We start from the raw sequence: 230,686 nt of genomic DNA, 5'->3' as shown, positions 1-230,686 counted from the left end.
TCACGGACCCGCATAGCGGGTGGGAGTCACCTCTCCCCGTGTGACCACGCAGAAAGGCATGAAACCCATGAGCGAATCCTCCGGAGCCGCAGACCGTGATGGCGAACGTTCGCCCGATTTCTTCGACCAACTAATCGAGACCACGCCAAACGACCAGCAGGATACGTTCACGATTGGTTTCCGTGGCTATGACAAGGGCGAGGTCGATTCCGCTCTTTCGTCTCTGCGCAACCAGCTCAAGCAGATTGCGGCTGATCTGGCCGCTGCGCAGTCGGGCGAAGCCGATGCCATCAAGGCTGTGCGCAACGAAGCTCAGGAAGAACGTGAAGCTCGCGAGGCGCTCGAGAGCGAGCTCACTGCGGCGAACGCGAAGATTGCCGAAGCAGAGCAGCAGGTCGCAACGCTGACCTCCGAACTCGTCGACGCCCCTCAGCCCAATGGAGAGGAAGCGCCGTCGCGTCAGCAGTTCGAGGCTATTCTTCGAGTCGCTGAAGAGCAGGCGAACGTTCTCATTCAGAACGCCGCGGTGCAGGCAGACCGTCTGATGACTTCCGCGCGCGAAGAGGTCACGGCTCAGCGCGCAGAGGCCGACGCTGACTCCGAGCGGATCACCGCTCAGGCGCAGCGCGATGCCGACCAGGTTCGTCTGAAGATGGACACCGAGTACACGGCTCACGAAGCTCGCATCGAGCGCGAAGCAGCGCATGCCGCCGAAAAGGTGAACCAGGCGGCGCAGGAAGCAACGGCGATTCGCACCGAGGCAGAGAAGGGCGCAGCAGCATTGCGTTCCCTCGTCACGCGAGAGACCACCCAGTTGCGCGCAGATGCGGAGCGCGAAGTGCGGGAGATGAACGCTCGCGTGCTGGAGTTCGAAGAAACCCTGACGCGTCGTCAGGATGACGCCCAGCAGGAGTTCCTCGTGCTGCACAACCAGGCAGTCGCGCACGCGGAGCGCATCACGAATGACGCGAACGAGCAGGTCGCCGCATCTCTGGAGCACGCGCAGCGCATCTCCGCTCGTGCCGAAGACTACGAACGCCTCACTCGCACACAGGCACAGGCCATCGAAGCGGATGCGCAGGTGCGTGCTCGCGAGATCCTCGACCGCGCACGCGTAAAGTCGCAGAAGATCGTGGACTCTGTCACCAACCACACCACGGCGGTGTTGCACGACGCTGAAGACCGCACGCGGCAGTTGCGGTGGCAGCAGCAGCAGCTCTCGAGCTTCATGGCCGAGGTCAAGGAACTCATCCGCCCAGACGGCATCTTCTCTGATGACGCTCTCCCCGCGGAGCTGGCCGAGCCAGGCACGACCGATGGCAAGAAGACCTCGCCTCAAGCGGAAGAGGCCCCGGAGGAGACCTTCCTCGGCGACGAGGTCCTCGAAGACGAGCTCGACGATGACAGCCCGCTAGAGAAGATCACGATCGATGTAGTGGAGACCGAAGACAAGTCTTCCAACTAGTTCGCACAACAACAGAGGCTCGAGCAGGAATTCCTGCTCGAGCCTCTGTTGTTGCGGGGTGGGTCATCCCCCCGACGTCTGTTGTCGTTACGCGCGTCCGAACTGCGCCGTTGCGGGGCAATCGAACGGGTCTGCGCCGGCCGAGAGACCGACACGGTTCAAGTACTCGATCACGATCATGTACGAGCGTCCCAGGCTGGTTTCCGTGTAAGGAACATCGTTTGCTGCGCAGTATTCGCGCACGACCTCGCGTGCCTTCGACAGGTGCAGTCGCGGCATGCTCGGGAACAGGTGGTGCTCGACCTGGTAGTTGAGTCCGCCCATGAGCCATGTGGCCCACCATCCGCCGCGAATGTTGCGAGAAGTGCGCACCTGCTTCGTGAAGAAGTCGAGCCGGGCACTCGGGTCAATGATCGGCATGCCCTTGTGGTTCGGAGCGAACGAGGCTCCCATGTAGACACCGAAGACAGCCATCTGCACGCCCATAAAGGCGAAGGCCATGCCCAGCGGAAGCATCATGAAGACCGGAATGAGCACGATCGCGAACCGCAGAGCGATGATGCCGAGTTCGATCCAGCGTCCCTTCACGTTTCGCTTCGTCGTGAGGTGCTTCAGGCCGATGTAGTGAAGGTTGAGCCCTTCAAGGGTGAGCAGCGGAAAGAAAAGCCATCCCTGCTTGCGGGTGATCAGACGCACCAGCCCTTTGGACTGCGCGGCATCTTCCTCAAGGAAAGAGATGGTGTCGACCTCGATGTCGGGGTCTTTGCCCACCTGGTTCGGGTTGCCGTGGTGCTTGGTGTGCTTGGAGTCCCACCAGGAGTAGCTCATACCGATGCTGCCGGCGAGGATGCGCGCCAGACGGAAGTTGGCTGGGCCCGTCGTAAGAATCTGTCGGTGCGCTGCCTCATGGGCGAGGAACGCGATCTGTGTGAAGACAATGCCGAGGCCTGCAGCGATGAGTAGCTGGAACCAGCTGTCACCCAGCAGAATGAACCCGGTCACTAGCCCACCAAGGGCAATCACAATGCCGGCCGCGACGAAGGCATAAAACCACTTCGCCCTGCGGAGCAGGCCCATCTCCTTGACGACCTGAGACACCTGCTTATATGCCTTGGCCATCGGAGGGAACTCCGCGTTGCCTGAATACGTTTGGCGAATCGGACCGAGTGTTGCCTCGGTCGTTTCGATCTGTGTGCTGGAGATGACCTTCTCCTGTCGATCGGAGCCCGTGAGCTGTGTAAGCCCAAGGCGGTCGCCCAACGCTTACTTCACAGTAACTCGTGCCTTATGCACACTCGGGAATACTTCTACCCCCCTTGACAACGCCAAAAAAGGTGGGATTCGAAGGTTCAGGCGCGCGCTCGGCGGGACCTACGGCGCCACGCGCGCGGGAGGAAACGAGGGAGGTTACCGCCCTGGCGCGTTGGCGTGTACACGCCTTCGAGCGCGAGGAAGGCTGCGTCGAGGGCGACGAAGGCGCCGAGATCGGCACCGTGGTTGTCGCGGACGCGGTGTGCGACGCCGTCAAACTCGACGAAACCAGCGAACTCGCCGTCACGCGTTGCTACGTGTACATCGGCGTCTGCTTGCTTCCAAGCCAACGAATTAGAGGTCGGATAGGTGGTGTTACTCATGGTGATGCTCATTGCTTTGTGGCGGACACGCACGAGCGCTCCGCAAGATGTGAGAACAAGGGCGGAATCCGCACGCGTCGATGTGCGCGGTCCTTAGCGGCCCTGATCAGTGGCGACGTGGCGGCCCAAGAAGGCGATGCTCACACGTTGCCCCATAAGACTAACAGGCTCTGGGCAAAAGGGGGACTTTCGGGGACAGATTTTATCCACTCGAGGGAGTAACTTTCGGTTAGAAGCATGTTCCGCTAATGTAGAGATTGTCTGCAGCGCCTGCTGATAGCGCTCACCGTGTGGGACGGTGAAAAAACGCACTTCACGATGAGGGAATCGTGAAGATCTTCAGCGGGACCCGAGGGGTCGGGACGCAGACAATCGCCGTGAACGTGGGGTTCATGGTTTTGGGGAATCTGGGGATTTATCACATGACGCACTGGGGATTTTTGCGTACGGTCACGGCTCACGGAGCCTCGGCATGACGTCCGTCGAAGATGCAGTAAGCATCACACGCACGGGCCTCATTCCTGTTGCCGCTCCGAGAGCTACCAAGTCGGTGACGCGCACGGTTGTCACACCGCGCGCTTCGGCGACCTTGGAGAGGCGTCGGCAGTGGGAGCGCCGCTATCGGATGCGTCTGCGCATCACGGATGCGGCCGTCATTCTGTTCGCCGTCGGACTCACAGGGGCAATCCAGCTGGCGGCCGGCGTTTCCGGTATTGACGTACTGCGCGACGGCATTCCCCTTGCCGCGCTGTGGTACCTGTTGCTCAGCGCACTGCACACGCGGGACGCCGCGCTGTTCAGCGCCAGTGCGACGGAATACCGACGCGTCGCGCACGCCAGCGGACTTGCCTTTGGTGTCATCGCCATGGTGGCTGTCTTGCTTGCGTGGGAGTCAATGCAATTGACTCTGCTTGTCGGACTACCGTTCGGTGTACTGACGCTTCTTGTGACCAGGTGGATGTGGCGCCATTGGTTGCAGACGCAGCGCTCGGAAGGGCGTTTCGCTTCTCGCACACTCGTTGTCGGCAACAGAGACGATGTGGAGTACGTGGTTCGGACGCTGCACCCGATCGGTGCATCCGGTTACCAGGTGGTCGGCGCGACGCTTCTCGATGGCAACGCTCGTGACATTGTGATCGACGACGCGCGGTTCCCGGTTCTGGGGAACGTGAACTCCGTGTCGTCGGTCGCAGCCGAAGTCGGCGCCGACACCATCATCGTGGCGAGCCGCCCAGAGGGCGACCCCGAGTTCGTGAAGCGACTGAGCTGGCAGCTTGAAGGAACCGCTGCCGAGCTGGTGCTCTCGAGCCGTCTTACCGATGTCGCTGGCCCGCGAATCTCGTTTGCTCCCGTCGAGGGCCTGCCTCTCATCCAGGTGCAGATCCCTCGCTACGAAGGCGGTCAGCACATGCTCAAGCGCGCGCTTGACGTCGCCGTCGCCGCTGTGGCACTGATCCCGATCGGACTGTTGGCCCCGGTTCTTGCGCTCGTCATCAAGCTGGACTCGCCAGGCCCCGTCTTCTTCTTCCAGGAGCGTGTTGGTCGTGACGGCCGTCGCTTCAAAATGGTCAAGTTCCGCTCTATGAAGACAGATGCCGAGCAACAGCTCGCCGCACTCAAGGCGCAGAACGAGGGCGCTGGGTTGCTCTTCAAGATGAAGGACGACCCTCGTGTGACACGCATTGGTCGCGTGCTTCGCAAGCTTTCTCTCGACGAGCTCCCGCAGTTCTGGAATGTTCTTATTGGCGACATGAGCGTCGTTGGGCCGCGTCCGCCGCTGTCCAGCGAGGTCACCGCGTACGACGGCACGGTATTCCGCCGCCTCTACATCAAGCCGGGCATCACCGGCCTGTGGCAGGTTTCTGGCCGCAGCGATCTTTCCTGGGATGAGAGCGTGCGCCTCGACCTGCGTTACGTCGAGAACTGGTCTGTGATGAACGATCTGCAGATCATGTGGCGTACCGCCAAGGTCATGGTTCAGCCCAGCGGGGCATACTAATCGAATGAGCAATTCGAAACGCCTCACCATTGCGATGGTGGGGACCAGAGGAGTGCCCGCAGCCTATGGCGGGTTCGAGACCGCTATTGAAGAGGTCGGTCGGCGACTCGCTGATCGTGGTCACGATGTTGTTGTGTACACACGAGGTTCCGAACGACGCGAGAAAGAGTTTCTCGGAATGCGGGTTGTGCACCTTCCCGCGGTGCCGGTAAAGCAGATCGAGACGCTCAGCCACACTGGTCTTTCTGCACTGCACCTCATGGTTCACCGCCGCCCGGATGCGACGTTCGTATTCAACGCGGCGAACTCTCCGTTCCTGCCGCTGCTTCGTCTGCGCCGCGCACCCGTCGCGCTGCACATGGATGGCCTGGAATGGCGCCGGTCGAAGTGGGGCCCTCGTGGCAAGGCGTACTACCGCTGGGCCGAGCAGTTCGGTGTTCGCACCGCTGACGCCCTGATCGCTGACGCCCCCGGAATTGCCGACTATTACCGTCACCAGTTCAACGTGCCCACCGAACTCATCCGCTACGGAGCGCCGATCCTCGATCAGCTACCAGAGCGTAGCGTCGACGAGATGGGGCTTACTCCCGGCGGCTTCCACCTGGTGGTGGCTCGGTTCGAACCGGAGAACCATGTGCTCGAGATCGTCGAGGGCTACCGTGACAGCGACGCAAAGCTGCCGCTCGTCGTCGTCGGATCTGCGCCGTACAGTGCCGGTTACACCCAGGAGATCCAACGGGTTGCCGACGGAGATGATCGGATCAAGCTCGTGGGTGGCGTGTACGACCAAGAGTTGCTCGACGCCCTCTACGCCAACGCGGTGACGTACCTGCACGGGCACTCGGTTGGTGGCACCAACCCATCACTGCTGCGCGCGATGGGGGCAGGAACCGCTGTGATTGGCTTCGATGTTCCCTTCAACAGGGAAGTGCTCGATGGTAACGGCTGGTTCTTCGCCAACGCGGCCGACGTCGCCGCCCAGGTGGTGGAAGCGGAGTCCGACCCTGCGCGAACGGCTTCGCTTGCAACCCAGGGGCGAGAAGTAGCCCGCACCCGATTCCGCTGGGATGAGGTGGCGGACGAGTATGAGGCACTCGCCCAACGCCTTGCCGAGCGTTCCACAATTCACCCGGCGGCCCGTCGCGCCCGCCGTCGCACGACTGATTGGGCTCCCGCTCCGGCGGACCCGGAGGCCTCATGACCCGTTCATCCGCACCGCACACCGCACTTTTGGTGCACCCCGGCGCCGAGATGTTCGGCTCCGACCGCATGTTGCTGGAGAGCGCGATCGGTCTCGTCGAGTCTGGCGCCCGAGTCGTCGTCGCCTTGCCGAGCAACGGTCTGCTTGTGAGTGAGCTCCGCGCCGCCGGCGCAGAGGTTGTTATCGTGCCGATGCTTGTATTGCGCAAGGTGCTGCTGACTCCGCGTGGGCTCCCCCGCCTCTTTCGGGATACGTTCCGCGGACTCGGTGCAGCATGGCGTCTGATCGGTCGTGTGCGCCCTGACGTGGTCTATGTTTCGACGATCATCATCCCTCAGTGGCCCCTCGTGGCCAAGCTGCGGCGCACGCGCTCAGTCAGCCATGTGCACGAAGCGGAGGCTTCGGGCAACACGATCGTCAACAGCATTCTTTACTCCCCACATCTCGCCTCAGAGCGCACGCTGGTCAACAGTCAGTTCAGCCTCCAGACCATCAAGCATGCGCTTCCGGCGCTCGCCGGTCGGTCGCATGTCGTTTACAACGGAGTTGCGTCCCCACCCCAGCCGGTGTCGCCGCGCCCACGCATCGAGCACGCGCTGCGTGTCTTGTACGTCGGCCGCCTCTCGCCTCGCAAGGGTCCTGATCTCGTGATTGAGGCAGCTTCTCGACTGCGCCAGAAGGGCCACACTGTCGAAGTCACCCTCCTCGGGGCAGTTTTTGAAGGCTATGAGTGGTTTGAGGACGAGCTTCGCGAGCAGGCGAACGCCGCGGGAGTTACCGTCAACTTCGCCGGATTCCACACCGACATCTGGCCTTTCCTCACCGAGGCTGATGTGCTTGTCGTGCCTTCGCGCATGGACGAGCCGTTCGGAAACACTGCCGTCGAAGGAGTCCTTGCCCTGCGGCCCGTGGTTGCCAGCGACAGCAGCGGTCTTCGAGAAGCAGCTGGCGGGTATGCGACAGCTCAACTCGTTACCCCCGGCGATGCGGATTCGATTGCCGCGGCACTCACCGATATCACCTCGCGATGGGACGAGATGGTGTCGACCGTCGCAGACAGCCGCGCCGAGGCCCTTCGGCGCCATGCACCTTCTGTCTACCGGAAGAGCATTACGGCGCACGTACTGCGCTGACGATTTAGCACCAAAAGCCCCGAGCAGATCAGCTGATCTGTTCGGGGCTTCCTGCTGTCAGCCGTGCCTTGTTCCGCACGATGTAGATCGAGAACGGGATCAGCTGGCACACCAGCAACGCGAACGCGACACCGAGCAGCGGTCCGGCAATACCGAGCACTGGCGTCAGCACAAACGAAAGAGTGACGCCCACCGCAGCCATGCTGAGTGTCGGAATCACCTGAAAGCGAATTCCCGGCTTGTCCATGATGAACATGCCGAGCGGATAGACAGCGGCGGTCATCATGATCATCAGGCCGAAAGCGAAGATCGTCGAGGCGCGCACCGTCAGCTCACCCTGCGTGATGAACTCAAATAGCCAGGGGCCGACGAGCCACACCATAACTGTCGCCATCGCCACGGCGACCGCGAAGAGCGCCGACAACAGGAACGGGCCGCGGCGGAGGCCTCCGTCGTGCCGCATACGCGCGAAATGCGGCCAGAGCGCGAGCCCACCAGCCATCACCAATCCGTTGAGCGCAAAGAACACCTGACCAGCTACGCCGTACTCGGCGACGTCGGTCGGACCGCCCAGTTGAGCGATCACGTAACGCTGAGAGCCGACCGCAATCGGGTAGGTCACCATCTGGGCCAACATCGGCCACCCCACGTCCATCACGCGCACGCCTGGATAGCGACGAGGGCGCAGCACCATCCGCGCGGCAGAGGGGATCAACGGCGACGTCGTGCGCGCCGTGATCAGAATTCCGAGCAGGGCGACAAGGAACGACGCCGTGAACGATGCGATGGCGACAAAGGAGTGCAGATTGTCACCACCGAAGCTGAGCATCAACCACACCCCGGCAAGTGTCAGCGGAGAGATGAGTCCCTGCAACAGGATGACGACGTGATTGCGACGCTGGCCGAGCATGATCCGCGCCCAGACGCCCAGCGGGATGCCCAAGCAGAAGATCGTCACACAGTAGAAAGCCGCCAGAGACGCCCCTGGGCGCCCCCCTGCTTCACCAAACACGGCTTCCCACGCCCCTGTGAGCACGAGCACCGTATTGATCGCCATCGCGGACGCGGCGAACATGAGCAGCACGCGGCCGACGGAGGTGAGTTGGTAGCGCAGTTTTTCATCGGTGCGCACGTCGTCGCTCGTCGCGACGGCGTTAACCAGCACCGCCCCGCTGCCGAGGTCCGTAAACGTCAGCAGCGAGGGGATGGTGATCAACAGCGTGTAGAGGGCGAAACTATCGATGCCGGCGTCGCCGATGATCATTCTGGTGGTCAGAATTCCGCAGACCAACGCGATGACCATCGTCAGCGCGCGCGCGCCGACGGCGAGAAGTGAACCCATGATTACATCGTCACCGGGGCAGAGCCCCCAGCGCGGCGCTGTTTGCGGAGAGTCGAGATACTGACGCAACGTCAGACGGCACCCGAAGGGCAATCGACCCCTGGCCCGCCGCCTGCTCAGACTTCAGCACGAAGCTGCTGTCGACAACAGAGGTGCCCTCCACGAACTTCGAGCGCTTGTCATGGCCGGTAGCTCCCGTAAATGCAGCGAGTGTGTCTGCAACCGCTGGGTCGCGCGAAACTGCGCCTCGCGACCATGCCGAGAACCACCTGGGTGTGCCTGCTGATGTCCGGTGGTACAGGTTGCCGTCCATGCTCGAGATCATCTGAGCGCCGGTGTAGGTAAGCGAGAAGTCCTGCACGCAGACCATGCAACTTCCTGCACTCTCGGCGATCACGTTGTTAGACATGACGATCTTTCTCGAGACCCACGTCGCCGCGGGGTTCAAGCTTGCCTTCGGGTCGTATCCTGAGGCCGCTGGATCGGATGCCCGACGATCATCCATCGAGATGTTGACGTTGCGGTTCCCATTTCCTACGAAGGTGTTGTTCCAAATCTTCACGTTCCCCGACCCCAACACGAACAGACCGAAGTCCCCATTACGTGCGATCACGTTGTCGGCGACGACCGCGTTCTCAGAGAGCTCTACGAGCAGTCCGTGTCCGGCGTTGCCAATGACGTCGTTGCCGGTGAAGTCAAGATTGACCACGGACTCGTCGAACCACGGACCGCGTCCGTAGTTGTCGGTGAACGCGCTGTTCGTCACCGATACGTCAGTCGCACGCGTGACCTTGAACGCTCCGGATACCGGCGAGTGGTTGAACCGCTCTGTGTTGTTGCCCACAGAGAGCATCTGGTCGATCGTTAGATTGTTCGCCTGCGATGCGCCACCGCCCAACATTCCGTTGCCGATCAAGGAGACGCGGTTGAGCGTGGTTCCCGCTGACCAGGAGTAGAACCCCGTGGTGGAGTTGTCGCGGATCGTGACATCGGTCAGCGTGACGTTTGCCGCAGCGGCGACGACAGTTCCCATCTCTGGCACGCTGGTCGCGTACCGACGCACGCCGATCCCGCGGATCTCTGTGCCAGCGGATCGGATCGACAGAGCCTGCGTCAAAACGCTTGCCTCCACCGATTTACCTGTCGGGTCGGTGCCGATGATCAATCGCTTTGCCTGATCATCAACGTAGAAGGCGCCTGCCTTGACCTCGCTCTTCGCGGCAACCTCTTTGAGTTGAACTCCGCCGATCCAGACCTGGTCTGGGTGCGAGGCCATCGGGTAATCCGGATCCACAAAGCGCCATTCGACCTTGGCGTTGTCTGGGGCACCCTTCGAGTAAGTCGGGCTGGAGTCGAGCGCCGGGTTCCACCCGTCGACAACCCATGTGTTCCCTGATGCTTTCCAGCCTGTGACCTTCTTCGCTCCATCGAGCCATACAGCTTCGTTCGGTGCGGGCTGGATCGTGACCTTCTTTTGGGTCGGAATGACGACCTCTTCGTGATAAGTCCCGCCACGAAGCACGATCGTTCCGCCGTTAGGCACCACGCGCAGCGCTGCCGCGATGGAACGCAGAGGAGCGTTCTTCGTGCCAGTGGCTCGATCAGAACCCGTAGAGGCGACGTAGACGGCTGTAGCAGGTGCCGGATACGTCAACGCGCCCGGGGCCCGAGCGCCAGGATCTCCTCTGACCCCGTCTGTCGTGCCCGGCAACTCAGGTTCGACCCCTGGAGCAGGCTCCGGGTCTACCTCAGGAACCGTCGCCGGGTCTGGGTCCGGTGCGGGCGCGGCAACTGATCCGTCACCCGCGGCGGAAACGATGACGTTGTCGATACCGACAGAGACCGCATCCTTCGCGCCAGAAGAGGTGTAGAGAGAGAATGCGTATCCGCCAGCCGATTGAATGCGTTCCTGAGACGAATCCTCGTGGGTCACCTGCCACTCACTGGGCTCTGTAGATCCGGAGGCCCAGGCCTTCGCATTGAGGCTCACGGGGCTGGAACCTTCGGCCTCGAAGGCTACAGAGAGGGCCGTTCCGCTCTTCACTGTGAGCGGCAACTTACGTTCGGAGAATTGCTGAACGCTGGTGAGATCGGTCAGACGAACAACGGAAAGGTAGGCAGCACCGTCCGGCTGCAGGCGAACCCGAACCCCGTACGCAGCCTTGCCAGCGACTCGCACCGCCTGCGTGAGGTAGAGCGAGCCCCCCTCGGGGAGGGTAGGGATTACGAGAGAGAAGGTGCTGCTGACGTCGGCAGCCGCCACCCCATCGACTGTCGCTCTGGCAGTGATCCCAGGAGCCCGACTTGCGAGCATCGCTTGCCCGGAGGACACTCTCGCTGAGCCCTCCACGATCTCCCACGTGCCTGTCGCGGATGCACCCCAACCGTTGGCGACGGTGCGGCTCATATCGTCGTTGAGATATGGGTCCGGTGTCGTGGGTACCGCTTGAGGACGGGTGGTGGACGCATCCGCTACTGCAGATGCGGGCACCGAGGTGAGCGCTAAGACCACAGCGAGAAGAGCGCTAACCGTTCCCGTCGCCGCAGCCTTTCGGCGGACTCGAGTAGGGGCAGAGGAAGAAATCGTGCTCGGCGCGAACGCGCGGGGCAGAAAAGACAAACAGGTCACCGGCTTCTGGGGCAGATTTACGATCACCCAACGTCTTCGCCGAATTTAGACCCCGTTAGCGAAGAGCGAGCCCCCCTCGCAACTCCAGAATCGTACCTGGATCAGGGGTCAAAAACAAGCGCGGCACGGACCCCGTACCGCCGGAAATCACTCGCTGTAGTACTCACTGCGGTGACGATCAGGACGAGCGCGGTTCAGAACCGTCCCCAGGATGCGAGCTCCTCCTGATTCGAGCGACTTAATGCTCTTTGTCAGCGCTGCCCGCCGGGTCTTCGTCGCATCAACAACGAGGATGACGCCGTCGGTCTGGGTCGCGAAAAGGTTGGCGTCTGCAACGCTCAGGATCGGCGGAGAGTCGATCACCACAAAGTCGTACTCCGCTGCAGCAAAGTCGAGTAGTTGCGACATGCGAGCAGACGTGAGCAATTCAGCCGGGTTCGGCGGGACGGTGCCTGCGGGAAGAATGTCGAGCGTGCTGTCCGCCACGCTGTGTTTAGCCACTTCGAAGTCGACCTCGTCTAGGAGCACACTGGTCAACCCGATCGAGCCGTCAATTCCCGCATGTTCGTGTGAACGCGGGCGGCGCATGTCGGCGTCGATCAGCAGCACGGAGTTGCGCAGCCCTGCGAGAGTCATGGCGAGGTTTACGGAGACGGTCGACTTGCCCTCGCTCGGCCTGCCGGACGTAACGAGAAGCACCTTTACGCGTGACGAGACGTTTGCATACGCAAGCGCCGAGCGAATACGACGGAACTCCTCAGAGGTGTGACCCAGCGGCTCCTGCGCAACAGCTATGCCGCGCGTGGCAAGAAGCGGTGACTTTGTCACTACGCCGAGTACGGGGTCGCCTCCCGCTTCTGCGAGAGTTTCTTCATTGCGCACACGACTATCGAGCACACCGATCAAGATCGCAATCGCCATCCCGAGGACTCCGCCGAGGAATCCGCCCAGCAGCGCGTCTCTGGGCTTACTCGGGGTGAACTGATATTCGGGCACAACGGCATCGTCGATGACCTGTGCCGTGATTGTTGACTCCCCCTGCGGGTCTTTCGGGGCAACATCCTTGACGACGATGATGAGCTGCTCTGCCACAGCGTTCGCCAAGTCTGCAGATGCCTCTGCGTCATCAGCGATACCCGTCACTCGCACAGTGACAGTGCTCTGCGGGATCGAAACCTCAAGGTCTCGGGCGAGGACTTGTGGAGTGGTATCGAGGCCGAGCTCTTCGATGACAGGTTCAAGTACTCGCGAACTCGTTGCAAGTTGCGCAAAGGACAGCATCTGGCTCTGCGTGTAGACCGATCCTTGATTCAAATCGGAGGCACTGGTGCTCTGGTTAAGAGCAAAGTAGAGCGAAGTTGTCGCCTGGTACAGCGGCGTCTGCAACGAGGCGTAGCCGAAGGATCCGACTGCGCCAACGAAAGCGGACAGCACGACTACCCACCAGAACTTTTTTAACGAGCTGGCGATGACGCGCAGACTCACCCGGCCTTCGCCCATGATTCCCCATTCCCCCTACGGTTTTGATTCTAGAGGAGTGCTCAATATTGTGATCTCAGGTTCGCGCTCTCTCCCTCTGCGCAACAGATCAGCGTCATACGCCCAGGTGATCGCAAGGCCGACGCAGAACCAGAGAAACATGCTGTATTGCGTGATCAAGGCCACGACAAAGAGGCTGGGCAGCTGGCCCACCACGGCAAGCGAAGCCGGGCTCCGCGTCGTACGCCGCACCGACATCACCGCCGCAGCTATCAGCGCCGCCATGATCAACAAGGTCGGGATGTAGCCGTACCTCAGCAACGTGAGCACGAGCGCGTTATCGATCGACCGCGCAAAGTATCCGAGGTAGTAGTCCCCAGAAACAAGCGAGTACCAGTCCCCCGGGTTGCCGAACAGTTGGACCTGCTCGAGAAGCACCAGGAGGTCGGTCCGGTAATCGGCGCTGCCCCCAGCTTCGTCTCCCGCGGCTCCGAACACGGAGTCGATGATCGGAATAACGATCGCCGTTCCCACGATGCCAGCGAACGCTACTGACACCCGGAATCTCGTGGAGACACCCGCTATCAGGAATGTGGAGAGCACGAGGGTGAGTACCAACGTGATCAGCCCCGCTCGACTAAAAGTGAGGACCGTCGCGATGGCGATGATCACGACGGCACCGATCTTGGGGAGCAATTTCCATTTCGTCGCGACGACGAAGGCCGACGACATGGCCAGCGCAGCCCCCAGCGCGATGGAATGCCCGAAGGCTCCCTCCACGCGCAGTTGCCCGCCGCGCTCCTGTAGCGGACTCCACGTGTCGTACACAACGCCAGAGCCTGGAATGAGGACGAACGGGTTGAAGGAGGTGACAAACTCAACGATCGCGAGGAGGGCAGCAACCACGGCAATTACCGAGATTGTCGAAGTCACCCACTCCACGCCGATTCGCGCCAGAACGACGCGGCCCCAGATGTACGGGACTACCCACTCGAGCAGTGCCGCAACGAGGGAAGCAAGATCCACGGATCCGAACCCGAACAGCCCGACAATCACGATGACAAAGCCTGCTACCCAGGCATCTGCCGCCCTCAGCGGCACGACAGACCAGTTGACGACAATCAGCAGCGCAGTGAGGAGCGTAATCGCCGCCCAGTAGAAGCTGATGTTCACACCGACCCAGATCGGCACGAAGAAAAGCACGCAGACCCAACCGACGAATGCCGCCTTCGGAAGCAGACGAAGCCCCAAAACGACGATGACCACTGCTGCGATTCCTCCGATGGCGAGGAGTGCGATCGGAACAGCAGTGGTCATGCGTCTGGATCTTACTGGGGCGCGGTCACGCGGAACGAATCAAACGACACACCGAGTGTCGAAGTCGCGCTCCCCGAGCGGTAACCAGTGAGCCCCACAGCACCCTCGCCCTGCAGCGGCGTGGCGTCGGTGGTGTTCAGCTGCCAGTCGGCCGGCTCTGCTGCACTGGACGCCCACATCTTGGCCGAGATGGTTGCAGAATCCGTGCCAGTCACCGAGACCTTCAGCGTGTACGACGTGTCTGCTGCGAACGCGAGTCCGGAGATCGCCTTCGTCGCCAGCACTGTTCCGTCGCGGTGCGCAACGAGCCAGATCGTGCCGTCAGGGCGCAACCAGGCGCGAACCAGGTACTTGCCTGCCGCGGAGTCGCGAGCAATGACGCCCACGTACGCGCTACCAGTGGTCGGAGCCTGATCAACACGGAACTGCGTCTCAAGCACCGAGTCGGCAATTGCCGTCGTGTTCAGCGTCGCGTGTCGAGTGTCACCGGCGATCAGATTCATCTTGCCCCGACCGTCTGCCACGGTAGCGGCTGCCTGCGAGCCGCCAGCGATCGTCCATGCTCCACCGACTGTTGCCGTTCCCCAGCCGGGGCCGGAGGTGCGGTCGAACTGGTCATTCACCAGACCGCCAGCGGCGGGTTCTGGCTCGGGCTCAGGCTCAGGCTCCGGCTCCGGCTCCGGCTCCGGGTCAACACCGGGTGCAGTGACGGTGACGTCCTGCGTTGCGATGTTGGTCGCGCCCTTGTCATCGGTCACCGTCAGAGTGACCGTGTACGTGCCAGCGGCGGCGTACTCATGGCTGCTCGTCACGCCAGTGCCCGTTGTGTCATCTCCGTAGCTCCATGCATACGACGCGATGGTGCCGTCTGAATCGGTGGATGCTGCGCCGTCAAGTGCCGCTACCAATCCCGTTGCCGTTGCCGTGAACGCCGCAGCCGGTGCCGCGTTCGTGGGGTCTGGCTCGGGCTCGGGCTCGGGCTCGGGCTCGGGCTCCGGCGCTACGACGCTGAGATCGCTGACCGTGAAGTCGTCGAAGCTCGCAACGTTGGTTCCCGTCGCGCTACCTGCACGGTACGAGAACACCGTCTGCGCACCAGCAACCTGCAGCGCAGGAGTTGCGTCGGTCGTGGAGAGCTGCCATGCGCTGGGCTCTTCATCTCCGGCCGCCCAAAGCTTGGCGCGGATCGTTGTGGTCGACGATCCTGTCGTCTCCATCACCATGTTGAACGTGCTACCCGCCGACCAGGTCATACCGGACAGCGGTGCGCTTGCAATCGCCGTGCCGTTGCGCTGGAGGATGAGCCAGGTTGTGCCGTCAGCTCGGTGCCATGCGAGTGCACGGTAGCCGTTAGCGCCCGAGCGGCGTGCTCCGAGGCCCTCGTAGACAACACCCTTCGATGGCTCAGCAGACAGCGTGTAGCTGATTTTCGAGGAGGTATCCAGCAGTGAGGTTCCCTGCAGGAGCATCTCGCGGGTCTCGCCCGGTCCGAGAGTGATCGATCCCACACCGTCTGCAACTGAGGCAGCGGCTGCGGAACCACTCATGGGTGCCCAGGTACCGCCTGCATCTGCCGCACCCCAGCCGCTGGAGACCACGCGACCGAACGCGTCAGATGCAGGGAAGACCTGAGTCTGCACTGTCACGGAGTTTGCGACGCTTGCAGAACCACCGAGGCTGTCTGCAACCGTCAGCGTGATCTCGTATGTGCCTGCTTCGGCATATGTGTGGCTGGCCTGTGCGCCAGTACCGTCAGCGGTACCGTCACCCCAGCTCCAGGAGTAGGTAAGAGTTGCACCATCTGACGCGCTCGACCCTGCAGCCGAAACATCGACCTTCGTTCCAGACGCGGTCGACGCAAAGGTCGCTACCGGGTCAGCGTGTGTCGCCTCAGCGTCGCGCGTCGAGGTTGCTGTGCCACCCCGGTTGTCGGTCACGGTCAAAGTCACCGCGTAGTCACCGGCAGCTGCGTACTGGTGGTTAGCAACCTGACCTGTCGAGGTCGAGCCGTCGCCCCAGTTCCACTCGTAGGAGTCGATGGTGCCGTCGGAGTCTTCGGAGGCCGACGCGTCAGCGGAAACAGCGAGGCCGGTTCCCGTGAGCTCAAAAGCGGCCGTTGGCAACACGTTCGCTGCCTCGACGACAACCTGCTGCTCTGTCGTCGTAGCCAACCCGTTGCTGTCCGTCACGGTGAGCTTGGCTGTATACGTGCCTGCCTCCGCATAGGTGTGCGCAACAGTAGCGCCAGCAGCAATAGATGAGTTGTCGCCGAAGTCCCAGCTGTATCCGGCGATCGTGGCCGTACCTGAAGCTGCAGAAGCACTGGCGTCGAACGCCACATCCGTGTCTGTTGCGGTCGAGGTGAACGAAGCGGTCGGAGCCTGGAAGCCCTTGCCGATCCCGTAGTGCGTCTGCACCTGCGTTTCGTCCAGAGCGTAGGGGTAGACAGCAACCTCATCGAGCGTGCCCTTGAAGTACATCGAGCTGGGGGCCGAAGGCCAGCCGCTCATGTTGTCTCCACCAATGCGCCAGTAACCGTCGTAGTTCTGCGCTGTGGTTGCGCCGGCATCTGACCCGACGAGCTCGCCGTCGACGTACAGCGCCATGCCGTCTGCACTCTGCGTGGCGACGGCGTAGTGCCACTCGTTGTCGTTCAGAGATGTGTTGGTCTCCAGGGTCTGCAACGGCCGAGTCCCGTTGTAGGTGCCGAAGACCAACCGACCGTCGTTGGTCATGTAGAGATGACGGCCAAAGCTGGTGGAAGTGCCAGAGTTCTTGTTTCCGAAACCGATCAGTTTGCCGCCGGTGTTCGTGTTGGTCTTGAACCAGATCTCGGTCGAGTACTCCGTGGGATCATTCTGCTTCGTGCTCGACGAAACGCGCCCTGAGCTTCCGCCGTTGAAGTAGGAGGCCCCTGTTGGGGTGTTCTCCACACCGGACGAAGCCGTGCCAACGCCACTGCCGAACGATGGCTTGTTGTCGCCCGCCCAGTCTTCTGCTGATGTCCCCAAGGGGTAGTAGATTTTGGCTCCGTCAGCATCAACCGCATCTGCGTAGCTAGAGGGCTCTCCTGCTACGACCGAGACGTTGACCGACTGGCTGCTAGCAGTGTTTCCGTCTGCGTCTTTCGCGACGACGGTGTACTGCTGCGTTCCTCCAGGCGCCGAGTTGTCTTTGAGAGTAACTGTCGGCCGGTTCCACCAAGTGCCGTCAGCCGTCGTTGTAGCCACGGCAGCGGTCGTCCCCGCACGGTACAGCTCGTAGGTGAGTGTCAGGTCATCGCGATCCCAGTTGGCGGGAATCGAGACGCTCACTCGTCCAGGAATGGTCGTCTTCGCGGTTGCCGTCCAGCTCGAACCCGAAAGGCGAGGACCATCCTTTGCGCCAGCTGGCGGATCGGTCGAGAAGCGCACGATTCCTTCGAAGCGCGCGTTGTTCACTGCACGGAATTCGCCACCGATCGAGATCATATTGCCGGCTCCCGTAATCGAAAGTCCTGCCTGACCGAGACCTGTGGTCACGCCGACGTTCCAGTCCGGCGTCCATGCGTAGGGCGAAGGTGCTGGCGTGCCCTCCCAGTTCTTGTACGTGCTGCCGGCTGCCGGCTGCCGTCCAAGGGATCCGCGTGCGTCGGTGGTATACGCCTCCGAGTAGCGGTGGGTACGAGGGCTCTGCTCAGGAGCAAGGCCCATGGTTCCACATGCGTGTGTGTGGCTCGTGGTGTAAACGACCTCGCCCGTCGAGTAGACGCCGTAGTGGTCACCCAGGCAGTCAGCGATCCAGCGAACCTCGCCGCTTCCGGCTTCTGCCGCGAATGTTCCTTCGAGGTTTCCGGTGGTAACTCCGGCGTAAACCCATCCAGTGCCGTATACGGCGGTGTCATCAGCGGCGAGGCCGAAGATTCCTGCCTTGCCAGAGGTCGCACCGTTCTTGACGGTCTGCGGCAGCTCCCATCCGGAATCGACAGCGCCCGTGGACTTGTCGATCGCTGCGGCGCCGCGCATGTTCTTGTCGCCGTTCACCTGCGAGAAGCGACCGCCGGCAACAACGTTCTGCCCGGCGGGGTCAAGCACCATTGCGTCGACCTGGAGGTCGGCCTGCGGTGCCCAGCTCAGCAGCGCACCGTTGGTCGAGCTGAACGCGGCGAGGTTCTTGCGTGCGGTTCCGTTCGCCTGGGTGAAGAGCCCACCGAGGTAGATGTTCGATCCGGAAGTGGAGAGTGCATAGACACCGGTTCCACCGATCGACGGGAAGAACCCAGGAACAAGCTCACCTGTGGTGGCATCGAGTGCGGCGAAGTTCCAGCGCGACTGCCCGTTTACCGAGTTGAAGGAGCCACCGATGTAGATGCGGCTACCGTCTGGTGATGCTGCGACGGCCTTGATCACGCCGTTCACCTGCGGTGCAAACGAGAGCAAGTCACCGGTGTTGATGTCATAGGCGAGCACGTTCGAACGAGCAGTCAGGCTTGTGCCAGGATCTGCGAGCGGCTCGCGTGCGTTGTCAAACTTGCCTACGGCGTAGACGGTCGACCCGATGGTCGTCTGTGCCCACACGTAGCCATTGTCGATCTGAACTGTTGGAATCGGGTCAGACGTGACGACGTTGTCGTCGCGCTGGAGTAGCGGGGGTGGCGTCGACGGCACCTCTGCCGTGGCGGCCTGCGCGCCCATTGTGGTCATCCCCGCGACGAGTAACGCCCCAGTGACGACAGACGCTAGCGCTTTGAGCGCCCGCCTCGTGGTCGATGTGTTCCCCATAGTGACTCCCCAGCCCCAGATGTTGCTTTTAAAATATGAAAGTGCGCTTCAAAAAGTGAGAGGCAAGCTCTCGTGTTCGTCAGGAAAGCTTGCCGACGAAAGTTGCGACCGGCTCACCCGCGGCATAGTTGACGCTGATCTTCACCGAGCGCCCCTTGGTCGGGTCAAGCATGAAGACGTAAGTGCCCTGCGTCGTTGATCCGGCGTCTACCTTGCCCTGCAAAGGTTCGTTCGGTCCGGCAGTGGTACCTACCCCAAGGTCGCCATCGTCGGTCACAAGACTGACGACCGCAGAGTCAACGCTCTGCGCCTGCTTGGAGTCGTTAGCGACGGAGACTTTGACAACGACGGCAGAGCCGGCGTACTCGCCTGGTGTCTCTGGCTCGACAGTCATCGTTGAGATCTCGTCAATCGAGACGACTACATCGGTAGACAAGGAGATCGGCGCATCGAGCTCGCCCGTTTCCTCAGGAAGCGAAGGAGCCTCAGTGGGCCCATCGGCGGGCAACGCCTCGTCAGCTGAGCTGGTAGCGCTCGGCGTCGGAGTCGAGGTCTCTGATGCATCGTCCGTTGCGGAACAGCCTGCTGTTACTAACGCAAGTGCCACCAAAGGTGCGATGAATGATGCGCGCTTCAAGCGCGAAGGGCCGTCCCCAGAACGGCATGGTGAAACATTGAACACTGTAGCTCCCCAGAACCCAGATACTTTTTTCCAAGGCCCCCTCGACCTTGGATCCCCTCATAACACGCATAGCGTGGTACCGGCTAATGATATTCCGGCACGCGCAAAATTACAAGAGTTAGATTCTGAAGGAGTATGTACTCAACTAAAGTCTAGCCAGCTGAGTGACGATAGTAGCTATCGATTCGCCGACCTCGTCGATCGTTTCCTGGTGGCCACGACTGCCGTGCTGATCGGCGATGCTCAGTGGGTCACTGACGGTGCGCGCCCCGAATAGTCGCCTGACGCGGCTGCGAATGTCATCAGATGGAACGAGCGGCACTGCCCGCGAACGCGCCCGGTCCAGGTGCGCGACATACTCCGCCACCCGATCAGGCGCTTCGGAAGAAAAGCCGGAACCGAGGTGGGCTGCTTCTTTGATCGTAAACATCCAGTCGCGAGAGCGCGGCGCGAGTCGCACCAGCTCACCGCGGATGTCACGCGATGCCGCGAGCACAATGCTCGACTGCTCGATGATCTCGACAGTCACTTCTCTCGCCTTGTGCTCTGCTGCCTGCTCACGCCACTCGTCATCGTCGTGAACCGCGGCTACCAGCTCGCAGATGTCGTCGCCGGGATTCGCTCGAACGCCGGCGCTACTCACCGAGATCAAAGAATCAGCGCCGAGTCCGCGTCTCAACTCGAGTTCCGCCAGCGGCGACCTACACACGTTGGCCGCGCACACCACCAAAATGTTCTCACCGCTCATGCATTCGCTCCCAGTCTTCCGATCTCACGGAACCATTTCACCGCGGCGAGCGCGAGAAACAGCACTGCCGCCGCACAGAGTGCGCCGTAGCCAATCAAGAACGCCGGCGTCCAACCCCAAAGCACAAAGACGAGACAGACGAGCCCGAAGTCTGTCGGCAACAGGATGAGCGAACGAAGCAGAGTGCCCCCGCCGCGCTCATGCGTGGATGCCACGGCATGCTTGCCTTTCAGAAGATCGTTGAGCAGCATGCCGGAGAAAGTTGTCGACGCGACGATGCTGAAAACGATCGGAATCAGGAGCAGAAGCGGCGTCTCTGGCAGCACGCGATAGAGGCCGATCAGTACGGCGAGGTGGAGCGAAGAGATTTTGAGCGTGTCGATGAAGTGATCGAGCCACTCTCCCTGCGGGCTGCCGCCGCCACGCAGACGCGCCACTTGACCGTCTGCCGAATCCCACGCATATCCGAGCACAAGAAGCAGGGCGATCAGGAACCCCATCGGAACATTCACCGGAGCAAACGCGATCAATGCGATCGCGGCAAAGGAGTGCACTGCACTGATGATCGAGACCTGGTTGGGCGTGAGGCCCATCCGGTAGGCGACGGCGGCGAGCACCCTGCCAATCCGACGATTGATGTATACGGAGTAGGCTGGCGCGCCACGTGCATGCCCCTTCTGCGCGCGTGCGAGACGGTGGTAGGCATCTACGACCATTTTTTGCCCTTCTAGTCTGTGTCCCGTGTCCGCGCGATCCTCCGCGCTTCGCGCACACCGCGAATGTAGGCACGGGTCGGCGCAACGGAGCGAAGCAGTTGCTTGCGCCCGCCGCGCAGAATGATTTCGCGCGCTGTGCGCGGGATTTCTCGTCGCCAGCGCTCGACGCCAGCATCATCAAGGTGACGCACGGCGAAGAGCATCCGGTTGCGGATGTTGTAAAAGTAGTAGCCCTCTGATTTCGCTCGCGAAACCTGAGGCTCTGTGCGCTGAGTTCCCCCCTCATCGTGCACCGCCTTGGCGTCTTCTACGAGGGCCAGAGTGCCACCGGCGGACACAACGCGACGCGAAAAGTCCACGTCTTCCCAGTACAAGAAGTAGTCGTCGTCGAATCCGCCTGTGAGCTCCCACACCTCACGCGTGATCCAGAGACACGCGCCGCTCAGCCAAGGCTCGAACGGCTGAGCGTCACCATCGACGCGCTTGCGACGTGCGCGCATTGTGCCGTCGTTAAGAAGAAGGTCGATCCCCGCAAACCAGGTGCGTCCGTCAGAGTCGGAGATCACTGGAGAAGCCAAGGTGGTGCGCGAGGCCGCCGTCGTGGCGGCAAGAATGCGGAGTGAGTCGCGATCGATATGCGCGTCCGGGTTGATGACCACGACGTCGCTCGCGCCTTCTGCGAGTGCACGTGCCATCCCGGTGTTGACTCCACCACCGAACCCCGAGTTGGACTCGGGTTCGACTAAAGTCCACCCATGCGTAGCTGAGACGGTTCTGGCGGCGTGACGTTCATCGGTCCCTGACCAGTTGTCGACCACGATGATGATCGTTTCGGGATCAATCTCCCGCGCTTCACGCTCAACGACAACGAGGTTGCGCTCCAGAAGCCCCGCGGATGCGTAGTTGACGACCACTACGGCCAGCCGTCCATGCACGAGTGCCAAGCGATTCTCCCCCCGGACCCGAATACGGATCTCCTCGGGTCGCTGATTGGATTCCCCTAAAACGCGACCGACGCCTACTCCCCAGAAGACGACTATACGCGAGAGGGGCCTTCACTGACCGGTGTCAGGGGATCGCGATACGATGAGCCCGCGTCGAGACTGGGGCGCACGATGGCCATGGGGGCGGGGGCAGATGACCAGGGGACCGGAATTGAGTGACATGACCACGGTGACAATTGGGGTGCCTACGTACCGGCGCCCAGAGCTTTTGAGTGCCCTGCTCCACACTCTGCCTGCACGAATCCAAGAGTGCGCTGACCTTGGCGTCGACGTGGATGTAGTGGTGGTCGATAACGACCCATCCGGCTCGGCACGAGAGGTCGCGACCGGCACAGATCTCCCGGTGCGCTATGTCGTCGAAACAACAGCAGGCATCGCCGCCGCTCGAAACCGGATCCTCGATGAGTGCGCGGAGCGCGACCTCGTGGCCTTCATCGATGACGACGAGATTCCGCGGGAAGCGTGGCTTTCTGCGCTGATCTCGGTCTGGCGGGCGCACAAAGCTGACGCGGTGATGGGGCGGGTGATCTCCGTCTTCGATGAGGATGTGGACCCCTGGCTACTTGCATCAGGAACATTCAGGCGTCCGCCCAGGCAGACCGGCACCGTGCTGCAAGTGGCTGCAGCGGGAAACCTGTTGCTCGATCTACGTTCCATCCGCCGACTCGGCCTGCGATTCGACGAGTCGTTGGGACTTGGCGGTGGGGAAGACACTCTCTTTTCACGCCAGCTCGCGCAACGCGGCGGGCTGATCGTGTGGTGCAACGAGTCAGAGACCGAAGACCTCGTCGTCGCTTCCCGCCTGAGCAGAGCGTGGGCAGCGCAGCGTGCGTTCAGCTCGGCTAACGCTGGCACCCGCATTCAGCTTCAGCTCACAGACGGACGCGCACGCCGGGCCATCGTGCGCGCACGCGCTCTGATTGGTGGTGTGGCGCGGATTGTGGTCGGGAGCGTACGCCGGGTTTTCGGGGCGCTCACATCGAACATCACTCACCACGCCAGAGGCACGCGCCTCATACATCGAGGGCGCGGCACAATTGCCGCAGCCATCGGGCGCCGCTACGACGAGTACCGTCGCCCATCGGAGGATGACACGACTATGACCGATTCCCCTGCGAACATTCGCGTGATGCAGTCTCTCGGAGCGCCGCGGCCCACGACGAACCCGTACAACAAGATGCTCGACGAAGCCCTGGGCTCCACCGAGGGCCTCACGCGCCTGCGCTTCTCGTGGAAGACGGCGTTGTTCGGTCGTTACGATGCTTTCCACTGGCACTGGCCGGAGGCGAAGCTGCACGGCTCGACCTGGTGGAAGTCCACGGGCAAGTTCCTCCTCACCACGGCGCTCGTTTTTCGGCATCGTCTGTCTCGACGAATCGCCGTGGTGCGCACAGTTCACAACATCGAACTTCCCGATGACAACGCACCACGCTTATGGCTGCTGCGTTTCATCGACCGGCACACCGACTACCGCATCGTCATCAACGAGACCACTCCCCTTCCTGCCGGAACGCCGCACAGCCTGATCCTGCATGGGCACTACCGGGAGTGGTACGCAGAGTTCCCGTCCGCTGAGCGCGTGCGCGGCCAGCTCGGGTCGTTCGGGGGAATCCGTCGTTACAAGGGACTCGAAGGCTTCATCGATGCGTATGGGGAAGCCGTTGCCACCGAACCCGCTCTGAGCCTACGAATTGGTGGTCGTCCGTCTACCCCTGAGCTCAGAGATGATCTCAAGGCCAGAACAGCCCAGCTTCCCGGCGTCAACCTGCACCTCGACTTTCTCAGCGATGCAGAGCTCGTTGATCTAGCGACATCATCCGATCTGATCGTGCTCGCTTACCGCTTTATGCATAACTCAGGCAGCGTCTTGGCGGCTCTCTCGATGGCCCGTCCTGTGCTGGTGCCGCGCAATGAGGCGAACGAGGCGCTCGCCCGCGAGGTCGGTGAAGAGTGGATAGTCATGTACGACAACGATCTCGATGCTCCGACAGTCGTCGAGGCCTGGCGTGCGGTGTCCGAACTCAGGGGCTCCCCTGACCTCTCCCGTCGCGAGTGGGCAGATGCGGGTCACGCGCACGCCGATGCCTTCCGTGCCGCTATTCAGGTCAAGCGCAACACAACCCGCTAGAGTCGATGCAACGACTGTGGGGGTCGTCGGACGGCAGGGGATGGCCGTCTCTTCTGTGACGCCACCATGGACATCGACGTTTTCACGAGGGGGATCATGAAGGGCATTATTCTGGCGGGCGGTTCGGGTACACGACTGCACCCGATCACGCTGGGAGTTTCGAAGCAACTAATTCCGGTCTATGACAAGCCGATGGTGTATTACCCACTGTCGACGCTGATGCTGGCTGGTATTCGAGACATCCTGGTCATCACTACTCCGCACGACGCCGCCCATTTCGAGCGCCTGCTCGGCGACGGTTCGCAATTCGGGATCTCGCTGACGTTTGCTCAGCAGGAGTCACCAGACGGTCTCGCCCAAGCATTCACGATCGGCGCTGACTTCATCGGTGACGACAGTGTTGCGCTTGTTTTGGGTGACAACCTGCTCTACGGCCCCGGTCTCGGCACGCAGCTCAAGCGCTTCGCTGACATCGATGGTGGAGCAGTCTTCGCGTACTGGGTCGCTGAACCAGAGGCATACGGTGTCGTGGAGTTCGACGACAACGGCACCGCCGTGTCTCTGGAAGAGAAGCCGAAGGCGCCGAAGAGCAACTACGCCGTTCCCGGCCTGTACTTCTACGACAACGACGTGATCGAGATCGCTCGCAACCTGGCGCCGAGCGCGCGCGGCGAGTACGAGATCACCGACGTCAACCGCGAGTACCTTGAGCGCGGCAAGCTCCAGGTCGATGTTCTTCCGCGTGGAACAGCCTGGCTGGACACAGGGACATTCGACCAGATGACGGACGCCGCCGACTACGTGCGCACCATGGAGCGCCGCACCGGTATGAGGATTGGCGTGCCAGAAGAGGTGGCCTGGCGACAGGGCTTCCTCACCGACGACGAGCTGCGCGATCGCGCCACCGCTCTCGTGAAATCGGGCTACGGCTCGTACCTGTTGGAACTGCTGGAACGAGGAAAGCGATGACCCGTCTGCTCGTCACCGGCGGTGCCGGTTTTATCGGCTCGAACTTCGTGCACCACGTCGTCTCACACACAGACGCGCACGTGACAGTGCTCGACAAGCTCACCTATGCAGGCAACAGGGAGTCCCTCGCTGGTCTCCCTGCAGATCGCGTCGAGCTCGTCGAAGGCGACATCTCTGATGCTGAGCTCGTCGACACGCTTTTTTCGCGCGCTGACGCCGTCGTGCACTACGCGGCTGAGTCACACAACGACAACTCGTTGCACGATCCGAGGCCGTTCCTCGACACCAACATCATCGGCACTTACACCCTGCTCGAGGCAGCCCGCCGGCACGACCGCCGTTTCCACCACATCTCTACGGATGAGGTGTACGGCGATCTCGAACTCGACGATCCGCAGCGGTTCACCGAGCAGACGCCGTACAACCCGTCGTCTCCGTACTCATCGACCAAAGCAGGCAGCGACTTGCTCGTGCGTGCATGGGTGCGTTCTTTCGGGGTGCAGGCGACGATCTCGAACTGCTCGAACAACTACGGCCCGTATCAGCACGTCGAGAAGTTCATTCCGCGCCAGATCACCAACGTGCTGCGCGGCGTTCGCCCCAAGCTCTACGGTGCAGGCCAGAACGTACGCGATTGGATTCACGCCGACGACCACTCCTCGGCCGTGCTGACGATTCTCGAGAAGGGTGAGATCGGCGAAACGTACTTGATCGGCGCCGATGGCGAGAAAGACAACAAGTCTGTCGTCGAGCTCATCCTCACGCAGATGGGTCTTCCCGCAGACGCGTACGACCATGTCACCGACAGGGCCGGTCACGATCTTCGCTACGCCATTGACTCGACCAAATTGCGCACCGAGCTGGGCTGGGCCCCGCAATTCGGCGACTTCGAGTCTGGTCTCGCTTCGACGATCGACTGGTATCGCAACAACGAAGACTGGTGGGCGCCGACCAAAGACGCCACCGAGTCGTTCTACGCAGCCAAGGGGCAGTGATGACCTCGTTCGGCAAAGCGCTCACCGTCACCGAAACTTCGATCCCCGGCCTGCTCGTCGTCGATCTGCCCGTACACGGCGACTCTCGAGGCTGGTTCAAAGAGAACTGGCAGCGCGAGAAGATGGTCGCCGCTGGCCTGCCCGATTTTGGGCCGGTGCAGAACAACATCTCGTTCAACGACGCCATCGGCACCACGCGCGGCATCCACGCTGAGCCATGGGACAAGTGGGTTTCAGTTGCCACGGGAAAGATCTTCGGCGCGTGGGTCGATCTGCGCGCGGGCGAGACTTTCGGCACCGTTTTTACGACAGAGATTGACCCTTCCCGGGCGATCTTGGTGCCGCGAGGCGTCGGAAACTCGTACCAAACGCTTGAAGCAGACACCGCTTACACATACCTCGTGAACGACCACTGGTCGCCAGACGCGAAGTACTCGTTCTTGAATCTGGCAGACGAAACTGCCGCCATCGCCTGGCCGATCCCGCTCTCGGAAGTCGAGATCTCCGCAAAGGACCTCGCGCACCCCCGGCTCGCTGACGTCACACCGATCGGACCGAAGAAGATTTTGGTACTGGGTGGTTCCGGTCAGCTCGGGCTTGCCCTGCGCGAAGCGTGGGGCGACGCAGAGCACGTCGAGTACACGACGAGAGAAGATCTCGACCTGCGCACAGCCGATCTTGCTACCGCTCGTCGGTGGCGTGATTACAGCGCGATCATCAATGCGGCGGCCTACACAGCGGTCGATCTCGCTGAGACGCCAGAAGGACGAGGCGACGCATGGGCGTCGAACGTCACCGGTGTTGCTGCACTCGCGCGCATTGCTACAGAGCACGGCATCACGCTCGTGCACGTCTCCAGCGACTACGTGTTCGACGGCACGAAGACAGGCCAGTACTGCGAAACCGATGCGGTGCAGCCGCTCGGCGTTTATGGCCAGACAAAGGCCGCTGGCGATGCTGTCGTCGCGACGGTGCCACGCCACTACATTTTGCGCACATCCTGGGTGATCGGCGAAGGCCGTAACTTCGTGCGAACGATGGCGTCGCTGGCTGAGCGCGGTATTGCTCCGAAGGTTGTGGGCGATCAGGTCGGACGCCTGACCTTCACGACCGACCTCGCCTCTGCCATCCTGCATCTCTTGTCCAGCGCCGCTCCGTTCGGGCTGTACAACGTCACGGGCGCCGGCGAACCCCGGTCTTGGGCCGACATCGCGCGAGCGGTGTATCGCCTCACCGGCCACGAGCCGAGTGCGGTGAGCGATGTGACCACCGCACAGTACTTTGCAGATCAGGCGGGGCCGATCGCTCCCCGGCCGCTGAACAGCGTGCTGGACCTGACGCGCATTGAGGCCGCAGGGTGGACACCACGAGACGCCGACGAGGCGCTTGAGGCGTACCTCACGACGATTTCTTAGAGCTCGCCTGGCTTCATCATCTCGGCGTCGATGGCGCGGATCACGCGCTGCGCTGCCGTGTCTGTCGCGGGTTCTGCGCCCGTGCCATCGGCTCTCCGTTGGCGTTGCGGCGCGTATACGACCAGGGAGTGGAACAGGAACCGGGCAAAAAACGCGACGATCAGTGAGAGCGCCGTCGCGAAGACACTCGAAATGTGCCAGGACTCAACCATCAAGGCCATCAGCGGGATCCTGAGCGCCGCTTCGACGTTGTTAAACGCGAAGGAGCTGGCAAAGCGAACTCCGACTGCGCGTGCATCTGTGCGCATATCGGCGAAGACGAAGCGCTCTTGCAACACGAAGTTGCCAATGATCGTGACCTCTGCGCCGATGACGGCGGCCCAGATATAGGGCATCCCTGCGGTGGTGAGCGCCCACATGATCCCCAAGTTCACGGCTGCGCCGATTGCTCCGATCAACGCGAACAGTGACATCTTGCCGAAGCGCAGTCGCGCGAGGTGCGCGAGGAAAGTCGCTCCCTGGCGCATGCTCGCCTTCGAGGCCCCATGCCGTCGCTCAGCGAACTCCATCGGCACCTCTGCGATGCGCAAATCGTTGCGCGCGAGTATCTCGAGAAGAATCTTGAACCCTCGAGGCTGCAGCGCCGCCAGATCGAGACTCCGACGGTCAACAAGAAAGAACCCCGTCATCGGATCGGTGCTGCGCGCCAGCCGGCGTGGAAACATGGCCCTCGTCAACCAGGTCGCTGCGCGCGAGACTCCGAAGCGCACGGCCGTACCCAGACCGCTCATGTCACCCCCACCGATGTAGCGGGAGGCGGCGACGACGTCGGCATCAGCCTCGGCGTGACGATCGAGCAGCGCAGGAAGCAGTTCCGGTGGATGTTGCAGATCGCCGTCCATCACGATGCAAATGTCGGATGACGCCGCTTGGAGCCCGACGACAACCGCACCGCTGAGCCCGCCCGTGTTCTCGGCCCGGTGACTCACCCGCACAGGAAGAGGGGCATCGATGGCGACCCGCGCGATCTCCGCCGCGGTGTCGTCTGTGCTGTCGTCTACGAAAAGAATCTCGGCGTCGCGTCCGGCGAGGGCCGCAGCGATCCGAGCGACGAGCTCGGCGACGTTTTCGCGTTCGTTGAACGTCGGCACGATGATCGTGACCGGTGTTCCCACATCCGCCCCCTGTTCCGCACGCGCATCGCCTGCGGATACATCGTTCCACGGGTTCCTATGCTGAACGAAACTCAACCTGCTAGACTCTCGAACTGCGGCTTTGGGAGTCGCGAAGCGGATGGGGATCCGCTTTCTGGGGAATTACTGATCTGGGGAGATCATGGGGACGCGTATTGGTTATGCCGTTGGTGCATTCGACTTGTTTCATGTCGGGCATCTGAATCTACTTCGCCACGCTAAGCAACAGTGCGACATTCTGATCGCCGGAGTTGTGAGCGACGAAATGCTACGCCAGGTCAAGGGCATCGAGCCTGTGATCCCGACGGCAGAGCGCGCAGAGATCGTTAAGCACATCTCTTTCGTTGATGACGTGTACGTCGAGACGACGCCGTCGAAGATCGATTCTTGGCAAGAGGTGCAATTCACGCACTTCTTCAAGGGCGATGACTGGCGAGGTACCGACAAGGGCCTGCGTCTGGAACGCGAGTTCGCTGAGGTCGGCGTCGAGGTCGTCTACTTCCCGTACACAGCACACACATCGAGCTCGTCGCTTCGTCGTGCGCTCGATGCGATCACTGCGGGCGCCAACAAGCCAGCGGTCGCGGCCACTCGCTAATTTCGGCGCCACCGCCTTCGCACCGGCTTAGGCTAGAAGCATGACTGCTCCTGCCTCTGACACCATCACGATGTTCGGCGCCGACTGGTGCCGCGACTGCATCCGCACCAAGAAGCAGCTCGACGCCCTCGGTGTCGAGTACACCTATGTCGACCTGGTCGCCGAGCCCGCAGCGGCAGATGTCGCCAAGGAGATCTCGGGTCGCACCAGCATCCCGGTCGTCGTCTACCCGGATGCCTCGCACCACGTCGAGCCTTCCAACGACGACGTCGAGTCGAAGTTGCGCGAGCTTTCGCTCATCTAATCTGATCTGGTTGCTCATCGCGCCAGTACACTGGCGCGATGAGCACAGCCGCTCGATCCGAACGAGCTTCCGGCCGCCTTTCTCCGCGCACGATCGTCTTGTATGCGATCGGATCGCTCGGCACCGGCGGCTATGCGACCCTGCCAGGGTTGGTGCTGACGTATTTCCTCACCGACAATCTGGGTGTCGCTGCATTGGCGGCCGGGGTGATCGTCACCGCCGCCAAGATCTGGGACGTGCTCATCGATCCGTTGATCGGTGCAGCATCAGACCGGCAGCTCGCACGCACCGGCTCGCGCCGCGGGTTTATGGTGACAGGCGCCCTGACCCTGCCGTTGTTCTTCGCCCTCACGTTCGCTGTTCCTCCGTCATGGGGTCCGGTCGCGGGGGCGATCAGCGTCTTACTTGCCTTTCTCGCAACAGCGACGGCCTTCAGCATGTTTCAGGTGCCGTACGTCGCTCTGCCAGCGGAGTTGACCCGCGGTTACGACGAGCGCACGCGCCTGCTCGGGTGGCGCGTCGTGGTGCTCACTGCGGCGATTCTTCTCTTCGGCGCCGGCGGGCCCGCCCTCCGCAAGGCCGGGGCCGACCCGGTCGCCGGCTACCTGTTGATGGGGATCGTCTCGGGCGTCCTCATCGGGATCGGCATGTTGGTTGCCTCCCGAACGGCGAAAGTCGCCACACGGCGCGCCGCGGACCCTGCCGCTCCCCCTGTCATCTCCTCCACCTGGCGTGATCAGTACATGTCTGGTTTTCGGACACTGGGTCGCAGCCAGCCTTTCCGCGCACTACTGGGCACATTCGTACTGCAGGCCCTGGCCACCGGAACCATGCTCGCCGGGGCTCAGTATGTAGCTACCTGGGTGCTGCGATCCGAAGATGCGGTGACCTTCGTCTTCGTCGCGCTCGTAGGACCCGCCCTCCTCGCGACACCGGGGTGGACACTCATTGCCGGCCGGGTCGGCAAGGAGCGCGCCTTTGCGATCGCTAGCCTTATTTTCACGTTCGCTGCGGCGTCGCTCATCATCGCTGTGTGGCTGCCAGGCAACTGGATGTACGCCTCGATAGCGGTCGCTGGCATCGCCTATGCGGGACTGCAATCACTGCCGATGGCGATGTTGCCCGATGTGATTTCGCACGACGAGCGCGTCAGCGGACCGGGACAAGCTGGCACATTCACCGGCATCTGGACGGCGGGCGAGACAGTGGGGTTCGCCCTCGGTGCCACCTCCGTCGCCCTGACGCTCGCAGCAACGGGATACATCTCGACGGTTGCTGGAGCCACAGTCGAACAGCCCTCCGCCGCCGTCACGGGCATCGTACTCAGCTTCAGCATTTTGCCCGCGGTACTCATGGTCGCAAGCATGCTCGTTTTGCGCCGATACCGTCTGCGCAGAGCGGACATCGACGCAGAGCCAGCAGTGCCTTGATAGGTCTCGCCGCCTAAGCTGGGATTCCGTCCGAAGGAGAACTCGATGACTTCTGCGCGTACCTCAGGCACTCCCACCAAGACCTCGATTCTGGAGCGCGCCGAACAGGCTTCGCTTGACGCGGACATCGATGATCTTCAGGCGGGCGCGCGCAGCTGGGCTGCCTTTACCGTTGCTCAACGGGTCACCTTGCTGCGAGCGATTCGCACGAGCGTCGCCGCCACAGCAGAAGATTGGGCAGAGACCGCGGCAGACTCGAAGCAGCTCGACGTCGCGCATCCGCTCCGAGGCGAGGAGTGGCTCAGCGGCCCTTACAGCGTTCTCGGTGCACTCGACGCGTACATCGAAACCCTCTCCCGTTTGGCGCAGGGCACCAACCCGCTCGATGGGATCACGCTGGGCAGAGCGCCCGGCGGCCGCACACGCGTGCATGCCTTTCCGCTGACCGGTATCGACAAGTTTCTTCTTTCGGGTTTCACTGGCGAAGTCTGGCTAGAGCCAGGGGTGACACCCCGCGCTGCGCGCGCGACGGCTGGCCTCGCACAGCGCGCTCCGGCTGAGTCCGGTGGCGTGGGGCTCGTACTCGGGGCAGGAAACATCACCTCGATTCCTGTGCTCGATGTGCTCTACGAACTGCTCGCCCACAACCGCACCGCACTGCTGAAAGTTAACCCCACGCAAGATGCTTTGGTGCCGGTTTACAAACGAGCGCTCGCGCCCCTCATCGAGCCAGGGCTGTTGCGCATCGTGCGAGGAGGACCAGCCGTCGGCGCCTATTTGACCGGGCACCCTGGCCTTTCACACGTACACATCACGGGTTCAGCTGCGACGTTCGACACCATCGTCTGGGGGCCTTCGAAAGGCGAAGGCGCTGCCGCCACAAAGCGGCGAAGGAGAGAGAATCGTCCGCAGTTGAAGAAGCCGATCACAGCGGAACTCGGCGGCGTCTCCCCCATCATCGTTGTGCCAGGACAATGGACAGACGCCGACATCACTTACCAAGCCGAGCACATCGCGACCATGCGGCTGCAGAACTCTGGGCATAACTGCATCGCCGGTCAGGTGGTCATCATGTCATCGGACTGGAAGCAGGCCGATGTGTTCCGCGCCGCGTTGCGTCGGGCATACGCTAACGCTCCTGAGCGCCCAACCTGGTACCCGGGCTCGTCTGCGCGCATGGATCTCGCAGCCGACGCCTACCCCGACGCACTCGTGCTGGGCGACCGCTTGCTGGTCGAGATCGAAGAGGGCGATGACCCTGCAGCACTGCAATCCACCGAGTACTTCGCCCCGGTGCTGGGCGTCGTCACCGTGCCAGGCACCGGTCAGCAGTTTCTGGACGCCGCCGTCGCCCACGCCAACGACCGTCTGCAGGGCACCCTCGGCGCGAACGTGCTGATCGACCCTGACACCGAGAAGGCGCTCGGCTCTGGGTTCGAGCGGGCGATCGCCACGCTTCACTATGGATCGATCGCGATCAACGGCTGGACCGCGATCGGCTTCATCATTCCCACTCTCACGTGGGGCGCGTTCCCCGGCGGTGCCATCAACGACGTGGGCAGCGGGATCGGGGTCGTCCATAACGCGCTTCTTCTTGACGGCGTAGAGCGCTCTGTGCTCCGTGGGCCGTTCCGCCCCTTCCCCCGGTGGATTCCGGGTGTGCTGAACCCACGCAAGCGCGCCGACCGCATCACGATCTTGCCCAAGCCGCCATGGTTCGTTTCGGCCCGCTCTGGCGCTGCCGTGAGCGAAGGTCTGACCAGACACCGTGCAGAAGGTGGCATCATCGGGCTTGTAAAAACCCTGACGAAGGCGCTGAAAGCATGACGACAACGATCACCATCACTGGAGCCGGCGGCCAGATCGGCTACGCCCTGCTGTTCCGTATCGCCGCGGGCGACCTGCTCGGACCGAACGAGAGGGTGCGGCTGCGCCTCCTCGAGATCCCCACAGGACTCGGTACTGCGGAGGGCGCAGCGCTAGAGCTGCAAGACGGCGCTTTCGATCTGCTCGACCACGTCGAGGTGACGGATGATCCTGCCGTCGGCTTCGACGGATGCGACATCGCGCTCCTCGTCGGTGCGCGTCCGCGCGGCCCAGGAATGGAACGCGCAGATCTGCTTGCAGCCAACGGCGGCATCTTTGGCCCCCAGGGGGCGGCGATCGCCGCGCATGCTGCACCAGGCGTGCGCGTCACTGTGGTGGGAAACCCCGCCAACACCAACGCCTTGATCGCTGCTGCCTCTGCAGACGGCGTGCCATCAGAGCGGTTCACCGCGCTGACCCGCCTCGATGAGAACCGTGCACGTGCTCAGCTTGCCCAGACCCTCGGCACTCCGGTGCACACTGTGCGCCGCGTTCCGATCTGGGGCAACCACTCCGCTACTCAGTTTCCCGACATCACGCATGCGACCGTGGGCGATCGTCCGGTTGAGGAGGCACTCACGCAGATTGTCGGCGACGTGCCGAGCTGGCTAGAGAACACCTTCATCCCTCGGGTCGCGAAGCGCGGGGCCGAGATCATTGCGGTGCGCGGGTCTTCGTCTGTCGCATCGGCGGCGAGCGCCACCATCGACCATGTGCGCGACTGGGTGCGCGGCACCCAGGAGTGGACATCGGCCGGCGTTGTGTCGCACGGCGAGTACGGGGTTCCTGCCGGGCTCATCTCCTCGTTCCCCGTGCGCTCCGTCGACGGCGAATGGCAGATCGTAGAGGGGCTAGAGGTGAGCGACTGGGCGCGCGCACGTATCGATGCCACCGTGGCCGAACTGGTCGAAGAGCGCGAAGCAGTGCGAGGGCTCGGCCTGTTGTGAAGCGTGTTCATTCTTGCGTCCGACAGGGCAGAATAGAGTCGGAGGCGCCCGATGAGCGAAATGACTGATCCCACCCGACCTGCAGTAACGGTCGAGGAGGCACTCACCAGCCCCCTGCACCTGCCGCATCTTGCCGCGCAGTGCCCCAAGTGCTTCACGGAGCTGCAGCAGAACCGCAACTTTTGGACAGCTCGGCCCGACGGCTCGCGCCTCGTTGGTCTCGTCGTCTCCCGCGAGGGTATGCCTTCTGTCGTCGAACAGCGCGAGGATCTCACTCGTTTCGGCGTGCCCATTGAAGGATTCCGTCATCCGGCGCCCGACATCTTGGAAAGCTGGAACGACAGGCTCACGCGGCTGATCGCGACCCTGCAACCCGGCGATGTGCTGGTTGTCGCCAATCTGAAGGCGCTGGGCAGGGACTCCGAAGAGGGCACTCGCACTCTCAGCGAGCTCCGCCGTCACGGCATCATCGTCAAGGTGGTCAACCACGACGCCCGTCACCTCGCTGACGCCACCCGCGCTACGGCCTAGCGGCCGCCCGCTGACCTCACCCCCGCTCACCTGCATGAGCCCTCGCCGGATGCCGGACCAGTCACAGCCCGCAGGTCATGCATATGGCAGCCACTCATGCATGTGGGGTGGCCAAATGCATGACCGGACGATTACTCGTAGCTCGGCGGCACCCACAGCAGCTGCGCGGCAACCAGGCCACGATCCCGGCTGACGATCTGCGCACGACCGGGGATAGCGGGGACCGCCTTGACCTTCCCGATGAGCTGTCCCTCTTCCGGGTTACCGGACAACAGAATGCCGGTAGCGCCGAGGTCTGTCATGCGCTGGATGATCGGATCATACGCGGCACGGCTGGCGCCGCCGGTGCGGCGAGTAAGGATCACGTGAAGCCCCAGGTCTGATGCTTGCGCGAGAAGCGGCGCGAGCACCGCGATGGGGTTGCCCTGGGAGGTGGAGACGAGGTCGTAGTCATCGATGAGGACGAAGCCTTCGGCTCCCTTCCACCACGACCGATGGCGCAACTGATCCGGCGTCACGTCGGCACCAGGAATACGACCCTGGAAGAACTGTGCCAGCTCGTTCATTCCGCCCTCTGCCATCTCATGCGATGTGAGGTAGGCGCCGAGGTACTCCTGCGGAACCTCCCCCAGCAACGCGCGTCGATAGTCGACCACGAAGATCTTCGCCTCCGAGGGCGCATATAGACGCATGATTTCGTGGGCGACTCCACGGAGCATCGACGACTTGCCCGAGTCGGCGTCACCGTAGAGATAGAGCAAGGACTCGGCCGTCGGATCGATCGAGAACGGTGCGAGGTTCGCTTCGTCGATGCCGAGCAGCATCTCGCGCGGTTCGGAACCATCCTGCGTGGAAGCAGCCGCGACCGCTCGCAGGTCGGAATGACTAATTCGCGAAGGCAGCAAGCGCAGTTTGGGACCGGCTGGTCCGTGCCAGGCCGCCGCCACCCTCGCCACCAAATCATCGATGCCATCGGCGAGGGATGATGCATCATCGACACCATCGACGCGTGGCAACGCGGTGAGCATCTGCAAGCCCCGGTCGTTCAGACCGCGACCGGGGATCGCTGTGACGTTTTCGGCTGCCTTGCGGTTGACCTCGGAGTCTGCCGGGTCACCGAGCCTGAGCTCGATGCGAGTACCGATGAGGTCTTTGATGTTGGCGCGAATCTCCATCCATCGCGCGGCGGTAATCACCACGTGCACCCCGTAGGTGAGACCGCGCGCGGCAATTGCCTGAATCTGAGGTTCGAGCATCTCGAACTCCGCACGCAAGGTGCCCCAGCCATCAACCACCAGGAAGATATCGCCGTAGCCGTCGTCGGCCGCTCCGCGCGCTCGACGCTGACGGTACGCATCGATCGAGTCGATGCCGTTCTGACGGAAGTACTCTTCGCGCGCGTTCAGCAAGCTGGTGACCTCGGCGACCGTGCGGCGCACCACAGCGGGCTCTGATCGGGTAGCGAGACCACTCACGTGGGCAAACTTTTGCAACCCTGTGAAACTGCCACCACCAAAATCGATGACGAAGAACTGCACCTCTTGCGGGGTGTGCGTGAGCGCGAGGGCCACCATCGCTGTGCGAGCGAGCGTGCTCTTTCCGCTGAGCGGAGCCCCGACAATTGCCATGTGTCCTGCGGCACCGCCGAGCGAAATAGCCAGGTTCTCTCGCCGCTGTTCGAGCGGGACATCTACGATCCCCAGCGGCACAGTGAGCGCGCCCGCTTCACGCCAACGCGGAGAGATCAAGCCCAGCGTGGGGTCTTCCACCAGATCGCCAAAGAGCTGGTCGAGAGTCGCCGGTGTCTCAAGCGGCGGAAGCCACACTTGGTGTGCGGCCGGGCCGCGTCCACTCATCATCTCGACGGCGAGCTCGAACGTGTTGCGCTCTTCTTGCTCGACCTCTGCTTCAACAACAATCTCCGGCTCATCTACCGGCGCCTCGGCACGCCATACGGGCGCAGCGGTGAAAAGCTCAACGGCGGTCGAACCTGAGTTCTGGCGTGAACCGGACGACACACGGCGACGGCGGCGCGGCGGCGGACCGGACACGTATGCCGCACGAAACTGCGTCATCGTCTCGGTGTCAGACTTCAAAATTCCGGCACCGGGCTGCGTCGGCAGGTGATAGGCATCTGGCACACCGAGGACGGTGCGCGACTCGGCAGCCGAGAAGGTACGCAGACCGATGCGGTAAGAAAGGTGGGTGTCAAGACCGCGCAGCTTGCCTTCTTCCAGGCGCTGCGAAGACAACAGCAGGTGTACCTGAAGCGATCGGCCAAGACGACCGATGTTGACGAACGTGTCAACAAACTCGGGCTTGGCTGACAACAGCTCTGAGAACTCGTCCGCGACGATGAGGAGCGCGGGAAGCGGTGCCAGATCGGTGCGTCCGCCACGTCGCGCCTTCTCGTAATCGGCCACGTTCGCGAACGGTCCTGTCGCGCGAAGCAGCTCTTGTCGGCGCACCATCTCACCCTGAAGCGCATCTTGCATGCGGTCAACGAGCGAGATCTCCTCGCCGAGGTTGGTGATGATCGCCGACACATGCGGCATGTCTGCCATGCCAGCGAACGTTGCGCCACCCTTGAAGTCAACGAGCACAAAGTTCAGCTGCTCGGGAGAGTGGCTCATCGCCAGCGCGAGCACGAGTGTGCGCAGCACCTCGGACTTTCCCGAACCGGTCGCGCCGATAATGAGCCCGTGCGGACCCATACCCTGCTGCGCCGATTCTTTGATGTCAAGGATGAGCGGAGTGCCGTCTTCGGTCTGGCCGATCGGCACACGAAGGCGGTCGCGTTCAAGCCGCGGCGCCCACGCCGCGTCAAGATCGAGATCTCGCACATCGGGAAGCCCGAGCAGCTCAACCAGCTCCGCCTGATCGGTGGAGCTCTTTTTCTTGGTGATGGTCGTGCCGCCGGCGTAGAGGGCGATGAGCCGTCGTGCGGTTGCTTCCGCTTCAACGATGCTGATCGCGTCGGCGTGGAACGGTCGCGTAGGAATCTGAAGACTGACAAGCTCGGCCCGTGCGTTCTTGCCGCCGGTCTCGAAAGCGATACGCAATGCGTTCGGGTCGTCAAGGTCGGACCAGCGGGAAGGAAGATCGATCACGGTCACGCCCTGCACGCCGTCGCCGCTCACAAGCATGTCGTTGAACGAAGTGGCGGCACCATCTGTGACGATGACGATGTGCGGCACCTTCGCGCCGGACCCGTCTCGCAAAAAGCGTGACCTCTCGCGCACTTCAGCCGGCAACATGTCTTCAAGCTCCGACAGCTGCGAGCCGATCATGCGTGCAGCGCCTAGCCCGTCTCTGACGCTCCGCGAATGCGTGTGCGGCATCCACTTGGCCCACTCCCACTGAGGCAAGACAGCGGCATCGGCGGCGATGACGATCTGAACGACGTCGGGATCGTGCATCGTGGCCACATGCAGCAGCATTGCCCGCGCGAGAGCACGCGTCTCATCTTCGTCGCCGGTGATTTCGATGCGGGCGTAGTCCCGCAGGGTGACGCCGAGTGAAAGGTTCTTTTGAGTCTCGTGCGTCAACATGAACCGGTGCGCAGCCGACGCCGCAACCGGATCGAGCTGAGCGAGGGGCGGAAGTTCCGGCGCCTCGAGCGTGACACACAGCGGTTGATCACTCGTGCCGACGCGCACCGAAAGAAAGTCAGGATCGTTGACCCCCCGCTCCCACACGCGGGTGCGCTCCTCGGCAATGTAGGGGAGTGTCTCTGGCGCCGGAAGCTGCCAGTTGGCTGCACGCCGCTGCTGCCGGGCCGCGACACGCACAGTCTGGCGCAGCTCGGTCAGGTATGCCAAGTACTCACGGCGCGCACTGAGCGTGGCAGCTTGCCGTTGCGCACGCTGACGCCAGCCGTTCACCGCAACAAACCCGAGCGAGGAGAGCAGGAACATGCCGCCAGTCAGCAGGCCCGTCACCGACTGGTTCGACATGGTGACCATGACGATTGCCCCGACGCTGCCGAGCATCGGGAGCAACGAACCGAGGATTCCCATGCCGCCGTCGTTTGGTTGCAGCTCCGGAGGCGCCTGCACGGGGAGCTTTCCTGAGGGAACGCGGGGCGGGGCGAGGCGGGGTCCTGTCATGCTCTCTCTCCTGCGCTGCTGTCAGAAGCCAGCAGAAGGCTGATAGTGAAGCTGCGGTTTCCGATCCGGACGCGATCTGCGTCGTCGAGGAGAACGCGCTCCCCCGATACGAGCTCGGTTGTCTGGCCGTCATCGGCACGAATGTCGGAGCCGTTGGTCGAGCCGAAATCGGTGACCCAGGTACGACCCCGCGAATGCTCAATGCGTAGATGCGTCTTGGAGACCGACGCGTCGGGATCGGTAACGATAATGAGCCGGTCGTCGTGTGCGCTGGCGACAGGAGCCCTGCCGAGGTTCGCGGCGAGAGGCAAAGAAAGTTGCACACGCTGTCCCGTGTCGAAAATCAGCAGCAGCGCCCCGGTCTCAGACGCTGGTGTGGCTGCATCGCCGCTCGCTTGCTGAGCAGGCGACGGCGCCACAGTGAACAGCGGCTTATCGGTTCCCGCTACCGCAGGTTCTGGTTTTGCCGTGCGGTGTGATGCAGCGCGCGCATCGGTTGGCTCAGAGTCTTCGTCGACCGCAGCGGAAGGGGTACCGAGCGTCATCACCTGCGGCGGGGCGAGCGGACCGGCACCCTCCACGAGAGGTAGTTGAGCGGGCGTCTGTGACGCAGGACGAACGGGAACAGACACGACAACGGTGCCCGCAAGGCGATCAGCCCATGACTGCCGCCTGCCCCCGCGATCCCACGCGCTGGAGGCGACGACGATCCAACTACCCACCGCTACGAAAAATCCCGCGCCAGTGATGATGCCACGTACCAGCTGCCGTCCGATGCCTGGTGAGTAGGCACGATCGGCGCGCGCGCTACGAAGGCGGAGAACAGCGTTGCCGAGCGTGATCCCTGTGCGGGCTTCAAGAACCCAGAGGAAGAGTGCAAGCTCAAATACAGTGAGCCCCGCGAGCAGCAGGCTGTGGGAGAGGAGCAATACTCCCGCCGCGCACAGAACCACGGCTGCAGTATCGAGCGTGAACGCGGCGATGCGCTGTCCGGTGCCCGCGGGTTCGCCCACGAACGCGGGCCCGAGCCCATCGGCAGGCCGACGCTGTGCCGGGCGTCGCGAATCTGATCGCAGCGGTGTTGGTGGCGCCTGTTGCAGGGGTGATCCGTCGACGCCGGGCGCGACGGCAATCAAAGAGGGCGGCAACGCCGGGATTTCGCCAGCGCCGACGCCTCCAGGGCGCACCGACGGTACGTGACCACTGCCCGGCCAGGGCTGAGGTTCGTCGTGCCCGCTCATCCCGCCATCATTCCACGAAGGAACGAGAGCGCATCGGCGTAGAGCAAGGCGGAGGGGAGCGCCAGCGCGACGGCAAGCCACTCAAACGTGTCTCCGAATCTTGACCAGACCAGCGAACTTGCGCCGCGAGAGATCGGGACGATGACGACGACGGCGAGCAGCCCTACCGCAAAAAGCACAGCGGCGGCGAGGATGTGAAAGCTGCTCCCGAGGGCCACGGCGGCTTGCAAGCCTGCAACGAAGAACACCACAGCGGCCGCAGCGCGCGGGAACCACCGGAGAATACGCGAGGTGGTGTGCCGTGGTGTGAGCAGCAGCGCGAGACCTACACAGCAGAACAGTGCGATTCCGCCAGCACGCACGAAAGGATCGTCTGGCCACGGACGAAGAAAAGCGATCGGTGCCATCAGCGCGGCCACGCTGCTCAAGACCGCGGTTCCGGCGATGAGCCTGGCGGATGAGTCATCTACGACGGCCACGATGCGCTCAGGACGCAGCAAGCCGACCGAAGCGGGGATGGCACCGCGCACTGTCCATCTGCTGGTCATGAAGTGCTTGTAGTCGATGAAGTAACCCTCAGGCAGGTTGACGAGACTGCTCGGCAAAGCGCGCAATCCGAGCGGGATAAGTCCGAGCGAGACTGCCGCAGCTTCGGCTTGCCCCCATCGCATCAACAGCGTGAGCCCCCACACCGCTGCGAGAACAACAAGCAGCACGGTGGCGGTGCCAGCCGCAGCACGCATGGGGCGCGCCTTTGCACTGACAGCGATGATCGCCATCGTCGTGCTCGCCGCAAGAAAGCCCGCAGCCGCCGACAGGTGCGCGCTCGCCTCAAGACCAGCAGGGACGAGGAGAGCGCCGACGGCGAACGACAAAATCACAGGGCCCAGCACCCCGAGAATGCCGCGCACACCTGCCGCCGCATCTCGGCGCGACCATGCCACCGCTCCACTGATCGCACCGACAGCGACAAGGAGCGCCACAAGCAACCTGAGGAGGGGATCGCCCACGCCCTGCGCGAAGATCGCGACAAGAAGCAGCCCGGCGACCGCGAGCATCCACCAACGGGTCCCGTGGTCGGCGCGGGTCGCGCCGTGAGCTGCCTGCGAAGTGCGCGCTTGCGGTGCGAGCGCTGTGCGGTCGATCAGCGCGTAGAGGCCGCCATCGACGAGGTCTTCACACTCGGTGTCGCCCGGAATTTCAAACCCACCTGGGCCGATGGTGATGAATCGTTCGGCCGTCGAGAGTCCACTCAAAACCAGGGCGTCTTCGAGGGTTTCGTCGAGCGGGAGTGAAAGATCGACACGACGATCTTCACTCTGGAGCACGATTCGACGCCGCTCTACGATTTCGACTGACACACCTGCACCCTATCCACTGCCTGGGGCATTCGCCGGTCGGCGAAGACGCGCGATGTTCTTGTCATCACGCTTGCTCCGAGCTATTCACAGCAAACGGCGTGGACCCACCACAACAGCAGCAGGCCCGCGCCACACGATCACGCCCCGAAACGCCCCGCAGCCGACCGATCCGTCGACACATACTGACCCGAAATCTCTTCCGTCTTACCCGCGATCTGCGTCAACAACTGCTGCATCTCACTCAACGAACGATTCCACTTCGCCTGCGCCTGGTCATACGCCTGCTGCGCAGCACCATCCCACGACGCCCGCAACTTACCCACCTCGGACTCCAAACGATCAAGCTCCGAACGAATACCCTGCGAACCACTACGAATCTGACCCGCCAAAGCAGAAACCTGCTCCGGACGAACTGACATCGACTGCATCATGCTCTCCTAAAAATCTCTACCGACACCACTCAAGAGCCCATCATCGAGCCGAGGCCCGAGATGGTCTGCTGATGCGCTTCCTCAGTCGCAGCCTGATCACGCTCAGTGCCCGCAAGAGCATCCTCAAGCGTCACCAAAACCTCGTTCAACTGACGAGCCTGCTCATCCCAACGCGACATCAACGTCGTAAAAGACACCGCAGCCGCACCCGTCCAAAAACCACGCAACTGCTCAATCTCACCGCGGACCTTCTTGGCCTGCTGATCAATCCCCGTCTTCGTCTCACGAACCGCCTGAGCCCCGCGACGCAGAGCCCCCTCTTCCGCGGAAATGACATCAACCATAAAACCCACTCCCTCCAGCCCCAAAGGACACACACGCGGGGGAGCGCACCCCAAAACCGGGACAACAACGAAACAACCCCCACAAACCTGCTTCACCCAACAGGCTAGAACACAAACACACCCATCTCCACACCCCACCCCAAATTTATACGTTCGATAGAAAAACCCACCCCCACCGAAGCGCCCTCATTTGGCGCGCAACGCCTCCGTCACTCCGAGGGCAACGCCACGACCTCGAACTCTACTGAGACGTTGCTCCGCCAGGTCGCGACAACAGTTTTCACCGTGTCGTCAGGGTCAACGAGAAACTCAGGTGGAAACGCCGCCGTCACCTGATACACCCCCGGGTACGCGATGTATGCAAAAGGAGCGGTTTCTGCATCGGCAGCGAAAGTCTGCTCGACTCCGCCCATCCGAAATGGTGGCATCTCCCGGCGAACCGAGTTCACAGCCGCGACGACAGACATATACATCGTCAGAGACTCTTCGAGTTCCCAGTCTGCGGACTCCTCATCCCACCGCACACGCAGACTATTCTCAAAAACTTCGCCGTCAAGAGAGTACGCATACAGGACAAGTTGCACATCGACGTCATCGTCGATGGGTATCGCCCGCTTCACCACCACATCATCGATACGCTCCACGGCCCCTAGTAGCACCTCATCACTTCGGAGCATGTCACGATCACCGAACCGCCCAAGCACCGAGTCTCCGAGCTCCTCTTCGATCGCAGCAGCATCGAGCGCATGCGCAGTCGCCGCATCACCCTCAGCGATCGCCGTCAAGTACTCCGTGACCACCTCTGTCGGCTCAGGGCGCTGAGAAACAGCACCCGACTCACCCCCCGGCAGCATCGCACTACAGCCAGAAACAACCGCAACCAATAGCGCGCTCAACGCACACGCCGCGATCCGAGACCGCCTATTGAACGATCGCATAGTCGGGAGCCTCCCATTCCAGAGCTTTCCCACTCAACTGATCGAGCTTGTTCGACGTATTCTGCGTCGACGTCATCAGTACTTCGACGACTCCAATAACGCTCATCACGACACCCCCGATAGCAACGAGCAAACCCGAATTCGCCCCGGCTCATATGATTTAGCGGGACTCACGCGCTCAGTATAGGCACAAGCAATCCGCTCGACGGCTACGGTCTGTCGCTCACCTCAACTAGGGTAAAAGGCGGAATGCGCAGTCCCGGATTTCCTCCGGTTCGACTGCACACCATGGAGGGGGCATCGTTCCATGACTCAGGGCAGCGCAGCGGCAGGCACAGTACTGCGGCTTTCGGTCGTCAGCGACGACCGAAGGCTCGACGTCGGTGTACCGTCGCAGGTCCCGCTCGTCGAGATCATCCCGGGCTTCGCGCGCAGTCTTGGCGTGCTCGATCCGACACTCACGCATGGCGGTTATGCCCTGCAGCGTGCGGATGGCACCCCACTTGACCCTGCCCGCGGTGCCGCTGCACAGGGCGTTCACGACGGCGAGTTACTGACGCTGGTGCGCGGCGGGCTGATGCACGAACCTCGAATCTACGACGACGTGGTTGAAGTTGTCATCGATGCCACCGCAGAGCAACACGGCTCCTGGACGCCCGCCGACAGCTCGCGCACCGCGCTATTCGTCAGCCTGACGTTCCTCTCTCTCTGTGCTTTGCTTCTTGTGGCCACACCTCCCACCTCTCTTCTGCCCGCAATCATCGCCGGGGCTGGCGCCGTAGTCCTCAGCGTCGCGGCAGCAGTTCTCATGCGCCTGAAGCAACCCGAGGCCGGGCACGCACTCGGTCTCACCGCCGCGGCATATGGCGGACTCACGGGATTCCTCGCGGTGCCAGCACAGAGCATCTGGGGCTGGCCCCTCGCCGCGATGGGACTCGGGCTCGTGATTGTCGGCGGCCTGGGTCTTGCCGTCACCCAAGACAAGCCGGAGATTCACCTCGTTCCCATCGCGCTCGGCGCTTCAATCGGCATCACGGCCACCGCTGCCGCTGTGTTCGGCAACCCGACCGCGCCGTATGCGATCATGCTCGCGACAACCGCCCTTCTCGCAAACGGCATTCCGTGGCTGGCACTGAGTTCCACCCGCATCCGGGTAATCTCGCCGCAGAGCGACGCCGACATGTTCTCGGTTCCAGACCCCGTCGATGCTGACGAAGTGAAGCGTCGCGCCGCCGCAGGCACCCGAACACTGATCGCGCTACGCGCAGCGTTGGGCCTTGCCGCCCTCATCGCCACACCACTCGTCGCGGCGAGCGGTGTTTCGGGCGCACTGCTCTGCCTGCTCGCCTTCATCGGGATGATGTTCCAGTCGCGCCAGATCTACGCACGCCTCGGCGTGCTCGTCTTGATGGCGATCGGTGCGATTGGTCTCGCCGCGACAGGCATCACCGTTGCGCTTGCACTCCCAGACGTGCGCACCTGGATGCTGCTCATCCTCGTCGTCGCGACGGTGATGCTCGTCGGACTCACACTCCTCACCCCCAAGGCTCGCCTGCGGCTGACGCGGCTCGGCGACACAGTCGAGGTCTTCGCGCTCGCGTTGCTGTTGCCGCTCGGGGTCATCACCGCAGGGCTCGTCTGACCGATGGCGACTAAGAAAGATCTCATCGAAGCCCAGGGCTTCAGCAGAAGACGCCTTCTCTCTGCCTTCACTGGCGGAGCCCCCGGTGGAAAAGAGCTCGACCCTGCAAAGCCGCTACGGGCTGTGGTTGCCGGCGTCGCGCTTACTGTCGCCGTCATTCTTGTCGGAGTCTTTTGGGGCATCATGCAGCCGGGCCTTCCGAATGACTGGCAAAACAACCGCCTCATCATCGCCACCGACACCGGGGCGCGCTACGTCTCTGTCGAGGGCACCCTTTACCCCGTGATCAACACCGCAAGCGCCCGCCTGCTGATTCCCGCTGGCGAGTTTCAGGTGGTACGCACTGATCAAGGCGCACTCGACGACATTCCTGTAGGCCCCTCTGTGGGCATCCTCGGTGCACCAGACGACCTACCGTCGGCTGACGCGCTCATCAATTCGTCTTGGACGGCATGCGTCGACGACACCGCTGGCGCCGCCGTGTCGATAGCGAATACCCCGATCGCTTCGGCGTCACCGGGAGCCGGTGCCGTGGTGCAGCGCGGCGACGAACTGTTTGTGGTCGCCGATGGCCTCCGGTACGCGGTTCCTGCGAAAGACGCGAATGCGGTGCTTCGCGCCGTCGGCCTCGGCACGAGCGACGTTTTGGAAGTCGACGGACGTTGGCTCAACCTCTTCGAGGCAGGGGCAGATCTCGAACCGATCCGCCTCAACGGCATGGGCGCCTCTATTGATGGCACCAACCTGACCGCGGGAACTATCGTGCACGTGCAAGGTAGCCCAGCCGACGAGCGTTACGTGGCCCTCGCCACCGGCGAGCTTGCTCGTCTCAGCCCTCTCGCGTACCAGCTCTACCTCCTGGGAAGCGGGCAAGACGCCGGCGCAGAAGTTGAAGTTTCGCCAGCCGATGTCGCCGATGTGCCGACCGTTGCAAATGCAGGCGGTGACGACTGGCCTCTGCAGCCGCTGGCACCGATCGCCGCTGACGAAACGCCGTGCGCCGTCTTGACGGACGACGCGGGCACAGTGCTCGGTGCAACTACTGCCGAGCTGCCGGAAGACCGCTCCCGCGTCAATGTTGCGGTCGACAGCGGAGCGCTCGTAGAGGTGAGCGGGTCGTCAGACGATGCGGTCGGCATGGCAGTGCTCGTCGACGAATCTGGCACGGCCTACGCGATCCCCGGAGCGATTGTCGAACAAAGCGAATCTGACACATCGAGCGACCCCATCGCCCAGCTCGGCTACTCCCCCGCTGACGTGGGGCGCGCATCGAACGCGTGGATCGAGTTTTTCGCCGCAGGACCAGCGCTGACCGTTGAAGCTGCGAGAGAATCGCCCGGCTCCGGGACGAACTGATGTATCGCCGCACAGCCGTGACCGTGCTCGCACTGAGCACGCTCGCTTTTGGCGCACCCATGCCCGCTCTGGCAGTGAACAGCGTCTCTGGATCGATCGTCTCAACGGCGACCCAAGCGTGCGAGCCCGGCAACGTGGTGCTCGCCCAGGAAGCACCATCTGCGCTTGTTGCGCTGGGCGCCGAAGAAGCGAATCGGCTCGCGACCGGCGCCGGTGTCGTGGTTGCTGTCGTCGACTCCGGCATCGACGCGGGCAACCCGCACCTCGCCGGAGTGGTAGTCGGCGGTATCGACCTCGTTGGCGATGGCGAGCGCGGCGACGGCATGAGCGATACCACCGGTCATGGCACGGCGATTGCAGGACAGATAGCTGCGCAGCCTGTTGCCGGGTCGGGAGTGGTGGGGCTCGCCCCTGACGCACGTCTGCTTTCTGTGCGAGTCTTTCGTAGCGACTCGCAAGATGACGTGGATAAGGGTTTTGGTCCAACGTCTCAACGCATCGCTGATGGCATCCGCTGGGCTTCAGACAACGGCGCCGACATCATCAATGTGTCGTTGTCGCAGGCCGCCGACTCCGCTGACCTGCGCGACGCTGTTGAGCACGCCGCTGCGGTCGGTGCTCTGGTGGTCGCGAGCGGAGGGAACAGAGCCTCCGATTCCGAGAGCGAGAATGGCCCCCGCTACCCCGCTGCCTACGAGCAGGCGCTCGGCGTGAGCGCCGCCGACACGAACCGTGTAGCTACCGACACCTCGATCCACGGCCCCCAGGTTGGCGTCACTGCACCGGGGAGCAACGTGCTCACAGCGGCAACCGGTGGAGGCGACTGCCTTTTCGCCTCGGATGCTCCCGCATCAAGCTTTGCGACCGGCTACGCGAGTGCGGCCGCAGCTCTGGTGGCCGAGGCGCACCCGGAGGATCCCCCGGCGGGGTGGGCGTACCGGCTCGCTGCGACCGCCCTGCGCGCAGATGCGGACAACCGCGACGACGTGAACGGGTGGGGATTCATTCAGCCGTCCGCCGCAATCCAACTCTTGCCTGACGCGACCACCCGCGGACCCGTCAGCCCGTTCTTCGATACAGCGGAGAGCGCGGTTCGGCCGCCCGCAGCATCCCTCGACCCCGACAGCGAGGGCTCACCGTTTCTCCTCACGCAAGAAGCAACCGTGTTCGTCGCCATTGGCGGAGCAACTCTGCTCGGCGTGCTCGGCATCGTCATCGTGCTGCGGCGACGCAGGGATGATCCTGCGGAGGAGTCCGCGGAAAGCGAGCGCTCCGGCGGGCTCCTCGAAGAGCCGGATCCGGAGGACTAGGCGTTCTTCCCACGCTGCCCACAACCTCCGTGGAAAGAACAGCTAGGCCCCGCCCCGCTCAGGCCTCTCGGGGATACGCGGTCGAGGCTCGTCGCTGAAGGTCGACGGGCCGGAGCTCATACCGACTGGCGCGCTCTCACAACGGCCCCGAGGAGCACCGCACCGGTGACCATGACGCCTCCAGCCAACGGCAGCAGGAGCAGTCCGACGGCTGCGGCCTCCTGATTCAGGACGACCTGACCATAGACGAAGGCTCCCATGCTGCCGAACACGCCGATGAAGAATGCTGCGGCGACCAACCAGAGCAGGGGGGTCATCGCGGTGAGTCTCGTCGAGGGGTCGCGGAGGAATCGGAAGGCGAAGCCAGCGAAGAAAAACGACACCGTTGTGACAACCAGCGCGACGATACCCACGAAGAGAAAACTCGGATCGGTCAACGAAGCGACGAGCGACGCTATTGCAACGATCGTCGTCAGGCCACCGAATACAAGTGAGAGCACGGCTGCAACGCGCGGCCTGCGCGTGCTGTTTGTCGAGGGGGCGCTGTCTATCACGCTATGGCAATCGACGGCCAGGACGTGATGCCGGCGGGAGTGAAGAGAATAACAAATGCTCTCACAATACGGGACACCGATGGGCAGACAAATTGCTTTCTAGACGAGAACGAAAAACCCGAGCATCACCAGGCCGAGCACGGATACGACACACGCGCTAGCCGCGGCGGCGAGCGCGATCACGCTCCAGCGTTGCCCCTGCTTCACGACAGAGGGAAGATTCTGATCCTCGGTGCGCGTGGGTGCCGCAGCGCCGACCACAATCGGTGGGTCGACGGGCTCGAGCGGTGCGGGGCGAGGCTTATAAATCAGAGGAGTAGCGCCGCTGTGCGGCGGGGCGAATGGTGCGACACGCGGCGGGGCAGCCGACTCGTCTGGGTTTTCTGCATTTGTGCTCTCCGCGTCGCCACGCGTGCGACGAAGGCCACGAACCGAACGAGAAACGACGACTGTGGCTTCGTCTGGCTGGTCCGCGCCCGCCTGCCGCCGGTCACGACGGCTCAGAACAACGGTCTCTTCGTTTTCGTTCTCGTCGGTCATCTGGCCCGCACTGGGATGGTTGTGCCTTCGAGCATCGAGTCGGTGAATGCAGATGCGGCGACCCGACCAGCTGTGCCGCTTTCCGGTCGCGTACTCGCACCGCCGGCGACGACATCGATCACCACAACCGAGACGTTGTCGCGCCCTCCGGCTTGCAACGCCCGATGAATCAGCGCCGCGGCCGCAGTCTCCGGCCTTCCGTTCATCGTCAACGTGGCACGAATTGCTTCATCACTGACCTCGCCACTGAGTCCGTCAGCGCACAGCAACAGTCGCTCCCCGTTGACGACAGGCAGCAGCCAGCTGTCTGCCGTGCTGTCAGAGGCACCGATGGCTCGCGTGATCACATTGCGCTGCGCAAACGAGGCGAGGTCTTCTGCTTGCAACTCGCCAGCGTCGACCAGCTCCTGTCCCAGAGAGTGATCGATCGTGAGCTGGGTGAGCTCATTGCCATGATGCCGATAAACCCTCGAATCACCGACGTTGAAGACGAGCCAATGCGGGGCGCCTTCGTGTTCCACAAGCGCGACCCCGGTAACCGTCGTGCCAGCACCGCGCTTGTGCCCGGCGGCGATATCGTCGACCACAGCGGATGCTCGGCCCAAGGCATCACGAATGTCGCCGACGTCTACTGCACACCCACGCAGAGGCTCAAACGCCGCGACCACGGCTGCGCTCGCCCTGTCACCCGCCTCGTGCCCACCCATGCCGTCTGCGACGAGAAACACTGGCGATGCGTCGAGCACCGAATCCTCGTTCGCGGTTCGCGTGAGCCCGGTGTCAGTCAGCGACGCGACGTTGAGGATTACAGAGGCGACAGTCACGAATCACGCTCCGCGACGACATGCATCCCCACTTCGCCCAGGATGAAGCGGCCGGTGCCGACGACGCTCTCACCCGGATCGAGCAGCATCTCGGCGCCGTCGTCAGCGACCACCACGACACCATTCGTTGCGTTGAGATCGGTCAAACGCCACTCGTCTTCCAGCACGACGAGACGGGCATGGGTTTTGGACAGTGTGCGGGTGGTGTCAGAAACAGCTAACCGCTGCTCACCAGGCTCGCCGACCGGGTTGCGACCGATCACCACACTCGCCCCGGAAAGAGGGAACCTACGGCCATCATCCAAAACCAGCACCCGTCGCACGCCTCGCTTGCGAGCAACAACGACAGTGGCCTCGAGGTCGTCATCTGTCTGGCGTGGGGTGACGACAGTCTTGTCCACGTCTGCAGCGAGCCCGGCAACCGGCGAAACCGCGGGTTCCATCGTTTGTATTGATGGGTCGCTGGCAGGAGCTTCCGCAAGAGAAAGGTCAGGAGCCGGACGGATGGTCGGCATCGGCGCCTCTGCCCCCTGACTCTGCTCATCCCTGAACGTCGGCGGGACGGATCTCACCACGCGTTGCACCTCAGGAACGGGCGGCTCGTCGGGCACCTGCGGCGACTCGTCAGGCACCTGGGGCGACTCGGACGGGTCGCCTCCCATCGCGGCCATGATGCCGGTCGTCGGGTGAGCGTCAACCGGTGCGGGCGGTGGAGCGAATGATCGTGGCTCGGCGGGCTGCGGCGGCGCATAGTCCGGGAAGATAAGGGGAGGAGCGCTCACCGGGATACTGCCGGAGGGAACGAGAGCAGGGATCGTATAACCCGATGCATCCCGCGCGGGTGCGGCAGCGGCAGGGGCCGTGCGCCGAGGAGCGGGTTGCATGGCTGCCAAGCGGTCGCCCTCCGGATACGGAGCGGCTCCCCACGCCAGCACTGAGGCCCACACTGGCGGCAGCAAAATGGCCAACACTGTCATCCCGGCGCCCCGACCATACATCGCGTTGATGCGGTGAGTGGCGACGAACTTCAGGTACAGACCATAGATCTGCACCAGGGGGATGAAATAGAACACCACTGACCACGCGGGAACTCCGCCTCGCGCAAGTATCTCCGACTCGTTGAGAATCGGGACCCACCCTTTCCACCCTTCGCCACCGATGCGCGGGAAAAGCCGCGAGAGCGCAAGCGCGTACCAGAGGTAAACGGCAATGCAGAGAAGCAGACCAAGAACGCCAAGGACGACAAGCACCGTGACGAGACTGGTTTCCGCTGACGCAGTCATGCGTCCCCCTTCTTCCGTTCGCTAAGCGAACCGGTCCCTCTGAGCGTACCCAGCAAGGGCCACGCTCCAAACACGCTCCGGCTACCGCCGGTCCGCGTCCTGACAATAAATGATGTCGGTCGCACACGCATGAGCAGCCGTTGCCAGAGCTTTGCCGCGCTGGCGAGCTCCGTTTGCTCTGCATCTACGATCTTCCACGCCGCGGTCGCGTCGTCGTTTGTTGGAGGGTATCCCGCAAAGACGGCACGGTCCACAAGCAGCGCCAACCGGTCGGCTGCTTCTCGGTCAGTCGATTGCGCACGCTGCGCGCGGGTGCCCTTGGCATCCATCGCAACGCCATAGTCTCCATACACATCAGCAAGTTCTTCCCATGCCCCTGCGAGACGAACCTCCGGATCATCGGCGGCACGACGCACGCGCCCCCGCTGACACTTCGCCAGCAGAAGCACCAGGAAGGGGAGCGCAAGAAGCACGATCGCAAACAGGCTGAGACCGACGGCGGTAAGAATGGGGAGGAGGATCGCGAGGATCTCCGACTGTTGCTCTTCCAACGGAGGAGCATCATTGTTCGAGTCGCTTTGCGCCTCCGGCGGGTCCAGTGCCTCTGAGCGCGGTTGCTCTGGCACGGTCGGCTGCTCTGGGAGTTGCTCTCCCTCGGTTATTGCACTGGGCAGCATCGCGTACTGCGGCGTCGTGTCGACCGGGGTCCAGTCTTCATCGGCCGTGCGCACCTCTACCCAGGCACTCATGTTCGCGCCAGCGCACGTGTCGGTGCACGCGGGGATCCCTGGCACTTCCTCTGCTGCCGGGAGCCGTGCACCAATCACGACACGGGAATCCAGACCCCAGTACTGCGCGAGGAGGGCAGCAGCCACCGAGAATTGCTCGTCATCCCCTACGGCCGCCACCAGCGACTCCGGCGCAGCGTCAGCCCCCGCCCTGAGTTCTTGCTCGACCATGTCAGTGAAGAGTTCTTCGATGCGAGCCGCAGAGTGGCCAGCGTAGCTCGGCGCAAACGCGTATCCCTCCGCCTCTTTGAGTGCGGAAACCCAACCAGCAGCCGCGTCATCGTCGAGCAAGGCATGGCTGAGGTAGCCGCGGTCGCGCAGGCGCTGCACGACTTCGAGATAGCCAGCGCCGGTGCGCGGCTGCTGCTGCAGCTCGGCCCATTCGACGAGCGAGGGGTACAGCTCGGCATCAAGAGTTGGGGCGCCACCCTGAAGCCCCGTGATGTCGCTCGGATCTTCCGGCGCGTCTAGGAGCACCGTGTATCGGTCTCCTGGCACCAGCCCCTCGCCGCCGCCCGGCACCTCAGCAATGGTGATGGCTGTTTCACCACTGGTGTTCACATGGAATCCGTCGGCAAGGAGGTCAGCGCGTGTACCTGAAAAGTCGGGTGCTTCTGCGAGGCCAGTCGGCGATGGCACCCAGATGCCCCGGTAGGCCTCACCGATCGTTATATCAAGAGATACCCGGCCCGCAGCGGGAAGGGCAGTCAGCGGCAGTCGGCTGAACCGGTCGCCTGCATCAATATGAAAGTCCTCACCGTCGTATGCATCGAGCGTGACGAGTCGAAGGCGATCGATCGCGCCAGTATCACCCTGCACCTGCACCACAACCTGATCGAGCGTGTCGCCCGAAAACCAGGATCGATACGAGCTCAGCGGACTCGGCTGCTGTTGCACGACGATCATCGGCTCAACTTCATCGCGCAGCACCGAACGGTCTGACCATCCGGCGGCCACCGGAGTGACCACAAACCCTGCGACGATCGCCACAGCGGCCAGCGCCGCCGCAAGAACGTGACGTCGCACCGTCAACCAGACGGGGGCTGCGCTGCGAGAAATCTGTGCGGCCGCGACGACGCGCAGCGCCGCCGCCCTCTGCAACCTCGCCCGCCCGACGAGCCACACGAGCGAGGCGACAAACAGTGAAACGCCGATCACCCATTCGCGCGGCGCGGGGAGGGTCATCCCTAAAACGGAGACTGCGGTCGTCGTTCCGCTGATACCGAAGGCGATACCGAAGACGCTCATCGCCGTAACGACGGGCACTGCGATGGTGGCGCGCCGCCCGGTTTCGAGGGCGAGCAGAGTTGCGAGGAAAGAGCCGAAGAGCGTGACGACGAGGAGAGGAATGAGGACGGCCTGATACTCCCCCAGCGGCGGATTGAGCGTGAGCATCTGCTTCCAGCCGAGCACGATCCCGGCTACCGCATCACGGACACCGCCGAAGAAAGCGGGAAAAGAAGAAAGCGCAGAAGGCACAGCGAGCGGCACCGCCACCAGCAGGTAGACGCCTGCGGCGGCGAGCGCAGCGACCAGCATCCTCCAGCGAAGCGCCCTGGCGGTGATAGCGATGGCCATCCCTAGTCCCCCACCGACGAGACCCACCACGACGGCACGCGAGCTTTCGTACACAGGCCAGGCCGCTGCCGTCGCGAGGAGAACACCGAACAGCACGTAGCCAAGCGACCAAAATGTGAGCGCAGAGGGAACGAGCGCGCGGCGCGATCCCGCAATGCCTCTCTTGGAGCCTGCCCCGCTCACTTGAGTGCTCCTCGTGCGAGCATCTGCGGCAGATCACCCAGGGCGCCCAGGGTCATCACCGAAAGCTCCCGCGCCGTGCGCATGGTGGGTTGCTCACCGAGCTCGCTGCGAACCGCCACCGCTTCGACGGCCGCTGGCAGCTTCACCGCGGCGTGCCTGAGACGCTCCAACGGCATGCGGGATCCGGTCAGCAAGAAGCCAATGGAAAGGTCGGGGTACGACTGTGCCGTCAGTGTGGCAACGGCCTCCAGCCGCATCACACGTGGCCCAATATCGATCGTTGATGTGGCATCGAGCAGCGCTTTGGGGGTAACGGTCGGCAGAGTGCGAATGGAGAACACTTCCGCACGATCATGCTCGGGGATTTCGCTACTTGTAGAAAAGAGCACTTCTCGACCATCGCGGACACCTTGAAGAGCGAGTGATGCTGCCGCGCTCACGGTGTTCTCGAACTCATCGTCGCTTTCATAGGAGTCGACATCGAGATCGAGAATGATCGCGATTCGCGCATGGCGCGACTCCTCGTACTGGCGCACCATGAGTTTTCCGGTCTTCGCCGTCGACTTCCAGTGCACGTGGCGTGGAGAATCGCCAATGACGTACTCCCGCACAGCATGAAACGACAGGTCGGCGTCAACAAGCGTGGTGCTCGGGGTTCCCTCCAGGTCTCTGATGAGGCCAGCGCTGGTGCTCGGAAGACGCACAGTCACCGGGTGAACGTGAATACGTTGCACGTCTGGCCATTGCAACTCGCGACGAAGGATCCCAATCGGGTCACCTCTGGTGATCGTCATCGGGCCCACATCAATCACGCCCCGGCGATGAGCGGCAATCGAAAGCTGTTCCCGGTGATGCGCCCCTGGTCGCAGCAGCGGCACGTGCGCTTCTACAAGCCCCTCCCCCACCGGTACGTCAACAACCCCAGGCAGAGAAAGCCGCGCGCTGTTGTTGCGCACGTCCAGCGTGGCCCCGATTTCTGTGCCGGCGACCACACGGTCACGATCCAGCGCGAGGTCGATTCGGTAATCGTGGGTTCCCAGCACGAACGGGATGCACGCGAGCAGGAGTACAAGCGCGATGGCTGCCACCGCCCAGGCCTCTACCCACCCGAGGAGGTACCCGGCGGCGACGCCAGCCACGAATGCTGCAGCCACCAGCATTCCCGCTTGCGTGACCGTCTCTCGCACCCATCCGACAGCCGCTCTGGCCGCACGTCCTGTGCGACGAGCGGCTCGACGCGCTCCGAACACCGCTCCACGAACAGGGCCACGATGCGTCCTGTCGTACCGCGTGACCGTGCTCGTCCTGGTCGACGTGCTGGTACGTGCGGTCGTGCGCGTCAGCCGGGAATCGGAGCTGGTGCTCACGCAGTGCCGTTCTCACGCGGGGGCTCGACGTCGAGAAGGATCTGTCCCACCACCGCCACCGCGGTGACGCCATCGAACTCTGCCTCTGGTTCGAGCACGAGACGGTGCGCAAGTGCCACAACGGCAAGCTCGCGCACATCGTCTGGAGTCGCGAACGTGCGGCCGTTCTTCGCCGCCCACGTCATCACCAACCGAGACAACGCCAGAGCGCCTCGCACACTGGCCCCGAGCCGCACTTCTGACGCACGCCGCGTGGCATCGACGATGCGCATGATGTAGTCCGAGACGAGCGGATTCACATACACACCGCGCGCCATCTCGGCCATTGTCAGGATGGTGTCGGTGCCGACAATTCCATCGAGTACAACCTGGGGACGACCGGCTCCCTGCAAAATACGCATGGTCGCTGCTTCATCCGGATAGCCGATCGACGTTTTGATCATGAATCGATCGAGCTGAGCCTCTGGCAGGCGATACGTGCCACCCTGCTCGATCGGGTTCTGCGTCGCCATCACGAGGAACGGCGACCCCACGGGACGCGTCACTCCATCGACGGTGACTGTTCCCTCTTCCATTACCTCAAGCAGAGCAGACTGCGTCTTCGGGCTTGCACGGTTGATCTCATCTGCCAGCACGATATTCGCGAACACCGGTCCCGCGTGAAATTCGAAGGTTCCCGCCTTCTGGTCATACACGGTGATCCCTGTCACGTCTCCTGGCAACAGGTCAGGCGTGAACTGAATGCGCGTGCTTGTGCCTGTCACGGTTTGAGCAACCGCACGAGCAAGGGCTGTTTTGCCGGTGCCAGGGAAATCCTCCAGCAGCACGTGCCCTCCGCTGACGGCAGTGGCGAGCACCAGCTCGACCACATGCCGCTTGCCGAGGATCGCCTGCTCGATATTGCCGGTCAGGATAGAGAATGTTTCAGCGAACCACGCTGCCTGTTCGGGAGCGATGGTCACGGGTGCTGCTGAAGAAGCTGGCATAGGGAAAGAGTATTCGTGTAGGGCGCGTTCGAGGCGCAGCGGTTAGGGACACACACCAGTGACGCGGTGTTCGATCGAAGACAAGGTTGCGAAATCTCTCGTCCAGGTGATCTTCACGTCAAAAGTGTCTGGTTCGTCGACGACCGGCGTTGACACAAGGGTGTACGCGCCTCGTGCGGCGCTTGACACCGTCACCACATCTTCTTCGCGGGCAGGCATGCACGCCTCAAAGGCGACATTAACGACGGTGGGCGCCGTGGTCGCGGTGATGTTCACCATGCTCGAACAGGAGTTGCCCTGGGATTGGTGGCACTCTCGTGCACGCACTTGTGCTGGTGAGGACTCTGGGCTGAGTGAGAAGTCGCTCTGCCATGAGCCGTACACGTTGTACTGCGCTGCGAACCCCGGCTCTGTGTCTAGGCGCGGCGCCGATTCCAATCCGTACGCGTATCTGTCGCCGTCTCGTGTCGGGGAGGTCGCGACTTTGTATGCCGTATTGCCGCTTGGCCCATCAAGGAAAGTGAAAGTGAATACGGATGTCGTCGACGACTCGGCGACCCCATACCCATTGGATGCGCAGGCCTTGACGTTATAGCTCTGGTAACGCTGGAGCCCTTGAATCGAAGGGGAATCTGAGCTCACTTCGGCGCCGGATACCGAGAGGCGTCCGGCCGCATCCGCACTGCACACGACGTTCCCTGAACGCCAGGCGACGTACACCACCTCAACATTGAGCGCGCTGCCGTTCGCTTTCGCGCTGATGCCTGAGACGTTCACTGAGGTGTTCGAAGCCGCGTCAGCGCGAGTCCCCGCTGGATCAAAATAGACCGCGCCCGCGACCGTGACCGAAACGGGGAACGTACCGCCCTCGTTCCCCGCGTCACCGGTGGGCGGCTGGAACTGACTGATCGGCACGATTCTGATCGTCTGCGCTCCTGGCTGCAGAGCAACGTCGGCAGAGGTGGTCGCACCGGTGCGGTTGATGACCTCTCCCGTCTCTTCGACGCGGAACGACACCGCGTCATCGGAAGAACTAATCGACAACGCCGCTACCCCGCGACTGCGATCGGTCACACCGGCGCGGTACACAGGGGAAGCCGATGCACTCGACACGACAGGCGCAGCGTAGGCCCAGCTTGTGTGTGGAGATGTGGCCGCTGAGGTGCCGACAGCATTGACCGCCGAAGCCGTAAACACGTGTGGGGCACCATTGACCAGCCCACTCACCGTGCAGCGATACACGCTCCCGGCCGCGCTGCATGAGGCATTCGCGGGTGATCCATCTTGGAGGATCGCCAGCCGAGAGACCGCAGGATGAGCTCGCCCTGCTTCTCCGAGCGGAATCTCAAGAACGACAGTTGAACGGGTGAACCCGACCGTGGTGACACTCGCCGGAGCTTGCGGGAAACCTTGCAGGTCGAGGGTGAGCGTTCCCGTTCCGGTACGACCTTGAGCATCAGAGACCACAAACGGAACGATGCACTGACCACCAGGAGCCTGTCCGCCACCTGGCCAACTTGCCGTGATTGCCTTGCTTCCGGAGGTAGCAATGGATGCGACATCGCACCGGGCGCCCGATCCCAACGACACCAATCGAAGCCCTGATCCTGGCTTACCGGCGAACGGATCGTACTCGCCAGCAATGTCGACGACGTCGATGGTGCAATTCGAGCTCGTCACAACGCACTGCTTTGTAAACGTGGCGCCGCGAGGGGCATCCGGCGGTGCCGCGCCAACGATCAGGCGCACCGATGCCGAAGGTTGCCCGTACTGCGCCACCGTGATGCTGACGTTTTCGGCGTTACCTGGCCGGGCATCAGCGCGCGCTTCAACGGTGAGCTTCGCTCCGCTCTGGGTGACGATGAACGCAGAGCCCGAGTGGACGATGCGGTAGTCGAGCGAACCGGCATTGCCCTCTCTGCCGCCTTCCCATGCCGCCATGTTGGCGTAGAGATCAACGCTTTCCGTTGATCCAGGCGCGATCGTGCGCGAGATGGAGGAGAGAAGGAGTTGTGGCTCTGCCGGGCGAATACTGACGGGCACGGTGATGTAGGACCAGCGTTTCTGCCCCTGAAGCCGCACAGGAATCAAGCAACTGTCAGACCACGGTGCTTCTCGGCCTGCGCTGTAGACGGCACCGTCCGTCCCTTCGGCGGAACAGGAGGCAGCGGAACGCTGCGCCAAGAACTGACCAGTGCCGATTTCTACGGTGTCAGACTTCACCAAGTCGACGTAATCGCCGACGACAAAGGATGCAGAGGCATCTTCGTCAACCACGACAGGGGTAACCCCTGGTCTGAGTTGCACCTGCATGTCGTCGAAGGCGGGGATGCGCAGGAATCCATAAGCGACCACATTGCGGCCGCCCGCCGCTGAACCGGTGAGCTGGAAAGGAACCAACGCACCTTCCTTCGGAGCTTCGCCAACGATGCGGTTGCCCTGCACCGTATACCCCTGTTGGTCTCCCCACAGCGCCAACTTCAGCGACGATGTGTCGCCCGAAGGCCAACTCACACGGTCTGTCACGACGTCGACGCCTGCATCGGCAAGGTCGTCACGGTCTCGGGCGGTGAGCACGGTATCGGCAACACTCGGCTGGTCTGCAATGGATTCGTCGGTCACCGTGACCACGATGAGCCCCTGTGCGGTGCTCGACGTGCGTTCCGACCTGACGGTATAGAAGTATGAGTTCGTGCCAGCCGTGTCACCGGCACGCAACACCACGCGCCCCTCATCCAATGAAGTATCAGAATCAATCAGCGCATTCAGCCGCTCGTACAGCGGGTTGCCCTTTACCGGGGGCGCATTGGGCACGAGCTCAGTAATCTCAAGCTCGCTCTGCGCCGGATCAAGATCATTCGACCTCGGGTCCAGCACGATCGGAATCTTCGAACCAGCTTCGACGCGAACGTAGTCACTGAACGTCACTGGTGCCGCGTCTTCGATATCTGCGTCGAGCACCCCGATCCGCACAGTTCCTGTTCCGGTTTCGCCCTGCGGGTCACGCACCGTGTACTGAAAAGCGACCTGTCCGCCTGCCACGCCATCTGCCGGCGCCCGGTACACGATGGATTCCCCGCTCGCGGAGATCGTCGCCGTCCCCGCACCCTTGTCTGGCTGATTGATACCCGCCAGCACGACGCGATCACCGTCGCTGTCCATCCCCGTCGATGGGACAGGAAGCGACACCGATTGACCACTCAGCACCCGCCCAGTGAGCGTCGTGGGTGTGGGCGCACGATTGGTCCCCGGCGGGACGACCGTGACGGTCACGAAGCCATCGTCATACAGCGAAGGGTTGCGCTCCAGCGAGACCGAGTACGTCAGGCGGTAGGTACCGGGGGTCGTCGGGGCGAGGTAGCGCAGCGCATTGCTGTCTGCAAAGACAAGCTCGTCCGGTTCACCAGACCCCGTCACTTCAGGGAGCACGACGAGAGGCTCACCACGCGGCGCGACGTCATTGGCCGTGACATTTATGCGCGTGAGGGAACCCGCACGAACAGTGATCGCGTCAGAAAAGACGATGGGCCTTGTGACGGTCGACGGTGGGGTGAGAAAGACCGTTACGGCCCCCTGCACTGCCGCCCCTGATCCGTCCGCGACGGTCACAAGCGCTTTGCCTATCGCGCCCGGTTCACCATCTTCGGTGGTGCCGTTGATGCGAATACTCTCGTTGCCCACTGCCCGCACGTTGAGCTGGGGCGTAGAGCTGACCGCGTCTGCCAGCAACAGCACCCGCCCGCTGGTGTTCTGCACAGCTCGAAGAACGTCAACCGTAGTGTCTTCACCCTCGCGCACGAAAGCAGTGAGCGGAGCCATTGCCAGCGCGGACGAGCCATCCACCGCGGTGATGCGAATCACCGCTGATTGCTCCGCTTGAGTAGAGACGTCTTGCGCGGTGTAGGTCACCACATACTGTCCTGGCTTGTCGACGGTCATCTCCACCGTCCCCGCAGCAGGATTCGGGTTCACCTCCAGTCCCTGCGCCGTTGCCGCCGTCTGCACAGCGTCAACTAGGCGGTACGACCCTGACCCTCCCGACAGGTGGTCCGAGATTCGTACAGACTGCAGCTCGCCAACCCTGGCGGTCAGCGCGACCGGCGAGGCCAAGAGCGCGGGACTCCCTGTGACCTGCACATCGAGGGTCTTTTCTGCGGTCGCTCCATACACATCTTGAACGACCACCGTGATCGCAACGACAGCCTCCGTCGCGTTCGGATCGGTATGGCGGACAGCCACACGTCCGTCCGCCATCGGCACCACCATCACGGGGGCCGACGGGTCTGTCTCGTATGCATCACTGAGAACGAAAGGGTCCCCCTCGGGGTCGACCCACGCGGAGAGCACCTCGACGACTGTGCTTCCTCCGGGAAGAAGCTGAGGCGTCGGCCATTCTTGCTTACATGCCTCGACGCCGCACCACACTGGCGCCGAGTTCACACTCGGGTCGACGACGCTGAGCGTCACCGTCGCTGGCTGAGACACCGCTGCACCGTCTGTGACCGCGTACGTAAAGCTTGTCTGCCCTGATCCTGCTTTTACGTTCACAACCAGGGACTGCCCATTGGCGACGACCGACAACTCTCCGAAGGCGGGGTCTGCGAGTTCACCAGAAACCGACTCAGGGTCGATCGTCAGAACGTCTTTCTTGTTCGGATCGTGATCGTTGAGCAGAACAGGCAAGATCACTTGTTCCCCTGCACGCACCCCGAAAGCGTCGTCAACGGCGACGGGTGGAAGCTGCTCCGCCACATCTTCGACGACGACCGTGCCTTCCTGCTCCTCGGTGTCGTCTTCGACTTTCCACTGTTCGAGCGGAATGAGCACGCCATCCATGGCGTTCCAGATGAGTCCAGTGCTCATCTCGCTCAAGACCGCGCGATCGCCGTTCTCCCGGAAGACCGGAGTGATAGCCGCTGAATCGAGGGTGTCGTCTGGGACACGCAACGATGTCGTCTCGCCATCAGTCCACAGCGCTCCGGCTGCCGTGTCGAGCCAAGCGGCGTACGTCTTGCCGCCCACCACAACCGGGGCAGCTGGCACGCCTTCCTCCGTAGCCACCCGTTCGGAATCGCCAGACGCAAACTCGACGGCCATCAGGCCAGCAGAGTCGGCGATGAAAAGCGTCTCGCCTTCTGCGGCGCCACCCTGCAACTTTGCGTCTTCCGCAATGTCGAGCGCGAGTGGTTGATCCCGACCAGAAAGCCACAGCTCGCCAGATGCAGGTTGCAGCATTGCCCAGCGATCACCGACGACAGCAACAGCCAGCCCGTCTGCTGCATCGGGAGCCTCAGCTACGGTCGCAGGATCACCCAGGAACCGGTGCTCAGCGATGCTGAAACGGCGTACCGCCTCCTCGTCTGCGGAGTAGAGCACCAACAATCCGTCTGGCGACAGTCCCACCGCATCCGCCGTGTAGGTCGGCGGGTCTTCACCCTCCTCGACCTCAACCTCGGCGAAGGGATCGACCAGCGCTGTTCCCGCCCCCGCATCGAGGGTTGAGACAGAAACCTGACCTGTGTCGGTGCGATAGGCCACATACGCACCAGCGGAGAGAATCTCTCGTGTTCCTGCCGGTGTGGGCTCCGAGGCCAGCGGGGTTCCTTCGTCGGAAGAATCGGCGACAAGATCTGCAGGGTTCGCCGGATCGAGGTCCCAGCGCTGCCTGTTTCCTTGCGCATACAGCACCGCAGCCGAGCCGCTCTGCCACACAGCCTCAGGGTCATCGACGGTTCGCACGGTGTCGATCTCGGCGAGCTCGGTGTTCACGCGCGCATATTGGCCACTTTCACGCATCACCCAGACCGACGAATCGAGCCGAGGAACCTCTTGTGACTCGTACCCCTGTGCCGTAACGGCGAGCGTCACAACCACGATAAGTGCGGACACCGCAGAAATCGCTGTGATCAACCGACCGCGCGATCGCGGCTTCGCCTCGGCTACGCGGCGGTCACCAACGGCCATCAGAGAACCCCGGTGAGAAAGAGCACAGCGGTTCCGACCGCTGCAAGCACGGAGGCACCGATGAGTGCCCCGACGATGCCGGCAGAGAGAGACGAACGTCGTCTGCGCGGTGAAGACGGAAGCTCGTCACGTTCTTCTCGAGCCACTTGTGGTCGAGCCGCCCTCGCCGCTCTGCGGGATTCTGTGGCAACCGTCGTGATGACGGGGCCGCGAACGGCAGAGTCCGCGAAGCTCACCGGTGCGGCAGCCGCCCATTCTGCCGACGCCGCCTCGAAGGCCGTCGGCACGATACCGAGCTCGTACTGCGCCCAACGCAACCGCTCCGCAAGGTCTGCCATGCTGGCCGGTCGCTTCGCGGGATCCCTGTGCATAGTGCTCGCGAAGATGTCGTCGATGATGGGCGGAACCCCGTGGATCGGGACCGCCGTGTACCGAGCCTTGATAATCCGGTCGGTGAGCTGATCCCGCGAGTTCGAACCCCGATCATCGCGTTCAAACGGGCTTCGTCCGGCGAGCAGCGTGTACAGCGTCGCCCCAAAACTCCAGATCTCGCTGGGCACAGACCCCGATACCCGTTCCTGAAGCACTTCGGGAGCGCTCCACGGCACAGACATCGCGATGGTTTCTCCATCGCCTTCATCGATCACGGCTGCGGCAATACCGAAGTCCGCGAGCACGGGGGCGCCGAGCGAGTTGACGAGCACGTTTGACGGCTTGATATCGCGATGAAGCAAACCTGCCCTGTGCACTGTCTCCAATGCACCCGCAATACGGACCCCAATGTCGAGCACTTCCGCGAGCTGCAGTGGTGCTTTCTTGTATCGCGCGCTCATCGTGTCGGGGCAGTACTCCATGGCGAAGTACGGTCGACCGTCGGCCGAGATCGACGCTTGATAGATCGTGACGATCGAAGGGTGCGCGCTCAGACGCGCAGAGATATCTGCCTCCACGTTGAAAGTGCGCAACACCTCAGGGTTGACGGCATCGGCCAGCAACACTTTCACGGCGGCGACTCTGCGCGGCATGTCTTGCTCGTAGAGAAAGACATCAGCGAAGCCTCCGGAACCGAGCGGGCGCACATAGCTGTAGCCGGCCAGAGTCGGCGGTGTCGCAGCAATGCGCGTAGCCACTCGTACTCCTCACGGTCAGGTGGGAGGCCGCATGCAACTTTCGTCAGACGCTCCGCGCCGAACGATCCCCCCAGAGCGATTATATCGACCGTCTCGATAAGTCGTGTGGTCGCCCATCGTTGTGTCAGCCGCGCCAACACCCCACGATGTGATCATCGACCATTCCTGCCGACTGCATCAGGGCGTACATGGTGGTCGGACCCACAAACCGGAATCCTCGCCGACGCAGTTCTTTGCTCATCGCCGTTGACTCTGGTGTGACACCGGGCACCTCGGCCATGGATGCAGGGCTGGCGCCAGACGCGGGTGGAGAAAACGACCACATCAGTTCATCGAACTCACCATCGGCCATGTCGCGCACGAGGCGAGCATTCCCGATAGTTGCCTCGATCTTCGCGCGGTTACGCACGATTCCCGCATCCGCCATCAGCCGTTCGACATCGTCTTCACCAAACGAGGCCACGGTGGCGGGGTCAAACGCCGCGAACACCTCGCGGAACCGTGGGCGCTTGCGCAGAATCGTGATCCACGCCAACCCTGCCTGAAAGCCCTCCAACGACATCTTCTCGAAGAGCCGTCTGTCGCCGTGCAGCGGCGAACCCCACTCCTCGTCGTGATAGCGGCGGTACTCCGCGTCGTCGCCCACCCAGGCACAACGGTCGATAGCGTCTGGGCCGGTGAGCAACGATGTCATGCGCTCACCCTACGCACGATCACCGACAACGAACTCTCCTCGCGTTTAGAGACTGAAATACTGGTCTGCCCGGGGTATGTCCGCCAGACTGTGCGGATGGATGAACTGAACGAATGGCTCCTCACCTGGGGCGACAACCTGTGGACGTGGATCGTTTTGCCGATCGTTGTCCTCCTCGGGCTGTACTTCACGCTGCGCTCCGGTGTCGTGCAGTTCCGGCTGATCCCGGAAATGTTTCGCACCCTGAAGGACCGCACCCCGCTGGACGACTCCGGTAAGCCGCAGTCCGTTTCGGCGTTCCAGGCGTTCACGATCTCCGCTGCGTCACGGGTCGGCGTCGGCAACATCGCCGGTGTCGGTACCGCTATCGCCATCGGTGGTCCCGGAGCGATCTTCTGGATGTGGCTCATGGCTTTCATCGGTGGAGCTTCGGCATTCATCGAGTCGACGCTTGCCCAGCTCTACAAAACGCGAGACAAGAATGGCTTCCTCGGTGGCCCCGCGTACTACATGCAGCGTGGGCTCGGAGCCCGCTGGATGGGCATCGTCTTCGCGATCATCCTGATCATCTGCTTCCCGATCGCGTTCAGCTCGTTGCAGGCCAACACCATCAAGGCAACGATCTCGGGAAGCTTCGGCGACGACACTGCCGCATGGCTGCCCTTCGCCATCGGCGCTTCGCTCGCACTGCTGATGGGGCTCGTCATCTTCGGTGGTGTGCGACGAATTGCCTCCGTCACCCAGACGCTTGTTCCGGTGATGGCGCTGCTTTACCTGCTGCTCGGACTCGTCATTGTCGCGATGAACATCGAGCGCCTCCCCGAGGTGTTCGCCCTCATCTTCACCCAGGCATTCGGCCCGAACGAGGTCGTCGGAGCCACGCTCGGCTACATCATCTTGACCGGTGTGAAGCGCGGCATGTTCTCTAACGAGGCCGGCCTCGGATCTGCACCGAACGCGGGAGCCAGTGCCGCCGTGACGCACCCCGTCAAGCAGGGTCTCGTGCAGACGCTCGGCGTCTACTTCGACACGTTCCTCGTCTGCTCGATTACCGCGTTCATCATCCTGGTATCGGTCCCCGACCTCGCGAACGCCGAGCGTGGCATCGATCTCACTCAGGGCGCGGTGGTGGATGCACTCGGCAGTTGGTCGAACATCCTCCTGATCGTGATCATCTTCTTGCTCGCGTTCAGCTCGATCCTCGGCAACTACTACTACGGCCAGACCAACATCGAGTTCATCACGTCAAAGCCCGGCGTCCTTCTCGGTTACCGCGTCTTCGCCATCGTCGCGGTCTTCGCCGGAGCGATCGTCTCGGCTGATGTGGTGTGGAACTTCGCCGACGGCGCGATGGGCTTCATGGCAATCGTGAACTTGATCGCGATCGGTTTGCTCTCCGGTGTCGCCTTCAAGCTGCTGAAGGACTACATGCAGCAGCGCAGAGAAGGCCTCAACCCGGTGTTCACGAAGGCTCGCCTCCCCGGAGTTCGTGGAATCGAAGTCTGGGAAGACGAGCTCTCCGTCACAGGGCCGATCGACCTGCCAACGCGCCGCAAGTAAAAGTGGCTGGGCCACTTTTGCCGGCGATCAGTCGGCGAAAGTGGTCCCGTCAATCACAAAGCGGTAGCGCACGTCAGAGGCAAGTACTCGCTCGTACGCGACGTTGATGTCGGAGGCAGCAATTACCTCTACCTCAGAGGCGATGCCATGCTCAGCGCAGAAGTCGAGCATCTCCTGCGTCTCGCGAATACCGCCGATGTTAGAACCAGCAAGCGAACGCCGCCCGCCGATCAACGACGAGACCGCGAGCGGGAGCGGCTCAGCAGGCGCACCGACACAGACCATCGAGCCGTTCACATCGAGCAGGCTGAGGTAAGAACGCAGGTCGATCGCTGCGCTCACCGTGTTCAGGATGACGTCGAACGAGGAACGCAGCTCCCGGAAGGTTTCACGGTCACTCGTTGCACGGTAGTGATCGGCTCCAAGCCGCAACCCGTCGTCTTTCTTGTTCAGCGTCTGCGAGAGAACAGTGACTTCGGCGCCGAGCGCGTGCGCGATCTGCACACCCATATGTCCGAGCCCACCGAGACCGACCACAGCGACTCGTGAGCCGGGGCCGACGTTCCAGTGCCGCAACGGGGAGTATGTCGTGATCCCGGCGCACAACAGCGGTGCTGCCGTGTCGAGGGGCATGGAATCAGGAATCCGCAGCACGAAGCCTTCTGTCACGACGACCTGGTCGGAGTATCCGCCCTGGGTCACCGTGCCGTCGCGATCGATGGCGCCGTAAGTGAAAACCGCACCGGCGGTGCAGAACTGCTCGTCACCGCGGAGGCAGTTGCGGCATTCGCCGCACGAGTTCACCATGCATCCGACTCCGACGCGGTCGCCGACTGCGTGCCGGGTGACATCGCTGCCTACCGCCGCGACGATGCCGGTGATCTCGTGGCCGGGGGCGAGCGGGTATGTCTGCGGACCCCAGTCGCCGCGCACGGTGTGGATGTCGGAGTGGCAGATGCCGGCAAAGGCGATATCGATGAGCACATCGAGCGGGCCGAGTTCTCGGCGTTCGATGGTGGTGCGCTCCAGCGGCGCGCCCTCACTCGGTGCGGCGTAGGCGTGAACGGTGCTCATGTGATGCTCCCTGCTGTCGTGCGTGCGCCCTGGCTGGACGCCCGCACGAGGTTACACCGCACACCTTGGCATCGCGTCAGCGCTTCTTTTTCATCGCCTTCTCTTGGAGCGGCGCCTGGCCGGAGGCCGCGAGGTCGGAGTAGTAGGCCCTGGCTTCATCCTGGCGCTGCTGCTCCAGACCACTGGCGATCGGTGCCCGCACATGCTCTGGTTCGTAGCCGAATGCCTCGACGAGGTCGAGGGAGTATGGGCGCAGTCTCGTGCACAGACGGTCGATGTAGCTCGACACCGCAGCGGCGCGCTGGGTAGACAGGCGGCCGTTGATCAAGTGCCAGGCGAGGTGCTTCTCGATGAGCTGCAGACCGAAGAGGTCGCGCAACCAGGTGAGGACCGTCTTGGTGTCTGGGTCTTGCATCTGGTTGACCGCGTCAGTGAACGCCTCCCACTGCAACAGCTCGCCGTGAGCACGCGCCGCCTCGATGAGCTCCGCCTGGTTTTCGTTGAACAGTCGCGCGCCGAGTACCTTGTCTTTCGCACCAGGACGCAGACGGGAAGCGATGTCTGCCACCATCTGCTGCACGCGACCGGCGAGCAAGTCGTGCTGCTGCTCTTCGCGCAGCCCGCGTTCCACAGAGCGGCCCACCTGACCGAAGTCAGAAACGGCCTGTCCGAGCTGACGCAGTCCAGCACCGTGGAACAGCTTGCCAGCGGTCATCCCGACGGCGAACTTCGCGAGCGCTGCCGCGTCTTTGCCCTGGAACTGCTTGGCGTAGTCGGTCAGCAGACGCTTGCCGACGAGCTGCAACAACACGTTGTTGTCGCCTTCGAACGTGACGTAGATATCGAGGTCAGCGCGGAGCCCGACCAGACGGTTCTCGAACATGAACCCGGCGCCGCCGCAGGCCTCGCGGGCCTCCTGCAACGTGTCCAGCGCGTGCCAGGTCGACAGCGGTTTGAGGGCCGCGGCAAGAGTTTCGAGGTCTTCCCGGTCGGCGGGAGTGTCGATGCGTCCGGAGAAGACACCGTCAAACTTCTGCAGGAACTCATCGTGCGCAAAAATCTGAGCGTACGTCGTAGCCAGACGCGGCAACAGCCGACGCTGGTGCTTGCCGTAGTCGAGCAGCACGACCTCTTCGCCGTTAGCTCCATCGAACTGGCGACGCTGGCTCGCGTAGGTGATCGCGATGTTCAAGCCGAGAGCAGATGCCCAGCAGGCAGCGCCATCAAGCGAAACGCGCCCCTGAACGAGGGTGCCGAGCATCGTAAAGAAGCGGCGACCGGGGCTGTCGATCTCGCTGGAGTATGTGCCATCAACCGCGACATCGCCGTAGCGGTTGAGCAGATTGGTGCGCGGAATGCGCACGTGATCAAACGACAGCCGGCCATTGTCGATGCCGTTGAGTCCGCCCTTGAGCCCGTCGTCTTCCCGGCCGATGCCTGGCAGGTCAACACCATCGTCACCGCGCAACGGCACGTAGAAGCAGTGCACGCCGTGGCTGACACCGTTGGTGATCAGCTGCGCGAACACCGTGGCTGCGACGCCGTGCAGCGCCGCGTTTCCGAGGTACTCCTTGGTCGCGCCACGGAACGGAGTGTTGATCACAAACTCTTCAGTGTCTGGGTCGTAGGTCGCGGTCGTGCCAGCGGAGGCAACGTCAGATCCATGCCCGATCTCTGTCATGGCGAACGCGCCGGGAATCGAAAGATCCATCACCCCTGGCAGCCACTTTTCGTGGTGCTCCTGGGTGCCGAGCTGCAGAATCGCCGACCCGAAGAGCCCCCACTGCACCCCCGACTTGATCTGCAAGCTGGGGTCAGCGACCACGAGCTCTTCAAAGCCTGCGATGTTGGCGCCGTTGTTCTCTTCCCCGCCGAGCGACTTCGGGAAAGCGCGGTGCACTGCCTTGTTCTCGACCAGCAAGTGGAGCTGGTTCAGCACGCGCTCGCGATGCTCGTCTTTACCCAGCGAGTCGTCGCGCCAGAACGCGGAGTCTTTGATCATCTCGCGCGCTGTGCGGCGAATGTCACCCCAGGTGCCCATCAGGGCATCGTTTACGCGGGCAACATCGATCTGCGGCGTAGCTACACTCTCGCGCGCTTCATCGGATGTCGTCGAAGGACGGACAGCAGCGTCGACCATGAGATTCCTCCAGGGGAGTCGGGATGCCTCCATGGTAGGTCTGCGACAAACCTGCAAGAACTCCGCTGTGGGCATCCTCTAATTAGAGGCCGGGGCGTCGCTATCCCGGGTTGTCGCCTCACGACAGGAGAGGCCTTCGACGTCGGTGCACAGAGGCCCCGGTAGCTACGCCGAGGCGATGACAGCGAGCACGCCATCGCCGTAGGCCTGCCGCTTCTTTGCACCGATGCCGGTGATGCCGTCGAGGTCGGAGAGCGAAGCCGGACGATGCTCCGCGAGGGCACGAAGAGTGGCATCTCCGAAGACGATGTACGCAGGAACCCCCTGCTCGCGTGCCGTCTCGGCGCGCCACGCCCGCAACGCTTCAAACAGACTGCGGTCTCCCGCATCCAGCGCATCGGCGGCGCTCGCTTTCCGCGCCCGAGGAGTGGACGACGCACGCCCGATTGTGTCTTTGCGCAACGGCACGGCAGTTTCTCCCCTGAGCACACCAGCCGCCTGCTCTCCCGGAGCAAGCGTGCCGTAGTCGCCCTGCGCCACCAGGATGCCGCGAGCCAACAACTGCCGCACAACGCTGCGCCAATCCTGATCAGAGAGATCGTTGCCGATGCCATATGTGGCGAGCTTTTCGTGACCCTGTTGACGCATCCGTTCCGTCGATGCGCCCCGCAAGATGTCGATGAGGTGGCCTGCTCCAAACGACTGGTTGCGCTCACGCTTCAGGCGCACAATCGTAGACAACAACTTCTGCGCTGGCACGAGCCCATCAAACGTTTCGGTGTCGTTGAGGCAGGTGTCGCAATTGCCGCAGGGTTTTGATGCCTGCCCGAAGTAGCCCAACAGATTCTGCCTGCGACACTCCACCGTCTCGCAGAGAGCAAGCATCGCATCGAGGTGCTGCCCCAGACGCATCTTGAACGTGCGGTCGCCGGGACTCTGGTCAATCAGTCGACGTTGCTGCACCACGTCGCCGAGCCCGTAGGCCATCCACGCCACGGCCGGTTCACCGTCACGACCCGCACGACCCGTCTCTTGGTAGTACCCCTCGACCGACTTTGGCAGGTCGATGTGCGCCACAAAGCGCACGTCTGGCTTGTCGATTCCCATTCCGAAGGCGATGGTCGCGACCATCACCACACCGTCTTCCCGCAGGAAGCGCGACTGGTTGGCCGCTCGCACTTCGGCCGGAAGACCCGCATGGTACGGGAGCGCATCGATCCCCTGCGCCGCCAGATATGTCGCCGTCTGCTCAACGGATTTGCGGCTGAGCGCGTAGACGATGCCCGCCGGCTGTGCACCGTCATCGGCCACCGGCGTCTGAGACGTGATGAAGGAGACGAGCTGCTTGCGCGGGTCGACCTTCGGAACGATCCGGTACTGGATGTTCGGCCGATCAAAGCTGGCCACAAAGTGCTTAGCCGTGTTGAGCTGCAGACGTTCTGTGATCTCTTTGTGCGTCGCTGCCGTGGCCGTCGCCGTGAGCGCCATGCGCGGAACACCAGGGAATCGCTCGCCCAGGTCACCCAACGCGAGGTAGTCGGGACGAAAATCATGACCCCACTGCGACACACAGTGCGCTTCGTCGATCGCGATCACACTGAGTGTGCCGCGCTGAAGAAGCGCTGTTGTCTGCGCATTGGACAGCCGCTCTGGGGCGACATAGATCAGGTCAAGCTCGCCAGCCACATAAGCGCGCTCAACCTCCCGCCGCTCATCGATCGCCTGCGTGGAGTTGAGGTATGCCGCCTTCACACCGTTCGCCCGCAACGCATCAACCTGGTCGTGCATCAGCGCGATGAGAGGACTAACCACGAGGCCTGTGCCCTCACGCACAAGCGCTGGCACTTGGTAGGTGATGCTCTTACCGCCACCCGTCGGCATCAGCACGACAGCATCGCCGCCCGAAATCATCTGCTCGACAATGTCGGCCTGGTCGCCGCGAAACTCGTCGTAACCGAAAACCGTGTGCAGTGCTTCTTGTGCCGACGGATAGCGAGGTGGCGCGGCGCGGCGTTGCGCTGCATTGACGGGAGTGACCGGACCCTGTCCCCAGTCGAGGGGCGGTTCGAAGCCTGCGCCCTGCGGTTCCCAGTCCATCGGCTCCGGCGGTTCCGACGGCTCCCAGCCATCGTCATACGGCTCGTCTCGGTACCCTTCGACAGGCTCAGGGACCGAGGAGGCGTCAGGGGCCCAAGAAGCGTCAGGGGCCCAAGAAGCGTCAGGGACCGAGGAGGCGTCTCGGGGAGGCTGCGGCATCCCCCCAGCGTAGCCATCCCCGCCGACGTGGAGACAAAACCCAGACCATCTGCCCTACACACGGCGCGGCGCGCGGCACCGCGCCGCCACCACACACTTTGGTCTGCGTTTTCACCGGCCCTGCACCTTCTCAGCGAGCGTAGGTTTATACACACACCCAGGAGGAGAATCCGATGGCTGACATCACCGTCGTGCGCGACGACGAGGCATCGCGCTACGAGATCATGGCAGACGGCGTGCCCGCCGGCTTCGCCACATTCGATGTGCGTCCAGGGTCGATCCGCTTCCTGCACACGGAAGTCGATTCGGAGTTTCAAGGTCAGGGAATCGCGGGAAAACTGGCTTCGTCGGCTCTGACGGATGCCGCCGAGCGCGGGGAGACGATCCTTCCGCTCTGCCCGTACATCGCCAAGTACCTCGAAACACATGAGATCCCTGGCGCGGAGATTCGCTGGCCAGAGGCGCCAGCGTCCACGGCCTGACCCTCAGTTAGTCGCCAGTAAGCTGAAGGTGTGGCCCGAACCTCTGTCCTATCGACGCGCGTTCTGCTTGTCTGCGCGGCGATCGGGGTCGCGACCGGAATCTTTGGCGGTATCGCTGGCTGGCTGACTCCGCTGCTCCTCGCAAGTCCGCTGATGTTCCTCTACGGACTCCTGCTCGGCTCGCACGTGCTGCCTGGCATCATCGCGCAAGAGGTGCTGCGCTTGCCGCTTGTGGCCCTGGTCACACACCTGTTCGCCGCTCTGATTGCCAGCGCATTCAACCCGGCATGGTCGTTGCGATTCATCGGCACGGCACTCCTGTTCGGACTCATCCAAGAAGGCATCGCCGCCCTCACCCGCTACCGCTCGTGGGGCCCCTGGCGGTTCTTTATTTCTGCCGTCGTGATCGGCTTCTTCGTCGCCATCGTGGTGTTCTTCGCCGCCCATCTGGCCGTCATGCCGCTCTGGGCACAGATCATGTACCTGACCATCTCCGTGCTCGGGCCCGTCGTTTGGACAGCGATCGGCCTCGCCATTGGCTCGTCTCTGCGCAAGGCCGGAGTCGCGCCGCGATAACTACCGAGGCGCAACGCCCTCAATGGCGGTTCAAGTAAGGCTCGACTAAGTTGTAAGGGTACGATCCACCGACCCGGGACTCCGCCGTGCGCACATCCGCGCCCCTGCTTCGCGTGCGTGAGCTCTCTCTCACCCACGCAGATGCGGCGAACCCCTCGCCCCGCAATGTCACTTTCGACATCGACGCGGGAGAAGTGGTGTTGCTCCTCGGACCTTCCGGCTCCGGAAAGTCGACGCTCACGCTGGCGCTCAACGGCCTCATTCCGCATGCTTTGCCCGCCAGCATGGTCGGCACTGTCGAGGCCGGGGGGATCGACACCGCCTCCGCACACACGGCGACGTTGAGCACCCGTGTTGCGATGGTCTTTCAAGACCCTGACGCGCAGATCGTCACCGGCAGCGCCTACGACGAGGTCGCGTTCGGACCGGAAAACTTGATGCTCCCGCTCGATGAGGTGCAGCGCAGAGTTGAAGAGGCGCTGCGCAGGGTAGGCCTGTGGGAGCGCCGAGACGAAAACCCCGACCACCTTTCCGGCGGCGGACGCCAGCGCCTCGCCATCGCCTGCGCGTTGGCGATGGGCTCGCCGTTGATTGTGCTGGATGAGCCGACAGCCAACCTCGACCCGCAGGGCATCGACGACGTGTACGCCGCGCTTGCAGATGTGGTCTCGGCGGGCGATCGAGCGATCCTGTTGGTCGAGCACAATCTTGACGCAGCGATGGACTTCGTCACGCGCACGATCGTGCTCGATGGGGAAGGAAGCGTCGTCTTCGATGGACCCGCCGCTGAGATCATCCGCGCGCATGCCGAAGAATTGGTCGAGATGGGAGTGTGGCTACCAGCGGCCACCCTGACATCTCTCCGGTTGCAGGCTCAGGGCCTGACGCTTGACCCACTGCCACTTTCGCCGCAGGAGCTTGCGGCCGCGCTCACCGACGCCGAAGGTCTCGTTCCGCCCACAGGAAAAGCACCCCAACGATTGCGCGTCGCGGGAGCAGCCGATGCCGGGCCCCCCATCATCCGTGCTCGCGGACTGACTGTACGCCGGCGCCGAACCGAGATCTTGCACAACATCGACCTCGATCTGGAGGCGGGGAGCATCACCGCGATCATCGGGGCGAACGGGGCAGGTAAGACCACTCTGATCCAGGCGCTCGCTGGCGTCGTTCCGCCACCGCGCGGCCAGGTCACCGTCGACGACATTGATCCCGGAACGGCTTCGCCTCGCGACCTCGCCGCCCGCATCGGATTCGTGTTCCAGAACCCGGAGCATCAGTTCATCGCACACACGGTGTTCGACGAACTCGCCCACGGTTTGCGGCTACGCCATGTGGCAGACGACGAGATCTCGACGCGCGTCGGCGAGATGCTCTCCCGGTTCGGGTTGGAGCACAAAGCGCACGTGCACCCCTTCCTCCTCTCCGGTGGAGAGAAGCGACGCTTGTCTGTGGGCACCGCGTTGATCACCCGACCTCGCGTTCTTGCCCTCGACGAGCCCACGTTCGGGCAGGACCGAGCCAGGGCTGCAGAGCTTCTCGACCTCCTGCACAGCCTGCGCGATGAGGGCACGACGATCGTCATCGTCACGCACGATCTGCAACTCGTGGCGGAGCACACGACCCACGTCGTACTCGTCGCCGATGGAGAAGTGCGAGCCGCTGGCCGCACCGCCGATCTGTTCCGCGACGACCAGTTGTTCGCCAAGGCGGGACTCCGCCTACCTGCACTGCAGCGCGTGCTGGCTTCGGCTGGCCTCGAGGTGGCGATGTGACTGCCGCTGTGATCGATCCTTACGCGCGGGTCGCGGCCAGCGCGCGCTGGCAGTTCTTATACGGGCTGAACCCGCTCGCAAAAGTTATCGGCTTCGCCCCCGCGATGGTGTTGCTCGTCTTCGTGCGCGACCTGGCCACCCCCATCGCCTTTCTCCTGCTCTCCTACGTCATCATCCTGATCGGAGCGCGGCTGACTTGGCGGCTCCTCGCGCTTTTATTCGTCGCACTCCCGGTCGGCATGGTGCTCATCGGCGGCGGGTTTTCGCTGTGGGTCGATGCTGCCCTGGTCGATGACACTGCTCCTGTGCTCCAGATCGGTGGCTGGACGCTCTACAGCGGAGCGCTGCTGATTGGATTCGCTACCGCGCTGCGCCTCGGATCCATCGTCGCCCTCGCACTCATCGGCGGCCTCACCACCAGCGGTCCAGACCTCGTGCGCGCCAGCGTGCAGCAACTTCGGGTGCCGTATCGCATCGGCTACACGGCGCTTGCGGCGTTTCGCTTTGTGCCGCGGTTCGGGCAAGAGCTCGCCGTTATCCGGGCAGCGCACCGCGTACGTGGATATCACGGAGGGCGCGGCCCCTTCGCGCGGATCGCCCGCGGTTGGGGGTACATCGTGCCGCTCCTGGCCGGCGCAATCCGTCACGCCGAACGCGTCGCACTCGCGATGGACTCCCGTGCCTTCGGTGCACATTCAGAACGCACAGAGCGACACCTTGTTCCGTTCCGCACACGAGACACCGTTTTCACCATCGCGAGTGTGCTGACATCCATCGCCATCTTTATCGCGTTCTTCCCCTGGCTGCTCTCCTAGAGCGCCGCTTTTGCGACCACATCAGCTAATTTCGCAGGTTCTCCGCGGGGCGGAGGCGCGCCGCTCGAATCGACGCCAATCCGCCACCGCCCGCTCCGACAATCATCCCAACGAGGATGGCCAGCGGGAGCAGCACAATATCGAACACGGGTGCCCATCTTTGTGTCACGGTCACGATGAGAATCGCCGCCATGCCGAGAAAGAGCCCTGCGACGCCTCCCACCACACCGATGTAGGCAGACTCGAGAGTGATGAGCGCGCCGATCTGTCGGTCGCGAGCACCGAGTGCTTTGCGCATACCGATCTCTCCTCGACGCGCGTTCACCGCCAAAAGGGTGGCGTTCATCAGTGCAGCGATGGCGACAATCAGAGCAAGTAGCGTGAACGCCATGAGAGTCGCCTGCACTCCCTGTTCCACCTGCCCTCTCAGCTGAGCAGAATCGGTCGGCGCTGCAACGGCAATCTGCTCGGGTTGAAACGGATTCAACGCAGCTGGTAGTTGCTTGGCGACTTGCTGCGCGGCCCCGGCAGAAGTGATCGCCAGCATCGCCACCTCGGTGGGGCCGGCCGTTTCGAGGTCTTCTGGAGGCCCGATCACGACCTCACCTCGCAGGAGCGGAAGCCGTGACGATTCGGTGATGACGCCCGCGACCACGTACGAGATGCCATCGACCATGATCGTCGGCGCGCCTTCGATGCTGCTGAGCTCCAGATCTTTCGCCAGGAGGTCGCCGATGTACGCCTCTCCCGTCTGAAGCCCTCCTTCGTGCCACGCTGCCTCATCAACAGTGAGACGGGCCGCCGCCACGATGTCTCCGACAACAATGTGGGGCCGGATCTGTCGCGCCTCGGCGAAAGTCGATGTGGTGCTGACATCGAGGTTGATGACAACAGCTGCCGCTTCTACGCCACTCAGCTGTTCGACTTTTTCTGGGATCTCTTCGATCGGGAGCGACCGATCGACTCCCGTCGACCAGTTCGCAGAGACCTCACGGTTCAAGTGCGCGTCAAAAGTAGCGGACACCTGAGCGCTGGCAGATGTCGAAAGGCCGAGGGTGGTGATCGTGAGTGCCACCGCGATGGTGACAGCCACCCCCTGCCCCAGCGTCTGAAATCTTCGCGACAGTACCGACGCCCAGGCGTCGCGCAGCATGTCGGGGAGTCGAATGCGCCCCGCCTTGCGCGACGGTTGAACAAGCGATTCGATAGGGGAGTCCAAGTGCGTCGCGTCTGCCGAAAAGCCCGCCTGCGGCACATCCGAGACGAGTTTGCCGTCTTCGATCTGGATCACTCGGCGGGCACGAGCAGCCACCTCGGCAGAGTGCGTCACGACGATCACCGTCGCGCCCTCGCGATTGATCCGCTGCAACTCATCTAGAACCCGCGTCGCGTTGGCGGAGTCGAGATTGCCGGTCGGTTCATCCGCGAGGATCAGCTTGGCGTCGGCGGCGATCGCTCTGGCAATTGCGATGCGCTGCTGTTGGCCGCCAGACAGTGTCGAGGTGCTCTGAAATGCGCGCCCGCTGAGACCGACCGAGTCGATCGCGCGCAGCGCCTTCTCCCTGCGCTCGGCGCGTGGAATGCCTCGGTAGAGCAGGTTCAACTCGACGCTGTCGATGGCCGGTCTGGCATCGAGCAAGTGGAAGGCTTGAAACACGAAGCCAATCTTGCGGGCGCGCACGCTCGCGGAACGACCTCCATCGCCCGCTCGCGCCTCTTCGCCATCAAGGGAGTACGTCCCGGCCGTTGCGTCGTCGAGAAGTCCGAGCACGTTCATCAGCGTGGTTTTACCCCCGCCGGAGGGCCCGACGATGGCAACGAACTCCCCCTGAGCGATGTCGAGGTCAATACCGCGTAGCGCTTCAACCTCGGGGCGACCTGCTGAAGAGTAAGTTCGACGAACATCTCGCAGCTGGATAAGAGCCACGTCAACCAACCCGAACCTGGTCGCCGGGCTCCAGGGCACCTGGATTCGCGGGCTCCACAGCAACCTCACCCTGCAGAGTGCCTAGAACGGTCACCGGCACTTCAACAAACGTGCCGTCGGGCGCTTGCTTCGTCACGACGTTCTGGTCGGGCCCCCGATCCGACACGGCAAGCACGGGAACGATCAGAGCATCCTGCGCAATCACTTCCTTCACCACCGTCACGCGCGCACGGCCGCTCTTCACGGTCAAGGCCGCTGTGGGCGTGACCGTGAAGGTCACCTCTGACGCTCCATCAGCGCCATCGGAAGTTGATTGCCCATCGCCATCTTGTGAGTCCGAAGAACCCGCGGCGTCCGTGGCGTCTGTGGAGCGAATATCGCCCACCGTCCCCTCCACAGCGACGCCTTCAATGGCGATGGTGGCGGTATCTCCAGCTTCCACTCCGCCAAGAGCAGTGACGGGCACGGTGATGGCGATGACGATGTCAGCCGATCCAAGAATGAAATCGGCTTGCTCTCCCCCGGCCACACGTTGCCCGATCTGCACCCCTTGGATGACTTGCGCCGACTTTGCAGGAATCGCTACGAGCTCAGGGACAGGCACGTAGACCTCTTGCGCTGGGGCTTGCGCTTCGGTGCCCTTCGACTCTTCCCGCTCGGCAACGTTCGCATCTTCTGCGCTCGCCGAGTCCCGAGTAGGCGGAACATAGCCACTATCGTCGTACCACCGCTTGACGGCCGCCGCCGTTTCCTTACCGAAGAGCCCATCGGCCGTCACCCCGTACGAACGCGCCGCCAACGCATTCTGGAGCGCTTCGACGTCCGGCCCACGATCGCCCACGCCCATGTCACGGTAGAACGAGAAGGCAGACAACACGCCAAACAAAGGTCGCCCATTGACTTCGGTGAGCACCTGGCCGGAGGAGGCAGTCTCCCCCGCTTTCAACGGGCGTCCTGTGACGACGGAGAGCGAAGCGCCCTCCGCCGCCAAAACCGACACCAGAGTTTGAGTGAGAGGACCCGCTTGCCCTGTGAAGCTCACCTCGCCAGCCAACGTTCCTTGAGTCACCTCGGCAACGACGGGCCCAGCTGCAGGAGCTTTCGCATCCGCTTCCCGCTGGGCCGAAGACTGGAACTGGGTGGCGAACCAGAACCCCGCGAGAATAATCGCCACCGTCAAAGCCACAGCAACCATCACGACCCAACGAGATCGTTTGGACTTTTCTGGCGTGCTCACTTCAGTCATAGATCTCTCGTTGTTCTTCAAACATCTGAATCGCCCACGCGCACTAGTTCGCGGCGAGCAACCCGGCTACGGCGCTTTGGGTGAGTTCTCGGCCACGACGGTCAGCAACTCTGCTTTTCGCTCGATAGCTTCCGCACGAATACGGTCGAGCTCATCGCGATTTTCGTCAACCAACTTTTTCTGCTCATCCCAGTTCTTCTCATACATCAGAGCACTCAACCCACTGGATTCACGGCACTGCGCATCTGCAACAGCAACAGCAACCTCCTCCGCCGACACCTTCCCGCCAACCAGCGCCCAATTGTCACTCACAGATTGCGGTGGCATCTCCGTCCACGGATCTCGTGGCAAGGTGAAATCCACTTGCGGCTCCAAACACGCACGCCAATCCGCGGTCGCGCTCACAACTTCATCATCAAGCTTCACAACCTCATCCGCCTGTGCAGAAAGCTCAGCTAAATAATTCACCCCATCAAAATTGGAGGAAAAATCCGGGTCCTCAGCTCGGGCACTATCGCTACACTTGTCAAATTCCGTCTCCAGCTCGGCATTAGGAAAATATGTATCAGCAGTGGCCCTGAAATCCGCCCACAGTGTCGCGCTTTCTTCGTGTGCAGGTGGAGCGAATCGATACCCATATTTATTAGCCAAATCCAGCGTGAACAGCCGGGTTCCGAACCGATTGAAGTCCTCAGGTTCCGAGAACTCAGTGTCCTGCCATGGAACGGGCCACTGATAACCCTTCGACGTAAGACAATCCGCGATCAGCAGCTGCTCCGCATAGTTGTCGAGTTGAGGCGAGTACACGAAGAACTCGTCGAGCGGCATCGCCCACATTGCTTGATTCTTAGTCGTCGCATTCTCGTCGGTCTTCGCTGCGGCGCAACCGACAACGCTCACAGCAACGATCAGTGCAAGGGCAACTGACCTGTAGGAGCGAGTCCCGTTGAGGTTCATCGCAGGCATGGGAGACACTCGTCCTCTGATTAGATTGTCGACACTGATCGGCTCGTAGCCGAATCTGATCCTCGACAGAGGCTGTATCCAAGTCAAGCCAGCCGCACCGTCTGGCCGCATCACATCCCAGTCTGACCAGAATGCTGCTGGCAGACCGGAGGTGTCCGCGCACAAAAAACGGCCACCCCTGAGGATGGCCGTTCTTTGCTATTTACGCCTCAACGCGACAGCCTTAATGCGCTATCAAACGTCAAAGTAAATAGGCTGCGGTTGTCACCAACCGCCGTTGTACATCCCGGGGTACGTCGTCGACATCTTTGGGTAGCTGTTGAAGTATCCGAGGTGCGTTACATCGCCGCAGTTTCCGGAGTTGTTCGCTCCGTGCCCATGCGTCCATCCGCCAGCGCCTACGCCGACGCCTGGGTTCAGGCCGCCGCCAACGCCGACACCAAGGCCGCCATCAACACCAACGCCGCCACCGAGGCCACCATCGACGCCGACGCCACCATCGACGCCAGCTCCGGCACCACCGTCAACGCCAACTCCGACGCCACCGTCAACGCCAACTCCGACGCCACCATCTACACCGACGCCCCCGTCGACACCAACACCGACACCGACTCCAACGCCGCCGTCAACGCCGCCATCGACACCAACACCGACACCAACGCCGCCATCGACACCAACGCCACCATCAACGTCGCCGTAGCCGCCATCGGCGTCTGCGCCGCCAACGCCCGCGCCAGCGCAGTGACTGGGGCAATCGCCCTTCTCGGCTGCAGAGGCTGGGGCGGCGAAGCCGACCACTGCTCCTGCAGACAGTGCAATTGCCGCGAGTACGGCCGCTGCCTTTTTCCGCGATAGTCCTTCGTATTTCATTTCTTTAGACATATTCACCCTCCGAGGCGTTTCTTGCATGAAAACGTTCACCTGAATTACGCGAGAACGTCTCCACAATTCTGAGGGCGACTCGGCTCAGCGTCAACGATCCTCGAGCCTGGACAGGGAATTCATGCCGGTTGCATTAGAATATTGCAACAAACAAAGGTCCAATTCGGAGTTGACAATAGTTACACAGCAATGCGCTCAAACTTATGCAGAATCTGGCGCGGTTATTAGTCAAACGAATGGAGGCCCCGAGTTTAACACCCGGGGCCTCCATTGGTTTATAGCGTTAGCGCTTGCCAGCGATCTGCCTTCCGACGATCTCGCGCATGATCTCGTTCGTTCCGCCGTAGATGCGGTGCACGCGGGCGTCGAGGAACGCACGGGCGATCGGGTACTCGGTGATGTACCCGTAGCCGCCGTGCAGCTGCACGCCAGTGTCGAGCACTTCCCACTCACGCTCCGTGGCCCAGAACTTGACCTTCGCAGCCTCCTCTGCCGAAAGGTTGCCGTCCTTGTAGGCCAGCAGCGCCCGGTCGATGTATGCCCAAAGCGCATCGACGGTGGTTGCCATGTCGGCGATCTTGAAGCGAGTGTTCTGGAAGTCGATAATGCGCTGGCCAAAAGCCTCGCGGTCCTTCGTGTAGGCGACGGTCCAGTTGAGCGCAGCCTGCGCTGCAGCCGCACCGGCGACACCGATCGACAAACGCTCAAGCGGCAGGTTCATCATCAATTGGATGAACCCCATCCCCTCTTTGCCACCGATGAGATTTTCGTCGGGGACGAAGACATCGGTAAACGAGAGCTCGGCAGTGTCGTGACCCTGGAAGCCCATCTTGTGCAGCTTCTTGCCGTGATCGAATCCTTCCATGCCATTCTCAATCAGCACGAGGCTAAATGCGTCTGGGCGATTGCCCTCACCGGTCTTGACGAAGGTGACAACGAGGTCTGCCGTTGCGCCAGACGAGATGAACGTCTTTGCGCCGTTGACGATGTAGCCACCATCGACCTTCTTCGCCGTGGTCTTGATGCCGCGCAGGTCACTACCCGCACCCGGCTCTGTCATGGCGAGCGCGCCGATGACCTCACCCGTAGCCATCCGGGGCAGCCACTTCTCTTTCTGCTCCTGCGTACCCATGTGCACGAGGTAAGGCACAGCCAGGTCGTCTTGAATGCCGAAGGCGCCGGCGAGCGAGCCTGCGCCCGCGAGAATGATCTCTTCGTTCACGACCGCGCGGAAACGGTAGTCCTGGAGCATTCCTGCACCACCGAACTCCTCCGGCACAGACAGCCCGATGATCCCGGCCTCACCGGCGGCGAGCATCGTGGCCCGATCAACCTCTCCATCGGCGTCCCACTTCTCAATCGCCTCGTTGGTTACCTGGCGCTTGACGAAGTCTTTAACCAGGTCGCGGAAAGCCTCGTGATCCTCGTCGTAGATGTCGCGTTCCATGCCGTCCTCCTGAACGTTTCGTGCATCGTTGCTCCGGAGATTCTACGTCGCAGAGCGCACTCAAGACAGGAGATTGTGAGAATGCGTCCCATATGTCGTGACACTGGGTACCGCGATTGTTGAATGCCGCAGATCACACTTCCACACGCACTCAGGGCAAATAGTCCGGGGCCGCCGGGAGTCCGAAGAACTCTTCTAGCGTTCGGAATCCGCCATCGTGATAGGCGGTTGCGAGGTCGACACCGATGTAGCGGAGATGCCATGGCTCCGGCGCGTAGCCCGTGATGGGCGTACCGACGTCTTCGTAGCGCACGATGAATCCGTACTGCCAGGCGTTCGCCGCGACCCAGTCACTCTGCGCCGTGCCACCGAATCCGTCGAGACCGCCGCACCCCGATCCGCAGGCAACCACATCGAGGGCGAGCCCGGTCTGATGCTCGCTGTGGCCTGGCCTGGCCGAACCGGCGTCTGCCGCCGCCTGCCCCTGCGCACGCACATGAGAGTCGTAGGTCGTGACCTGCAGACCATAAGAGCGATAGCCGTTGTTGGCACCCACCTGGCCGACACCGGCGGCGGCAGCGGCGTCGGCCATCTGCCCAGCCGCGTTGGCGACATCAGCACGCACCTGCCCAGAAAGCGTCGTCACCTGCAGTGGCACAGCGGCCAGATCTGTCGGCTCATACTCCGGCGGGTCCAGCGGCAGAGACTTATTCACGACCACCCACACACGCGCAGGGTCACTGAGCGAGATACAGGGAGCATTGCCCATCACCACAGACTCACGGAACGCCGCTCCTCCACCGAAAGCTGCCACGGTGGCAGTGTCATCACCGCTGGCGATCGCCTCGACCACTGCGGGCTCGGCACACGGGTCGACGGCCGTAGTCTCGGTTACCTGCACCGGGGGGACCTGTAAGACGGCCACCGGAACCGGCATCGGCTCCTCGCTGGGCGAAGGCACCGGGGCGGACGCAACCGAAAGCAGAACTCCGATCGCCGTGATCGCGATGCCCAAGGGGAGCGCAGGCCCTCGCAGTGGGGAGCGCGGTGCCGCGTGCTGAGCGTGCGGCAAGAAGGGCATTAGTCCATTCTCTCCCGGTCACTCAGATGTCACCACCTTCTCCACAGAAGAAGCGCATCCGACCGGGCGACGCTGACTACGCTTGCGGCATGAGCCTTCTGCCGAAACCTCGTCCAGGGTGGCGCGCGATGAGCGACGAAGAAAAGAACCACACATGGGACCGGTTTTACGAGAAGTTTGACTTCCGCGCCTCGCCCTACGCCTCGGATTGGCCTTCGATTATTGAGCCGACTCCGTCTGTGACCTTCGACCTGTCCGCACCCTCCATAGGACCAGACCTGCCCCTTGCGTTCGCCGCGCTCAACGCCGAGGCACTGCGGTGCTTCGTTTGGGCGCTCCCTGAAATCTCAGAGCTGTCAGCCCTTGATTGGCAGCATACGGCGTGGTGGTTTAACCCAAGACTCGATGACGCACCCACACAGTGGGATGATTTGGAACGCTCGCAACCGACAGTGTTTCCTGACGGTGACTACTTCGCTTTCCTCAACACCGATATGTCCGAGGGGACGTTCGGTCACCCCTGGGAACAGACACTCTGCGTGATGGGCGACCGCCTCATTGACACCCTGGGAAAGTCGCTGGCGCTGTGGCTTCCCGTGCTCCGCGTAAACGGCAAACCTGCAACCGATGACGACCGCGACAGTTAGAAACTAAATTCGAACCACCGCTTGCATGCTTGTGGTTGATATGTTCGAATAAGGGAATGCGTTGGCAAGGACAGAAACTCGGGGAGGCGGATACCGCCGCGCTGCCAGGCCTCGAAGATCGTTCGAGCGTTCTACGGTCAGTGACCACGCCCGAGTTCGCGGGCATGACCTTTCATGAGGTGCTGTCGAAGTCTGCGCTGAACCATGTCCCCGGCGCCTCCCGCATGCCGTTCGCCTGGACGATCAACCCCTACCGAGGGTGCAGCCATGCGTGTGTTTACTGTTTCGCGCGCGGAACACACGAGTATCTCGACCTCGACGGCGGGGCCGATTTCGACTCGCAGATCGTGGTCAAGACCAACATCGTCGAGGTGCTCGAACGAGAACTGCGCAAAGGGAGCTGGCAGCACGAGACCGTCGCGCTTGGTACCAACACCGACCCGTATCAACGGGCCGAGGGTCGCTACAAACTCATGCCAGGCATCATCGAAACCCTGGCAACATCGGGTACTCCCATCTCGATCCTCACCAAAGGAACGTTGATCCGGCGTGACATTCCGTTGCTCGTGAAGGCGGCACAGCGCGTGCCGATCGACGTGCAGATGTCGATCGCAATGTACGACGACGACCTGCAGAAGGCGATCGAGCCAGGCACTCCCACCACTCAAGCCAGGCTCGACACGGTGCGCGCGCTTGCTGACGCCGGATTTCCTGTGACTGTCTTTCTGATGCCGATCATGCCGCACATGACTGATTCGATTGCCGCAATCGATCACGGCCTCCTGCGGATCAAAGAAGCGGGAGCTCGCAGTGTCATCTACGGGGCACTGCACCTGCGGCCCGGCGTAAAGCCGTGGTTCTTCGACTGGCTCGGCGCACATCGACCCGATCTAGTCTCCTCCTATCGCGGCCTCTATCCCGGCGCTTCCGCAGAGGCGCCGAAGGGGTACAGACAGTGGCTTGCCAAACGCGCCCGTCCGCTGATCCGCACGCACGGACTCGACGGACGCCATGAAGACGACTACACCCGGCGCGCATCCCGCAGCGGTCAGGGCCATGTGCAGCTACCTGGTCCGGCATTCGCCCCGTCGCCTACACCCGCAATGCCCGCGACGCCGCAGCCGATGTTGTTCTAAGGCTTTCCCGCGGCCGCGTAGGCTCGGGACCATGGCGATCGGTTCAACAATTCACACATTCGAGGTGCAGCTTGCTGACACCGATCGCGGCGTCTACGACGACTATTCACTGCGGGTAGCGCGGCATCCATCGGAAACTGATGCATACATGCTCACCCGAGTTCTCGCCTACGGGTTGGAGTTCACCGAAGGTATCGCGTTCGGCGGCAGCGTCTCGTCGACCGAGGAGCCAGCGGTGCTCGCGCGCGACCTCACCGGCTTGATCACTGCGTGGATCGAGATCGGAGCCCCCGATGCCGAACGACTTCACTACGGCAGCCGGTTGGCAGAACGCACCGCTGTCTATACCCATCGTGATCCGGCCAAGGTGATGGCGCCGTGGGCAGATAAGCGCATCCACCGGCGCGAAGACATCCAGGTCTACAGCTTCGACCCAGGCTTCATCGACTCTTCGTCCGCCCTGATCGAACGCCGCAACACCATGACCCTCACCGTGACCGAGCAAGTGCTCTACCTCGACCTAAATGGCACAAGCCTGTCCTCCCCCATCCTCCTCCACCCCCTCCCCTAACACACACCCCCTCCCCTAACTCCCCCCACACTCCCGCCGAGTGCACGGCTTCTTGCCGAGTGCACGACGTGTTCACGCGAATACCCCGTGCGCTCGGGCGCAAGCCGTGCACTCGCCGAAGTGGGAGGGGACGGGGGGACTGGGGACGGGAAAGGCCCCCGGCCGCGAAGCGGAGCGGGGGCCTTTCGAGGCGGATTAGGCCGTGAGGTCTGCGGCGGTCGGCATGCGACCGGCGATTTCCTCGATGATGTCGTCGTCGAGACGTGCGCTCTCGAACGGCGCGTCGATCTCGGCGCGGTCGAGCAGCTCGGTCATGCGTCGCTGACGCTGACGCGTGATCAGTGTGACGACACGACCTGCACGACCGGCACGACCGGTGCGACCTGAGCGGTGCAGGTAGGTCTTGTATTCGTCTGGAGCATCAGCCTGGACAACCAGATCGATGTCATCGACGTGAATACCGCGCGCCGCGACGTCTGTCGCCACCAGCACGCTGACGCGACCAGAGGTGAGACGCTCGAGGTTGCGCGTGCGCTTGGCCTGGTTGAGGTCACCGTGTAGCGACACCGCGGGGATGCCGGCGTCGTCGAACTGCTCAGCAAGCATGTCGGCGTAGGCACGCGTGCGCGCGAAGACGAGAGTCTTTCCCGCACGGTCAACGAGCGAGGTCAGGATCTCGGCCTTGTCGCGGTGCTCGATCACAAGAACGCGGTGCTCGATCGTGCTGGAGTCCTGATCTTCGCCAGCAACCTCATACACGGCTGGGTCAACGAGGAACTCGTCAACCAGCGCAGCGACCTCACGGTCAAGCGTTGCCGAGAAGAGTAGCTTCTGGCTGCCATCGGCTGTGTGACGCAGAATGCGCTGCACCGGCTCAACGAATCCGAGCTCGCACATGTGGTCGGCCTCGTCGAGCACCGCGATGCGGCAATCGGAGAGGTCGAGCTTGCCCTGATTGATGAGGTCTTCGACGCGACCGGGGGTACCGATCACGATGTCGACGCCCTTCTTCAGCGCACCCACCTGGCGACCCTGCGGCACACCACCGTAAATCTGCGTGGTGAACAGACCGACGCTGCGGGCGATCGGCTGGATCGTGCGGTCGATCTGCAGTGCGAGCTCACGGGTCGGAGCGAGGATGATCGCACGCGGCGACCGCCCGAACTCGCGGCGCTTGCCAGCCTGCGACTGCAGCACGCGCTCGACGAGCGGAGCACCGAAGGCGATGGTCTTGCCGGAACCAGTGCGACCACGAGCGAGCACGTCGCGGGCTTCCAGTACAGCAGGGATGCTTGCAGCCTGGATCGGGAACGGTGTGGCCGCGCCCATGCCGACGAGAGTCTCGACGATGTTGGATCCGAGACCGAGGTCACCGAACGTCACGCCATCGACCTCAACAGCCGCGACAGACTTTGCCTCGAGGCGGTCGTGCACGACGTCGTCGCCGGGGCTGAACTTCGCGGCGGCCGGGGCCGGGCGACTGGTGGCGTTCCAGTCATTGCGGCTCGGACGCTCGTTGCGCGCCGGACGCCCACGGGTGTCAGACGTCAGCGGACGGGGGCGCTCGTTGCGGTACGCGCCACCGGTCGACGGACGCGAACGCTCGTCGCGGCCGCCCTCGAACGAACGCTGGGTGCGGTCACGGTCAAATGCGCGACGCGCGCGGTCAGCATCAAACGAGCGCTCGGAGCGCTGGTCCCCTGCGCCACGACGCTGGTCCCCTGCACCACGATGCTGAGTCCCTGCATCGCGACGCTGGGTCCCTGCATCGCGACGCTGGGTCCCTGAGCCTGTCGAAGGGCGCTGTCCACCGCGGTCGTCGCGGTATCCGCCGCCACCGGAAGGACGCTGTCCACGACGGTCGTCGCGTCCTGGGCGTCCACCATCGCGGTGGTCGTTATCCCGGAAGCCCTGGCGCTGGGTTCCTGCGCCACGGTTGTCACGGTACTGGGCCCCTGAGCCTGTCGAAGGGCGCTGCCCACCGCGCTCGTCACGGTAGGTGCCTGGTCCGGTCGGACGCTGTCCACCCCGGTCATCCCGGCCGCGGTACTCGTCCCGACCGCGGTACTCATCCCGGCCGCGGTACTGGGACCCTGAGCTTGTCGAAGGGCGCTGACGGTCTGACCGCTCGTCGCCACGGTGGTGCGGGGCCTCGCGGCGACCGGATTCTGCACGGTTGCGGATGCCACGGGCTTCGTCGCGTCCTGCACGCTCTGACGCATTCCAGCGCTGCTTCGGGGCACGCGCCTCCGCTTCTTCTGGACGGTACCCGCGGTGGCCGGCGCTGCGGCTACCGGGCCGGCGGTCGTATCCGCCTGCTGCGGGGGCGGAGCGGCGGTCGCCAGCATCCGCGCGGCCTCCACGCTCGTCGCGGGCGCCGTCGCGAGACGGGGCGCCGTGGTGACGGTCGTGGAAGGAAGTCTTGTTCGCGCCGTATCGCGGCTCGAAATTGCGAGCGGCGCGACCGCCCTGGGGCTTCTTGCTCTTAGGCATGAGTTTCTGCTTTCGTTCTCGCACGAGAACAGCACTGCGCGCACACGCGCGCACCGTGAGCAACGCTCAGGGGGCCGGTTGGGAGTAGCCGGGGCCATTCATGTGATGGTTCATGTGCGTCGATGGACGCTCACCATCGGCCCCTGGACTCACACTTCACACACATAAAACGTCCGCACCTTGCGGGTGTCCGAAGCCGACCGAACAAGTGTAGCCGACACGCCTGAGAGACTCCCCAACCCCTACGCTAATCACGTGACCTCCGTCTCTCCCACTGGCAACCAAATCACCCTGCAACGCGGCAACGTGACCGCGCAGATCGCCCAGGTGGGCGCGGCATTGCGCGCGCTTCGCATTGGCGGAGTTGACGTGGTCCCGCCGTATCCAGCCGACCAGCCAGCACCGTCATGCTCCGGTGTTGTCCTGGCTCCGTGGCCGAACCGCGTACGCGACGGTGAGTGGAACGACAACGGCACCGCGCGGGCACTGGCTATTTCGGAGCCGGACCTGCACAACGCGATTCACGGTCTGCTGCAGTTCACGGCCTACGAAGTTTCGTCTGCCGAGGCGCAAGCCACGTTGCGCGCGACCGTCGTGCCGCAGCCCGGGTACCCGTATCTGATCGAGACCGCGGTGACCTACACGCTCACGGCCGATGGGGTCGAGGTCACTCACACGCTCACCAACCACTCCGCCACTGCGGCGCCGGTCGCTCTGGGAACACACCCGTTCGTGACCATTGGAGACGTGGACCCGCACGACCTGGTTCTTCGGATTCCCGCTATGACAGCATTCGAGACCGATGAGCGGATGCTTCCTGTGGGCACCCGCCCAGCGGATGCCGCCCTCCGCGAGGGAGTACGACTCGGCGACATCGTGCTCGACACGGGTTTCACCGACCTCGACCGCGCACAAGACGGACGCGTGCGACATTCGCTCACCGCACCAGACGGCCGATGCGTCACGCTGTGGCAGGGCGAAGGATTCGATTACGTGCAGGTTTTCACGACGCCCACATATCCAGGCCAGAGCCTCGCTGTCGCCATCGAGCCGATGACGGCGCCCGCCGATGCGCTCAATAGCGGCATCGGCATGCGCCGCCTCGCTCCGCACGAAACGTGGACCCTGAGCTGGGGCATCACCTTCCACTAAGTGCGGAGCGAGTGCGGAGCGAGGAAGGTTACTCCCCGCGGTCGCGCAGCTCTCGCCGTGTCAGTTGCGGCGCGTGCGGCAGACCGGATCCGTCGGTACGATCCCACGCATCACCGACTGTCTCGGCGTCATCTTCTTCTGCCCGACCGGCCTTACGAGCCACCCGTCGCTCCTTGGCACCCTCGACGAGGTTGTAGAGCGTCGGCAACACGATCAGCGTCAGCACTGTGGAAGAGATCAATCCACCGATCACGACGATCGCCAGCGGCTGCGAAATGAACCCGCCGTGACCCGTAATGCCAAGCGCCATCGGGGTCAACGCGAGGATGGTCGCAAGCGCCGTCATCAGGATCGGTCGCAAACGCTTCTCACCACCGGCCTTCACCGCCTCGACTGTCGACAGCCCCTTCTCGCGGTACTGGTTGACGAGGTCGACGAGCACGATGGCGTTCGTCACCACGATGCCGATAAGCATCAGCACACCGATCAGGGAGGCGACGCCGAGCGGCACACCGGTGACGATCTGCAGCAGGATCGCGCCGGTCGCCGCGAACGGCACCGATACGAGCAGCAGCAGAGGCTGGCGCAGCGACTTGAACGTCGCCACCATCACCACGTAGACGATCAGGATGGCGGCAAGCATCGCGAGTCCCAGCTGGGAGAACGAGTCTGCCTGCTGAGATGCGACGCCACCGACCTCTGCCGAAGCACCGTCTGGCAGATTGGCTGCGGCAAGCGCGGCGTTTACCGACTGTGTCGCCGTTGCCAGGTTGTCTGATGCTGGCGGCACGGTGATCGTGGAGGTACGGCGACCCTGCTCTGTGGTGATCGAGGTCGGTCCGTTGCGCTGTTCGACGGTAGCAATGTCTTGCAGCTGAACCACACCGAGTGCCGTCGGAATGGCGAGCTGCTTGAGCGCATCCACCGTGGCCGGGGGGTTCGGGTTGACCAGGTAGATGGTCAACGCGGTGTCGTCGATCTCCACAGATCCAGCCTGCTGCGGACGCATCGTGTTCGACACGATCGAGCCGACCGCAACCTCAGACAGTCCGCGCTGGGCTGCCGCGTCACGGTCAACTACCACAGCGATGTACGGCAACGCTGCGGCGAGGTTGTCTGTCACCTGGCCGATGCCCTCTCGACCATCGAGCTCTTCGACCACAGCGGCGGTCGCGGTTGTCAGGTCGTCGCCTGTCGGCGCAGAAACGGTGATCTCGATGTCACTGGATCCGAGGCCGGCAGATGCCGCTACCGACACCTCACCCGCTCCTTCACCGAGGTCGTCGATCGCGTCTTGCACGTTGGCGCGCAGTTCTTCCTGATCGGCGTCACCGTCGGTAAGGATCGAGTAGGTTACGCCTGCGCCGCCCGAGAATGCGTCATTGAGGGCAGATCCGGTGGTGCCGATCGATGCCTGCACGTGCTCGATGCCATCGATGTTCAGCAGAGCATCTTCGACTTCGATTGCCGCTTCTGACTTCGCTTCCAGGCTGGCGGTCGGACCGAGGTCTTGCGTCACGGTCATGGTGTTCTGACCGGAGTCGCTCAAGAAGTTGACCTTCATCAGCGGGTAGGCCGCAAGCGTTCCGCCGAGCACGACTACCGACAAAATCACGGTGACGACCGAATGCTTCAGCGTCCAGCCGAGGATGGGCCGGTAGATGCGCTGCAACGGCGTCGGCGGAGCAGCAGGATCTTCTGGATCGATTACGTTGCCGTTGTCGTCGAGCAGCTCCTTGCCCGGCTTCAAGAACCAGTACGCGAGCACCGGCACGATCGTGAGCGCGACCAGGAGCGAGGCAACCATCGCGATCGACACGGTCACGGCGAATGGTCGGAACAGCTCTCCGACCATGTCGCCCACGAAGACGATCGGCAGGAACACGGCGACGGTCGTGATAGTCGAGGCGGTAATCGCGGCAGCGACCTCGCGCACAGCCAGCCTGATCGCATCGCCCTTATCGGCATCGCCGACATAGTGCCGCTTGATGTTCTCGATCACCACGATCGAGTCATCTACCACTCGACCGATCGCGATCGTCAAGGCACCGAGCGTGAGCACATTCAGCGAGTACCCGAACGCCTGCAGCCCGATGAAGGTGATCAGCACGCTGGTGGGGATCGAGATGGCGGTCACCAGAGTCGAGCGGATCGACAGCAGGAAGACCAGGATCACCAGCACCGCGAAAACGAGTCCGAGCATTCCCTCGGTCGCGAGAGTCTCGATGGACTGCTCGATAAATGGTGCCTGGTCGAAGATGATGGTGAACTCAGCGTCAGGGAACGCCTTGCCGATCTCATCGAGGGCGGCGATGACGCCGTTCGAGACCTCTACGGTGTTTGCTGCGGGCAGCTTGGTGATGGAGATGGAGAGTGCGTCATTGCCATCGACCCGGGAGATCGAAGTGACAGGATCTGCCTCCTGCGTCACGGTTGCGACGTCAGCGATCGTGAGGTCGGTGCCGACAAGCGGAAGCGCCGCAATCTCTTCGACGGAGGTGATCTTCGCACCGGTCTGCACCGTGAAGGTTTCGCCGTCTTGGGTGATGTCGCCACCGGGGAACAGCGTGCCGTTCTGGTCGAGCGCCGAGGTGATCGCCTGGGTGCTCTGACCCGCAGCTGCGAGCTTTGCGTTGTCTGGCGTGATCGTGACGCGCTGGCCTACTCCACCGACGATTGCCGCGGCGTTAACGCCATCGACGTCTTCCAGTTCTGGGACAGCGACGTTCTCCAACTGGGCTTGTGCATTCTCCGCATCTTCGAATCCCGTCACAGCGACCTGAATCACGGGGAAGTCGTCGATAGAGACCGAGAGCACCTGCGGGCTCACATCGTCTGGCAACTGCGAGGAGATGCGGTTGATCGCCTGCTGCATCTTCTGCTCAGCTGTGGCCAGGTTCGTGCCGTAGGCGAACGACGCCTGCACGATCGAGGCATTCGTCGTGCTGGTAGCGGTGGTCGACTCCAGGCCGGGAACCCCCTGGATGGCCGACTCCACGGGGGTCGAGACATCGTTCTCCACGACCTCGGGCGAAGCACCGGGGTAAGTGGTCATCACGACGAGCACTGGCAGCTCGAGCGAAGGGATGAGCTCTTGCTTGAGGTTGGTGAGCGCGAGCCCGCCGAACACCGCCGCAACGATGGTGACGAGGGCGATGAGCGCACGGTTTTTCAGGCTCAGGATTGCAAGTTTCGACAAGGCGGGTTTCCTCGGTATTAGGGTGTGGCAGGCGCTGCGGAAGGGGGAGAGACGGAATCTCCGAGGATCCGCTCCAGTGCGGTCTCGATAAACGATTGTGCAAGGCGGTCGTCGCGGACATGCATGCTCCACATGACGCCATCGATGAAGATCACGGCCGCTTTGGCCCGATCTCCTCCGTAGGTGGGTTCGAGAAGTTCTACGAGCCGGTCCGACATATGGCGTGCGAGTTCGCGCAGGCGGGGGTCGTGCACTGCCGCGGTGACCACCGCACGGTCGGCGCGAACAGCATGCGCGTCATCCAGGCTCGCGTGCACGATGCCAGCAAGGACTGCCGCGGAGTCGCCATGCTCGGCGATGGTGAGACGAACGCCATCGAGGCGGCAATCGACCTCTTCCCCGAGAGTGCGGAAGGCCGCGGCGCGCAGGTCGTCGAGGGTGTCGAAATATTGGGTCGTCGCACCGAGTGGCACATCAGCCCGCGCGGCGACCATGCGGTGCGTGACGGCGTCTGCCCCCACCTCGACGATGAGCTCGGCGGCGGCAGTCACGATGTCGCGACGGCGCGCTTCAGGATCGCGTCGACGGCGCGAACCATCACTCATCGAGCACCTCCTGGACATTCGTACATGTACTTTTGTACATTCTACGGGTTGCGAGAAGGCTGAGAGCGGGTTAAATCGCCCCACCGAGCGCGAGTCCAAGGCCAGCCGCAACAAGGCCAAGCACCAAGGCACCGACCGCGTTGAACACCGAGGCGGAACGCTCACCATCGCGCCACAGCGCCACCGTGTCGAGCATCGCGGTGCTGAAAGTCGTGAACCCGCCCAGCAATCCAGCGCCGAGCACAAACGCAGCGTCTGGCAGAGCGCCTGTCAACACGCCAAGGGCGAAAGACCCTGTGACGTTTACCAGCAGGATGCCCCAGGGAAACCGACGCCCGGCGAAGCGCGCGACCCACAGGTCAGCCAGGTAGCGGAGCACCGCGCCGAGCCCTCCGGCGAGCGCTGCAGCGACGAACATCAGAGGGCTCATGGCGTTACCCCGATGCGTGGTCGTCCGAGCCGGAGTCCGAGGGCGGCCGCCGCCAGGCCGAGCACAAGACTGCCCGCGGCGTATGCCACTGCCACCAGCGGAGCATCCGTCCACAGCGCCACAGTTCCGGTCATGAAGGCACTGTAGGTCGTGAACCCGCCGAGCACGCCAGTACCGAGCATGACTCGGAGGTCAGCGGACGCAGGAAGACGGGCAGCAAGAACACCTATTAATAGGGCGCCGAGAATGTTGGCGATCAGCGTAGCCAGCGGGAAGCTGTCGTGGTGGGGAACCGCGAGCTCGAGTCCGATGCGTGCCGCTGTGCCCACCGCACCTCCGAGCGCGACGAGGAGGATGCGGCGGAGGTGCACATCCGCCACTTTAGTCGCCGTGTGCCAGCGGACGGGGCGAATGTCAAGGCGGTGTATTCCTTGCACTGTGACGTCTTGACTATCGAGATGAAGCCTCTGTGGAAGCTCGACCAGACCCTGCCAACTGGATCCCCCCTCGAAGCGGGCGCGCACCATGACGTTGTCATCGTCGGCGCCGGGATCACCGGACTCACCACGGCCGTGCTGCTCACGAGGGCAGGGCTCGATGTCGCCGTGATCGAGGCGGGAGAGATTGCACAGCTCGCGACCGGCGCGAACACCGGCAAACTCTCTCTGTTGCAAGGGGAGCACCTTGCCAAGATTCGGCGGCACCACCCCGCATCCCTCGTGCGGGCCTATGTTGACGCGAACCGCTCGGGGATGGAGTGGCTGGCTGGCTTTGCCGAAGGCGCAGGAGTTTCTTTCGTCCGCCGCACCGACCACTCCTATGCCCAGGGACCGGAAGGCGTCGACGCTGTGCAGGAGCAGCACGCCGCAGCACGCGAAGCGGGGTTGCCCACGCGGTGGCTGCCGGCATCGCAGGTCCCATCGACATCGTTCCCTATCGCCGCTGCGGTCGCGCTCGACGAGCAGATCACGATCGACCCGGTGGATGTCACTGTCGCTCTCGCCGCAGAGTTCCTCACCGGCGGCGGCACTCTGCACACCGGAGTGCGGGCGACGGGGACCCGAGCGCTTGCCGGTCGCGTTGATACCGACGCTGGCCCGTTGTTCGCCGACCACATCGTGCTCGCCACCGGAACACCGATCACCGATCGTGGCCTCTACTTCACCAAGGTGCGGGGCCTGCGCTCATACTGCGTGTCGTTCCGTCTGCCCGATGGGGCCCCCACCGAGACCTTCCTCTCGGTGGACGGCCCCACGCGCTCTCTTCGCCCGGTGACCGTGGAAGACGGCCCTGGCAGCGAGGCGCAACTCGTGGTCGGCGGCAACGGGCATCCCGTAGGGAGGGGAGACAGCGAAACCGCCGCCATCGACGACCTCGTCTCGTGGACCCAACTGCACTTCCCTGGCGCGGAAGAGACACACCGGTGGTCGGCGCAGGATTACGAGTCCCACAACCTCATCCCCTTCGTGGGGGCGATGCCGCGCGGACTCGGCCGCATCCGCTTCGCTACCGGCTATGCGAAGTGGGGCCTTTCTAACGCGCCAGCGGCCGCCCAGCGCCTCACTGCTGAAATTCTGGGCACCCCGCGTCGTGACCGTCCCGCCTGGATGAACACCATCGGCACGCGGTTGACCGTACCGGCTGACCTCGCACGCGGTGCCACAGAAGGAGGGAAGGTAGCCGCCTCCCTCGCCTCCGGCTGGGTCGACGCGGAGCGCCGGAGCACCCCTGTTCCACAGCCTGCCGAAGGCGAAGGGGTCGTCGCGAACCGCGCGGGTGTTCCCGCCGCCATTTCGACGGTCGACGGAGTCACGCGCGCCGTCAGCGCCGTCTGCCCTCACCTCGGCGGAGTGCTCGCCTGGAACGACGCCGAATGCACCTGGGACTGCCCACTGCACGCCTCGCGGTTTGCCGCAGACGGCACTCGGATCGAGGGGCCCGCATTGCGGGACCTGACCCCTATGACGAGTAAGGACCCTGAGCACGAGGACCGGGAGTGATCTCCCCCGCAGGAGGCGGAGAGTCCCACCCCTCCTGCGGTGTCTCTACGTTCTCTCGGAACACGTACTGCGAGGCGAGCTTGCGCTGACTGCTTGACCAGTCGATTGCCGGGCGACGCTGCTCCGGCGGCAGATACCCGAGCCGATACACCGCCATCAGCTCGAGATCATCTGGCACCTTGAGGAGCTTCACGATTTCGTCCCAGCGACCAGGGGACTCCATCGGGAAAGAGATGAACTGAATACCCATGCCCAGTTCCACCGTCGTCAGCCAAATGTTCTCCATGGCCGCGCCCATGCTGAACACCGAGTAGAACGACGACAACTGTCCGGGCCGATACTCACTGCGATCGAGCATCACACCCAAGAGCAACGGTGAACCCGAGACCAGCTTGCGGTTCTCTGCCCCGAGGGTCTTCGGCACCCCGAAGGTGTTCATCAGCGTCTGACCACGCTTGGTGAACACCTGGCTCGTGAACGGGCGAAGAGCGGCAGGCAACTTGTCAAACAGCATCCCGCTGCGCTTCTCGTCCATCTCCGCCTGACTGAAGCGGAAGTACGGCTTGTACCGCTCAAAGAACGTGCCGTTCGACATCACATCCGTCATGCTCTCGCCCGAGATGCTCGCGATCTTCTCGATCGTGTCGCGACTTTCAATCACCACGAATCTCCACGGCTGACTATTCAGCTGCGAGGGTGCGCGTCCGGCGGCTTCCAGAAGAATGCGCTGATGTTCTTCGGTAACAGCATCTGGCAGAAACGCGCCATTCGTGGTCTTTCGGCGGCGGATGGCATCAAGCAGTTCCATGGACTCACTTCCGGTGGGCGGTGGGGCGCGAGACGACAAGCCCCGCAACGATAAAGGGGGCAGCGGTGAGCGCGACGAGCGGATGCCGACGTCCGCGGGTGCCGAGATAGGGGATGGCGGCCAGCGGCACCGCGGCGGGGGCCAGTGCCCGAGCCGCTCGGCGGCCGCGAGTGCTCTGGCCACAACACCAACCGGCGACGATTGCCGACGCAGTGGTGATGCACGTGGCGATGTACAGCGCGTGGTGCACCCATCGAAAGTGACTGGTGTCTATGAGGCGAACCGCGACCGAGGCACCCAAAGCACAATTCGCCGCGTATGCCGTGGCTGCTGCGATAAACGGCGACACCACACTCTTGCTGTCGTTGTGCCGGCGCCTCATGGCACGACCCTACGCCCCCGGCACCAACCTCGTCCGCCCCCTTGCCCTCGGACGCGCCAGTCAGCTAGCCCTTCGACAAGCTCAGGGACCGAGGTGGCCAAGCTCAGGGACCGAACTCAGGGACCGAAGGGAGATTTGGGCCCTGAGCTTGTCGAAGGGTCCAACAGTTTCGAGATATATCGTGTTACCGTGTCGACACGCGATATATCTTGACTTTCGACACAGGAGAAGCAGACATGACCGAGAAGTGGCTCATCGCACCGGGCGAAGAACGCGTGATCGATATCGAATCCGTCACCCGCCTGAAGGTAGGTTTGGTCGGCGGTCAGATCGACGTCATCGCGCACGACGAACCCGGCATTCGGATCGAAGTACACGGCGTCACCGCGAAAGACCTCCGCGTCGAATCGCACGACGGCGAAGTAGAGATTGACCACCCTCAGCTCGGCTGGGACAACTTTCTCGAAGTTTTCCGCAGCTTCGGCTCCGGCGGCCCCCGCGCCGAAGTGAGCGTCGCTGTTCCCCGCGCTATTGCCTTGAACCTGGGTGTCGTCAGCGCTGGCGCACTGGTGTCTGGCCTGCGCAACGATGCTCGCCTCAACACCGTCTCTGGCGACATCATTGTCGACACGCTCATCGGCGACCTCACCGTCAACTCTGTCTCTGGCGACGTACAGGTACGTGGCCTCACCGGCTCGATCAACGCCAACAGTGTCTCGGGAGACGTCGCCGTCACCGGCGCTGTGCGTCGCGCGACCGTCGACACCGTCTCTGGCTCGACCCTGGTCGATGCAGCTGGCGACGTGAACACCATCAACCTAAATTCCGTCTCTGGGGGAACGACGGTGCGGTTGGACGAATCCCTTGCCGCCAACTACGTCATCCGCTCACTCAGCGGTCGACTGCTGATCGATGGCGTCGAGCGCAGCTCATCCGGACCCAGCAACTACACCGGCACGGCAGGCGAGCTGGCAGGCCGCTTCGTCGACCTGCGTGCAAACTCCGTCTCCGGCGGCGTCACGATCCTCCGCCGCACGCCAGCCTCAATTACCGACGATGCGGAGTGGGACGCATGAGCCCCGCAGTTTTCTCACACGGCGACCTCCGCCTCTACCTGCTGTCACTGCTCGCCGAAGCACCACAGCACGGCTACGGCATTATTCAGTCGCTCACCGATCGCACCGGCGGTACATACACCCCCAGTGCCGGCACCATCTACCCGCGCCTCGCCAAGCTCGAAGAAGAAGGACTCGTCACCAAGACGGTCGACGGGCGCACCACTGTCTACGCGATCACCGACGCTGGCCGCACTGAGCTGGCCTCACGAGAGGGCGACCTCGCCGGAATCGAAGCCGGGATCACCGATTCGGTGCGACTCATTGCCAGCGGCGTCAGGCAGAGCGTGCAATACGCGATGAAGAGCCTGCGAGCAGACCTCGCCGCCGCCGAAAAGAGTGAACGCAGTGAGGCAAAGACCCGCCCTCGATCGACGAGTGACGACGTGCGCGCGACGAGCAGAGAAGAGATGCATCGCGCCGACGCCCTGATCAACGCGTTTCGCGCGCGCGTGCGCACCGACCTGCGCACACACGTTGCAAAGGGCGGCCCGCTGCCGAGCTCGGTTGTTACTGAACTCGAGTCGGCACTGGATGCCGCCGCTCGTCAGGTGACGGTGGCTCTGAGCATGTCGAAATCGTGAGCGGTTCGAAATCGTGACAGCTCAGTAGTAGCTCGCGGCTACTACTCCTCCGTCCAGATCTCTTTCTGCTCATCGGGCACCGACTCACCGAGCGGCACCACGAGCACCGAACGATGTTGCCTGTGCGCCAGCCTTGCCGCCACGGAACCGGTGAAGAACTCCCTGATCGATTCACCGAGACCCCGCTTACGCGTTCCCACGACAATCAGTTGTGCATTGAGCTTGTTGGCAAGTTGTTTGATCGCCAATGCGGGGTCTCCAACGAGCTGCCGAGCCGTCCACGTAATGTCAGTGCCGGCCAACATCGTGGCGGCCGCTGCTTCGACAGCCTCGAACTCCGCAGCCCCCGCGTCGAAATTGATGTCAATCGGGGCGGAGTGCGCATAGCCATCCGGGTCTTCGTATGTCACGAAGCGGGTGACATCGACGTGTGCCACCACGAGCGGTGCGCTCAACAGCCGGGCGTAGCGCACGGCCTCGTCAATCACGTGTCTGTCTTGATTTGCCTGCATGCCGACGATGACGGCTTTTTGCAGCGCCGCGTTCTGTGCGGCCTCATCAGAAGGAGCGGAAGTGTTGTCAGTCATGAAGATCGTTCCCTTCACCTGCCTGGCGTCAGCCAGAGGGGCTTACCCGCGTGCTATTCTGAATGCTACTCTTACCGGCCTCGAACCGGTGTCGTGAATGTCTCGGGCGCTGGTCGCTCGCAGCTTAAATCGTGAGGGGGTCTCGCGCATGGGCCGTGGCCGTCAGAAGGCGAAACACACCAAAATCGCCCGCGAACTCAAGTCGTTCAGTCCGTCGGTGAACTACTCGGCGCTCGAGCGCGAGTTGGCACAACCGACCGACGAAGACGCTTACGTCGACAAGTGGGCAGATGACTATGCCGACGAAGATGAGGACGAGCTAGAGACGGCCTAACCGCCGCTCTCTTGCCCCCGTGCATTCCACGGGGGCATTTCTCGTACTCCAGCGCCGTGGGCGTGTGAGAGAGTTCTCCCATGCCCCGGGTCGTTGCGCTGTTCCGCCATCCCATCAAGAGCTTTACGCCCGAGTTGGTCGAGGCGATCACCGTGCAACCGGATGGCCGGGTCGCAGGAGATCGTGTACTTGCGTTCCGTTTCGCTGACGCCACCCACCCGGAGGAGCGAGACGGATTAGACCACTGGCCGAAAGCCAAGGGGCTCGCCTCGCAAGATTTCCCCGATCTTGCTCGGTTGCAGGTGAGCTACGACGAGGTGGCACGTCGGGTACGGATCGATCTCGAAGGGGAACTGCTTGTCGAAGCTGGCCTCGACTCCGATGGTCGCGCACAGCTCGCCGAGGCCGTCACACAGTTCGTCAGGGAAACCCCCGAGTCCCAACGACTCGAACGACCTGGACGGCTGCCGCTCACTCTCGTCGGCGACGGCGTAACCTCCCGCTTTCAGGATCGCGCTGAGGGGTATGTTTCCGTGCACGGACAAGCGAGCGTACACGCGTTGGGCGATGCGCTGCAGATGAGCATCGATGCTCGCAGATTTCGCTCCAACGTCGTCATCGATGGTGTCGGACCTTGGGATGAGCTTGAGTGGACAGGAGATGTGCGCATCGGAGAGGTGTCGTTCCGCGCCGCCGGACCGATCGTGCGCTGCCTCGCCACCCACGCAAACCCGGATACGGGTGTGCGGGACGCCAAAGTGCTGACCACCCTCACCAGCTCGTTTGCACAGCAGAAACCCACGCTCGGGCGACTGCTACTCCCCGGCTGGGCGGAAGGCGACACTCACGCTGGCGGACTTATCCGCATCGGTGACGAGGTGCAGGTCACCAGCGACCGTAACGCAGCTCCCACTCATCTTCGATAGTCCTTCGCCGACCAGCGATCATGCCTGCGGGGATCGCAATGACCAGCACGCTACCGATCACGATGAGCGGAACCTGCCAGCCGCCCGTCGTCTCATGAAGCAACCCAATGAGGAGCGGGAAGACCGCAGCGATCGCATACCCAATGCTCTGTGCGAACCCGCTCAGCGCAACCGCGCTCTCCGGCGTGCGCGCTCGGATGCTGAGCAACACCAGGCTCAGCGGGAACATGATGGCCGAGACACCGAACAGACTCACCCACAACGGGAGCGCGAGAGTGGGGACGAACAGGAGTCCGAGAAGCCCGATGAGTCCACCCGTCACACCAATGAGGACCAGGATGCGGGTCGCGTGGAATCGCACGACGAGGATCGGCACCAGCAACGAACACGGCAACGCGACGAAAGCGAAGAGCGAGAGCAAGAAGCCCGCTGTTGCCGGGGTCACCCCACCGATATCGACAAGCATGGTCGGCATCCACGCGAACGACACGTAGGCCATGGTGGCAGAGGTCGCGAAGACGATCGCCAGAGCCCAGGCGAGCGGTAGCCGCCACAGGCGCGCAAACAGACGCCGGTTCGCTGGCGCCGTCGTGATTGGTCCGGTGGCGGCCGCCACTGCATCTTGCAGATCGTTGACGCCGTCTGTCGGATCGGGAACCAGGAGCTCCGTCTTCATCGGCTCGCCAACGGTCGCGTGACGAACCAGCAACACCACCCACGGGACCAGGGCCATCGCCGCGACGACACCCCACATACCGAGCGAAACCCGCCATCCGAGCGTGTCGGCCACCGGGACGGCCACCAGTGGCGGCAAGAACGTCGACACCGCCATCGTGGTGGAGTAAACCGTCATCATGATGCCGAGACGATCGGGGAAGTACTTCTTTACCAGCGGCGGCAACAACACATTGCCCGACCCCACGCCCGCAAAAACAACAGCCGTCGCCAGCAGCAAGCTCGTTGAGTCGACCGCAAAGCCGCGCAGCAGCAGACCCAAGGCCATGAATGTGATGGCCCCCACAGCAACGCGCTCGATGCCGAAACGCCGCTCAAGCAGTGGCGTGATCAGCCCGAAAATCGCGAAACACACGGGAGGTGCGGCGCCAATCAGACCGATAGCCACGGGAGAAACCGGGAACTCTTCTGCGACGTGGTCGATCACCGGCGAGAGGGAAGCAACCGCAGAGCGTAGCGAGAACGCCACCAGCACGATTCCGAGAAGCGCGAGAGTTCGACCTTGCCACAGTGGGCGGCCCTTCGACAGGCTCAGGGACCCAGTCATGTCAGGAGGTCTGAGATCCCTCTACCCAGGCGAGATACTCGTCGGAGACGGTGCCAGTGACGTAGTTTCCGTCGAAGCAGCTCATGTCGAGATCGGTCAGCATCGACCCATCTGTAATGGCCGCCTTGAGGTCTTCGACCTCCTGGTAAACGAGGTGGTCACAGCCCAGCTCTTCCGCGATCTCCGGGATCGTGCGACCGTGGGCGATCAGCTCGTCACGCGATGGCATGTTGATGCCGTAGACATGCGGATGCCGCACTGGCGGGGCAGCAGAGGCGAAAGTCACCGAGGCAGCACCGGCGTCCCTGGCCATCTGGATAATCTCTTTTGACGTCGTTCCTCGCACGATGGAGTCATCGATCAGCAACACGTTCTTGCCCTGAAACTCGGTCGACATGGCGTTGAGCTTCTGGCGCACGCTCTTCTTGCGCACCGCCTGGCCCGGCATGATGAAGGTGCGGCCAACGTAGCGGTTCTTGTAGAAGCCCTCGCGATACTCGATGCCCAGCTTGCGGGCCACTTCCATCGCCGCAGGCCGCGAAGAATCCGGGATCGGCATCACCACGTCGATCTTGTCCATCGGAACGTGCTTCGCAATGGTGTCTGCCAGGCGGTCGCCCATGCGTAGACGCGACTCGTAGACCGAAACCCCGTTCATCACGGAGTCTGGGCGAGCGAGGTAGACATATTCAAACGCGCAAGGTGCCAGCGTTCCGGCGGACGCGCACTGCTTCGAGTGCAGCTCCCCCTCATTTGTAATGAAGACGGCTTCGCCAGGCTCGACCTCGCGGACGACCTCGTAGTCACCGTTTTCCAGCACCAGCGACTCGCTAGCAACGACCCACTCGTCGCGTCCTTCGGCACCAGCCACCGTCGAAGGACGACGGCCAAGGATCAGCGGACGGATGCCAAACGGATCACGGAAAGCGAGCAAACCATACCCCGCGATCACCGCGATTACGGCGTATGCGCCTTCGATACGCTCGTGCGTGCGCGCCACAGCCTCGAAGACTCGCTCGGGTTCGAGGTCGACAGCCGATGTGGTGTTCTGCAGCTCGCCCGCAAGCACATTGAGCAGCAGCTCCGTGTCGCTCGATGAGTTGAGGTGGCGGCGATCACGCTTCGCCATCTCTGCGGTGAGCTCACGCGTGTTGGTGAGGTTGCCGTTGTGAATGAGGATGATGCCGTACGGCGCGTTCACATAGAACGGCTGCATCTCCTCTTCGTTCGATGCCGTGCCCTTCGTGGCGTAGCGCACGTGACCGAGCCCGACATTGCCGAGCAACGCACGCATGTCGCGGGTGCGGAACGCCTCGCGCACCATGCCCTGCGCTTTCGCATTGTGCATGATGCCGTTGGCTTCGGCTGTGGAAATACCTGTCGCATCCTGGCCGCGATGCTGCAGCAGCAGGAGTGCGTCGTAGATGTCTTGATTGACCGGGGCTGTCCCCACCATTCCGACGATGCCGCACATGGACTCTTACTTCGCTCCGTCCGCGTATGCACCGACGAGGCGCACCGCTCCGCCGTTGACGCCCTTGGCGCCCTGTTCGAATTCTCCGGAAGGACGCGGCCCAAAGCCCACGGTTCCGACCTGCCAGGAGGGCATGCCCTCGGCGTTCAGCGCCGCGATAGCGGCGTCTTTCTTCTCTGCCGCAATCACAGCGAGGAATCCGATACCGAGGTTCCAGGTGCCCTCAGCCGACTCCAGCGTTGATCCAGCGATGTCGCTGAGCACCCGGAATACGGGGCTCGGCGACCAGGTGCCACGGTCCACTTCTACCCAACTGCCCTGCGGAAGCACGCGTGCGAGGTTTGCCGCAATGCCGCCTCCGGTGACGTGGCTGAGCGCATGCACCCCTCCGGTCCCTGAGCCTGAGCCCGGGGCCCCTGAGCCCGTCGAAGGGCCCAGCGCATCAATCAACCGCAACAACGGCAGCGTGTACAGCCGGGTCGGCTCCAGCAGAGCCTCACCCCAGGTGGTGCCGAAGTCGGCGGCGTTGTCGCCGTATCCGATGCCGGCGTTCGTGACGATGTGGCGCACGAGGGAATAGCCGTTGGAGTGCAGTCCGCTGGAGGCGACCGCGATCACCGCGTCGCCGTCTTGGACGAGCTCGGCACCCAGAATGGCGTCTGCCTCGACGGCACCCGTCGCCGCACCGGCAACGTCGTAGTCGCGCGGTCCGAGGAGTCCCGGGTGCTCCGCTGTCTCGCCACCGACGAGCGCCGTGCCGGTGTCTGAACAGGCCTGCGCGATGCCGCGGACGATATCGGCGATGCGCTCAGGCACAACCTTGCCGCAGGCGATGTAGTCGGTCATGAAGAGCGGCTTCGCGCCGACCACGACAATGTCATCGACGACCATGCCGACCAGGTCTTGCCCGATCGTGTCGTGCTTGTCGATTGCCTGCGCAATCGCGACCTTGGTACCGACACCGTCGGTGCTGGTCGCAAGCAGTGGGCGGCGGAAGTCACGTAGCGCGCTGGCATCGAACAGTCCGGCGAATCCGCCGACACCGCCCAATACTTCAGGGCCGTGCGTTGCGCGCACAGACGACTTCATTAGCTCGACGGCAAGATCACCTGCAGCGGTGTCGACGCCAGCTTCGGAATAGGGATTGGTGGGGGAGGCAGCCACAGCACCAGCCTACCGCCCGCGGCCGACCATGCTCTCCCACGTACCCCTCGGCTTCATGGGCTCGATCCGCCTACGATGGTGCCATGGCCGACAAGCCGCAGTGGCTCATCCGCGAAGACGCGAGCGTTCCCGTGCTCGTGGCGCTCGCCCTGCGCCAACGACTCGGCATTCGCACCCCGGAAGATCTTCCGAGTCTTCGCGGTCTTGCGGTGCGGGCGCCGGATGCCGACGAGGCCTCCCCTGCCCTCGAAGCGCAGTGGCTGGACTACTGGAACATGACAGTGGAACCGCGCGGACATCCCGCTGCGGGGCCCCTAGAACTCGTTGACGGTTTCGACACCCAGGTGGCACTCCCTGCTTCTGGCGCGGAGGAACTCACCACAGCGATCGCGCCGGAAGCGACGTCCACTCTGTTGTACGCACGAGCCGAGCACGACAGGTATGTCAGCTCAATGAAGAACAACACCGGAGGCGACGCGTATCGGGCCTACGCGAGCGCGATTGCAGAGTTTGAGCGCGAAGGCGGGCGACGCGCGCTTTCGTTTGAGCTCAACGTGCAGGTGCTGCCGTTCACTCAGCGCGGCATTTGGTGGATCGGAGCGCTCACCGTCGCGGTGACAGACGGCCTCCGCAGAGATGTCTCGGCATTCGATGCCGCGATCCGTCCGGTTATTTCTGAGTTGGCCTGATTTCTGAGTTGGCCTGATCAGTCGTCTTCGACGACGGTCTCGCGATCCACCTGCACGACGCGGTCGTGGCGTCGCGCGAGCCGCTCCATCAGAAGGCCGGCGACACCGCCGAGCGCGATCCCGATCGGCACCGTCCACAGCAGCAGGAACCCGAAGACTTGACCGGGTGGGTAGACGACGTCAAGCGCCTGCGACTGCTCGAAGCTGCCACCCCAGGTGAGGATGGCGGCAACGATGATGCCGAGCACAACCCCGATCGCCATGAGCACGCCGTACCGCGGCACTCGGCGCACGGTCGCTTCGACGGTCTGGTGGGAATCAGTGGCGGCCATGCCTCTATTGTCCCACCGCCTTCAGGTTCTGCGCGCGCCCTGGTTCCCGTGCGCACGCGCACCTGTCGGGAATTCTGGCTCGATACCCGCGGCTGGGCCGTTTACTCCCGACATCCGTACTTTGTCCCGACATATGGACCGACGGTGGATGCGTCTCCTCCTCACGACCGTGTGGGATGTGCTTGCCGAGCCCGTGTCCGCGGTGCTCCTCCGCCACGATCCCGTCGGCGGAGTAGGCATCCGAGGCGGCGCACCCGTCGGGAGAATTCCCCAATGCACGGGGCACACACGGGTTTTGGGCCGACAAGCGGACATACTCCCGACAAGTGGACGCCGACAAGTGGACGCGGATACGGGGCGGCCGATACGGGGCGGGCTAGGGGCGGAGGGGGAGGACGTCGGCGAGGTCGGCGCGAACGCCGGAGGCGTGGATACGACCGGATCCTGCGGCATCCGCCCACGCTTGTTGGCCGGTGGCGACGTGGATCCAGGTCGCGGCATCCATTTCCACCACGTTCGGCGGAGTGCCGCGGGTGTGACGCGGGCCCTGGATGACCTGCACGGCACCGAACGGCGGCACCCGAACCTCGACACTGTTGCCAGGGGCCTTTTCGTCAAGCAACTGCAAGAGGTACCGCACGGCGGTAGCGAGGTCGTTCCGCTGCGGTTTCGTGCCAGCGGCTTCTGCCGAGCGCACCGCATCGAGCGCGGTCCGACCGTCGATGATGTCGATCTTCTTCGCCATCTCAGTCCTTTCCCACAACAAAGAACGTCCACGCCCCGACAGCGTCTGCACTCAGCCCGGAGGCCGTCACCTCGGTCACCGCATCCTGCGTCAGGCCGAGGGTTTGGGTGCTTCCGTCGCAGGGGAGGTCGTCGGTGCGCTGAGTCTGGGAAGTACTCGTTCCGTTCGCATCCGCCCCCGTCAGCGTGATCTCGGCGCTCATCGTCTCGGGTCCAAAACACGTGAACAATAGGGAGGCGACGGCCACAGGTTCGTCGAACGACACGGTCACCGACTGGTCGGCTTCACCCTCTGCCTCTAATGGTGCAGAGGGTCCGGTGAGCGTGGCCAGCGAACCTGGAACGTCGAGCGAATTTTGCTCCTCTAGCCAGTTCTGCACAGCGACGGGATCGACCGCCGGTGCCGATGAGCATCCGCTCAGGGCCGCCATCACGACAATTCCGAGCACCAGAGCGCGCCTTCTCCTCATTCGCCGAGCCTACTGCGATCGCATACACGAGCCAGCTGCACGCCCCAGGTTCTAAGCTCGAAGACATGAGCATGCATCCGCAGGGCGCCCGCGCCGAGCTGCTCGCGGCCGTGACCGACAACTCGTGGAGCATGCGGATTCCCGCGCTTGCTGACCAGGAGACTGCGAACGATGCCGCTGTCTTGATCCTGTTCGGGGTGCTCGACAGCATCCCCGCCTCTACCCCTGACGCGGCGGTCGCGCGCGATCTCGATGTGCTGCTGCAACGACGCGCATCCACTCTTTCGTCTCACCCTGGTCAGGTCTCGTTTCCCGGCGGCCGGTCAGAAGATGACGATGCTGACGCGGTAGCCACGGCGCTGCGGGAGGCAGAGGAGGAGACAGGGCTCGACCCGAGCGGAGTCGAGGTGCTGGCGACGCTGCCGGTGATCCCTCTTGCGGCAAGCAACCACCTGGTCACTCCTGTGCTGGCGTGGTGGCAGTCGCCCTCAAAAGTTGCCGCTGTCGACCACGCCGAGACAGTCGAAGTCTTCCGCGTGCCGGTCGCGCAGCTGCTTGACCCGGCCACCCGGTTCACGTCGACCATCACCCGCATGGGCCACACGTTCAGCGGACCAGCCTTTGATGTGGACGGCACGATCGTCTGGGGCTTCACGGCGATGGTGCTCAATGAGCTGTTCGACGCCGCAGGGTGGACGCTGCCGTGGGACGCGACAGTGAAACGCCCCGTAGAACTCTGACCGTCCCCACCCGCAGCCGACACCCAGCGCGCAAGGCTCGGTAGTCTGGAATTGTGAAGATTCTCGTCCTCGGTTCCGGTGCCCGTGAACATGCGATCATCCTCGGCCTGCGCGCCGAGCAGGCGGAGCACGACATCTTTGTCGCGCCAGGCAACGCTGGCATCGCCCAGGATGCGACTCCCGTCTCGGTCGATCCGCTCGATGGGGCAGCGGTGACTGCTTTCGCGCGCGAGAATGCGATCGATCTGGTCGTGGTGGGGCCGGAGGCACCACTGGTCGCCGGAGTCGCCGATGCGTTGCGCGTGCGCGGCATCCCGGTCTTCGGTCCAGGCAAGGCCGCGGCACAGCTCGAAGGCTCGAAGTCGTTCGCCAAGCGCGTGATGGATGCCGCTGGCGTTCCCACTGGTCGCGCGGTGCGGACAGCCAACCCGGCTGAGGTCGAGGCCGCGTTTGACGATCTCGGCGCTCCGTATGTGGTCAAGGCCGATGGGCTGGCCGCCGGAAAGGGCGTCATTGTCACGTCAGACCGCGCAGAGGCACTCGCTCACGCTGAGCAGTACCTTCCCGCCGGCCCTGTGCTGATTGAAGAGTTCCTCTCTGGCCCAGAGGTCTCACTGTTCTTCCTCAGCGACGGTGACACCGTGCGTGCGCTCAGCCCCGCCCAAGACTTCAAGCGCGCACTCGATGGCGACGCCGGACCCAACACGGGCGGCATGGGCGCATACTCGCCACTCCCCTGGCTCGCCGAGCAGTTCGGCAGCGAGCAGGCGTTTGTCGAAGAAGTCACTCGCGATGTGGCCATGCCAGTGGTGCGCCAGCTCGATGCTGAAGGAACGCCGTTCATCGGACTGCTCTACGCCGGACTCATCCTCACCCCGGCTGGCGTGCGCGTGATCGAATTCAACGCACGATTTGGCGACCCAGAGACGCAGATCGTATTGCCGCGACTGCGCACTCCGCTGTCTGAGCTGCTGTTCGCTGCGGCCTCTGGCACCCTCGAAGACCAGCCGGAGCCCGTCTTCAGCGACGACGTCGCGATCACCGTGGTGCTCGCGAGCGAGGGATACCCCGAGGCTCCGCAGACCGGCCGACTGATCGAAGGCCTCGCCGGTGCGGCAGCCGTTGAAGGTGTGCGCCTCGTGCATGCCGCAACCTCCAGCCCTGACGCGCCGGGGGGATCACTCATCGCCACCGGTGGTCGCGTGTTGAACGTGGTGGCCGTCGCCTCAGACTTCGCCACCGCACGAGCTCGTGCGTACGAAGCGATCAGCCACATTCGTCTTGACGGATCGCACTACCGCACCGACATCGCCGCCCGCGTCGCCGACTAGTTCGTCGCTCTGAGCTCGATCCAGTACCGCCGTACCCGCGGGTCACCGGCCTCTGGAGCGTCGATCACGTCTTCGAGCTCTCCGCCCGCGCCTTCAATCGTGCGGATGGAGCCGACGTTGTCGTCATCGCAGGTGAGCATGACGCGGTCATAGCCCTCTTTTCTGGCGAAGCGGAGCGTGAGTCGCAGCGCTTCACGCACGATCCCTTCCCGGCGGCGGGAGGGGACGACGGAGTAGCCGATGTGGCCACCGAACCGACGCAGGTAGTCGTTGATTTCTCGGCGAAAAGAGAGAAAGCCGACCACCTGGCCGCCCTCGGCAATCCAGAAGTGATCGCATGGCACGTATCCGGCGGGCAGCACCGCCCCGAAGCCGCCCCAGCAAACTGGGGCGGCTCCGCGCTTAGCTCTCCGCTTTGTCGTAGCGGCCAAGGAAGAGCGCAGCGATGAGGGCAATCACCATCACGCCAGCCGGGAGCAGAATCGCCTGCGACATTCCGGCAGCGAAGCCTTCGGCGACCTGCGGAGGGAGCGCGCCTCCGCTCGATATGCCTGTGGGGGCATCGGCAAGTCCTGGGAGGTTCGCTTCCAGGCGCGACTGCATAAACACGGCGATAGAGGCAGCGCCGAGCACCGAGCCCATCGTTCTCGTCGTGTTGTAGATACCAGCGCCTGCGCCCGCCTGGCGCGGCGGGAGCTTGCGGGTCGCGGTGGTCGCCAGCGGCCCCCACATGCCTGCGTTGCCGATCCCCATCAGAGCCGAGGGGAACAGGAACATGCCGATTGGGGTATCCATGTTCGTGAGCACCGAGTACCAGACCAGAGCGACCATGACGCAGAGCAGTCCCGGGATCAGGATGATGCGGGGATCGACACGGTCGAGGAGCTTTCCGGCAAAGGGAGCAAGAACCCCAGACAAAACGGCCATCGGCACCAGCAACAGGGCCGCCTGCGTGGGGGTGAGTCCGCGCGCGGTCTGGAGGAAGAACATCAACGGCAGCGACATGCTTGTCACGGTGAAGCCGACGGCGGCGATGGCCACGTTTGCTCCGGAGAAGTTGCGGTCCCGAAAGAGATCAAGCGGCACAAGCGGCTCATTGCGGGTACGGGCCTGCTGCACGATGAAGAGCGCGAGCACGACGACACCGCTGATGATCAGGCTCCACACCGAAATGGGGCCCCAGATGACACCCCAGTCGTACTTTTCGCCTTCTTGAAGCCCGAACACGATCAGGAACAGCGCGACGGCGCTCAGCACAACACCGACCACATCGAACCGGTGCGGGTGCGTCGCCAGCTTCGGCACCAGGATCCACGCGAGCACAAAGGCGACGATGCCGACGGGGATGTTGACGAAGAAGATCCACTCCCACCCGAGACCATCCACCAAAAGGCCACCCAGCAGCGGACCGACGAGGGTCGCGACACCAGCGGTGGCCCCCCAGAGCCCCATCGCGGTCCCGCGGCGCTCTGGCGGGAAGGTGCGAGTGATCACGGCCATCGTCTGCGGCGTCATGAAGGCGGCGCCGAGACCCTGCACGGCGCGAGCCGCGATCAGCATGCCGAGATCTCCCGACAACCCGCACCACAGGGAGGCCAGAGTGAAGATCGCAAGACCGATCAGATAGATGTTCTTCGGTCCGAACCGGTCACCCAGGCGCCCGGTGATCAGCAGCGGCACGGCATAGGCGAGCAGGTAGGCACTGGTCACCCACACCACGTTGTCGAGGTTGTTCGTATCAGGATCGAGCGCAGCCTTGATCGCGGGGTTCGCGACCGAGACGATCGTCGTGTCGACGAGGATCATGAAGAAGCCGATGACCAGCGCCCAAAGGGCAGGCCACGGGCTCTTCGGCTTCTGCCCGGCTGAGTAAGTGCCGGTCGACGGCCCTCGGGGGGAATCGGTCATTGCTGTGCGGCCTTTCGCTGAGCGCGGTAGCGGTCTGAGTTCTGGAACGCCGCGGGACCCCACGGCAAGTCTTCGGTGTCGAGGCGAATGATGAGCGAGTCGAGCCATCGCAGCTCTGCGTCAAGCAGTGCCTCCTGACGATCGAACTCGACCAGCACCTGCTCGGGAACACCCTTGTTTTTGGCAACGAGGAGGTCGTCGCGGTGCCCGCCGTGATCGGCCCAGAGGGAGGCGTGACGCTCTCGCAGAAGTTCGATGACATCACGGCGATCGAGGTTGTGCGCCTCGGCGAGCGCCACCCGAAAGTCGGCTGGTCGGTCGATGCGCGGCAACTGTCGCCGCACCCAGGAGACGACCGCATCGTGTCCGGCCTCTGTCAGTGAATAGGTCGTGCGTTCGGGGCGGTTGCCTTCGCGGTCAATGCCCACTTCTTCGATGAGGGCGGCTTCGTGAAGCCGGGAGACCGTGTGATAGAGCGTGCCGTTTGTGATGCTGATCAGGCGTTCTGCGCGCCTGGCACGCAGCAGGCGCACCATTTCGTATGGATGCATGTCGCCCTCGCGGAGCAGCGCGAGCACCATCACCCCCATAGGAGTGAGCCGGCTGACGGCATCTTTTTTCATAACCCACCTCGACTAGTCCATGTGGACTATACGCCCAATCCGCTTCTTCGGCCACACAGCGCCAGCAGAGCGGTGTCAGACGTCGAGGGGGCCGAGTCCCGCGCGCTCGAGGATGACGCCCACCTGAACGCGATTGCGCACTCCGAGCTTGGCGAAGATCTGCTCCAAATGCGTTTTCACCGTGCCGGCGGAGATGTGCAGATCGCCACCAACCTCCTGGTTGGTCGCCCCGGATGCGACTCGCACGGCAACATCACGCTCACGTTCGGTAAGACCCGCGATGCGCTGATTGGCGGCATACCGCCCCGCCCCACCTTCGGCCTCAACGGCACGACGCACAAGATGCGCTGTGCTCTGCGCCGAGAACACGGTGTCGCCCAGCGCCGTGCGACGGATCGCGTCGATGATTCTGCTCGGCGCTTCGTCTTTCAAGAGGTAGCCGCTCGCGCCAGCAACCAGCATGCGCATCAGCTGGCCCTCTGCATCGATGCTCGTCATCGCCAGAACACGCGCGCTCGACTCCGCGACGATCGTGGTCGTCGCCTGCGGACCATCGACGCCAGGCATGCGCACATCCATCAGCACGACGTCTGGGCGATGCCTGCGCACCATCTCAATCGCCGCTGCGCCGTCTGCCGCTTCGCCGACGACTTCGATGGTCGGCTCGACCGCGAGAACAAAACGAAATCCGTTGCGGATCAGAGGCTCATCGTCGACGAGCAAGACCCTGACGCGAGAGTCACCTTCGGCTGTATCCACGCACCGAGCTTAGCGACGCGCTCAGCCGCGCTCCTGCCACGGGAGGCTGACGTCGACGATGAACGACCCCTCGTACGCACCGATCCACGCCTCTCCGCCCAGGGCAGTAGCACGCTCGCGAATCCCCAAGATGCCATTGCCGCCGCCGGGTATCCCCGCAGACCCGGCGGCGCTCACGGGATTGACGATGCGCAGACGGGCGCCGTCAGCAGGGGAAACGTACACAAAAACGTCGACGGCATCGCCGGATGCGTGCTTGATGGCGTTGGTCAGCGCCTCCTGCACGATCCGGTAGACCGCACTGTCGAACAGCGCACCGGCCCGCTCTGCCGATTCGATCATGACGAACGACGTCAGCGCCTGACCTCCGGTGCGCATCTCGGTCAGCATCGCCCCGATCGCTCGCATCGTGGCCGGCGCTGGCGAGACGGTTTCGTCCGGACTGCGCAGTTCCCCGATGAGGCCCCGCATGTCTTGCAGCGCCGCATGGGTCTGCTCCCGCACCGTTCGCGCCATCTCGCTCGCATCCCCCTGCCCAGCCGCCGCCTCAAGCGCGCCAGCGTGGAGGGAGACAACAGAGAGGCGATGCGCCAGCGCATCGTGCATATCCCGCGCAATCCGTTCCCGCTCTGCCTGCCTGGCCGCTTGCTCTGTGAGCACATCGGCTCGGCGCAACTGCGCATCGGCTCGTTGATCGCTCTGTTCCGCGCGCGCCCTGCTGCGAGCGACAGCGACGATACTGGCCGCAACCCCCAGCGAGATTGCAGCCAACACGAGAGCCCCCAGGCCCCATCCCGGGTCGTCTAACGAGGCCTGTGTTGTGGTGAATAACCACGGCAGCGCCGCACCCCAGGGCGTGAATGCCTCCCGCACCACAAACAAGACAACCCCGATGCTGACGAGCGTCGCTGTCAGACGAAGGCGATCCGGCCGCTGACGCACAAAATGCACCGCTCCCACAAGAAGCAGAATGTACGACAGGCCGATCGCCGCGAGAACGCCGCCCGCCACCATCGGAATCACCGGACGGCGGTGTCGCCATATCGCGGTAATCCAGGCGCAGATAGCGATAAGCGCCAGCCACGTTCCCAGCCCCGTGACCTTGGCCTCTCCGCCGTTCGCGCTCGAAAACGTCACAGCCCCCGGCACATTGACGACACCGTAGATATCAATCACGATCCCCACCGCGATCAACGGAATCCCCAGGCCGACCGACCGCGCTCGACGCGCGAGAGGTCGTGGTTCAGGCAGGGGTGGCGAAGTCATCCTCTGAGCGTATTGCTCCCGTGCACCGATAACGCCCTCCAAGTGGCGATGCTTGCCTCTGCCGATCGGCGGAGGCAACCGTGGCCGCTCGACCGATCCGTGGGGCCGGCCGCCATTGCGACGCTGTATTTCAGCGGATCACACACCAAGCATCCATCCACACGAATCCAAGGAACGCACTCATGACTTTCGACAACAGCAACCAGACACCCCCGCCGCCGCCCGCACCGATGCCCACGACGCCGGCAGCCTCTGCCCCCATCGCCGCACCGGTCCCTGCCGCAACGACTGCTCAGGTCGGCGAGAAGTCATTCCTCACCACATGGTTGCTCTCACTGTTACTCGGGGTTCTCGGGGTCGACCGCTTCTATCTCGGCAAAGTCGGCACCGGAATCCTCAAACTCCTCACCTTCGGAGGTCTCGGCATCTGGGCCTTGATCGACCTGATCCTGGTGCTGACAAACGCCACCAAAGACTCGAAAGGACGCGCGCTCGCCGGGTACCAAGAGCACAAGAAGATCGCCTGGATCGTGACCGGCGTGGTCATCATCATCGGCATGATCAGCGGTGGTGTGAACTCTGCCCAGCAGCCGTCCTCTTCTGGCGCTGATGCACCTGCGGCGAGCGCCCCAGCCGAAACCGTCGCCGACGACACCACAGAGACGGTCGAAGAGCCGGCGGAAGAACCAGTAGAGGTTGTCGAAGAGGAGGAGCCCGCTGCGCCTGCCGTGCCAGCCGAGCACGCCTCCGCGCTGGTGAAAGCCCAGCAATACTCCGACTTTATGCACATGAGCAAGGCCGGTCTCTACGACCAGCTGACCTCGGAGTACGGCGAGCAGTTCACACCAGAAGCGGCACAGTATGCCGTCGACAACGTCGATGCGGACTGGAACGCCAACGCTCTGGAGAAGGCAAAGAGCTATCAGGAGACCATGGCGATGTCGCCCTCCGCGATTCACGATCAGCTCACCTCGGAGTACGGCGAGCAGTTCACCGTCGCCGAAGCGGACTTCGCGATCGCTAACCTCAACGGCTGATCCCCACGGCGCCCTTCGACAGGCTCAGGGTCCCTGAGCCTGTCGAAGGGTCCCTGAGCCTGTCGAAGGGCCCACCCCGGTCCCTGAGCTTGTCGAAGGGCCCACCCCGGTCCCTGAGCCTGTCGAAGGGCCCACCCTGTCGAAGGGCCAACCCCGGTCCCTGAGCTTGTCGAAGGGCCCACCCCGGTCCCTGAGCTTGTCGAAGGGTCCCTGAGCTTGTCGAAGGGCCCGATCCACCCGAGCCACGCGCAACCGGGATAATGGGCGAGTGAGCACTCCATCAGAAGGCACGGCACAGAGCATCCCCGGTTGGCGGCACATTTATTCGGGAAAGGTCCGCGATCTGTACGCCTGCGAAGATCCGGCCGATACCCGCATCCTCGTCGTCGCCTCCGACCGCGTAAGCGCCTTCGATTTTGTGCTCTCCCCTGGCATCACAGACAAAGGCGCACTGCTGACACGGCTCAGCCGTTGGTGGTTCGAACAACTCGCAGACTTTCCCAACCACCTCGCCGATGGTGACCTGCCCGAAGCCGTCGCCGACAAGGCCATGCTCGCGCAGTCGCTCGAGATGCTGCCGATCGAGTGCGTCGTGCGCGGTTACATCACCGGCTCCGGCTGGGTCGAATATCAGGAGAGCGGCACCGTCTGCGGCATTCCGCTGCCAGCCGGGCTGCAGAACGGCGACCGCCTGCCCGAGCCACTCTTCACGCCCGCCTACAAAGCACCGATGGGCGAACACGATGAGAACATCACTTTCGAGCGTGCCGTCGAACTCGTCGGGGCTGAGCGCGCGGCCGAACTGCGCGACACCTCGCTCGCGATCTATGGGCGCGCCGCAGCGATCGCCGAAGAAAAAGGGTTGATCCTCGCCGACACCAAGTTCGAATTTGGGACAGATGTCGACGGCACCCTCCGCCTGGCAGACGAAGTGCTCACCAGCGATTCCTCACGGTATTGGGATGCAGAGTCCTGGCGCACCGGCATCACCCCCAGCATGCGGATGGCGAGTTTCGATAAGCAGATCGTGCGCGACTGGATGGCAGCCAACTGGGACAAGCAGGGAGAGCCACCCGCGCTTCCCTCCTCGATCGTTGAGCGCACCGCCGCCCGTTACCGTGAGCTGATCACGCGCCTCGGGGCCTGACCCTTCGACAAGCTCAGGGACCCTTCGACAAGCTCAGGGACCGAGGGGGGAGGCTCAGGGGGCGAAGGTGCGGACCCTTCGACAAGCTCAGGGGGCGAGAGGGTGGTCGCTGAGCCTGTCGAAGCGTCCAGCGAAAACTCAGGAATCGGTAGTGTTGCTCCAGCACTCCCAACATCCCCCGAACCCCTGAGGAGCCCGCATGGCCCTGTGGAAACTGCACGGAAACGGCCGCACGGTCGAACCCGGCGCCGTCGTCCGTCCGGATGAACGCCTGAACTGGCCCGCCACCATCGCGATCGGACTCCAGCACGTTGTGGCCATGTTCGGTGCCACGTTCCTGGTGCCGATCATCACCGGCTTCCCCGTCGCCACCACGTTGCTGTTCAGCGGTGTCGGAACGATCCTGTTCCTGCTCGTCACCCGCAACAAGCTCCCCAGCTACCTCGGTTCATCGTTCGCGTTCATCGCCCCTGTCACGGCGGCGACAGCATCGGCAAACATGGGCACGGCCCTTGCCGGCATCGTGGCTGTGGGTGTGTTGCTGGCCATCATCGGCGTTGTCGTGCACACCGTGGGCGTCAAGTGGGTCGACCGCTTCCTCCCGCCCGTTCTCGCGGGCACGATTGTCGCCCTGATCGGGTTCAATCTCGCAGGAGCCGCGCACACCAACTACGCTGCGGCTCCGGTGACGGCGACCTTCACCCTGGCCATCACGATCCTCTTCGCCGTCGTATTCCGCGGATTCCTTGGCCGAATCTCGATCTTCCTCGGTGTGATCGCCGGCTACATTTTCGCGGCCTTCCGCGGGGAGCTGAGCTTCGAAGCCGTAGAGAAAGCCGACTGGATCGGTCTTCCCACCTTCACCCTCCCGAACTTCACCGAGCCAGGCACCCTGACCGCGCTCGCGATGTTCTTGCCTGTCGTGCTCGTGTTGATCGCCGAAAACGTGGGACACGTGCGCGGTGTGGCGACGATGACAGGCGATGCCGCCGTGAACGAGCAAACAGGCAAGGCGCTGATCGCAGACGGCGTCTCCACCACCCTGGCCGGTTTCTTCGGCGGTTCGGGAACGACAACCTACGGCGAGAACATCGGAGTGATGGCGTCTACCCGCGTGTACTCCACCGCCGCCTACTGGGTCGCCGGTTTCGCGGCGATCTTGCTCAGCCTCTCACCCAAGTTCGGCGAGGTTATCAACTCCGTGCCCTCCGGCGTGCTCGGCGGCGTGACCACTGCGCTCTACGGCCTGATCGGCGTGATCGGCATCAAGATTTGGGTCGACAACCGCGTGGACTTCTCCCGCCCGGTCAACCAGTACACCGCTGCCGTTGCGCTGATTATGGCCGTCGGCGGATTCATGATCAAAGACGAGGCGTCTGGGTTCGAGCTCGGTGGCATCGTGATCTCCACTGTCGCTGCCATCTTGATCTACCACCTCGGCAACCTCGTCGCCCGGCTGCGCAAGACCGGAGCCGACGACCCGCGCCCACTGGAAGCCGTGGGTCCCCTCGGCGGCGACCCCGCCTAGTCACGCACCATGGCTGAGACTGAGGGCCCGTTCCGTGAGGAGCGGGCCCTCAGCTGATGACAGCGAGCACACCAGCCGCCGCAATCACGGCTGCAACCTCGGCCCGCTGTGACAGCGTGCCCCCACGATGGGCGACCACAGTGGTCTCCATCTTCATGGCGTCGAGCACCGCGACGGGGTCGCCCTCTGCGACAGTCTCACCGTCATCTACCAGCCAGCGCACGAGCGTACCGGGGGTGGGAGATCGGAGCTGGTCCGGATCTGATGCTGCGTCTTCCGTTGCCGTCGGCGCCGCATCGGCACCTGCCGGTCGCGCGAGTCCTGCAAGCAGGTGCGGCGGCAAGCCCAAAACGACGCGCCGTCCGTCGATCTCGACGGGGAACCGCATCAGGGCGTTGTCCGGGGCTGCGGCTGGACGCAACTGCGGTTCCAGCTTCGGCAGCAGGGTGCGTTCGATCCACTGTGTGTGCACCGCGAAGGTCTCGGTCGCGAACGCCTCGTCGTCCAGCGCAAGAACATCGAAAGGGATGACTGTCGCGGGGCCATCAACGCTGGTCTCTCGCAGTGCTCGACGTGCCCGCACGAGCGCCGCATCCCGAGATTCGGCATGCACGATGAGCTTGGCGATCATCGAGTCGAACGCCGGCTGCACGGTGTCACCCGCCTCGATTCCGCTATCCCAACGCACCCCTGGACCGCCGGGCGTGCGTAGCGCCGCTACGCGCCCAGGGCTGGGGAGAAAGCCACGCCCCGGATCTTCCGCATTGATCCGAAACTCAAACGCATGGCCAGACGGGGGCGGTGTTTCGGTGAACGACATCCCTTCGCCGAACGCGATCCGAAACTGCTCGCGGACCAGATCGATGCCGGTCACCGCTTCGGTCACAGGGTGTTCCACCTGAAGCCGCGTGTTGACCTCAAGGAAAGAGATCGTGCCATCGGCCGCAAGAAGAAACTCGACCGTCCCCGCACCGCGGTAGTTCACCTCGGCGCACACGGCGCGCGCCGCCGCATGAAACTCTGCGCGCTGCTCTATCGACAGCCCAGGTGCAGGAGCTTCTTCGATGAGTTTCTGATTCCTGCGTTGCATCGAGCAGTCGCGGTCGCCGACCACCACGATGCCGCCTTCTCCATCACCCAGAATCTGCACTTCGATGTGGCGTGGGCTCTCCAGAAAACGCTCGACAAAGCACTCACCGCGCCCGAACGCCGCAACGGCTTCGCGGGTGGCTGCGTCAAAAGAGTCGGCCACCTCTGCCAGTTCGTGCACGACTTTCAGCCCACGGCCACCCCCACCAAACGCAGCCTTGATGGCGATCGGAAGACCGTGCTCCTCGGCGAAGGCCACCGCCTGCTCCGGCCCAGCCAACGGCTCATCCGTTCCCGCAGCGAGAGGAGCGCCGACGCGCTGCGCAATGCGGCGCGCGGTCATCTTGTCCCCCAGTGCGTCGATGCTCTCCGGCGCTGGACCAATCCAGACCAACCCTGCTTCTTCAACGGCGCGCGCAAACGCTGCACTCTCTGAGAGGAAGCCATAGCCGGGATGCACAGCATCCGCGTGCGCCTGCCGCGCGGCGGCGAGCACCGCGTCGATCGAGAGGTACGTCGTGGCCGCGGTCGCTCCGCCCAGAGCAATCGCTTCATCTGCCAGCCGCACGTGCAGCGCATCTGCGTCTTGATCGGCATAGACCGCAACCGACGCATATCCAGCCTCCGCGCACGCGCGGACTACCCGCACCGCGATCTCGCCACGGTTTGCGATCAGCACCTTGGTCATGAATTCTCCTTGACGACGAAACGAATGCGCGCACCAGGTGGCAGCTGCCCCGCGAGGTCGAGACTGCGGTCGGTGACGGCGCCGATGATCGGATACCCCCCGGTGAGCGGGTGGTCTGGCAGGAACAGCACAGGTTGTCCATCCGGCGGCACCTGGATCGCACCGGTGACCGCGCCTTCGCTGGGTAGCTCGCCCCCGACCTTCCGTTCCAGGGCGACATCGCCGTGAAGCCGAACACCGACGCGGTCAGCGCGGGGGGTGACCGTCCACTCCTGGCCGGTGAGCGCAGCGATGGCCTCCTGCGTGAACCAGTCATCACGTGGTCCGAGAGTGATCTCCAGCTCAACGAGGCCACCCACCTCAGGGAGCATGCGCTCTACGGCATATGGCTCAACGGGGAAGGGCGCTTCGTCGCCGATGCCCAGCACATCACCCGCCGCAAGCGGAGCAGGACCGAGTCCGGCGAGGGTGTCACCCGACTGACTACCCAGCGCAGGGGCAGCACGAAGGCCACCGCGGAAAGCAAGAATGTATCGCATGCCGCGTTCCGGATATTCGAGGTTGAGCACATCACCGTCAGCGGTCGCAAACGGCTCTCCGTGCCGCACCGTGCGGGGTACGCCGTCGGCGTCGGTCAACGTGAGCGCGCCGACCGCACCGGCAACTGCCGCCACCCCGTCGCCGCGGAAGCGCAGCTCCGCTCCTCCCACGCTCTCCAGCACCGCGGCGGTACGGGTGTTGCCGACGGCGGTGTTCGCGTCATGCATCGCCCGCCGATCAGCGACCCCTGATCCGGAGACACCGAGCGCCGCATATCCAGGTCGTCCGGCATCTTGCACCAGCAACTGCAGCGACGGACGGATGATCTCGATCGCGCTCCGCGCACCAAAACCCGGACCATCCGAATTCACACCGGCGTGGCGCTCTGCGCCACTCCTGCGCGAAGCGCGATCATCTCCGTTTGGGGAAAGTTGAACCTTCGGGCGCGCAGCTTCAAAACGCACCAAAGTGCCGGGAGACAGCAACGCGGGTGGGGTGCGGTCGATGTCCCACATCACCGTGTCCGTGCGTCCGATCAGCTGCCACCCGCCCGGGCTCTCACGCGGATACACGCCGGTGAACTCTCCGGCTAGCGCAACCGACCCTGCGGGTACTCGCGTGCGTGGGGAAGCGCGCCGCGGCACGTCAAAGAGAGGATCCGTGCTCACGACATACCCAAACCCGGGAGCGAAGCCAGAGAAGGCGACCCTCCAGTCCGCAGCGAGGTGCCGGTTCACCAGCTCCTCGGCACTGACTCCCACGAGTGCGGCTGCTTCCTCCAGGTCTTCGCCGTCGTACTGCACCGGCACGACGACCTCGCCCGTGCTCTGCAGCTCACCCGCTTGCCCCTCGGTTTCGACCAGCACGCTGGCAAGTTCGGAAGCCGAGATGCGGAGGGGATCAAACCGCACCAGCACCGTACGCGCGCCGGGGATGCGCTCGACAATGCCAGGCACGCCTTCCCACGCGAGATTCAGACGCATTGCTTCGTCGAGGTCGGAAGCCTCGACCAGCAGTGCCCGGTCGGATGCTGTCAAGACACGCATCAGAGAACGTACTCCGCATCTGGCACATCGGTGATGAACATGTAACCGGGTGCATGGGTTACCGCAAACGGGGGCTTCGACGCCATGATCGCGGCCTGAGGGGTGACGCCGCATGCCCAGAACACCGGGACCTCTCCTGCGCGAACCTCTGGTGCGTCGCCGAAGTCAGGACGCGACAGATCGACGATCCCGAGCGATGACGGATCGCCGATGTGCACTGGGGCACCGTGCACTGCCGGGGTGCGGCCCGAGATCTGCACTGCATCTGCCACCCGCCCTGCAGGGATCGGACGCATCGAGACGACCATCTCACCGCTCAACCGGCCAGCGGGCGCGCACTGCACACTAGTGCGGTACATCGGCACGTTGCGTCCCAGTTCTTGGTGGCGGATAGAGATGCCAGCCTGCATCAGGCCGCTCTCGAAAGTGAAGCTGCAGCCGATCAAGAAGCTGACCAGGTCTGGATGCTCGGCCCATGCCGCGCTGGCGTCGGTCACCTCTTCGGCCAACCCGCCGTCTCGCCAGATACGGTAACGCCCGATGTCGGTGCGGATATCGCTTCCCGGCGCGAGCCTCGACTCCACCTCGCCCTGTTCAATGACCTCCAGCACAGGGCATGGCTTCGCGTTCCGCTGCGCAAAGAGCAGGGTCTCAAACGCCCAATCCGCTGGCACAGAAATGAGGTTCGCCTGCGTGAGGCCAACGGCCACCCCGCTGGTCGGCTCGGCAAAGCCAGCACGGTACGCCGCGCGCGCTGCACGTGCCGCAACGAGCTGATCCTCCGTAGCCTGCACTGCCATGTCAGCCCCGCACGAACGGCGCGATGGTGACCCCCGCCGCCTGCAACATGCGCTTTGTCTCTGCTGCCATCGCTACGGATCCTGGGCTGTCGCCGTGCACGCAGATCGACTGTGCCGCAACCGGCACATCCGTGCCATCGATCGCACGAATCACGCCGTCTGCGGCAAGCCGCACCATGCGTTCAGCCACCAACGCAGGGTCGTGTAGAACAGCGCCTTCTTCGGTGCGAGACACAAGCTGCCCGTCTGGTTGGTAGGCCCGATCGGCAAAGGCCTCCGCGGCGACGGCAAGCCCCGCTCGTTCGGCGACGTCGAGCACCACCCCGCCAGCCAGCCCGAGAAGAACAAGGGTCGGGTCGATCGCTTTGATCGCTGCGACCACTGCCGCGGACTGCTTTTCATCACGGGCAATCGTGTTGTACAAAGCTCCATGCGGTTTGACGTATGAAACGCGTCCGCCGACGGCCGCCGAGAGCCCGATGAGGGCACCGAGCTGGTATTCAACGTGGGCCTGCAGGGTTGCCGCGTCGATATCAACCTTGGTGCGTCCAAAGTTCTCATAGTCCCGATAACCGGGGTGTGCCCCGATCACCACGCCACCCTGCACCGCGGCCGCGAGGGTCTCTCGGATTCCTTCCGGACTTCCTGCGTGGAAGCCGCACGACACATTCGCACTCGTGACGAGGCGAAGCATGCTCTCGTCGTCACTCACGATGCGGTCGGCGACGTTCTCGCCGAGGTCTGAGTTCAGGTCGATCGAGGTCATGCGATCACGCTCCGATTCCGAGGAAGGCAAAGATGGGGCCCACCGAGACGATGCCCATGTACCAGGTCAAGAGCGTCACGAGCGTACCGGCGATCAGCAGCCATAGCGGGTACTTCTTCGTGCCAAGAAGGTCGCGGCGGAACCAGCCGATGTACATAAACACGGTGAGACCGATCGGAAGGATCAGTCCGTTGAACCCGCCGACGAAGACGAGGATCGCGGCGGGCGCTGTACCGATCGAGAGGTACACAATCAGTGACACCACGATGAATGCGACCGTCGCCAGCTGCAATGACCAACCGCCAGCGAGCTTCTTGGTGAAAGTCGAGAGGAACGTGGCGGAGGTGTATGCCGCCCCGATCACCGAGCTGATCGCGGCTGCCCAGAAGATCGCACCGAAGATGCGCAAGCCTGCGTCGCCCAGCACCGCGCCGAACGCCTGGCCAGCAGGGTTCGCTGCCTGACCTGAGAGGTCAAGCGCCACACCAGAAGCGACGACGCCGAGGATGGCAAGAAACAGCACGTATCGCATGATCCCGGTGACAAGGATGCCCGTGGTCGCGGCGCGCATCACCTGACGTGTGGCACCAGGCCCCGTGTGGCCGGAGTCGAGGTAGCGGTGCGCCCCCGAGTAAGTGATGTATCCACCGACTGTGCCACCCACGATGGTCGTGATGGTGGCGAAGTTCAGCTCGTCTGGCACGAACGTCTGCCTCAGCGCCTCGCCAATCGGCGGCTGAGAGATAAAGGCGACGATCAAGGTCATCACGATCATGCCGATGCCGAGCACAATCAGCACCACATCCATCACAGGGCCGGCCTTCTTGATCAGAAAGATGATGATCGCGAGGGCCGCTGTGATGACGCCGCCGAGTTTGGGGTCGATACCGAGCAGCGCATTCATGCCCAGCCCACCACCGGCGATGTTGCCGATGTTGAACGCCAACCCTCCGATGATCACGAGCAGGGCGACCAGGTGACCAGAGAAGGGGATGGCGCTGTTGGCGAGTTCTCCTGCGCGCTTGCCAGAAGAGGTAATCATGCGCCACACGTTCAGCTGCACCACGATGTCAACAATGATCGAGATGAGAATAGCGAAGGCGAACGCTGCCCCCATCGTGGCGGTGAAGGTGGCGGTCTGGGTGATAAAACCGGGGCCGATGGCGCTGGTCGCCATCAGGAAGATCGCGCCAAGGACGGCGCTGCGCCCTGCCCGCTTCTTGGCTGCGCTCAGGCGGGATTCGTCTTCCGGGGAAAGGGAAGCGGTGGACTGTTCAGACATCTCAGGGGGATCCCATCGTCGTTGGTGGGTGTCGAATGACTCCCAGTGTAGAACGGATAGTTCTAGATTGTTCAACAACTTTGTTTCGATTGCGCTACAGCGACATTGCTTTCATGCACCCTTTCGTGATCAGCCACCTACGATGAAGGCATGAACCAGAAGGGCCCGCTCGCCGATGTGCTGCGACAGAGCATCATCGATGGCGACTTCGCGCCAGGGTCGCGGCTATCGGAAGCAGCGCTCGCCGAACAGTTCGATGTCTCACGCAACACCCTGCGCGAAGCCTTCCGCGTGCTCGCAGAGCAGGGACTCGTTGAGCACATCCCCCACCGCGGCGTCTCCGTCGCCTCCCCGACCATCGCCGACGTGATCGACATCTATCGCGCCCGCCGCGTGATCGAATGCGCGGCGCTCCGCCAGTCAGAGCCAGAACACCCCGCCGTCCAGCGCATGCGTGATGCGCTCGCCGAGGCAGAAGAGCAGCTACCCCAAGAGAATTGGCGACGCATCGGCAGTGCAAACATGGCGTTCCACGACGCCATCGTTGCGCTCGCCGACAGCGCACGCCTCGCTCGCACCTACCGCGATGTGGCCGCAGAACTTCGTCTCGTCTTCCTTGAGATCGACGAACCGCGGTCCCTGCACGAGCCGTACGTTCGCCGCAACAGAGCCGTGCTCACCACGCTGCTCGACAAAGGACCAGACGCGGCGGCCGATGAGTTGGAGCGGTACCTCACTGCGTCAGAACGCAGTGTTCTGGGGGCATTCGCCCGCATGGGCCACGCCTGACGCGCTTAGGCGGAGTCCCGCACCACGAGCTCTGTCTTCAAGATGGTCGTCGTCGGGGGTTCGTCGCCCGCAAGGCGCGAAAGCAACACCTCAGCCATCGCCTCTCCCTGGGCGTACATCGGCTGGCGCACCGTTGTCAGCTGGGGATCGGTTGACACAGCGACGGAAGAATCGTCGAACCCCATCAGCGCAATGTCTTCTGGCACCCGGATGCCCGCTGCATGCAGCACTGTCAAAGCGCCGCGCGCCATCAGGTCGCTCGCGGCAAAGATCGCATCTGGGCGTCCGCGTTCGAGAATCCGTCGAGCAGCCTCAGCACCGCTCGCCTCGCTGTAGTCGCCCTCCTCTTCCGCAAAGGGAGTGAGTCCTGCGGCCGAGAGCGTGGAGCGGAAACCCTGCACACGATCGACGGAGGCGACCATCGTCAGCGGACCGGTAATGGTCGCGATGCGCGTGCGTCCGATATCGAGCAGCCGCTGGGTGGCAATAGTCGCGCCGACTTCGTTATCCACATCGACCACGTAGTCGCCTTCGCGTCGCCGCACCGGCCGACCACCATAGACGACAGGCATGGCCTCGGCGATGCGGTCGATAAAGGCGTCACTCGTGTGATGCGAAACGATGAGGGCTCCGTCGACGCCGCCGTTGCGCACGAAGCTTGTCATCTTGTTGCCCGGATCATCGCTCGCGATCAGCAAGTTCAGCAGGTAGTCGGATCCTCCGAGCGCACCGGTAATACCGGCGACGATGGCGGCGAAGAACGGATCCCCAAAGAAGCGAGTGGTGTCTTCCGGCACAATCAGCGCGATGGCATGCGTCTGCCGTGAGGCCAGCGATCGCGCCGCGCGGTTAGGCACATAGTTCAGCTCATCGATCGCCACCCGCACGGCAGCCAGAGCTTCAGGGCTCACCGCTGTTGACCCGTTTACCACCCTGGAGACTGTCGACCTGGAGACTCCTGCGGCAGAGGCAACCTCTTCAATGGTCGCTCGGGGAGACATCACCGCGTGCATTCTTTCATCGCCCTATTCTCACCGGTCATCAGCATTGCCGTTGACAATCTTGCGTGATCCGAGCGCAAGGGGATGCGGTTCAGAGCGACCTGGCAGCGATCACCCTGGCGTACTCATGCGCAGAATCTTTGAGAGAACGCTCCTGGGTCTCGTAGTCAACGCGCACAATGCCGAAGCGCTTGTCGTATCCCCACGCCCATTCAAAGTTGTCAAAGAGCGACCAGTAGAAGTAGCCGCGCACATCGACCCCGGCCTCTGCCGCGTCGAGCACTGCGCCCAGATGCAGACGCAAGAACTCGGTGCGATCTGCATCGTGCACGCGAGTTTCGCCGTCTTCGACCACGGCTACGTCGTTATAGGCCGCACCGTTCTCGGTCATGTAGAGCACCGTGCCAGCCGGCTGCGCATAGTCATCCCACACACGGTGCAGCAGACGGGTGAGGCCTTCCGGCTGCACCTCCCAGTTCTGCGCCGTGCGCGGCAGGCCACGCTCTACCGAGTGGATTCCCTCGCTCGAAGGATACGGACTGCGCCCCACACGCTCGGTCTCTGGCCCGCCAGCCACCGGAGCCTCTGCCGGAGCTGTGCCCGACACAAAGTCGCCGTGGTAGTAGTTCACACCCTGCGTATCGATGTGCTGCGAGATGGTTTCGAGGTCACCATCGTGCACGGCCGCCTCGAAGCGGGCAACAGCATCTGCGTCCACTGCGCGAATGTCTTCGACGATGTCGGCTGGGTAGCTTCCCCGGTAAATCGGGTCGAGGAACCACCTGTTGAACTGACCATCCACGCGGCGCGCAGCGTCAACATCCGCAGGGTTCTGTGGGTCTGCGGGATCGGCGACCGTGTGATTCAGCGTGATGCCCAGGTTGAGTGAGGCGTCGCGCCCGCGCAGTTCTTGCACCGTCGCGCCGTGGGCGAGCAACAGGTGGTGAGCAGCAAGCAGGCCCTCTGCGACGCTGGTGTGTCCAGGTGCGTGTTCTCCGCCCGTGTAAGAGAGGAAGGAAGAGCACCAGGGCTCGTTCAGCGTGGTCCACACATTGACTCGGTCACCGAGTGCATCGTGCATCGTGCCCGCGTACTCCAGGAAGCGGTCGACGCTGTCGCGGTTCGTCCACCCTCCGATTTCCTGCAATGCCTGCGGCATGTCCCAGTGATAAAGGGTCAGCCACGGCAAGATGTCGGCGTCGAGCAGCTCATCAACCAGACGCTTGTAGAAGTCAACGCCTGCGGTGTTGACCGCTCCGCCGTCTGGGCGCACGCGTGACCACGATGTAGAGAATCGATAGGTCTGCAGTCCCAGTTGCTTCATCAGCGCCACGTCTTGCGGGTACCGGTGATAGTGATCGCAGGCGACGTCGCCATTCTCGCCGCCGATCACCGCGCCAGGCACTTTGGCGAACGCATCCCAGATCGACGCGGTGCGTCCGTCTTCGAACGCGGCACCTTCGATCTGGTAGGCCGCTGTTGCGGCGCCGAACAGGAAGTTCTCCGGGAAGGGGCGAGTCATAGGGGTCATCCTTTCACCGCGCCAGCCATGATGCCACTGACCAACTGACGACCCGCCGCCACAAAGAGCACGAGAAGCGGGAGAGTCGCGAGCACCGCACCGGCAAGCACGATCGAGTAGTCGACGTAATATCCGGACTGCAGCTGGCTGAGCGCCGTCTGCAATGTGGGGTTTTGGGGGGAAAGTACGATCAGCGGCCACAGGTAGTCGGTCCACGCCGTCATGAAGGTGAAGAGCCCGAGGATCGCCATGGCTGGTCGTGCGGCAGGGATTCCAACCGTCAAGAAGGTACGGAACTGGTTGGCTCCATCCATGCGCGCCGCTTCGATCAGCTCATCCGGGATCACGTCGACCAGGTACTGCCGCATGAAGAACACGCCGAACGCTGTGACCAGGGTGGGCACGATGACCGCGCCGATCGAGCCTGTCCATCCGAGTTCACGCATCAGCATGAACAGCGGAATGATGCCAAGTTGGGTGGGGATCGCCATCGTCGCGATCACGAACACCATCAGGCCGTCGCGGCCCTTGAAGCGCAGCTTCGCGAAGGCGTAGCCCGCCAGGGTCGAAAACGTGACGACCGAGATAGTGATGATCGACGAGATGAGCACGGAGTTCGCCAGCGCCAGCCAGAAAGGAATCGCATCGAACACCAGGGCCGCGTTGGTGAAGAAGTTACCGCCGGGAATCAGCGGCAACGTTTCACCACGAGTGGCGTTCGTACCGCTCGCGACAACCACCGACCACCAGAGCGGATACACGCTGCCAATGATGAACGCTGTCAGAAGCCCATAGGTGAGGAAGCCGGGCCTGCTACCGATACCCGCCGTGCCGGAGGCCGCCCCGCGGCGACGACGGATCTTCTCTGGCACGCTGAGTGCCTGGGTGGCGGTCATCGCGCCTCCTCCTTCGTGGTTGAGCGGATACGGCGGCGGGCCGCGCGGTTCTTCGGCGCCTCGCCGGTGGAGATTCGCCGGGAGACCAAGAAGTTGATCACGCCGATTCCCACAATCAGGAGGAAGAGCAAGATAGCAACGGCAGACGCCTCGCCGAGGTTGCGGCGGAAGAACGCCAGCTCCCAGAGAAACAGCACTGTGGTCTGGAACTGTCGGTCGCTCCCGCCGATCCCGCCGGCCGTAGACGCATCGAACAGGCGCGGCTCTGCGAAGATCTGCAAACCGCCGATCGTCGCGGTGATGATCACGAAGATCAGGGTCGGACGAATCGTGGGGATCGTGATGGAGAAGAAGCGTCGCACGCTGCCCGCACCATCCAGCGCCGCCGACTCGTGCAAATCACGCGGCACCGACTGCATGGCCGCAAGCAGGATGAGGGCGTTGTAGCCCGTCCAGCGGAAGTTCACCATGATGGCGATCGCAATGTGCGACAGCGGAGTGTTGTGCTTCCACTCCTGGTCTGCGATGCCGATCAGGTTGAGCAGGTTGTTGGCCAATCCATCTGCCTCGTTGAAGATGCTCGAGAAGATGATGGCGACAGCGACCGGCGTCACCACGAACGGGATGAGCACACTCATCCGCCAGAACGTGGGGGCCCGGAGGCCGCGGTCAAGCAGGTAGGCGATCGCGAGCGCGATCGCGAGCTGGGGAATCGCCGAGAGCAGGAAGATACTCAGCGTGTTACCGATCGAGTTCCAGAACATCGCATCGCCGAGGATCTCGGCAAAGTTTCCGAACCCGACGAAGTCTCCCTCGCCTTTGAGCAGGTCCCACTCGTGCACGGCCACCCAGACGGTGTACAGCAACGGAAAGAGACCCACCAGGCCGAACAGCAAGAAGAACGGGGAGATGTAGAGGTAGGGCGAGGCACCCTGGTCAAAACGCGAGAAGCGGTGACGCCAAGAGGGCTTCGGCGGCTGCTGCTCCGCACGCGGGGCGGTGAGAGTCATGACGTTTCCTTTGGCGTCTGGGGTGGTGTGTGGCGTGCTTCGACAGGCTCAGCAACCCAGAGGTCACTGAGCCTGTCGAAGTGTGAGCCTGTCGAAGGTCACTGAGCCTGTCGAAGTGTGAGCCCGTCGAAGGTCACTGAGCCTGTCGAAGTGTCAGCCGACGAGGTCGTTCAGGAGCTGAAGAGCCTGGTTCCAAGCGCCCTGCGTGTCCTGCTCGCCACGGTCGAGGCTGCTGAGCGCCGGACCAAAGACGTTCTCCTGGATCACGGAGTCATCGGCGCCCTTGAACTGAGCAACAACTCCCTTGGCACGCTCAGCGAGGATCGCACCGGTCGGAGCGTCGTTGAAGAACGCGTTCGGGGTCGCGTCTGCGGCCAGCTCTTCCTGTGCCTCAATTGTCGAGGGGAAGTTGCCCGCCGCGGCGGACTGCTGAACCTGCTGCTCAGGCTGCGTCAGCCAGTCGGCCAGCTCAGCTGCGGCCTTCTTGTGCTCCGAGCTCTCCGGAACAGCGAGGAACGCGCCGCCCCAGTTTGCTGCTCCGCCGGGGAACACATCGGCGAAGTCCCAGCCGGTGGATGCGTCGCCGCCGCCGGCCTCAACCTGACCCTGCACAACGCCGAGCATCCAGCCGGGGCAGACGAAGGTAGCGAAGGTGCCATCAACGAACGACTTGCCACCGTTCCAGTCCCATGCGGTCTGGGCAGCGGACTGGCCGCCTTCGGTCGCGGCGCCCAGCTGCTCGAAGCGCTCCTGGAGCTCGTCGTTGCCTTCGACATTCAGCTCGCCGTCGGCGGTGTAGTAGCCCTCGTCGAGCTGGTTGACCATCGCGTTCCAGACGAATCCGGAGTGGTCGTACCAGGCCTTGCCTGTCTCGGCCGTGTACTCCTCGCCCACTGCGAAGTAGTTCTCCCAGTCGCCGTTGAGCAGTTCAGCAACGGACTCGCGGTCGCTCGGCAGGCCAGCGGCTTCGAAGGCCGCACCGTTGTAGCAAATGCCGGAGGGGCCGATGTCGGTGCCGTAACCGATGACGCGGCTTTCCGCGTCGGTTGCCTGGCCGTACTTCCAGTCAACCCAGTCGTCCTTGCGGTCTTCGATGCCGTAGTCGCGCAGGTCAACGAACGTGTCAGAGACGTCCATGATGGCGCCGAGCCATCCTTCTTCAATCGCGACGACGTCGCTGAGTCCCGAGCCGGCGGCGATCTTCGTGAATGCATCGGTGCGGGCGTTGCCGCCGGTGTCGATGTTGGTCGCCTCGATCGTGACGTTGGGGTGTTCTTCTTCGTACTGCTTGTAAAGGTCTTCGTAGCCGAAGGTGCCGAAGGTGGTGACGGTCAGCGTGACCTCTTCGTCGGCGCTTCCTTCACCGTTGTCGCTGGTGCCGGCAGAGCAGCCGGCCAGGGCGAGAGCGGAGACGGATGCCAGGGCGGCAGTCACGAGGACCCGGTTGCGGGCGCGGGTGTTCACAATTCACTCCTTTGTGGTGGGTTGTGCGATGTGATGCATCAGGGCCGTGGGAGCGCTCCCACGAACTGGTATATCACTTTATGGGAGCGCTCCCACGGTGTCAAGTGTCATCGTCGGGGTAACCTTGCCCGGTGCCCGAAGCTGACCTCTCCCCCGCCCTCGTCCGCGCTGCGTCCCTGATCCGAAACATCGCGGACTACCCGGAGCCGGGCATCATCTTCCGCGACATCACCCCACTTCTCGCCGATGCCGAGGCTCTGCGCGTCACGACCGAGGCCATCATCGAGCCGTTCGCCGGTGAGTTCGACGTGATTGCTGGCATCGAAGCGCGCGGTTTCATTCTTGCCAGCGCCGCGGCCATCGCCGCGGGAGTAGGGCTCGTCCCGATTCGGAAGGCGGGCAAGCTTCCGCGTCCAGCGGCATCCGTCGACTACGCCCTGGAGTACGGCACCGCCACGATCGAGATGCACGACGACATCCCCCAGGGCTCGCGTGTGCTGCTGATCGACGACGTCCTCGCCACGGGTGGAACGCTCGCCGCCGGCCGCGAGATCATCGAGCGCCTCGGCAGCCACGTGGTCGGCATCTCCGTGCTGTTCGAGATCGACGGCCTCGGCGGCCGCGAAGCCGTCGGCGACCTCCACACCGTCTTCCACTCCGCCTAACCCCGCACCCATACCGCCGCCGAGTGCACGGGTTGCTGCCGAGCGCACGGCCTGCGCACGTGAACACCTCGTGCGCTCGATACGAAGCCGTGCACTCGGCGAATGAGGAAGGGGCGGGGCGGGCGGGCGGGCGGGCGGGGAAGGTGAGGAAGGGGCGGTAGCATGGGGGAGACCTTCCGCCCGCGACTTCCGGAGCCGTTCATGCCCACTATCGTCGTCGACGTTATGCCCAAGCCCGAACTGCTCGACCCGCAGGGGAAGGCCGTATCCGGCGCTTTCGCTCGCCTGGGGGTGGAGGGCTTCACCGACGTTCGCATCGGCAAGCGCTTCGAGCTCACCGTCGAGGGTGAGGTCACAGACGAAATTCTCGCTGAGGCCAAGCGCATCGCCGATGAGGTGCTCTCCAACTCTGTGATCGAAGATGTCGTCGGCATCGAGGTCTCCGAGTGACCGCCCGTATCGGCGTCATTACTTTCCCCGGCTCGCTCGACGACCGCGACGCCCAGCGCGCGGTGCGCATCGCCGGCGCGGAGCCCGTCGCCCTCTGGCACGGATCGCACGACCTTGAAGGTGTCGACGCCCTCGTTCTTCCCGGCGGCTTCAGCTACGGCGATTACCTGCGCGCTGGCGCCATCGCCGCACTGTCGCCGATCATGGCCGAGGTCAAAGATGCCGCCGCGAAGGGCATGCCTGTGCTCGGCATCTGCAACGGGTTCCAGATGCTTGTGGAGGCTCACCTGCTTCCCGGCGGACTCATCCGCAACAACCACCAGCACTTTGTGCGTCGCGACCAGAAGCTCACGGTCGAGAACTCAGACACCGCGTGGACCAATGCGTTCCACAACGGTCAAGAGATCGTCATCCCCCTCAAGAACGCCGACGGTGGCTACATTGCCGACGACCAGACCCTCGATCGCATCGAGGGCGAAGGTCTCGTAGCTTTCCGCTACGCCGGCGTGAACCCAAACGGCTCGCTGCGTGACATCGCTGGCGTGACGAACGAAGCCGGAAATGTGGTTGGCCTCATGCCGCACCCGGAACACGCCACAGAGCCAGGGTTCGGACCAGACACGTCTGTCGCCATGCGCAGCGGGGTCGATGGGCTCGACTTCTTCACCAGCGCCATCGCCGCAGTGGCCAGAGTCGCCGCGTAAGAGTCGCCTCGTTAGCTTGCTGGCAAGCGGAAGGGGTTCTCCCCCGTCGCCGCCAGCAGGTACCACGCGGTTGCGCCGGTGTGCAGGCTTGCGTAGTAATAGTCGCCGAAGCCAGACTCGAGGCCGTCACTCGACGTCGCGACAATTCCTTTGCCATCGCCATTCGGAGCGTCACGCTGCGCCACACGGATGCTGCTGAGGAGAGTCTCCACGCGGTCGGCGTCGCCCTCCCCATCACGCAATTGCAATGCGAGGGCCAGATGTCCACTGCCCTCGAACCACGCTTTTGATACGTCGACCTCACTGATCGAAGGTCCTGTGTACGGGCCGTCCGTCGCCATCAGGTTGGCGAGAGTCCAGTCCAACGCCGCCCCGTACCGCTCATCGCCGGTAGCAAGGGCGCTCCACGTCTGCGCATCCAAAGGAATCGGGCGAGTGTTGGGCGTTGCACCATCCAGCAGCGTGCCGGTGTTTACGTGACCGTCCGCACTCTGCATCGCGGCGACAAAATCGGCGGCGACGGCCGCACGCGCCGCCCACGCCTGATCGCCGGTGAGCTGCGCCAATTGGGAAAAGAAAGCAGCGACATCGCTGTTGTGCTCGGTGGACTTCCACTCCAGCGCAGCGCCATCCTCTGTCTGTCCGCCGGTGTAGCCGTATGGTGCTCTGCTCATGTCGGCGGTGTTCGTCTGGATCCACTCGGCAATCTGCACTGCGCCGTCAAGGTACTTCTCTTCGCCTGTCACATGGAAGAGCCGCGCAAGTGCCAACCCCACCCAGGACTGATTGCCGGTGAAAGTGCCAGGACCGGTGATCTCCATCCGCCCATCACGCACGCCGTGCGGCTCGTACGATGCTCTCGTGCGGCCATCACCGAGCGGGTCGCTTGCCTGCACAAAAAGCAACGTATCGCCGATTGATTTTGCGCGACGGATGTCTTCCGGCAGGCCGCGAGCGGCGTAGGCGATGATGACCAACGCATCGTCGTACACGAATGAGGGGGTGAAATCCCAGCTCGACGTGGTGAAGAAGCCGCCTTCGTAGCTGCGCGGCAGGCAACGCCCCGCGTCGTCGCAAAACTCATCGACGCGCTCATCAAGGAACTCGTACGCCAAAGCGACAGACTGCGCGGCATTCACTTCACTCGCCTCCGGCATCGGATCTCCCGCTGGCGACACGATGACACCCGCCCCCGCAGGTGTCGCTCCCACAAACACGACCACGGCGGCCAAAGCGGCTGCGGCGATCCACGACGCTGAGCGACGTGGACTACCAGACATGGACGAACCTCTTAGTCGAAGCTGCACGCCGGTTATCGGCGCGCAGGCGACCTGGAGGTCACATTCTGAGCTTGCCATGACCAATGGAACGGGGAAAGTGGCAAAAGTCTACGGCCGCCCTTCCATTCGGCGAGGTAATTTCTCCCCCACTTGCATGAGGATCCGCCACATGCATGACTCAGGCCCCCAAAACCCTCATGCGAATGGCGAAACTTCATGCAAGTGAAGGGAGAAAGAAGCCGCCGGCGAACGGATTCGAACCGATTCGATCCGCGCTCTGGCATGAGTGTAAGCGTTTGCATTAGCCTGTTCCCATGGCACAGCTAGAGCAGATCGCAGCCCCAGGTTCCGAGTGGTGGCGCAGCGCCGTCATCTACCAGATTTACCCCCGTTCATTCGCGGATGCGTCGGGCGACGGCATCGGTGACCTCCCAGGCATCACCAGCCGACTCGACTCGTTGCAAGAATTGGGCGTCGACGCCATCTGGCTGAGTCCCTTTATGACCAGCCCGCAGCGCGACGCGGGATACGACGTGGCGGATTACCGCGACGTCGACCCGCTTTTTGGCACGCTCGCCGACTTCGACGAGATGCTAGAGCAGGCGCACGCCCGCGACATCCGGGTGATCGTTGACCTCGTCCCGAACCACTCCTCCGACCAGCACGTCTGGTTCCAGCAGGCGCTCAAGGCCGCTCCTGGCAGCCCAGAGCGCGCCCGTTACATCTTCCGCGACGGCAAGGGTGAGAACGGCGAGATCCCCCCGAACAACTGGGAGTCCGTGTTCGGCGGCGGAATGTGGGAGCGCGTTACCGAGGCCGACGGCACGCTGGGGCAGTGGTATCTGCACATTTTCGATGCCACACAGCCTGACTTCGACTGGAACAACGAAGAGGTGCGCGAAGAGTTCCGCTCGATCCTCCGGTTCTGGCTCGACCGCGGTGTCGACGGCTTCCGCGTTGACGTGGCCCACGGCATGATCAAGGCCGAAGGCCTCCCCGACTATGTACCGCCGACTGACTCCGACTCGATGGGCGGCGGAGAGTCCGACGTGCCGTACTGGGGCCAAGACGGCGTGCACGACATCTACCGCGACTGGCACCAGGTGCTCGCCGAGTACGACGGAGACCGCGCGCTGTGTGGCGAGGCGTGGATGCCGACGCTCAAGCAGACCGCACTCTGGGTGCGTCCGGATGAGATGCACCAGACCTTCAACTTCCCATACCTAATGACGCAGTGGAACGCGAAGGCGTTGGGCGATGTTATCCGTGAGTCTCTCGATGACTTCGGGGCCGTGGGCGCTCCCAGCACGTGGGTGCTTTCCAACCACGACGTTGTGCGGCACGCTTCGCGCCTCGCACTCACTGCCGAGAACCCGCAGGGTGAGGGCATCGGACCGAACACGCCGCACAAGCCAGACACCGCAACGGGCCTTGCTCGTGCTCGCGCTGCGACCACGTTGATGCTCGCACTTCCCGGATCTTCGTACCTGTACCAGGGTGAAGAGCTCGGGCTGCCAGAGGCGATGGAGATTCCCGACGAGTTCCGTCAGGATCCGACCTGGTTCCGCACAAATGGCGAGCGCTATGGTCGCGATGGCTGCCGCGTGCCCCTGCCGTGGGAAGCGGATGCGCCTGCATTCGGGTTCAACGAAACGGGACTCGCCTGGCTCCCCCAGCCCACCGACTGGTCAAGCTACGCGCGCGATGTCGAAGAGGTCGATCCGAGTTCGACGCTCGCGCTTTACAAGCGGCTCCTCGCTGCGCGTCGTGAGCATGGTTTCGGTACTGGTTCCCTCGTTTGGGAAGATGCGGGCGCTGACGCCGTGGCGTTCCGACGTGGCGATGTGCACGTGATCGCGAACCTCGGCACCGAGCCGATCGAGCTCCCAGCTAACGCGCTCATCATGCTGCAGAGCCAGCCGTTCGACGGTGCGGCGATCCCCGCCGACACCGCCGTCTGGTACACCACCCCCTAACCCCACACCCCACCCCACCCCTAACCTGCTCCCGTCGCACTTTCTGTCGCTCGCATCCCTGCGAGACGACAGAAAGTGCGACGGGAGCGGATCTTGATAGAGGAACGCATGGCGAGCATCGATGAAGTCGCCCGGCTTGCCGGGGTCTCGACAGCAACCGTCTCGCGTGCGCTGAGCGGCCGAGGCCAGGTCTCGGAATCTGCCAGGGACCGGGTACACACGGCCGCCCAGTCACTCGGGTATGTCGTCTCGTCTCGCGCGTCGAGCCTCGCCTCCGGCCGCACGCGCAACATCGGAGTCGTCGTCCCTTTTCTGGACAGATGGTTCTTCAGCACCGTGCTTTCCGGGGTCTCCGCAGCGCTCATGCGCGCGGGGTACGACATCACGCTCTACAACATCACCGCAGACGAAGACGTGCGACGGCACGTGTTCGACACGTTCCTGCGACGTCAGCGAGTCGATGCTGTCATCGCCGTCGCGATCGAACTCGATGAGAATGAGACGCAGCAATTGCTCGAGCTCGGGCTCCCCGTGATCGCCATCGGCGGCCCGAATGCGAACCTCGACACTCTTACGGTCGACGATGTAGCCCTCGCTCAGCTCGCCACCGAGCACCTCATCAGCCTCGGCCACACCGATATTGCGCATATCGGCGCCAACCCCGAGTTCGACATCGACTTTCACATTCCCACCAATCGCCGTTTGGGCTTTGAGAAGGCGCTGTCGAAGGCTGGCATTCCTCTCAACCATGCGTTTCTCGAGCCCGCCGACTTCACGGTCGAAGGCGGCTACCGCGCGGCCAAGCAGTTGCTCGGCCGTCCGGGGGTACGACCGACCGCGGTTTTCGCCGCGTCGGATGAGATGGCGATTGGGGCGATCCTGGCAGCGCGCGATCTGGGGTTCAGCGTGCCTGGCGACATCTCAGTCGTAGGAATCGATGGTCACGAGCTCGGCGAATTCTTCCGTTTGAGCACCGTCGATCAGTTCCCACTTGAGCAGGGGGAACGGGCGGCCGAAGCTGTGCTCGCAAAACTTGCCACACCCGATGCCGTGCACATCCCCTCGGCATTGCCGTATGAGTTGAACGTGCGCGGCACGACCGCCCGCCTGCGCTAATCTCTTGAGCTAATTCGTGAGGGCGGCGTCGCGCCAGGTGCGATATCCGCCGTCGAGATTCTGTACTGCGCGACCGTGCTGCAGAAGCAGCCGCGTAGCCACATGCCCACGTAGTCCTACTTGGCAGTGCACCACGAGAGCACCACTTGGCAGCTCGTCGAGGCGATCTCTGAGCTCATCCAACGGCACATTGACGGCGCCGGGAATCGATCCAGCGTCGAACTCTGCGGGCGAACGCACATCAATCAGGCCCACGCCCGCTTTTTGAGCGGCGGCGAGCTCGTGCCATTGCATCGTCGGCGTCGTGGCCGTGCGCGTGTTCTCTGCCACATATCCGAGAATGTTCACAGCATCTTTCGCCGACCCAAACTGCGGCGCATAGGCCAGTTCGAGATGCGCGAGTGCCGCCGCGGTCATGCCGGCCTGCATCGCGGTGGCGGTCACATCGATGCGCTTATCGACGCCATCACGGCCCACTGCCTGCGCACCGAGAATCTGATCCGATGTCGGGTCTGCGAGCAGTTTCAGCGACAGCACCTCGGCCCCGGGGTAGTACCCGGCGTGCGAGCCAGGGTGCACATGCACCGTGTAAAACTCCCGCCCTGCGGCACGCAGTTGCTTCTCACTCCACCCGACCTTCGCAGCGGCAAGTCCGAACACCTGCACGATCCCGGTGCCGATCGCTGGCCGTGCCGTTTCTTCCCTGCCCGCGATGAGGTCAGCCACCATCCGCCCGTGGCGATTCGCCAGGCCTGCCATCGTGATCAGCGCGGCCTCGCCGCCGATCAGCTCGTTCTTTTCCACACCGTCGCCCACGGCGAACACGTGTGGGGCGCTGGTGCGGCAGGAGTCGTCTACCCAGATGCCGCCGGTGCTTCCGATCCGGAGCCCTGCACCCTCAGCGAGTGCCACCTCTGGCACGACTCCAGACGCATCGACGATGAACTCGGCGGCCACGGATGAGCCGTCACTCAGTTGCACTGCACCAGAACGCGCACTCACCACCTCGACACCGAGGCGTACATCGACACCGTGCGCGCTGACTTCTGCGGCGATCGGTCCAGCCATCTCCTCATCCAGCGGGGAGAGCAGCTGACTTCCGCGCTGCACCAGGGTCACCTTCGCACCGCGGGCGACCAGGTTTTCCACCGCTTCGAGTCCGGTGTACCCGCCGCCGACGACCACGACCGGAAGGCCAGTCCGCGAAAGCGCTGCATCGATGGCGTCTGCATCGGCGACCGTGCGCAGGCTTCTCGTGGCCACGTCAGAGGTGGGTTCGTCACGACGAGGGCGTGCTCCTGTGGCCAACACCAAATGGTCATAGTGCTGCACGCTTCGGGTGCCACTCTCCAGGTCGACGACCTCGATCGTCTTCCCTGCTGGATCGATTTCGACAACATCGTGCCGCACCCGAACGTCGAGCCTGAACCGGCTGTAAAGCGATGCTGGCGTCTGCAGCAACAGCGATTCTCGCTCCTCGATCACGCCACCGACGTAATAGGGCAGACCGCAGTTGGCGTACGAGACTTCGGGGCCGCGCTCGAAGACGATGATGTTCGCTGACTCGTCGAGTCGCCGCAGCCGCGCGGCTGCCGACATTCCGCCAGCGACACCACCGACGATGACAACGGTGCGAGGCACGGCGTTCATCGCTGGAACAGACGGGAGAAGAAGCCGCCCTGAGCCTGCTCCTTGGCATGTCCAGAGCACCATTGAGACGCCGGCACCGAACGCCGAACGCTGTCGACGTGCTGACCACAGCCCGCCCAGGTCGTCTTACCGCAGGTCTTGCATCGGACTGCTTGGCACATCATTCACTCCTCACTGATACCCCGGTGGGTATGCGTTCGACTATACCCCAGGGGGTATAGTGATCAATGCAGTCAACTTTCAGGGAGCAGACATGGCACCGACAGACGCCGAGACCCAGCGCAAGATCGTCAACCGCCTCAAGCGCGCTCAGGGGCAGCTCGCGGCCGTGATTGCTGCCGTCGAAGGCGGAGGTGACTGCCGCGCCGTTGTCACCCAGCTCTCGGCTGTGTCGTCCGCGCTCGACAAAGCAGGATTCCAGATCATCGCATCGGCCATGAAGGATTGCGTCGTCGACCCCTCAGCGGAGGGCGAGTCAGGCGACAACACTGAAGGACTCTCTTTGGCCGAACTGGAGAAACTCTTTCTTTCCCTCGCCTGAAGCCGAGGGGCTGGCAGCTCTTAGTCGCGCGCGTCGTGCGGAAGCGCGTGAAAACGTCGATCGAGGTACACCAACGGACGCCCCTGCTCCCCCGGCAGAACCTCAAGCACTTCGGCGATCACCACAGTGGATGACCCCACCGCCACCGTCTCAATCGCGCGACACCGCAGCGCCACCCTGGCCGCAGGCAGATGAGGCTCGCCCGTCTGAAGCGTCGTCCACCCCTGGCCTGGCGTAAAACGTTCGGCGCCGCTCACCGCGAAACTCTGCGCCAAATCGGAATGCTCATCATCAATCAGGTGCACCAACACTGATTCAGCACCCAGAATCGCCCCCGCACTGCCCGTGGCGCGCGTCACCGAAAACACAATGGCGGCTGGATCGACGGCCACCGATGCCACACTCGACGCCGTGAGTCCAGCTGGACCGTTGCTCGTGCTCGCGGTGATGATCGCCACCCCGGCCGGGTGCGCGCGAAACGCATCCTTAAGCCCCTCACCGACAGTGGTCGGCACGGGCGTGGCTGGCGTTTGAGGGGGATTCGTTCGGGTCACGCTTTTCCTCGTTCTTATCGAGCAGTCCGCAGAGGGCTACTCGACAACCGTAAAACGTCACAGCAGGTCGAGGGGCGGAATCTGCGGGAAAGGTGGGTCTCGGAAACGCGCGAACGCCCAGCTAGGCTCGGCCCATGACGATCGATCTCGAAGCGCTCTACCTCGACCTGCATCAGCACCCTGAGCTCTCGTTCCAAGAGACGCGCACCGCCGGCATCGCCGCCCAGCATCTCCGCGACCTCGGACTCGAGGTGGAAGAAGGTGTCGGACTCACGGGCATCGTCGCGGTACTGCGCAACGATGATGGACCGGTCGTCTGGGTGCGGGCAGATATGGATGCACTACCGGTCGAAGAGCTGACAGGGCTCCCCTATGCGAGCACCGCTCAGGGGGTCGACCGTGCGGGCAAGACCGTTCCCGTGATGCATGCCTGCGGCCACGACATGCATGTCACCGCGATGATCGGTGCGGTCGAGAAGCTCGTAGGCGAGCGCGCCGAATGGTCGGGAACGCTTGTCGTTCTTATTCAGCCTGCCGAGGAGTATGGCGCAGGAGCCAGAGCGATGCTGAACGACGGCATCCTTGACCGCTACCCGAAGCCAGACGTCGTGCTCGGCCAACACGTCACCCCGCTGGCCGCTGGAACTATCGGCGTGCGCACCGGCACACAGATGGCGGCATCCGATGGCCTGACCGTGACCCTGCACGGTCGAGGCGGGCATGGTTCGCGCCCTCACTCCACCATCGACCCGATCGTGATGGCCGCTGCAACGATCATGCGACTGCAGACCATTCCTTCGCGAGAAGTGGATCCGCAGGGGGTCGGTGTCGTTACTGTCGGATCGATCCACGCTGGCCTCAAAAACAACATCATTCCCGCCGAGGCGACGCTCGAACTGAGCCTCCGCTACCCCGATGAACAGTCGCGCCAGAAGGTGCTCGCGAGCGTCGAGCGCATCATCCGCGCGGAGGCGACTGCGTCGGGCGCCGAGCGCGAACCCGAGATCCGCACCGATCACACCCTGCCGCCCACGATCAATGATGAAGAAGCAACAGCCAGAGTGACGTCGGCGCTGAAACGCGCCCTCGGCGACGACGCTGTCATTGACCCCGGCATGTTTACCGGCAGTGAAGACGTCTCCTGGTTCGCGCGGGATGCCGGAGCACCGCTCGTCTTCTGGTTCTGGGGCGGTGTCGACCCCGCACGCTTCGCTGAGGCATCGGCCGCTGGCCGCGTAGCTCAGGACATTCCGACCAACCACTCCCCGTTCTTTGCCCCGGAGATCCATCCGACAATCGACGTCGGCGTCACGGCGCTTTCTTCGGCTGCGCGGGAGTTTCTTGACTAAACCTTCACCACACCAGACGCGGGCGGCACCGTAGGGGTAGGAGGTGGCGGTGGCGCGAGTTCGCGTTGCGGCACCCCGTGCGCCTCCCTGTGCAAGCGCTCCATGCGAGTGTCGAGCTCGGCGGCTGCGTCAGCGGCATCCGACAAGCTGGTGACCAGGTGCGATGGCACCTGGTTGGAGAACTTGTAATAGATCTTGTGCTCGAGGCTGGCCCAGAAGTCCATCGCGATTGTGCGGAACTGCACCTCCACGGGCACCGACAGCGCCCCGGTGGAAAGAAAGACGGGCACCTCGATAATCGCGTGCAAACTCTTGTAACCGTTGGCTTTCGGTTGCGCGATGTAGTCCTTGACCGTCCGCACAGTGACGTCGTCTTGCGCCGTGAGTAGGTCGAACAGGCGATACACGTCGGCGACGAAACTGCACGTCACGCGAACTCCGGCGATGTCGGTGATCTCCGCGCGGATCTGATCGAAGTCCGGCTCTTCCATCCCTTTGCGGGCGATTTTTTCGACGATGCTGTCTGGCGTCTTCAGCCGACTCTTCACATGCTCGATCGGGTTATACGCGTGATCGTGCGTGAACTCGTCGCGCAGGATGGAGATCTTTGTCTCAACCTCGCGCATTCCGAACTCGTACTCGCGCAGGAACCGCTGGAGCTCGTCACGCAGCTCGCGGGCCTGGTTGATCGTGTCCTCAGTGACGTGAACGGTCGACATATTCATGACGCTACGCTCCCGTCATCAGAAACCCCTGTGGACCTCCCTTCTCTCCCCCCTCTCCCCCCTCAACTGAACTGCTCCCGTCGCACTTTCTGTCGCCTCAAACGCTCGTAAGCGACAAGAAGTGCGACGGGAGCAGACGGGGTGGGGCTAAGCGTGGTGGAGGGGGAGCATGAGGTGGGTGCGCACGGCTGTTGGGGAACTTCCCTGAGGGAGGGTTACGTACTGCTCGATGACCGGATCGTTAGTCAGCTGCCGCCCGGACTGAGGAAGCCAGCACCCCAGCAACCACGCATAGCTTTCGGGCATATCCGCATATGCGCCGACGTGCGTGAAGACCGCGTAGCGACCTGGGCGCACCGAAAACCAGAACGGATTCGGTGCGTCTGGCGCGAGCGCACGCAGCTCAGGATCGAACCCCTCCGGCACCCTCATGCATGCCAGCGATTCCAACTCGTACTCAGGGGTAAGCGTCGGATCGGTGAGGTAGGCGCCATACATCTCGCACTCATCGGCAGCGACGCCATGCGCGAGCAGCCAGATTCGAAGGTCGTGAAACGCTCGATCGATGGTGAGGAACGACCCACGATGTCTGACCGCGACGCACCGAACGCTCGCAATCTCTGTCTCACGAACCGGATAGCGACGCGGATCGTCTGCCACACGGGCGACCCGCAGGTCAGCATGACTGCCGCTCGTGCGGTACTCCGCTGGCGTGGTCCCGATTGCAGTCCGGAAAGCCCGTGTAAACGACGAAACGTTCGGATACCCGCACCGCTCGGCCACCTCGCGAACCGGAACACTGTCGGCCAGCATCGCCACCGCTCGTTGCAGTCGCACCCGCTTGATCAGGGCAGGAAGCGATTCACCGAAGGCAGCGGCGAAAATCCGATGCCAATGCCGCGGCGACATCCCCGCAATCTCAGCCAGCTTCACAAGGTCGAGCGGTTGGTCCAGATGATCGTAGACGTAGGAGAGCACGACGTCGAAGCGCTCCTCGTACGAAAACAACTGCTCTCGCTCCACAACGCATCTCCTCGACCGTCAGCTTCGGCGTGGGCGACCGCCACACGACGATGCCTCAGTGTCGCACGATGATCTAGTGCTGCCGCAGATGGAGGGTAAAGGTGCGCTCAATGAGGCTCCGCAGCTCAGCCTCAGGAAGAGGGCCGTCGTCCGGTATCAACACTGCCCGGTTACCCTCGTAACTCAGATGGCTGGTTGTGGCCCTCGATTCGGCGATCAGCGGTGTGCCGCAGTGCACGAATACCGCCGGCGTTCCATCGCGAGTTGTCCCCAGCCGAATCGCTGTTCCGACGCGCTCGCGAACGGGGCGCAGGCTGGGCTCACCCCAAGCGAGGTACTCTCGCAAGCCGCCACCCTCAGGGATCTCCGCCGCAACGGCGAATGCGAGCGCTCGGACCGCCGCCAGCCGTTCGGCAACCTGATCAGGGAAGTCTGCGAAAGCGGCGGCGACCTCCTCAGGCATCGCGGGGAGCGGAGTAGACATTCTGGCCTCAGCCTTCTTCGTGCACGCCGAGGGCCACGAAGGCACCCTCTGATCCGTACTGCTCATACTCACACAGGAAGGTCTTGCGGTCGTCGTCGAATGCCCAGGCCTCCGTCCACGCCTCGAGCACCCGGGTGGGGTCGCCCTCCGGAACGGTGAATATGGCCCGCGCGGACTGCGGCACACCCACCAGCGTCATGCCTTCCGGAATTGGCGTTGCCGGGTCGACCTGGACGCCGATGAGGAAGGTGAACCAGCCGTCACGGTGAGCGCCGGCATTCTCGAGGTGCGTATATACGGCATACACCTCGTCGCTGGAGCGGCCAGGAACAGCATCCAGCAATCCTTCGCCGTAGATGCGACTCCAGAGCGACGGGATGGCGTTTGCAGAACCCGGTCCGTCGGTGCGCACGGCATAGCCGAGGACGGTGAAGGGTGCGTTCGTCGAAAAATGTGGATTCGTCATCCTTCGACGGTAGGCATCCGCGACTGTGCAATACGTGCCATGCCCGCTCTACGGATCGCTCCCGTCGCATGCCGTTCACAACTCAGGAAGACTGCCACCGAAACACGTCACGCGCAGCGTTTTCTGCGCTGACGGAACAGTATTCCTGAGTTGTGAACGCCGTAGGAGGCGGCCTCAGACCGAACGGCGTCGACGTACCGCCGCCACCACGGCAACCGTGACCAGAACAACCGCGACGATGATCGCGGTGATCGCGGTCGGGGTGCTCTCCGGCTCCCCAGCCAACCGGCCGACGGCGAGCCAGGCCAGGCCCCACGATGTGGCGAGCGCCGGTGCAACCCGGCCAGTCACCCACGCCGCTGCCGATCCGATGACGAGTACGACGATGAGTACCGCGATAGCCCATGCATCGGCGGCTTCTCCCCAGCTTTCCGGGGCAATCTGCGTGAGCCACGCGGTCGCATTCGCGACAGTTGCGATCGTCACCCAACCGAAGTGGAGGCCGTTGGCACCGTCCGTCAAGATGCGGTCGGCGAGGTTTCGCGCCGGGAAGCGCCCGAGAATCACGATCACGCGGGCGAGTGAAGCCAGCAACAGCGCGATCACGACCACCGTCAGCCACAACGACAGATACTGCGCCGTGACGAGCCATAGCCCGTTCAGCACCATGGATACGGCGATCCATCCGCCGACCGCTTCCTGGCGCGCGTCTTGCCGCTGCGCGGGCAGCGCCTGCCACACCGTGTATGCGATGAGTCCGAGGTAGATCAATGACCAGATGGAGAACGCTGGCCCGGCGGGAGCAAGGTACGAGCCCTGCTCCGAGAGCGCTCCGTCTTGCAAGTTGTCGACGGATGTTCCGCCGAACACCCCTGCCCCGATTGTGGCGGCAGCCAGCATAAAGCTGGCCGCGGCGATGATCAGAGACTGGCGGCCGATGCCCTTCGTTCGTGAGTCCATGCCCCGCACATTACGTTCATGCAGATCAAAACGCACGCACCTTGACAGCGAGTTCGCTAACCAGGTAAGCAATCTCCCCCTCCACCCACCCGCGTCACCCCTACCCCCCCCTCGCTCCCGTCGCACTTTCTGTCGCTTCTTGAGCAACAGAGCGACAGAAAGTGCGACGGGAGCGGAATGGGGCAGGTGGGGGGGGGTCAGCCGCGCATGGCGACGCCGCGGCGCCAGTAGCCCATGAAGGCCACCTGGCTGCGGTCGATCCCGAGGTCTTTGACCAGGTGCCTGCGCAACGTCGTCACGACACCGCTCTCCCCCGCGATCCAGAAGTAGCGTTCAGCGGGAGCGCGCGGCCCGGCAATCTCTTCCCCGAGCCCGGAGTAGCCTGGCGTCTCCCACAGGAGGCTGTCACCCTCGATGTCATTCACGCGGATCTCGTCCGTCGCGTCTGCATCACCGAGGTATTCGAGCACAGCAGGAATCAGACGCAAACCGTGCGGCTCTCCGATATCACGCGGCAACCAGCAAATCTCGATGCCGGATGGCGCATCGATCCGCAGAATGTCGGCGGGAGACGGCACCTCGATGAAAGCGACACCGCGCTGGTCACGCGGGGCATCTTCCAGAATGCGCGCGATCGCCGGTGCCGCGGTTTCGTCACCAGCCAGCACAATCGAGTCGGCCGCACCGGGGGCAAACTCCGCCCCACCATGAACATCAACGCCTAGTCCGCGCCGCGGTCCCACCAAATAAAGCTCCTGCCCCACCTCTGCGGCGCTGGCCCACAGCGACGCAGGCCCGGTGAGCCCAGGTTCGAGGTGCAAGACAAAGTCAACGTCTACCTCGGTGCCTGCCATGTCATCGATGCGAACATCACGCACCGAGTACGTGCGCATCGACCCGCGCTCTTCCTCCGGCACCGCGAGATACGTCTGCCACCAACTGTCCGACTCTCGATCGAGCTCGGGGAGCACCCCAGAAGCCGGCGGAAAGACAAGCTTGATACGGCTGTCGCAGACCTCGCCAGGTGTGCAGATTTCGGAGAGCTCTTCACCGCCGAAAGTCACCCGCACAAAAGATGGCGATACCCGCGCGACGGCACGAACCACGGCACGCGTGAGAATGTAAGTCGGACGTTCGGTCGTTGTCGCTTTAGCGGACATGGTGCCTCCCGATCGGTGTGACCATCGGCTTTCCGGAGACCGGGTCGATGGTGATTTGGTTGGCGAGGCTGAAGACCTCTTCGACGAGCTGCGCTGTAACAATCTCTTGCGGAGCACCGGTCGCATGCACCCGGCCGTCCTTCATCGCAACCAGCTCATCGGCGTACCGGGCAGCCAGGTTCAGATCGTGCAGCACCATGACGATGGTTGTGCCGCGCGAGACGCTCAGGTCGGTCAGCAGATCGAGCACCTCGACCTGGTGCGCCACATCGAGGAAGGTAGTGGGCTCATCCAGCAACAGAATGTCGGTCTCCTGGGCGAGCGCCATCGCGATCCATACGCGTTGCCGTTGCCCGCCGGATAGCTCGTCGACGCTGCGGTCAGCCAGATCGGAGACGCCGGTCGCGTCGAGCGCATCGGCCACCACTTCGTAGTCGTGCGCGCTCCATCTCGCCAACATCTTCTGATGCGGGTGCCGCCCTCTTCCCACAAGGTCGGCGACCGCGATGCCTTCCGGCGCGACCGGCGCCTGCGGAAGCAACCCGAGCACCCGCGCGACCTCTTTGGTGGGTTGCGCGTGCACAGACTTGCCGTCGAGGACGACCTGCCCAGCGCTCGGCGAAAGCAGCCGAGCCAGCGAGCGCAGCAGCGTGGACTTGCCGCAGCCGTTCGCTCCCACAATCGTCGTAATGCGGCCGGGCGCGATGGTCAGATCGAGTCCGTCGATGACGGTGCGATCGCCGTAGGCGAGGGTCACGCCCTCCGCCGACAGGCTGTGCGAGACGGTCATAGCGAACCCCCGGAGCGGTTTGTACGGATGAGCAGGTAGATCAAATAGGGCGCGCCAATCACACCGGTAACGACACCAACGGGATAGCGGGTTCCGAAGGCGAACTGGCCGATCAGGTCGCCTCCAAGCACCAGCACCGCACCGACCAACGCAGACGGCAGCAGCAGATTTGCGCCTGGGCCGGTGAGACGAGCGGCGATCGGGCCCGCCATAAAGGCCACGAAAGCAATCGGTCCGGTAGCGGCCGTCGCGAACGCGAGCAACGCGACCGCACCGACGATGAGCAATAGCCGGGTGGCGTTGACCCTGACCCCCAGCCCCGCAGCCGACTCATCGCCCAGCTGAAGAGCACCCAGCGCTCTCCCGTTTCCCAGCATCAACGGAACGATGATCACCGTGGCGATCGCGACGGGCAGCACTCGCTCCCACGACGCGTTGTTGAGGCTGCCAGCCAGCCACTGCATGGCGGTCTGGATATCCCAGCTCGGAGCACGCGACAACATGTAAGAGACCACGCTGTGCAGCATGGCCGCAACGCCGATGCCAATCAGAATCAATCGTGTGCCGGCGAATCCCCCCTTGATCGAAAGAAGGTAGATCACAAAAGCGGTGATGAGGGCTCCACCAAGCGCGAACAGCGAGACAACCGGCCCGTCGAGCGAAAGCACAATAATGCCAAAAACCGCCGCCGCGCTGGCACCGTTCGAGATGCCGATGATGTCTGGTGATGCCAGCGGGTTTCGTAGCATCGTCTGAAAACAGACACCGGCAATGCCGAAACCGACACCGGTAAGTACGGCAAGGACCGCACGCGGAAGCCGCAAGTCCCCCACAGTGAACGATGCGCCTGGAACAGTTTCGCCGAAGATGACGCGCATCACTTCAGCCGGAGTGTAGAAGGTATTGCCCACCATGAGCGCGATAGCGAACAGGGCGAAAAGCAAGATGCTCAGCACGATCGTCGCGACGGCGTGCCGACGATGGCGGGCACGTCGTCCCGCAACGATGCGCGTGATCCGTGCGGCTGCCGATTCGTCTACCCGATCAAGAGTGTGTTCGCTCGTGCTCACAGCTCACGCACCTTCTGTTTGCGCACAATCCAGATGAAGAAGGGTGCACCGATGATGGCGGTGATGATCCCGACTTGAATCTCCTCCGAGGAGGGGGCAATCACACGTCCGATGATGTCGCTGGCCGTCAGCAGCGCGGCACCGACAACGGCGGAGAACGGAAGCAACCACCGGTGATCGGTGCCGATCAGCATGCGACACATGTGCGGCACCACCAGCCCGACGAAGCCGATCGGCCCGGCGATCGCTGTTGCCGCTCCCGCAAGGATCACCGCGCCCAGCGCCGAGACCATCCGGGTGCGGAACACGTTTTCGCCCAGGCCTTTGGCCATTTCATCTCCCAACGCGAGGGAGTTCATGCCGCGCGCGCTCAGAAAACAAATGAGCGCACCGAGGGCGAGCACCGGCGCAGTGATCGCGATGCGCGGCCACTCCGCACCACCGACGCCACCGATCTGCCAGGACTGGAATGTTTGCAACAGGTCAACCCGCGGCAACATAACAGCGCTGATGAGCGACGCGAATGCCGCAGAGGTCGCGGCGCCAGCGAGCGCAAGCTTGAGCGGAGTCGCCCCACCGCGTCCGAGAGAGGCGACGGCGTAGACAAACACGGCGGCGACTCCTGCTCCCGCAATTGCGAATGCCATCTGGCCATACGGATTCGAAAGCCCGAAGAAGGCGATGCCGAGCACGACGGCGAGGGAGGCTCCGTTTGAGACCCCCAGGATGCCTGGATCGGCAATCGGGTTCCGCGTCACGGCCTGCATGGTCGCCCCCGAAAGTGCGAGCGCTGCGCCGACAAGAATGGCGAGGACGGTGCGGGGAATCCGCTTGACGATCGAAGCCTGTTCGATCGTGTCTGTCTGACCATTTAGCGCTGCGACGATGTCGTCGAACGACACTGCCCGCACGCCGAACGAGATCGAAAGCACGCTGAGAATGAGCAGCACAACCACCCCAGCAACGAGCCACAGCGTGCGCACGAGCACCGGGCGCCGCAGGTGCGCGGTGCCCGGTGCTATGGCGGTGGCTGAAGTCACGTGGTTACTCACTCCGCAAACGCGGATCACACTGTTACGGGGCGAGCGGGGCAGCCAAGATCGCGAAGTAGTCGTTCAGTCCCCACGGGATCGACAGCGGTGTGGGGTTTGCTGAAGCGGCAATGGGCGTGGAATCGGGGAGGATCGCGATGCGTCCTTCCGCAATTGCGGGGATCTTGGAGAGCAGCGGGTCAGCCTGCAGTGTGTCGATGAGTGACTCGTCGCCGTAGGTGATGAACAGGTCGACATCGTCGAATTTCTGCGCCTCCTCCGCGCTCACCGACAGGTAGAACTGGTCGCTGTCTTTGTTCTCCTCCACGATGGAGGGGAACGGCAGACCCAGGTCGTGCAGGTAGCCGGGGCGCGTGTCGATCGCCGTGTAGAAACCGATCTGGCTGAGGTCGGTCGGATCGATGTACGAGAACAAGACCTTTTTGTCTTTCAACGCGCTGTTCACCTCGAGGGCAGCTTCGGCTTCGGCCTGGAGGTCTTCGATGAGGGTCTCCCCTTCAGCCTCGAGTCCGAGCGCCTTCGAGTTCATTGCGATCATGTCGTCAACCGACGTTCCCCACGCGACCTCTGGGTAGGCAACAACCGGGGCGATCTTGGAGAGCGTGTCGTACTCTTCCTGCGTCAGCCCCGAGTAAGAGGCCAGAATCACGTCCGGCGCTGTGTCAGCAACGGCTTCGTAGTCGATGCCGTCTGTTTCGTCGAAGAGCACCGGCGTCTCTGCACCGAGCTCGTCGAGCTTGTCCTCGACCCACGGCAATACGCCGTTATCGTCGTCGTCACCCCAGGTAGCCTTGCTCATCCCCACGGGAACAATTCCCAAAGCCAACGGCACTTCGTGGTTCGCCCAGGCGACGGTCGCCACCCGCTCTGGCTTCTCGGTGATGGTCGTCTCGCCGTAGATGTGCTCGACCGTCACGGGGAACGCGTCGTCGGAGGCCGGGTTGCTGTCGGCAGTCGACGCCGACTCCGGAGCGGAAGACGCGCAAGCGGAGAGCCCGAAAGCGAGCGCTGCTGCTGCGCCGATGGCAAGAATTCGAGAGGTGCGCACAGGCGTGCCCTTCGTGATTGGGGAGAAAGATCAGCGCGAGAACCGCACTCAGCCTTTGGTAAGCCTCGCCTAATCTAACAGAAAGTTAGGGTGACCTCACCCCGTGATCTTCTCCACCACCGTGACGACCGGGTACGCAAAAAACCGGCCGGATCCAAAAGGATCCGACCGGTTTCAGGAAGTCAGCGCGCGCTCAGAGAGCGCGGATGTTCGCCGCCTGCATGCCCTTGGGGCCACGCTCAGCGTCGAATTCGACCTTCTGGTTTTCGCGGAGCTCCTTGAAACCAGAGCCGGCGATAGCCGAGTAGTGGGCGAAGAGGTCGTCCGAGCCGTCATCGGGAGCGATGAAGCCGAAGCCCTTTTCCGCGTTGAACCATTTCACAGTGCCAGTGGCCATGTGTTTCTACTTTCTGTTGACTTAGCCGATTACACGGCCTACGCCGTGTCGGAACGTCCGGCACGCGCGCTCTGTCACCGTACCACGCCAGACTGCGTATCCGCACTGAGCATCCGACTCTTTTGCGAGAGTGCCGCCATCAGGCGGCGTGCAACAGCGACGACCGTGATGACGGACGCGAATGCGACGGCGCAAGGATCGCCAGCACGCGCACCAGCGTCGTCATCCACAGCAGACCCAGGCCGATAACAATCGCTTCGAAAACCGTGAGCGAATAGATACTGAATGGCTTCCAGAGCACGATCGCTATCGCCACAAGTAGGCCGACCCCGAGAGACGTCACCGCCAGCACAGCCGGAGGCCCCGGCACGGTCGTGACGGTGAGTATCGCCGCGGCGATAAATAGTACGAGCGTTGCGATCGCCACCACGTTGTGTGGCGTCGGCGTCACGTGCACCGGCAGTAGTCCCACCGCGGCGAGCGCCATGCCTGTGGCAGCCCACAGCGCCACCACCACCGCAATGCGAGGGAGGGCAGTGTCGCCGAGCATTCTGTGCAGGTCTCGACCGATGTACGACCCCACGGTCGCGACGAGGAGGCCTGCGACCACGAGAGTTCCGTTGAAGGCCCATGATCCGGTGCCCAGTTGGGAGAAGTTTGCCTCCCACCAACGCGGGTCTGCTGCCGTGATCATGGCGAAGAGTGTGCCGATCACGATGAACCCGAACAGTAGCCCGGTCAACACGGTGGTGTTTAAGCCGACGCCTGCCTCGAACGCGAACCGTCCGCCGACGGCTGCCGCAACGCCCGCAAGCAGACCGCCCCCGATAGCCGCCAGCTGCACTCCTTGCAGGCCAGCATCGAGCACTTCTGTAGCAAGCAACACCCCCATAAAGGTGACGGCGCCCAGCGCAAGAGTGAGCGCTACTGCCGAGAGGTCTGACACGAGGGACTGCCAGCGTGGCATCGGATGCCTGTCACCCTGTCGATGCAAAAACGAACTGGCGGCGAAGGCGAGCGCAGTGATGATGCCGGCGATCGCCGCGATCGGCAGCGCGATCGATCCTTCACCGGTGAGGGGGCGCGGGTCGCCGCGCAAAATGACAGCCCCCACGATGGCTCCCGCCACGAAGCAGAGCACGGAGGCCCATACCGCTCTGGTCAGGTCGCGTAGCTTTTCATCCTGATCCATACGCCCATGCAAGCACGAAAAAGGCCAGGAGCAGCCGAAGCTCCTCCTGGCCTTTTCACACAGGCGGGATCAGGCGTCTACGTCACCGCGCCACGAGCCGTTTTCGACTCCTCGGCTCTCGATGAACTTCTTGAAGTTGCCGAGGTCTTGCTTGACCGCGTGCCCGCCAACTCCGACGAGAGAGCCGATCTTCTCGAGCATTCCGGCTGGTTCCCAGTCAATCTGCACTGTCACCCGCGTAGAGGTGTCGGTGAGTTTGTGGAACGTCACCACTCCCGCGTGCTCTGTGTCGCCGCCGACACTGTTCCACGCGACGCGCTCGTCTGGGTGTTGCTCGGTAATCTCTGCGTCGAACTCGCGTGTGGCGCCACCCACCTTCACCGTCCAGCGGGTGTGTGTGGCGTCGACTTGTGTGATCGATTCGACCTCATCGAGGAACTCGGGGAAGCTCTCGAACTGCGTCCACTGGTTGTACGCCGTGCGCACCGGGACGTCGACATCGATGGTTTCGATAATCTGCACCATGAGTTGCTCCTCACTATTCGTGGGTCGTGTATGTCTATTCAGGAGCAATCGATGTGGTTGCGCGACGGGGTTGACATCCACACCAGTAGCGTTGACACATGCGCATCTCTGCCGCAATCCGCGCGTCCCAGCGCTCCCCCCTGCTGCAGGTCGTCAAATCGGCCGCGGCCACTATCGCCGCGTGGATGATCGCGGGGTGGATCTTCCCCGCCCAACTGCCGGTTTTCGCCGCGATCGCCGCACTCCTCGTCGTGCAGCCCAGCGTGAATCAGTCGCTCTCCAAGGCTCTCGAACGCAGTATCGGTGTGATTGCTGGGGTGGTGATTGCCGTCGCACTCGGACTGCTCTTGGGCTCGCCCAGTTGGATCGTGTTGCTCGCGATCGTGGTGGCGATGCTCGTGGCGTGGGTGTTTCGAGCCTCACCAGGCACGGCGAATCAAGTCGCGATTTCGGCGATGCTCGTCCTCGCTCTCGGATCCTCAAGCCCCGAGTACGCCGTCGCGCGCATCGGCGAGACACTCATCGGCGTGGTGATCGGCATCGTCGTCAATGCGCTGATCGTGCCCCCGGTTCTCGTCGCCCCCGCCCGCCGCGACGTCGGCCTGCTGGGGAGCGAGATCGCGGCAAGCCTCGACCGCCTTGCGGACGCTCTTCCGGAGGCGCAGACTCCGGCGAAGCTCCAGGAGTTGATGCTGGAAGTACGACTCTTGCGTCCGATGAAAGATGCCGCAGAGGCCTCTATCTCTGCCGGAGAAGAGTCACTCACTCTGAATCCACGCCGCTCGACCCACCGTGCTGACCTTCGAGAGATGCGCGCGCTCCTTGACCAGATCTCCCCTATCGTCACGCAGACCATTGGCATGACACGTGCCTACTTCGATCACTACGACGACACGATCGGCGAAGAGCCAGCGGTGGTGGCAATCGCAGAACAGTTGCGACGCGCCGGCCACGATGTACGCCTTGCCGTGCAGGTCGCCGAGGCCTCGCCAGAACCCGAGATCATGACTTCTGCGATTCCCGCACTCACTGCGCCGCTGGTGATCCGGCCACCATCGTCATCGCACTGGATTTTGATCGGCTCACTGATGGAAGACCTCCGCCGGATTCGTGGAGAGCTCGTCGACGAAGACTGACCACCTACTCTGGTGAACATGGCCGACATCACTGAGGCGCTGGCGGAGCTGGCGGCACTCGAAGACCCAAAAATGCGCGCTGCCAACGAGAAGCGCGGTGATGACCACGGCATCAACCTCAGCAGGATGCGCGCGCTGGCGAAGCGCATCAAGACCGATCAACTGCTCGCCCAGCAGCTCTGGGCGACGCACGAGACCTCGGCGCAACTGCTCGCCCTGCTGATCTGCCGTCCAAAAGACTTCACCGCCGACGAACTCGACGCCATGCTGCGTGAGACGCAGGTGCCTAAAGTCAACGACTGGTTTGTCAACTACGTCGCCAAGAAGACACCGCTTGCCGAAGAGCTACGGGTTCGGTGGTTTGATGACGCCGACCCCACTGTGGCCGCGGCCGCCTGGTCGCTCACGACAGTGCGGGTGATGAAAGAGCCCGACGGCCTCGACCTCTCCCACCTCCTCGACCTCATCGAGCGCGACATGAGGGATGCCCCCCAGCGGCCGCAGTGGGCGATGAATGAGACACTCGCCAACATCGGCATTTTTCACCCTGAGCACCGAGCGCGTGCTCTGGCGATCGGTGAGCAGTTGCAAGTTCTGGCCGACTACCCCACCGCGCCCGGGTGCACCTCTCCCTACGCCCCGAGCTGGATCGGCGAGATCGTGCGACGTCGCGAAGGATAATTTCGCAGGCGTGTCGTGCTCCCATTTGTGGATTTGAGACGCTATCGTTATATACTTTTGTCACTCGTGTGCGCACTGGGGGTGACCGCAAAGTGTGGTCTCTGGCGTACAAGAGCAAACTTTGGGGATTTACACATGGCTACGCAAGACGAACTGAACGCACTCATCGCGAACATTGCGAATGACATCAACGGCTTTATCGGCGCCTCTGTCGTCGATGTCGAATCTGGTCTACCGCTCGCATCGAACTCGGTCCGTCCGGACTTCGACCTCGATGTCGCCAGCGCGTACAACAGCGAAATGGTGAAGAGCAAGCGCAAGACGATCGCTGCCCTCCGCCTCGACGCGACGCTCGAAGACATGCTGTTGACGCTGGACACGCAGCTCCACCTGCTCAAGATGGTCAACGACGACACGTTCATCTACCTTGCGGCTGACCGCCAGGCAACGAACATCGCGCTGCTTCGCTCTGCGGTGAATCGTCACGTAGCGGACCTGAACGCTTGAAGAACGAGGCCGTCCAGAACAACGGCCTCGGTAGTGGTTCGCGAGTGGGCGCGTCGTCTTTTCACGAGAAGTTGAGGCGTCCACGCTCGCGGCACGTCGATCGACGTACAAATTTTCGGCTCATCTTTGCTGGCCCCGTCGGGGCAGGAAAGACAACCGCTGTTCGTGCGTTGAGTGATGTTGCACCCGTCGACACTGACGTCCCCATCTCTCCTGGTTCGCCGGAGTACGGTGATGGCGACAAGAAGACCACCACAGTGGGGCTGGACTACGGTCACTGGAGCCCCACACCCGACATCTCGGTCGCACTGGTCGGAGTGCCAGGCCAGGATCGATTCGCGTCAGCGCGGCGAAGCCCGTCTTCTGCCGACACGCGCATCCTGCTCTGGCTGCGCGCTGACCGCGGCGACATCGTGGCCGATGCTGATGCGTGGATCACCCGCTTCGATGGCGATCGCCATCGAATTGTGGTCGCTGTGAGCCATTGCAGCAGCGACGCGTTCCACACTGCCCTGGGCTCTCTGGCCGAGGTCTTACAACGACACGCCATACCTGAAACTCGCGTCTTCGCCGCCGACGCCCGCGACCGCGAAAGCGTCTTGCGGGTCGCTTGCGTGGCGCTCGACCTTCCGGAGGAAGAGTCATGAGATTAGATATTCGGGCGGACAACAACGCCCTTACGCACGAGACCGCTCACTTGTCAGATCACGGAGTTATGCACCCCGAGATCGCCGCCGACTGGGCCCTGTGGTCTGGGGTCGTCAACCAAGCAGCCCTCACCCGGCTGCGCAGCCTCGAAGAGCGTTTTCCTGAGCTGACCACCGCGGTGCTTTCCACTGCTGATGGGCTGCACATTGCTTCGGTAGGCACGACGGGTGACACCGGCGATCGCCTATCCGCAATGAACGGTTCGCTCTTTGGCGTAGCCAGAGCGGAAGCCGAGATTATCTCGGGCGGAAAAGAGCCGAGCCTCTCTGCTGTGGTCTCGGTGACAATCGGACAAAGCCAGCTCTCGCTGCTGAGCTTCGTCTTGGCGCCATACGGCCAGCTGCTTCTGTCGGTCTCTGCGACCGGAGTGCAGCTGGGAACAGTCATTGTGCAGGCGCGTTCCGCCGCATACGAGCTGATCACTGCGCTGGGACTAGCAGGCGGATCAAAGTAGCCACAAAGTGGTGCTCCCTTCGGGCCGATGAAAATCAGCCCGAAGGGAGCGGCTTTGTGGACCGACCGTTATGGCGTGTCGTTGACGATCCGTGGCTGAGGCACGACCATCATCGCGCCGGTGTCTGCAAACTCCTGCTGGATCTGGGCGTTGGGCTTGTACGTGAAAATGCTCACGACAAGTGCCGCAATGAACGCGAGGATGAACGCGGGCAGAAGCTCGTAAAGCCCGGTGTCTAGCGCCTTCCAGATGAAGACGGTACCGGCTCCGACGACCATTCCGGCCAGCGCACCCCAGTTGGTGAGGCGCTTCCAGAAGAGGCTCAGCAGGATGATCGGACCGAAGGCGGCACCGAAGCCTGCCCATGCGAAGGAAACGAGGCCGAGGATCGTGTCGTTCGGGGTCACCGCGAGGAGCGCCGCAACGACGGCGATGCCGAGCACCGCCGCACGCCCAAGCATCATGAGCGTCTTGCTCGATGGCGGCGTCTTGCGGAACACCTGGTAGAGGTCTTCCACCAGAGCAGAAGACGTCACAATCAGCTGACTGGAGATCGTGCTCATAATCGCCGCCAGCACTGCCGCCAGCACCAAGCCGGCGACGAACGGGTGCAGCAGTGTCTGCGACATCAGCAACACGATCGTCTCGGGGTTACTGAGGTCGATGTCGTTCTTGGCGATAAACGCGATGCCCACAAGGCCCGAGATGATGGAGCCGATGAGTGCAATGACCATCCAGGAAATGCCGATCCGACGCGCACTCTTCGCCTGCTGAGGGCTACGCAGTGCCATGAACCGGACGAGAATGTGGGGCTGGCCGAAGTAGCCGAGGCCCCAGGCCAGCGACGACACAATCGCGAGCACTGTGCCCCCGGTCAATGCCGCTCCGCCGAGCATGGAGAAGCTGTCAGGGGCGACGGTAGTGATGAGCGTGAGGGTCTCGTCGAGACCACCGATCGAAGTCACAGCGACGATCGGCACGACGATCAGTGCGATCAACATCATGAGTCCCTGGACCACGTCGGTGAACGATGCACCGAGGAACCCGCCGAACAGCGTGTACGCCAGCGTGACTCCGGTGACGAGCAGCATGCCGGTCAAGTAGTCGCCGTTGAAGGAGCTTTCGAAGAAGACTCCACCCGCGACCATTCCCGAAGAGATGTAAAGGGTGAAGAACACCAGAATCACGACGCCCGAGATGATGCGCAGGAGGCGTGTGTTGTCCCGCAGCCGGTTCTCGAAGAAGCTCGGCACGGTAATCGAGTTGCGTGACACCTCGGTGTACGCACGCAAGCGCGGCGCGACGAGCAGCCAGTTCAGGTAGGCGCCGATGGTCAGACCCACCGCGATCCACGCTTCGATCAGACCAGAGACGTAGATTGCCCCGGGGAGGCCCATCACCAGCCAGCCAGACATGTCGGATGCACCCGCGCTGAGCGCGGCTACCCACGGCGGTAGGTCACGCCCACCGAGCATGTAATCCTCGTGGTTGGCGGTGCGCCGGAAGGCGAGCCAACCGATGAGGAGCATCCCGGCAAAGTAAAGCCCCAGGGCTCCGAACGTGAAGAACTGATCTGACATGGTCTCCCTCTCGCCGGGCTTCGGTGCCTCGGTCGTCCTTCGAGTGTGTCAAAGGAGGGCAATATTCACCGGGTATATTCCGGTATCTCGGGGAATCGATGTCTCGCTGTTACATCGCCCGCCGCCTCGAAATGCGCCTGCAGACCGGCGACGGTGGGATGATCGAGAGATCATGGCATCCCTCCTCGACCCCGCCACTGTTCCCGACGGATCCGATGCGGACGCCGTTTATTTGGCGTTCGTCGAGTGGGCAGAGTCCACCGGCATCAGCCTGTACCCGGCCCAAGATGAAGCCGTCATCGAGATCGTCTCAGGCAACAACCTGATCCTCTCTACCCCCACCGGGACCGGAAAATCACTTGTCGCTATCGGGGCGCACTTCGCCGCTCTCAATGCAGGCGTGCGCAGCTACTACACCGCACCGATCAAAGCGCTCGTGAGCGAGAAGTTCTTCTCGTTGGTCGACGTGTTTGGGGCAGAGAACGTCGGAATGATCACGGGGGACTCTTCGGTGAACGCCGATGCGCCGATCATCTGCTGCACTGCCGAGATACTCGCCAACCTCTCCCTTCGTCAGGGGACAAGCGCTGACGTCGGCCAGGTCGTGATGGACGAGTTCCACTTCTACGCCGACCCTGACCGCGGGTGGGCGTGGCAGGTTCCGCTCCTGGAACTGCCGCAAGCACAGTTCATCCTGATGTCGGCGACGCTCGGCGACGTCACGCAGCTTTCTGCCGACCTCACCCGTCGCACGACACGCGAAACGGCGACCGTCACTGGCGTTGAGCGTCCGGTTCCCCTGCATTTCTTTTACGAGACCACGCCGATTCACGAGACCATCGACGATCTGCTGAACACCGCGCAATCTCCGGTCTACGTGGTGCACTTCTCCCAGGCTGCCGCTATGGAGCGCGCGCAAGCACTATCGAGCACCAAGGTCGCCACCAGAGAACAACGCGACCAGATCGCGGAACTGATCGCCGAGTTCCGCTTCACAACCGCGTTCGGAAAGACCCTTTCGCGGTTCCTGCGCGCAGGTATCGGCGTGCACCACGCGGGCATGCTGCCGAAGTATCGGCGTCTGGTCGAGCAACTCGCCCAGCGCGGGTTGCTGCGTGTGATCTGCGGCACCGACACCCTCGGGGTCGGCATCAACGTGCCGATCCGCACTGTGCTGCTCACCGCGTTGACGAAGTTTGATGGCACGCGCATGCGGCAATTGAACGCCAGAGAGTTCCATCAGATCGCCGGACGAGCGGGCCGAGCGGGCTACGACACGGCAGGCACGGTCGTCGCGCAGGCACCAGAGCACGAGAGCGAAAACATCGCCGCAATCCGTAAGGCCGGCGATGATCCGAAAAAGAAACGCAAGCTGGTGCGGAAGAAGGCGCCAGACGGTTTTGTGTCATGGGGAGAGCCCTCGTTCCGCAAGCTCATCGATGCGGTGCCAGAGACGCTGACGTCTCACATGCAGATCACCAGCGCGATGATGCTGAACGTTATCGCGCGCGGCGGCGACGTCTTCGCGAACATGCGCTCGCTCGTATACGACAACCACGAACCTCGGAAGCGTCAACGAGAGCTCGCGCTGCGCGCCATCGGCATCTACCGCACCCTGCTGGAATCCGGGATCGTGGAGACGTTCGACGCTTCGACAAGCTCAGCGACCCCGGCCGCTGGGTCCCCGAGCGAAGGTGGGTCCCTGAGCCTGTCGAAGGGCATCCGCCTCACCGTAGATCTGCAACCGAACTTCGCTCTCAACCAACCGCTGTCCCCCTTCGCCCTCGCGGCTTTTGAGCTGCTGGATCCTGACCCTTCGACAAGCTCAGGGACCGGAGGGCCCGGAAGCCACGGCGTCGGTACGGGGCCGTACGCCCTCGACATGATCTCGATCGTCGAGGCGACGCTCGACGACCCGCGAGCCGTGCTGAGCCAGCAAGAGTTTTTGGCACGGGGCGAAGCAGTCGCCGCGATGAAATCTGAAGGCATCGAGTACGACGAGCGCATGGAGCTGCTCGAACAGATCACGTACCCGAAGCCACTCGAAGAGCTCCTCACAGCCGCCTTCGAGACGTTCAGTGCGGCTCAGCCGTGGATTCGTGACTTCGAGTTGCATCCAAAATCTGTCGTCCGCGACATGTACGAGCGCGCCATGTCGTTCGGAGAATATGTCGCCTACTACAAGATCGCGCGTTCCGAAGGTGTGGTGCTGCGCTACCTCTCTGACGCCTACCGTGCGGCTTCACAGACAATCCCCGAAGACCTTAAAGACGAAGATCTACGAGATCTCATCGAATGGCTAGGAGAGCTCGTACGCCAGGTGGACTCCAGCCTGTTGGACGAATGGGAAGAGCTGATCGCCGGCGTCGACAACGGCCAGTTCGACCCTCACGCCACCGAAAAGCCGATCGTGCCGCCTGCGCCCAAACGCCTCACCAGCAACACGCGCGCCTTCCGCATCCTCGTGCGCAACGAACTGTTCCGCCGGGTGCAACTCGCCGCACGCGAAGACGTGGCGGCTCTCTCCGAACTCGACGCCGGATTCGGTGCCGATGCGTGGTCTGACGCCCTCGATGGATACTTCGATGATCACGACGAGATTCTTACCGGTGGCGATGCCCGCAGTTCGAAGTTGTTGATGCTTACCGAAGGCGCGGCGGAGTGGACCGCACGCCAAATCTTCGACGACCCTGCGGGAGACCACGACTGGGGCATCTCCGCAACAATCGACCTCGCTGCCTCCGATGAGGCAGGTCAGGCGGTCGTCACCGTAACCGCCGTCGACCGGCTGTAGTCGTACCCTTCGACAAGCTCAGGGTCCTACCCTCGGTCGCTGAGCCTCGGTCGCTGAGCCTGTCGAAGCGTCCCTACCCTGGGTCGCTGAGCCTGTCGAAGCGTCCCTACCCTGGGTCGCTGAGCCTGTCGAAGCGTCCAGCCTGGGCTCACCAGGGGCTGGGCTCGTAGTCCTTCAAGAAGACGCCGTGGACGTCGTCGCCGGCCTCGCCGCGCACGATCGGGTCGTACACGCGGGCGGCACCATCGACCAGATCCAGTGGCGCGTGGAAGCCTTCTTCCGCGAGACGCACCTTGGTGAAGTGCGGGCGCTCGTCGGTGATCCAGCCGGTGTCGACGGCGGTCATCAAGATGCCGTCTGTCTCGAGCATCTCACCGGCACTCGTGCGGGTGAGCATGTTGAGCGCGGCCTTGGCCATGTTCGTGTGCGGGTGCCCTGGGCCCTTGTAGCGCCGGGAGAACTGCCCTTCCATCGCCGACACGTTCACCACATATTTGCGGTGCGCGCTCGACGCCGCCATCGACGCACGCAGGCGGCTGATCAGCAGGAACGGTGCCGTCGTGTTCGCGAGCTGCACCTCGAGCATCTCCAGCGGATCGACCTGGTCAATCGACTGCACCCAGCTGTTCGTGCTGTTGACGTCTGGGACGAGCCCGCCCGCATCGATCGCGGAGCCGTCTGCGTGCTTTTCCAGAGATGAAGAGCCTGGTGCCATCGCGAGACGCGCAAGGTCTTCGGCAGTGAGCGCCTGCCCACCTTGCTCGGCGACGGTGCCACCGAGCGCGGCGACCGAAAGCAGGGGGTGCGCGTCAACCGAGGCCTGCAACGCCTGGGGGTGCGGGTCTGCGGTGTGACCGAAAGTTTCCATCTCTGGCAGCGGACCATCAGGCAGAGGCTGCAGTTCTGCATCAGCCAGCAGGGAATACGAACCGGGCGAACGCCGCACCGTCTGAGCTGCGTTGTTGATGAGAATATCGAGCGGTCCCTGTGCTGCCACGGAATCGGCCAGGCCGATCACCTGAGCTGGGTCGCGCAGGTCGATGCCGACGACGCGGAGGCGGTGCAACCAGTCAGCCGAGTCTGGCAGCGCCGAGAAGCGCCGGACGGCGTCGCGAGGGAATCGTGTCGTGATGGTCGTGTGCGCACCATCGCGCAGCAGCCGCAGCGCGATGTGCATGCCGATCTTTGCGCGACCACCGGTGAGCAGTGCGCGCTTGCCGGTGAGGTCAGTGCGGGCATTGCGTTTGCCGTGGCTGAAGCGCGCACAGTCGGGGCAGAGCTGGTGGTAGAACGCGTCGACCACGGTGTAGGGCTGCTTGCAGATGTAGCAGTTGCGGGGCTTGAGCAACTCGCCAGCGATGGGGGCGTCGACAACGCTGGTGGCGAGCTCGTGCCCGCGCGTTTCGTCGTCGATGCGGTCGGGCGCGCCCGTGGCTGTGCGGGCGACGACGGCTTTGTCTGCTTCGGCGATCGCATCACGAATCTCTTTGCGCCGCACACGCTTAACAGCCTTGAACATCGCTGCCGTCGCATGGCGCACGGCGACGAAGTCCGGGTGCTCGTTGTCGATCTGATGCAACTCGGCGAGTACGCGAAGAGTTGTGGCGAGATCGTCTGGGTCGACACCAGGCCCGGCCTCGGCCCCCGGGTCTCCAACCTCGGCACCCGGTTCCCCAACCTCAAAATCTGGTCCCCTGACCTCGGCTCCCGGTTCCCTGACCTCAAAATCTGGGTCCCTGACCTCGGAATCTGGGTCCCTGAGCTCGTCGAAGGGTCCGGGTGCGTCGGTCATTGTGCCAATTTTACGCGACCGGGGAGTGCCCGCCCACCTCCTCCCGCCAGCACAGTTCACCTGCATGAACGAACCACGGATGGCGGACGCGCCGCGCGCGTTTCGTCATCCATCTGTGATCGGCTCATGCGCATGAGCGGCAGCGGGGGCCCAGACTAGAAGCATGACCACTCTCGACCCGCACGTTATCGGCCCCGGTCTGCTTGCTACCCCGTTCACCGCGGCGGAGATCCGCGAAGCTACTGGATCGGGGTTGGTGATCCACCTTCTTCTCGAAGGGCCAGACGGCCCGCTTGGCGAACATGTGAACCGCTTTCGAGGCACAGGCAGCGACGGCGCAACCCTGGATCGTTGGGCGGTCGCAGACCCGCACACTGTCGTGTCGAACCAGGTCACCTGGACCGAGTTGCAAGGTCACGCGGCGTTCGATGCGGAAACCACCAGCGTGACGACCGTAACCCTGCAAACTCCACTCGGCGAGTTGAACTGCCAGCGGTATGACGCGGCGCATGGCGTCTTCTGGTTCGCCACGGAGTACCCGGGAATGCCGGTGCAACATGAGTCAGACGGGCTGCGCACGACGGTGTTGCGTATCGACAAGCTCTAGCGAATGAAACGAAGGGCGAGCTCGGACTGAGAGCTCGCCCTTCGCCTATTCAGTGCCCTCGTCAGTGCCCTGAGGCGCCGACCACGACGAACTCGTTCGGCACGATGTCGAGCGTGACATCTGCCGTTACCTCACCCGAGTGCAGGTCGATCGCGAGGATGCGATCCTTCGACGGCTCCGTCACGTAGGCGACGTCGCCCACCACCCGCAGGCCTGGGTGGGGCTGCTGCCATTCGGTCGGGCTCTCCCACGGATCGATGACACTCCAGGAATCTTGGGGGCTGCCGTTCTCATCCAACACTGTCAGTGTGCCGTCGGCACCGAGCACGACGACATTGTTAAGGTCGTCGCGGCCCACACCGCGCCAGGTGTACTCGACGCCGTCTGGCAGATCGACAACCGACATCGTGTGGGATTCGGTGTCAACGCGCACCAACTGGGAAAGCAGGTACCCCTCCTGATCGGGGTCGGTCTTGTAGTCACCGAACGCGATACGGCTGGTGTCACTCACGTACGCGTTGCCTGTGCGGCCAAACTCGTCTGGCGCATCAATCTTCGTAAGCGCCCCGTTATCGAAGAGCAGTACGCCGTCTTCGCAGCCAAACATCACAACTTCGTCTTGCAACGCGCCTTCGCCGTGCACGCTCGGGCACTGTTCGTTGCGCGCAAGCTCGGTGCCATCTTCGGCGAGATGTCTGACCCCACTGCGAGACTCGGATGTGCCGATGGTCGAGAGGGTCGTGCCGTCCGACAACTCAATAGCGACTCCGTGGTGCGCGGCTTCCGACGTGAGTGTGGTGATCTCCGGCAGCGTGCCTGAGCCAATGTCGTCGGTGTCGAATACCTGCGACTCCCCTGTCGCATCGTCGAACAGCACCGTGCGCCCTGCGTGTGGGGTCGCGTGCCCTGCGGCAGCCGCGGGGAAAAGCTCCCCGGTGAACTCCACGGTGTCCGACGCCAACCCGGAGTCGAGCACGTGAAAGCCATTTTCGGCGGTGACGAAGACATGACCGTCGTGATCGCCCGCACCGTTGACACGCAAGAAACCTGAAAGCGCTGCGTCTCCCACTGGCTCCAATGTGTCGCCGTCGAGCACCATCACACCGCCGTCGTAAGTCACCGCCACTCGGGTGTCTGCCTCGTGGTGGTTATCCGTCGCGGCGTCTTCGTTCTGCTCGCTGGCGGGGGATGCGCTGGCGCATCCCGCCAATGCAAAGGCTGCAATTGCGCCGACGGCGCCAATCGCAAAACGTTTGTGGGGAATGGGCATGGGTGTTCCTCTTTCTTTGGGGTGGGTGCGCAGGGCGCGCGGCGACGGCCGTGCCGTCGAAGAATCAACCGACCTGCTGGATTGACCAGGGATCCACGTCGGTAAAACTGCGGGTGACCTGGCCGTCACCGTGGTCGATTTCGTGCACAGCGCGGTTCGCCGGATCGCTGAGGTACACGTGCTGCGCGTCGACGATCAGTTGCACACGATCACGCAGCGCGGCATCGGCCACAGAAGCGGCCACCAGCGGATCTGTGCGCACGAGGACCGCCCCGTCGGCATCGAGGATCCGCACTCGCCCCTCGACGTCCACCGCGATGGTGCGGTTGTCGTCGTCGCCGATGGCCACTGCCAGAACCAGCGGCACGTCGGAGGAAAGCCATGTCCATTGCCGTTCGCGCACATCCAGCAGCCATGCCCCCCGCTCTCCCGCCACTCCGGCGAGATCCGGTCGACCAGAACGGCCAGCGAGCTGTGTCGCGGGAGTTGCATCTGCGGGGTAGGGGATGACCTCCGCAGCGATGGCACCGCCGACCTCTCGGGTGAACAACACAGCCCCGTCTGCGCAGGCGAAGACGGCTCCGACAACGGTGACCTCAACATCAGTCCCGCGCTCGCAGGGCACTGCGTCCTTCGCGGTCTGCACACTTTCCAGGTCGCGAACTTCGATGGTCGTGGCGCTCGTCGCAAGCAGAAGGTGGTCGGCGAAAGGCACGGCGGGATCGCTGGGCTCTGCGCCACTCTGGGCTGTGAGAGGCAGCGGGTCTGGCGTATCAAACGGCTCTGCGAGTGCTTCGTGCTCGAGAAGGAAGGTTTCGTCGCTCTCGAAGCGCACGAGGGTTGCGAGATCTCCCACATGCACGTTGGGCGTGCCCTGCCCTTCAACTGTTCCGACAACGCGCGGTTGGCCCAGGAACGAGTGTGAATGACCGCCGTGGGGAACAGTCCACCGACCGGAATCGACAATCGTCACCGTCGTGCGTGCCTCCGTTCCGTGGGCGAGGTACACATGTCGACCGTCGCTGGAAACAGAGTGCAACGGGTCATACCCGTGACCAAGATCCGTGCGCTTCTCACTCGCGAGATCGAGCACGATCAGTGCGCCGTCCGCCTCCGCGACCACCAATGCGAGGGCTGCAGCGGACACCTCTGCCCCGCCACTGGAGCCGAGCCCGTGGCCGATCGCAGACGCACTCGGCGAGGCAGGCGAGTGCGGAGCCGGCGCTGCGCAGGCAGCGAGCACGATGGCCGAGCTGACGAGGGCGACCGCGCGCAAAGCGCGGCGAGAAGGAATGTTTGGCATGACACTCACACCTTATTGATAACGATTCTCACTCTCAAGTTAAGGGCGAGTGCGCCCGGGAGGAGAACCTCGTCTCGGGAGGCGGCGCGCCAGGTAGGACTCCGCCCGAAGCGAAGAGTTCCTCCGCTGATGCTTGAGGGGATCCGGTGCGGAAGATATCCCCAGATCGGACCAGAATGAGCCCAAGGTCTGCGCCCCGGCGTAGGGTCGCAGCATGAGCAGCACAGCATCCGGAGAACGTCACGAAGTAGTCCCGTCTTACTTGCTTGCGCGCCTCGCCGAGTCTGGCCGTTTTACTAAAGCCGCGGCAGCCGCACGGCAAACCCTGACTGCTGGGCGCCCTCCGTATCGCGCGCGCATCGACCTATCGATCGATGAGAACGGCGACCTCGTCGCACAGCTCTCTGATGCCCCCAACCGCACGGTGAGCGACGCCGCGAACACGCAGCAGCTGCCTGGAGCGATTGTGCGCAGCGAAGACGATGCCGCAGTTGCCGATGCCACCGCAAACGCGGCATTCGAAGGACTCGGCGCCACGTTCGAGATGTTGCTTGCCGCGTTTGGCCGCAACTCTCTGAACGATGCGGGTGCACCGCTCAACGCGACGGTGCACTATGGCGTTGACTACGACAACGCGTTTTGGGACGGCGAACGCATGGTCTTCGGAGACGGCGATGGCGAGGTATTCCGAGGTTTCGCTGAGTCGCTTACCGTGATCGGTCACGAGCTCGCGCACGGGCTCGTGCAAAACACCGCCAACTTGGAGTACCAGGGCCAGCCTGGCGCGCTCAATGAATCGGTCGCCGATGTCTTCGGGGCACTCACCGAGCAGTACACGTTGGGGCAAACCGCTGACCAAGCGTCGTGGCTGATCGGTTCCGAGATTTTTACAGAAGCCGTCGAAGGTGCGGCACTGCGATCGATGATCGCCCCTGGCACGGCGTACGACGACGACGAACTTGGGAAAGACCCGCAGCCCGATCACATGAGCGGATTTGTGCGCACGACAGAAGACAACGGTGGCGTGCACCTCAACTCCGGAATCCCGAACCGCGCGTTCGCCCTGTTTGCGCGCGACCTTGGCGGCAAGGCGTGGGAGCGAGCTGGCACCGTTTGGTACCGCGCCCTTACCGGAGAGCTTTCCAGCACAGCCACGTTTATTGACTTCGCCGACGCGACGGTGGCGGCGGCGCGCGCGATCGACGAAAGCACGGCTGCTGCTGCTCGAAGGGCGTGGACAACCGTCGGAGTGTATGGCGAACAAGACAGCGCTACGGCTAGCTGAGACTCTCAGCTCAGGTGTTCGGGTCGCACTCCCCGTCCAACGAAACGCCCCGTGACGCTCGTCAACCTCGGGTGATCACGTAGCATTCGCAATGGACGAGGCATGGCGGAGCCTGCCACTGTCGTCGAAAGCAATGGACCCTGAAGAAGACGCTGCACAGTCTGCGTCACGCGCACAGGGAAGTTTCTCCGACGTTGCACCCGGCGAATTTCGCTCGTGCGCGGCACGCCCCGCTGAAGCACCGGCCCCAGGATGCGCGCCGTCGCCACCGCATCTTGGATCGCCAGGTTGATGCCGACTCCCCCGGCCGGTGACATCGCATGCGCGGAGTCACCAATGCACAGCAGACCATCGGCATCCCATCGACGAAGACGCTCGAGCCGCACTCTCAACAGGTGCACGCCGTCTGGCTTGAGCCCGACGGCGGCCCTCCCTAGGCGCGGCGAGATTTGCACAAGACGCTGATTCATCTGCGCCACATCGCTCGGAGTGCCAGACCACGTTCCGGCCGGAATCACGTGGGCGATCTGGAAAAAGTCACCTCGATCGATCGTGATGATCATCCCCGCACCGGCCTGAATAAACGGGTACGTTTCGCCCTCGTGCTTGGGCAAACGAAACCAGAGCACGTCCATCGAAGAAGCGCGCCCCACGGGGTTCAACCCCGCCAGGCCGCGGACCACCGAGTCACGACCCGACGCATCGACCACCAAACGCGCGCGGATTCGGACGCTCCCCTCGCTCCCCTCGCTCCCCTCGCCCGCCACACCCACGACGCGCCCCTCTTCTCGAATCAAGCCAGTGATCGCGGTCGACCGCAGCAACTGAAACCCGTCGTACTGTGTGGCCGTCTCTGCCACCAGGTCAAGAAAGTCCCACTGCGGCATGAACGACATCACTTTGCGGGTGGTGGGCAGCTTCGAAAAGTCAGCGAGAGTGAACTCCGCTCCCTGCCAGCTCACGGTGACGCGTGACATGTCGGCATGAGGCCGCTCAAGAAATGCATCGAGCATCCCGAGTTCCTGCAGAAGCTGCTGCGTAGACGGGTGAATCGTGTCGCCCCGGAAGTCACGAAGGAAGTCGGCATGCTTTTCCACCACGGTGACGGTGAGCCCTTGCCGCGCCAGCAGCAGCCCGAGCATGAGCCCGGCAGGTCCGCCGCCGACGATCGCGCAATCAACTTCGCCTTGTGTGTCCATGGCTCTAGAGTTCCGTGCGGCATGGGATCCTGCCAGTGTGGTCAATAAAACACGCGGACGCCCTCGAGGCATTTCCCACACACGGCAGCAACTTCTCTCTGCCGCGGAACAGCACTTTTTTGCCGGAGACCTCGGCACAATATCGTCGAGGGAACTGGCAAGCGAGATCGGCGTCAGTCACACGCTGGTCAATTATCACTTCGGATCGCGCGACGGGCTTGTCGCGGCCGCCGTCGCGCTGCGCGCAGCTCCTCATGACGTCATCGCACTGTCACGCGATGACAACCAGCGCATCGATCTCCCCCGCCTCGCTCACGGCATACTCGCGATCTGGGAGCACCAGGAACACGGCGCGCAACTCGTCGCCTTCGCACGACGCCTGGCAAGCGACGACAGCTCCGCGCTTTCGATAGCTGACTACATTCACAACGCCGTCTTTGCCCCACTGGTCGAAGACTTCGGCCAGGAGCACGCGCGCCGCATTGCGACGGCGACCATCGGGTTTCTGTTTGGGCGGTACGTTCTCGCGTTGCCATTGTTCGCAGACTTATCCAGGGAAGAGGCCGGTCGACTACTCGTGTCAATGCTCCGATGACCAGCCGGATCCGCTCGACGCCACCGCGCAGCCATGCGAGTCTATGAAGATGAGCGAGTCATCCCCGCAGGCCAACGCGCACACCAACGCGCAGGTCGTGATCGCTGTGGTGCGCTCTGGGGGCATCGCGGGCATGCGCAGACACTGGCAGGTCGAGGCCGACCCGCAGACCGCCGGAGCGTGGATAGACCTGATCGACCGTTGCCCCTGGGATCAGACTACAGACACCGACGAGGGAGCCGACCGGTTTGTCTGGAGCATCGAGGCCCGCACCCCCTCCGAACGCCGAGAACGCGAACTGAACGATTCGCAGATCGATGGACCATGGCTCGCATTAGTCGATGCCGTGCGGGATGCGGCGCGACGCGAAAAATGAGGCGAGAATAGGGCCATGGGACTGTTCCAGCACCGCCCCGAAGATGAAGAGAATCAGTGGGCGGGTCTTCCATCCGAACCGCTCGAGCGCGAAGGCGCGGACGTGCTTGACGCGCCACCGCCTGTCGATCCGATGGCTATCGGTCTGGGGGCTGCGGTGAGCTCGGTTGCCCTCCCCGCCACCCCGCTTCTCAGCGAGGAAACGACGGCTCCCGCACCAGAGGATGATCCAGACGAATGATGCCGATCAGCCGAGGTTGATCAGTCCTTGTCGCTCGGTCCGTCAACAACATCCACGCGCGTGCGCGGAAGTGCCTCCGGGTGCTCACGTTGCAACCACGCCATCATCTTTTCGCGCACCTCACAGCGGATATTCCACTGGTCGTCGGAGTCTTTCGCCGACATGACAAGGCGCACCGTAACGAACCCGCCCTGCGCGTCGGTGACCAGCGCACTCAAAGACCGACCGTCCCAGGAGGACGACGATGTCACGATGCGCTCGAACTCCGTGCGCAGCTCGTCCATCGGCACGCGCCAATCGAGATCGAAGTAGACCGTCCCGAGGATCTTGTCCGAGGTTCGCGTCCATGTTTCGATCGGATTCGTCGTGAAGTAGCTGCACGGGACGACGAGCCGCCGCTCATCCCAGATGTACACGACGACGTAGGAGAGATTGATCTCTCCGATCCGGCCCCATTCGCCTTCGACCACCACGACATCGCCCACCCGGATCGCGTCAGTGAATGCCACCTGCACACCTGCAATGAGGTTGCCGAGGATGGACTGTGCGGCGAGACCGGCGATGATGCTGGCAATACCGGCTGACGCCAGAATGCTGGTGCCCACTGCGCGCATCTGGGGGAAGGTGAACAGCACAGCACCGAGCGCGAGTACGGCAATCGTCGCCAGAACGAGGCGGTGCAAGACGAGCAGCTGAGTGCGCCGACGTCGCGCTTCCGGGCCCACCAGCAACTCTTCTTCTCGGGCCATGAGGCGCTCGAACCCGAACGACACCGAAGCGGCGAGCAACCACGAACCGGTACCGATGGTGGCGATAAGGAAGAGCCGGGCAATCGCCGGCCACCATTCCTGCGTCGCGGGCTCGCTCACCGAGAACGAGACCCACACAGCAACCACCAACGCGGTTACCACCACCGCGTTTCTGACGCGGCGGGCGAAGTCGCGCACCCACACCGCACGACCGCGCACGAGAGCTGCAACGAGTGCAAGCAGCGCAAGCACAGCGGCGACGACCACGAGCGCGACGGTGAGGGCGACAGATGTGCCGACCCAGGATTCCCATTCGAAGCCAGGCATCTACCCACAGTAGGCCGCGTGCCTGAACGATGCGAATGCACGCGGATCAGCGAGCCGCCCGCGCGCGGCTACGGTTGAGGGATGACGATCACCGCCGCCGCAGACGGCTCCGCCCTGGGCAACCCCGGACCAAACGGCTGGGCTTGGTACATCGACGACGCGAACTGGGCAGCAGGTGGATCTCCGCACGGCACCAACAACCAGGGTGAACTGCGCGCTGTGCTTGAGTTGCTGGTCGCCACAGCCGGCATCGACGAGAAGCTGATGATCGAGTGTGACAGCCGGTACGTGATCGATTCGGTGACCAAGTGGATGCCCGGCTGGAAGCGCAAAGGCTGGCGCAAGTCTGATGGCGGACCCGTGCTCAATCGGGATCTGCTGGAGGGCATCGACGAGGCGATCCGTGGTCGTGATGTCGAGTTCACCTGGGTGAAAGGCCACGCGGGGCACCCCTTGAATGAGGCGGCAGACGAGCGCGCAAACGGGGCGGCAAAGGCATACCAGCAGAAGCAGGAACCGAACCGCGGCCCTGGGTTCACGCTCGGCACTTCGGCCGCGGCTCCGGCACCCGTTGAACCCGCTGCGCCTGTTGCGCCCGTTGCCGAACCGCTGTGGGCTGAAGCCTCCGATCTTCTCGACGGTCTGGACACCCAGGACGACGACCCGATCGAGCTCCGTCTCGCTCTCACCGCAGATGAGCACGCACGATTGCGCGGCCGCGCCCAAGCGCAAGGAATTTCACTGGAAGACGCACTTCGCCGCCTGATCTGAGGCGATATATAGCGCCTGCTCCGTAGAATCAGCGAGTGAGGGAATGGGCGGTGACACGGCGGTGAAGGCCCGCACCGTGTTTGGCGTGCTCCGCCTTAGCGCTGCGGCGATCTGTCTGGTGGCGCTCATCCATCGACTTGCCTGGGGCTTGGCTTCGAACACGATCGCCAGCCAAAACTTCTTTGCCTACCTGACCAATCAGTCGAACATTGCGTTTGTCGTGCTCCTCACGATTGCGGGGATCCTGGCGCTGCGCACTGCGCAAGACCCTCGGTGGCTCACTGTCGCGCTCGCGCTGGTGCTGACCTGGACGATTACGGCCGGAATCGTGTTCGCGATTTTGGTGTGGCAGGCAGGTATCCGCGGCATCCGCATCGACGTGCCGTGGTCTGATCAGGTGTTGCATTTCTGGTTGCCCGCGTGCACTGTCGCCGCCTGGGCTCTTGCCCCTGGCCACCGGTCGGTGCCGTGGAGGGTGATTCCGGCGTCGCTCATCTACCCTGTGCTGTGGGGCATCGCGACGCTGATTCGTGGGCCGATAATCGGGTGGTACCCCTACTACTTCCTCGATCCTCGTCAGGTCAGCGGACCTTCGGAGTTCGTCGTTTCGTCGGCGATCGCCCTCGGAACTTTCGCCATCGTTGCGACGATGCTGGTGCTCATCAGCCGGATGCCGCTACCGCCGATGCTTCGACAGCCCCCGGTTGAAGAAGCATCGGAGGCAGCACCAGAACCGGTGCGCGAACGGGTCGGTCAGACGTAGAGCGCGAGCGAAGCGAGGGCGGCGTCGAGAGCGGCATCCTCATCGAGCGCGGCGAAATCGGCTGCGGCGGGGCCGCCGACGATCCCGACGAGCACGTTTTCTCCGGTTGCCGGGCGAAGGTTGATCCACGTCGGGATCAGAACATCGGCGCCCACGGCGTGCCAGATCGCCTCTTCGTTCTCCCAGAACGGCTCATCCCAGCGCAGCCAGACCGTTTCGATTGCCCCCATGCCCAGCGCAGAGATTGCGCCGCGGTTGGAGAACGGGAGCGGCGGGTCAAACTCGATACTGCGATCCTGAAGCACCCCGAGCGGCACGGTGACGATCACTCGATCGAACGACAGAGCTTCCCCCGTGCCGAGGCGCACGCTGACTCCACTGTCGTCGTAGGCGATTAGTGAGACGGGAGAGTTGAGGCCAACCTGCACCCCGTCGAGCGCCTGCTCGATGAAAGGCGTAAGGCTGTCGCGTGCTGCTTTGGGCTCGCCGGAAGGCAGCGCCGGTGCGAACCAGCTAGAGAGTTTATCCGATCCAGCGCCGGTTTGAGTGGCGAGGATGCCCAGGAGCGCGGCCGTGGATGGGTCGGCGATATCGACACCGGCTGCGGTAAGAGCGTCGGCAACCGATGTGTCTTCTGGTGCGGCCTGCGCTGTCGCGATCGCCGCCGAGAACGGTTGCGAATCGACGGGCTCGATGTCGCCTTCTGGTGTGCGCCAAAGGCCGCCAGCCAGATCGACGATGCCCACTTCGCCCTCGTCGAGCCGTTCGAGCACCTCGGCATCGTCTTCTCCGAAGAGCCACGCGCCAAGTTGCACCGGCACCGGCCATGCGTCGTCGACGCGCGAAGCCACGCGTCCGCCGACGCGATCTCTCGCCTCAAAGACGGTGACCTGCATTCCGTGATCGGCGAGCATTGCCGCGGCGGTAGCGCCCGCAAGACCGGCGCCCACAACGGCGACCCGCTCGTCCGGTTGACCCGGAATCATGAGTTCGACAGCAGCGCGAGTGCCGGAGCTGATTGCTCCGCGCACGGTCCCCGGTGCGTCTTCATTCGTCGCCTCACCGGCAAAAAAGATCCGCCCGTCGACGGGCTTGCTGAGCGCCAGACGGGTGCCAGCGAGCACGCCGACCGGGGTAAAACTGGCCCCGCCGAGCGAGAACGGATCGGTCGTCCAGGTACTGCGGATGCTGCCGGCAGGTGCGGGCACGCCGGGGGGAACCTCTGGTTCGCGAGTGCGAGTGGGCGTCGGTGTCGGGGCGGGTTCCGGTGTGCACGACGCGAGAAGCACCGAAGCGACGCCGGCGCCGGCGCCGAGGAGCAGAGAGCGGCGGGTGATCCTCATTGTGACGCCACTTTATCCGACCATTCGGCTTGTGCCACGTATCGTCGGCGGGATCGGGCAGACATAACTCAGGAACAACCCGGCCGGAGGCGGCCAAACAGCCCGGATCCGGTGGATCTGGGCTGTTCTTCCTGAGTTATGAACGGTCAGCGGTCAAGAACTTCTCGCTCCAAGCGGGCGAACGACGATTCCATGCCGTCTGCCATGCCGGTCGAGAGGATCATGTCGCGCGTTTCCTTGTCTGGATACTCGATCAGCACCGTCACGAGGGTCGCGCCGTCTTCTTCATAGAGGTTCAGATCGTTGAGCGTCTCGGTAGGCATGCCCTGCATTCGCTCTGTCGTCACCGCGCGGCGCGGAGCATCGATGAGGAGCGCCTCTCCCTCAAATCCGAACGCCTCCCCTTCGGTCTCGCCGACGGGTGCCCAGGAGTTGCGGAACGACTGACCCACCTCGGTCGCCGGGACGCACTCCGTCATCTCCCAGCCGTCTGGCCCGAGCATCCATTTGCGGATGAGTTCTGGTGCGAAGTGCGCCCGCCACACAAGCTCGCGCGGCCCCTCAACCAGACGCGTGATGCGCACATGAGTATCGTCGAGCAGTTCTACGCGCGTGCCCTTTCCCTGCGCGTAGTCGCGGAGGTCTTGCAACACGGCATCGAGCTGCGCCATCGCCATCTTCGTGCCCTCGATAGCACCCATCGACACGAGCTGTTCCAAGGCTTCGAGGGAATCAAAGTAGCTGGTGTTGATCATCCTGGTGCCCTCAGGAGTGGACTCGAAGGTGAACGTCATCCGCATGGCGGGGAACCCCTCGAGCGGATTGCCGTCGTCATCGACGAAAGCGTCGATGACGTCGAAACGGTGCGGCGCCTCGATAGCGAGGAACTCCCAGGCCCCAGACGACTTCTCGCCACGCGGTCCGTGCATCGAATACACCGCGCGCCCACCTACCGTGGGATCCCAGGTCGTGAAAGTGGCCGGCCATCCTGGAGGGCCCCAAAACCTGTTCAACTGCTCCGGATCGGTGTAAGCGCTCCACACGCGCTCGATCGGTGCAGCAAGGTCAGCGATGACCGTCATGGTGAGGTTCTCGGCGTCGGTGACGACTTCGGTGACAGGCATGTCATTCTCCTTGTTTCGTGTTCTTATCGTCCTGGCCCCTTGGGCCCGCGCTTGCGGTCCCTGAGCGCGCCTCGGTCCCTGAGCGCACCTCGGCCCCTGAGCGCACCTCGGTCCCTGAGCGCACCTCGGTCCCTGAGCGCACCTCGGTCCCTGAGCTTGTCGAAGGGTCACCCAACAGATCATCTAGCCGGGCGATGCGCGACCGCCAGAGCTCTTCGTATCGACCAAGCAGCACCCTAGCGCGGGTGATCATCTCGGGATTCGCTCGCACGAGTCGCTCGCGTCCGTCTGCACGTTTGACGATGAGGCTGGCGGCTTCCAGCACTGCGACATGCTTCTGCACTGCGGCAAATGACATCTCGTACTCGGCGGCTAGGGCAGACACAGACTGCTCACGCTCGATGGTGCGGCGCAGAATGTCGCGCCTCGTCGACGTCGCCAGTGCGTGAAAGACGCGGTCGACCTCCGCGTCACTCAGTGCGTTTTGTATAACCATTTGGTTGTACGTTACGCGTGGGCGTAAGGAGTGTCAATGGGGGCCTTTAGTCGATACGCACCTAGCCGTATGGGCATATGGTGGAAGAGAAGGACGGACCGTCCGTGAAGATATCCCGGCACAGTGCCCGCCCGGAAAAGGAGTCTCTCTTGGCTCAGTACGACGTCTCGAACCGCTCGGCCATCGTGACAGGAGCAGGAAGCGGAATCGGTCGCTCCACCGCTCTCCTCCTGGCAAAGAACGGCGCCTCTGTAGTCGTGAACGACCTCAATGCAGAGCACGCACAAGCGGTCGTAGAAGAGATCCGCGAAGCAGGCGGCGTCGCCGAAGCCTCCGTCGGCGACGCGACCAACGCCGACTGGGTCGCATCGTCGATCGAACTCGCCAACTCCCTCGCGCCGTTGCGCATCGGGGTCAACAACGCAGGAATCGGCGGCGCCAGCGCCCCATCTGCCGAGTACGAAGACGACGAGTGGGACAAGGTCATCGCGATCAACCTCAACGCCGTCTTCCGCAACATGAAGGCGCAGATCCCCTCGATCCTCGCGAACGGCGGCGGCTCGGTCGTGAACGTCGCGTCGATCCTCGGCAGTGTCGGCTTCGCTGGCTCTCCCGCATATGTCGCCGCTAAACACGGTGTCGTCGGCATGACCAAGTCGGCGGCCCTCGAATACTCCGCTCAGGGCGTGCGCGTGAACTCCGTAGGTCCCGGTTTCATCGACACTCCGTTGCTTGCAAGCATGGATGACGCCGCGCGCGAGTTCCTCGTGAGCAAACACCCGATCGGCCGCCTCGGCCAGGCAGACGAGGTCGCGAACCTCATCGCCTTCCTCGCCAGCGACGCCGCGAGCTTCGTCACGGGCAGCTATCACCTGGTCGACGGCGGCTACACCGCCCCCTAAGTCTCCGGATCCCGGATCCCAGGCCCCCGACCGAGATCCCGGGTTCTCGGTCCACTTGTCGGGAGATTGGACGGATGCAGGGAGCATGCACGGCTTTTGCCCCGTCATCCGTTCAAACTCCCGACAAGTGCGGGAGGAATGCGACCGCATGCCGTAGTGAACGACGCGGGTGCGCGCAACCCCGTTTGCGATGTCGCACGGTCGGCATACGCTCACACCATGACAGAGCTCACCCAGCCCACCGGCCGTGAAGAAGCACTGCGTGCCGTGCCCCGCGAAGATGGAAGTGCGCCTCGCGCGCTGGTGCTCGGGGCGACCGGTTACATTGGCGGGCGCCTGACGCCGCGGCTCGTGAACGCGGGCTATCGCGTGCGCGCCCTGGCTCGTGATGCCGCCCGCGCCGCCTCGTTCCCGTGGGGTGACGAGTGCGAGATTGTCGAGGGATCGGCCGACGACAAAGAAGCTGTCGCCAAGGCGATGGAAGACGTCGATGTCGTCTACTACCTGATCCACTCGATGTCGGCAGGCAAAGGCTTCGAAGAGAGCGACGAGCGCGCGGCGACTACCGTGGCGGAAGCTGCCGCAGCAGCGGGCGTTGGACGGATCGTGTACCTCGGTGGCCTGCATCCAGAGGATGTTGAGCTGTCCCCTCACCTGCGTTCTCGCGTTCATGTCGGAGAGATTTTCCTCAGTTCTGAGGTACCGGCGATCGTGTTGCAGGCGGGAGTCGTGATTGGGTCTGGATCAGCGTCGTTCGAGATGATTCGACACCTGACCGATGTGTTGCCCTATATGCCTGCGCCGAAGTGGGTGCGCAACCGCATTCAACCGATCGCTGTGCGCGATGTTCTGCACTATCTAATGGGGGCAGCCCACATCGAGGCAGACGTGAACAGGGCCGTCGACATTGGTGGGCCCGACGTTTTGCGATACGGCCAGATGATGAACGGCTATGCAGTGGAGGCCGGTCTTCGCCAGCGAGCGATCGCTGCTCTTCCGGTGTTCACTCCCGGTCTTGCCTCGCACTGGGTCAATCTGGTGACACCCGTGCCGCGATCTATTGCGCGACCGCTCGTGGCCTCGCTGCAGAACGAGTGCATCATGAAGAATCGTGATGTCGACGATCTGATTCCGCGCCCGGCGGAGGGACTCACCCCCTACCGGAGCGCCGTGGCCCAGGCACTCGGCCGCGTCAACGCCGATTCGATTGAGACGAGCTGGCAGGATTCAGAGGTCTCCGGTGCTCCCAGCGATCCCCTCCCGAGTGACCCGGATTGGGCCGGCCGCACCGTCTTTACCGACTCCCGATCGGTTGCCACAACAGCCTCACCGGAAGAACTCTGGCGCGTGATCCTCGGCATCGGCGGGGAGAACGGTTGGTACTCATCACAGCTGCTGTGGGCGGTGCGCGGCTGGATGGACAGGGTTGTCGGAGGCGTCGGATTGCGGCGCGGACGTCGCAGCCGCATAAATGCCAGAGTCGGCGACGCGATCGACTTCTGGCGCGTCGAAGCGGTCGACACGGCCGAAGAGGGATCGCTCCTCCGCCTTCGCGCCGAGATGAAGGTGCCGGGCGAAGCCTGGCTTGAGCTGCGCGCTCTGCCAGACAAAGATGCCCCGAGTGGCGCGCGCTACGAGCAGCGTGCGATCTTCTTCCCGCGCGGACTCTTCGGACGCCTGTACTGGCTCGCTGTACTGCCATTCCACGGGCTGATCTTCGCCGGCATGGCCGCACGGCTGACTGGTGCCGCAGAAGAAGCCGGTGCCGCTGAAGAAGCCGGTAAGGCAGAGAAAGCCGAAGCGTCGAGCGACGCCTAATCACACAAAAAAGACGCGGGCCGCGTGATCGCGGCCCGCGTCTTTTTGTTACTCGGAGCGGGGTTTCTCTGGCGAGTCTGACTCTGCGGCAGACTCTTCATCCGGTGGCTGGATGATGTCGATCGCCTCAGTCGCGGTCGCGTAGACCTCGGCAAGGCTGTCATCGACGGTGGACTCATCGATCCATCCGAAGTCGTCTTCGGAGTGGTCGTACTCCACAGGAACGAGGGCGAAGTCGTCGCCGTATTCCTCGAGTCCAGCCATCACGCTGTGTCGCACTGCGGCGCGCGCATAGCGCTCGCGCAAGATCAGCGGGTCGCGCTGCAGGTCTTTCATGAACGCCACCATCATGAACGCCATGATGATCGCGAACGGTAGTGCGGCGATGATGGTCACGTTTTGCAGCGACTGCAACCCGCTGCCTTCTTCACCGATGACCAACAGCACGGCTGCGATACCACCGACCAGCACACCCCAGGTGATCGTCACCCAGCGCGACGGATCGGGTCGTCCCTGCTGCGAAAGGGTACCCATGACGAGCGACGCCGAGTCGGCGCCTGTCACGAAGAAGATGGCGATCAGGATCATCAGCACAATGCTGGTGACCATCGAGAGCGGCAGGTTGTCGAGCACGCCGAACAGCACGGATTCTGGCGGCGAGACTTCGAGCCCCTGACCGCTCATCTGCTGCTGGATTGCCGTGGTTCCGAAGATCGAGAACCATACGAGCGAGATGACCGAGGGCACCAAAATGACGACAGCAACGAACTGGCGAAGTGTGCGGCCGCGGGAAATCTTCGCGATGAACATACCGACGAACGGCGACCACGAGATCCACCAGGCCCAGTAGAAGATGGTCCAGCCGGAGAGGAACGCCTGCGTCTCATCACCCTGAGCGGAGGAGCGCCCAATCATCTGAGGCAGATCGCCGATGAACTGTGCAGCCACAGACGGGATCATGTTGAGGATCAGCAACGACGGTCCGACAAAGAACACGAAGAAGGCGAGCAACAGCGCGACCACTGCGTTGATGTTCGACAGCGCCTGGATGCCCTTCGACACTCCAGAGACCGCCGAGGCGATGAAGCAGGCGGTGAGCACGGCGATGACGGCAACCAAGATGCCGTTGCCGAGGGGCCCTACGCCGCTGATGATCTCCACACCGTGGCCGATCTGAAGCGCACCGAGGCCGAGTGAGGCGGCCGTTCCGAACAGGGTGACGATGATCGAGAAGATGTCGATGGTGCGGCCGAGGGGGCCGGTGGTGCGCCCTTCGCCGAGCAACGGCGCGAAGATCGAGGAGATCAGGGGCGTGCGGCCGCGACGGAAGGCTCCGTACGCGATGGCGGCGCCCACGAGCGCGTAGAACGCCCATGCCTGCGGGCCCCAGTGGTAAAGCACCTGAGTCTGGGCGGTCTGCATCGCTTCGAGAGTGTTCGCCTCGACGGTGCCTGGCGGCGGGCTCTCAAAGAAGTTGAGCGGCTCTGCGGCTCCCCAGAACACCAGGCCGATGCCCATGCCAGCGGCAAAAAGCATCGAGATCCACGAGAACATCGAGAACTCGGGGTCTTCGTCGTCACGGCCCAGCGGGATGCGTCCAAAGCGGCTGAAGCCGACGAACAGCATGAACACCAGGATGATGGTGGAGATTGTCGTAAAGAAGAAGCCGAAGTATTCGACAACCCAGTTGAGCACCGTTTCTGATGTGCCAGCGAGGTTGTCACCGGCAAACACGCCCCAGCCGATGAAGGCGAGGGTAAAGGCGACGGCGGCGCCAAAAACCAGTGGGTCGGTGCGGTAGGTGCGTCCCGTTTCTTCAACACCGACGCCCGGCACAAGCGCAGGGTGAAAACTGCGAGGCGGGCTCACGGTGATGTCGCGGACGATCTTTCGAGCGGTCTCAGATGCTTTCACAGGGAGCCGATTCGTTCCAGTGGCGGCATCCGTTCGGTTACGCGGAGGCGTTTTGCCTGCAGCACTATCGGCAGGTCTTTCGTCGGGAGTCTCCATGAGACCCCATCTTGTCATGCGTGATCAGCCGGGGTGGAAAGCGATCGCGAGCAGTTAGCGTGCGCGGCGGGCGAAGAGTGAGTGCAGCAGCGGGATCACGGAGACGCACACCAGGGTGATACCCAAAGGTGGAGCCAGCGGGACCAGAAGCGCTCCACCGATGAGCAGGGCGGCGAAAAGCACCCCTGATGCGATGCGGCGCGCAATTGACTCGAGTCGCTCTAGTCGGCGTTCGAGACGTGTGGTGTCGAACGCTATGTTGCCCTGGTCGATGCGGGTGATGATGTCGTCGATCCGGCCAGGTAGCCGCATGGCCGTGTTCATTCCGCCCACCGCCTGGCTGGCGAAGGCCTGCACGATGTTGCCGCTCTCATCGCGCAACAGGCGCATTGCATATGGTTCCGCGGCGTCCCACACATTGAAGTCAGAATCGAGCCCACTACACATGCCTGAGGTCAGCGAAACGGCGCGGATCAGCAACAGCATGTTTTCTGGGAGCTGCAGCGGGAGTGAGCGCACCATGTCGCCGAACTCCTCGGCGAAATCGCGGAACTCCCGAGGATCGACCTTGCTGAGCTCCGCAAATCCCATTCCACCGAAGCGCGCGAACAGCGTGGAAAGCGCCCGCTCGAGTTCTGCCGTATCGGCAGAGGGCAGCAGCACGCCGATCTCTTTCGCCGCTGCGACAAGGCCGCGGCTGTCGCGCCCGGTCACGGCAATGAGGAGGGTGCGGAGTCCATCGCGAAGACTCGCGGGGATCTCCGCCATCATCCCGAAGTCGATAAACGTAAGCCGGAACGCCGCCCCTTCGACCCCTGAGCCCTGCCCGCCCCCGGTCCTACCCTCGGCCCCTGAGCTCTCCCTACTTCGGGCCCCTGAGCTTGTCGAAGGGACCGGCGTCACAAAGATGTTCCCCGGATGCGGGTCGCCATGCACGAAGCTGTGGGTGAAGACCTGGTCGAACATCACCTCGGCGAAAACCGCAGCGACCTCCGACGGGTTGATGCCTGCGGCGCGCAAACCTTCCAGGTCGTTGATCTTGATGGCGGTGACATCAGAAAGAGTGAGCACGCGCCTGGTCGATCGTTCCCACACGATCTCTGGAGTGCTGACCCTCGGGTCATCTGCGAAGTTCTCGCTGAACCGCTCGGCACTCGCGGCTTCGTGCAGGTAGTCGATCTCTTCGAGGCTGGTTGCGGCGAACTCTTCCACGAGTGCTGGCGCGTCAACTCGGTCGGCGACGATCCGCACGTGGGTCAGCCAGCGGGCCACCCGCCGGAGTGCTGCGAGGTCGACGGCAACGATCTCGTCGATGCCGGGGCGCTGCACCTTCACCACAACTTCGTCGAGCCCTGTGTCTGCGGCGTCGAGCGCGGAGAGCCGAGCGCGGTGCACCTGTCCGAGAGAGGCGGCCGCGAGCGGGGTGTCATCGAACCATGCGTAGGCCTGCTCAATTGAAACGCCCAACTCGGCTTCGGCGAGGGCGCGGATCGCCGGAGTCGGCACCGGGGGGACCTCGTCTTGCAGCCCTTCGAGCTCTTTGGTGATCTCTGGCGGGAGCACATCGAGGCGGGACGACATGAACTGTCCGACCTTGATCATGAGCCCGCCAAGCTCGACCGCGAGCACGTGGAAGCGGCGTGCAAACTTCTGCATCCGCTTTCCACGTGTGCGCTCCGCGATACCGCTCATGCCGAAGCGCGGCAGAACGAGCTCGAACCACCAGATCTTGAAAAGCTCTCGGCCAGCGAACGACAAGATACGGCGGTATCTGGTGCGGTGGGCACCCTGTGCCGCAGCATCGGTCATCGTGTGTTCCTCTCGCAGGCCCCCACTCGGTGCCGCACTGCGCGGTCAGTCCTGCGCGAGGATCGTGTACAGCCTACGGCGGGCTTCGTCGAGCACCTCGATGGTCTGCTGTACCTGCTCCGCTGATCCACTGCGACCTACCTGCGCTGCCGCAGCGGCGAGATCGACTCCTGCTTTTGGCAGTGCACTGAAGCGCGCGTTGTCACGGCGACCTTCTTTGCCGGGGGCGGACTCCCAGGGGGCGCGCGTTTCGGCGTACTCGTCGGCGATAGCCCGGCCCGCTTCGGTGAGGGAGTAAGTCTTGCGGCCGTTTTGCTCTTCGGCTTCGATGAGCCCTTCGTCGGCGAGCAGCTGCAGAGTCGGGTAAACCGAGCCAGCGCTGGGCTTCCAGGTGCCGCCACTGCGCTCGGCGATTTCACTGATGATCTGGTAGCCGTGCATCGGCTTCTCGGCGAGCAGGGAGAGAACCGCTGTTCGCACGTCACCGCGAGCCATGCGCGAGCCGCCGGATGGGCGAGACTCGAACGATTTACGGAGCTGTTCCATCGCGTCATAGATCGCGGACGCCGGACCACCTGGGCTTGCGTTGAAGCCAGTGCCGCCAAACAGGGATCCGAATCCGCCGTTGTTGTCGTTTCCGCTGGCGTTGCCGAACGGGTTGGAGGGGAATGCGTTGTTCATAGTGACCTCCTGATGTGGTGAACGATACTTAACGATATATCGTTCGCCCTGTGTGTCGGGTGAGAGTTTCGGGCCAAACGTGCCCAAAACTCCCACCCGCGCTCATCGCAGGGCCGCGCTGGCGATGACGCGCATCGCCGGGGTGATCACCCCGAACCTCTCTGGCAAAGACACCGCGCACAGATCTTCCACCACACGCCGCGCGGTGCTTCGATCTTCGGGCTTCAATTTTCGGCGCGCATCCCCCATCGATCGGGGGCTCCACTCCAGCGTCCGACACGGCTCGTGACGCGAGCCCTCGACCGCCGTTTCTCCTAATGCGACCAGCTCAGGGATCTGATCGAAGGTGGCGGCAGATCCGTCGGCAACAGCGAGCAGCGCGAGCGTGATGCTGCGTGAATGGCCGCTGGAGAACAGTCCCGTCTTGCCGTTGTCTTTTACGACCTCAACGATTCGCGGAAACGCGGCGAGTTCTCCTGCGGCGAGCGCGCGGCCGACGTTGGTTGCCACGATGCGGCCGCGGAAGCGTCGGATCGCCTTGGTGCGTCTGGCGAGCATCACCAGCGCGTCGGCGGGGTCTGGAAGATCGGGCGGTGCCACTGCTGGCCACCCGAGGGTTCCGGCGACGGTCGTCGCGAAAGCACGCGGCACCCACCCCTGCATCCCATCTTGCGGAACGCCATCGGTGCCGAGCTGCGCGATGAATTCTCTGAGGCTTGCGGTCGCCGACGCCATCACCGCAGGGTCTGGGGTGGCCGTGTCAAGAACGCCACTCGCCTCTATATGCGCGAGAAACGCGAGCCGGCGCACAGGAGTGAGCGATTCGCAGAGCGAGGCGAGCTGTGCAGATGCTTGCAGCCCAGTGTCGAGCCCTTCTGCAAGTGACGAATCGAAAAGGGGCTGCACGAGGCCGTAGCGCTGAGCAAGTTCGAGTGCCACATGCTCGCCTCGATACGTTGGCCTTCGCACTTGCCACCCCAGCGACGCGTTCTCGTCGTTCGCCATCGCGCTTCCGGCTTCGATGATCGTGACGCGCGGCTCGCCCATCCGCGCCTCGAACGGGCCGGTAACGACCACGTCAATCGCATCCGCTATGCCCGCGATGGAGACGCGCTGCGGCTCACGGCGCCACGGATCCAGATCGATCAGAGGAACCGACTCGTCTACGTCTTCATCCCACGGGCCTTCTGGCTCGATCCCGAGGCTCAGCCGATAAGCCTCCACCGCCCAATAAGAAGGAGAATCACGCGGGACTCCAATGACTCTGCGGAGGTCTGACCGGCCGGCAACAGACATCTCGACACGGAGAGTCCACGTCACACGGATATGCCTAGAGATGTTCATTCGCGCCACGCTAGGTCGTGGCGGGGGCTGGCTTATGCCAGTTTTCGCTGATTGGGGATAAGTCGGTGGCCTATCAGCCTGTGTAGGGAAAGTGCTCGGGAGGTCGTCCCGACAAAGCGTCGTGAGGCGACTCGGACGCTGTTGGCTGGCACGTTCCTATCCGCAGAGCGCAAGTCGGAAGCACTCTCGATCTCGGACTGCGACTGCGACTGCGAAGGTCACATCAGGCCGGGTCGAGGTTTCCCACTTCGTCGCGCTTTTGCAGAAAGTTAGAGCTATCCCGGAAGGGCATAGGCATGACCTATTGAGCGGTGTTCGCGACGCTACGAGTCGCCTCGACCTGAGCACGCATCACGTCTACGGCTGAAAGAATCGAGGGACCATCCTGGGTAGAGATCGCATCGGTCAACGCATCTTCCGTGCTCTCCAGTACGACCAAGGAAGCTGGCCAGGTCGTGGCGATGTTGACAGGAACGTCGAGCGCTTCGAGCTGGCCCTGGTTAAACGCGATCTCGCCGCTGTTGCTGATGAGGCGCCAGAATCCCCCCTCGTTCACCGTGGCGACGATGTCATCGATGTCCTTGACCATGTCATCCAAGTGGGAGCCCGCTTGTGCACGGAATGCCACAGCATCAACTTCCTCCACCACCGGCGTAGGAGTGGGCGTCGGAGTTTCCTCCACCACGGGGGCAGGCGGGGTGGTCTCCACCACGGGGGCAACACTCGCCTCGACCACGGGTTCGGGGCGATCTCCGCCACCAATCGCAGCACCGACCGATCCGACGACAATCACACCTGCCGCAATCGCACCTCCGATGAGCCACTTCTTCTTCGAGCCCGATGAGCCAGACTCTGCCACAGGCGCGTCCGGCGCCGCGGGGGGCGGCGGGATGGAAGGCGCCTCGGGTGCTGGCGGGGTGGAGAACGCTGAAGCTGGGGCGGCCTCGGGTGCAGGAGCGGCCTGCGCAGCGGCGGCAGGCGCCGTGCTCTGGGTCCACTGCGCGCCATCCCAGTAGCGAACCTGATTCGAATCTTCGGGGCTCGGGTACCACCCGGCGGGGACGTTGCTCACGCTGACTCCATGCTGCTAGAGGTGCCCCCATACGGGCCCAATTTGAACCTATCGAACGACGAGATGCCCACAGTGCCAGATTTATCACAATCGAGTGACGAAACATTCGTCATGGCACGTCAAACGATACTGAGTGCTACGTGGCGCGTCGTCACTCTCAAGGCATGCTTCTTAGAGCACCGTGACATAGCTTCGAAACATCACGACAAGTGAGCTAAGTCGCGCTCTGCTCAGATTGATTGTTGTCGCGAACTTGCAAACAGCACCGCGACCATATCGCGCAACTCTCCGTCAGCCAGTGATCCGAGATCTGTCACCCTAGATTCAAATTGAACCGCTTTGAGCCCATCACGAACAATGTCTCGTCGCGGGAGCTCCTTTGGAGTCGATGCGATCTGCTCACTGATGAAGCGCGCTAGCCTGTGGTCCGAAGACAGATTGCGGTCAATGAGCCCGACAAGATCATCTTCGAAGAGCTCAACCTCAGGATCGTTGAGTAGAGCCCCTAGAACCAGCGCGCGCAAGTAGGCGCGATAAAAGACGTTGCGGCGGCCTGCGAGGAACCGCTCCGGGGAGAGTCGACCGCTTTTATCAATGGGGAAGCGGCCGACTGCCAAGTCTGGAAGCACCGCGATCGTAAGATACGACCACATTCCAGGGTTAGCCGCCTGTCCACGGAGGTCGCCCGCGAACCATCGAGCGAGTGCGGCGCCCGCAAGGAGATCAAATTTGCGGTCGTGCTTTCGTTGTAGCGAGGAAACTGTCGAGAGCACCTCCTGCATCTCACCCCGGAGGCGAGCGAGGTCTGCTACCGGGACCATGCCTGCTCCCCCGATGCCGAAGTAGGCCCTCGGGTGATGTGCGGTACTCGTATATTGGGGGAGCTCTTGCCCGCTTGCTGCCGCAACCTCGAGGTCAGCGAAAGCCCGACGTGCGTCTTCGGCTGAAAAACGCGGATAGATCGCGGCCATACGTCAGCCTTCCTCGGTCATGAACATGCTCGCCTCACGCGCGCGCTCTACCAAGTGCATTGGTTCCTCACTGGCGAGCCGCAACGCGATCTCGAGATCAAAGCCGAGCACCGCAGCTACGTGCGCGCCGAAAGCAGCAAAGGACGTCAGGTCAGAATCAGCATATTCAGCGATCATTCTCATCGAGTATCCATCGCGCACGGCAGCAAGCTGGAACAGCGGCGCAGTGTAAATGTCTGCCTGAATCGCCTGATAGATCCAACGCGCAGCGGTACCCTCAAGGATTTGTGACGCGACGGAAAGATCAGTGTTTACGTATAGCCGCACTGCGGAGGTGAACCCCCAGTCTGGCTCAGCGTCATGCGCGACATCTACTCGCCATGGAACTCGCCGCCGCCCAGTCTCCGAAAAGCTCACTGCCGACGTCGGGAACGCCTCGCCAAGTCTCTCGAACGGTAGCTTGACCGGAACCGGTAGACGCCAGAGCCTGGCGGACCGATGCAAGGCATTGGCGGGGTCCGGATGGCCTGTGCGCCCAGCCCCGATGACCGCGGCATCGACAAGCGCCTCGACCGCTACCGCGGATCCGTCGACCTCGATATCGACGACAGCCGACCACGAATCCCCCACGCGCTCGAATGGCGCTACCGCACGCCACTTAGTTCGCGCCGCGAGGCAGGTTACGGTCCCGACAAGGGTCACCGATTCGTCCTCTGGAATTCCGCTTTCGTTCCAGAACTCATGCGCTAGTTCGGCTGTGATCCGAAGAACGAGGTCCTGCCCTGGCTCCCATACATCGGGAAGTTCGTCAATGTCGACCGCGGGTTCGATGGATCGGACATCCACCACCACTCGCGCTTGCGCAGGAGTTCGGTATGGACGCGACTCAATCGCTGGCATCTGCAGAGCTCGCATTCATTTCGATGAGGAGTGCACGACGGGCGGGCCCAGTAAAGGTCGCCGCTTGAAGTACGTTTCCGGTCGCTCTTGCGCGGCCGTTCCCTAAATCCGTTGCCCGCTCCCACTCGGTATCTAACGCTTGGCCTGAGACCTGCGTGCGCGCCCCGTCATCTCCCACAACAGCGACCGCGAGGTCGACATCGAAATCTCCGTCACCGTTCACAACGAAAGAAACCTGTTGCCGTTGACGGCCGTCGTCGAGGGTCAGTAGCAACCGGGAAGCCTCGATCGAAATCAATTGTCGGCGCGCACTACGACGTCCGCGGCTCTGAGACGGCCGCGTTCCGCGCTCGGGTGCCTCTTCTGTCGCGACAGGGAGAAGCATGCCGAACATGCGTGCCACCGCCCCGACACCGCGACGGGCCGTATCCGGCGCGGGCACCGCTGCGGGTTCTGGGACAGCGAAGGTCTGGCGAAGAATCGCGCGCACTCTGTTGCGCATTGCACGAATCACGAGCCCTGTCTCACCGCCGGCATTGCTTACCCACATGTCGTGCGCTGGCGGCTCTGCATCGGCGAACACTCGATCCCATTCTCTTGCGGACTTGAACACGGCGATCCAGTCGAAGACGGGTGACGCCGTATGGTCCGACCAATCGTCGGTGGTCACAACCAACTCGGCCTGATCGCGCATCATTGCGATGCGTTTGACAGAGTCCTCATCCCACGCTGGATCTAGGTCATCTCCTTCCACAGCGGCCTCGAGCGCCTTTATCCGTTTGACGACTGCGAGGTGGCCGATGGTCCTTCGGTTACGCACAACTTCATGCACCTCGACAGGCAATCCCGACGGCGAGAGCACAGGCGCCTCATCACCGCGCGCTCGCAATCGGATCGCATTTAGTCCGGCCCCCCAGAAGCCCAGCGCGCCTGCCTCCTCATCGATCAGGCCGATCTCCTGATCGTGCACATGCAATTCGATGGGCATCGGCGGTTGGACGCACCCTGGCTCCACGATCAGCTTTGCCCAAAGGTGACGGCGTATGGCGCTCCGTGCTTCCCTGGCGAACTGCCCCTCCAGCGCCATTGCATCCCCGTGACGAAGCTGACCGAGATCAAGGACATCGGATTCCTCTCCCCTCAGAGCGCTAATCCTCGGATCGAGGATAAGCAACGATGTACCGGTTTCATCACCTTCGAAATGGCGCAAGAAGAAGCGCTCACCGTACGCCTGAGCTACGTCGCCAGTGAGGGGCGACACGAGGTCCCCTTCTCCCGCTCCCCACCAATGCCGCCCAGTGAACTGTTTCCCTTCGGACACGTAGGAATCATGGAAAGCCGACGCGATCAACCGATGCTCAAGCTCGCCCGCGGGGTTCCGGCAACGAGTCCAGAAGAGAACGGTTCCCTGTCCACTAAATGCGTAGGCCGCTGTCTTTCCGAATCCATACGTGCCGCCCCCTTTTCCATCGTCGCGAGGCACACCAACTTTAAGAATGAGGTCCTGAAAGTTGCAGGGTTGCCCAGCAGGCGTTGGGGAGAGATCGATTGGACCGTCAAGCCCGCTGGTCCGTCGATCGAATACCTCTAAGGTGTGAATGTTCTCTACCGCCGGCACACGGTGCTTTCCCGCCCACTGCGATCCCGCCGCGAAAAGACGATCAATATCGGCTCGAAGCCGGAAATCTACTCGTCGCAGGTGCACGCCATATAACGGAGTCTCCCCGTCGATGCGAGCATCCCAACTGTTCTGCGCAGTCTCACGAAGTAGCACCTCAAGCGGGGCCAAGTCGGTACGTCCCAGCAGTCGATCTCCTCCGGTGCCATCCATGTCGCCGGCTTTGAATTGCTTCGAGAACCAAGCGAGCGGCTCAATCGCCACGTCCGCGCTCACAGCGCCCCCAGCACGCCTTGATAGTCGCTTTCTGGCAGCGGAGCGGCGCACGCGTCAAGCAAGAGCTCATACGTAAGCCGATCAACGCCTTTCAACATCGTGTCGTTCAGTCGAGACGCTCGAATACCGGGGAACCGATCGTCAACATGATGCAACCGGCGCTCCGCTACCACCATCCGGAGTGACTCATCAAGAACGAGCGGCTCGTTGTCATCCGTGCGTTCGCGGAGAATATCTAGGCTTATCCCCGCACCGCCGATTTCCCGCACGATTTCAGCGATAGTCTCCCCGTCGACTGATTCCTCCACACGGAACGAGACAAGGTGAAGGTCATGTCCGTGCGGAGGATCGAGTTGGTAGGCTCCGTGCACAGTGACGCTAGGGCTTCCAGTGCCGCTATAGGCCTTCACTTCGAGAGCGTTCGTCCGGGCGAAGTCGTGCCGGTGACCACTTGGACCACGCCAGAACGAAAGCGCTTCGGCGCCATGAATATTCAGCAAGGATCGAAGCACTGTGAGCTCCCCAAACAGACCGATCAACCCCTGGCGGCTAACACCCGATCTGGCTGCTTGCAAAGCACGACGCCAGTCCTCAACGACCTTCGACACCTCAAGATAGACGGTGCCGCGTTCCGCATCGACGCGGTCAAGCACCTCTCCGATAAGAGACAGGAACGTCGCGCGAAGGGCGGGATCCGGGCAGTCGATCTTGATGCGCTCGCGTGGACTATCTGCGGACGCCGGTATCCAGCTAACCGGCAACGTGTCCCCCAGCCTGGGTTCAATCCGCGGGATGCTTTCTGGACGCTCTATTACGAACGACAGCTGGCCTAGGTAATCAACGACCAGAAGCGCTTCCCGCATGTTCCAGTCAGGACCCAATCGGCGGGCTTTACTGACTTCGAGCGTAGGCACTTCTTGCAACAAAGCTCTCAGCGCCGCCTCGGCCCTCGAAAAGCCACCACTCACGACACGCCCTCCTGAGCCGCAAAATCTGCCTCGTCGTCAACGATCTCACTGTCTATGTCGTCGGTCTCCTCATCGCCCGGATCAAAGATCGACTTGGGCGTCACCGCGTAATAGTCACCGTCCCGCTCGAACTCGGAGGATGGGAACACCACAGCGAGTCCGATCAGGTGATCAGGCGCCCCCATAGGGCCTCTGGTCTTCGCGGAAGCCGCTACCGGCTCTGAATCTTTCCCGATGGCGTACAGCACCACGAGACCGTTATCGGGGCGAACCCTGCGTCGGAAGCTCTTGACGGCCTGCGCGTCGCTCTTTTTGAGTTGCTTCAGCTCACCCTGAGTTGCGGCGTCCAGTCGGCCGTTCTTGTTAAGAATCGCAAGGTCTGCTGTCGAATCTGTACTTGCCATAAGCGCGCGGATGTTCACGACGTCCGCGCCCGCGCTGATCGCTTCCTCGAAACGAGACTTATCCCACTCGACACTTAAAGGTGCGCGGCTCACGACGTTCACTCGGACATCTGGCGCGTACTCAAACTTGGCCCCGTTACTAGCCGGCCCCGACACGAGAAGGAGATCCCAGGTCTTGCCTTCCCCATGCTCTCCGGTCCACTTCTTCATCGCAGCTGGTTGCAACGCGGCATCTACCGAGAAGAGACCGTACTGCTCGAGAAAAGTGACAAGGTCCGTGTGCGATAAACCCTCAAAAAGATGAGACGCAGCGGAGCCGTTGGCTCCGCCAAGGGAATCGAAGCTCGTGCACGTTTCAACCGCGCGTCCCACAACCTCTTTCGCAGCCGCCTGCGCGCGGTCGATGCCTGCTTGCGAACGGTCAAGGTAGATGGTCTGTCGACGATTGCCGCCAAGCCCGGTGTGCACCAGGTCGACGAAATCCATCTTCCCTGCGCCGGTAATCTGAAGACGCCCTTTGTGTGCCCGAACTGCAATAGCAATATCACGAGGCGTCATCTCTTCATCGATCATCACCGCGATGTCCCCGCGAAGCTCCCGCTCAACTAGGGCGAGATGCGCATAGTCTTCCAACATTCCGGAGGCCGCCCAGACACGGGCAAGGTCACGGTAATGCGGGCGAAATCCGAACCACCGCCCCATTTGAAGAAGCGTGTCATACGCATTCGACGTACGAAGGAAGAAGGATACGACGAGGCCCTCGAGTGTGAGACCACGCGATAAAGTTCCTCCGCCAATTGCGATCACGGTCTGCGGGTCGCCGTCCGGGTAGGAGACACGGTTGTCAGAGGTTCCGTTGTCGACGCGAACCTGTACGCGCGAGATTAGGTCATCAATGACGGGCCAGATATCCGCCCAGAGCGGCAAGATCTCGTCGCCTCGAAGCTCCTGCGCGCGATCAATCTCAGCATTGAAGGTGGCTTCGAAGGTGTGGTGACGACGATCGCTCTCTAGCGCGATGTCTTTGAGGAAGTCGACAACAGCATCGCGCAAACGAGCATGCGCCTCAACACGGTGTGATGTGTGAAGCAACATCGACGAGTGTTCCGGGCTTCCCGTGCGAATCTGCCGGATCGCTGTCGCGATGAGAAACCACCTAATCGCCTCGGAAAGTGACGACGTGGTATGAGGATCGTAGTTAGTTAGGTCTCGCCCGGATGGAGCGAGAACTGCAGCCTCTTCCTCCGGGATTGTGCGTGCCAACGCCGCTGACGAGCTGCCTTCCTCATCGTCGATGGTCGACGTGTCGAAATACGTGTCTGCCCCCATGTAGCCAGCTGCGCGCGGCAGAACCACGGCGAAATCATCTGGGTAGAGGTCGTTCTCGTTGTTAGGGTCAGTGAAGATATTGGCGAATGGAGTGGCCGTATATCCGACGTAGGTTCCTGTTTTAACCTCGGCCCATATATCTCGAATTCTTTGGTTGATCGCCGATACTAGGTTTTTAGCTCCCTTTGTATTCGGCGTCGCTTGATCCGACTCGTCATCGATGATTAGCACCGCGCGGGACAAGAGCATCTTGGGATCCTGTTTCGAGATACTCCGCAGGTATGTGAGCACGTTTGCTAGACGCTTCTCGTTCTTTTTCACGACCATGACAATCGCGTTCGCCTGGTTCCCGACAGGGGCCACTGGATTGTTGGGCGCTAGATCCGAGTTGACATCAGTCAGCGGGTACCATGCCACTCCGCCGTTCTTGAGCTCCCGAAGTTGCAGGTCGCCGTCTAGGCGAGCCTGGGTCTGCGCCCGAAGATTCGAGTGCATGCCCGCCAGCACAATAACGATCCTGTAGCCTGCGTCAACGGCTTTGGCAACGAGGCCTGCATAGTTTGCTGTCTTTCCAGACTGCACGTATCCGACAACGAGCCCTTTGCGTCGGTCCCCTCGCTCGAGCGGGTTCGCGCACTGCGACAAAATCTGCGACGTTGATTCGTCAACGCCGTCGACTGCGCTCCCTGGTAGGCGAGAGTCCAGTCTCGCGCGGTACACAGGCCAGATGCCTCGCGAGCTTTTCGGACCGCTATACCAGGCGGCACGCGCGCGGTCCCCGATCAAGTTGTTGTCGGTCGCTAGGTCTTCGATACGCTCGCGTTCAGAGGCGAGATATGCACGATACTGAGCCGGAAAATCAGGGTTCATCTGACCAAAGCTCGCGAGAAGCTCCGCATCGCGTGTTTCCGAATCGCGCCCGGGCTGCCCTACTTGCACAGCTTCGAACATCGTCTTCAACTGTTCGAACTCAAATACTGCCACAGCATCCCCTAGCGTTCCGAGATGCCCTCGTCAGCATCCTGATTCCATTCTTACCGGAATGTAGGGGCCTTGGCGAGACAGCGCGCGTTCGGAATCTCGGGGTATCTCGTCTGACCACAACCGGTGCGGACTGCGCGCGAGTTGAACATGTCCTGAACAGCATGGGCAGGAGCTCAGTCGAGCACAGTCCCCGAAATACGCTAGGGACGAGAGGGCGCGCCCATTTGCGTAAGATTCATAGGCACAGAGTCGTAATCTTCGCCGCGCAACGTTCTGAAGAGTGCAGAAAAAATCACCTCTGCCCCGTCTGGTGGAACTGCCATGCCAACCTGTTTGCGGACTTGCTCTTTCGACCCTTTGAAAACGAAAGTGTCCGGGAAGGTCTGGATACGCGCGCGTTCCCGGTTGGTCAACGCCCGCACTTCTTCCCAGTGGTATCCGTGAGTACCGCCGCCCCCGGAACCTGTGATCGTGTATGAAGGAAGGTCCGGATGAAGTCGGCGATAGATCTGACTGAACGTCGCACCTTTAACGTTGAGCTTTAGATGGTCAGGCAACGCAGCATTGAACGCGTTTTGCCCCGGGTTGATGTATGCGAGGCGTTCCTCGACGACCTTCGATTGACGGGTCCGTTCGTTGTTGGGAGCCGACTGAACAAGACCGCCCAGCGCGTTACGGACAGACTTCCAAGTTGTCGGATCCTTGTGAGTCGGGGCCGGAACGGCAAACCTCGCGCCGTTCTCTCTCGAAAGACCAACGATGATGATTCGGTGGCGTCGTTGCGGAACGCCGTACTCTTCGAACTTGTAAAGGTGTGGAGTCAGCTCGTATCCCGGTCCCGCATGTCGAAGCTCTTCAAGAATCCGAGGAAAAGCAAGACCGGCATTGGCAGTCTGCAGTCCGGAAACATTTTCGGCCACGAACCAGTTCGGACGATGAGCGTCGAGAACATTCACGCCGTATTTGTATAGTGGGCCGAAGTTACCATCGAGCCCCTTGCTTTCCCCGATCATCGAGTAGTCGTTGCACGGGAACCCGAAGGCGAAACCGTCGATCTTCGGAAGTGATTCGACGTCGAGGTCGCGCACGTCACCATGTATGACCGACTGAGCGGTAGCTCCCGGGATGTTCGCGCGATACGTCTCTACCGCGCTTGCGTCATAATCATTCGCCCATGCGTGGCGGAGATCGACCCCAGTCGCCGCGGCTGCGGCGTGCGCGCCTAGCGCTATCCCTCCGGGCCCGGAGAACAGCTCGCCCATCTTGTATGTCACAGTCACAGCAGTACCTGTCCTCGAAAAAGCGCACGGCGGGGAGGTGCCGAAGTGCAAACGATCGTCCAGACAGCAGCTTACGCCAGGCCGCAGACAACAACGGATCGTAGGCTTTCAATTCTAGTGTTCAAGCATGTACTCGACTAGAAATGACTCGACGGAGCGTCGTGATGGAAGACCTGCCTGACCAGTCTCAGCGGCTGGGATTCTGGCGAACCAGTTCGTAGCATTAACCTCGTCGGTATCTCGACATGCACGCACGGGAGCGTGGACAGCAGGAGGGCACGCGAGCCACACCTGACCGCGCCTGCTAGCGTCACTATCATGCCGTCCGAACAAACTCTCGCCGCCCTCCGCACGTTTGTCGCCGAGCGTGACTGGGATCAATTCCACTCCCCTGAGAACCTCTCGAAGAGTATTGCGATCGAGGCGAGCGAGCTTCTCGAGTGCTTTCAGTGGTCGCCCGAGTTTAACAAGGAGCAGGTGGAAACGGAGCTTGCGGATGTCCTCACTTACTGCATTCTTCTGGCCAACAAACTCGACGTAGATATAGATGAGATCGTGACGAAGAAGTTGAACGCGACAAAGGCGAAATACCCGATCGAACTTGCCAAGGGCAACAGGATAAAATACACCGAACTCACCGCGGACGCGTAATGAGCCGGATTGATATCCAACGCCTACCGTTCCAGCGGAACGCCGTCGATGCGTGGGCGCGTAGCAGCGAGCGTCACACCAACTGGCCAGTGGTGTACGTGATCGAGGGCAACGCTCGTAGTAGCTCGCCTGCACTGTACGTGGGGGAGACCGTAAGTGCGGCCAGCAGGATGCGCCAACATCTAGCAGGGCCAAAACGGAACGAGACGCTCGAATCAATCCGGGTAGTTGTTGACCACACTTTCAACAAGTCGGTATGCCTTGATCTGGAGTCTCATCTGATCCGCTGGTTCTCTGGCGATGGCCGATATCGGATCTTGAATGGCAACGACGGTTTGACCGATGCACAGTACTACGGTCGTGCGCTCTACCGTGAATCCTTCCGGGACGTGTTCGAAGCGCTGAGAGCCGAAGGTCTCTTCTCCCGGAGCATCCCGCAAATCGAGAACTCCGACCTTTTTAAGCTGTCACCGTTCAAGGCGCTGACCGATGACCAAGCTATTGCGATCGTGGACATCGTCGAAGGTCTATTGGAAGACCTCCAGCACCCCAAAGTCCGCTCGACACTCGTCGTCGAAGGCAACCCAGGGACGGGTAAGACGATCATTGCGATCTTCTTGATGAAGCTCCTCGCCGACATCCGTGACCATCAGGACAACGACGGGGTCGGACCGGAATCCATGTTCTCGGAGTTCTTCGTACCCGAGAACCGCGAGCTTTTGAAAACCTTGCGCATGGCGCTTGTGATCCCGCAACAGTCGCTGCGACAGTCGGTGAAGCGTGTATTCAAAAAGACGCCGAAGCTTGAACCGGGGATGGTGATGTCACCGTTTCAGATCGGCGAATCCGGTGGTGAATTCGACCTCATTTTGGTTGACGAGACACACCGGCTCGGGCAACGCGCCAATCAGGCGTCGGGGGTGCAGAACAAGAAGTTTCGAGATATCAACACTGCTCTGTTCGGCACAGATGACCCGCGTTATAACCAACTTGACTGGATCAAGGCACGCAGCAAGCACCAACTCCTCCTCGTTGATGGTGCACAGAGCGTTCGACCTCATGACCTTTCCCCTGCGGCTCTCGATTCCGAAATGCGTGCTGCACAGAGCGCTCACCGCTTCTTCCGTCTGACCACCCAGATGCGTGTGCGAGCAGGAACCGACTACGTCGAATTCGTCCGAGGGGTACTGCGCGACGAATCTCCTGCGCTCCCATCTTTCGGCGAATACGACCTTCGACTCTTCGAGGACCTCAGCGAGATGCGCGCCGCAATCCGAAGCCGTGACACCGAGGTTGGGCTTTCGCGCCTTGTAGCGGGCTATGCCTGGGATTGGTTGTCAAAGAAACAGCCACAGGCCTTCGATATCGAGCTCGATGGCGAGCGAATGCAATGGAACCGTACGGACAAAGACTGGATCAACTCCTCGGGCTCGATCGAAGAGGTCGGCTCAATCCACACGGTCCAGGGCTACGATCTCAACTACGCAGGCGTCATCATCGGGCCCGATCTTCGCCTCGATTCTAAGACGGGAAGGATCGTCGCGGACCGTGAGAACTATCGCGACAAGAAAGGCAAGGAAAACACCGGGCATCTCAAGGGCGCTTTTACGGATGACGATCTTCTGACGTTCATCCGAAATATCTATGGCGTTCTATTGACCCGAGGGATGCTGGGCACTTACATCTACGTGTGCGACCCTCCGCTGAGAGAACGCTTCTCCGCTCTTCTGACGCGCGAGCTCTGATCTACTCCCCGAATCGCTCGCCCGAGGCGACCTGCTGTGCAACGCGTCGCAACGCCAACAACAGCGGCTCGACAAGCACCGACCCCAACACCACGTACCGCACAGCGGCTTCGGCCGATTCGCTCGGCACCGCAGCGATCTCGGCGTCAGCGATGCGCCGCATGCTCGCAAGGTATTCGGGCATCACGCTCTCTGGCACGACGAATCCGGCGCTTTCGAGCCCCTGCATCGCGCGGGCGACCGCGTTGAGCACGGCTACGTCGCACATGCCTGGCTTCCATCCGAGTGCGGTGACGAGACGTTCCGCATCGGTCAGGTCTAGCGTTTCGTCGACCTCTGGCGTGATCGCGGCGTGCGCGGTGCCAAGCAGATCGTTCGCGCTCTCGGGCGGATCATCGAGGGTGGCGAGAACTCGACGCGTCTCTGCGATGCTCACGCCAGCGTCAAGCAGCGCGCGGATCACCCGCAACCGCTCCACATGCTTCTCGCTGTATGAGGCCTGCGTGGGCGAGCTGCGTTCACCCTCGGGCAGCAGCCCTTCGCGCAGGTAATACTTGATCGTCGGTACGGTCACGCCTGTCTGAGCAGACAGTCCGGAAATTCTCATGGCCACCTCTTGACTTCGATAGTAGCGCTCTCCATTATGGATAGCGAGGCTATCAAGTCAAAGGACCCATGTCTAAAGTCATCCCGGGGCGCATGACCCACCGTCACGACGGCGAACTCGTCGTCTTTCACATCGGCATGCAAATCAACAGGTGGTGGCGTCCTGACCTGTGGATTCCCGCCGCCGCCGCGATGCCGGGCATGCTGCGCGAACTCTCGAAAGACCCCGACTCCGGGCTTCTCAGCTACGAAATTCTCGTGGGAGCCGGCGGTCCGTACATCGTGCAGTACTGGTCGTCTATCGACAAGCTCTACGCCTACGCATCCGCCCCCTCCCAAGAGCACCGCCCTGCATGGACGGCCTTCAACCGCGCGGCCCGCAAGGCGCCAGGCGCGGTCGGGGTCTGGCATGAGACCTTCCTGGTCGACCGAGCCGAAAGCGTCTACGTCTCCACCAAGCCGATGGGACTCCCGAAAGCGACGGAGATCGTCGAAGTGAGCCGCGTGCACAACCGAGCGCACTCGCGTCTCGCCGACGGAAAGACCCCTGCGGCGACGCCCAAGGTGTGAAGGTCAACGCGGGCTGACCAGTTCGGCAGTCAGCACGCCCAGAAGGGGCTCATTCGGCGGTCCGCGCGACCCCTGGGGTCAGTGCGTCAGACCCGGCCGGTCCAGTCATCACGGATCATTGCCTGGCGGTGCGAAGTGAGTGCCGCGCGCACGGCCGAGTAAATCACCAGCCATGTAACGAGAATGCTGATGAGGATGATGCCGACGTAGAAAAGGATGATGAACAGAAAGCTGTCTCCGAGGAACATGACCTCAGACTGCCGCATGGGATCATCTATCCCAATCAAACTCTCCGCATCCGCGCCACTGCCGCCCTGATGAGGGCAGCGTTGCCCGGCGCGGGCGTGCCATCGGGAAGCCGGAGCGTGTCTTCCAACCCGATACGCGCATCGAGCCCAAGCTCAACGGCCAGGTCGAACACCGACCAGGCGGACCCTTCCTCACCATGCAACAGGATCGGCATGCCCGGTTCTTCAATCTCGACATGCGCAACCATCGCCTCGGCGTGATCTCGCACCACCGCACGCGGCTCGTCCGGAAGTCCGATCAGCACGCGCGCGCAGTCTCCTCTCACCGGCGATCGCTTCCACATTTCGAAACCACCGGCGTCCCATAAACCGGCCTCCACCTTGATGCCTCGGGTGATGAGCAGAGTGGCCAGCTCGTCAGCGCCCGACTCATGCCAGTTGAGACATACCGAATCTGGCAACTCCGTCCAGGACTCGATCGCCGCAAGACGTTGCTCAAGCTTCGGCTCCGCCCAGCTGCTCACAATCAGTTGAAGCGGAACGCCGCGACAGGTTTCACGCAATGCGCGCATCCACCGAGCGACATCGTCGGGAGCGATGCTGTCGTAACCACGGGAGTCCTTCGCGTGCACATGAATCTCTCGGGCACCCGCGACAATCGCCCTGGCGGCATCATCTGCGACCACCGTGGCATCGGCACTCAACCACGGATGCTCAGCCGCATCCCGCGCACCGTTGACACATGCCTGAAGCTGCATCCTCTTCGTTGACGGGTGTGTGAGTGTGGAAGGGGTGCTCATCAATCGCTCAGATCGCGGGGATGCCGGTCGTATGGACGGGGATCGTGCGATGGACCTTCCTCCGTACGAACCGTGTGCTCTACCTGGCGGGCGACCGCTGCTCCGCGCCCGACCTTCACCGCCTCGGCCTCACTTTCGAACCCGCTTCCCAGCGTCTGAGACTCACCTTCGATGCGGTTGAACCAGATGCCGTTGCGATGGAACGTCTCGATGTCACCTGCGGCCATGCGGAATCCCTTCTCTCACCTCTTTTCTATGACGCTGTGGAGGAGGTGTGGAGGGGCTTGACAGTGCCGGTTGGGGGTATTTGACCCGGCCTTTGGGAGGGTGCGGGCCCTTCGACAGGCTCAGGGACGGGGTTGGGAGGTCTTGGGGCGCGGGCACGCCGGGAGCGCGTTCGTAACTCAGGAAGTTTTGTTGGAACGGGGGTGTGGGGGTGTGGTTGGTGGGCGGTGGGGGTGGTTTTCCTGAGTTGTGAACGGGGGGGGAGCGAGACGGGCCCTTCGACAGGCTCAGGGACCTGGGCTAGGAGCAGGGGGCAGGGACCGAAGGGGGGCGGAGGGAGGGGGTGGAGGGTGGACGGTAGACTGGGGGAGCCCCGCCGGCCCCTTCCTTTGGAGTGCGCGTGACCACCGCCCCTGCACCTTCCCACCAGCACGTCCCCGACTCTGTCGAGAACGCGATAGCTACGCCCGAGAAGGAGCAGCCGTACGGCGCCCTCGGACTCAAGCCAGACGAGTATGAGCGCATCAAGGAGATCCTTGGCCGCCGCCCCACCTCTGGTGAACTGGCGATGTACTCCGTCATGTGGTCGGAGCACTGCTCGTACAAGAGCAGCAAAAACTACCTGCGCCGGTTCGGCCAAAAGGTCTCCGACGAGATGAAGGAACGCCTGATGGTGGGCATGGGCCAGAACGCGGGCGTCGTCGACGTCGGCGAAGGCTGGGCCGTCACCTTCAAGGCGGAGTCGCACAACCACCCCTCTTTCATCGAGCCTTTCCAGGGCGCAGCAACGGGCGTCGGCGGCATCGTCCGCGACATCATCTCGATGGGCGCACGCCCCGTTGCCATCATGGACGCGCTGCGCTTCGGTGCCGTCGACCACCCAGACACCGCCCGCGTCGTGCACGGCGTAACGAGCGGCATCAGCTTCTACGGCAACTGCCTTGGCCTGCCGAACATCGGCGGCGAGACGGTATTCGACTCGGTTTACCAGGCAAACCCGCTCGTCAACGCCCTCGCTGTCGGCGTGCTGCGCCACGAAGACCTCAAGCTTGCAAACGCGACAGGCGTCGGCAACAAGGTGGTACTTTTCGGCGCCCGCACCGGTGGCGACGGCATCGGCGGCGCGAGCATTTTGGCTTCCGACTCGTTCGATTCCACCGGCCCGACCAAGCGTCCAGCCGTGCAGGTCGGCGACCCGTTTGCCGAGAAGGTGCTCATCGAGTGCTGTCTGGAGCTGTACCGCGGCGAGCTGGTCGAGGCCATCCAAGACCTCGGTGCTGCTGGTATCTCCTGCGCAACCAGCGAGCTCGCCGCCAACGGCAACAGCGGTATGAAGGTCTCGCTCGACAACGTGCTGCTGCGGGATCCGTCACTCACGGCCGAAGAGATTCTGATGTCGGAGTCGCAGGAGCGCATGATGGCGATCGTGGCGCCCGAGAAGCTCGACGCTTTCCTTGATGTCGTGAACAAGTGGGAGGTGGAGACCTCCGTGCTGGGTGAGGTCACCGGCGACGGACGCCTCATCATCGACTGGCAGGGCGAGCGCATCGTCGACGTTGACCCCTCCACCGTGGCTGTTGATGGCCCGGTTTACGACCGTCCGGTCGCATACCCGACGTGGATCGATGCTCTGCAGGCGGATGCCGCCGAGAACCTCCCCCGCGCCAACGATCCAGAAACGCTGCGCACGCAATTCCTCGATCTGGTTGCCTCTCCGAACTTGGCCGACACGAGCTGGATCACCAACCAGTACGACTACTTCGTGCTCGGCAACACGGCCCTCAGCTTCCCCGACGACGCCGGCATGATCCGCGTCGACGAAGAATCTGGCCTTGGTTTCGCGGTATCCACCGACGCTAACGGCCGCTACTGCCAGCTCGACCCGTATGCGGGTGCGCAGCTGGCCCTCGCCGAGGCGTACCGCAACGTCGCCGTCACCGGCGCGGTGCCCACGGCGATCACCGACTGCCTCAACTTCGGCTCACCAGAGAACCCCGAGGTCATGTGGCAGTTCGGCCAGACGGTCGATGGCCTGGCCGACGGATGCTACGAACTCGGCACCCCGGTGACCGGCGGAAACGTCTCGTTCTACAACCAGACCGGCGACGTGCCCATCCACCCGACACCGCTCGTGGGTGTGCTCGGGATCATCGACGATGTCTCCCGCCGCATCCCCTCTGGTTGGCAAGACGTCGGACAGAACATTTACCTGCTCGGCACCACCTCGACCGAGCTCTCGGGTTCGGCGTGGGCCGAGGTCGTTCACCAGCACCTCGGCGGGCTCCCCCCGAAGGTCGACCTCGCAGGCGAAAAGCGTCTCGCCGGTCTGCTCTCCGCCGCCCGCGACGAGTGGTTGATCTCCTCTGCACACGACCTCTCCGAAGGTGGCCTCGCCCAGGCACTTGCTGAAGGCGTGATGCGCTTCGGTGTGGGTGCGCGTGTGTGGCTGAACGAGATCATCGAGCGCGATGGAGTGGATGCCGCATCCGCCCTGTTCTCCGAGTCGACCGGCCGCGTGCTGGTGACCGTGCCGCGCGAAGACGACGTCAAGTTCCAGGGACTGTGCGAGGGCCGCGGCTACTCGGTCGCCCGCATCGGCGTGACAGACACCGAACCGCAACTCGAAGTACAAGACGTCTTCACGGTGTCGGCGGCGGAGCTGCGCGAGCGCTCGCAGGCCACCCTCCCCTCGTACTTCGGCCCAACCGTCACGGAGACTTCCGCATGAGCGAACTGAACCGCCAGAACCAGACTCCGAACGTGAACCCGAATGAAGAGGACTACGGCGACCTCGGCGAGAAGCGCAATCGGCGCATCCGTGTGATCGCCTGGACGGTCATCGTTGCGCTGATCCTCGCGGGTGGCGGTGCCACAGTGCTGACCCTGATTCTCGGGTAGCGCGCTCGGGGGTGAGCGTCGGAGGCCCGCTCTAGAGTGGGCGCATGAATGAGGATGCGCACGATCGCCTGTGCGAGCTACGCGCTCAGGCTGCGGAACGCGTGCGGTCAACAGCTGCCATACTCGCGGAGCTGACACACGATCGCGCGGGATCAAACGACGACGACGAGCATGACCCAGAGGGCGTCACCCTGTCGTCGGAATGGTCACGGTTGACGGGGCTCGCCGAGGCGGCAGCATCCGAACTCCATCAGGTCGATGAGGCGCTGGCACGGGTAGATGCCGGCACATATGGCCTCTGTGCGAACTGCGGACAGCCGATTCCACCCGGGCGACTCGAAGTGCGGCCATTCGCGGAGCATTGCGTCGCGTGCGCCGAGAAGCTTGGCCGCTAACGCGAGGAGCGCGCCTCCGCACACGAACTCTCGCGCAGTAGGCTGAGGACATCATGGACGAGTTCATCCAGGGCTTCTGGAACTTCGCAGGAAACTACTGGTGGCTCATCTTCCCGGTGATGGGCATGGCCGGTGGAGCCGCGAAGGCGTGGGAGCAGAGCTCTAAGCGTCGCCATGAACGGCGACTCGAAACCATGCGGATGAAAGCTCAGCTGAAGACCGCTGAGCTCGAGGCGCGAACGCTCAAGCAGCAGGGAGCGATTCGCGGACCATCGGTCGTCGACACCACGGCTTCTGTCGTGCCGAATGATCTGGTTGCGCGGCTGTTTGCGGAGCACGACGAGATCACCGCACGCTGGCTCGACTACGAGCTCGACGTTGCGAAGCTCATCGCCTTCCCTGCGATGAGCGATGGCCGCCAACCGCTGACCGCCGCGTTTTTGCGCGCGAAGAAGACGGCAGATGCCTTGCGGCCTGCTTCCGCCGACGCCCCTGTTTCTGAGCAGCAGATCACCGAGTACCTGCAGGCAGTGGGCGACTACGCCGTCGCGTTCGAGATCGCGGAGAAAGATGCGCGAAGGTTGCGGGATTCGACCTTCTCCGAGCCGGAGCGCAAGCGTCTCGATCGGGCGCAGCAACTGCTCAAAGTCGCGGTCGACGAATCTGCCACGCAGGCGGAAAGAGGCTTGGCATACAAACGTGTGCGCGAAGAGCTTGACGGCCTGATTCTGCTCTCTGACGACGCCGTCACTGTGCTGGAGAAGCAGGTAGCGAAGCAGATTTCCGCACCCACCCCCACCCCGAAGACCAACGATGGAGGCACGCCGCAGTGATCACCCGGTTCGAAGAGCTCGACTGGCAGGCGACACCGATCGGCGAACTCACTCTCCGTCGGCGCACGGAGCCGGCCGTCGGGCAAGAAATTTACGAGGTCAAGCTGGGCGATGAGTACCTCATGTCCAGCCTGTTTACCGTCGCCGAAGAAGAGCTTTCGCACCTGGGTCTCGCCGCCGCGAGCGGTGCGGATCTTGCGGTATTGGTCGGCGGACTCGGACTCGGATACACCGCTGTAGCGGCGCTCCGTGATCAGCGCGTGGGGGCACTTACGGTGATCGACCGGCTCGGCGCGGTCATCGGCTGGCATGAACGCAAGCTGCTTCCCGTCTCGGCGGAACTCGTCGATGACCCCCGCACCAGCCTTGTAGAAGACGATTTCTTCGCGGTGATGCGGTCTGCGCCGCCAGCTGGGAGTGCCGGGTATTCCGCCATCCTGTTGGACGTCGATCACTCTCCGCGCCACCAGCTGGATCCCACTCACGCCGATCTGTATACCGCGGCGGGCCTGCGGGCGCTCGACCGTCACCTTGCCGATGCAGGAATCTTCGCGCTGTGGTCCGATGATCCGCCAGACGAAGACTTCATGGTGGAGCTGAGGAGCGTCTTCGACGACGCATCCGCACACATCGTCGACTTCGACAACGCCGTCACCGGCGGCACCTCGTCGAACACCGTCTACGTCGCGCGCAGTCGCGGCGCGAACGCCTAATCCAGAGAATGAGTGACACCATGCCGTCGAAGACCATCATCATCACCGGAGCATCCGACGGAATTGGAGCTGCCGCCGCGGAGCAGCTGGCCGGCCCCGCGCACCGCCTCATCTTGGTCGGGCGTTCCCCCGAGAAAACGCGCGCCGTGGCCGAAGCGACGGGAGCGGAGTACTTCACCGCCGACTTCGCGAAGCTCGATGACGTGCGGGAGTTGGCGACAAAACTCGCCGATACCGTGGGGGACGACGGCATCGACGTGCTCGCGAACAACGCTGGCGGCATCTTCGGCGATCAGACCCCCACCGTCGACGGTCATGAGAAAACCATCCAGGTCAATCACTTGGCGCCGTTCCTGCTGACCAACCTTCTCCTGCCACAGCTGCTACAGAAGAAGGGGGCAGTCATCAACACCTCGAGCGTTGCGCATCGCCTTTTCGCACACCTCGACGTGGAAGATCTCAACAACTCTCGCCGCTTCAGCGCGAACAAGGCGTACGGTGACGCGAAGCTCGCCAACGTGCTCTTCACCAAGAGTCTGTACACGAAGTTCCACGCCGAAGGACTCACCTCTGTCGCCTTTCACCCCGGCGCCGTGCAGACCAACTTTGCATCTGACTCTTCGAGCGTCATGCGGTTCGTGTACCGCAGCCCGCTGAAGCGTCTTTTCCTGATCGGCACCGATAAGGCGGGCGGAACGCTGCGGTGGTTCATCGAGGGCACCCCGGATGACACCTGGTTCTCTGGCGCCTACTACGACGAGCGCGTGCTCTCCACGAAGGTCAACCCGCAGGTGAACGATGCCGCCCTCGCCGAAGCTCTCTGGCAGCGCAGCGCCTCCCTCGTCTCCCTCCCCACCCCCTAACCCCTCCCCCTCCCGTCGCACTTTCTGTCGCCTCGATCCGCTTTTAGCGACAGAAAGTGCGACGGGAGCGTGGTGTTGTGGGCGTGGGGGCGTGGTGTCCAGGGAGCAGGGGGCGGCAGGTGCAGGGTCGCGGGGCAGGGCAGGGCGGGGTGCAGGAGAGGAGCGGGGTGCAGGAGGGGAGTTGGCGCGATATGCTGGCGCGTGGGTCACGAGACCCGAGGAGTTCCGAAAGGCGGTGATGGCGATGTCCGACGATAGTAGTGACGCCGCCTTCGCTGCGTCGCGACTCTCTGCGTTCACGCGTTGACCATCCGGTCCGCACACGCACGTCCTTCTCCGCAGCCGTCGGCGGCGTCATTCGCCCCCTGACGAACCCGCGCACCGCACCGCCGTGTCGTGCGCCAGCGAGAACGGAACCACATGATGGCACTCATCGACAACGGCGTGTACGTCGACGGACGTCGCGTAGAGACTCCCAATAACCTCGACGAGACCTATCGGATACTCGATGCCGCCGGCGGTATTGCCTGGATCGGTCTCTACCGACCGAGCCCCGAAGAGCTCGAGTCTGTGGCGCGCGAGTTCGATCTGCATCCGCTCGCTGTGGAAGATGCGCTCTCCGGCCACCAGCGCTCGAAAGTAGAGCGCTACGGCGACACGCTCTTCGTCGTGCTGCGTCCTGCCCGATACCGCGACGAGCAGGAGTCGATCGAATTCGGTGAGCTGCACCTGTTCGTCGGGCCCGACTTTGTGGTGACGATCCGCCACGCGGAGTCCCCGAACCTCGGCGCGGTGCGGTCGCGGATGGAAGCCAACCCCGATCTGCTCGCGAAGGGGCCGGAGGCCGTGCTGTACGCGATTCTTGATGAGGTCGTTGATGGTTACGAGCCGATCGTGGCGGGATTGCTGAACGACATCGACGAGATCGAAGACCAGCTTTTCGGTGATGGCGACGACGACAGCGCCCTCTCCCGACGGATCTACGAGCTCTCCCGTGAGGTAATCAACTTTCAGCGGGCGGTGCATCCGTTGCACGGAATGCTGGAATGGTTGCGGCGAGGTTCGCAGAAGTACCGCATCGACGAAGAGCTGCAGCGCTCGCTGCGCGACGTGCTCGATCACACAATTCGGGTCAACGAGCGGGTGGATTCGTTCCGCGCAATCCTCGAGAACGCATTGACCGTGCACTCGGCGCTCGTTGCTCGGCGTCAGACCGAGGCAGGTCTGGCGCAGAACGACGAGATCAAGAAGATTTCGTCGTGGGCAGCGATCATTTTTGCCCCGACGCTGGTGGGCACGGTGTACGGCATGAACTTTGAGGTGATGCCGGAGCTGAGTTGGGCGTTTGGCTACCCGATGGCGCTGGGCGGGATGGCTCTCTTTGCCATCGCGCTTTTTGGGATCTTCAAGTACAAGAAGTGGCTATAGAGATCAGGCGGTGCCGTCGAGGTCCCGCACTTCGACCCCATCGACCTCGTGGTCTTCGTTCAGCTGCACCAGGATTCGTGAATCAGGGAACCTCTTTGGCGCGATGAAAGCCAGCAGTACGGCATCGGCGAAGACGACAGCCGAAGTCGCTTCCAGGTCGTCGCGCAGGTCACGCTGTTCGATCGCCGGCTCCTCGTCGTCGCCCACAGCGTCATCGATCTCTGCAGCAACCTCGTCGAGCACGGCGCGCCAGGTGGATTCCCCGACCGAGAGGATTCGCGTTACCGCGGCAATCAGCTGCTCCTGGTCGTCTTCTTCGCTCTGCTCGTCGTCATCTTCCAGCTCCGGATCGACGTTGACGTTCACGACAGTGCCGGCAGCGTCGATGCTTGCACGCCCGTAAACGAGCCCGTTTTCGGTGGTGGGATCCTCAAGCAGTCCGCTCTCGACGATCCGGGCAAGAAGGGCGTCAAGCGCAGGCGAGTTCATACCACCAGTCTTTCGCATCAGATCGTTCCGCGGGTGCTGTCGCGTCAACTTTTACCCTCTCCTGTCCTCCTCCTCACCCTCTCCCGTCCTTCTCCTCCCCCATTACCCACTTCACCCCCTGCTCCCGTCGCACTTTCTGTCGCCTGTTTCCGAACTGAGCGACAGAAAGTGCGACGGGAGCAGATTGGGGGAGGATGGGTAGGGTCGGAGGGTGAATGTTGAAGATGCCCCTGCCGCTGCTGACCTTCGGCGTCTCGCCGCCGCTCTTGCGGAGCCGACGCCGCTGAATTGGGTGATTACCGGCGACTCGATCACGCACGGTGTCGTGCACACGCAGGGCGGGCGCAGCTACCAGGAGCACCTGCATGAGGTGATCCGTGGCGAGCTGGAACGCGTGCGTGATGTCGTGCTGAACACCGCCGTCAGCGGTACGCGGATCACCGAAATCCTCGACGACTGGGACAGAAGAGTCGCATCCTGGCGGCCGGATGTGGTCACCCTCATGATCGGTACGAACGATGCTGCCGACGACAAGCCGAGCCAATTCGTCTCCCCCGCGGAGTACGCCGCATCGTTGCGGGACTTCGTGACGCGGGTGCGCGCGCTGGGCGCCATTCCTGTGTTGCAGACGCCGCCAGCGATCGACATCCGGAATGCCCCGGAGCGCGCTCGGATTGGTGACTTTGTCGATGCGGTGCGCCAGGTCGCTGCCGACGAAGACACCATCCTTGTGGATCAGTACGCCCACTTCGCCGAGCTCGGCGCCGGTGGCCTGGCGTGGGGGCTTTTGAACGATCCGATCCATCCTGGAGCCGTCGGCCATGCCGCGATCACCCTCCATCTCGCACGCGCACTGGGCCTCAACCCCGCCCCAGAGCGGGCCCGCACCCTCCCGCTTCTCGCGGGTATGGTCGCTACCGCCCGCATCCACCCCTAAACGCAAAGCTCCCGTCGCACTATCTGTCGCCCAGCGGAGCTGAGTGCGACAGAAAGTGCGACGGGAGCGAATCTCCGTGCGGAGACGGTTATGCGAAGTGAGTCAGATCACTCGGTGGGTTAGATCACTTAGTGAGTCAGATCACTTGGTGGGTTAGATCAGTTGGTGACTACCCAGTCGAACTCGTCGCCGTACTCGTCGAGCCAAGCGTCGACAGCCTCTGCTTCGTTGCCCTCGCCGTACTCGTTGACCACGAGGTCTTCGAGTGCACCGTACTGTGCGTCATCGAGCATGATCTGCTCGATCAGCTCAGCGGCCTCAGGGTTCTCTTCTGCGAAGCCAGCGGTGCCGAGGAAGTGCAGACCCTCAGGCTCGCCCATGGCACCCATCGGGTCTTCGAGGTCCTTCATTGCGAAGGTCTCGTTGGCCCAGAACGGACGCCACAGGGTGACAACGAGGTCTTCCTGTGCGTCGGTTGCGGTCTTCAGCTCGGTGAGCATCGCGGCGGTCGACGAGGTGATGAGCTCGTACTCATCTTCAAGGCCGTAAGCCGGGATCATTGCCTCGGTCTGAGCGGTGAGGCCAGCGCCGGGCTCGATGCCGATGATCTTGCCATCGAACTGGTCACCCATGCCCTTGAGGTCTTCGATCGAGTTGAGCTCGGAGTACTCCGGAACAGCGATCGTGAGCTTGGCGTTCTCGTAGTAGGTGCCAAGGTCTTCGATGTCGTCGCCGTACTCTTCCATGTAGGAAGCGTGGGTCAGCTCAGGCCATGCCGAAGGGTAGATGTCGACGTCGCCCTGGGCGAGGCCGGTGTAGAGCGGACCAGCCTCGGTCAGCGTCTTCATCTCGACGTTGTAGCCGATCTTCTCCAGCTGGTTCTGCAGGAGGTAAGCGGTGCTCAGGCCGTCGGTCCACGCTGGCAGGAAGCCGAGCGTGATCGTGCCCTTGTCGTCTCCGCTGTCGCTGTCGCTGGTTCCGCCAGAACCGTCGCTGCTGCAACCAGCAAGGGTCAGGGCTGCGACGGCGCCGAGTGCTGTGATTGTCAGGAACTTCTTCTTCATGATCATCTCTCTCTTACGTTTCGTATGGATTTCGTTCTTGGTGTTCTCTGAGCACTGCGTGCTGTTGGTGCGTTAGAGAACTGCGCGGCGAGAATTTTTTGCACGGTCTTCCTCGCGCGCTGCGTCTGCCTGCGCCGTTCGTTGCTGCGAACGGCGCCGACCGAGCATTGCGATCAACGATGAGCGGTTCTCGCCAGGCGTTCCCAGCGCCGCAGTAACGCGGTCAAGGAACACAGCGATCAGCACAACGCCGAGACCCGCCTCAACACCCTTGGGGATGTTGATAGTCGAGATCGCTTCGACGACCATCTTTCCGAGGCCGTCCGCGCCTGCCATACCGGCGATAACCGCCATCGACAGGGCGAGCATGATGACCTGGTTGACGCCGGCCATAATGGTCGGCATCGCCAGGGGAAGTTGGATACCGCGGAGGATCTGCCCCGGCTTAGCGCCGAATGCGTGTCCTGCTTCAACGGTTTCAGAGTCGACTCCGCGGATGCCGAGCTCCGTGAGGCGCACTCCAGGCGGGAGCGCGAAGATCACGGTAGCGACCAGACCGGGAACCACGCCGATGCCGAAGAAGACGATCGCGGGGATCAGGTAGACGAAGGCGGGCATCGTCTGCATGAAGTCGAGGATGGGCTTCAGTACGGCACGCACCGTCGAGCTGCGCGACGACCAGATACCCAGTGGCACGGCGATAAGCACCGCGACCACTGCGGCCACGAGCACCAGCGCGAGCGTCTGCATCGCGGGGACCCACAGGTCCATACCGACGACGAGAGCGAACGAAACGATGGTGCCCAGCGCGAGCTTCCACGAGCGAACCGCCCAGGCGATCAGCGCTGCAATCACGATGACGACCGCGAAGTTCGGTGCCAACAGAATGTCGGTCACACCCTCAACGAGGAAGCTGACGATAAAGGAAATGAAGTCGAGCAGACCTTCGAGGTTTTCCTTGATCCAGTCGACTACCGACTCGATCCAGATCCCGATCGGGATACGGAAGCCGTCCATCAGCGCACCTCTTCCGTGGTCGAGGCGTCCGATCCGAACGCATCATTGGCTCCCGCGGGAGCGTCCGTTGGTTCGGCTGTCCAGCCGTCGTCGAGCACGGCGTCGATCTCGGCCTGCGGCATCGGCATAAGCGGGAGGGTGATCTCTTCCGTTGCGCCCGGTCCTGGTCCGAGAGCGGCGAGAAGCGTGACGCGAGGAATCACACCCACCAGGCGCCCCTCGTTGTCGGTGACGGCCAGCGGCACCGAGGACTCCACAGACGGGACAAACAGGTTCATCAGTACGTCGTCTTCACGAACGCTCTGCATCACTGGCTTGATGATCGACGCGAGCGTCGTCACACCCTGGCGGACGAGCTTGACGGCGTCGCGGTCGGTGACGATACCCATGAGCTTGCGGTCCCGGCCCACCACGTACGTCGCCGACATGTAGGCGTCGCGCATCTGCCGGAGGGCGGTGCGAGGGCCAGCGGTGTCGGGGACGACCGGGCGCGGACGCTCCATGACGTTCGCTGCCGTGAGCACGCGAGCGCGGTCGACATCCTGCACGAACTGCTCGACGTAGTCGTTCGCCGGGTCCATCAAGATGTCTTCTGGTGTGCCGATCTGCACGATCCGGCCGTCGCGCATGACGGCGATCCGGTCACCGAGGAACATCGCCTCGTTTAGGTCGTGAGTGATGAAGACGATTGTCTTCTGCAGCTTCTGCTGAAGTTCGAGCAGCTGCTCCTGCATCTCGCGACGGATAAGCGGGTCGAGCGCACTGAATGCCTCGTCCATCAGCAGGATGTCGCTGTCTGCGGCGAGCGCACGGGCGATGCCGACGCGCTGCTGCATTCCACCGGAAAGTTCGGAGGGGAGCTTGTCGCCCTGGCCTTCAAGACCGACCAGGTTGAGAATCTCGTCCGCCTTAGCCAGTCGCTCTGCCTTGGGCGTGCCCTTGAGCTCAAGCGGGTAGGCGACGTTCGCGGCCACCGTGCGGTGCGGCAGCAGAGCGAAGTGCTGGAAAACCATCGAGACCCGGTCGCGACGGATCTCACGCAGCCGTGCTGCAGGGATACCGGTGATCGGGTCTCCGTTGATGGTGACGGTGCCGTCGGTGATGTCGTGCAGGCCGTTGAGCATGCGAATGATTGTGGATTTACCGGAGCCGGAGAGCCCCATGATGACGAAGATCTCACCGCGGGTAACGGTGAAGCTGGCGTCAATAACTGCTGCGGTGCCGGCGTCGGTGACGGCGGTGCGGCTTTCACCAGCTTTCAGCCGGCGGACGGCGGCATTCGGATTTTTTCCGAAAACCTTATACAGATTGCGCGCTTCGAGTGCGATTTCGGACACGTTTCCCCCGCGGCCAGCCTTCGGGTGGCTGGTCCTGCTTCGGTTACGCCCGGGTGATTCTCACGAGGCCGTTCGACATGATTGCTGTGGCGGCACAGGCGGCGGATTTCGGATCCACCGCAGAGAGCATCGACCGTACGTCCGCGCCTCTTCGCAACACAGCACATCGAACGAAAGACGCGACCGCGGACTGGTCTTCGGACCGTCAGGTCCGCATTCCAACGTAACGAAATGGCCGATCAGGGGCAAATCCCAGGTTTCTGTGGTGCGCGTTTTTATATACCTGACCGGGGGATTGCGTAAGTCTGCGAGAATCCTGCGAGCGGGCGTTTTTGGGCCTATTTGGCGTCAGGCTGGGAGGTCGGACGCGCGTCGAACGCTCCGGGTTACGGTGAATTTCGAGGTGCGCTGCAGTTGTTCTGTGACGCCGATGAGCCGGGTGAGTTCGGGGCGATAACCGAGCGAAGAGTTGAATACGGTGAAGAGTTCTCCACCCGGCCGCAGCACGCGCGCCGCAGCCTCAAACAGACGCGTGGCCGCGCCAGTGTGGATGCTCGAGCCGAGGTGAAAAGGCGGGTTCAAGAGCACGACGTCGAAGGATGCATCCGGGAGATCCGAGGCGGCATCGTCGTGCGTCACGGTGACGCGTTCCGTGACCGCGTTCGCGACGACGGTAGCGCGGGCCGAAGCGACAGCCGCCGCAGAGCGGTCAGTCGCTACGACGCGGGCCGTCGGGTGGGTGAGCGCGTACGCGACGGCGAGCGCCCCGGTGCCGCATCCGAGGTCGAGCACGTCGTGCGACGCTTCGACAAGCTCAGCGACCGGGGCGGACGGGTCAGCGACCGGGTCGGACGGGTCAGCGACCGGGGGGGACGGGTCAGCGACCGAGGGGGACGGGTCAGCGACCGGGGCGGACGGGGACGCTTCGACAGGCTCAGCGACCGGGGCGGGAGGGTCAGCGACCGGGTCGGACGGGTCAGCGACCGAGGGGGTGGGTCCCTGAGCTTGTCGAAGGGCCCCATCCAGACCGAGCGCGTCGCGCAATACCCGCGTGCCGATGTCGAGGCGCGCACCAGCGAAGGCCCCGCCGTGCGCCATCAACACCAGCCCGTCGTGCTGCGCGGTGACCGGATAGTCGCTCTCGTCGCTCACGGGCAATGGCTCAGAGGCGACGATGAGGCGCGACTTGCGTTCCGCTCGTTGCGGCTGAACGTGCGCGAACCGTCTGCCGAGCACCTCGTTCTGGCTTAGGGTCATGTGCTTCACGCGCCCGCCGGCGATGAGCACCACATCTGATGCCGCCCACCGTGCGACAGCGTCTGAGATCTCGTCGAGTTCGGCGAGCGATTTCGGAAGCTGCAGCAGCACGAGCTTCGCCCCCGCAAGAAGTTCGGCATCCAACTCGTGCGAGGTAAAAGGCATCGGCGTTGCAAGCCCCATCAGTTCTTCCGCATTGCGCAGTAACGCCCGGCGCCCTGTTGCGAGGTCTTGGTGCACCCGCAGCCCGTGCAGGCCAGCGTGCGTCAGCGCCAGAGTGATCGCACCGTATTCATCGCCGATCACCACCGTCTGTGCGCCATCAATACCGAGACCGATGGCCCGTTCGACAAGCAGCACGTCAGTGGCGTCGTGAGCCTGGAGGTCTTTTGCTTCCACATCTGGCAGGCGACGCAGGCGACTATATGGGAACTCCGACACCAGCCCACTGTACGCGGCTGGTTGACAAACGAGAGGGTTACATGGTTACTTAGTCGAGTAACTAACCAGCTAACCAGGCGGAGGACTCGTGATCGAAGAAGGCAAACCGCTCTTTCTCCAGATCGCCGAACAGATCGAGGATTCGATCGTCGACGGTTCTCTCGCCGAGGAAGCGCAAGCGCCTTCCACAAATGAGCTCGCCGCGTTTTACCGAATCAACCCCGCAACTGCAGCCAAAGGAGTCGCCATGCTCAGCGAAAAAGGCGTCTTGAACAAGCGTCGAGGCATCGGAATGTTCGTTGCAGCTGGCGCGAGAGAACTGCTCCTCACTGAGCGTCGCGCCATCTTTGCCGACCGCTACATCGATCCACTGCTCGCCGAAGCACGCACGCTCGGACTCGGTGCCGAAGACCTCGCTGACCTGCTCAGGCAGCGCGCCACACAAACCATCACCACAGAAGGGACGACCCCCGCATGACCGCCGTCATCGAGGTGCAGAACCTCACCAAGCGCTACAAAGAAACGCGGGCGCTCGACAACGTCTCACTGACGATCGAGGGCGGCGCGATCTACGGCCTCCTCGGCCGCAACGGTGCAGGAAAAACGACGCTGATGTCGATCCTGACAGCCCAGAACTTCGAATCCAGCGGCACCGTCAAAGTCTTCGGAGAGCACCCGTACGAGAACTCGCGAGTTCTCAAGCGAATCTGCTTCGTGCGCGAAAGCCAGAAGTATCCAGACGATGCACACCCCAAGCATGCGTTCAAAGCGGCGAGCTTGTTTTTCCCGAACTGGGACCAGGCCCTCGCTGACCGGCTCGTCGAAGAGTTTCAGCTGCCGATGAAGCAGCGGATCAAGAAACTCTCCCGCGGCCAACTCTCGGCTGTCGGAGTGATCATCGGTCTCGCCTCGCGCGCCGAGATCACCTTCTTCGATGAACCGTACCTGGGGCTCGATGCCGTCGCCAGGCAGATCTTCTATGACCGTCTCGTCGAGGACTACGCCGAGCACCCGCGCACCATCATTTTGTCTTCGCACCTGATCGACGAGGTCTCGAACCTGATCGAAAAGGTGATCGTGATCGACAACGGAACGATTCTCCTCCACGAAGACACCGACGCCATGCGCGATCGCGCCGTAACAGTCGTGGGCGATGCCGCGAAGGTCGAAGCCTGGATCGGATCGCGCGAGGTACTGCACCGCGAGGCACTCGGCCGCGTGGTCTCAGCCACCGTGGTCGGCACGCTTTCTCCCGCGGAACGGGCTTCATTGACAGCGTCCGGGCTCGACATCGGCGCGGTCTCGCTGCAGCAACTGATCGTCAGACTCACCCAGCAGGCGGGGGCACCATCCGCTTCGAAAGAGGAGGTTCGCTGATGCGACGCACACTCAACGTCATCCGGTTGCAGCTGATCAACCGGCAAACCTTTATCTGGGTGCCGCTGATCATCCTCGGCGCAACCACCATCATTTCGGTGCTGATCTTCGCGATGATCCCTGTCGATACCCCCATCTACGGCGGCGGCGGCCAAGCACCCCTCTGGTACTTCTTCGCCGTCGGGATCTCGGCGATGACCTTCACGTTCCCCTTCTCGCAGGCGATGAGCATCACTCGACGCGAGTTCTTCATCGGCACGCTGCTAACGGCGATTCTGGGGAGCATATTCCTCGGGGTGGTCTTCTTGATCGGTGGCGGCATCGAGATCGCCACGAACGGTTACGGCGTGAACGGCTACATGTTCTACCTGCCGTGGCTGTGGGAGGCCGGGCTCTTCGGGGCCTTCCTTTCTTACTTCGCGCTCGCCATGCTGCTCTTCGTCATCGGCTTCACCGGGGCAACGATCTACAAGAGCTGGGGCCCGTTGGTGCTGACCATCGTCAGCATCGGACTCGCGGTGCTGCTCGTCGGCGCCGGGTTTGTCGTGACCAAGCTCGAGCTCTGGCTGGAAGTCGGACAGACGATCGGTGCGCTCGGCGCTCTCGGACTCGCCCTCTGGGGACTGGTTGTGGTCGCGGCACTGAGCGCCGTGTCATTCTTGGCTTTCCGCCGAGCGATCCCCTAAGCCCTTATCGGAACGGGAACCTCGGAAGCAACCCGCTCGTCGCTGGGGCGTCAGCCGCATAGTCTCGCCTTACTGTTCGATCTCGACGTTCACCATCGACGGAAAGGATGCCGTGACGCAGAGCCACCCCCGCCTCCGGGTACACCGAAGCGGCATCGCGCGAGCGCTGCACGACGCGGTCAGGCCGGCCCGCCTGCTTTTGGTTGCCAAAACCATGCTGGCGGTCGGCCTTGCCTGGCTGATCGCACCACACATGCCAGGCGTCACGCAGGACTATCCGTACTACGCACCCCTCGGGGCCCTCGTCAGCATGTATCCGACGTTGATGGGGTCGGCAAAGTCGAGCCTGCAGACCCTGCTCGGGCTCGCGACCGGTATCGGGCTCGCTGTCGTGGTGGTGCTGACGATGGGCCCATCGTGGTGGGCGATCCCGCTGGTGGTCGGCGTGGGTGTGCTCATTTCAGGCACCGGCTGGTTCGGATCGGGAAAAGAGTACGTCCCGATGGCGGCGCTGTTTGTGCTCATCGTCGGCGGCCAAGACGCCGACGACTACTCCGTGGGCTACCTGACGCAGATGGCGGTCGGGGTGATCATCGGGCTCTTGGTAAACGTGCTGATCGCGCCAGCACCACTCACCGTCGCCGCGGCAGGGCGGGTGGCGGAATTCCGCGCGCAACTGGCACAGCACCTGCACGATATCGGCTCGGCACTATCGGAATCGTGGCCCCCAGAGCATGCGCAATGGGCCGATGATGCCGCGTCGCTGGCCGACACATCCGCGGCTCTCAGCACGGCCCTGGCAGAAGCGGATGAGAGCCGGCGTGGCAATCCTCGCGCGCGCGGGCATCAGATTCGAGTGCAGCAGAGCTACGAAGAGCTCGCCGCATTGGACCGCATGGCCCACCTCATTCGCAGTGTCTCCGACGAAATTGCCGACGCCATTTGGGAGCGACCTGGCGGCCTCGCCATCGACCCTTCCCTCCCCGAACCACTCTCGGCCGCGTGCCACGCCGTGGCCGATGTGATTGCGCGGGGCGAGATCACATCCAGCGAAGACCATAGAGCACGGGGCGAAGCTGCCCGAACGATCCGTCTGCTTCTGGAGACGATCGACGAGCGCACCATCAACATCCGTCGCTCCATGGGTCCCGGCGTTCTGACGGCAATGCACCTGCGCCGCATCCTGATCCTGAGCGGCGCTGCGGAGGATCCAGAGGAATAGCAGCCTCGCAACAGGAGGCGGATGTATCAAGAAGCCCTTGCCGCGCTCCTGTTAGTTGTGATCACAATGGGCTTCATGATCGATGGTGCACCTGGCGCCGCTCTCGATCCTGCCTCGGATGACGGGCGTGCACGCTGGGAGCGTGCCGCTCACCTCTTTGATGCATGGTGCGAGAACGACAGCCGCGCAATGGACGAGCTTGTTCGCCTGATGACGCCAGTGCTCTGGCACGTCGTGCGCGCGTACGGACTGGAGCGCACGCTCGCCGAAGATGTGGTGCAGACCACCTGGTTGCAACTGGTGCGAGGGCACGGGTCGATCAGCGATTCGCGCGCCGTCTCTGCCTGGCTGACGACCACCGCTCGCCGCGAGGCCTGGAAGGTCTCCAAGGCACACGGAAAGGTCGACACCGCAGAGGCGGACGATCTTGATGCCCTCCTGCCTGAACAGGCATCAGCAGAAGACCACGCCGCGATCAGCGAGGAAAAGTGCCGCCTGTGGGGGGCCGTTCGCCGCTTGAACGAGCGGTGCCAGCGGCTGTTGCGAGTGATCGCCTTCGACGACCGCCCGGATTACGCGCGCCTCGCCAACGACCTTGCCATGCCCATCGGCAGCATCGGGCCCACCCGAAATCGCTGCCTCGCTAAGTTGCGCACACTGCTAGACGTGCCAGCGACCACACGGAGTGAGGGCTGAAATGGCCGACCACGAAGACGCCCAACTTTTTGCACAGTTGCGCTCGGTGTGGCGTGAGGCCGACCCCGTTCCTGCGGGGCTGATCGACCGGATGGTCGCCGCTGTTGCTGCCGCAGGGCTCAGCCAGGAGTATGCGTTGCTCACCCTGGTTGAAGGAGAACTTGCCGCAGTGCGCGGGGAAGCGGATGCTCTCACCCTGCAGTTCAGTGACGGCACCACCAGCATTCTGTTGCACGTGACCGGCACTGCTGCCGGTCGCCGCCGCGTCGACGGATGGGTCGATACCGCCGCAGCCACCCTTGTGTTGACCCAGGGGGAACGCTCCCGCTCGACGACCCCTGAGGTCACAGGGCGCTTCGTATTCGATGAAGTGCCGCCCGGCCTCACACGAGTGCGACTGGAGACGAGGGTAGGAGACAAAACTCGCACGCTCGCAACCCCGCAGTTCGAATTGTGACCGCGGGCACCGCCCGTCGATGACGCCGCGGGGTAGCCCGCTCGGAGAGGATCAGCATGGATCAGCCCAAAGGATGGACCTGGCAGGACCGCGCGGAGGGATCGATTCGTCGAGGCACTGCCCTTGATCCGAGCACAGAACCCGTGGACGGGATCCGTGCGTTCCCGACGGCGTACTTGCCGGAGCGATTGCTGATCACCAACGTTTTGGGCGACGTTTTGGACGACAAAAGTTCCTACGACCAGGAGGTTCGCACACTCCGCGATGCGGCAGACACCTTTGGCTGGCACCTCGAGGTGGAAGGTTCCGGGCGTTCCGCAACCGAAGGCGAGATCGCACCAGGGGTTCCGGGCTTCTTGCGTGCCCGGCTGACGACACCAGACGAACCGGTGCGAGGCGAGTCCCCCATTGCCCCGGATGCATGGCGGGTGTTGCAGCGCGCGCGGCGCATGTCGAGGTCAACCATGCCGCGCACCAGCCTCGATCACGTGCTGTCAATCGATCCGGTTGGACTCAATCCCTTCACCAGGACGAACCCGTTTACGCGCACCAATCCCTTCACCCGCACCAACCCGGTGCGGGGAGGAGGGGCGATCGGCGGAGCTGGCGGCAGCGACGACTACCTCGCGCCAGGGCGAGGGGCCAGGCAGCCCGTCACCTGGCTGGGCCCCGCGCCCGCTCGTGGCCCAGCCCCCAAGCGGGGAAGACGACCTGTCGTCGCGGTGCTCGACACCGGATGCGGGGAGCACTCCTGGTTGCCCGCCGACATCGTCACGCGTCAGGTGGATCTCGATGGCGTTCCGGTGGGCCTCACCGATGACGCAGATCCGGAGCGCTACCCCGATCTGTATGGCCAGCTTGACGGCGAGATCGACGCAGTGGCCGGGCACGGCACCTTCATCGCTGGACTCGTGCGGCAGGCGGCCCCGGACGCCGACATTCTCTCGATCCGCGTGGCCGGAGCCCTCGGTGTGGTGGATGAGAGCACTCTGCTGGAGACTGTCGCGCAGGTCGTCACCCTGCTGAGTCGGCACCGCGACGACCCCAAAACCGGGTTCCCGATCGACGTTCTCAACCTCTCCCTCAGCTACTACCACGAGACCCCGACTGACGGACTTTTCAGCCTCACCCTGCACCGCCTGCTGGCGAAGGCGCGGGAACTCGGGTGCGTCGTCGTCTGCTCTGCCGGCAACGATGCGATCGACCGTCCATCCTTTCCCGCTTCTTTGTGGCCGTGGCCGGGCGCCGACAATGGCATTTCGGCTGACCGATACGCGCCACTCGTGTCGGTGGGGGCCCTGAATCCTTCATCACACTCGGTCGCGCTCTTCTCCAACGTCGGGCCGTGGGTGCATGCCTATGCGCCGGGTGCTGCGGTGGTGAGCACGTCTCCTACCTTTGTCGGAGGGATGCAGGCCGCGACGAAGGCCGATGTCGACGGGCTCCCGCGAGAAACCATCGATCCAGACGACTACCGTGGCGGCTTCGCCGTGTGGAGCGGCACCTCTTTTTCTGCACCATACGTGGCTGGCCGCATCGCAGCACAGCTCGGGGCAGTGCCAGAGGCTGGCGTCGCCCCCCGCGCTGCGAACAAAGCCGTCACCGCCGTCATCAATTCCCTCCCGACACCGTCAGTTTCGTCGTAACCCGGGGTACACCTGTCGGGAGAACGCCCGGATGGGGGCCGAAGGCCCTGATCCATCCGACAGGCGGACAATCTCCCGACAGGTGTGCGGCGCAGGCTTCCGAACGAACCCGGCGCAGGGCATTCTGGATGGATGCGCCTGTCTGCCGTCGAACTGCATCAACGCGGTGTCGAAGCGGCCAACGCGCAGCGTTTTGGGCAGGCGAAGCGGGCACTCGAGGCTGCCGCGTCTCGTACAGACGACCCGGACCTCCGTGCGCGCATCGACGGCACCTTCGCCTACGTCCTCACCCATAAGGGAGAACCGACTGCCGCCGAAGAACTGTGCAGGGCCGCTCTGAACCGGCCGGGGCTGCGGGCAGAGACCACCGCACTGGTCAGCGGTCAGCTCGGCACGCTCCTGGTACACCGAGGACGGTTGGACGAAGCGGAAACCACCCTCACCCGCGCCATCGACACGCTCAGCCCGCTGAACGAGCACACCACAGAGCTCGCCAACTGCCTGCTGAACCGCTCGGTGGTGCGCATGCAGCGGCACCAGCTCGAGCCCTGCATCGACGATCTACGAAAAGCAATCGTCATGTATGAGGCAAGCGGCGACAAAGAATCTCTCGCCGAAGCCCAGCACAACCTCGGCTACGCGGCGCTGCTCGGCGGCGACCTTGTGACTGCCCTCACTCTGATGACCCGTTCGCGCCCGACACTCGCCGCCGCCAGCGACCTCGCCGCGGCGATTAGCGACCTCGATCGCGCTGAGGTGCTGCGTGACGCAGGGCTCACCACCGAGGCCGAAGCGCTGTTGAGCGAAGTCGCTGCGCAGTTCGGTGCTCAGCGCATGCAGCAAGCACGCGCTGAGGCCGAGTTCCATCTGGCGCGCTCTCTGCTGCGCCATGATCCGGTGGCTGCAGAACGAGTAGCCCGCGGCGCGGAGCGGCGCTTCGCGACGCTGGAAAATTATGCCTGGGCTGCGCGCGCCGATGCGACGAGGCTGGAAGCACAGCAGCGAGCGAAACCTCATCGCCCGATCCGGGAAGACGACTTCGCCCGCACAGCCAAGGCCCTGGATCGTGCCGGTTTTCACACCGAAGCCACCGGGCTCCGCCTCAGCGCCAAACGCACGGGTGCTGGCCGGCTACCGCGCGTCGAGCAGACCGCTCCGACCACCCTTCGCCTGCGGGCGCACGAGGTACGGGCCGCGCGCGCCATCGCCAACGGACGCGAGCGCGACGCACTCCGTGCCGCCGCCGACGGCCTCGATCTCCTCACCACCTGGCAACAGTCTTTCGGCGCCCTCGACCTTCAAGCCTCGGTCGCCATGCACGGGAGTGACCTGATGTTCACCGGCCTTTCGGCGGCCGCGCGCCTGGGCGATCCGGCCACGCTGTTCGAATGGTCAGAGCGTGCTCGGCATCTCAGCCAGCAGGTCGCCCCCGTGCGACCGCCGCACGATGAGGCCCTCGCCAGCGATCTCGCGGAGTTGCGCATGCTGCGCGCCGATCTGGCCGGCGCCGATTGGACGACCAACGCCACCGTGCGCGAGCTGCGCGGCAGGGTACGTGAGCGACAGTGGGCGGCCACCACCTCCGGCGGAACCCGCGAGAGGTTGGGCCTTGCCGAGGCGACGGCCCTGCTCGATCCAGACACCGCCGCACTGTCGTACGTCTTCACCGGCACGACACTGCACGGCATTGTGGTGACATCTTCCGGCTCGACCGTGGTGGAGCTTTCGTGGGTGCGCGTGCAGGCGGCACTCGACGGTATCCGCGCTGATCTCGACGTGGCGGCGCTCACCCGTGGTGGTGCGATGGGCGAAGTAACAGCGTCCGCCCTCGCTGCGCGACTCGCTCTGCTTGATACGCAGCTTCTTGCACCGATGCGGCGCATGGCCCCCGCCGCGCACCGACTCGCGATCACCGTGCCCGGCGTGCTCGGCGGAGTTCCCTGGGCGATGCTGCCCGGAATGTCAGGCACGCCCTTCACTCTGGCCACCTCGGTATCGCGACTTTTGGCGGGCAATACTGGGGATCGCCCCGCACACAGGGCAATCGGATTCGCCAGTGGTCCGCGCGTTCCGCGTGCCAGTGATGAGATCGCTCTGGCCGCGACCGCCTGGCGAGATCAAGGCCAGGAGCCGCGGGTACTCGAATCCTCAGCGGCCTCGGTCGAGGCGGTCACCGCGCTCGCGACAGACGTGGATGTGCTGCATATCGCCGCGCATGGAAAGCATGCGGTCGATAACCCGCTGTTCTCTGGCTTCGAGCTCGACGATGGCACTCTCTTCGGATACGACGTCGATCTGATCCCCCGCGTACCGGCAACGGTGATCCTCTCGGCCTGCGAGCTCGGGCGTTCCTCTGTGCGGTGGGGAGAAGAGGCGCTGGGCATGACCAGGGTGTGGTTGCATGCGGGCACGCGCTGTGTGATCGCCGCTCCGGTGGCGGTGCCAGACGATGTCGCTGCCGGGCTGCTGAGCGCCGTGCACAACGGCCTCGCCGTGGGCGTCTCTCCCGCGGAGGCGCTTGCGCAGGCAACGGAAACGACAGGCCTCATGGCACCTTTTCAGTGCCACGGCGATGGTTTTTGAGTATTTATCCATTCGATGTATCACCGTGCCCTCTGCGCGCTCTTGATATTCGGAAGGTGCGTTACAAGGGTCTCGAGGCGGAAGCGCGAGGGGCGGAGTCGGTTCACACACGCGCTGGGGAGCGTGAGTACGGCACGGACGCCAACTGCTCGGGGTTGCGGTGCAGTTTGCCGCGGCATCCGCATGGGGCTTCGACATCGTGGGGACGTCGGGGTTCTATGCGGATGTCTGCCCTCCTGCCGGGAACCTAGAGGTCGAAAAAGTCACCCAACCAGGCGCGCACAGAGGCGAGGCACTCCGGGGATGCTTCGCCGGCAACCCCCGTGATGCGCTCGCGCGAGAGTGTACGCGGCTGCTCGGTCATCACCCATGACGGTCGGTCGAGTCCACTCGGTCCGTCGAGAAGGATGTGGTTCGGCCATCCGCGGTCAGTCGTCGTGATCGGCAACGCAATGACCAATGTCGTGACAGCTTCAAGATATCCCGCTGACGCCACGACAAGAACAGGTCGATGACCACCCTGCTCCCTCCCGTGCACCGGCTCAAGCACGGCCCATGCCACGCTCCCCTGGGCGAGCTCGACAGCACTCACGAAGACGCGTCAGTCAGCTCCGCGCGCTCCCACACCGCTACCTCTGCAGCGTACGACTCTGCGTCGGCAGTGGAGGTTTTCGCGATGGCCGTCTTCAAAGACTCCAGCCTGTGACGGCGATCCTCGGCATCGGCCAGACGCGCAAGGTGAGCGCCCAGGGTGAGCCCATCGCGGGATGCCTGCTCTTTGAGCCGGTCACGGAGGCTGTCACTCACCTTGATTGTGGTGGTCATACTTTGAGTATACCGAGACAACGAGCGTGCAAGCAGGACGAATCTGGCGCGCTCAGGCGACGAGTACCTCGTACCCGGCAGTGCGAAGCGCGTCGAGTGTCTCCGCTTTCGCCCCCGCGTCTGTAATCACGCTGGCGAAGAATTCCACCCCTCCGACGCTTGTGAAAGCCTCGATGCCGAGCTTGCTGGAATCGGTGACGACAACGGCACGACGCGCGCGCTCTGCCATCATCCGGTTCACCGCCGCCTCGCGCTCATCCTGGGTGGTCGCGCCTGCATGAGCGTCCATTCCGTTCACGCCGATGAACGCGATGTCGAGCCGCACCCCGCGCAACAGCTGCTCGGCGAATGGCCCCACCAGCTCATAACTGCGGGAGTGGATCACCCCTCCCGTCACCACGACTTTGATATCTGGCCTGGTGGCAAGCTGCGCGGCAATATTGACGGCGTTCGTGACGACAGTGATGCCGCCGTTCGCGGCGATGTCGTCACGCGCGGCGAGCGCTGCCGCGATCGCCGTGGTGGTGGTGCCGCCAGAGAGACCAACGACCATGCCCGGCGTAACGAGCGCAGCGGCAACCTGCGCAATCTCGACCTTCTCGTGAGCACGGAGGTGGCTTTTGTACCGGATCGGGAGTTCGTAGGCGACGGTCTGCGCCACCGCTCCGCCGTGCGTGCGCGTGAGCAGCCGCTGCTCTGCGAGGGTGTCGAGATCGCGCCGGGTTGTTGCGGCGGAGGCACCGAGCTGATCAACGAGTTCATCGACGGTGACTTCGCCGCTGCTAGCCAGCAGGTCAAGGATCGCGTGTAACCGCGCGGCGCGCTTCATTAGGCCACCGTACTGGCTGACTGCAGAGCGAAAAGCCGCAGCATGCGCGCGGCCTCATCGGCCAGCGCCTCCCGTGCAGGAGCGAGGTACTTGCGCGAGTCGACGAGACGCTCGTCGGCATCGAGTTTTTCGCGCACGGCCCGCGTGAAGAATCCATTCAAGTGTGTAGAGACATTGATTTTTGTCATGCCCGCTCTGACGGCATCGGCGATCACCGCATCTGCAACACCAGAGGAGCCATGCAGCACCAGCGGCACCGAGAGCGCGGCATGCAACCGTGCAATCAGATCGAGGTCGAGCGAGGCCGTGCGGTCGGTCATCGCGTGTGACGATCCGACGGCGACGGCGAGCGCATCGACACCGGTCGCTGCCACGAATTCTCGTGCCTCCTCTGGATCGGTGCGCACCCCCGGCGCGTGCGCGCCATCTTTGCCGCCCACTTCACCGAGCTCACCTTCGACATAGACACCGGCGGCATGGGCGCGCGCAGCGACCGCCGCGGTGAGTGCCACGTTGTCGTCGTACGGCAGTGCACCGCCGTCGAACATGACAGACCCAAAGCCCAGTTCGATGGCTTCGTCGACCAGCTCTGGGCGTTCTGCGTGGTCGAGGTGCACGGCAACAGGAGTGTGCGCGCGTCGCGCTATCGCGAGCGTGGCGAGGGCGATCGGTTCCAATCCGCCGTGATAGTCCGCGCAGTTCTGCGAGATCTGGAGGATGACGGGTAGCTGCGCCAGCGATGCTGCTCGCACCAGTCCTTCCGCGGTCTCCAGGTGAATCACATTGAAAGCCCCGATGCCGGTGCCAGCGGCAGAAGCGTTTGAGACGAGGTCACGGGCAGAGACGAGGGTCACGAAGGGTCCTTTCGGAACGATTCAGAATCAGGTCGGAACGATTCAGAATCAGGTCGGAACGATTCAGAATCAGGATGTGAGAGCAGAAGCTGCTGTTCGAGGTCCGTCCACCTCGGGGAGATGTCGCCAGCGAGCGGCGTGAGCACTGCCGCAGCCGACCACGCAGTAGCCCGGCGGAGAATCTGCTCAGGATCACGCACGCCATCGGCATAGAGCACGGCACAGGCGGCGACGCCTGCATCACCCGCACCTGTGGGATTGCCTGCGAGCGGTTGGTCGAGGCGTGCGTGCACGAGGTCAGAGGCAGTGACGGCCAGCATTCCGTCTGCTCCGAGGGAGAGGAGCACCAGTTCGGTGCCGCGCGCGATCAACGATCGTGCACCCTGGATCGGGTCGGCGATGCCTGTCGCCTCGGAGAGTTCGGCAGCGTTGGGCTTCAATACGGTCGCGCCTGCGTCTGCGGCGCGCAACAGTGCCGGTCCAGAAGTGTCGACGATTACCGGCACTCCTGCGTCTTTTGCGACCGCGAGGAGCATGGGCACCAGCGACTCTGGTGCCCCGGGTGGCACGCTGCCGGAGACCACCAGCACGCTCACGGTGGGCACCCTTTCCACTACCTCGGCGAAGAGCGTCGCCCACTCGGTGTCTGAGGGGTTCGCTCCGCGTTCGTTGATGATCGTGGTGTCGCCGCGCGCCTCATCGACAATGGCAATGCTGCGACGGGTTTCTGCTGCCACAGGCACGAGCACGTGCGGTACGGCGCTAGCCCGGAGTTCGGTCGCGAATTCTTCGCCGACCTTTCCTCCAGCGGTCGTGAGGGCCAGCACTTCTGCACCCTCGGCGTGGGCCACGCGTGCCACGTTGAGCCCTTTGCCGCCTGCGCGTGCAACTCCGGCATCGGCACGGTGGGTGCCACCTTCGACGAGTCGCTCAACATGCCACGTGAGATCAAGGGCCGGGTTGGGGGTGACGGTGAGGATCATGCCAGCTCCCGCGCGCGCAGCGCTGCCCCCAGCAACCCCGCGTTTCCGGAGAGCTCGGCGGGCACCAACACGGGAACACGCTGGAAACTCAGGCGCGCAGCGAGACGCTCACGCAACTCGTCAAACAACGCCCCTCCTGCACGGGAAAGTCCGCCGCCGATGACCACGGCCTGCGGTGCCACCACGGCCGCGAGCTGTGCAAGTGAGAGCGTGAGCGCATCCAGGGCGGAGTTCCAGATTTCTGCGGCCACCTGGTCGCCAGCCGCGGCGCGCGCGATCACATCCTTCGCCCCATCTGGTTCGATCCCTGTGGCGTCGCGGTATCGCCGGGCGATGGCACCGGCAGAGGCCACCGCTTCTAGGCACCCTCGAGCGCCGCACGGGCATTCCGGTGCGTCTGCGATCGGCGAGTGTCCGATCTCTCCTGCATATCCGCCAGCGGTGTGCGGCACTCCACCGACAAATATGGCGCCGGCGATGCCAGTGCCGATGACCAGCACCACCGAGTCGGCGTAGTCGCGGGCTCCGCCCAGCTGACGCTCGGCCCAGCTGGCCGCGCGCACGTCGTGGTCGAAGGCGACAGGCAGTCCCAGCCGCTCCGCGGCAAGATCGCGCAACGGTGCATCCCGCCAGCCCAGGTTGCTGGCAAAGACCGCAAGACCCGCATCGGCATCTACGATCCCTGGCACCACCAGGCCGACAGCCTCGGGGATCACGTCGGGATACGCCGCGCGAAGTTCGGCTGCGAGCACTTCGAGGCGCTCGAGCAAAACCTGCGTTCGGTCGCCCTCCACCACCGGCGTCGGAGTACGGCGAAGCCCGAGCGCCACACCTTCGGCGTCAAACAGCGCCGACTTGATGTCGGTGCCGCCCACGTCAAAAGCCAGCACCCGGGCACCGGCTCCTAGTCCAGCAAGCGATCGCGTCATGAATCCAGAATGACGGATCGGGTGAGGTTGCGGGGCAGGTCAGGGTTGAGTCCCTTGGCGACAGCACGGTCGAGCGCGATGCGGTGCAGCCGCACCAGATCGGCGAGCGGGTCGATGTTTCGCTGCTCGAAACGCGCACCTGTGGCCTCCACCTGGCCAGACAGTCCCTCCGGCGCTGCGCCGAACTGCCAGGTCACCCGGCCGGGAGCCGCGATAGCAATCGGGCCGTGGCGGTAGTCCATCGACGGGTATGCCTCGGTCCACGACTGCGATGATTCGCGCAGTTTGAGCGCAGCCTCGTGGGCCAGCCCGATCGTCCAGCCGCGCCCAAGGAACGTGTACTGCTCGGCGTCGCGCAGTTCATCATCGCCTGCTTCGGCGAGCACAGCTTCGGCGTCGGCGATTGCCGCATCGAGATTCTCACCGAGTGAGGCGCGGAAAAGCGCCAGCGCTGTGGTGGCGAACCGGGTCTGGACGACCGAAGTCTCGTCAGCAAACGGCAGCAGCACTGCCTCATCGACAAGCGAGACGAGCGGCGAGTCCGGATCCCCGATCACACCGATGGTCGGGATGCGCCCCTTGATGCGCTCGACCAACTCCAGCACCTCGGTGGTCGTGCCCGAACGTGTCAGGGCGACGACGGCATCGTAGCCACGGTCGATGAATGCTTCAGAGGCGGCGAACGCATCGGTCTCACCCTGCCCTGCACTCTCGCGCAGCGCGGCGTACGACTGCGCCATGAACCAGGAGGTCCCGCAGCCGACAACCGCGATACGCGCTCCGGTGGCGGGAAGCAGGCTCTGCTCCGCTTTCAGGCCAGCAGCCTTTGCCCACATCTGGGGCTGGGAGTTGAGCTCTTCGCGCATGTATGCGCCGGGCAGCGAGTCGGTCATCGAGATGCCTTCCTACAAGATGTTGCACAGTTGTGATCGTTTGAAGTATAAATCGATCATAGTATGGCGTCAAACAACTACATAACCCTCCATTGCTTGATTTGTTTGTATTCCTGACAAATAATCGAGCAAGTTCCATCCTGAGCCCCTGGCTTAAAAGATCGTGGCTACCGCCCCTGGTGAAACGATCACAACGCACCGTCGCGTTCTGTGCTTGCGACTGTGCACCACCACCCCTTTTCTTTCACTCCCCCCGTGGAGGAATCGGACATCACAGTGAGGAATGCAATACACATGAAGAAGTCACTGCGGTTTGGCACCGCCGCCATTGCGGCCGTCGCCACACTCTCGCTCGCTTCGTGCGGGTTCGGCGGTTCGTCTGGCGACAGCGACGCCGACGGATCAACAACGCTCGATCTCCTCGTCCCCAGCTACTCCGACAACACCAAGGCGAACTGGGAAACGGTGATCGCCGGGTTCGAAGAGGCCAACCCCGACATCACGGTCAAGCTCGAAGTGCAGTCGTGGGACGACCTCGAAAAGGTTGTCTCCACCAAGATTCAGGGTGGAGAGGCTCCCGACATCTACAACGGCGGACCATTCGCCGGTTTCGTCGGAGATGAACTGCTCTACCCTGTCGAAGAGGTCGTCTCGGACGACACCTACTCCGACTTCCAAGACGCGTTCCTGCAGAACGCCGAGATCGACGGCACCGCGTACGCCCTGCCACTGATCGCTTCGGCGCGTGCCCTGTTCGTCAACAACGCTCTGCTCGACCAGGCCGGCGTTGAGGCACCATCCGACTGGGCTGAACTGCTGGATGCAGCCACCAAGGTTTCCGAGCTCGGCGGCGGAGTCGCAGGCTACGGAATGCCCCTCGGCTCTGAAGAGGCACAGGCAGAGGCGGCCGTATGGATCTGGGGCGGTGGCGGCACATTCGGCGACGAGACAGAGATCACGATCGACACTCCGGAGAACCTCCCCGGTGCCGAGCAGATCAAAAAGATGATCGACGCTGGCGCCACGCAGGCTGACCCCGGCTCGACGCAGCGCTCGCCGCTGATGGACATCTTCATCCAGGGCAAGATCGGCATGCAGGTCGGCCTGCCGCCGACAGTCGGCCAGATCGCTGAAGGTAACCCAGAACTCGACTACTCCATCGTCCCGATCCCGACCGAAGACGGCTCGCCGTTCACCCTCGGTGTCATGGACCAGCTGATGGCCTTCGAGAACGACGGCGACAAGCAAGACGCCATCACGAAGTTCTTCGACTACTACTACTCGGCCGACGTGTACGTGCCGTGGGTGCAGGCAGAAGGCTTCCTTCCCGTCACCAAGTCCGGCTCGGAAGAGCTCGCTGGCGAAGAGGCTCTCAAGCCGTTCCTCGACGTCTTGCCAGACGCGCAGTTCTACCCGTCGACGAACTCGCAGTGGTCTGCCGCAGATGGTGCATTCAAGTCACTGTTCGGCCAGATCCAGTCGAAGCCGGCTCAGGACGTGCTGACCGAGATCCAGGCGCAGGTCGACGCGGGCTGAGCCCGCTAAACGGAGAGGTTCGGGTACCCGAATGAATCAGAAGACAGAGTCCTCGAACCTCGCGGGGGCGGCTACCAGCCGCCCCCGCCCCCGAAAGGGCCAGGGTGCCGCTCACGGCAGACCCGGTGGCAAGGATCTGGTCCAGGCACTGCCGTGGATCGCCCCCGCCCTGCTCCTCATCTTCGGTGTGGTGTTGTTCCCCGCCGGAGTGATGTTCTACAACGCCACCCGAGACATCTCCCTCTCCGGTCTCGACAAAGGATCGGTCGGTTTCGACAACTTCGTCACCGTCTTCACCTTCGCCGAGTTTTGGCCCATCTTCTTCCGCACGATCGTCTGGGTCGTCGCGACTGTGCTGTTCTCAGTCGTGATCTCGCTCGGTCTCGCACAGATTCTGAACAAGGCGTTTCCGGGAAGACAGCTCGTGCGCATGGCCGTCATCGTGCCGTGGGCTGCCTCTGTGGTGATGACCACCATGGTCTTCTATTACAGCCTGGAGCCGTACTTCGGCATCTTCAACAAGTTCCTCTACGACATCGGCCTCACCGACGATGCGGTGGGATTCGGGTGGACCAAGAACCCCACCACGGCCTTCATCTGGTCGATCGTGATCGCGATCTTCGTTTCGCTGCCGTTCACGACATACACGATCCTCGCCGGGCTTCAGTCCGTCCCTGCTGACGCGATCGAGGCAGCCAAGATGGACGGCGCTGGGCCAGCCCGCACCTACTGGTCGATCATTCTGCCGCAGCTGAGGAGCGCCCTCGCTGTCGCGGTACTCATCAACATCATCAACGTGTTCAACTCGCTTCCGATCTTGAAGGTGATGACCGGATCGATCCCCGGCTACGGCGCTGACACGATCATGACGATGATCTTCAAGTACATCGAACTGCAGAAGAAGGTCGATGTGGCGAGCGCCCTCTCGGTCGTCGCCTTCCTCATCGTCATCGTGATCGTCGCGGCCTACGTGAAGATCGTCAAGCCCATGAAGGAGGTCTGATCATGACCGTGACCGAGACTGCCCTCGTAACCACCGCAGACAACCACGGGCGTCGGGCGCCGAAGATGCCCGGCCGCAAACGCCGCTACACCGAAGATCAGGTCACACTTCCCCGCGTCATCCTGCGTATGGTCGCCGGGTTCCTGGTGCTGGCTATCTTCGTACTGCCGTACCTGGTGATGTTCTTCGGCTCCGTAAAAACCAAGCCGCAGATTCGTTCGGTCGATCCGACCTACCTGCCCATCGAGTGGAACTGGGACAACTACATCACGATGTGGTCGACCCCGGAGACGCCACTGCCGTACAACTTGATCTCCACGATCGTGATCGCGGTGAGTGCGACTTTGCTCGTGCTGCTGGTGTCACTGCCCGCCGCGTACTACACGGCACGGTTCAAGTTCCCCGGCCGCATGGTGTTCCTGTTCCTCGTGATCGTCACCCAGATGCTGCAGCCAGCCGTGTTGACTTCTGGCCTCTTCCGGCAGTTCACGACGCTCGGACTCGGCGACACCTGGGTCGCGATGATCTTCATCAACGCCGCGTTCAACCTGTCGTTCGCCGTGTGGATCATGCACTCCTTCTTTGCCGGCATCCCGAAAGAGATCGACGAAGCAGCGCAGATCGACGGCGCAGGGCGCTTCACGGTGCTGTTCAAGATCAACCTGCCGCTGGTGTGGCCGGGCATCGTGACCGCGATCGTGTTCACCTTTGTCTCGTGCTGGAACGAGTTTGCAGCATCGCTCGTGATCCTGTCGACAGACAAGAACCAGCCGCTCTCGGTCGCGCTGACGAAGTTTGTCGGTCAGTACGAGACCAGCTGGCAGTACGTGTTCGGCGTCTCGATTGTCGCCATCCTGCCCGTGGTCATCCTCTTCATGCTGATCGAGAAGCGCCTTGTCGGCGGCTTGACAGCAGGAAGCGTGAAGTAGACCTCCCCAAGACTCCGCTCGGCCCCCAGCCCCCACGCAATTGTCGGGCGGATGTACGGATGCAGGGCCCGCGCACGGCGCGGCGCCCTGCATTCGTCTTTTCTCCCGACAGGTGGACCGATTCAGTCGGGGGATGCGGATACGGAGGGGGATACGGCGCGCAGCTGCTGTGGATTCCAGCGCACGCCAAGAACGGATGTCAGCACTGCTTGGGCGGCTCCGGCGGCGAGCGACGCGCGCGGATCGGCGTACCGGATGGGCACCTGCGCGGTTCCCCGCGCGGGGTACTCACTCTCTTGGCGCACACGGTCAAGGAACCGCGCGCCCAGGTGCGCCGCCGGTCCGCCGATCACAACTTCGGTCGGGTCAAGGAGCGCACTGATGAGTTTGATCGCTCTGGCGAGCGCACGCGCGCCCTCATCCACGTCGCCCCCATTGGCGCTGGCCACGAGCGCACAGATCTCTGACACATCCAGAGCATCAGAAAACTGGTCGCCGAGCATGGCCTCCAGGGATGCGGCCGATTCGAGGCACCCGCGCTGTCCGCACCGGCACACGCGCGCTGAGTCGCCGAACACCACCTGCACGTGGCCGATCTCACCCGCCCGATCTCGGGGGCCAGGGGCGAGCTCGCCATCGAGGGTGACCGCGGCGCCCACACCGCCGCCGAGGTGAATAAAGAGCCGGTAGCCAGAGGGCGCTTCCTCTAGACCGGCTTCAGCGACAGCTTCTGCATCGACATCGTTGACCAACAGCACCGGTACGCTCAGCACGTGCTCGAACCGCTCGGCGAGGGGCACGCTTTCCCACCCCAGCTGCACGCTTTCTAAGACGACTCTGCCGTCTGTCGTCCCTGGCAGTTGCACCCCGGCGGCGAGGAGGCGATCCCCGAACTCGGTCACGACAGAGGTCACCACCTCATCCAGAATCTTGTCGCGCGTGGCTTCGGTGTAATCGACCCGCCTGCTCGCGACCGGCGTGCCATCGAGGGCAACCAGCACGAGGTTCGCGCGCAGCGGCTGAATCACCAGCACCAGAATGAGATGGTGACCCGCGTCGACGCTGAGCGTGGTTGCTCTCTTGCCCCCGGTACTCGCCGCCTGCTCGCCCTCGGCGACCAGGCGACTCTCGATGAGTTCGGCCACTAAAGAGGAAGCCGTGGCCGCTGTGAGACCCGTCGCTCTCGCGATGCCCGCACGAGTCTGGGCACCAGAATTCAGAAAGACAAGCTGCAATGCGCGGCGCAGATTCGCCCGCCGAACCGCTCCCTGAGTGTCGAGACCTTCATCGGTTGTCAGCATGAGTTCCCATTTCGGAAAGCGTCGCGTGCGAACTGTTGACAGCTCATCGCACGATCCGTAACCTTCTACTAAGTTTAATCACTGAACTTAGTTGGCCTTCTGGCCCCACCAAGCTCCGGACGGGCGAGTGCTGCACACACCGTCGCCCGTCCGGCACCTCTCTCAGCGTCCTTCTGCGGCTTCGGTGTGGTGGCGAATAACCTCCGCCACCACGAAGTTGAACCACTTCGCCGCAAACTCAGGGTCAAGATGCGCTTCTTCGGCGAGAGCGCGCAGGCGCGCCACCTGTTGCTCTTCCCGATTCGGATCGGAGGCGGGCATGGCGTGCTCGGCCTTCAGCTGCCCGACCTGTTGAGTCGCGCGAAAACGCTCCGCCAGCATAAAAATCAACGCGGCGTCGATGTTGTCGATGGTGGCGCGGAGCCGGAGCAGTTCGGCCTTCGGATCTTCTGCGGCAGTCATGCCCCTACTCTAGAGCCGCTCTGCCGCCGGGTTTTGAACAGAGACCCCGCTATCGTGAGCATATGAGTAACGAAGAATCACCGGCGTCTGCCGACGCCCCCTCCAGCCCCGACGCGCCGCGATCAGCCGTCGTCGAGCCTGCGGCAACGGGACGTCTGTTCTGGACTCGCGTCGACCGTCCGCTCGTCTTCGGTCTGCTTGTCACCCTGGGCGGCCTCGGCGCCATCGTGATCGGGCTCGCGCTCACCAGCCTGTCGACGGTGCTCATCTACATCGCGTTGGCGCTGTTCGGTGCGTTGGGCCTCAACCCGGCCGTGCGCTTGCTCGAACGCCGTGGCGTTTCCCGCGGCAAGTCGGTTGTGATCGTCATCCTGAGCCTGATCGTGATCGTGGCGCTTGTGCTGTGGATGATCATTCCGATCGTCGTGTCACAGATCGCGAGTTTTGTGCGGTCCGTCCCCGACATGATCAAAGACTTCTCGCAGAGCGACCTCTACGCGACGCTCAACAACCAATTCGGAACCCAGTTCCAAGATCTCGTCGCAGAGGTGCAGAAGTTCCTCACCGACTTCGGCAACCTGGCCTCCATTGGCGGCGGTGCGGTGCAGGTCGGCGCTTCGATCGCTACCGGCATTTCCGGCGCCATTGTGGTGTTGGTGCTGACGCTCTATTTCCTTGCCTCGCTGCCGGCCATGAAGCAGGGCATGCTGAGCCTCATTCCCGCCCGCGACCGCGCACGCACCGGCGACATCACCGACCAGATCACCGATGCGGTCGGTGGGTATGTGATGGGCATGGTGATTCTGGCCTTCTGTAACGCGACGCTCGTGTTCTTGCTCTACCTCATCCTCGGACTGCCGTTCCCTCCGCTGATGTCCGCCATCGCGTTCTGCGTCACGCTGATTCCGCTTGTCGGATCTGTGCTGTTCTGGATCATCGGCACCGGCATCGCCCTTTTCGCCAGCCCCATCAGCGCGCTGATCTTCGCGATCATCTACATGATCTACATGCAGATCGAGGCGTACGTCATCACGCCGAAGGTCATGAACCGCGCTGTATCGGTTCCTGGTTCACTCGTCGTGATCGGTGCCCTCGCCGGAGGTACGTTGCTGGGCTTGCTCGGCGCCCTCGTGGCCGTGCCGGTGACCGCGTCGATCCTCATCATCATCAAACAGGTCGTGGTGCCAAAACAGGACGCTCGCATCTAACGCCGCTCCGCATAGCAGAAGCGCCCGGACCCCTTGAAGCCAAGGAGTCCGGGCGCTTCTCTTTTACGACTTAGATGAGGCCGTTGTCGGTGAGCCACATGGTGGCGATCTCTTCTGCCGACTTCTGGTCAACCGTGCTCATCACGTTCAGAGCAACGAGCTCTTCTGCGGTGAGCTTGGCGCTGATCTCGTTGATGACATCAGCGACCTCGTCTGCGACATCGTCAGAGACGATCGGGACGACGTTCGAAGCCAAGATGATGTTCTCCGGGTCCTCGAGGGCGACGATCTCTTCGGTCTGGAACGCAGGGTCAGCCGAGTAGATGTCTGCGACCTGGATTTCACCGGCAAGCAGCGACTCCAGCGTGGTCGGACCGGTAGCCGAGAAACCGAGGTCGACGCCGTAGACCTCCTTGGCCGCTGCCGGGCCGTACGGGCGCTGTTCGAATTCTGGTGCTCCACCGATCGTGACCGGGGTGGTGACGCTGGCGAGGTCGGCAATCGAGGTGAGGTTGTTCTCCTCGGCAAAGCTCTTTAGCACCGTGTAGGTGTCTTGGTCCGAGGCCTCGGCGTAGTCCAGTGCCATCAGACCGTCTGGCAGCGTCTCTTCGAGGGCCGCGTAGACGTCTTCCGGGCTCGTGGCCGTCGCGCTGTCATCGAGGTACTCGAGCAGGTTGCCGGTGTACTCGGGGAAGATGTCGATGGCGCCGGACTCGACATCTGGCATGTACGCGTCGCGCTGTCCGATGTTGAACTGGCGGTCGACGTCGAGGTCAGCTGCTTCGAGCGCCTGGGCGTAGATCTCGGCGATGATCTCGTTCGAGTAGTAGGCCTGCGAACCGATGACGATGGTCTCGCCGCTGGCGTTCGAGTCGTCGCTCGGAGCGTCGAGCGGGTTGCTGCTCGCGCAGCTGGTGAGAACGAGTGCTGCGGCGAGCGCCGCACCACCGGCGAGAGCGAATCGGGACTTGCGTGCTGTGAACATGGGGGTTCCTCTTTTCTGGGACAACGGGGATGAAGGCTGTGTGATGGTCAGGTGGGAGTGGGCGCCGGTTGCGGCGCGGTGGAACGCGAACGTCGTCGCGTCGTTTGCGGGCGCACGCCAGCGGGGACCGCAGCATGCTGAGCAACAGCGAGGAGCAGGTCAACGATCAGCGCAAGAACGGCGACAAGAATCGCACCGCCCAAGACCTGATCGAATCGGCTCAGCGGAATGCCCTGGATGATCGGCCAGCCGAGACCGCCCAGATTGACGTACGCGGCGATGGTGACGGTCGCGATCACCTGCAGGAGTGCGGCACGAACCCCGCCGACGAGCAGCGGGAGCCCCAGGCGCACCTCGACCTTCCAGAAGACCTGCCACTCGGTCATACCCATTGCTCTGGCCGAGTCGAGTACGCGACGATCGATCGCTTCCAGTCCGGTGTACGCGCCGGCAAGGAGGGAGGGGATGGCGAGGAGGACGAACGTGATGATCGCCGCCTCCGGAATCCGCAGCACGCCGAGCAGCAACACCAACAGCACCATGAGCCCGAACGACGGGATTGCTCTGGCAGCGCCTGCGACAGCGACGGCCACCTCGCGGCCTTTGCCGGTGTGGCCGATGAGCCAGCCGATCGGCAGCGCGATAGCAGCGGCGATCAAGACAGAAATCAGCGTGTAGTACATGTGCTGACCGAACAGGATGGGCAGCGAGTACGCCCCCTCCCATCGATCGGGAGAGAACAGCCAGGCAAAGGCATCTGCGAAGACGTTCATGCGGCAGACCTCATGGTGGTGGTCTGTGTGGTTGCTGGCGTCTTCGCGGCGCGGGTCCACGGCATCAGCGCACGACCGAGCAACAACAGCAGCAGGTCAATCACCAGAGCGATGACGACGACCGCAATAACTCCGGCGAACACCTCAGCCAAGATGCGCCGCTGCAGACCATTGGTGAACAGATATCCGAGGTTGGTGACCCCCACCAGGATTCCTACGGTGGCGAGCGAAATTGTGCTGACCGCAGCCACTCTCAGTCCGGCAAGGACGACAGGTCCTGCGAGCGGAAAGTCGACCGTCCAAAACCTGCGGAATCCGCCGTAGCCCATCGCGGTGGCCGACTGCCTGATCGCGGGATCGACGGAGTCCAAGCCATCAGAAACGGCGCGCACCAAAATGGCAACCGCGTAGATCGTCAGCCCGATGATGAGGTTGATGGGGCTTCGCGCGGGGTAACCAGCCACCGACGGCAGCAGAATCAGCAGTGCCAACGACGGGATTGTGTATAACAGCCCCGTCAGCACAATCACTGGCCCCTTCACCAGCTGGTAGCGCCAGGCGAACCAGCCCAGCGGCAACGATAGAAAGAAGCCGAGCACGATCGCGACAGCGCTCTGCTGCAGGTGAATCGCAGTCAGCTCGAGGATGAGACTGAAGTTGT

The 230,686-nt window shown here is 63.1% G+C and carries 206 protein-coding genes and 1 pseudogene (1 of these 207 running past the window's edge); 83 read left to right on the top strand and 124 right to left on the bottom strand.

Annotation, left to right across the window (positions count from 1 at the left end; genetic code table 11):
- The first annotated feature begins 67 nt into the window (after positions 1-67).
- Positions 68-1,465, top strand: a complete 1,398-nt coding sequence (locus AB0O87_RS04785) for a cell division initiation protein (protein ID WP_363512238.1) — start codon at positions 68-70, stop codon at positions 1,463-1,465.
- Between the two features lie 87 nt (positions 1,466-1,552).
- Here the strand turns inward: AB0O87_RS04785 and AB0O87_RS04780 are convergent, their stop codons facing one another.
- Together AB0O87_RS04780 and AB0O87_RS04775 are read right to left on the bottom strand one after the other, a co-directional pair.
- Positions 1,553-2,725 (bottom strand): acyl-CoA desaturase, encoded by a 1,173-nt coding sequence (locus tag AB0O87_RS04780; protein ID WP_363512236.1) that lies wholly within the window; start codon positions 2,723-2,725, stop codon positions 1,553-1,555.
- 89 nt (positions 2,726-2,814) lie between these two features.
- Positions 2,815-3,099, bottom strand: a complete 285-nt coding sequence (locus AB0O87_RS04775) for a hypothetical protein (protein WP_363512234.1) — start codon at positions 3,097-3,099, stop codon at positions 2,815-2,817.
- A gap of 472 nt (positions 3,100-3,571) precedes the next feature.
- Here AB0O87_RS04775 and AB0O87_RS04770 point away from each other — a divergent pair, with 472 nt between their 5' ends.
- The 3 genes from AB0O87_RS04770 to AB0O87_RS04760 are packed head-to-tail and all read left to right on the top strand — an operon-like array spanning position 3,572 to position 7,432.
- Complete coding sequence (locus AB0O87_RS04770) at positions 3,572-5,098, top strand: sugar transferase (protein WP_363512232.1); 1,527 nt, start codon at positions 3,572-3,574, stop codon at positions 5,096-5,098.
- A gap of 4 nt (positions 5,099-5,102) precedes the next feature.
- Positions 5,103-6,299 (top strand): glycosyltransferase, encoded by a 1,197-nt coding sequence (locus AB0O87_RS04765; RefSeq protein WP_363512230.1) that lies wholly within the window; start codon positions 5,103-5,105, stop codon positions 6,297-6,299.
- Complete coding sequence (locus AB0O87_RS04760; protein ID WP_363512228.1) at positions 6,296-7,432, top strand: glycosyltransferase; 1,137 nt, start codon at positions 6,296-6,298, stop codon at positions 7,430-7,432. The genes AB0O87_RS04765 and AB0O87_RS04760 overlap by 4 nt, the downstream gene beginning before the upstream one ends.
- Positions 7,433-7,460: 28 nt before the next feature.
- Here the strand turns inward: AB0O87_RS04760 and AB0O87_RS04755 are convergent, their stop codons facing one another.
- The 9 genes from AB0O87_RS04755 to AB0O87_RS04715 form a co-directional block, all read right to left on the bottom strand.
- Positions 7,461-8,774, bottom strand: coding sequence for a hypothetical protein (locus tag AB0O87_RS04755; RefSeq protein WP_363512226.1), 1,314 nt, complete (start codon positions 8,772-8,774; stop codon positions 7,461-7,463).
- A 10-nt stretch (positions 8,775-8,784) separates the two neighbouring features.
- A complete protein-coding gene (locus AB0O87_RS04750) occupies positions 8,785-11,265 on the bottom strand; it encodes a right-handed parallel beta-helix repeat-containing protein (protein ID WP_363512224.1) in 2,481 nt (826 codons plus the stop codon).
- 285 nt (positions 11,266-11,550) lie between these two features.
- Positions 11,551-12,903 (bottom strand): polysaccharide biosynthesis tyrosine autokinase, encoded by a 1,353-nt coding sequence (locus tag AB0O87_RS04745; protein ID WP_363512222.1) that lies wholly within the window; start codon positions 12,901-12,903, stop codon positions 11,551-11,553.
- Between the two features lie 15 nt (positions 12,904-12,918).
- Complete coding sequence (locus AB0O87_RS04740; RefSeq protein WP_363512220.1) at positions 12,919-14,199, bottom strand: hypothetical protein; 1,281 nt, start codon at positions 14,197-14,199, stop codon at positions 12,919-12,921.
- 11 nt (positions 14,200-14,210) lie between these two features.
- Positions 14,211-18,959, bottom strand: coding sequence for a PKD domain-containing protein (locus AB0O87_RS04735; RefSeq protein WP_363512218.1), 4,749 nt, complete (start codon positions 18,957-18,959; stop codon positions 14,211-14,213).
- A 79-nt stretch (positions 18,960-19,038) separates the two neighbouring features.
- Positions 19,039-19,596, bottom strand: a complete 558-nt coding sequence (locus AB0O87_RS04730; protein WP_363512216.1) for a hypothetical protein — start codon at positions 19,594-19,596, stop codon at positions 19,039-19,041.
- A 190-nt stretch (positions 19,597-19,786) separates the two neighbouring features.
- On the bottom strand, positions 19,787-20,389 hold the full coding sequence (locus tag AB0O87_RS04725) for a hypothetical protein (protein ID WP_363512214.1): 603 nt from the start codon (positions 20,387-20,389) through the stop codon (positions 19,787-19,789).
- The gene (locus tag AB0O87_RS04720; RefSeq protein ID WP_363512212.1) at positions 20,386-21,105 is read right to left on the bottom strand and encodes a CDP-alcohol phosphatidyltransferase family protein; all 720 of its coding nucleotides are present in this window, start codon (positions 21,103-21,105) and stop codon (positions 20,386-20,388) included. Before AB0O87_RS04720 ends, AB0O87_RS04725 begins: the two co-directional genes overlap by 4 nt.
- Positions 21,106-21,116: 11 nt before the next feature.
- On the bottom strand, positions 21,117-22,040 hold the full coding sequence (locus AB0O87_RS04715; protein WP_363512932.1) for a glycosyltransferase family 2 protein: 924 nt from the start codon (positions 22,038-22,040) through the stop codon (positions 21,117-21,119).
- 229 nt (positions 22,041-22,269) lie between these two features.
- On the opposite strand from AB0O87_RS04715, the gene AB0O87_RS04710 reads away from it, so the two are divergent.
- From AB0O87_RS04710 to AB0O87_RS04695, 4 genes are all read left to right on the top strand, one after another.
- Complete coding sequence (locus tag AB0O87_RS04710) at positions 22,270-24,237, top strand: glycosyltransferase (RefSeq protein WP_363512210.1); 1,968 nt, start codon at positions 22,270-22,272, stop codon at positions 24,235-24,237.
- A 96-nt stretch (positions 24,238-24,333) separates the two neighbouring features.
- Positions 24,334-25,206: a glucose-1-phosphate thymidylyltransferase RfbA gene (rfbA, locus tag AB0O87_RS04705; protein ID WP_363512208.1), complete on the top strand. Its 873-nt coding sequence runs from the start codon at positions 24,334-24,336 to the stop codon at positions 25,204-25,206.
- Positions 25,203-26,201 (top strand): dTDP-glucose 4,6-dehydratase, encoded by a 999-nt coding sequence (gene rfbB, locus AB0O87_RS04700; RefSeq protein ID WP_363512206.1) that lies wholly within the window; start codon positions 25,203-25,205, stop codon positions 26,199-26,201. Before rfbA ends, rfbB begins: the two co-directional genes overlap by 4 nt.
- Positions 26,201-27,616, top strand: coding sequence for a bifunctional dTDP-4-dehydrorhamnose 3,5-epimerase family protein/NAD(P)-dependent oxidoreductase (locus AB0O87_RS04695; RefSeq protein ID WP_363512204.1), 1,416 nt, complete (start codon positions 26,201-26,203; stop codon positions 27,614-27,616). Before rfbB ends, AB0O87_RS04695 begins: the two co-directional genes overlap by 1 nt.
- On the opposite strand, the gene AB0O87_RS04690 is transcribed toward AB0O87_RS04695, so the two are convergent.
- Positions 27,613-28,791, bottom strand: a complete 1,179-nt coding sequence (locus tag AB0O87_RS04690; RefSeq protein WP_363512202.1) for a glycosyltransferase — start codon at positions 28,789-28,791, stop codon at positions 27,613-27,615. The genes AB0O87_RS04695 and AB0O87_RS04690 overlap by 4 nt on opposite strands.
- 160 nt (positions 28,792-28,951) lie before the next feature.
- Between AB0O87_RS04690 and AB0O87_RS04685 the strand changes: the two genes are divergently transcribed.
- Genes AB0O87_RS04685 through AB0O87_RS04660 form a run of 6 tightly spaced genes read left to right on the top strand, consistent with a single transcriptional unit; the run spans position 28,952 to position 34,485 of the window.
- The gene (locus AB0O87_RS04685) at positions 28,952-29,407 is read left to right on the top strand and encodes an adenylyltransferase/cytidyltransferase family protein (protein ID WP_363512200.1); all 456 of its coding nucleotides are present in this window, start codon (positions 28,952-28,954) and stop codon (positions 29,405-29,407) included.
- A gap of 40 nt (positions 29,408-29,447) precedes the next feature.
- Positions 29,448-29,711: a glutaredoxin domain-containing protein gene (locus tag AB0O87_RS04680; RefSeq protein ID WP_363512198.1), complete on the top strand. Its 264-nt coding sequence runs from the start codon at positions 29,448-29,450 to the stop codon at positions 29,709-29,711.
- Positions 29,712-29,749: 38 nt separating this feature from the next.
- Positions 29,750-31,141 (top strand): MFS transporter, encoded by a 1,392-nt coding sequence (locus AB0O87_RS04675; protein WP_363512196.1) that lies wholly within the window; start codon positions 29,750-29,752, stop codon positions 31,139-31,141.
- Positions 31,142-31,186: 45 nt separating this feature from the next.
- On the top strand, positions 31,187-32,968 hold the full coding sequence (locus tag AB0O87_RS04670) for an aldehyde dehydrogenase family protein (protein WP_363512194.1): 1,782 nt from the start codon (positions 31,187-31,189) through the stop codon (positions 32,966-32,968).
- Positions 32,965-33,954: a malate dehydrogenase gene (locus AB0O87_RS04665; protein WP_363512192.1), complete on the top strand. Its 990-nt coding sequence runs from the start codon at positions 32,965-32,967 to the stop codon at positions 33,952-33,954. The genes AB0O87_RS04670 and AB0O87_RS04665 overlap by 4 nt, the downstream gene beginning before the upstream one ends.
- Positions 33,955-34,005: 51 nt before the next feature.
- Entirely contained in the window at positions 34,006-34,485 is a 480-nt protein-coding gene (locus AB0O87_RS04660; RefSeq protein ID WP_363512190.1) for a recombinase family protein, read from the top strand.
- A gap of 131 nt (positions 34,486-34,616) precedes the next feature.
- On the opposite strand, the gene eccCa is transcribed toward AB0O87_RS04660, so the two are convergent.
- From eccCa to AB0O87_RS04625, 7 genes are all read right to left on the bottom strand, one after another.
- Complete coding sequence (eccCa, locus tag AB0O87_RS04655; RefSeq protein WP_363512189.1) at positions 34,617-38,594, bottom strand: type VII secretion protein EccCa; 3,978 nt, start codon at positions 38,592-38,594, stop codon at positions 34,617-34,619.
- The gene (locus tag AB0O87_RS04650) at positions 38,591-39,835 is read right to left on the bottom strand and encodes an FHA domain-containing protein (RefSeq protein ID WP_363512187.1); all 1,245 of its coding nucleotides are present in this window, start codon (positions 39,833-39,835) and stop codon (positions 38,591-38,593) included. The genes eccCa and AB0O87_RS04650 overlap by 4 nt, the downstream gene beginning before the upstream one ends.
- Entirely contained in the window at positions 39,832-41,196 is a 1,365-nt protein-coding gene (locus AB0O87_RS04645; protein WP_363512185.1) for a hypothetical protein, read from the bottom strand. Before AB0O87_RS04645 ends, AB0O87_RS04650 begins: the two co-directional genes overlap by 4 nt.
- A 137-nt stretch (positions 41,197-41,333) precedes the next feature.
- Positions 41,334-41,624 (bottom strand): WXG100 family type VII secretion target, encoded by a 291-nt coding sequence (locus tag AB0O87_RS04640; protein WP_363512183.1) that lies wholly within the window; start codon positions 41,622-41,624, stop codon positions 41,334-41,336.
- A 32-nt stretch (positions 41,625-41,656) separates the two neighbouring features.
- Positions 41,657-41,971, bottom strand: a complete 315-nt coding sequence (locus AB0O87_RS04635) for a WXG100 family type VII secretion target (RefSeq protein WP_363512182.1) — start codon at positions 41,969-41,971, stop codon at positions 41,657-41,659.
- A 209-nt stretch (positions 41,972-42,180) separates the two neighbouring features.
- On the bottom strand, positions 42,181-42,909 hold the full coding sequence (locus AB0O87_RS04630; protein ID WP_363512180.1) for a hypothetical protein: 729 nt from the start codon (positions 42,907-42,909) through the stop codon (positions 42,181-42,183).
- Positions 42,893-43,015: a hypothetical protein gene (locus AB0O87_RS04625; RefSeq protein WP_363512178.1), complete on the bottom strand. Its 123-nt coding sequence runs from the start codon at positions 43,013-43,015 to the stop codon at positions 42,893-42,895. Before AB0O87_RS04625 ends, AB0O87_RS04630 begins: the two co-directional genes overlap by 17 nt.
- 201 nt (positions 43,016-43,216) lie before the next feature.
- Between AB0O87_RS04625 and eccD the strand changes: the two genes are divergently transcribed.
- From eccD to AB0O87_RS04610, 3 genes are read left to right on the top strand one after another with little or no spacing between them, the layout of a single operon-like run.
- Positions 43,217-44,551, top strand: coding sequence for a type VII secretion integral membrane protein EccD (gene eccD, locus AB0O87_RS04620; protein ID WP_363512176.1), 1,335 nt, complete (start codon positions 43,217-43,219; stop codon positions 44,549-44,551).
- Between the two features lie 3 nt (positions 44,552-44,554).
- Positions 44,555-45,907, top strand: coding sequence for a type VII secretion protein EccB (gene eccB, locus AB0O87_RS04615; protein ID WP_363512174.1), 1,353 nt, complete (start codon positions 44,555-44,557; stop codon positions 45,905-45,907).
- Positions 45,907-47,217, top strand: a complete 1,311-nt coding sequence (locus AB0O87_RS04610) for a S8 family serine peptidase (protein ID WP_363512172.1) — start codon at positions 45,907-45,909, stop codon at positions 47,215-47,217. Before eccB ends, AB0O87_RS04610 begins: the two co-directional genes overlap by 1 nt.
- Positions 47,218-47,333: 116 nt before the next feature.
- Here AB0O87_RS04610 and AB0O87_RS04605 read toward each other — a convergent pair whose 3' ends face one another.
- From AB0O87_RS04605 to AB0O87_RS04560, 10 genes are all read right to left on the bottom strand, one after another.
- Positions 47,334-47,717: a hypothetical protein gene (locus AB0O87_RS04605; RefSeq protein WP_363512170.1), complete on the bottom strand. Its 384-nt coding sequence runs from the start codon at positions 47,715-47,717 to the stop codon at positions 47,334-47,336.
- Positions 47,718-47,870: 153 nt separating this feature from the next.
- Positions 47,871-48,311, bottom strand: a complete 441-nt coding sequence (locus AB0O87_RS04600) for a hypothetical protein (protein WP_363512168.1) — start codon at positions 48,309-48,311, stop codon at positions 47,871-47,873.
- Positions 48,308-49,135 (bottom strand): protein phosphatase 2C domain-containing protein, encoded by an 828-nt coding sequence (locus tag AB0O87_RS04595; RefSeq protein WP_363512166.1) that lies wholly within the window; start codon positions 49,133-49,135, stop codon positions 48,308-48,310. Before AB0O87_RS04595 ends, AB0O87_RS04600 begins: the two co-directional genes overlap by 4 nt.
- Entirely contained in the window at positions 49,132-50,418 is a 1,287-nt protein-coding gene (locus tag AB0O87_RS04590) for a DUF5684 domain-containing protein (protein WP_363512164.1), read from the bottom strand. Before AB0O87_RS04590 ends, AB0O87_RS04595 begins: the two co-directional genes overlap by 4 nt.
- On the bottom strand, positions 50,415-52,967 hold the full coding sequence (locus AB0O87_RS04585; protein ID WP_363512162.1) for a transglutaminase domain-containing protein: 2,553 nt from the start codon (positions 52,965-52,967) through the stop codon (positions 50,415-50,417). Before AB0O87_RS04585 ends, AB0O87_RS04590 begins: the two co-directional genes overlap by 4 nt.
- The gene (locus tag AB0O87_RS04580) at positions 52,964-54,334 is read right to left on the bottom strand and encodes a DUF58 domain-containing protein (protein ID WP_363512160.1); all 1,371 of its coding nucleotides are present in this window, start codon (positions 54,332-54,334) and stop codon (positions 52,964-52,966) included. Before AB0O87_RS04580 ends, AB0O87_RS04585 begins: the two co-directional genes overlap by 4 nt.
- On the bottom strand, positions 54,331-55,320 hold the full coding sequence (locus tag AB0O87_RS04575) for a MoxR family ATPase (RefSeq protein WP_363512158.1): 990 nt from the start codon (positions 55,318-55,320) through the stop codon (positions 54,331-54,333). The genes AB0O87_RS04580 and AB0O87_RS04575 overlap by 4 nt, the downstream gene beginning before the upstream one ends.
- A 42-nt stretch (positions 55,321-55,362) precedes the next feature.
- The gene (locus AB0O87_RS04570) at positions 55,363-61,284 is read right to left on the bottom strand and encodes an Ig-like domain-containing protein (protein ID WP_363512156.1); all 5,922 of its coding nucleotides are present in this window, start codon (positions 61,282-61,284) and stop codon (positions 55,363-55,365) included.
- A complete protein-coding gene (locus tag AB0O87_RS04565; protein ID WP_363512154.1) occupies positions 61,284-62,414 on the bottom strand; it encodes a serine/threonine-protein kinase in 1,131 nt (376 codons plus the stop codon). The genes AB0O87_RS04570 and AB0O87_RS04565 overlap by 1 nt, the downstream gene beginning before the upstream one ends.
- Before the next feature lie 124 nt (positions 62,415-62,538).
- Positions 62,539-63,108, bottom strand: a complete 570-nt coding sequence (locus tag AB0O87_RS04560; RefSeq protein WP_363512152.1) for a DNA-3-methyladenine glycosylase I — start codon at positions 63,106-63,108, stop codon at positions 62,539-62,541.
- Positions 63,109-63,204: 96 nt separating this feature from the next.
- On the opposite strand from AB0O87_RS04560, the gene AB0O87_RS04555 reads away from it, so the two are divergent.
- Positions 63,205-64,668 (top strand): alanine/glycine:cation symporter family protein, encoded by a 1,464-nt coding sequence (locus AB0O87_RS04555; protein ID WP_363512150.1) that lies wholly within the window; start codon positions 63,205-63,207, stop codon positions 64,666-64,668.
- 27 nt (positions 64,669-64,695) lie between these two features.
- Here AB0O87_RS04555 and AB0O87_RS04550 read toward each other — a convergent pair whose 3' ends face one another.
- From AB0O87_RS04550 to recQ, 3 genes are all read right to left on the bottom strand, one after another.
- On the bottom strand, positions 64,696-65,742 hold the full coding sequence (locus tag AB0O87_RS04550) for an NAD(P)-dependent alcohol dehydrogenase (RefSeq protein WP_363512148.1): 1,047 nt from the start codon (positions 65,740-65,742) through the stop codon (positions 64,696-64,698).
- Between the two features lie 76 nt (positions 65,743-65,818).
- Positions 65,819-67,882: an acyl-CoA dehydrogenase gene (locus AB0O87_RS04545; protein ID WP_363512146.1), complete on the bottom strand. Its 2,064-nt coding sequence runs from the start codon at positions 67,880-67,882 to the stop codon at positions 65,819-65,821.
- A gap of 165 nt (positions 67,883-68,047) precedes the next feature.
- Positions 68,048-69,979 (bottom strand): DNA helicase RecQ, encoded by a 1,932-nt coding sequence (gene recQ, locus AB0O87_RS04540; RefSeq protein WP_363512929.1) that lies wholly within the window; start codon positions 69,977-69,979, stop codon positions 68,048-68,050.
- Positions 69,980-70,311: 332 nt separating this feature from the next.
- Between recQ and AB0O87_RS04535 the strand changes: the two genes are divergently transcribed.
- From AB0O87_RS04535 to AB0O87_RS04520, 4 genes are all read left to right on the top strand, one after another.
- Positions 70,312-70,620 (top strand): GNAT family N-acetyltransferase, encoded by a 309-nt coding sequence (locus tag AB0O87_RS04535; RefSeq protein WP_363512144.1) that lies wholly within the window; start codon positions 70,312-70,314, stop codon positions 70,618-70,620.
- Between the two features lie 30 nt (positions 70,621-70,650).
- The gene (locus tag AB0O87_RS04530; RefSeq protein ID WP_363512142.1) at positions 70,651-71,196 is read left to right on the top strand and encodes an ECF transporter S component; all 546 of its coding nucleotides are present in this window, start codon (positions 70,651-70,653) and stop codon (positions 71,194-71,196) included.
- An 86-nt stretch (positions 71,197-71,282) separates the two neighbouring features.
- Positions 71,283-72,968, top strand: coding sequence for an energy-coupling factor transporter ATPase (locus tag AB0O87_RS04525; RefSeq protein WP_363512140.1), 1,686 nt, complete (start codon positions 71,283-71,285; stop codon positions 72,966-72,968).
- A complete protein-coding gene (locus tag AB0O87_RS04520; protein WP_363512138.1) occupies positions 72,965-73,783 on the top strand; it encodes an energy-coupling factor transporter transmembrane component T in 819 nt (272 codons plus the stop codon). Before AB0O87_RS04525 ends, AB0O87_RS04520 begins: the two co-directional genes overlap by 4 nt.
- Before the next feature lie 25 nt (positions 73,784-73,808).
- Here AB0O87_RS04520 and AB0O87_RS04515 read toward each other — a convergent pair whose 3' ends face one another.
- The 6 genes from AB0O87_RS04515 to AB0O87_RS04490 form a co-directional block, all read right to left on the bottom strand.
- Positions 73,809-75,710 carry an ABC transporter ATP-binding protein/permease gene (locus AB0O87_RS04515; RefSeq protein ID WP_363512136.1) on the bottom strand — a complete coding sequence of 634 codons (1,902 nt, stop codon included), beginning with the start codon at positions 75,708-75,710 and terminating at the stop codon, positions 73,809-73,811.
- A 1-nt stretch (position 75,711) separates the two neighbouring features.
- A complete protein-coding gene (locus tag AB0O87_RS04510; RefSeq protein ID WP_363512134.1) occupies positions 75,712-76,956 on the bottom strand; it encodes a peptidoglycan-binding domain-containing protein in 1,245 nt (414 codons plus the stop codon).
- 66 nt (positions 76,957-77,022) lie between these two features.
- Complete coding sequence (locus AB0O87_RS04505; protein WP_363512132.1) at positions 77,023-77,922, bottom strand: hypothetical protein; 900 nt, start codon at positions 77,920-77,922, stop codon at positions 77,023-77,025.
- A 264-nt stretch (positions 77,923-78,186) separates the two neighbouring features.
- Entirely contained in the window at positions 78,187-78,804 is a 618-nt protein-coding gene (locus AB0O87_RS04500; RefSeq protein ID WP_363512130.1) for a hypothetical protein, read from the bottom strand.
- Positions 78,805-79,087: 283 nt separating this feature from the next.
- A complete protein-coding gene (locus AB0O87_RS04495; protein ID WP_363512128.1) occupies positions 79,088-80,251 on the bottom strand; it encodes an acyl-CoA dehydrogenase family protein in 1,164 nt (387 codons plus the stop codon).
- A 151-nt stretch (positions 80,252-80,402) separates the two neighbouring features.
- Positions 80,403-81,332 carry a M15 family metallopeptidase gene (locus AB0O87_RS04490; RefSeq protein WP_363512126.1) on the bottom strand — a complete coding sequence of 310 codons (930 nt, stop codon included), beginning with the start codon at positions 81,330-81,332 and terminating at the stop codon, positions 80,403-80,405.
- 89 nt (positions 81,333-81,421) lie between these two features.
- On the opposite strand from AB0O87_RS04490, the gene AB0O87_RS04485 reads away from it, so the two are divergent.
- The 3 genes from AB0O87_RS04485 to AB0O87_RS04475 are packed head-to-tail and all read left to right on the top strand — an operon-like array spanning position 81,422 to position 83,686.
- Positions 81,422-81,979 carry a DUF2716 domain-containing protein gene (locus tag AB0O87_RS04485; RefSeq protein WP_363512124.1) on the top strand — a complete coding sequence of 186 codons (558 nt, stop codon included), beginning with the start codon at positions 81,422-81,424 and terminating at the stop codon, positions 81,977-81,979.
- Positions 81,980-82,035: 56 nt separating this feature from the next.
- The gene (locus AB0O87_RS04480; RefSeq protein ID WP_363512122.1) at positions 82,036-83,115 is read left to right on the top strand and encodes an Rv2578c family radical SAM protein; all 1,080 of its coding nucleotides are present in this window, start codon (positions 82,036-82,038) and stop codon (positions 83,113-83,115) included.
- 31 nt (positions 83,116-83,146) lie between these two features.
- Positions 83,147-83,686, top strand: a complete 540-nt coding sequence (locus AB0O87_RS04475; RefSeq protein WP_363512120.1) for a YaeQ family protein — start codon at positions 83,147-83,149, stop codon at positions 83,684-83,686.
- Positions 83,687-83,881: 195 nt separating this feature from the next.
- Here AB0O87_RS04475 and AB0O87_RS04470 read toward each other — a convergent pair whose 3' ends face one another.
- A complete protein-coding gene (locus AB0O87_RS04470; RefSeq protein ID WP_363512118.1) occupies positions 83,882-86,179 on the bottom strand; it encodes a DEAD/DEAH box helicase in 2,298 nt (765 codons plus the stop codon).
- 255 nt (positions 86,180-86,434) lie between these two features.
- Here AB0O87_RS04470 and AB0O87_RS04465 point away from each other — a divergent pair, with 255 nt between their 5' ends.
- On the top strand, positions 86,435-87,331 hold the full coding sequence (locus AB0O87_RS04465; protein ID WP_363512116.1) for an aldose 1-epimerase family protein: 897 nt from the start codon (positions 86,435-86,437) through the stop codon (positions 87,329-87,331).
- A gap of 28 nt (positions 87,332-87,359) precedes the next feature.
- Here AB0O87_RS04465 and AB0O87_RS04460 read toward each other — a convergent pair whose 3' ends face one another.
- From AB0O87_RS04460 to AB0O87_RS04445, 4 genes are all read right to left on the bottom strand, one after another.
- Positions 87,360-90,530 (bottom strand): efflux RND transporter permease subunit, encoded by a 3,171-nt coding sequence (locus AB0O87_RS04460; protein ID WP_363512114.1) that lies wholly within the window; start codon positions 90,528-90,530, stop codon positions 87,360-87,362.
- Positions 90,531-90,547: 17 nt separating this feature from the next.
- A complete protein-coding gene (locus AB0O87_RS04455; protein ID WP_363512112.1) occupies positions 90,548-91,135 on the bottom strand; it encodes a TetR family transcriptional regulator in 588 nt (195 codons plus the stop codon).
- A gap of 70 nt (positions 91,136-91,205) precedes the next feature.
- Entirely contained in the window at positions 91,206-91,565 is a 360-nt protein-coding gene (locus AB0O87_RS04450; protein ID WP_363512110.1) for a CrcB family protein, read from the bottom strand.
- On the bottom strand, positions 91,562-91,936 hold the full coding sequence (locus AB0O87_RS04445; protein ID WP_363512108.1) for a CrcB family protein: 375 nt from the start codon (positions 91,934-91,936) through the stop codon (positions 91,562-91,564). The genes AB0O87_RS04450 and AB0O87_RS04445 overlap by 4 nt, the downstream gene beginning before the upstream one ends.
- Before the next feature lie 87 nt (positions 91,937-92,023).
- Between AB0O87_RS04445 and AB0O87_RS04440 the strand changes: the two genes are divergently transcribed.
- Positions 92,024-93,565: an FAD-dependent oxidoreductase gene (locus AB0O87_RS04440; RefSeq protein ID WP_363512106.1), complete on the top strand. Its 1,542-nt coding sequence runs from the start codon at positions 92,024-92,026 to the stop codon at positions 93,563-93,565.
- Here the strand turns inward: AB0O87_RS04440 and AB0O87_RS04435 are convergent.
- Positions 93,525-94,373, bottom strand: a complete 849-nt coding sequence (locus AB0O87_RS04435) for a nitroreductase family protein (RefSeq protein ID WP_363512104.1) — start codon at positions 94,371-94,373, stop codon at positions 93,525-93,527. The two genes, AB0O87_RS04440 and AB0O87_RS04435, sit on opposite strands and share 41 nt — an antisense overlap.
- Before the next feature lie 4 nt (positions 94,374-94,377).
- Positions 94,378-94,755, bottom strand: coding sequence for a hypothetical protein (locus AB0O87_RS04430; RefSeq protein WP_363512102.1), 378 nt, complete (start codon positions 94,753-94,755; stop codon positions 94,378-94,380).
- A gap of 236 nt (positions 94,756-94,991) precedes the next feature.
- Between AB0O87_RS04430 and AB0O87_RS04425 the strand changes: the two genes are divergently transcribed.
- Entirely contained in the window at positions 94,992-95,831 is an 840-nt protein-coding gene (locus AB0O87_RS04425) for a DUF4097 family beta strand repeat-containing protein (protein ID WP_363512100.1), read from the top strand.
- The gene (locus AB0O87_RS04420) at positions 95,828-96,454 is read left to right on the top strand and encodes a PadR family transcriptional regulator (RefSeq protein WP_363512098.1); all 627 of its coding nucleotides are present in this window, start codon (positions 95,828-95,830) and stop codon (positions 96,452-96,454) included. Before AB0O87_RS04425 ends, AB0O87_RS04420 begins: the two co-directional genes overlap by 4 nt.
- Before the next feature lie 41 nt (positions 96,455-96,495).
- On the opposite strand, the gene AB0O87_RS04415 is transcribed toward AB0O87_RS04420, so the two are convergent.
- The gene (locus AB0O87_RS04415) at positions 96,496-97,041 is read right to left on the bottom strand and encodes a universal stress protein (protein WP_363512096.1); all 546 of its coding nucleotides are present in this window, start codon (positions 97,039-97,041) and stop codon (positions 96,496-96,498) included.
- Between the two features lie 148 nt (positions 97,042-97,189).
- Between AB0O87_RS04415 and AB0O87_RS04410 the strand changes: the two genes are divergently transcribed.
- Together AB0O87_RS04410 and AB0O87_RS04405 are read left to right on the top strand one after the other, a co-directional pair.
- A complete protein-coding gene (locus AB0O87_RS04410) occupies positions 97,190-97,375 on the top strand; it encodes a DUF3073 domain-containing protein (protein ID WP_363512094.1) in 186 nt (61 codons plus the stop codon).
- An 80-nt stretch (positions 97,376-97,455) separates the two neighbouring features.
- Entirely contained in the window at positions 97,456-98,301 is an 846-nt protein-coding gene (locus tag AB0O87_RS04405) for an MOSC N-terminal beta barrel domain-containing protein (RefSeq protein WP_363512092.1), read from the top strand.
- Here the strand turns inward: AB0O87_RS04405 and AB0O87_RS04400 are convergent.
- Genes AB0O87_RS04400 through purM form a run of 3 tightly spaced genes read right to left on the bottom strand, consistent with a single transcriptional unit; the run spans position 98,261 to position 102,221 of the window.
- Positions 98,261-99,583, bottom strand: coding sequence for an MFS transporter (locus AB0O87_RS04400; RefSeq protein WP_363512090.1), 1,323 nt, complete (start codon positions 99,581-99,583; stop codon positions 98,261-98,263). The genes AB0O87_RS04405 and AB0O87_RS04400 overlap by 41 nt on opposite strands.
- Position 99,584: 1 nt before the next feature.
- Positions 99,585-101,057 (bottom strand): amidophosphoribosyltransferase, encoded by a 1,473-nt coding sequence (gene purF / locus AB0O87_RS04395; RefSeq protein ID WP_363512088.1) that lies wholly within the window; start codon positions 101,055-101,057, stop codon positions 99,585-99,587.
- Positions 101,058-101,063: 6 nt separating this feature from the next.
- Positions 101,064-102,221 (bottom strand): phosphoribosylformylglycinamidine cyclo-ligase, encoded by a 1,158-nt coding sequence (gene purM / locus AB0O87_RS04390; protein WP_363512086.1) that lies wholly within the window; start codon positions 102,219-102,221, stop codon positions 101,064-101,066.
- An 83-nt stretch (positions 102,222-102,304) separates the two neighbouring features.
- Between purM and AB0O87_RS04385 the strand changes: the two genes are divergently transcribed.
- Complete coding sequence (locus tag AB0O87_RS04385) at positions 102,305-102,910, top strand: zinc-binding alcohol dehydrogenase (protein ID WP_363512084.1); 606 nt, start codon at positions 102,305-102,307, stop codon at positions 102,908-102,910.
- 17 nt (positions 102,911-102,927) lie between these two features.
- Here the strand turns inward: AB0O87_RS04385 and AB0O87_RS04380 are convergent, their stop codons facing one another.
- The 3 genes from AB0O87_RS04380 to AB0O87_RS04370 all read right to left on the bottom strand — a co-directional run bounded on the left by AB0O87_RS04380 (position 102,928) and on the right by AB0O87_RS04370 (position 104,456).
- On the bottom strand, positions 102,928-103,242 hold the full coding sequence (locus tag AB0O87_RS04380) for a potassium transporter Trk (RefSeq protein ID WP_363512082.1): 315 nt from the start codon (positions 103,240-103,242) through the stop codon (positions 102,928-102,930).
- A gap of 376 nt (positions 103,243-103,618) precedes the next feature.
- Entirely contained in the window at positions 103,619-103,987 is a 369-nt protein-coding gene (locus AB0O87_RS04375; RefSeq protein ID WP_363512080.1) for a sterol carrier family protein, read from the bottom strand.
- A gap of 1 nt (position 103,988) precedes the next feature.
- Positions 103,989-104,456, bottom strand: a complete 468-nt coding sequence (locus AB0O87_RS04370) for a hypothetical protein (protein WP_363512078.1) — start codon at positions 104,454-104,456, stop codon at positions 103,989-103,991.
- 65 nt (positions 104,457-104,521) lie between these two features.
- On the opposite strand from AB0O87_RS04370, the gene AB0O87_RS04365 reads away from it, so the two are divergent.
- Positions 104,522-105,196, top strand: coding sequence for a CoA pyrophosphatase (locus AB0O87_RS04365; protein WP_363512076.1), 675 nt, complete (start codon positions 104,522-104,524; stop codon positions 105,194-105,196).
- A gap of 53 nt (positions 105,197-105,249) precedes the next feature.
- Complete coding sequence (gene purD / locus AB0O87_RS04360; RefSeq protein WP_363512074.1) at positions 105,250-106,527, top strand: phosphoribosylamine--glycine ligase; 1,278 nt, start codon at positions 105,250-105,252, stop codon at positions 106,525-106,527.
- Here the strand turns inward: purD and AB0O87_RS04355 are convergent.
- From AB0O87_RS04355 to AB0O87_RS04335, 5 genes are all read right to left on the bottom strand, one after another.
- The gene (locus AB0O87_RS04355; RefSeq protein WP_363512072.1) at positions 106,524-106,889 is read right to left on the bottom strand and encodes a GNAT family N-acetyltransferase; all 366 of its coding nucleotides are present in this window, start codon (positions 106,887-106,889) and stop codon (positions 106,524-106,526) included. The genes purD and AB0O87_RS04355 overlap by 4 nt on opposite strands.
- A 40-nt stretch (positions 106,890-106,929) precedes the next feature.
- On the bottom strand, positions 106,930-108,435 hold the full coding sequence (locus AB0O87_RS04350; RefSeq protein WP_363512070.1) for a DHA2 family efflux MFS transporter permease subunit: 1,506 nt from the start codon (positions 108,433-108,435) through the stop codon (positions 106,930-106,932).
- A complete protein-coding gene (locus tag AB0O87_RS04345) occupies positions 108,432-109,058 on the bottom strand; it encodes a PadR family transcriptional regulator (protein WP_363512068.1) in 627 nt (208 codons plus the stop codon). Before AB0O87_RS04345 ends, AB0O87_RS04350 begins: the two co-directional genes overlap by 4 nt.
- Positions 109,059-109,133: 75 nt before the next feature.
- A complete protein-coding gene (locus AB0O87_RS04340; protein ID WP_363512066.1) occupies positions 109,134-109,817 on the bottom strand; it encodes a response regulator transcription factor in 684 nt (227 codons plus the stop codon).
- A 21-nt stretch (positions 109,818-109,838) separates the two neighbouring features.
- Complete coding sequence (locus AB0O87_RS04335) at positions 109,839-111,083, bottom strand: histidine kinase (protein WP_363512064.1); 1,245 nt, start codon at positions 111,081-111,083, stop codon at positions 109,839-109,841.
- Between the two features lie 182 nt (positions 111,084-111,265).
- On the opposite strand from AB0O87_RS04335, the gene AB0O87_RS04330 reads away from it, so the two are divergent.
- From AB0O87_RS04330 to AB0O87_RS04320, 3 genes are all read left to right on the top strand, one after another.
- Positions 111,266-112,120 carry an Ltp family lipoprotein gene (locus tag AB0O87_RS04330; RefSeq protein ID WP_363512062.1) on the top strand — a complete coding sequence of 285 codons (855 nt, stop codon included), beginning with the start codon at positions 111,266-111,268 and terminating at the stop codon, positions 112,118-112,120.
- Between the two features lie 268 nt (positions 112,121-112,388).
- On the top strand, positions 112,389-113,267 hold the full coding sequence (locus AB0O87_RS04325; protein ID WP_363512060.1) for a phosphoribosylaminoimidazolesuccinocarboxamide synthase: 879 nt from the start codon (positions 112,389-112,391) through the stop codon (positions 113,265-113,267).
- A gap of 199 nt (positions 113,268-113,466) precedes the next feature.
- On the top strand, positions 113,467-114,795 hold the full coding sequence (locus AB0O87_RS04320; RefSeq protein WP_363512058.1) for a solute carrier family 23 protein: 1,329 nt from the start codon (positions 113,467-113,469) through the stop codon (positions 114,793-114,795).
- A 49-nt stretch (positions 114,796-114,844) separates the two neighbouring features.
- Here AB0O87_RS04320 and AB0O87_RS04315 read toward each other — a convergent pair whose 3' ends face one another.
- Genes AB0O87_RS04315 through AB0O87_RS04295 form a run of 5 tightly spaced genes read right to left on the bottom strand, consistent with a single transcriptional unit; the run spans position 114,845 to position 121,006 of the window.
- A complete protein-coding gene (locus tag AB0O87_RS04315) occupies positions 114,845-116,572 on the bottom strand; it encodes a biotin carboxylase N-terminal domain-containing protein (protein WP_363512056.1) in 1,728 nt (575 codons plus the stop codon).
- Entirely contained in the window at positions 116,569-118,158 is a 1,590-nt protein-coding gene (locus tag AB0O87_RS04310) for an urea amidolyase family protein (RefSeq protein ID WP_363512054.1), read from the bottom strand. The genes AB0O87_RS04315 and AB0O87_RS04310 overlap by 4 nt, the downstream gene beginning before the upstream one ends.
- Positions 118,158-118,958, bottom strand: a complete 801-nt coding sequence (locus tag AB0O87_RS04305; RefSeq protein ID WP_363512052.1) for a putative hydro-lyase — start codon at positions 118,956-118,958, stop codon at positions 118,158-118,160. Before AB0O87_RS04305 ends, AB0O87_RS04310 begins: the two co-directional genes overlap by 1 nt.
- Before the next feature lies 1 nt (position 118,959).
- On the bottom strand, positions 118,960-119,724 hold the full coding sequence (locus tag AB0O87_RS04300) for a 5-oxoprolinase subunit PxpA (RefSeq protein ID WP_363512050.1): 765 nt from the start codon (positions 119,722-119,724) through the stop codon (positions 118,960-118,962).
- Between the two features lie 4 nt (positions 119,725-119,728).
- Positions 119,729-121,006 carry an NRAMP family divalent metal transporter gene (locus AB0O87_RS04295; protein WP_363512048.1) on the bottom strand — a complete coding sequence of 426 codons (1,278 nt, stop codon included), beginning with the start codon at positions 121,004-121,006 and terminating at the stop codon, positions 119,729-119,731.
- 150 nt (positions 121,007-121,156) lie between these two features.
- On the opposite strand from AB0O87_RS04295, the gene AB0O87_RS04290 reads away from it, so the two are divergent.
- Positions 121,157-121,795 (top strand): GntR family transcriptional regulator, encoded by a 639-nt coding sequence (locus tag AB0O87_RS04290; protein ID WP_363512046.1) that lies wholly within the window; start codon positions 121,157-121,159, stop codon positions 121,793-121,795.
- A 5-nt stretch (positions 121,796-121,800) separates the two neighbouring features.
- Here the strand turns inward: AB0O87_RS04290 and AB0O87_RS04285 are convergent, their stop codons facing one another.
- The 5 genes from AB0O87_RS04285 to AB0O87_RS04265 form a co-directional block, all read right to left on the bottom strand.
- Positions 121,801-122,796 (bottom strand): LacI family DNA-binding transcriptional regulator, encoded by a 996-nt coding sequence (locus AB0O87_RS04285; RefSeq protein ID WP_363512926.1) that lies wholly within the window; start codon positions 122,794-122,796, stop codon positions 121,801-121,803.
- 91 nt (positions 122,797-122,887) lie between these two features.
- Entirely contained in the window at positions 122,888-124,318 is a 1,431-nt protein-coding gene (locus AB0O87_RS04280; RefSeq protein ID WP_363512044.1) for a GH1 family beta-glucosidase, read from the bottom strand.
- A gap of 5 nt (positions 124,319-124,323) precedes the next feature.
- Complete coding sequence (locus AB0O87_RS04275; protein WP_363512042.1) at positions 124,324-125,214, bottom strand: carbohydrate ABC transporter permease; 891 nt, start codon at positions 125,212-125,214, stop codon at positions 124,324-124,326.
- Positions 125,211-126,224 carry a sugar ABC transporter permease gene (locus tag AB0O87_RS04270; RefSeq protein WP_363512040.1) on the bottom strand — a complete coding sequence of 338 codons (1,014 nt, stop codon included), beginning with the start codon at positions 126,222-126,224 and terminating at the stop codon, positions 125,211-125,213. Before AB0O87_RS04270 ends, AB0O87_RS04275 begins: the two co-directional genes overlap by 4 nt.
- A gap of 153 nt (positions 126,225-126,377) precedes the next feature.
- Positions 126,378-127,688: an ABC transporter substrate-binding protein gene (locus AB0O87_RS04265; protein WP_363512038.1), complete on the bottom strand. Its 1,311-nt coding sequence runs from the start codon at positions 127,686-127,688 to the stop codon at positions 126,378-126,380.
- A 131-nt stretch (positions 127,689-127,819) separates the two neighbouring features.
- Between AB0O87_RS04265 and AB0O87_RS04260 the strand changes: the two genes are divergently transcribed.
- From AB0O87_RS04260 to purQ, 3 genes are all read left to right on the top strand, one after another.
- Positions 127,820-128,353 (top strand): adenine phosphoribosyltransferase, encoded by a 534-nt coding sequence (locus AB0O87_RS04260; protein ID WP_363512036.1) that lies wholly within the window; start codon positions 127,820-127,822, stop codon positions 128,351-128,353.
- A gap of 201 nt (positions 128,354-128,554) precedes the next feature.
- The gene (purS, locus tag AB0O87_RS04255) at positions 128,555-128,803 is read left to right on the top strand and encodes a phosphoribosylformylglycinamidine synthase subunit PurS (protein WP_363512923.1); all 249 of its coding nucleotides are present in this window, start codon (positions 128,555-128,557) and stop codon (positions 128,801-128,803) included.
- Complete coding sequence (gene purQ / locus AB0O87_RS04250) at positions 128,800-129,507, top strand: phosphoribosylformylglycinamidine synthase subunit PurQ (protein ID WP_363512034.1); 708 nt, start codon at positions 128,800-128,802, stop codon at positions 129,505-129,507. The genes purS and purQ overlap by 4 nt, the downstream gene beginning before the upstream one ends.
- Before the next feature lie 11 nt (positions 129,508-129,518).
- Here the strand turns inward: purQ and AB0O87_RS04245 are convergent, their stop codons facing one another.
- Positions 129,519-130,787, bottom strand: a complete 1,269-nt coding sequence (locus tag AB0O87_RS04245; protein ID WP_363512032.1) for a hypothetical protein — start codon at positions 130,785-130,787, stop codon at positions 129,519-129,521.
- A 314-nt stretch (positions 130,788-131,101) separates the two neighbouring features.
- Between AB0O87_RS04245 and AB0O87_RS04240 the strand changes: the two genes are divergently transcribed.
- Both AB0O87_RS04240 and AB0O87_RS04235 read left to right on the top strand, forming a co-directional pair.
- A complete protein-coding gene (locus AB0O87_RS04240) occupies positions 131,102-132,763 on the top strand; it encodes a glycoside hydrolase family 13 protein (protein ID WP_363512030.1) in 1,662 nt (553 codons plus the stop codon).
- A gap of 108 nt (positions 132,764-132,871) precedes the next feature.
- A complete protein-coding gene (locus tag AB0O87_RS04235; protein ID WP_363512028.1) occupies positions 132,872-133,879 on the top strand; it encodes a LacI family DNA-binding transcriptional regulator in 1,008 nt (335 codons plus the stop codon).
- Between the two features lie 9 nt (positions 133,880-133,888).
- Here AB0O87_RS04235 and AB0O87_RS04230 read toward each other — a convergent pair whose 3' ends face one another.
- Positions 133,889-135,529, bottom strand: a complete 1,641-nt coding sequence (locus AB0O87_RS04230) for an FAD-dependent oxidoreductase (RefSeq protein WP_363512026.1) — start codon at positions 135,527-135,529, stop codon at positions 133,889-133,891.
- 253 nt (positions 135,530-135,782) lie between these two features.
- Between AB0O87_RS04230 and AB0O87_RS04225 the strand changes: the two genes are divergently transcribed.
- Positions 135,783-136,070: a metal-sensitive transcriptional regulator gene (locus tag AB0O87_RS04225; protein WP_363512024.1), complete on the top strand. Its 288-nt coding sequence runs from the start codon at positions 135,783-135,785 to the stop codon at positions 136,068-136,070.
- Positions 136,071-136,090: 20 nt separating this feature from the next.
- Here AB0O87_RS04225 and AB0O87_RS04220 read toward each other — a convergent pair whose 3' ends face one another.
- On the bottom strand, positions 136,091-136,585 hold the full coding sequence (locus AB0O87_RS04220; protein ID WP_363512920.1) for a flavin reductase family protein: 495 nt from the start codon (positions 136,583-136,585) through the stop codon (positions 136,091-136,093).
- A gap of 173 nt (positions 136,586-136,758) precedes the next feature.
- Between AB0O87_RS04220 and AB0O87_RS04215 the strand changes: the two genes are divergently transcribed.
- Positions 136,759-137,973 carry an amidohydrolase gene (locus AB0O87_RS04215; protein ID WP_363512022.1) on the top strand — a complete coding sequence of 405 codons (1,215 nt, stop codon included), beginning with the start codon at positions 136,759-136,761 and terminating at the stop codon, positions 137,971-137,973.
- Here AB0O87_RS04215 and AB0O87_RS04210 read toward each other — a convergent pair.
- The 13 genes from AB0O87_RS04210 to AB0O87_RS04150 form a co-directional block, all read right to left on the bottom strand.
- The gene (locus AB0O87_RS04210) at positions 137,970-138,692 is read right to left on the bottom strand and encodes a GTP pyrophosphokinase family protein (RefSeq protein ID WP_363512917.1); all 723 of its coding nucleotides are present in this window, start codon (positions 138,690-138,692) and stop codon (positions 137,970-137,972) included. The genes AB0O87_RS04215 and AB0O87_RS04210 overlap by 4 nt on opposite strands.
- A 153-nt stretch (positions 138,693-138,845) precedes the next feature.
- A complete protein-coding gene (locus AB0O87_RS04205) occupies positions 138,846-139,721 on the bottom strand; it encodes a GyrI-like domain-containing protein (protein WP_363512020.1) in 876 nt (291 codons plus the stop codon).
- A gap of 73 nt (positions 139,722-139,794) precedes the next feature.
- Positions 139,795-140,205, bottom strand: a complete 411-nt coding sequence (locus AB0O87_RS04200; protein ID WP_363512018.1) for a hypothetical protein — start codon at positions 140,203-140,205, stop codon at positions 139,795-139,797.
- Between the two features lie 7 nt (positions 140,206-140,212).
- Positions 140,213-140,671 (bottom strand): effector binding domain-containing protein, encoded by a 459-nt coding sequence (locus tag AB0O87_RS04195; RefSeq protein ID WP_363512016.1) that lies wholly within the window; start codon positions 140,669-140,671, stop codon positions 140,213-140,215.
- A gap of 174 nt (positions 140,672-140,845) precedes the next feature.
- Positions 140,846-141,631, bottom strand: a complete 786-nt coding sequence (locus AB0O87_RS04190; protein WP_363512014.1) for a TspO/MBR family protein — start codon at positions 141,629-141,631, stop codon at positions 140,846-140,848.
- A 197-nt stretch (positions 141,632-141,828) separates the two neighbouring features.
- Entirely contained in the window at positions 141,829-142,791 is a 963-nt protein-coding gene (locus AB0O87_RS04185; RefSeq protein WP_363512012.1) for a siderophore-interacting protein, read from the bottom strand.
- A complete protein-coding gene (locus AB0O87_RS04180; protein ID WP_363512010.1) occupies positions 142,781-143,581 on the bottom strand; it encodes an ABC transporter ATP-binding protein in 801 nt (266 codons plus the stop codon). The genes AB0O87_RS04185 and AB0O87_RS04180 overlap by 11 nt, the downstream gene beginning before the upstream one ends.
- Entirely contained in the window at positions 143,578-144,651 is a 1,074-nt protein-coding gene (locus AB0O87_RS04175; RefSeq protein WP_363512008.1) for an iron chelate uptake ABC transporter family permease subunit, read from the bottom strand. The genes AB0O87_RS04180 and AB0O87_RS04175 overlap by 4 nt, the downstream gene beginning before the upstream one ends.
- Positions 144,648-145,691 (bottom strand): iron ABC transporter permease, encoded by a 1,044-nt coding sequence (locus AB0O87_RS04170; RefSeq protein WP_363512006.1) that lies wholly within the window; start codon positions 145,689-145,691, stop codon positions 144,648-144,650. Before AB0O87_RS04170 ends, AB0O87_RS04175 begins: the two co-directional genes overlap by 4 nt.
- A 34-nt stretch (positions 145,692-145,725) precedes the next feature.
- Positions 145,726-146,751, bottom strand: a complete 1,026-nt coding sequence (locus AB0O87_RS04165; protein WP_363512004.1) for an iron-siderophore ABC transporter substrate-binding protein — start codon at positions 146,749-146,751, stop codon at positions 145,726-145,728.
- Between the two features lie 193 nt (positions 146,752-146,944).
- A complete protein-coding gene (locus AB0O87_RS04160; RefSeq protein WP_017831237.1) occupies positions 146,945-147,148 on the bottom strand; it encodes a cold-shock protein in 204 nt (67 codons plus the stop codon).
- A gap of 139 nt (positions 147,149-147,287) precedes the next feature.
- Complete coding sequence (locus AB0O87_RS04155; protein ID WP_363512002.1) at positions 147,288-148,340, bottom strand: DUF998 domain-containing protein; 1,053 nt, start codon at positions 148,338-148,340, stop codon at positions 147,288-147,290.
- A gap of 69 nt (positions 148,341-148,409) precedes the next feature.
- Positions 148,410-148,865: an SRPBCC family protein gene (locus AB0O87_RS04150; RefSeq protein ID WP_363512000.1), complete on the bottom strand. Its 456-nt coding sequence runs from the start codon at positions 148,863-148,865 to the stop codon at positions 148,410-148,412.
- Between the two features lie 98 nt (positions 148,866-148,963).
- Between AB0O87_RS04150 and AB0O87_RS04145 the strand changes: the two genes are divergently transcribed.
- From AB0O87_RS04145 to AB0O87_RS04125, 5 genes are all read left to right on the top strand, one after another.
- On the top strand, positions 148,964-150,001 hold the full coding sequence (locus AB0O87_RS04145; RefSeq protein ID WP_363511999.1) for an FUSC family protein: 1,038 nt from the start codon (positions 148,964-148,966) through the stop codon (positions 149,999-150,001).
- Between the two features lie 18 nt (positions 150,002-150,019).
- Positions 150,020-150,682 carry a DNA alkylation repair protein gene (locus AB0O87_RS04140; RefSeq protein ID WP_363511997.1) on the top strand — a complete coding sequence of 221 codons (663 nt, stop codon included), beginning with the start codon at positions 150,020-150,022 and terminating at the stop codon, positions 150,680-150,682.
- 135 nt (positions 150,683-150,817) lie between these two features.
- Positions 150,818-151,189, top strand: a complete 372-nt coding sequence (locus AB0O87_RS04135; protein WP_363511995.1) for a hypothetical protein — start codon at positions 150,818-150,820, stop codon at positions 151,187-151,189.
- On the top strand, positions 151,186-151,836 hold the full coding sequence (locus AB0O87_RS04130; RefSeq protein ID WP_363511994.1) for a hypothetical protein: 651 nt from the start codon (positions 151,186-151,188) through the stop codon (positions 151,834-151,836). The genes AB0O87_RS04135 and AB0O87_RS04130 overlap by 4 nt, the downstream gene beginning before the upstream one ends.
- Positions 151,833-152,351, top strand: coding sequence for a hypothetical protein (locus AB0O87_RS04125; protein WP_363511992.1), 519 nt, complete (start codon positions 151,833-151,835; stop codon positions 152,349-152,351). The genes AB0O87_RS04130 and AB0O87_RS04125 overlap by 4 nt, the downstream gene beginning before the upstream one ends.
- 68 nt (positions 152,352-152,419) lie before the next feature.
- Here AB0O87_RS04125 and putP read toward each other — a convergent pair whose 3' ends face one another.
- The gene (gene putP / locus AB0O87_RS04120) at positions 152,420-153,931 is read right to left on the bottom strand and encodes a sodium/proline symporter PutP (RefSeq protein WP_363511990.1); all 1,512 of its coding nucleotides are present in this window, start codon (positions 153,929-153,931) and stop codon (positions 152,420-152,422) included.
- A 172-nt stretch (positions 153,932-154,103) separates the two neighbouring features.
- Between putP and AB0O87_RS04115 the strand changes: the two genes are divergently transcribed.
- Positions 154,104-156,725: a DUF3516 domain-containing protein gene (locus tag AB0O87_RS04115; protein WP_363511988.1), complete on the top strand. Its 2,622-nt coding sequence runs from the start codon at positions 154,104-154,106 to the stop codon at positions 156,723-156,725.
- A gap of 148 nt (positions 156,726-156,873) precedes the next feature.
- Here the strand turns inward: AB0O87_RS04115 and AB0O87_RS04110 are convergent, their stop codons facing one another.
- Positions 156,874-158,517 carry an SDR family NAD(P)-dependent oxidoreductase gene (locus AB0O87_RS04110; protein ID WP_363511986.1) on the bottom strand — a complete coding sequence of 548 codons (1,644 nt, stop codon included), beginning with the start codon at positions 158,515-158,517 and terminating at the stop codon, positions 156,874-156,876.
- A 163-nt stretch (positions 158,518-158,680) separates the two neighbouring features.
- Between AB0O87_RS04110 and AB0O87_RS04105 the strand changes: the two genes are divergently transcribed.
- Complete coding sequence (locus AB0O87_RS04105; protein WP_363511984.1) at positions 158,681-159,124, top strand: hypothetical protein; 444 nt, start codon at positions 158,681-158,683, stop codon at positions 159,122-159,124.
- Between the two features lie 61 nt (positions 159,125-159,185).
- On the opposite strand, the gene AB0O87_RS04100 is transcribed toward AB0O87_RS04105, so the two are convergent.
- Together AB0O87_RS04100 and AB0O87_RS04095 are read right to left on the bottom strand one after the other, a co-directional pair.
- Positions 159,186-160,394, bottom strand: coding sequence for a hypothetical protein (locus AB0O87_RS04100; RefSeq protein ID WP_363511982.1), 1,209 nt, complete (start codon positions 160,392-160,394; stop codon positions 159,186-159,188).
- A gap of 64 nt (positions 160,395-160,458) precedes the next feature.
- Entirely contained in the window at positions 160,459-161,697 is a 1,239-nt protein-coding gene (locus tag AB0O87_RS04095) for a hypothetical protein (RefSeq protein ID WP_363511980.1), read from the bottom strand.
- 214 nt (positions 161,698-161,911) lie between these two features.
- On the opposite strand from AB0O87_RS04095, the gene AB0O87_RS04090 reads away from it, so the two are divergent.
- On the top strand, positions 161,912-162,982 hold the full coding sequence (locus AB0O87_RS04090) for a M4 family metallopeptidase (RefSeq protein ID WP_363511978.1): 1,071 nt from the start codon (positions 161,912-161,914) through the stop codon (positions 162,980-162,982).
- A gap of 5 nt (positions 162,983-162,987) precedes the next feature.
- Here AB0O87_RS04090 and AB0O87_RS04085 read toward each other — a convergent pair whose 3' ends face one another.
- Positions 162,988-164,181 (bottom strand): FAD-dependent oxidoreductase, encoded by a 1,194-nt coding sequence (locus AB0O87_RS04085; RefSeq protein WP_363511977.1) that lies wholly within the window; start codon positions 164,179-164,181, stop codon positions 162,988-162,990.
- On the opposite strand from AB0O87_RS04085, the gene AB0O87_RS04080 reads away from it, so the two are divergent.
- The 3 genes from AB0O87_RS04080 to AB0O87_RS04070 are packed head-to-tail and all read left to right on the top strand — an operon-like array spanning position 164,180 to position 165,392.
- Entirely contained in the window at positions 164,180-164,776 is a 597-nt protein-coding gene (locus AB0O87_RS04080; protein ID WP_363511975.1) for a TetR family transcriptional regulator, read from the top strand. The two genes, AB0O87_RS04085 and AB0O87_RS04080, sit on opposite strands and share 2 nt — an antisense overlap.
- 49 nt (positions 164,777-164,825) lie before the next feature.
- The gene (locus AB0O87_RS04075) at positions 164,826-165,152 is read left to right on the top strand and encodes a protealysin inhibitor emfourin (RefSeq protein WP_363511973.1); all 327 of its coding nucleotides are present in this window, start codon (positions 164,826-164,828) and stop codon (positions 165,150-165,152) included.
- 15 nt (positions 165,153-165,167) lie between these two features.
- Positions 165,168-165,392, top strand: coding sequence for a hypothetical protein (locus AB0O87_RS04070; protein ID WP_363511971.1), 225 nt, complete (start codon positions 165,168-165,170; stop codon positions 165,390-165,392).
- Positions 165,393-165,412: 20 nt separating this feature from the next.
- Here AB0O87_RS04070 and AB0O87_RS04065 read toward each other — a convergent pair whose 3' ends face one another.
- On the bottom strand, positions 165,413-166,468 hold the full coding sequence (locus AB0O87_RS04065; protein ID WP_363511969.1) for a mechanosensitive ion channel family protein: 1,056 nt from the start codon (positions 166,466-166,468) through the stop codon (positions 165,413-165,415).
- Positions 166,469-166,549: 81 nt separating this feature from the next.
- On the opposite strand from AB0O87_RS04065, the gene AB0O87_RS04060 reads away from it, so the two are divergent.
- Together AB0O87_RS04060 and AB0O87_RS04055 are read left to right on the top strand one after the other, a co-directional pair.
- Entirely contained in the window at positions 166,550-167,239 is a 690-nt protein-coding gene (locus tag AB0O87_RS04060) for a ribonuclease H (protein ID WP_363511967.1), read from the top strand.
- A 43-nt stretch (positions 167,240-167,282) separates the two neighbouring features.
- A complete protein-coding gene (locus tag AB0O87_RS04055) occupies positions 167,283-168,002 on the top strand; it encodes a Pr6Pr family membrane protein (RefSeq protein WP_363511965.1) in 720 nt (239 codons plus the stop codon).
- Here AB0O87_RS04055 and AB0O87_RS04050 read toward each other — a convergent pair.
- The 3 genes and pseudogenes from AB0O87_RS04050 to AB0O87_RS04040 form a co-directional block, all read right to left on the bottom strand.
- Positions 167,993-169,345 (bottom strand): FAD-dependent oxidoreductase, encoded by a 1,353-nt coding sequence (locus AB0O87_RS04050; RefSeq protein ID WP_363511963.1) that lies wholly within the window; start codon positions 169,343-169,345, stop codon positions 167,993-167,995. The genes AB0O87_RS04055 and AB0O87_RS04050 overlap by 10 nt on opposite strands.
- Before the next feature lie 146 nt (positions 169,346-169,491).
- Complete coding sequence (locus tag AB0O87_RS04045) at positions 169,492-170,469, bottom strand: SRPBCC family protein (protein WP_363511961.1); 978 nt, start codon at positions 170,467-170,469, stop codon at positions 169,492-169,494.
- A 163-nt stretch (positions 170,470-170,632) separates the two neighbouring features.
- Positions 170,633-170,965, bottom strand: a pseudogene (locus AB0O87_RS04040) (helix-turn-helix domain-containing protein); the annotation flags it as partial.
- Between the two features lie 149 nt (positions 170,966-171,114).
- On the opposite strand from AB0O87_RS04040, the gene AB0O87_RS04035 reads away from it, so the two are divergent.
- Entirely contained in the window at positions 171,115-171,867 is a 753-nt protein-coding gene (locus AB0O87_RS04035; RefSeq protein WP_363511959.1) for an SDR family NAD(P)-dependent oxidoreductase, read from the top strand.
- A 219-nt stretch (positions 171,868-172,086) separates the two neighbouring features.
- Positions 172,087-173,685 (top strand): SDR family oxidoreductase, encoded by a 1,599-nt coding sequence (locus AB0O87_RS04030; RefSeq protein ID WP_363511957.1) that lies wholly within the window; start codon positions 172,087-172,089, stop codon positions 173,683-173,685.
- Positions 173,686-173,733: 48 nt separating this feature from the next.
- Here AB0O87_RS04030 and AB0O87_RS04025 read toward each other — a convergent pair whose 3' ends face one another.
- The 11 genes from AB0O87_RS04025 to dcm form a co-directional block, all read right to left on the bottom strand.
- Positions 173,734-175,599, bottom strand: coding sequence for a BCCT family transporter (locus AB0O87_RS04025; RefSeq protein ID WP_363511955.1), 1,866 nt, complete (start codon positions 175,597-175,599; stop codon positions 173,734-173,736).
- 150 nt (positions 175,600-175,749) lie between these two features.
- Positions 175,750-177,504, bottom strand: coding sequence for an AarF/UbiB family protein (locus AB0O87_RS04020; RefSeq protein ID WP_363511953.1), 1,755 nt, complete (start codon positions 177,502-177,504; stop codon positions 175,750-175,752).
- A gap of 45 nt (positions 177,505-177,549) precedes the next feature.
- On the bottom strand, positions 177,550-178,185 hold the full coding sequence (locus tag AB0O87_RS04015) for a PadR family transcriptional regulator (RefSeq protein ID WP_363511951.1): 636 nt from the start codon (positions 178,183-178,185) through the stop codon (positions 177,550-177,552).
- A 102-nt stretch (positions 178,186-178,287) separates the two neighbouring features.
- Complete coding sequence (locus AB0O87_RS04010; protein WP_363511949.1) at positions 178,288-179,505, bottom strand: hypothetical protein; 1,218 nt, start codon at positions 179,503-179,505, stop codon at positions 178,288-178,290.
- Positions 179,506-179,830: 325 nt separating this feature from the next.
- On the bottom strand, positions 179,831-180,601 hold the full coding sequence (locus tag AB0O87_RS04005; RefSeq protein ID WP_363511948.1) for a DUF2510 domain-containing protein: 771 nt from the start codon (positions 180,599-180,601) through the stop codon (positions 179,831-179,833).
- 230 nt (positions 180,602-180,831) lie between these two features.
- A complete protein-coding gene (locus AB0O87_RS04000; RefSeq protein WP_363511946.1) occupies positions 180,832-181,572 on the bottom strand; it encodes a hypothetical protein in 741 nt (246 codons plus the stop codon).
- 3 nt (positions 181,573-181,575) lie between these two features.
- On the bottom strand, positions 181,576-182,421 hold the full coding sequence (locus tag AB0O87_RS03995; protein WP_363511944.1) for a hypothetical protein: 846 nt from the start codon (positions 182,419-182,421) through the stop codon (positions 181,576-181,578).
- Positions 182,422-182,458: 37 nt separating this feature from the next.
- Positions 182,459-183,733, bottom strand: a complete 1,275-nt coding sequence (locus AB0O87_RS03990; RefSeq protein WP_363511942.1) for a hypothetical protein — start codon at positions 183,731-183,733, stop codon at positions 182,459-182,461.
- Between the two features lie 629 nt (positions 183,734-184,362).
- A complete protein-coding gene (locus AB0O87_RS03985) occupies positions 184,363-185,334 on the bottom strand; it encodes a PD-(D/E)XK motif protein (protein WP_363511940.1) in 972 nt (323 codons plus the stop codon).
- On the bottom strand, positions 185,331-188,051 hold the full coding sequence (locus AB0O87_RS03980; protein ID WP_363511939.1) for a Z1 domain-containing protein: 2,721 nt from the start codon (positions 188,049-188,051) through the stop codon (positions 185,331-185,333). The genes AB0O87_RS03985 and AB0O87_RS03980 overlap by 4 nt, the downstream gene beginning before the upstream one ends.
- A 200-nt stretch (positions 188,052-188,251) precedes the next feature.
- Entirely contained in the window at positions 188,252-189,313 is a 1,062-nt protein-coding gene (dcm, locus tag AB0O87_RS03975; RefSeq protein ID WP_363511937.1) for a DNA (cytosine-5-)-methyltransferase, read from the bottom strand.
- Positions 189,314-189,649: 336 nt separating this feature from the next.
- Here dcm and AB0O87_RS03970 point away from each other — a divergent pair, with 336 nt between their 5' ends.
- Positions 189,650-189,982 carry a nucleotide pyrophosphohydrolase gene (locus AB0O87_RS03970; RefSeq protein ID WP_363511935.1) on the top strand — a complete coding sequence of 111 codons (333 nt, stop codon included), beginning with the start codon at positions 189,650-189,652 and terminating at the stop codon, positions 189,980-189,982.
- Complete coding sequence (locus tag AB0O87_RS03965) at positions 189,982-191,727, top strand: DNA/RNA helicase domain-containing protein (protein ID WP_363511933.1); 1,746 nt, start codon at positions 189,982-189,984, stop codon at positions 191,725-191,727. Before AB0O87_RS03970 ends, AB0O87_RS03965 begins: the two co-directional genes overlap by 1 nt.
- Position 191,728: 1 nt before the next feature.
- On the opposite strand, the gene AB0O87_RS03960 is transcribed toward AB0O87_RS03965, so the two are convergent.
- Positions 191,729-192,334 carry a MerR family transcriptional regulator gene (locus tag AB0O87_RS03960; RefSeq protein ID WP_363511931.1) on the bottom strand — a complete coding sequence of 202 codons (606 nt, stop codon included), beginning with the start codon at positions 192,332-192,334 and terminating at the stop codon, positions 191,729-191,731.
- Positions 192,335-192,402: 68 nt separating this feature from the next.
- On the opposite strand from AB0O87_RS03960, the gene AB0O87_RS03955 reads away from it, so the two are divergent.
- Positions 192,403-192,903, top strand: a complete 501-nt coding sequence (locus tag AB0O87_RS03955; protein ID WP_363511929.1) for a DUF4188 domain-containing protein — start codon at positions 192,403-192,405, stop codon at positions 192,901-192,903.
- 86 nt (positions 192,904-192,989) lie between these two features.
- Here AB0O87_RS03955 and AB0O87_RS03950 read toward each other — a convergent pair whose 3' ends face one another.
- Genes AB0O87_RS03950 through AB0O87_RS03940 form a run of 3 tightly spaced genes read right to left on the bottom strand, consistent with a single transcriptional unit; the run spans position 192,990 to position 194,178 of the window.
- Positions 192,990-193,169, bottom strand: coding sequence for a hypothetical protein (locus tag AB0O87_RS03950; RefSeq protein WP_363511927.1), 180 nt, complete (start codon positions 193,167-193,169; stop codon positions 192,990-192,992).
- Positions 193,170-193,186: 17 nt separating this feature from the next.
- Positions 193,187-193,951: a 3-keto-5-aminohexanoate cleavage protein gene (locus AB0O87_RS03945; RefSeq protein WP_363511926.1), complete on the bottom strand. Its 765-nt coding sequence runs from the start codon at positions 193,949-193,951 to the stop codon at positions 193,187-193,189.
- Positions 193,951-194,178 carry a hypothetical protein gene (locus tag AB0O87_RS03940; protein ID WP_363511924.1) on the bottom strand — a complete coding sequence of 76 codons (228 nt, stop codon included), beginning with the start codon at positions 194,176-194,178 and terminating at the stop codon, positions 193,951-193,953. The genes AB0O87_RS03945 and AB0O87_RS03940 overlap by 1 nt, the downstream gene beginning before the upstream one ends.
- 398 nt (positions 194,179-194,576) lie before the next feature.
- Here AB0O87_RS03940 and purL point away from each other — a divergent pair, with 398 nt between their 5' ends.
- The 7 genes from purL (at position 194,577) to AB0O87_RS03905 (ending at position 201,306) form a co-directional block, all read left to right on the top strand.
- Positions 194,577-196,904 (top strand): phosphoribosylformylglycinamidine synthase subunit PurL, encoded by a 2,328-nt coding sequence (gene purL / locus AB0O87_RS03935; RefSeq protein ID WP_363511922.1) that lies wholly within the window; start codon positions 194,577-194,579, stop codon positions 196,902-196,904.
- The gene (locus AB0O87_RS03930) at positions 196,901-197,074 is read left to right on the top strand and encodes a hypothetical protein (protein ID WP_363511920.1); all 174 of its coding nucleotides are present in this window, start codon (positions 196,901-196,903) and stop codon (positions 197,072-197,074) included. Before purL ends, AB0O87_RS03930 begins: the two co-directional genes overlap by 4 nt.
- A 44-nt stretch (positions 197,075-197,118) precedes the next feature.
- Positions 197,119-197,469 (top strand): TraR/DksA C4-type zinc finger protein, encoded by a 351-nt coding sequence (locus tag AB0O87_RS03925; RefSeq protein ID WP_363511918.1) that lies wholly within the window; start codon positions 197,119-197,121, stop codon positions 197,467-197,469.
- A 53-nt stretch (positions 197,470-197,522) separates the two neighbouring features.
- Positions 197,523-198,302 carry a hypothetical protein gene (locus tag AB0O87_RS03920; RefSeq protein ID WP_363511916.1) on the top strand — a complete coding sequence of 260 codons (780 nt, stop codon included), beginning with the start codon at positions 197,523-197,525 and terminating at the stop codon, positions 198,300-198,302.
- Entirely contained in the window at positions 198,299-199,015 is a 717-nt protein-coding gene (locus AB0O87_RS03915) for a spermidine synthase (protein ID WP_363511914.1), read from the top strand. The genes AB0O87_RS03920 and AB0O87_RS03915 overlap by 4 nt, the downstream gene beginning before the upstream one ends.
- A gap of 20 nt (positions 199,016-199,035) precedes the next feature.
- Entirely contained in the window at positions 199,036-199,878 is an 843-nt protein-coding gene (locus tag AB0O87_RS03910) for an SDR family NAD(P)-dependent oxidoreductase (protein WP_363511912.1), read from the top strand.
- A gap of 423 nt (positions 199,879-200,301) precedes the next feature.
- The gene (locus AB0O87_RS03905; RefSeq protein WP_363512914.1) at positions 200,302-201,306 is read left to right on the top strand and encodes a magnesium and cobalt transport protein CorA; all 1,005 of its coding nucleotides are present in this window, start codon (positions 200,302-200,304) and stop codon (positions 201,304-201,306) included.
- A gap of 3 nt (positions 201,307-201,309) precedes the next feature.
- Here AB0O87_RS03905 and AB0O87_RS03900 read toward each other — a convergent pair whose 3' ends face one another.
- Complete coding sequence (locus AB0O87_RS03900) at positions 201,310-201,795, bottom strand: cytochrome C5 (RefSeq protein WP_363511910.1); 486 nt, start codon at positions 201,793-201,795, stop codon at positions 201,310-201,312.
- A gap of 211 nt (positions 201,796-202,006) precedes the next feature.
- On the opposite strand from AB0O87_RS03900, the gene AB0O87_RS03895 reads away from it, so the two are divergent.
- Entirely contained in the window at positions 202,007-202,732 is a 726-nt protein-coding gene (locus AB0O87_RS03895) for an SGNH/GDSL hydrolase family protein (protein WP_363511908.1), read from the top strand.
- A 158-nt stretch (positions 202,733-202,890) separates the two neighbouring features.
- Here AB0O87_RS03895 and AB0O87_RS03890 read toward each other — a convergent pair whose 3' ends face one another.
- The 4 genes from AB0O87_RS03890 to AB0O87_RS03875 form a co-directional block, all read right to left on the bottom strand.
- Positions 202,891-203,796 (bottom strand): glycine betaine ABC transporter substrate-binding protein, encoded by a 906-nt coding sequence (locus AB0O87_RS03890; RefSeq protein ID WP_363511906.1) that lies wholly within the window; start codon positions 203,794-203,796, stop codon positions 202,891-202,893.
- Between the two features lie 72 nt (positions 203,797-203,868).
- Positions 203,869-204,813: a proline/glycine betaine ABC transporter permease gene (locus AB0O87_RS03885; RefSeq protein WP_363511904.1), complete on the bottom strand. Its 945-nt coding sequence runs from the start codon at positions 204,811-204,813 to the stop codon at positions 203,869-203,871.
- The gene (locus AB0O87_RS03880) at positions 204,813-206,150 is read right to left on the bottom strand and encodes a glycine betaine/L-proline ABC transporter ATP-binding protein (RefSeq protein WP_363511903.1); all 1,338 of its coding nucleotides are present in this window, start codon (positions 206,148-206,150) and stop codon (positions 204,813-204,815) included. Before AB0O87_RS03880 ends, AB0O87_RS03885 begins: the two co-directional genes overlap by 1 nt.
- Positions 206,151-206,498: 348 nt before the next feature.
- Positions 206,499-207,848 (bottom strand): methyltransferase, encoded by a 1,350-nt coding sequence (locus tag AB0O87_RS03875; protein ID WP_363511902.1) that lies wholly within the window; start codon positions 207,846-207,848, stop codon positions 206,499-206,501.
- 88 nt (positions 207,849-207,936) lie between these two features.
- Between AB0O87_RS03875 and AB0O87_RS03870 the strand changes: the two genes are divergently transcribed.
- The 8 genes from AB0O87_RS03870 to AB0O87_RS03835 all read left to right on the top strand — a co-directional run bounded on the left by AB0O87_RS03870 (position 207,937) and on the right by AB0O87_RS03835 (position 216,515).
- Entirely contained in the window at positions 207,937-208,326 is a 390-nt protein-coding gene (locus AB0O87_RS03870; RefSeq protein WP_363511900.1) for a GntR family transcriptional regulator, read from the top strand.
- Positions 208,323-209,225, top strand: a complete 903-nt coding sequence (locus AB0O87_RS03865; protein WP_363511899.1) for an ABC transporter ATP-binding protein — start codon at positions 208,323-208,325, stop codon at positions 209,223-209,225. The genes AB0O87_RS03870 and AB0O87_RS03865 overlap by 4 nt, the downstream gene beginning before the upstream one ends.
- Positions 209,225-209,911 (top strand): hypothetical protein, encoded by a 687-nt coding sequence (locus tag AB0O87_RS03860; RefSeq protein ID WP_363511898.1) that lies wholly within the window; start codon positions 209,225-209,227, stop codon positions 209,909-209,911. The genes AB0O87_RS03865 and AB0O87_RS03860 overlap by 1 nt, the downstream gene beginning before the upstream one ends.
- 112 nt (positions 209,912-210,023) lie before the next feature.
- A complete protein-coding gene (locus tag AB0O87_RS03855) occupies positions 210,024-211,133 on the top strand; it encodes an aromatic acid exporter family protein (protein ID WP_363511896.1) in 1,110 nt (369 codons plus the stop codon).
- A gap of 21 nt (positions 211,134-211,154) precedes the next feature.
- A complete protein-coding gene (locus AB0O87_RS03850; protein WP_363511894.1) occupies positions 211,155-211,829 on the top strand; it encodes a sigma-70 family RNA polymerase sigma factor in 675 nt (224 codons plus the stop codon).
- Position 211,830: 1 nt separating this feature from the next.
- On the top strand, positions 211,831-212,286 hold the full coding sequence (locus tag AB0O87_RS03845) for a hypothetical protein (RefSeq protein WP_363511892.1): 456 nt from the start codon (positions 211,831-211,833) through the stop codon (positions 212,284-212,286).
- A 56-nt stretch (positions 212,287-212,342) separates the two neighbouring features.
- On the top strand, positions 212,343-213,932 hold the full coding sequence (locus tag AB0O87_RS03840) for a S8/S53 family peptidase (RefSeq protein ID WP_363511890.1): 1,590 nt from the start codon (positions 212,343-212,345) through the stop codon (positions 213,930-213,932).
- A gap of 132 nt (positions 213,933-214,064) precedes the next feature.
- Positions 214,065-216,515: a CHAT domain-containing tetratricopeptide repeat protein gene (locus AB0O87_RS03835; RefSeq protein ID WP_363511888.1), complete on the top strand. Its 2,451-nt coding sequence runs from the start codon at positions 214,065-214,067 to the stop codon at positions 216,513-216,515.
- Positions 216,516-216,762: 247 nt separating this feature from the next.
- Here the strand turns inward: AB0O87_RS03835 and AB0O87_RS03830 are convergent, their stop codons facing one another.
- From AB0O87_RS03830 to AB0O87_RS03800, 7 genes are read right to left on the bottom strand one after another with little or no spacing between them, the layout of a single operon-like run.
- A complete protein-coding gene (locus AB0O87_RS03830) occupies positions 216,763-217,107 on the bottom strand; it encodes a type II toxin-antitoxin system PemK/MazF family toxin (protein WP_363511887.1) in 345 nt (114 codons plus the stop codon).
- A complete protein-coding gene (locus AB0O87_RS03825) occupies positions 217,104-217,340 on the bottom strand; it encodes a hypothetical protein (RefSeq protein ID WP_363511885.1) in 237 nt (78 codons plus the stop codon). The genes AB0O87_RS03830 and AB0O87_RS03825 overlap by 4 nt, the downstream gene beginning before the upstream one ends.
- 52 nt (positions 217,341-217,392) lie before the next feature.
- Complete coding sequence (locus tag AB0O87_RS03820) at positions 217,393-218,169, bottom strand: DeoR/GlpR family DNA-binding transcription regulator (protein WP_363511883.1); 777 nt, start codon at positions 218,167-218,169, stop codon at positions 217,393-217,395.
- The gene (locus AB0O87_RS03815) at positions 218,169-219,023 is read right to left on the bottom strand and encodes a class II fructose-bisphosphate aldolase (RefSeq protein ID WP_363511881.1); all 855 of its coding nucleotides are present in this window, start codon (positions 219,021-219,023) and stop codon (positions 218,169-218,171) included. Before AB0O87_RS03815 ends, AB0O87_RS03820 begins: the two co-directional genes overlap by 1 nt.
- Positions 219,020-220,006, bottom strand: a complete 987-nt coding sequence (locus tag AB0O87_RS03810) for a 1-phosphofructokinase family hexose kinase (RefSeq protein WP_363511879.1) — start codon at positions 220,004-220,006, stop codon at positions 219,020-219,022. Before AB0O87_RS03810 ends, AB0O87_RS03815 begins: the two co-directional genes overlap by 4 nt.
- Complete coding sequence (locus AB0O87_RS03805) at positions 220,003-220,935, bottom strand: ROK family protein (protein ID WP_363511877.1); 933 nt, start codon at positions 220,933-220,935, stop codon at positions 220,003-220,005. Before AB0O87_RS03805 ends, AB0O87_RS03810 begins: the two co-directional genes overlap by 4 nt.
- Positions 220,932-221,828 carry an SIS domain-containing protein gene (locus tag AB0O87_RS03800; RefSeq protein ID WP_363511875.1) on the bottom strand — a complete coding sequence of 299 codons (897 nt, stop codon included), beginning with the start codon at positions 221,826-221,828 and terminating at the stop codon, positions 220,932-220,934. The genes AB0O87_RS03805 and AB0O87_RS03800 overlap by 4 nt, the downstream gene beginning before the upstream one ends.
- Before the next feature lie 294 nt (positions 221,829-222,122).
- Here AB0O87_RS03800 and AB0O87_RS03795 point away from each other — a divergent pair, with 294 nt between their 5' ends.
- Genes AB0O87_RS03795 through AB0O87_RS03785 form a run of 3 tightly spaced genes read left to right on the top strand, consistent with a single transcriptional unit; the run spans position 222,123 to position 225,296 of the window.
- Complete coding sequence (locus AB0O87_RS03795) at positions 222,123-223,364, top strand: extracellular solute-binding protein (protein ID WP_363511873.1); 1,242 nt, start codon at positions 222,123-222,125, stop codon at positions 223,362-223,364.
- A 31-nt stretch (positions 223,365-223,395) separates the two neighbouring features.
- Positions 223,396-224,367, top strand: a complete 972-nt coding sequence (locus tag AB0O87_RS03790; RefSeq protein WP_363511871.1) for a sugar ABC transporter permease — start codon at positions 223,396-223,398, stop codon at positions 224,365-224,367.
- Between the two features lie 2 nt (positions 224,368-224,369).
- Positions 224,370-225,296 carry a carbohydrate ABC transporter permease gene (locus AB0O87_RS03785; protein WP_363511870.1) on the top strand — a complete coding sequence of 309 codons (927 nt, stop codon included), beginning with the start codon at positions 224,370-224,372 and terminating at the stop codon, positions 225,294-225,296.
- 122 nt (positions 225,297-225,418) lie between these two features.
- On the opposite strand, the gene AB0O87_RS03780 is transcribed toward AB0O87_RS03785, so the two are convergent.
- Positions 225,419-226,597, bottom strand: a complete 1,179-nt coding sequence (locus AB0O87_RS03780; RefSeq protein WP_363511868.1) for an ROK family protein — start codon at positions 226,595-226,597, stop codon at positions 225,419-225,421.
- A gap of 162 nt (positions 226,598-226,759) precedes the next feature.
- A complete protein-coding gene (locus AB0O87_RS03775) occupies positions 226,760-227,059 on the bottom strand; it encodes a chorismate mutase (RefSeq protein WP_363511866.1) in 300 nt (99 codons plus the stop codon).
- A gap of 62 nt (positions 227,060-227,121) precedes the next feature.
- Between AB0O87_RS03775 and AB0O87_RS03770 the strand changes: the two genes are divergently transcribed.
- The gene (locus AB0O87_RS03770) at positions 227,122-228,267 is read left to right on the top strand and encodes an AI-2E family transporter (RefSeq protein ID WP_363511864.1); all 1,146 of its coding nucleotides are present in this window, start codon (positions 227,122-227,124) and stop codon (positions 228,265-228,267) included.
- A gap of 70 nt (positions 228,268-228,337) precedes the next feature.
- On the opposite strand, the gene AB0O87_RS03765 is transcribed toward AB0O87_RS03770, so the two are convergent.
- The 3 genes in view from AB0O87_RS03765 to AB0O87_RS03755 are tightly spaced (at most 47 nt apart) and all read right to left on the bottom strand, a layout consistent with a single transcriptional unit that may run on beyond the window.
- Complete coding sequence (locus AB0O87_RS03765; RefSeq protein WP_363511863.1) at positions 228,338-229,252, bottom strand: ABC transporter substrate-binding protein; 915 nt, start codon at positions 229,250-229,252, stop codon at positions 228,338-228,340.
- Positions 229,253-229,299: 47 nt separating this feature from the next.
- Entirely contained in the window at positions 229,300-230,025 is a 726-nt protein-coding gene (locus tag AB0O87_RS03760) for an ABC transporter permease (RefSeq protein ID WP_363511861.1), read from the bottom strand.
- Positions 230,022-230,686, bottom strand: the 3' portion of a protein-coding gene (locus tag AB0O87_RS03755; RefSeq protein WP_363511859.1) for an ABC transporter permease subunit. Its footprint extends 16 nt past the window's final position; the window shows 665 of its 681 coding nt (coding positions 17-681); its start codon lies off the right edge, out of view; it ends in the stop codon at positions 230,022-230,024. Before AB0O87_RS03755 ends, AB0O87_RS03760 begins: the two co-directional genes overlap by 4 nt.

It is taken from the genome of Microbacterium sp. NPDC076768, from assembly GCF_040687205.1.
Classification (GTDB): Bacteria; Actinomycetota; Actinomycetes; order Actinomycetales; family Microbacteriaceae; genus Microbacterium.
The sequence above is the reverse complement of the archived record's forward strand: the minus strand, read 5'-3'. Positions and strand labels throughout refer to the sequence as shown.

Coding starts and splice junctions, on each gene's coding strand:
- AB0O87_RS04435 (WP_363512104.1), bottom strand. CDS start 94,373: ATGGAACTGCTTGATGCCATCCGCCGCCGAAAGACCACGAATGGCGCG.
- AB0O87_RS04375 (WP_363512080.1), bottom strand. CDS start 103,987: ATGGCGAAGAAGATCGACATCATCGACGGTCGGACCGCGCTCGATGCG.
- AB0O87_RS04555 (WP_363512150.1), top strand. CDS start 63,205: ATGGATGAACTGAACGAATGGCTCCTCACCTGGGGCGACAACCTGTGG.
- AB0O87_RS04610 (WP_363512172.1), top strand. CDS start 45,907: ATGTATCGCCGCACAGCCGTGACCGTGCTCGCACTGAGCACGCTCGCT.
- purF (WP_363512088.1), bottom strand. CDS start 101,057: ATGTGCGGCATCGTCGGAATGGTGGGGACAGCCCCGGTCAATCAAGAC.
- AB0O87_RS04470 (WP_363512118.1), bottom strand. CDS start 86,179: ATGCCTAAGAGCAAGAAGCCCCAGGGCGGTCGCGCCGCTCGCAATTTC.
- AB0O87_RS04215 (WP_363512022.1), top strand. CDS start 136,759: ATGACGATCGATCTCGAAGCGCTCTACCTCGACCTGCATCAGCACCCT.
- AB0O87_RS04740 (WP_363512220.1), bottom strand. CDS start 14,199: ATGACCACTGCTGTTCCGATCGCACTCCTCGCCATCGGAGGAATCGCA.
- AB0O87_RS04045 (WP_363511961.1), bottom strand. CDS start 170,469: ATGCCTGTCACCGAAGTCGTCACCGACGCCGAGAACCTCACCATGACG.
- AB0O87_RS04415 (WP_363512096.1), bottom strand. CDS start 97,041: ATGACTGACAACACTTCCGCTCCTTCTGATGAGGCCGCACAGAACGCG.
- AB0O87_RS04000 (WP_363511946.1), bottom strand. CDS start 181,572: ATGGCCGCGATCTATCCGCGTTTTTCAGCCGAAGACGCACGTCGGGCT.
- AB0O87_RS03950 (WP_363511927.1), bottom strand. CDS start 193,169: ATGCGGCAGTCTGAGGTCATGTTCCTCGGAGACAGCTTTCTGTTCATC.
- AB0O87_RS04640 (WP_363512183.1), bottom strand. CDS start 41,624: ATGCAGTCGATGTCAGTTCGTCCGGAGCAGGTTTCTGCTTTGGCGGGT.
- AB0O87_RS03970 (WP_363511935.1), top strand. CDS start 189,650: ATGCCGTCCGAACAAACTCTCGCCGCCCTCCGCACGTTTGTCGCCGAG.
- AB0O87_RS04230 (WP_363512026.1), bottom strand. CDS start 135,529: ATGAACGCCGTGCCTCGCACCGTTGTCATCGTCGGTGGTGTCGCTGGC.
- AB0O87_RS04060 (WP_363511967.1), top strand. CDS start 166,550: ATGACGATCACCGCCGCCGCAGACGGCTCCGCCCTGGGCAACCCCGGA.
- AB0O87_RS03890 (WP_363511906.1), bottom strand. CDS start 203,796: ATGAAGAAGAAGTTCCTGACAATCACAGCACTCGGCGCCGTCGCAGCC.
- AB0O87_RS04775 (WP_363512234.1), bottom strand. CDS start 3,099: ATGAGTAACACCACCTATCCGACCTCTAATTCGTTGGCTTGGAAGCAA.
- AB0O87_RS03945 (WP_363511926.1), bottom strand. CDS start 193,951: ATGAGCACCCCTTCCACACTCACACACCCGTCAACGAAGAGGATGCAG.
- AB0O87_RS03840 (WP_363511890.1), top strand. CDS start 212,343: ATGGATCAGCCCAAAGGATGGACCTGGCAGGACCGCGCGGAGGGATCG.
- AB0O87_RS04670 (WP_363512194.1), top strand. CDS start 31,187: ATGACTTCTGCGCGTACCTCAGGCACTCCCACCAAGACCTCGATTCTG.
- AB0O87_RS04785 (WP_363512238.1), top strand. CDS start 68: ATGAGCGAATCCTCCGGAGCCGCAGACCGTGATGGCGAACGTTCGCCC.
- AB0O87_RS04365 (WP_363512076.1), top strand. CDS start 104,522: ATGAGCATGCATCCGCAGGGCGCCCGCGCCGAGCTGCTCGCGGCCGTG.
- AB0O87_RS04535 (WP_363512144.1), top strand. CDS start 70,312: ATGGCTGACATCACCGTCGTGCGCGACGACGAGGCATCGCGCTACGAG.
- AB0O87_RS04210 (WP_363512917.1), bottom strand. CDS start 138,692: ATGTCGACCGTTCACGTCACTGAGGACACGATCAACCAGGCCCGCGAG.
- eccCa (WP_363512189.1), bottom strand. CDS start 38,594: ATGACAGGACCCCGCCTCGCCCCGCCCCGCGTTCCCTCAGGAAAGCTC.
- AB0O87_RS04455 (WP_363512112.1), bottom strand. CDS start 91,135: ATGAGTGATGGTTCGCGCCGTCGACGCGATCCTGAAGCGCGCCGTCGC.
- AB0O87_RS04600 (WP_363512168.1), bottom strand. CDS start 48,311: ATGACCGACGAGAACGAAAACGAAGAGACCGTTGTTCTGAGCCGTCGT.
- AB0O87_RS04065 (WP_363511969.1), bottom strand. CDS start 166,468: ATGCCTGGCTTCGAATGGGAATCCTGGGTCGGCACATCTGTCGCCCTC.
- AB0O87_RS04720 (WP_363512212.1), bottom strand. CDS start 21,105: ATGGTCGTAGATGCCTACCACCGTCTCGCACGCGCGCAGAAGGGGCAT.
- AB0O87_RS04400 (WP_363512090.1), bottom strand. CDS start 99,583: ATGACTGGGTCCCTGAGCCTGTCGAAGGGCCGCCCACTGTGGCAAGGT.
- AB0O87_RS04135 (WP_363511995.1), top strand. CDS start 150,818: ATGGCTACGCAAGACGAACTGAACGCACTCATCGCGAACATTGCGAAT.
- AB0O87_RS04345 (WP_363512068.1), bottom strand. CDS start 109,058: ATGAAAAAAGATGCCGTCAGCCGGCTCACTCCTATGGGGGTGATGGTG.
- AB0O87_RS03885 (WP_363511904.1), bottom strand. CDS start 204,813: ATGGACGGCTTCCGTATCCCGATCGGGATCTGGATCGAGTCGGTAGTC.
- AB0O87_RS04275 (WP_363512042.1), bottom strand. CDS start 125,214: ATGACCGCCACCCAGGCACTCAGCGTGCCAGAGAAGATCCGTCGTCGC.
- AB0O87_RS03820 (WP_363511883.1), bottom strand. CDS start 218,169: ATGAAGCGCGCCGCGCGGTTACACGCGATCCTTGACCTGCTGGCTAGC.
- AB0O87_RS04495 (WP_363512128.1), bottom strand. CDS start 80,251: ATGGAACGCGACATCTACGACGAGGATCACGAGGCTTTCCGCGACCTG.
- AB0O87_RS03805 (WP_363511877.1), bottom strand. CDS start 220,935: ATGACGCGATCGCTTGCTGGACTAGGAGCCGGTGCCCGGGTGCTGGCT.
- AB0O87_RS04225 (WP_363512024.1), top strand. CDS start 135,783: ATGGCACCGACAGACGCCGAGACCCAGCGCAAGATCGTCAACCGCCTC.
- AB0O87_RS04590 (WP_363512164.1), bottom strand. CDS start 50,418: ATGACTGCGTCAGCGGAAACCAGTCTCGTCACGGTGCTTGTCGTCCTT.
- AB0O87_RS03920 (WP_363511916.1), top strand. CDS start 197,523: ATGGACGAGTTCATCCAGGGCTTCTGGAACTTCGCAGGAAACTACTGG.
- purS (WP_363512923.1), top strand. CDS start 128,555: ATGCCCACTATCGTCGTCGACGTTATGCCCAAGCCCGAACTGCTCGAC.
- eccB (WP_363512174.1), top strand. CDS start 44,555: ATGGCGACTAAGAAAGATCTCATCGAAGCCCAGGGCTTCAGCAGAAGA.
- AB0O87_RS04560 (WP_363512152.1), bottom strand. CDS start 63,108: ATGACATCGTTGCTCACCGGCCCAGACGCTATCGACCGTTGTGCCTGG.
- AB0O87_RS04115 (WP_363511988.1), top strand. CDS start 154,104: ATGGCATCCCTCCTCGACCCCGCCACTGTTCCCGACGGATCCGATGCG.
- AB0O87_RS04075 (WP_363511973.1), top strand. CDS start 164,826: ATGAGCGAGTCATCCCCGCAGGCCAACGCGCACACCAACGCGCAGGTC.
- AB0O87_RS03925 (WP_363511918.1), top strand. CDS start 197,119: ATGAATGAGGATGCGCACGATCGCCTGTGCGAGCTACGCGCTCAGGCT.
- AB0O87_RS04330 (WP_363512062.1), top strand. CDS start 111,266: ATGACTTTCGACAACAGCAACCAGACACCCCCGCCGCCGCCCGCACCG.
- AB0O87_RS04295 (WP_363512048.1), bottom strand. CDS start 121,006: ATGTCTGAACAGTCCACCGCTTCCCTTTCCCCGGAAGACGAATCCCGC.
- putP (WP_363511990.1), bottom strand. CDS start 153,931: ATGTCAGATCAGTTCTTCACGTTCGGAGCCCTGGGGCTTTACTTTGCC.
- AB0O87_RS03865 (WP_363511899.1), top strand. CDS start 208,323: ATGACCGCCGTCATCGAGGTGCAGAACCTCACCAAGCGCTACAAAGAA.
- AB0O87_RS04015 (WP_363511951.1), bottom strand. CDS start 178,185: ATGAACAACGCATTCCCCTCCAACCCGTTCGGCAACGCCAGCGGAAAC.
- AB0O87_RS03955 (WP_363511929.1), top strand. CDS start 192,403: ATGTCTAAAGTCATCCCGGGGCGCATGACCCACCGTCACGACGGCGAA.
- recQ (WP_363512929.1), bottom strand. CDS start 69,979: ATGGACTGGGAACCGCAGGGCGCAGGCTTCGAACCGCCCCTCGACTGG.
- AB0O87_RS04490 (WP_363512126.1), bottom strand. CDS start 81,332: ATGCCCTTCTTGCCGCACGCTCAGCACGCGGCACCGCGCTCCCCACTG.
- AB0O87_RS04755 (WP_363512226.1), bottom strand. CDS start 8,774: ATGGGTTCACTTCTCGCCGTCGGCGCGCGCGCGCTGACGATGGTCATC.
- rfbA (WP_363512208.1), top strand. CDS start 24,334: ATGAAGGGCATTATTCTGGCGGGCGGTTCGGGTACACGACTGCACCCG.
- AB0O87_RS04155 (WP_363512002.1), bottom strand. CDS start 148,340: ATGGATCAGGATGAAAAGCTACGCGACCTGACCAGAGCGGTATGGGCC.
- AB0O87_RS04150 (WP_363512000.1), bottom strand. CDS start 148,865: ATGGTGCAGATTATCGAAACCATCGATGTCGACGTCCCGGTGCGCACG.
- AB0O87_RS04350 (WP_363512070.1), bottom strand. CDS start 108,435: ATGACCGATTCCCCCCGAGGGCCGTCGACCGGCACTTACTCAGCCGGG.
- AB0O87_RS04195 (WP_363512016.1), bottom strand. CDS start 140,671: ATGACGAATCCACATTTTTCGACGAACGCACCCTTCACCGTCCTCGGC.
- AB0O87_RS04500 (WP_363512130.1), bottom strand. CDS start 78,804: ATGTCTAAAGAAATGAAATACGAAGGACTATCGCGGAAAAAGGCAGCG.
- AB0O87_RS04110 (WP_363511986.1), bottom strand. CDS start 158,517: ATGACCGACGCACCCGGACCCTTCGACGAGCTCAGGGACCCAGATTCC.
- AB0O87_RS04450 (WP_363512110.1), bottom strand. CDS start 91,565: ATGAGCCCTCTGATGTTCGTCGCTGCAGCGCTCGCCGGAGGGCTCGGC.
- AB0O87_RS04105 (WP_363511984.1), top strand. CDS start 158,681: ATGACCACTCTCGACCCGCACGTTATCGGCCCCGGTCTGCTTGCTACC.
- AB0O87_RS04420 (WP_363512098.1), top strand. CDS start 95,828: ATGAGCCCCGCAGTTTTCTCACACGGCGACCTCCGCCTCTACCTGCTG.
- AB0O87_RS04635 (WP_363512182.1), bottom strand. CDS start 41,971: ATGGTTGATGTCATTTCCGCGGAAGAGGGGGCTCTGCGTCGCGGGGCT.
- AB0O87_RS04760 (WP_363512228.1), top strand. CDS start 6,296: ATGACCCGTTCATCCGCACCGCACACCGCACTTTTGGTGCACCCCGGC.
- AB0O87_RS04235 (WP_363512028.1), top strand. CDS start 132,872: ATGGCGAGCATCGATGAAGTCGCCCGGCTTGCCGGGGTCTCGACAGCA.
- AB0O87_RS04385 (WP_363512084.1), top strand. CDS start 102,305: ATGGCCGACAAGCCGCAGTGGCTCATCCGCGAAGACGCGAGCGTTCCC.
- AB0O87_RS04630 (WP_363512180.1), bottom strand. CDS start 42,909: ATGCGATCGTTCAATAGGCGGTCTCGGATCGCGGCGTGTGCGTTGAGC.
- AB0O87_RS04320 (WP_363512058.1), top strand. CDS start 113,467: ATGGCCCTGTGGAAACTGCACGGAAACGGCCGCACGGTCGAACCCGGC.
- AB0O87_RS04745 (WP_363512222.1), bottom strand. CDS start 12,903: ATGGGCGAAGGCCGGGTGAGTCTGCGCGTCATCGCCAGCTCGTTAAAA.
- AB0O87_RS04725 (WP_363512214.1), bottom strand. CDS start 20,389: ATGAGCGGTGAGAACATTTTGGTGGTGTGCGCGGCCAACGTGTGTAGG.
- AB0O87_RS04680 (WP_363512198.1), top strand. CDS start 29,448: ATGACTGCTCCTGCCTCTGACACCATCACGATGTTCGGCGCCGACTGG.
- AB0O87_RS04430 (WP_363512102.1), bottom strand. CDS start 94,755: ATGAGGCGCCGGCACAACGACAGCAAGAGTGTGGTGTCGCCGTTTATC.
- AB0O87_RS04020 (WP_363511953.1), bottom strand. CDS start 177,504: ATGACCGATGCTGCGGCACAGGGTGCCCACCGCACCAGATACCGCCGT.
- AB0O87_RS04410 (WP_363512094.1), top strand. CDS start 97,190: ATGGGCCGTGGCCGTCAGAAGGCGAAACACACCAAAATCGCCCGCGAA.
- AB0O87_RS03810 (WP_363511879.1), bottom strand. CDS start 220,006: ATGATCCTCACCGTCACCCCCAACCCGGCCCTTGATCTCACGTGGCAT.
- AB0O87_RS04625 (WP_363512178.1), bottom strand. CDS start 43,015: ATGAGCGTTATTGGAGTCGTCGAAGTACTGATGACGTCGACGCAGAAT.
- AB0O87_RS04305 (WP_363512052.1), bottom strand. CDS start 118,958: ATGGCAGTGCAGGCTACGGAGGATCAGCTCGTTGCGGCACGTGCAGCG.
- AB0O87_RS04315 (WP_363512056.1), bottom strand. CDS start 116,572: ATGACCAAGGTGCTGATCGCAAACCGTGGCGAGATCGCGGTGCGGGTA.
- AB0O87_RS04100 (WP_363511982.1), bottom strand. CDS start 160,394: ATGCCCATTCCCCACAAACGTTTTGCGATTGGCGCCGTCGGCGCAATT.
- AB0O87_RS04300 (WP_363512050.1), bottom strand. CDS start 119,724: ATGACCTCGATCGACCTGAACTCAGACCTCGGCGAGAACGTCGCCGAC.
- rfbB (WP_363512206.1), top strand. CDS start 25,203: ATGACCCGTCTGCTCGTCACCGGCGGTGCCGGTTTTATCGGCTCGAAC.
- AB0O87_RS04055 (WP_363511965.1), top strand. CDS start 167,283: ATGGGCGGTGACACGGCGGTGAAGGCCCGCACCGTGTTTGGCGTGCTC.
- AB0O87_RS04710 (WP_363512210.1), top strand. CDS start 22,270: ATGACCACGGTGACAATTGGGGTGCCTACGTACCGGCGCCCAGAGCTT.
- AB0O87_RS04675 (WP_363512196.1), top strand. CDS start 29,750: ATGAGCACAGCCGCTCGATCCGAACGAGCTTCCGGCCGCCTTTCTCCG.
- AB0O87_RS03860 (WP_363511898.1), top strand. CDS start 209,225: ATGCGACGCACACTCAACGTCATCCGGTTGCAGCTGATCAACCGGCAA.
- AB0O87_RS04545 (WP_363512146.1), bottom strand. CDS start 67,882: ATGGTCGACGCTGCTGTCCGTCCTTCGACGACATCCGATGAAGCGCGC.
- AB0O87_RS03960 (WP_363511931.1), bottom strand. CDS start 192,334: ATGAGAATTTCCGGACTGTCTGCTCAGACAGGCGTGACCGTACCGACG.
- AB0O87_RS04510 (WP_363512134.1), bottom strand. CDS start 76,956: ATGACTGAAGTGAGCACGCCAGAAAAGTCCAAACGATCTCGTTGGGTC.
- AB0O87_RS04270 (WP_363512040.1), bottom strand. CDS start 126,224: ATGACTCTCACCGCCCCGCGTGCGGAGCAGCAGCCGCCGAAGCCCTCT.
- AB0O87_RS04200 (WP_363512018.1), bottom strand. CDS start 140,205: ATGTCTACTCCGCTCCCCGCGATGCCTGAGGAGGTCGCCGCCGCTTTC.
- AB0O87_RS04380 (WP_363512082.1), bottom strand. CDS start 103,242: ATGGCCGCCACTGATTCCCACCAGACCGTCGAAGCGACCGTGCGCCGA.
- AB0O87_RS03905 (WP_363512914.1), top strand. CDS start 200,302: ATGGCACTCATCGACAACGGCGTGTACGTCGACGGACGTCGCGTAGAG.
- AB0O87_RS04070 (WP_363511971.1), top strand. CDS start 165,168: ATGGGACTGTTCCAGCACCGCCCCGAAGATGAAGAGAATCAGTGGGCG.
- AB0O87_RS03770 (WP_363511864.1), top strand. CDS start 227,122: ATGAGTAACGAAGAATCACCGGCGTCTGCCGACGCCCCCTCCAGCCCC.
- AB0O87_RS04290 (WP_363512046.1), top strand. CDS start 121,157: ATGAACCAGAAGGGCCCGCTCGCCGATGTGCTGCGACAGAGCATCATC.
- AB0O87_RS03795 (WP_363511873.1), top strand. CDS start 222,123: ATGAAGAAGTCACTGCGGTTTGGCACCGCCGCCATTGCGGCCGTCGCC.
- AB0O87_RS04185 (WP_363512012.1), bottom strand. CDS start 142,791: ATGTCCGCTAAAGCGACAACGACCGAACGTCCGACTTACATTCTCACG.
- AB0O87_RS04425 (WP_363512100.1), top strand. CDS start 94,992: ATGACCGAGAAGTGGCTCATCGCACCGGGCGAAGAACGCGTGATCGAT.
- AB0O87_RS04240 (WP_363512030.1), top strand. CDS start 131,102: ATGGCACAGCTAGAGCAGATCGCAGCCCCAGGTTCCGAGTGGTGGCGC.
- dcm (WP_363511937.1), bottom strand. CDS start 189,313: ATGGGCGAGCTGTTCTCCGGGCCCGGAGGGATAGCGCTAGGCGCGCAC.
- AB0O87_RS04335 (WP_363512064.1), bottom strand. CDS start 111,083: ATGACTTCGCCACCCCTGCCTGAACCACGACCTCTCGCGCGTCGAGCG.
- AB0O87_RS04440 (WP_363512106.1), top strand. CDS start 92,024: ATGAAGCCTCTGTGGAAGCTCGACCAGACCCTGCCAACTGGATCCCCC.
- AB0O87_RS04575 (WP_363512158.1), bottom strand. CDS start 55,320: ATGCCAGCTTCTTCAGCAGCACCCGTGACCATCGCTCCCGAACAGGCA.
- AB0O87_RS04665 (WP_363512192.1), top strand. CDS start 32,965: ATGACGACAACGATCACCATCACTGGAGCCGGCGGCCAGATCGGCTAC.
- AB0O87_RS04095 (WP_363511980.1), bottom strand. CDS start 161,697: ATGCCAAACATTCCTTCTCGCCGCGCTTTGCGCGCGGTCGCCCTCGTC.
- AB0O87_RS04765 (WP_363512230.1), top strand. CDS start 5,103: ATGAGCAATTCGAAACGCCTCACCATTGCGATGGTGGGGACCAGAGGA.
- AB0O87_RS04140 (WP_363511997.1), top strand. CDS start 150,020: ATGGCCGACATCACTGAGGCGCTGGCGGAGCTGGCGGCACTCGAAGAC.
- AB0O87_RS04145 (WP_363511999.1), top strand. CDS start 148,964: ATGCGCATCTCTGCCGCAATCCGCGCGTCCCAGCGCTCCCCCCTGCTG.
- AB0O87_RS04085 (WP_363511977.1), bottom strand. CDS start 164,181: ATGGACACACAAGGCGAAGTTGATTGCGCGATCGTCGGCGGCGGACCT.
- AB0O87_RS03850 (WP_363511894.1), top strand. CDS start 211,155: ATGTATCAAGAAGCCCTTGCCGCGCTCCTGTTAGTTGTGATCACAATG.
- AB0O87_RS04405 (WP_363512092.1), top strand. CDS start 97,456: ATGCCCCGGGTCGTTGCGCTGTTCCGCCATCCCATCAAGAGCTTTACG.
- AB0O87_RS03940 (WP_363511924.1), bottom strand. CDS start 194,178: ATGGCCGCAGGTGACATCGAGACGTTCCATCGCAACGGCATCTGGTTC.
- AB0O87_RS03825 (WP_363511885.1), bottom strand. CDS start 217,340: ATGACCACCACAATCAAGGTGAGTGACAGCCTCCGTGACCGGCTCAAA.
- AB0O87_RS04370 (WP_363512078.1), bottom strand. CDS start 104,456: ATGAGGAGAAGGCGCGCTCTGGTGCTCGGAATTGTCGTGATGGCGGCC.
- AB0O87_RS04650 (WP_363512187.1), bottom strand. CDS start 39,835: ATGAGCGGGCACGACGAACCTCAGCCCTGGCCGGGCAGTGGTCACGTA.
- AB0O87_RS04190 (WP_363512014.1), bottom strand. CDS start 141,631: ATGGACTCACGAACGAAGGGCATCGGCCGCCAGTCTCTGATCATCGCC.
- AB0O87_RS04570 (WP_363512156.1), bottom strand. CDS start 61,284: ATGGCCGTTGGTGACCGCCGCGTAGCCGAGGCGAAGCCGCGATCGCGC.
- AB0O87_RS04485 (WP_363512124.1), top strand. CDS start 81,422: ATGAGCCTTCTGCCGAAACCTCGTCCAGGGTGGCGCGCGATGAGCGAC.
- AB0O87_RS03835 (WP_363511888.1), top strand. CDS start 214,065: ATGCGCCTGTCTGCCGTCGAACTGCATCAACGCGGTGTCGAAGCGGCC.
- AB0O87_RS03775 (WP_363511866.1), bottom strand. CDS start 227,059: ATGACTGCCGCAGAAGATCCGAAGGCCGAACTGCTCCGGCTCCGCGCC.
- AB0O87_RS04770 (WP_363512232.1), top strand. CDS start 3,572: ATGACGTCCGTCGAAGATGCAGTAAGCATCACACGCACGGGCCTCATT.
- AB0O87_RS04285 (WP_363512926.1), bottom strand. CDS start 122,796: ATGTCTCCCCGAGCGACCATTGAAGAGGTTGCCTCTGCCGCAGGAGTC.
- AB0O87_RS04160 (WP_017831237.1), bottom strand. CDS start 147,148: ATGGCCACTGGCACTGTGAAATGGTTCAACGCGGAAAAGGGCTTCGGC.
- AB0O87_RS03910 (WP_363511912.1), top strand. CDS start 199,036: ATGCCGTCGAAGACCATCATCATCACCGGAGCATCCGACGGAATTGGA.
- AB0O87_RS03900 (WP_363511910.1), bottom strand. CDS start 201,795: ATGAACTCGCCTGCGCTTGACGCCCTTCTTGCCCGGATCGTCGAGAGC.
- AB0O87_RS04280 (WP_363512044.1), bottom strand. CDS start 124,318: ATGACTCGCCCCTTCCCGGAGAACTTCCTGTTCGGCGCCGCAACAGCG.
- AB0O87_RS04180 (WP_363512010.1), bottom strand. CDS start 143,581: ATGACCGTCTCGCACAGCCTGTCGGCGGAGGGCGTGACCCTCGCCTAC.
- AB0O87_RS03760 (WP_363511861.1), bottom strand. CDS start 230,025: ATGAACGTCTTCGCAGATGCCTTTGCCTGGCTGTTCTCTCCCGATCGA.
- AB0O87_RS04090 (WP_363511978.1), top strand. CDS start 161,912: ATGAGCAGCACAGCATCCGGAGAACGTCACGAAGTAGTCCCGTCTTAC.
- AB0O87_RS04475 (WP_363512120.1), top strand. CDS start 83,147: ATGGCGATCGGTTCAACAATTCACACATTCGAGGTGCAGCTTGCTGAC.
- AB0O87_RS03845 (WP_363511892.1), top strand. CDS start 211,831: ATGGCCGACCACGAAGACGCCCAACTTTTTGCACAGTTGCGCTCGGTG.
- AB0O87_RS03800 (WP_363511875.1), bottom strand. CDS start 221,828: ATGACCGACTCGCTGCCCGGCGCATACATGCGCGAAGAGCTCAACTCC.
- AB0O87_RS04125 (WP_363511992.1), top strand. CDS start 151,833: ATGAGATTAGATATTCGGGCGGACAACAACGCCCTTACGCACGAGACC.
- AB0O87_RS04480 (WP_363512122.1), top strand. CDS start 82,036: ATGCGTTGGCAAGGACAGAAACTCGGGGAGGCGGATACCGCCGCGCTG.
- AB0O87_RS04030 (WP_363511957.1), top strand. CDS start 172,087: ATGACAGAGCTCACCCAGCCCACCGGCCGTGAAGAAGCACTGCGTGCC.
- AB0O87_RS04310 (WP_363512054.1), bottom strand. CDS start 118,158: ATGCGTGTCTTGACAGCATCCGACCGGGCACTGCTGGTCGAGGCTTCC.
- AB0O87_RS03965 (WP_363511933.1), top strand. CDS start 189,982: ATGAGCCGGATTGATATCCAACGCCTACCGTTCCAGCGGAACGCCGTC.
- AB0O87_RS04050 (WP_363511963.1), bottom strand. CDS start 169,345: ATGAGGATCACCCGCCGCTCTCTGCTCCTCGGCGCCGGCGCCGGCGTC.
- eccD (WP_363512176.1), top strand. CDS start 43,217: ATGACTCAGGGCAGCGCAGCGGCAGGCACAGTACTGCGGCTTTCGGTC.
- AB0O87_RS04245 (WP_363512032.1), bottom strand. CDS start 130,787: ATGTCTGGTAGTCCACGTCGCTCAGCGTCGTGGATCGCCGCAGCCGCT.
- AB0O87_RS03785 (WP_363511870.1), top strand. CDS start 224,370: ATGACCGTGACCGAGACTGCCCTCGTAACCACCGCAGACAACCACGGG.
- AB0O87_RS04735 (WP_363512218.1), bottom strand. CDS start 18,959: ATGGGGAACACATCGACCACGAGGCGGGCGCTCAAAGCGCTAGCGTCT.
- AB0O87_RS03790 (WP_363511871.1), top strand. CDS start 223,396: ATGAATCAGAAGACAGAGTCCTCGAACCTCGCGGGGGCGGCTACCAGC.
- AB0O87_RS03765 (WP_363511863.1), bottom strand. CDS start 229,252: ATGTTCACAGCACGCAAGTCCCGATTCGCTCTCGCCGGTGGTGCGGCG.
- AB0O87_RS04660 (WP_363512190.1), top strand. CDS start 34,006: ATGAGCGAAATGACTGATCCCACCCGACCTGCAGTAACGGTCGAGGAG.
- AB0O87_RS04685 (WP_363512200.1), top strand. CDS start 28,952: ATGGGGACGCGTATTGGTTATGCCGTTGGTGCATTCGACTTGTTTCAT.
- AB0O87_RS04550 (WP_363512148.1), bottom strand. CDS start 65,742: ATGAGCACCGTTCACGCCTACGCCGCACCGAGTGAGGGCGCGCCGCTG.
- AB0O87_RS03930 (WP_363511920.1), top strand. CDS start 196,901: ATGAGCGAACTGAACCGCCAGAACCAGACTCCGAACGTGAACCCGAAT.
- AB0O87_RS03780 (WP_363511868.1), bottom strand. CDS start 226,597: ATGCTGACAACCGATGAAGGTCTCGACACTCAGGGAGCGGTTCGGCGG.
- AB0O87_RS04080 (WP_363511975.1), top strand. CDS start 164,180: ATGGCTCTAGAGTTCCGTGCGGCATGGGATCCTGCCAGTGTGGTCAAT.
- AB0O87_RS04505 (WP_363512132.1), bottom strand. CDS start 77,922: ATGCCTGCGATGAACCTCAACGGGACTCGCTCCTACAGGTCAGTTGCC.
- AB0O87_RS04695 (WP_363512204.1), top strand. CDS start 26,201: ATGACCTCGTTCGGCAAAGCGCTCACCGTCACCGAAACTTCGATCCCC.